This window comes from Micromonospora sp. NPDC050795 (assembly GCF_044456785.1).
In the GTDB taxonomy this organism is placed as follows: domain Bacteria; phylum Actinomycetota; class Actinomycetes; order Mycobacteriales; family Micromonosporaceae; genus Micromonospora.
On sequence record NZ_JBITGE010000001.1, the window covers coordinates 201,998 to 430,488 of the forward strand.

Sequence of the window (228,491 nt, forward strand, 5' to 3'; positions counted from 1 at the left end):
CTACGGCTCGGACAAGGGCTGGGAGAACAAGGACGAGCACGGCTCCGACTACGGCTCGGACAAGGGCTGGGAGAACAAGGACGAGCACGGCTCCGACGAGCGTGGCGGTTACGGCAAGGACGAGCGCGGCTCGGACGAGCGTGACTGGGACAAGGAGCGCGAGTTCGTCTACTACGGCGAAGCCAAGGTCGACAAGGACGCCAAGCCGGGTCGCTACGAGCTCAAGGGCTCGTGCGGCGAGGGCGAGCTCGTCGTGCTGCCGCACGGCGGCGTCGACGGTGGTGACGGTGGCGCCAGCACCGGCACCGACCGCGGCCTGGCCACCGGCGGGGCGGGCCTGCTCGGCGCTGCCGCGCTGGGCGGGATCGTGTTGATGCGTCGTCGGCGGACCGATGGTTCGCTCGTCTGACGTGACGACGACACCGGCCGGCGGCCGTCGCGGGAGACCGTGGCGTGCCGCCGGCACGGCCGTCGTCGTCACCATGGCCATGATCGGCGCCGGCATGATCGGCGCCTCCCTGAAGACCACGCCCAATCCCCGGCCGCCACAGCCGCTGGCCCAGGCCGGCCCCGAGCCGACCGCGCCGGCGAACACCGCCGACGATGCCCCTCCGGCCGACGGGCAACCGGTCGACGGGCAACCGGTCGGTCAGTCGGCGGTCGGGTTGGCCCGGTCGGCACCGACGAGCATCGAGATCCCCCGGATCGGCGTCAACGCGACGATCATGTCGTTGGGCACCAACCCGGACGGCACCGTCCAGGTCCCTCCGCTGGACAAGGCCGACCAGGCCGGGTGGTACGAGCCGGGTGCGAGCCCGGGCGAGACGGGTAACGCGGTCATCGTCGGGCACGTGGACTCGGCGGTACTCGGCCCGGCCGTCTTCTTCGACCTCGGCGCTCTGACCCCCGGCGACACCGTCACGGTGCGCCGCGCCGACGGGGTGCCGGCCACCTTCACTGTCGACTCGGTCAAGTCGTACCCGAAGACGGCCTTCCCCACCGAGTTGGTCTACGGACCGAGTGACCGGCCCGGCCTGCGGGTGGTCACCTGCGGTGGCCAGTTCGATCAGGCCGCGAAGAGCTACCCGGACAACATCGTCGTCTTCGCCACCCTGGCGGCCTGATCGACGACGAAAGAACGCGGTCCGGCCGGTCGGGTCACCCCGACCGGCCGGACCGCGTCCGGCGTACCTGACTCAGGCTGCCGCGGAGGTCCGCACCAGGGTGCGGATCTGGCGCAGCAGCACCGACAGGGCGGCGAGATCCGCCCGCGACTCGTCGAACTCACCCATCGCCCGTCGGGCGCGGTGGATGGAGGTGGCGTTCGACTGCTCCCACTGCTGCACCCGCTCGTGCGGCGGCAGGTCACCCGGGGTGGAGTCGAGCACCTCCGCGGTGAGCGCGGCGAGCGCGGCGTAGAGGTCGTACCGCAGCGCCATCCGCGCGAGGGTCTGCCAGCGGTCCTCCCGCGGCAGCAGGGAGATCTTCGACAGCAGCGAGTCCACCCGGAACAGGTCGGACAGCACGAAGTAGACCGAGGCCACCTCGCTGACGTCCCGCCCACTGGCGTTCGCGGTCTCCACCACGTCCATCAGACCGAAGCTGTACATCAGCCGGGTGGCCCGCTCGGCCAACTCGCGGGGTAGCCCACGCTCGGTCATCGAGTCCATGTGCGCGGCGATGCCCTGGCGCTCGTTGCCGTAGAACAGCTCCTCCAGCCCCGGCAGCAGCCGGGTGACCCCGTCGCGCAGCCGGGCGATCTCGGCCGGCACGTCGATCGGCGAGCGCCGGTTGGAGACCAACCACCGCACCGCGCGGTCGAGCAGTCGACGGGTGTCCAGGTAGACGCTGGTCTGCAGCTCCGGCGCCACCTTGTTGTCCAGCGCCTCGACCTCGTCCCACAGGTCGCGCAGGCCGAACACCTCGCTGACCACCACGTACGCCCGGATCACGTCGGCCGCGCTGGCCGCCGTCTCCTCGACCACCCGGAAGATGAACGAGATGCCACCCCGGTTGATCGCCTCGTTGACCAGCACCGTGGTGACAATGTCCCGGCGAAGCCGGTGCCGGCCCATCCGGTCGGCGAACCGCTCACGCATCGGCGTCGGGAAGTAGTTGACCAGGACGTCGGTCGTCCACTCCTCGTCGGCCAACCCGTCGGTGAGGATCTCCCGCTCAAGGACGATCTTCACGTACGCGAGCAGCACGGCGAACTCCGGCGCGGTCAGCCCGGACTCGCTGCGGACCGCCAGTTCCTCGTCCGGCGGCAGCGCCTCCAACGCGCGGTCCAATCCGCCCGAACGCTCCAGCTCGTTGATCATCCGACGGTGCACCGGGAGCAGCGAGGCGGCCTGGGCCTGGGCGTTGTTGATCGCCCGAGCCTGGTCGTAGTTGTCGCGCAGCACCAGCTCCGCGACCTCGTCGGTCATCCCGGCCAGCAGCTCGTCGCGGTCGGCCATGGTCAGCTCACCATCGGCCACCGCCGTGTTGAGCAGGATCTTGATGTTCACCTCGTGGTCGGAGGTGTCCACCCCGGCCGCGTTGTCGATGAAGTCCGTGTAGATCCGGCCACCGGTCAACGCGTACTCGATCCGGCCGAGCTGCGTCCAGCCCAGGTTGCCGCCCTCGCCCGCCACCCGGCAGCGCAGACTGCGCCCGTCCACCCGGATCGCGTCGTTGGACTTGTCGCCCACCTCGGCGTTGGTCTGGGTGGAGGCCTTGACGTAGGTGCCGATGCCGCCGTTCCAGAACAGGTCCACCGGAGCGGTGACGATCGCCTTCATCAGGTCCTGCGGCGACAACTGCGTGACGTCGTCGTCCAGGCCGATCGCCGCCCGGACCTGCGGCGTGATCGGGATGGACTTCGCGGTACGCGGGAAGATGCCGCCACCCGCCGAGATCAGCTCCGTGTTGTAGTCCTCCCAGGAGGAGCGGGGCAGGTCGAACAGCCGTCGACGCTCCGTGTACGAGGTGGCGGCGTCCGGCTCCGGGTCGAGGAAGATGTGCCGGTGGTCGAAGGCGGCCACCAGCCGGATGTGCTCGGAGAGCAGCATCCCGTTCCCGAACACGTCGCCGGACATGTCGCCGACGCCGACCACGGTGAAGTCCTGGGCCTGGGTGTCCAGACCCAGCTCACGGAAGTGCCGCTTGACCGACTCCCAGGCACCCCGGGCGGTGATGCCCATCTTCTTGTGGTCGTAGCCGGCGGATCCGCCGGACGCGAACGCGTCGCCCATCCAGAAGGTGTGGGCCTTGGAGATCTCGTTGGCGATGTCGGAGAACGTCGCCGTGCCCTTGTCGGCCGCCACGACCAGGTACGGATCGTCGCTGTCGTGCCGGACCACGTCCTCGGGCGGCACGATCTGCCCGCTGACGATGTTGTCGGTGACGTCCAGCATCGCGCCGACGAACTCCTGGTAGCAGGCGACCGCCTCGTCCCGGTCGCCCGGCTTCTGCTTCAACACGAAGCCGCCCTTGGCGCCGACCGGCACGATCACGGTGTTCTTCACCATCTGCGCCTTGACCAGGCCCAGCACCTCGGTCCGGAAGTCCTCCCGACGGTCGGACCACCGCAACCCGCCCCGGGCCACCGGCCCGAACCGCAGGTGCACACCTTCGAACCGCGGCGAGTAGACGAAGATCTCGAACTTCGGTCGCGGCGCGGGCAGGTCCGGAATGGCCTGCGGGTCGAGCTTGAACGCCACGTACGCCTTCGGCCGCCCGTCGGCGCGCTTCTGGTAGAAGCTGGTCCGGAGGGTCGCCTCGATCAGCGTCAGGTACGAGCGCAGGATCCGGTCCTGGTCCAGGCTCGCCACGTCGTCCAGCGCGCCCCGGATCGTCTCCACCAGCTCACCGCTGCGCTGCTGGCGCTGCTCGGCGCTCAACTCGCCCGGCGCGAACCGGGTCTCGAAGAGCTCCACCAGCAACGCGGCGAGCTTCGGGTACGCGATGAAGGTCTGCTCCATGTAGTCCTGCGAGAAGACCGTGCCGGCCTGCCGCAGGTACTTCGCGTACGCCCGCAGCACCACCACCTGCCGCCAGGTCAGCCCGCCGCGCAGCACCAGCTCGTTGAACCGGTCCACCTCGGCCTCGCCGCGCCAGGCGGCCGCGAAGGCGTTCTCCACGTGCGGGCGCACCTCGGCCAGCTCGTGATGCCCCTCGGGCAGCATGAGGCCGAAGTCGTACAGGTAGACCCGACCGTCGATCCGGTCCACCTCGTACGGGTGCTCGTCGACCACCCGTACGCCGAGCGAGTGCAGGACCGGCAGCACGGCGGAGAGCATCATCGGCTCGCCGTACCGGTAGACCTTGAACCGGACGTCCATCGCCTCGGCCAGGTCGGCTCCCGGCACCCGGGTGCCCGGCCTCGGCGCCAACTGCTTGCGGAACAGGTGCATCTCCAGCTGGCCGGGCTCCTCCAGCAGCTCCAGCTTCGCCAGGTCCTTCATCGCCTCGTACGGCGTGTGCCCGTCCTTGTAGCCCTCCGGGAAGGCGTCGGCGTACCGGGTGAACAGGTGCTTGGCCTGCTCGTCGCCGAGCTTGCGCTCCAGCACCAACCGGTAGTCGTCGTCCCACAGCCGGGTGGCGTCGGCCAACTCCTCGGCGAGCAGGTCTGCGTCGATGTCGCCGGGTGGCCGCGTCGGGTCGGTACGGACGATGAAGTGCACCCGAGCCAGCATCGACTCGGTGACCCGGGTGGTGTAGTCCACCCCGACACCGTTCAGCTCACGCAGCAGGATGTCCTGCATGCGCAGCCGGTTCTGGGTGGTGAACCGGTCCCGGGGAAGGTAGATCAGGCAGGAGATGAACCGCCCGTACGCGTCCCGGCGCAGGAACACCCGCAGTTGCCGGCGGCCGGCCATCCGCAGCACGCCGACCACCGCGTGGTACAGGTCGTCGGTCTTGATCTGGAACAGCTCGTCGCGCGGGTAGGTCTCCAGGATCTGGATCAGATCCTTGCCCGAGTGGCTGCGCTGGCTCAGACCAGAGCGGTCCAGCACCTCGGCCACCTTGCGCCGTACCACCGGCAGCTCGCGGACGCTGGTCCGGTAGGCGGCCGTCGAGAACAGCCCGAGGAAGCGCCGCTCACCGATCACGTCGCCGTCGGAGTTGAAGATCTTGAAGCCGACGTAGTCCAGGTACGCCGAGCGGTGCACGGTGGCCCGGGAGTTCGCCTTGGTAATGATCAACAGGCGCTTCTCCAGCACCTTCTCGTGCGCCTCGGTCGTCATCGAGGACAGCGACCGCGCATCCGGCGAATCGGAGCGCAGGATGCCCAGACCGGTGCCGAGCACCGCCTCCAACGCCTTGCCGTCGACCGGGTCGGCGGCGTCGCCGCCGTCGGCGTCCACCAACCGGTACTCGCGGTAGCCGAGGAAGGTGAAGTGGTCCTGGGCGAGCCACCGCAGCAGCTCCACCGAGTCGGTGATGTCCTTTTCCGGCACCGGTGGGCGGTTGTCGGAGGTACGGGCGGACGCCAGCTCGTCGGCGAGCGCGAGGGCACGCTGACGCATTTTCGGCCAGTCCTCGACCGCCTCCCGCACGTCGGTGAGCACCCGCTGCAACTCGCGGCGCAACCGGTCCCGTTCGGCCGCGTCCCGGACCGGATCGATCTCGATCCGCATCCAGCTCTCGATGATGTCGCCGGCGATCGCGTCGTCCGGTTCCACATCCGCGGAGACCTCGGTGAGCCGGCCCAGCGGTTCCCGCCGCACCACCACCAACGGGTGCACCAGCAGGTGCACGTCGAGGTGGTACGAGTTGAGCAACGCCGTCACCGAGTCGACCAGGAACGGCATGTCGTCGGTGACGATCTCGACGACCGTGTGGTGCTGGTCGGCGTGCGGTTCGTGGATCCGCAGCTTCAACTCACCCGGCACCCGCTGCTGGGCGAGATCCCGGTGTGCCCGGGCCGCGTCGAGCATCTCTTCCGCCGTGAAGCCGACCAGCTCCTCGTCCGGGGCGAACCGCCAGAAACGGCCGACAAGTGTCGCCGCGTCATGGTCGTCCCCGGCGAGCGCGACGGCCTGGGCCACCAGGCGCTCCGCGTTGGGAACGGGTTCGTCGAGCTCGGCGTCCTCCACGTCGTCGGCCAGCGCCTCGGCTGGCAGACCCAGATCGTAGATGGTGTCGATGCTCGACCCGGTCAGCCCGGTGACTCCCGTGTCGAGTCGGCCGTAGCCGTCCCCGTCGGTCGCCGAATCGAAGCTGTCATCGTCCCGGCCGGAGTCATCCTGCCGGAGGTCGGGTTCCGGTTTGATCGCCGGACGCCGGTCCATCGGTGCCACTCCCCTCGACCCATCGCGTTGTGGGTCACTCTGCCGCCCAGCCTAGGCCCTGCCGTTGTGCGCCTTCGTCGGCGGACCACTGGCCAGACGTCCGGATCGGGACTTTGTCCTTTCACCCGTTGCGGGTCCGAGGTAGGCCGGCTGCGGGATACCCCGCCACGCGATGTTCATCACACGGGCGCGGCTCGTCTTTGAGCGCGGCCGAGCACCTGGGGGACGTTGGGGACGGCGTTCCCGTACTACCGTGCGAGGGCAGTCCGAGATCGGAAGGACCAGCTTCATGCCCTTGTCGTACCCCCGGCCCCACCGGCCTAACCCCGCCCGCCGGCTCGCCGCCGGCGTCACCACGGCGCTGCTCGCGGCGGGCGTCCTCGTCGGTTGTTCCGGTGACGACGGGCCGCAACGCACCGTGGACGCCTTCCTCGCGGGCTGGCGCAGCGGTGACCTCCAGGCGGTCGGTCTGATCGACCCGCTCGGCTCGAAACTGCCGTCGGCGAACGTCGCACGTGAGATCAAGGAGCTCTCCGGTGAGCTGGCGGCCACCCCGCCCACGCTGACGCGTCGCGGCGAGCCGAAGATCACGAAGGACATCGCGACCACCACCGTCCAGGTGGAGTGGGCCCTGCCCGGTCAGACCCGCTGGGCGTACGACCGGGAGGTCCGGCTCGCCCACGGCGACGACGACCAGTGGCAGGTGATCTGGGAGCCGACGGTGGTGCACGAGCAGCTCACCAAGGGTGACCGGTTGGCGCTGCGTCGCGACGCCGGTGCCCGCGCCGCCGTGCTGGACAACGCCGGGAAGCCACTCGTGACCCCGCGCACCGTGGTCCGGGTGGGTGTGCAGCCCAACGGGGTCGCCGACCTGAAGAAGCTCGTCAAGGACCTCGACGCGGCGTTCAAGGCCATTCGCCCGGCGCTGGTTCCCGGCGTCGACCTGGCCGATCTGCCCGAGATGGTGGCCGAGGCCGAACCGGGTGCCTTCGTCGAGGTGGTGTCGCTGCGTGAGGAGGCGTACCGGCAGATCAAGCCCCGGATCTACGACCTGCCCGGCACCAAGTTCGTCACTGACAAGATCGACCTGGCGCCCACCCGCGAGTTCGCCCGTGCGCTGCTCGGCACCGTCGACCCGGCGCAGGCCGACGACCTCGCCGCGCATCCCGACCGGTACGTCGTCGGCGACCTGGTCGGGCACGGCGGTCTACAGGGCCGCTACGACGAGCGACTGCGCGGCGGCCCCGGGCTGACCGTGGTGGTCGAGCGTCCGGCCGAGGGCGGCAAACTCGAACCCACCGGCACCGAACTGTTCCGCCGGGAGCCGCAGCCCGGGCAGGCGCTGAAGACGACGCTGGACGTCGCCGTCCAGAACGCGGCCGACGGGGCACTGCGCGCCGAGCCGCGCCGCTCCGCCCTGGTGGCGCTCCGAATCAGCGACGGCGCCGTGCTCGCCGCCGCGAACGGCCCCGGTCCGGCCGGGGAGAACCTGGCCTTCGACGCCCAGGTGCCTCCCGGCTCCACCTTCAAGATGGTCAGCACGCTGGGCCTGCTGGACCGGGGCGCGGTCACACTGGACGGGCCGGTGGACTGCAAGAAGACCTTCACCGTGGACGGCAGGTCCTTCAAGAACTCGGACAACTTCGAGCTCGGCTCGGTGCCGTTCCGCACCGACTTCGCCAAGTCCTGCAACACGGCGTTCGCCGCGCTGGCCCCGAAGCTCGGCGGCGACGGGCTGGCCGCCGCCGGTCGCTCGCTGGGCCTGGAGGGTCAGTGGGATCTCGGCACGGACGCCTTCACCGGCAAGGTCTCGACGGGCGGCAGCCTCGCCGAACAGGCCGCCGCGTCGTTCGGGCAGGGCACCACGTTGGTCAGCCCGCTCGCCATGGCCGGTGCCACCGCCGCCGTCGCCCGCGGCCGCTTCGAGCAGCCGAAGCTGCTGATCGACCCGGCACCGGCCAAGCCGGCCCCGGCGGGCGAGCAGCTCAAGCCGGAGTCCGTCGCGGCGCTGCGCACGATGATGCGCGAGGTGGTCACCGCCGGCACCGGCAGCGCGCTCAAGGACGTGCCGGGCGAGGTCTACGGCAAGACCGGCACCGCCGAGTACGACGACAACCCGGCGCACACCCACGCCTGGTTCGTCGGCTGGCGGGGCGACGTGGCGTTCGCTGTCTTCGTGGAGAAGGGCGGGGCCAGCACGGCCTCAGCCGTTCCGATCGCCGAGCGCTTCCTGCGCGCTCTCCCGGCCACCTGACCCCGACCGCCGTCCCATCGCGCGACGGGCGGCCCCGCCGGCGTTGATCCACTCGGTTTCCTGGAAATCGCGCTGTCCGACGGCGCTGGAAACCCCGACTTCCAGGAAGCCGAGTCGATCAGCGGCTGACGGGCTGCGGATCACGTCAGGCGGTGTCAGCTTTGTGCAGGTCGGCGCCGTTCTCGGTAGCAGCAACACTCTCTGCCGACGTGTCGTCCGCCGGCGACGAGGCTCGCCGGAGCAGGCCCGGCCCAGCCGAAACGGGCGGACCGACCGGTTCGCGCTCGGCCGGAACCGGGATCACCGCCACCCTTGACGGCTCGGCGTGGGCGCGCCCGGAAAGACCCGGCTGCGCCACCTCGACCGACCCGTCGCGGTCGGCGTCAGCCACTCCCCCCGGAAAGCCGTCGCCGCCAGCAAGGTCCGCGTTGGCGTCGAGCCCACCAGCCCTCGCCGCACCGTCCGACCGCTCCGCACCGTCCGATTGCTCCGCACCGCCAGGCCGCCCCGCACCGCCGGACCGCTGCGCACTGTCGGTCCGGCCGTTGACGCGTCGAGGGCTGGGCGTCGGCCGTGCCGTCAGCAGTCGGGGCGGCACTGCCTCCGGGGCGGTCACCGGCGCCAGACCGGCGACCACTGTGTTGACGATCTCGGCCGCGTACGAGCCGTCCGGGTCGTAGTCGGGGTCGAAGACGGTCAGCTCCACGCCGAGGCAGTGCGGGGTGTCGACCAGGCCGGCGAGCAGGATCTCCAACTCGGCGAAGGCGATTCCACCCGGGTCGGGGGCGTCCACGGCGGGCATCACCGCCGGGTCGAGCACGTCCACGTCGATGTGCACCCAGTAGCCCGCGCAGTCGGCGAGTTGCTCGTGCGCCCACTGGGCCGTCCGGGCGGCGCCTTCGGCGCGCAGCGCCGGCACCGGCCGGGTGGTGATCCCGGCGGCCTGGAGGTCGAGCCGGTATTCGTCCTGGGCCCGGATGCCGAGCACCACCACGTCGATGTCGCGGAAGTAGGGCCGGCGGCCCTCCAGCGCGGCCAGGTCGGCCTGCCCGCGCCCGGTGACCAGGGCCAGGTCCTCACCTGCGGCGGCGCCGACGTAGGAGGCGTTGCCGGGGTGCCGGAAGTCGGAGTGCCCGTCGACGAAGACCAGCCCGATCCGCCCGCCGACGGCCTCGCCGAGGCGGTGCATGGCCAGGGCCGAGCCGAGGAGCACGGAGCAGTCGCCGCCGAGCACCACCGGGAACTCGCCCCGGTCGATGATCGAGCCGATGCGTTCGGCGAGGGCCAACGAGTAGTCGGCGATCTCCCGGGCGTGACACACCCCGTCGCCGGGCCGCCAGTCGCCCGGGTCGTACCGGGCGGGGGTGACGCAGCCGGCGTCGCGGGCGCGGAGCCGGGCCAGCAGGTCGTGGTCGCGCAGCGCCCCGGGCGCCTTGGCGCAACCCGGGACCGACGTGGGCGTCGGCGGCCGTAGACCAAGATTTGTCGGCGCGTCGAGGACGGCGATCCGGCGCATCGTGAGCTCCCGTCCTCGGTGGTCGGGCGGGCCGGCCGGAACGCCGGCCCGCGCTGGCGTGCTACGAACTCAGAACAGGGCGCTGGCCAGAGCCCGACGCGCCGAGGCGACCGCCGGATCGTCCGGGCCGGCAATGGAGAAGAGCGAGACCAGGTGCTGGCGAACCGTCTCACGGTCCTCGCCGGCGGTGCGCCGGACCAGACCGACGAGCCGGGCGTACGCCTGCTCGGCCAGGCCACTGAGCACCTCGATGTCGGCGGCCAGCAGCTGGGCGGCGACGTCGTCGGGGGCGCTCTCGGCGGCGGCCAGCGCGGTGGACGGGTCGGCGCCGGCCACCCGGCGGGCCACTCCGACCTGGGCCAGCCCCGCCGTGGCCGCGGCGTCCGCCGGGGCGTCGGCGAGGATCTTCCGGTACGCCTGCTCGGCGGCGTCCAGATCGCCGCTCATCAGCGCGTCGTCCGCCTCGTCGAGGCGGGGGTCCTCCGGCTCGACGACTGCCACGCCACCGGCCTTGAGCACGGCCTGAATCCACTGCCGCAGCTGAGCCTCGGGAACCACTCCGGAGAAGGCGTCGACCGGCTGGCCGCCGACGACCGCGTAGACCATGGGAATGCCCTGCACCCGGAACATCTGGGCGATTCGGGGATTTTCCTGCACGTCGACCCGGGCCAGCACCCAGGTGCCGCCGCCTTCGGCGTTCAGCCGCTCCAGGACCGGGGCGAACTCGTCGCTCTCCGGGAAGCCGGCCGCACCGAAGAACACGACGACGGGCGTGGCCATCGAGCGTTCGAGCACGTCGGACTGGATGGTCGCCTCGGTGACGTCCACGATGGCGGTGTCACCGCCGGCGGTGGGCGCGCCGGGGGCGCCGTTGGACGGGCCGCCCTGCGGGGGCGTGCCGGGGCGGGTACTTGCTGGTGCGGGGCCACGCAGCGTGCTGAGGTCGACCGCGCCGCGGGTGAAGATCGACGAGGTGATCCGTGGGTCGCTCATGGTTACCTAGTCTCGCACGTGAGCCCGGATTCTCAGCTCACCCGCAACCCCGACGTTGCAACTCTCACGCCCCACCCCCCACCCCCGCGATCTTGCACTTTCTGTCGCCGCTATGCCGCATTCATGCCTTATGGCACCGCAGAAACTGCAAGATCGACGGGGGTGGGGGTCAGGGCTGGGGGTCAGGGCTGGGGTTAGAAGCGGGCTGGCTCTCGGTAGGTGCCCCACTCGGCTCGCAGGGCGTCGCAGATCTCGCCCAGGGTGGCCTCGGCGCGGACGGCGTCGAGCATGGCGGGGATCATGTTCTCGTCGGTACGGCTCGCCGCGATCATCCGGGTGACCGCGGCACGCACCGCCTCCTCGTCCCGCCCGCTCTTGCGCTCGGCGAGCACCCGGCGCTGCTCCAGCTCCACCTCGTGCGAGATGCGCAGGATCTCCAGCTCCTTGGCGACCGTGCCGGTGTGGCAGTTGACCCCGACGATCTTCTTGTCGCCCTTTTCCAGGGCCTGCTGGTAGACGAAGGCCGACTCGGCGATGTGCCCGGTGAACCAGCCGTCCTCGATGCCGCGCAGGATGCCCGAGGTCATCGGGCCGATCTGGTGTGGCCCGTCCCCGCCGAGCTGCCGGATCCGGGCGAAGATCTCCTCCGCCTCGGCCTCGATCTTGTCGGTCAGCGCCTCGACGTACCAGGAGCCGCCGAGCGGGTCAGCGACGTTGACCACACCGGTCTCCTCCATCAACACCTGCTGGGTACGCAGGGCGATCTCGGCCGACTCGTCGGTGGGCAGCGCCAGGGTCTCGTCCAGCGCGTTGGTGTGCAGCGAGTTCGTGCCGCCGAGCACCGCCGCGAGAGCCTCGACGGCGGTCCGTACGACGTTGTTGACCGGCTGCTGCGCGGTCAGCGACACCCCGGCGGTCTGCGTGTGGAACCGCAGCCAGAGCGCCTTCTCGCTGGTCGCGCCGTAGACGTCACGCAGCCAGCGGGCCCAGATCCGGCGGGCGGCGCGGAACTTGGCGATCTCCTCGAAGAAGTCGAGGTGCGAGTCGAAGAAGAAGCTCAGCCCCGGTGCGAAGACGTTCACGTCCAGCCCACGCGAGAGACCCAGCTCGACGTAGCCGAAGCCGTCCGCCAGGGTGTAGGCCAGCTCCTGCGCCGCGGTCGAGCCGGCCTCGCGGATGTGGTAGCCGGAGACCGACAGCGGCTTGTAGCGCGGGATCTCGGCGGCGCAGTACTCCATCAGGTCGCCGATCAGGCGCAGGTGCGGCTCGGGGTCGAACAGCCACTCCTTCTGCGCGATGTACTCCTTGAAGATGTCGGTCTGCAGGGTGCCGTCCAGCTTGGACAGGTCGGCGCCCTGCCGCTCGGCGGCGACCAGGTACATGCAGAACACCGGCACGGCCGGGCCGGAGATCGTCATCGAGGTGGTGACGCCGGCCAGGTCGATGCCGTCGAAGAGCGCCTGCATGTCGGTGGCGGTGTCGATGGCGACGCCGCAGTGGCCGACCTCGCCGAGCGCCTGCGGGTCGTCCGAGTCGCGGCCCATCAGCGTCGGCATGTCGAACGCCACCGAGAGCCCGCCGCCGCCGGCGCCGAGGATCATCTTGTAGCGCTCGTTCGTCTGCTGGGCGTTGCCGAAGCCGGCGAACTGCCGAATGGTCCAGCTCCGCCCGCGGTAGCCGGTCGGATACAAACCCCGGGTGTACGGATACTCGCCCGGCCATCCGATCCGTTCGAAGCCCGGATAGGTGGCGCCCTCCGGCGGGCCGTACACCGGCTCCACCGGCATGCCGGAGAGCGTGGTGAAATCCGCGTCCCGCTTGCGCGCGGCGTCGTACCGGGCCTGCCAGCGCGCCCGTCCGGCGTCGATCTCGTCGGCGTCCATGAGCAGGGCTCCTCCTCGGGTCCTCGACTGCCTGTCGAGTGTAAGGCCCCCACCTGAACGATCGCTAAGTCAGGCCGTACCCACGGGTAACGTGAGCTGGCCGGCGACCACCCCTCAGACCGCTGCCGCGCCCGGCTGGTTCAGCTCGATGTCGTCCACCGTGACGTTCACCTGCGTGACGGTCAGGCCGTACTTCTCCACGGCCTCGATCACCGCGGCCCGCACCGCCTCGGTCACGTCGGCCACCACGTGCCCGGCGTCGATCACCAGAACCACGTTGATGACGGCGGAGCTGCCCTTCACGTCGGCCGAGACGCCCCGGCGAGCGTCGCCGACCTCGTCGAGGCCGACCTTGTCGAGCACGCTGTTGAAGAACCGGGCCACGTCACCGCCGAGGTCGGCCACACCCGGCACCGCGCGAGCGGCCACGCCGGCGATCTTTTCCACGACCTCGTCGGAAACCGAGGTGACACCCCGGGCCGCCCCCGTCGCGGGCTGCACCGCTCCGGCGTTCTCCACCGCGTCCGTCATGATCACATCTCCCCTGGTCCGACGCATTGTGGACCGACCGTCTCGTCAGCCCGCCGCGTAGCGCCTCACTCGCGGCCACGCGCGGCGAGCCTACTAAAACCGGAGCCACCTTCGCTTGCGGGCGCGAGGCCCGGCCACACGAGCGACGACGTCGGTCCGCACCGGACGGTGCGGGTCGGGTTCGTCCAGGCTGGACGCACCGGCCGGCGCGACGTCGGGTCAGCGCGCGAGCTGGGCGAGCAACTCGTCCGCCGCCGTGTACGGGTCGGTAGCGCCCTCGGCGACCCTGGTGGCGAGCGTGGCCAACTCCGTACCGTCGCGAAGTGAGCCGATCCGGGCGCGGAGGGTGCCGAGCGCGATCGCCTCGATCTCGGCGGCGGCCCGCGTCTCCTGGCGGCGGCGCAGCTCGCCGTGCTCGACCAGCCAGCCCCGGTGCTTGTCGATGGCGGCGGCGATGTCGTCGATGCCCTCGCCCCGCGCGGCGACGGAGCGGACCACCTGGGGCCGCCACTGCCCCGGCCCGCGCTCGCCGAGCGCGATCATGCCTTGGATGTCACGGACGGTGGCGTCGACGCCGTCCCGGTCCGCCTTGTTGACCACGAACACGTCGGCGATCTCCAGGATGCCGGCCTTGACCGCCTGGATCGCGTCGCCCATCCCGGGTGCGAGCAGCACCAGCGTCGTGTCGGCGAGCGAGGCGACCTCCACCTCGGCCTGCCCGACGCCGACGGTCTCCACCAGCACCACGTCGCAGCCGGCGCCCTCCAGCACCCGGACCGCCTGCGGTGTGGCCGCGGCCAGCCCGCCGAGGTGCCCCCGGCTGGACATCGACCGGATGTAGACGCCCGGATCCGTGGCGTGGTCCTGCATCCGCACCCGGTCACCGAGGATCGCTCCACCGGTGAACGGGCTGGACGGGTCGACCGCCAGCACGCCCACCCGGTGCCCGCGCGCCCGCAGCGCGCGGACCAGCTCGTTCGTGGTGGTCGACTTGCCCACCCCCGGCGAACCGGTCAGCCCGACCACCTGGGCCTGCCCGGCGTACGGCGCCAGCGCCGCGGCGATCTCCGGCAACAGCGCGTCACCGTTCTCCACCAACGTGATCAGGCGAGCCACCGCCCGGGGGTCGCCCGTGCGGGCCCGTTCGACCAGCAGCGGTACGTCCCGGCTGCGGCGCACCGACGTGGTGCCCGCCGCCGGGACGTGCTCAGTTTCGCTCACTGGTCCGTCTCGGCCTTGCCCGGCACGTGGATGATCAGCGCGTCGCCCTGGCCACCGCCGCCACACAGCGCGGCCGCGCCGGTGCCACCGCCGCGCCGCTTCAGCTCCAGGGCGAGGGTGAGGACGAGACGCGCGCCGGACATGCCGATCGGGTGCCCCAGCGCGATCGCGCCGCCGTTGACGTTGACCTTGTCCGGGCTGATCCCGAGGTCACGTGTGGACTGGACACCGACCTGCGCGAACGCCTCGTTGATCTCGATGAGGTCCAGGTCCGCAATGCTCAGGCCGCCCTTCTTCAGGGCGTGGTTGATCGCGTTGGACGGCTGCGAGTGCAGGGAGTTGTCCGGGCCCGCCACGTTGCCGTGCGCACCGATCTCGGCCAGCCAGGTCAGCCCCAGCTCCTTCGCCTTGGCCTTGCTCATCACGAGCACCGCGGCCGCGCCGTCGGAGATCGGCGACGAGCTGCCGGCGGTGATGGTGCCGTCCTTGGCGAAGGCGGGGCGCAGCTTGGCCAGCGACTCGACCGTGGTGTCCGGACGGATGCCCTCGTCCTCGGTGATCACCAGCGGGTCACCCTTGCGCTGCGGGATGACCACCGGGGCGATCTCGTCGGCGAAGTGACCGTTCTTCTGGGCGGCGGCGGCCCGCTGGTGGCTGGCGGCGGCGAAGGCGTCCTGCTCCGCGCGGGAGATGCCGTGCCGGGCGCCGAGCCGCTCGGTCGACTCGCCCATCGAGCAGCAGTCCCAGGCGTCGCTGAGCCCGTCGTGTGCCATGTGGTCCTTGACCACCACGTCGCCGTACTTGTAGCCGGTGCGCTGGCCCATCAGCAGGTGCGGGGCGTTGGTCATCGACTCCATGCCGCCGGCCACCACGATGTCGAACTCGCCGGCGCGGATCAGCTGGTCGGCCAGGGCGATCGCGTCCAGGCCGGAGAGGCAGACCTTGTTGATGGTCAGCGCCGGCACGGACATCGGCACACCGGCCTCGACCGCCGCCTGCCGAGCCGGGATCTGACCGGTGCCGGCCTGCAACACCTGCCCCATGATCACGTACTGGACCTGATCGGGGCTGACGCCGGCACGCTCCAGCGCGGCCTTGATGGCGATGCCGCCGAGCTTCGTGGCCGGGAGGTCCTTGAGGTTGCCCAGCAGCCGGCCCATCGGGGTCCGCGCGCCGCTGACGATCACCGAAGCCATGCCTGCCTCCGAAGGGGTGCCGAGCTGTACGCCTTAACGATTGTTCGGCCAGACTAGCGCCATGGCAGAGAACTCCCCCGTCGAGCCCGGTGCGGACTACGTCACAGACATCGGGCTTCGCAAGATTGACCACGTCGGGATCGCCGTGGCCGACCTGGACGCCGCGATCGACTTCTACCAGCGGACGTTCGGAATGCGCTGCGTGCACGTGGAGACCAACACCGAGCAGGGCGTCCGGGAAGCGATGCTGGCCGTCGGACCGACCACCGAGGGCGGCTGCGTGCAGTTGCTCGCCCCGCTCACCCCGGAGTCGACGATCGCGAAGTTCCTGGACCGCAACGGGCCGGGCGTGCAGCAGGTCGCGTACACGGTCGTGGACATCGACGCGGCCTGCGCGGCGCTACGCGAGCGCGGCATGCGCCTGCTCTACGCGACTCCGAGGCGTGGCACCGCCGACAGCCGGATCAACTTCGTGCACCCCAAGGACGCCGGCGGCGTCCTCGTCGAACTGGTCCAACCCGCCCCCACCCCCCACTGACCCACCCCACCCCTGTTGATCAAGAGGTTTGCGTCAGCCCGCCCCGCGCAGATGACCGAAAGCTCTTGATCAACGAGGGGTGGCGAGCGTTGGAGGCCGAGGTGCGCGCACGTCAGTGCGCGGTTGGCGGGGTGGTTGGACACCTTCACGCATCGGCGGATGCAGTTTTTCACAGAGGACTTCCCGGCCTAGCTACCGTTCAGTAACGTCCGGCCCCACAGGAGCGCGACCGGTGCCGGATGTGTCGAATGCCGACATGGCGGTCGTGCCCACCGGCGCCGACGATGGCAGCACCCGGGCCCGTGCGGGTGCGGAAGAACCGGAGGTCACCGTGCAGGACATCCTCGAAGCGATCATGGCGGCGGAGGAATCAAACGATCCGGACCGCGAACTCGCCGGCGTCGCCGGGCTGCCCGTACCGGAGAGCTACCGGGGCGTGGTGGTCCGCGCCGAGGAGTCCCGGATGTTCGACGGCATGGCCACCCGGGACAAGGACCCGCGCAAGGCGCTGCACGTGCAGGAGGTGCCGACGCCGGAGCTGGCCCCGGGCGAAGCGCTGATCGCGGTGATGGCCAGCGCGATCAACTACAACACCGTGTGGACCAGCATCTTCGAGCCGGTGTCCACCTTCAAGTTCCTTCAGCGCTACGGCCGGGTCTCCGAGCTGACCCGCCGGCACGACCTGCCGTACCACGTGGTCGGCTCGGACGCCGCGGGCGTGGTGCTGCGCACCGGCCCCGGCGTGACCCGCTGGGCCCCCGGCGACGAGGTGGTCGCGCACTGCCTCTCCGTCGAGTTGGAGGACGCGGCCGGGCACGACGACACGATGCTCGACCCGCAACAGCGGATCTGGGGGTTCGAGACCAACTTCGGCGGGCTGGCCGAGCTGGCGGTGGTCAAGGCCAACCAGCTGATGCCCAAGCCGCGGCACCTGAGCTGGGAGGAGGCGGCCAGTCCCGGGCTGGTCAACTCCACCGCGTACCGGCAGCTCGTCTCGCACCACGGCGCCAACATGAAGCAGGGTGACGTGGTGCTGATCTGGGGCGCCTCCGGCGGCCTCGGTGGGTACGCCACCCAGATGGCGCTCAACGGCGGCGCGATTCCGGTCTGCGTGGTGTCCTCGCCGGAGAAGGCCGAGCTGTGCCGCCGGATGGGCGCGGATCTGGTCATCGACCGGGCCGCGGAGGGCTTCCGCTTCTGGAAGGACGAGGAGACCCAGGACCCGGACGAGTGGCGGCGCTTCGGCGAACGGATTCGCGAGCTGACCGGCGGCGAGGACCCGGACATCGTGTTCGAGCACCCGGGCCGGGAGACGTTCGGCGCCAGCGTCTACGTGGCTCGACGGGGTGGAACCATCGTCACCTGCGCCTCCACGAGCGGCTTCCTGCACCAGTACGACAACCGCTACCTGTGGATGCACCTCAAGCGGATCGTGGGCAGCCACTTCGCCAACTACCACGAGGCGTGGCAGGCCAACCGCCTGGTCGCGCTCGGCAAGGTGCACCCGACGGTGTCCCGCACCTATCCGCTGGAGCAGACCGGCCAGGCCGCGTACGAGGTGCACCGCAACGCCCACCAGGGCAAGGTGGGCGTGCGCTGCCTCGCACCCACTGACGGGCTGGGCGTTCGTGACGGAGAGTTGCGGGCCCGGCACGAGGACGCGATCAACCGGTTCCGGGGTCACTGACCTCCCGGCACCCGGAGCGCCGGGGAGGTCCCGGCCGGACGGTGGAACGCCGGATGACCATTGCGCTGATCGCTCATTGTTCTTCCGCTCCCATTTGCGGATAGGTCACCCGGATCGAACAAAGGGCCTCGGGGTAACCCCGGGGCCCTTTTCCGCGTCACGCTGCGTGGCGTCCGACAGGCCGGGACCTGCCAAGATCGCCGATTGGTCCAACCTCGCCGATCGCGACTGTTGACCATGTAAAGAGGGCACGAAAGCTTCGCACCGCTCTTGCGAAGCACCCTGGGGCGTCTGCCAGTATGTCCCAATGCCCCAGCAGCAGTCCTCCCCTCTCGCGTTCTTCGATAACGCGAACTCGCAGCCAGATTTCACCGTTGGCCTGCGCGGATACAACACCCATCAGGTCGACGACTTCCTCGGCCGGATGACCGCCGCGCTGACCCAGTCCGAGCAGGCCCGTGCCGAGGCCGAGCAGCGGATGAACGACGCCCAGCGTCGGCTCCGCCAGGCCGAGCAGCGCATGAGTGCGCTCGAGCAGAAGCTCACCGACACGAACAAGCAGCTCGAAGAGAACAGCCGACCCACCCTCTCCGGGCTCGGCACGCGCGTCGAGCAGATCCTGCGGCTCGCCGAGGAGCAGGCGAACGACCACCGCAACGAGGCCAAGCGCGAGTCGGAGGGCATCCTCTCCGCCGCCCGCCTCGAGGCCCGCGAGATCACCGACAAGGCCCGCGCCGAGGCCGCCGCCATGAAGGCGAGCGCCGAGCGCGAGGCGGGCAACCTGCGCACGGCCGCCGAGCGCGAGGCCGCCGAGGTCCGGGTGCAGGCTCGCCGCGAGGCCGACACGCTGCGCGCCGACGCCGACCGGGAGACCAAGCAGCTGCGTACGGTCACCGCGCACGAGGTGGCCGAGCTGAAGTCGACAGTCGAGCGGGAGGTCGCCACCCTGCGTGCCACCGCCGAGCGGGAGATCACCCAGCAGCGGGCGAAGGCCGCCCGCGAGGCTGAGGAGAAGCGCGCCGAGGCGACCAAGCTGCTCACCGACGCGCGGGACAAGCGCGACAAGGACCTCCAGGCCCTGGAGCTCCAGTTGGCCGAGCGGCGGGAGAAGGCCGAGCGCGAGGAGTCCGAGCGGCACGCCGCCCAGGTCGCGCAGACCCAGAAGATGGTCAGCGAGGCCGAGCAGCGTGCCCGGGCCGCCCAGGAGCGGGCCAAGGAGATCGAGCAGCGCGCCGAGGCGCGGCGGGTCGAGTCGGAGCGCAACGCGGCCGAGACCGTCGACAAGGCCAAGGCCCACTCGGAGAAGACCCTCAACGAGGCGAAGGCCGAGTCGCAGCGCCTGCTCACCGAGGCCCGCACCGAGGCGGAGCTGACCACGCAGGCCGCCCGCCGCGAGGTCGAGGACCTCACCCGGCAGAAGGACGCTGTCACGTCGCAGCTGGGTCAGATGCTCTCCGGTCTCGCCGGCATCGTTCCGGGAATGCCGGCGCAGGCCGCTCCGGCCGCCAAGCCGGAAGCAGCAAAGAAGACGGATGGTGGTCAGGAGCGGGTGCCCGCGGAGACCGCCGGCTGACGCGAGGCGTCAGGTAGGGGCATCGACGGCGCGAGGTGACACCGGGTAACCGGTGCCACCTCGCGCCGTATGCGTTTCCTCAACCATGGTATCCGCTGGCCGCGACGGAGTGAAGTAGCTCCCACATGGCCCGTCCGTATCGCCCCAGCAGGGCCCGTTGCGTGTGAGGATGGGGGCATGTCGCACGGCGAGGAACTGTTCGCTCTCGGCGGGGACGTGACGACGGAGCCCAGCTTCGAGTCCGCTCTGCGGGGGTACGAGAAGAAACAGGTCGACCGTTATGTCGCACGTGCTGAGCACGAGATCGCGACCCTCGCCTCCGAACGGGAACAGGCGTATACACAGATCCACAAGCTCGCCGGCCAGGTCGAGGTTCTCCAGCGCGACCTGACCCAGGTGCGCAAGCAGATGAACGTGGTCGACCGGGCGTCGTTCCGGCACCTCGGCCCACGGGTCGAGTCGATCCTCGCTCTCGCCGAGGAGCAGGCGGAGGAGATCCTCGGCGACGCCAACGGCGAGATCGAGGCCCGTCGGGCCGCTGCCGAGCACATCATCGAGGAGGCCCGCGAGCAGGCCGACCGGGCACTGAAGGACTTCGAGCTCGCCCTCGCCGCCCGACGCACGGAGGAGGAGCGGCACAGCGCCGCGCAGCGGGCCGAGGCGGACGCCGCCCTGCGGTCGGCGAAGGACGAGTCGGCGCAGTTGCGCAAGGCCGCGCAGGACGCTCTGGCGAAGGCCCAGCAGGAGGCCACCCAACTGCGGGATTCCGCCAAGAAGATCCACACTCGGGCCCAGCAGGAGGCCAACAAGCTGCGCGAGACGGCCCGCGAGACGCTGGCCAACGCCCGGCAGGAGGCCAGCGATCTGCGCGACGCCGCCAAGGAGGTGCACGCCAAGGCGCTCCAGGAGGCCAAGCGGCTCACCGACACCGCGACCGAAGCGGGGCGAGCCACCCACGCCAAGGCGCAGCAGGAGGCCAAGCAGATCATCGACGACGCGTCGATGGCCGGTCGGGCCACCCGCGCCAAGGCGCAGCAGGAGGCCGAGCGGCTGACGACGCAGGCCACCGAATCGGCGAAGCGCAGCCGCGCCGAGACCGAGGCGTACGTACAACGCATGCGCACCGAGACCGAGGCGTACGTGCAGCACACCCGGGCGCAGACCCAGCAGGAGCTGGGCGCGTGGCGGGCCGGTGTGGAGCAGGAGGTCAACTCCCGTCGGGAGGCGGCCGATCGGGAGTTGGCGCAGCGACGGTCCGCGGCCGAGCAGGAGTTCGCCAAGCGCCGCGACGAGTTGGACAAGCACCACGCGTCGCGCCAGCAGGAGCTGGAGGCCGGGCTCGCCAGCCGTCAGCAGGAGCTGGAGACCGGGTTCACCACCCGCCGGGACGATCTGGAAGCCGAATACTCCATCCGGAAGAACGAGCTGGAGACCGAGTACACGGCTCGCAAGAACGAGATCGAGGAGGGCGCGGCCGGCGTCCGTCAGGCAGCCGAGCAGGACGCGGCGGGGCTGCGCCAGCGCTCCGAGGCGGAGGCCGCCGAGCTCCTGAGCCGGGCCGAGGCCGAGGCCAGCGACAAGCGCCGCAAGGCCGACGAGCATGTCGCGGCGTCCCGGCGGCAGTTCGAGGAGTACGCGGCCACCACGCAGCAGCACCTGGCCACCACCCAGCAGCACCTGGCGGCGACCCAGCAGGAGTCGGCGGCGGGTCGTCAGCAGTTGGCCCAGGTGATGTTGGAGATCGCCCAGGCCCAGCAGCAGTTGGCGGATCTGCGGCAGGAGACGTGGAAGGCCCGGCAGGAGTCCGACGAGCTTCAGCGTCAGATGTCCGAGCTGCGGTTGCAGAGTGTCACCGGTCCGATCGACGGCCCGACCGCGCCGGCCGGAGACGCCAGCGCGAGCGATGGCGTAGCCGATGGTGGGGACGACGGCGCGAGCGTCACCGCCGGCGCGGGCACCGCGTCGGGTGCGGGCACCGGGTCGGGTGCGGCCTCCGGGCCGGGTGCGGGCACCGCGTCGGGTGCGGGCACCGGGCTGAAGACGGAGCCCGCCGACACCAGGCAGCCGGTGAACGCCGCCGCGGACGAGTCCGGGCAGTCCACGACGCGGCCGGTGGCCGAGCCGGTGACCACTGTGGATGGTGGCACGGCGAGCGCCGGGGTGGACGGGGAGCCGACGGTGGCCGCCGTACCGGGCGAGGGTGGCCGGGGCGCCAAACCCACCAAGATCACTAGCACCGGTGAGAACGGCAAGCGACCCACCAAGCCGACCACCGACGAGCGCAGCGCCAAGCCCAGCAAGGTCACCATCGAGAAGGAGTGACGGGCACCCACCCGTCGAAGCTTCCAAATCTTGGACACTTTCCGTCATCGGCTGACGGAAAGTGTCCAAGATTCATTTCTGCGCCGGGTGGCGTAGGGGCGCGGTGGAGGTCCAGCCGGCTGCGACGAGGGCGCGGCGGACGGTGTCGACCACCTCGTCCGGGCGGGCGCGGACCAGCCAGGCCGGGAAGCGCAGAATCCGGTCACCGCTGGTCCAGACGTCGTTCTGCCGACGCATGTCGGCAGCCCACTGCTTGGCATCCATGTGGTGCGCGCCGTCGATCTCCACCTGCACCCGCCACTCCCGCCAGTACGCGTCCAGCCAGCGGTTCCAGCCGGCCGCGTCGACCCGGTGTTCCTGCAGATCCGGGGCGGGCAGCCGATGTCTACGGCACAGCCGCAGGAAGTCGATCTCCGAGAGCGCCTGGGCACCGCCCGCGATGTCACTGATGGTCTGCCCGATCAGCCGCCGACGGGGGCCCGAGGGAGGACGTCGAGCACCGCCCGCAACTCCTCGGGCAGCACCCGGCGTTGCTGGCAACCGGCGGCCAGCACCGACTGTGCCTCGTCCACCCCGGCCGCCCAGCCCGCCGTGTCCACCAGGGCCCGCGCCGTCGTGGTACGCGGTGGGCGGGCCCGTTGGAGATGGGCCTCGGGGAGGACAGTCGTGCGGTGGACCAGGACGGCGGGCATGTCGATCGGAAGTCGACGCACTGTGGTCCGCGCGGCACGGCGGGCTGCCGGCACCAGCACGTGCAGCGGTTCGCGTCGCAGTCCCCGTACCCCGGCTTCGGCGGCGGCGGACACCCCGGCCAGCACCGCTCCCGGCCCGGCCGCCAGCACCGCCACCCAGAGTTGCTGGTCACGGGTGAGCCGACCGTTGCCGGTCAGCAGGATCCCTCGGCAGATCGACCGCCATCGACCGGAGCGGATCCGGCCCCGCACCCGCGCTTCGCTGAGCAAGCCGGCGACCTGCGCGGTCGTCGGCACGCCCGCCTGCTCGAAGGCGAGCCAGTCGAGTGCGTCGGCGTCGTCGGCGGGCAGCATCCGGACAGCTTTCGCCCTACAGCGTCGCCCCACCACCAGATCTTGGACAGTTTCCGTCATGGCGTGACGGAAACTGTCCAAGATCTGCGGGTCGGCGGGGTCCAGCCGACGTCCCCGCGGCGTCCGACCGGGCAGGGCTTTCCGGACCGTTCAATCTGGCCCGAGGCGCCGACGGTGGTTGGGTGGGGCACATGGAGCATCAGATTGACGGTCTCGTGGTCGATGGCGACCATGAGGTGGCTACGCTGCTGGCGCGCTGGGAGATGATCAGAAACGCTGCGTTGTCTCGCCGCCAGTCGATGGAACTGATGAAGGAAGTTGTGCCCTCATGGACCTGACCGGCGCGCTCTGGCGCACGTCCACTCGCAGCGGCAATAGCGAGTGCGTCGAGGTGGCGGACAGCCTGCCCGGCATGGTGGGAGTGCGGGACAGTAAGGATCCGCCCGGCCCGGTGTTGGTGTTCGCGCCGGCCGCGTGGCGGGCGTTCGTGGCCGCCGCCCGTCGTCCGACTGCCTGAGCCGGGGAGGTCCTGATGCCGCAGCACGACCCGTCCGGCGACAACCCGGACATGCCGCCCGGTCCCCCGCCGCCGACGACGCCACCGTCGGCTGAGGCTCCGCCGCCGCCGATGACGCCACCGCCGGCCGAGACGCCACCGCCGGTGCCGGTTCCCGTCCCCGGAGTCGACCTGGACGAGCCGCCGGCGGTCCCGTCCGGGAAGTTCGGCACACCCGGGCGGCCACTGCGCCGCAGCAGCTTCCTGCTCGGCTTCACCGGTGCGCTGGGCGTGCTGCTGGCGTACACCCTCTATCTGGGGATCCGCAATGCCGGCGGCATCCTCGTGCTGGTGGTGATCGCGCTCTTCCTCGCGGTCGGCCTCAACCCGGCGGTGGTCCGACTGCGCCGCTGGGGTGTGCCGCACGGCCTGGCGGTGGCGGCGGTCGCCCTGACGGTGGTGCTGCTGCTCTGCGGCGGCATCGTGGCGCTGGTGCCACCGATCATCACGCAGTCGGGGCAGTTCATCGACCAGATCCCGAGCCTGCTCGACGAGTTGCGCCGCAACCCGACGGTCAATGACCTCGTGGAGCGGTACGACGTGGTGGAACGGGTGCAGGGCGCGGCCAACGCGGAGACGGTCGGACGGGCGCTCGGCGGGGTGCTGGGCGGCGCACAACTGATCTTCGGCACGGTGTTCCGGACGCTGACCGTGCTGGTGCTGACCATCTACTTCCTGGCGTACTTCGACAAGCTGCGCTCGCTGGGCTACTCGTTGGTGCCCCGGTCGCGGCGGCAGCGGGTGCAGCTGATCGGCGACGAGATCCTGGCCAAGGTGGGCTCGTACATGGTCGGCGCGCTGAGCATCGCGGTGCTGGCCGGCGCTACCACCTTCGTCTTCGCGCTGATCGTCGACCTGCCGTACCCGTTCGCGCTGGCCGTGGTGGTCGCGGTGACCGACCTGATCCCGCAGATCGGCGCAACCCTGGGCGCGGTGATCGTGAGCCTGGTCGGCTTCGCCGCGGACCTGCCCACCGGCATCGCCTGCGCGGTCTTCTTCCTCATCTACCAGCAGGTGGAGAACTACCTCATCTACCCGAAGGTGATGCGGCGTTCGGTCGAGGTCAACGAGGTGGCCGCCCTGCTGGCCGCGCTGTTCGGAGTGGCGCTGCTGGGTGTGGTGGGCGCGCTGATCGCCATCCCCACGGTGGCCGCGCTGCAACTGATCCTGCGCGAGGTGGTGCTGCCCCGCCAGGAGCGCCGCTGAGCGTCAGCCGGCCCTGACCAACAACAGGGCGTCAGCCGGCCTGACCGGCGGCTGGGCCGGGAACGGGCGTGTCGGCGAAGGCGGCCACCGTCCGGTCGGCGTACGCGCTGACGTCGCCGGACTCCATCGGGCCGTCCCAGGTTGTCGGGAGCGGCACCTCGACAGCCGGGTTGACCCGCCGGACGATCTCGTCGAGCACCGTCTCCGCGTCGCCCACCCACAGGTGCTTGGCGCCCGGCACCCCGACCACCTCGGCCTGCGGCACGGCGGCGAACCGCTCCCGCGCCTCGGTGGGGCGCAGGTAGTCGTCGAACTCCGGCACCAGTGCCACCAGCGGCCGACCCGAGTTGGCCCAGGTGGCCAGGTCCTCGGGGGCGGAGAAGCGCAGCGGCGGGGAGAGCAGGATCGCCCCGGCGATCGTCGGGTCGCAGCCGTACTTCAGCGCCAGGTCGGTGCCGAACGACCAGCCGACGAGCCAGATGTTGGGCAGCTCGGCGAACTCCGCGTACTCGATGGCGGCGGCCACGTCGTACCGCTCGCCCACCGCGCCGTCGAAGGCTCCCTCGCTGGTGCCGCGCACGCTGCTGGTGCCCCGGGTGTTGAACCGCAGCACCGCCAGGTCGGCCAGCGCGGGCAACCGCCAGGCCGCCTTGCGGAACACGTGGCTGTCCATCATGCCGCCGTGGGTCGGTAGCGGGTGCAGGCAGACCAGGGTGGCCGCCGGCGGCCGGTCGGCCGGCAGGGCCAGCTCACCGACCAGCCGCAGACCGTCGGCGGTGTGCAGCTCGATGTTCTCCCGGCGGCCGGGCAGGATCGACGACGCGCGGATCGCTGTGCTCACCGCCCAAGTCTGTCGCGAACTCGCCGCCGCCGCCCGCCCAGGCACGAACAGGGTGACCCAGGTCGCTCAGTAGCGCGGGGAGCTCCGGCCCCGCTGCACCGCCGGGCCGCGCCGTTCCCGGGCCCGCCAGCAACCGCTGTGCCAGTGCCGCCGGTCGGTCAGGTCACCCAGGCCGTCCGCCGGCCAGGCGACCAGGTGCGCCACCCCCGGTGGGATTTCCTGGTTGCAACCGGGGCAGCGGTACGTCTTGACCGACGCCCCGGCGCCGATGCCGCGTACCTGCCAGGCACCGTCGGTCCACTGCTGGACCGAGGCGACGCCCTGCCGGACGCGGTCGGCGTCCAGGTTGGCGTTGTCGTCCCGGCGAGGGCGATTGCGACGGGGGCTCACAGTCACCAAGCGTACGTCCGACGAATGAGGCCGCCGGGGGCGGTCGCCGCCGGCATCCCTCGGCGTTGACCCGGTCAGCGGTGCGAGTGGTCGCGGAAGCCACGGCGGGTCTTGCGGCCCAGGTAGCCGGCGGTGACCAGGTGTTCCAGCAGCGGCGCGGGCGCGAAACCCGGCTCGCGCAGTTCCAGGTACAGCTCGCGCTGGATGGCCAGGGAGACGTCCAGCCCGACCACGTCGAGCAGTTCGAACGGGCCCATCGGGTAGCCGCAGCCCAACTTCATGGCGTGGTCGATGTCGTCGGCCGTCGAGTAGCTGGCCTCCAGCATCTTCACCGCGTCGTTCAGGTACGGGAAGAGCAGCGCGTTGACGATGAAGCCGGACCGGTCGCCGCAGACCACGCCGGTCTTGCCGAGCGCGGCGCAGACGGCGCGGGCGGTGGCGGCGGCCTCCGGGGAGGTGCGGATGGTGCGGACGACCTCGACCAACGGCATGACCGGGGCCGGGTTGAAGAAGTGCAGCCCCACCACGTCGGCCGGACGTTGGGTGGCCATCGCCACGTCGATCACCGGCAGCGACGAGGTGGTGGTGGCCAGCACCACACCCGGCTTGCAGATCTCGTCGAGGCTGGCGAAGAGGGCCTTCTTGACGCTCAACTCCTCGACGACCGCCTCGACCACCAGGTCGACGTCGGCGAGATGGTCGAGCGTGGCGGACCAGCTGATCCGGCCCAGGGCGGCGTCCCGGTCGGCCTCGGTGAGCTTGCCGCGTACCACGCCCTTGTTGAGCGAGGTCTTCACCGCTTCACAGACCTTCGCGGACTTCTCCATGCCGCGGGTGACCGAGACGACCTCGTAGCCGGCCTTCGCGAAGACCTCGATGATCCCGGTGGCCATCGTTCCGGAGCCGACCACGCCGACCTTCGCGATGGCGCGCGCGCCGTCGGCGAGCGCGGCGTCGGTGGCCGGCGGCGTCGCCTCATCCGGTACGACCACCGGGGACCCTGGCCGCTCGTAGGTGTAGAAGCCCCGGCCGGACTTCCGGCCGAGCAGCCCCGCCGTCACCATCTGCTTGAGCAGCGGCACCGGGGCGTGGCGGCGGTCCCGCCCGCCGCGCCGGTACATGGTGTCCAGGATCTCGTACGCGGTGTCCAGGCCGATCAGGTCCATCAACGCCAGCGGGCCCATCGGCAGGCCGCAGCCGAGCTTCATGGCGGCGTCGATGTCCTCCCGGGTCGCGTAGTGCGACTCGAACATGCTGACTGCGTGGTTGAGATAGCCGAAGAGCAGCGCGTTGGCGATGAAGCCGGCCCGGTCGTTGATGGTGACGTCGACCTTGCCGAACCGGGCGCAGAGCGCCTCGACGTCAGCGACCACCTCGGGTGCGGTCACGACGGTGCGGACCACCTCGACCAGCTTCATCACCGGGGCTGGGTTGAAGAAGTGGATGCCGATCACCTGGTTGGGTCGGCTGGTGGCGACCGAGATCTCGGTGACGCTCAACGACGAGGTGTTGGTGGCGAGGATCGTCTCCGGTCGGCAGACCCGGTCCAGCTCCGCGAAGATCCGCTGCTTGAGGTCCAGGTGCTCGGGCACCGCCTCGATGACCAGGTCTACGGAGTGCAGCGCGTCCAGCCCGACAGCGAAGTGCACCCGCTCGTGCAGGGCGTCGCGGTCCGCCTCGGCGAGCTTGCCCTTGGCGACCGCCCGGTCGGTGGAGCCCTTCAGGGTGGCCCGGCCGCGCTCCAGCGCCGGTGCCGAGATTTCCACCGCCACCACGTCGATGCCGTTGCGGGCGAAGACCTCGACGATGCCGGCACCCATGGTGCCCAGCCCCACCACACCAACGGTGCTGAACTCGCGCGCCACGACCGGCCTCCCCAGGACTCCGCACGGCCACTGAACGGCCGCTAAGGTTATGCGCGCGAGTCTGCCACGTGACGGTGAGTTGTCGAGACGCCGTGGCCTATGTCACCCACGACCCAGCGGTGCCGCTACCCGGCCGCCACGCTGGTCAGGGCCAACAGCTCCGCGACGAACTCGGCGGGGCGCTCCAGGTGCGGGCTGTGCCCGCAGCCGGGCAGCACCACCTCGTGGTACGCGCCGCCGGCCGCCGCGTACCGGTCGAGCACCGCCCGGGTCTGGCCGACCATCGGCTGCGGTGGGCAGGCGTCCGCGCCGGGCCAGCCGGGCACGAGATCCAGCGAACCCAGGTACGCCAGGTCGAAGAGCGAGGTGTCCGAGACGATGACGTCGGCGTCTCCGCGTACCCAGGTGACCGGCGGTTTCTCGGCGACGGCCACCAGCTCGTCGGCGAGCCGGAACCAGGTCGGCGCCAGCGCGTTGAGCACCCCGCGCTCCCCCGGCGCGGTGCCCGGCCAGTTCTCCGACGGCACCGCCGTGCCCGGGTAGTTGTCGTCGCCGGTGGCGGTGGAGAGCACGGTGTCCAGCAGCAGATCCTCATCGGTGCCCAGCGAGGCGGGATCGGCCACGTAGGTGGCTCGCAGCACGGCGCGCGGGCTGGCCGGCGCGTCCGTGCTCCGGTCACCGGCCGCGAGGCGGGCGACGAAGTCCGGGTTCGCCGTTCCGGCCCCGGTGCCGGCGAAGTCGGGAGTGGTCGGCGTGCCGGTCAGGTCGCGGGTGCCGCCGAAGCCGTACGGGGAGACCGGCGCGGCGAGCAGCAACGCCCCCACCCGGTGCGGATGGTCGACCAGCAGGCGCATCGCCACCCCGCCGCCGAGGGAGTGCCCGACCACCACCGGTCGCGCGTCGGCGTCGAAGAGCGTCGGGTCGTCCAGCAGTGCGGCCACGTCGTCGGCGAAGTCCCGCAGGCCCCGGGTGGCGTCCACCGGGGCGGTCGCGGAGTCGCCGTACCCCCGCAGGTCGGGGGCGACCACCCGCAGCGTCGGCGGCAGACGGCGGACCAGCGGCTCCCAGAACAGCGCGGACGAGCAGTTGCCGTGGATCAGCAGCACCGGCGTGCCGTCCGGCGGGCCGGCCACCCGTACCGCCTGAGTGATGCCGCTCGCCGTCACGGTCCGCTGCTCGGTCTCCATCCGCGGCATGGTGCCACGGGTGTCCCCGCCGGTCCAGGTGTCGGACCGCCACCCAACGGAGCTATTCGGTGTGGCGGGCCTCCAGGCGATCAGCGACGCGAGCCCGGCGGCGCGGCCAGCGGAAGCGGCAGCGTCGGTCGGACGTCGCGCCGGGGCGGGCCGAAGCTGAGCCCCACCGGGTCGGTGAGCGCCACCCCGGGGTCGAACAGGCGCAGTTCGGTACGGCCCAGCCGGATCACGTCACCGTCGGAGAGTCGTTCCACCTCGGTGATCCGCCGGTCGTTGAGCCAGGTGCCGTTGGTGGAGCCCAGGTCCCGCAGGGACGGGCCCTCCGGTGCCAGCCACACCTCGGCGTGGCGACGGCTCAGATGTGGGTCGTTGATGACAACCTGACCGGTCGGCGCTCGGCCGATCACCTGTATCTCCGCTCGCATGCGAAAGCTCGCGCCGCGCATCGGTCCACCCGCGACCGTCAACAGCGGCATCAGTTCCGGATGTTCCTCCATGGACAGTCAGCCCTCCACCCCACACCGTCACTCCGCGCGTCAGCTTGCCATCAGACGGTAGTCGTCAATACCGACCGGCCGGTCAGCCTCTCGTCACCTCCCGGCCACCTGCCGTTCGACGATTCGGGCGGGCCATTTTCGATACCAACGCCCTGACCTGCACTGATCAACGATCGGTCGGGTTGGTCCGACGCCGCTCCCCCGGCCCCGAATCGGGGACCCTACCGGTGAGTAATCCTCGGGTCTAGACTTCCGCCATGACGGCAGTGCATATCCCGGGCGTTCCGGTCATCGACGCGGGTCAGTTGGTCTCCACCAGCCCGGCGACCGGGGCTGAGGCCGGTCGCCTCCCGGTCTCCACCGACGCCGACGTGCGGCAGGCCGTCGACCGCGCCCGCGCCGCCGGCGAATGGTGGGCGGGCCTCGGCTTCACCGGCCGCCGCCAGCGGATGCTGCGCTGGCGTGCCCTGCTCGCCAAGCGCATCGAGGAGCTGGCCGAGTTGGTGCACGTCGAGGGCGGAAAGCCGATCGCCGACGCCATCGTCGAGATCGTCACCGCGATCGAGCACATCGACTGGGCCGCCCGCAACGCCGGCAGCGTGCTCGGTCCACGTCGGGTCCGGTCCCGGCTCATCCTGGCCGAGTTCTCCGGGCACCTCGAATACCAGCCCTACGGCGTGGTGGGCGTGATCGGGCCGTGGAACTATCCGGTCTTCACGCCGATCGGCTCCGCCGCGTACGCCCTCGCCGCCGGCAACGCCGTGGTGCTCAAGCCGAGCGAGTACACCCCCGCCGTCGGCCAGTGGCTGGTGGACAGCTTCGCCGAGGTGGTGCCCGAGCAGCCGGTTTTCACCGCCGTACACGGGCTGGGCGACGTGGGCGCGGCGCTGTGCCGCTCCGGCGTCAACAAGCTGGCGTTCACCGGCTCCACCGCCACCGCCCGCAAGGTGATGGCCGCCTGCGCCGAGACGCTGACCCCGGTGCTCATCGAGGGCGGCGGCAAGGACGCCATGATCGTGGACAGCGACGCCGACCTCGACGCGGCCGCCGAGGCGTGCGTCTGGGGCGGCATGACCAACGCCGGCCAGACCTGCATCGGCATCGAGCGGGTGTACGCGGTCGATGCCGTCTTCGACGCCTTCGTCGACAAGGTGGTGAGCCGCGCCGGTCGGCTGACGGTCGGGCCGGAGGGCACCGACATCGGCCCGATCACCATGCCCAAGCAGATCGACGTGATCCGTCGGCACATCGACGCCGCCATCACGTCCGGCGGGCGCGCCGTGCTCGGCGGCCCGAGCGCCGTACAGCCGCCGTACGTCCACCCCACCGTGCTGGTGGACGTTCCGGAGGAGTCAGCCGCCGTCCGCGAGGAGACCTTCGGTCCCACGCTGACCATCAGCCGGGTCCGCGACGCCGACGAGGCACTCACCCGCGCCAACGCCCTGTCGTACGGCCTCGGGGGTTCGGTCTTCGGCCGGCGGCGCGCGGTGGCCATCGCCCGGCGACTGCGCTCCGGGATGGCGTCGATCAACTCCACGCTGACCTTCGCCGGCATGTCCACCCTGCCGTTCGGCGGTGTCGGCGACTCCGGCTTCGGGCGCATCCACGGGGAGGACGGCCTGCGGGAGTTCGGTCGGGCCAAGGCGATCACCAGGCGTCGGGCCCGGTCGCTGCTGCCGTCGATGACCTTCGAGCGCACCCCGGCCGACGTGGCCCGACTCGTCAAGGCCATCAAGGTCATGTACGGCAGGTGAGTGTCGGATAACCGATCATCAACAAGGATCGGTGCATCCACATGTTTGGCCACTGTGGTCACGGCGGTACATTGCGTTAAATGGGCCCCAATCGATTGCGCTACCGCCTTGTCGACAGTGACCAGTCGTGGAGCGCCCGACGGCGTCGGCACCGCTCGGACTGGCTGGCACGCACCTTTCCCGAGATCGGCGACATGCACGTGGTCGACCTCGGTGGGCGGCTCGGCACCTGGCACCGCGCCACCGTCCGACCGGCCCGGGTGACAGTCGTCAACCTGGAGCAGCCGCCCGCTGTCGTCCCGGATTGGGCCCACGTCGAGCAGGCCGATGCCTGCGACCTGCCCCCGCACCTCACCAAGGGCGACTTCGACCTGGTCTTCTCGAACTCGGTGCTGGAGCATGTGGGCGGGCACGAACGCCGGATCCGCTTCGCCGCCGCAGCCCGCTCACTGGCCGACCGGCACTGGGTGCAGACGCCCTACCGCTACTTCCCCATCGAGCCACACTGGATCGCGCCCGGCATGCAGTTCCTGCCGGTACGACTCCGCACCGCGTTCGCCCGACGCTGGCCGTTGGGGCACAAGCCGACCCGCAGCCACGACGCCGCCATCCACCAGGTGCTCTGGACCGAGCTGCTGGACCGCTCGCAGATGCGTCACTACTTCCCCGACTCGACAATGCTGGTGGAGCGGGTGTTCGGTCTGCCGAAGTCGCTGATCGCGGTGCGCACCCGGTAGTACGCCGGTCAGAAGAGGGTCAGCTCGTCCTTCACGATGCCGCGCAGCATGTCGTAGTCCACGACCACGCACCTGATGCCCCGGTCGGTGGCGAGCACCCGGGCCTGCGGCTTGATCTCCTGGGCGGCGAAGACCCCGACGACCGGGCTGAGCAGTGGGTCACGGTTCATCAGCTCGAGATAGCGGGTTAGCTGCTCCACGCCGTCGATGTCGCCACGCCGCTTGACCTCGACGGCCACCGAGCCCGAGTTGGCATCCCGGCACAGCAGGTCGACCGGGCCGATGGCCGTCATGTACTCGCGGCGGACCAGCGTGAACCCCTCACCCAGGGCGCCCGGGTTGGCGGCCAGCAACTCCTGCAGGTGCGCCTCCACCCCGTCCTTGCGCAGGCCCGGATCCACACCCAACTCGTACGAGGTGTCCTGGAAGATCTCCTCCAGTGTGATCCGCAGCTCCTCGCCAGCCTTGTTGACGACCCGCCACACACCGGGGGCCTCCTCCAACCGACACGGCGGGCTCATCCAGTTCAACGGCTTGTACGCCCGGTCGTCGGCGTGAATGGACACCGACCCGTCCGCCTTCACCATCAGCAACCGGGTGGCCAGCGGCAGGTGAGCCGAGAGCCGTCCGACGTAATCCACCGAGCACTTCGCAATGACCAACCGCACCCGACGAGGGTAGCCGAGCACCCACCCGTCGCCAGCGAGCGGCACTGGCGCGTCGATGCGATGCTGAAACCGTGTTCGAAGTCCTCACCGGCACCGGTCTCGCCGCATCGGCAGGCCTCAATGCCTACATACCCCTGCTCATCCTCGGCCTCCTCGGCCGTTACACCGACCTGATCGACCTGCCCAGCGGCTGGGCCTGGCTCGGCAACGGCTGGGTCATCGCCATCATGGCCGTGCTGCTCGCCGTGGAGATGGTGGCGGACAAGGTGCCAGTGGTCGACCACATCAACGACGTGGTGCAGACCGTGGTCCGACCCACCGCCGGTGGGCTGGCCTTCGGTGCCGGCTCCTCGTCGGAGACGGTGACGGTCAGCGACCCGGGGAGCTTCTTCTCGTCGCACCACTGGGTGCCGGTCGTCACCGGCGTGCTGCTGGCGTTGGGCGTGCATCTGCTCAAGTCCGCGGCCCGGCCGGTGATCAACGCGACCACCGCCGGAATCGGCGCCCCGGTCGCCAGCACCGCCGAGGACGCCACCAGCGTGGTGGTCTCCCTGGTGGCGATCATCCTGCCGGTGCTGGTGCTCGTCGCCCTGGTCGGCCTGGCGTTCTTCGCCTTCTGGTTCTTCCGTCGTCGGTCCGATCGACGCCGCGAACGGGAGGCCGCCCGCGCCGCCGGCTTCCGCGTCTGACGCGTGATCGGCGGCCCGCGATACCGGGGCTGCACGGGGCGACAAAAGCCTAGTATCGGGGCAGGAGCCTAGAGGAGGTCGGCATGACCGCAGCGTTGGAGATGCCCCGAGTCCAGGAATGTGTGGTCGCCGCATGCGCGTACAACCAGTCGGGTGACTGCCACGCCTTCGCGATCACCATCGGCAGCATGGATCACGCGCACTGCCACACCTTCGTCGAGTCGCCCGTCCGGGGTGGCGTGGAGAGCCTGATCGCGCAGGTCGGGGCCTGCCAGCGCGCCGACTGCCGGCACAACGAGCAGTTGGAGTGCCACGCCTCGTCGATCAGGGTCGGCCCGGACAACGACATGGCCGACTGCATGACCTACACCGGCCGCTGACCCACGCCGGGCCGACGACCTGCCCGGGACGGCTTCGGTCAGGGCAGGTCGTTGGCGCGACGGATGACGGTCACCAGGTCGTCGATGATGGCGGTGAGGGCGAAGTCCTTCGGGGTGAAGACCCGGGCGACCCCGGCCGCGCGGAGGGTGTCCGCGTCACCGGCCGGGATGATGCCGCCCACCACCACCGGCAGGTCGGCTCGGCCGGCGGCGCGCAGCCCGTCGAGCACCGCCGGCACGGCGGCCAGGTGCGACCCGGAGAGCACGGAGAGCCCGACCAGGTCGACGTCCTCCTCGACAGCGGCGGCGACGATCTGCCCCGCGGTCAACCGGATGCCCTGGTAGACGACCTCGAAGCCGGCGTCGCGGGCGCGTACCGCGATCTGCTCCGCGCCGTTGGAGTGCCCGTCCAGGCCGGGTTTGCCGACCAGCAGCCGCAGCCGGCCGCTGCCCAGCTCCCGCGCCGTCGCGGCGACCCGCTCACGGACCGCCGCGAGGCCCGGCTCTCCGCCACCGCCGGTGGCGCCGGCCAGCCCGGTCGGCGCCCGGTACTCGCCGAACACCTGGCGCAGCGCGCCGGCCCACTCGCCGGTGGTCACCCCGGCCCGCACGCACTCCAGGGTGGCCGGCATCAGGTTGGCGGTGGTCGCGGCGTCCGCGCGCAGCCGGGCCAGCGCCGCGTCGACGACGGCCGCGTCCCGGTCGGCCCGCCACCGGCGTACGCCGTCCACGGCGGCCGCCTCGACCGCGGGGTCGACCTGCTCGACTGCGCCCGCGCCGGCAGCGGTCAGCGGGGAGGGTTCGGTCTCGGTGTACCGGTTGACCCCGACCACCACGTCGGCACCGGACTCCATCCGCCGACGCCGCTCGGCGAGTGACGCGACCAGCGCGCTCTTGAGGTAGCCGGTCTCCACCGCGGCGACGACGCCGCCCAGCTTGAGCACCGCGCCCAGCTCGACCCGCGCCCCGGTGACGATCTCGTCGACGAGTGCGGTCATCACGTGCGAGCCGGCGAAGAGGTCGGGATATTCGAGCAGGTCCGACTCGTACGCCAGGACCTGCTGCATCCGCAGCGACCACTGCTGGTCCCACGGTCGGGGCAGGCCGAGCGCCTCGTTCCAGGCGGGCAGTTGGACGGCGCGGGCCCGGGCGTCGCGGGACATCGTCACGCCGAGCATCTCCAGCACGATGCGCTGGATGTTGTTCTCCGGCTGCGCCTCGGTCAGGCCGAGCGAGTTGACCTGCACGCCGTATCGGAACCGCCGTTGTCTGGCGTCGGTGACCCCGTACCGGTCCCGGGTGATCTCGTCCCAGAGCACGCCGAACGCGCGCATCTTGGCGATCTCCTCGACGAAGCGCACCCCGGCGTTGACGAAGAAGGAGATCCGCTGGACTACGTCACCCATCCGCTCGGCCGGCACCTGACCGGAGTCCCGGACCGCGTCGAGCACGGCGACGGCGGTGGCCAGCGCGAAGCCGACCTCCTGCACGGACGTGGCGCCGGCCTCCTGGAGGTGGTACGAGCAGATGTTCACCGGGTTCCACCGGGGCATCTCGCGCAGCGTGTACGCCACCACGTCGGCGGTGAGCCGCAGCGACGCCGCCGGCGGGAAGATGTAGGTGCCCCGGGACAGGTACTCCTTGATGATGTCGTTCTGGGTGGTGCCGGCGCAGCGGGCCAGGTCGGCGCCCTGCTCCAGCCCGACGGTGCCGTACAGGGCGAGCAGCCACATCGCCGGGGCGTTGATGGTCATCGAGGTGTTCGTCTCGGCCAGCGGGAGACCGTCGAAGAGCGCCCGCATGTCGCCGAGGTGAGCCACCGGCACGCCGACCCGTCCGACCTCGCCGGCGGCGAGTTCGTGGTCCGGGTCGTACCCGGTCTGGGTGGGCAAGTCGAAGGCGACCGAGAGGCCGGTCTGCCCCTTCGCCAGGTTGCGGCGGAAGAGCGCGTTCGTCGCCGCGGCCGACGAGTGGCCGGCGTAGGTGCGCATCACCCACGGGCGGTCCCGCTCGGGCAGTCGCCCCGGGAATGGCGTCTCATCCATGGCCGGAGTCTAAGTTACCGTTCAGTAAAAGGAGCTGTGGAAAACCACACAGGTCCATGTCGGGGACGTCCGGGTGCCAAGCCCCCGCCGTGGGGCGGACCGCCACACCCCGGGCACCCGCCCGCTGCCGCCAGGACGCACACTTGACGGCATGGATGACGAGCTGGCCATCTCCGTCCGAGGGCTACGCAAGGCGTACGGCGACAACGTGGCCGTGGCGAGCGTGGATCTCGACGTCCACCGTGGCGAGGTGTTCGCGTTGCTCGGCCCGAACGGCGCGGGCAAGACCACGACGGTGGAGATCCTGGAGGGTTACCGGCACCGGGATGCCGGCGAGGTCTCCGTGCTCGGAACAGACCCGGCCAACCCCGACGCCGACTGGCGTTCCCGGGTCGGCATCGTGCTCCAGGGCACCGGCGAGTTCGACGAGCTGACCGTGGCCGAGGTGATCCGACACTTCTCCGGCTTCTACCCCGGTGCCGACGACCCGGCAAAGGTGATCGAGCGGGTCGGGCTGACCGACAAGGCGAAAGCCCGCACGCACACCCTCTCCGGCGGCCAGAAGCGCCGCCTGGACGTGGCCCTCGGCATCATCGGTCGCCCCGAGCTGCTCTTCCTCGACGAGCCGACCACAGGGTTCGACCCGGAGGCCCGCCGTGAGTTCTGGGAGCTGATCCGCGATCTCGCCGCGGCCGGCACCACCATCGTGCTCACCACCCACTACCTGGACGAGGCCGAGGCCCTCGCCGACCGGGTCGGCGTGATCGCCGGTGGCCGACTTGTCGAGGTCGCCGCGCCCAATCGGCTGGGCAATCGGCAGGAGGCCCTCGCCACGGTCTCCTGGCGTACCCCGGACGGGACGCTGGAACTTGCGCAAACCGCGACGCCGACGGCCCTCGTGGCCGACCTCGCCACGCGCCACGGCGGCGAGGTCCCCGGCCTCACGGTGACCCGGCCGACCCTGGAGGACGTCTACCTCACCATGATCGGACACTCGCGATGACGACCACCACGAAGCCGGCGACGCCGGTCACCGCGACCCGCGGCCGGCGGCCGGGTGCCGGCGCGCTCGCCCTGCGCCAGGGCCGACTGGAGATCACCCAGTTCCTGCGCAGCCGGGAGTCGGTGGTCTTCACGATGGGCTTTCCCATCATCATGATCCTGATCTTCGCGTCGATCTTCGACGGCACGATCGGCGGCGGGGTCAAGTTCACCCAGTACTTCATCACCGGCATGATCGCGACCGGCCTGATGACGGTGAGCTTCCAGAACCTGGGCATCTGGATCCCGATCGAGCGGGACCGGGGTGTGCTCAAGCGCTACCGGGGCACGCCGATGCCGAAGTGGGTCTGGTTCGCCGGCAAAGTGATCATGGTGGTGGCGATCGGGATCGCTGAGACGGCGCTGCTGCTGGCCGTCGCGGTGGCACTGTTCGACCTCGACCTGCCGGGTTCCGCCGCGAAGTGGTTCACCTTCGGCTGGGTCTCCGTGCTCGGGGTGACCGCGTGCACCCTGTGCGGCATCGCCATCTCGTCGCTGGCCCGCACCGCCCGCAGCGGCTCGGCGGTGGTCACCCCGGTGGCCCTGGTGCTCCAGTTCATCTCCGGGGTGTTCTTCGTCTTCACCGACCTGCCCACCTGGATGCAGCAGGTGGCAGCGGTGTTCCCGCTGAAGTGGATGTGCCAGGGGCTGCGGTCGGTGTTCCTGCCGGAGAGCTTCGGTGCCCAGGAGCCGGGCGGCTCGTTCGAGCTGGGCAGGGTGGCAGTGGTGCTGGCCCTGTGGTGCGTGATCGGTGTGGTGCTGTGCCTGACCACCTTCCGCTGGACCACCAAGCGCGACGGCTGAGCGGCCGACCGGGGCGGGCGCCCGCCCCGGTCGCCACAACTCCTCAGTAGGTGTAGAAGCCCTTGCCGGTCTTGCGGCCCAGGTCGCCAGCGGTGACCATCCGCTGGAGCAGCTCCGGCGGGAAGAACTTCTCGTCGGCGGTGTCGGTGTAGATGTTCTTCGAGGCGTGCAGCAGCACGTCCACGCCGGTCAGGTCGGTGGTGGCCAGCGGGCCCATCGCATGCCCGAAGCCCAGCCGGCAGGCGGTGTCCAGGTCCTCCGCGGACACCACGCCGGACTCGACCAGCTTGACCGCCTCCATCACCAGGGCGGAGATCAGCCGGGTGGTGACGAAGCCGGCGATGTCCCGGTTGACCACGACGACCGTCTTGCCGATCTCCTCGGCGAAGGCCCGCGCGGTGTCCAGCGCGGCGTCGCTGGTCTTGTAACCGCGCACCAGCTCGCAGAGCTGCATCATCGGCACCGGGGAGAAGAAGTGGGTGCCGACCACCGCCTCGGGCCGCTCGGTCACCGCGGCGATCTGGGTGACCGGGATCGCCGAGGTGTTGGTGGCGAGCACCGCGTCCGACTTGCAGATCTTGTCGAGAGCGCGGAACACCTCGTGCTTGATCTCCAACCGCTCGAAGACCGCCTCGACCACGATGTCCGCGTCCGCCGCCGCCTCCAGGTCGGTGGTCGGCGTGATCCGAGCCAGCGTCGCCTCGACCTCGGACGCCTCGATCTTGCCCTTCTCGGCGAACTTCTCCAGTGACTTCCGAATACCGCCCAGACCCCGGGTGGTGGCCGCCTCGTCCAGGTCGCGCAGCGTCACCTGCCAGCCCGCCTGCGCCGCCACCTGGGCGATGCCGGAACCCATCAACCCGGCCCCGACGACCGCGAGTCGACCCGCCATCTGCTTTCTCCCTCGCTGCGATTGAGTGCCTGCCTGCACCCTAGTCGGCGAGCCTGAACGATGGCTAAGTGGCGGTCGGGCCGGGTTGTCGGGCCCTCAGATCTCCAGTGCCGGCTCCTCCGGGGTGGTGCCCCGCTCGACCGCCACCCCGAGCGCGCGCAGATCGGCCACGAAGTCGGGGTAACCCCGGTCGACGTGGTGCACGTGGGAGACCTCAGTGACCCCCTCCGCGCAGAGTCCGGCGATGATCAACCCTGCTCCGGCCCGGATGTCGGTGGCCCGCACCGGGGCACCGGAGAGCCGATCCCGGCCCCGGACCACCGCGTGGTGCCCATCGGTCTTGATGTCCGCGCCGAGCCGCATCATCTCGTTGGCGAACATGAACCGGCCGTCGAAGATGTTCTCGGTGATCAGGGAGGCGCCGTCGCTGACGGCCGCCAGCCCGATCGCCATCGGCAGCAGGTCGGTGGCGAAACCGGGGTACGGCAGCGTCACCACGTCCACCGCCCGGGACCGCTCGTCCATCCGTACGCGGAAGCCGTCCCCCCGGGTCTCCACCAGCGCGCCGGCCGCCACCACCTTGTCCAGGGCGACCTCCAGGAAGGCCGGGTCGAGCCCGGTCACCGTCACGTCGCCGCGGGTCATCGCCGCGCCGAACGCCCAGGTACCGGCGACGATCCGGTCCCCCACCGTGGCGTGGCGCACCGGACGCAGACCGGGCACACCGGAGATGCGCAACGTCGACGTGCCCGCGCCGACGATGCGCGCGCCCATCTGGTTGAGCATCGTGCAGATGTCGACGATCTCCGGCTCCCGGGCCGCGTTGTCGATCATCGTGGTGCCCTGGGCCAGCACCGCCGCCATCACCAGGTTCTCGGTCGCGCCGACGCTGGGGAAATCCAGCACGATGTCCGCGCCGCGCAGCCCGTGCGGGGCGGAGGCGATGACGAACCCGTGCTCACCGGAGATCTCCGCGCCCATCCGGGTCAGCCCGGAGATGTGCATGTCCAACCCCCGCGACCCGATCGCGTCACCGCCGGGATGGGCCACCCGCACGTACCCCCGGCGGGCCAGCAGCGGGCCGAGCACGCAGATCGACGCGCGCAACCGTCGGACCAGGTCGTAGTCGGCCTCCGCGCCCGGCTGCTCGGGTACGTCGATCGTCACCGACCGGGACCGGGCCACCCCGCCCCGGGCGACCATCGGGTCGACCGGGTCGTCCGCGTCGAACTGGACGTCACAGCCCAGCCGACGTAGCACCTCCCCCATGATCGCGATGTCGGTGATCCGGGGGACGTTGGTGATCACACTGCGGCCCGGGGCGAGCAGCGCGGCGGCCATCAGCTTCAACGCCGAGTTCTTGGCACCGACCACGTGCACGGTGCCGGACAGTCGGGCGTCACCGCGTACCCGGATGACGTCGACATCGTTGACCGCCGAATCGCCGGCGTCGCCGGGGCCCACCACCACCGGCCAGCCGGCGGTGCTGTCCGGCCGCGCCGGGATCGTCAGGTCGGGAATCCGTAGGCTGTGCGTCATGGCCGTCCACCTCACGCGCATCTACACCAAGGCCGGCGACGCCGGCATGACCAGGCTGAGCAACAACGAGCAGGTGCCGAAGACCGATCCACGGATCGCCGCGTACGCGGATGTCGACGAGTGCAACGCGGCGATCGGCGTCGCGCTCGCCCTGGGGAACCTCGACGAGGAGCTTCGCGGCGTGCTGGGGTCGGTGCAGAACGACCTGTTCGACGTCGGCGCCGACCTGTCCACCCCGGTCGAGCCGGAGCCGAAGTACCCGCCGCTGCGGGTCACCGAGGAGTACGTCGAGCGCCTGGAGGGCTGGTGCGACGAGTACAACGCACGCCTGAGCAAGCTCGACTCCTTCATCCTCCCCGGCGGCACCGCAGGTGCGGCGCTGCTGCACGTGGCGCGGACCGTCGCCCGGCGTGCCGAACGGGCAGCGTGGGCGCTGGTCAGCCACGATCCGGAACGAACCAGCACGCTCCCGGCAAAGTATCTCAACCGGCTCTCCGATCTGCTCTTTATCCTGTCAAGAACGGCAAATCCGGCAGGAGACGTGCTATGGGTGCCGGGCGGCAAGCGCTGAACGTCGGGCGCTCCGCACCACGTCGAGGTCTGAGTTCCCACTCTGCCCGCCACCACGCGTAGCCAAGGCCGACTCCTCGGCGAGCCAGGCTGACCAGCGCCTCGATCAACTCCGGTTCCTTGATGTCGGGCTATCCCAGCCACCAGGACACCCCGACATCAAGGAAATTGAGTCGATCAACGGGCTGCTCAGCCGCGACGACGCGACAGGGCGGCAGCCCGACCGCCGAGAAGGCGAGACTCAGGCTGCACCGGTAACGGCAGGTGACGAAAGACGGCGCCAGCCCGACGCACAGTGGCAAGGACGGGTTTCCGGGGCAGCCCGCCCGGCGCAGGGATCAAGCCTGACCGCCCGGAGCCGGGCGGGCTGCCCCGGAAACCCCACGAGCGACCACAGAAAAGCCGATCAGGCAGCAGGCCAGTCCTGGGAGGCCATACGCGGCGAGACCGCCCCCGGAGGGGCGGCCTCGAGCCAAGAAAGAAAACCGGTCACTGTAGATCGCGCCATGGCGATCTCCACCGGTGCGTGGTGACTGGTACAGCGCAGGATCACCCAGTCAGCCGGCATGGAGAACCGTTCCTGACCTTCGGGCAACCGGCGGCGCTCCACGGCCAGCCCCTTGCGGGAGAGGACCCGCTTGGGCCGGATCGCGAAGCTGAACATCCGGTACCAACGCAGCTCGTCACCGGCGAACCGGCCGAAGCCGGGCGACCAGCCGCGGCCGTCGAGCATGGTGGAGACCCGGACACTGAGCCGGATGATGCCGCCGCTGCGGGTGACCAGAGCTCGCCGGACGAAGAGGGTCAGAAGCGCGCCGAGGATGACGACAACGCCGATTCCGAATCCTTCGACGATCTCCATCCCCGGTGTGGCTCAGCGGCTCTGCGCGGAGACCGGGGTTGCGCTCTCGGCCAGCACGGTGACACCTTCGGCGCTCACCGAGAGGAAACCGCCAGCCACGTCGTAGGCGACCTGCTCGCCGCCGGCGAGCTTGATGCGCACCTGGCCGGGCTCGGCGAGTTGGCCGAGCAGCGGCGCGTGCCCCGGCAGGACACCGAGCTCGCCTTCGGTCGTCCGGGCGACGACCATCTCGGCGTCACCGGACCAGACCTTCTCCTCGACGGCGACGAGCTCGACGTGAAGCTGCTGTGCCACGCTGTCTCCTTGCTGCGGCTACGGATTGCCGAAAGTCTAGCCTGACGATGCGGCGCGCCCAACGCGGGTGGGGACAACGCCGACCTGACTACTTGGCCTTGTTGACGAATTCCGGATGCTCCAGCAGGAACGGGTCGAGTTGCTCGTTGTGCAGGGCGGTGAAGAAGTCCGGCACACCTTCCTGGAACTGCTCGCCCAGGTACTTCTGCCCCTCGAAGACTCCGCCACCGGGCAGCTTGATCATCTCGATGGTGTTCGGGCGGATGTCCTTCAGGGCGAGCCCGAAGTCGACGACGCTGTTGCCTCGACCGTTGAAGATCAACGACTGGCCGGCGGCGCGGAGCACCTTGTCCAGCTTGATCGGGTTGGACACCACGTCGGCGCTGAACGCCTGGCCGACCATGGCCTTGACGAACTGCTGCTGGTGGCGCTGGCGACCGTAGTCCGAATCCGGAACGCCGTTCTTCGGGTAGCGCTGCCGGACGTAGTCCAGCGCCTGCCACCCACTCAGGTGCCGGTTGCCCTTCTTGTAGATCGCCTGCGGGCCGACGTAGCCCTCACCACGGGTGTTGCCCGGCCGCGGCTTGCCGTCGGGCTGCTTGTGCTCGGACTTCACGTCACGCTCGATGTACATGTCGACACCGCCCATCGCGTCGACGATCTTCTGGAAACCGGTGAAGTTGATGATCGCGCCGGCGTCGAAGCGCTTGATGCCGGTGACGTTCTGCACGGTGGTGGCCAGCAACTCGAAGCCCCGCGCCGCGTCCGGGTTGGCCCCCGGCACCCTGCTGCCGAACGACATCGCCGCGTTGATCTTCGTGGTCTCGCCCGGGAACTCGGCCTTCTTGAACGCCGGGATCCGCACGTAGAGGTCACGAGGCAGCGAGAACAGGTAGGCCCGGTCCATCGAGGCCGGCACGTGCAGCACCATGATCGAGTCGGCGAGCGGCGCGGCCGTCGGCGTACGCGGGTCGATGCCGACGAGCAGGATGTTGAGCGGCCCCTTGATGTCACTCTTCTTCGCCTGGGCGCCCGCCGCCTGGTCGCCGAAGAGGTCGGCCTTTCCGACGGACCCCTCGTAGCGGGCCATCAGCACCTCGGTGCCGACCAGCACGGCGCCGCTGAGCACGGTCAGCACGGTGCCGAACACCGTGCAGAGCCTGGCCCAGCGCGGCACGCCTCGCCAGAGGGACGGCTTGCGGCCACTCTTGCCGGCCTTACCCACGAGCAGCTCCGTTCGTTACGCCCACGACGAGGAAGACGGGCGCACGTCGTCGAAAGGTTGCAAAGATCAACGCTCGTTCGGGTGAGCGCGGAACGAACCGTAGCTCGGGAGCCGTGGAAGTGACGACCACGAGTAACGGACCGCGACGATGCTAAGGCGCGAACATGAACAAAAGACTGCCCCGGCATTGCCGGGGCAGTCTTTTTGCTACGGGGATCGACGAGGGCTGGTCAGGCCTTCATCAGCTCCTCAGCCTTGGCTTCCAGGTCCTCGAGACCGCCGCACATGAAGAACGCCTGCTCGGGGAAGTGATCGTACTCACCCTCGCTGATCTTCCGGAACGCCTCGATGGTCTCCTTGATCGGGACCGTCGAGCCCGGCACGCCGGTGAACTGCTCCGCCGCGTAGGTGTTCTGCGACAGGAAGCGCTCGATCCGCCGGGCCCGGGCCACGGTGATCTTGTCTTCCTCGGAGAGCTCCTCGATGCCGAGGATGGCGATGATGTCCTGCAGGTCCTTGTAGCGCTGCAGGATCCGCTTCACCTCGGTGGCGACCTGGAAGTGCTCAGCGCCGACGAACTCCGGGGCGAGGATCCGGGACGAGGACGCCAGCGGGTCCACGGCCGGGTAGATGCCCTTGTCGGAGATCGACCGCTCCAGGTTGGTGGTCGCGTCCAGGTGGGCGAACGTGGTGGCCGGAGCGGGGTCGGTGTAGTCGTCCGCCGGCACGTAGATCGCCTGCATGGAGGTGATGGCCTGGCCCCGGACGGAGGTGATCCGCTCCTGGAGCTCGCCCATCTCGTCCGCCAGGGTCGGCTGGTAACCCACGGCGCTCGGCATACGCCCGAGCAGGGTGGAGACCTCGGAGCCGGCCTGGGTGAAGCGGAAGATGTTGTCGATGAAGAGCAGCACCTCCTGCTTCTTCACGTCGCGGAAGTACTCCGCCATGGTCAGCGCGGAGAGCGCCACCCGCAGCCGGGTGCCCGGCGGCTCGTCCATCTGGCCGTAGACCAGCGCGGTCTTGTCGATGACGCCGGACTCGGTCATCTCGGCGATGAGGTCGTTGCCCTCACGGGTGCGCTCACCCACGCCGGCGAAGACCGAGGTACCACCGAAGTTACGGGCAACACGGGTGATCATCTCCTGGATGAGCACCGTCTTACCCACACCCGCGCCGCCGAACAGGCCGATCTTGCCGCCCTTGACGTACGGGGCGAGCAGGTCGATCACCTTGATGCCGGTCTCCAGCATCTCGGTCTTCGGCTCCAGGTCCGCGAAGGCCGGGGCCTTGCGGTGGATACCCCACCGGTCGTCGGCCTCGAACGTCTCGCCCTCTTTGAGGTTGAGCACCTCGCCGATCGCGTTGAACACGTGGCCCTTGACCGCGTCGCCCACCGGCACGCTGATCGGCTCGCCGAGGTCACGCACCTCCGCGCCGCGAACCAGACCGTCGGTCGGCTGCATCGAGATGGCGCGGACCAGGTTGTCACCCAGGTGCTGGGCGACCTCCAGGGTCAGCGTCTTCTCACCGCCGGACAGGCTCACGGTGACGTTCAGGGCGTTGAACAGGGCCGGCATGCCGTCACGCGGGAATTCGGCGTCGACGACCGGGCCGATGACCCGGACCACGCGACCCGCGGCCGTCTTGGTCTCTACTGGTGCAGTCATCACACTTCACTTCCCGACGCGGCAAGCGCGTTGGCGCCGCCGACGATCTCGCTGATCTCCTGGGTGATCCCGGCCTGACGGGCCGAGTTCATCTCACGCGTGTACTTCTCGATCATCTCTTCGGCGTTGTCGGTGGCGCTCTTCATCGCCCGCCGCCGTGCCGCCGACTCACTCGCCGCCGACTCGAGCAACGCCGCGTAGATCCGCGTGTTGATGTACCTCGGCAGGAGCGCGTCGAGCAGCGCCTCCGCCTCGGGCTCGAACTCGTACGCCGGCAGCAGTCCTTCGGAGCGCGGCCGGTCCTCGACCTGCATCGGGCCGATGATCTTCGTGACCGGGTTCTGCGTCATCAGCGAGTGGAACTCGGTGTAGACGATGTGCAACTCGTCGACGCCGAGCACCCCGTCCGCGCCAACGCCACCGTCGACGTCGTCCGCACCGGCGGTGAACGCCTTGATCAGCGTCTCACCCACGGTACGGGCGTCCTCGAACGACGGCTGCTCGCTGAACCCGGTCCAGTTCGCCTCGATCGGCCGGTCGCGGAACCGGTAGAACCCGACGCCCTTACGCCCGATGACGTAGAGCACCGGCTCCTTGCCGTCCGCCTTGAGCCGCGCGATCAGCGACTCGGCCATCCTGATCGCGTTGGAGCTGTAACCGCCGGCCAGGCCACGGTCGCTGGTGACCAACAGGACGCCCGCCCGCCGCACCCGCTCGCGCGGGGTGAGCAGCGGGTGGTCGATCCGCGCGTTGGACGCCAGCGCCGTGAGCACACCGGTGATGGCCTGGGCGTACGGCAGGGACGCCTGCACCCGGGCCTGGGCCTTGGCGATCCGGCTCGTCGCCACGAGCTCCATCGCCTTGGTGATCTTCTTCATCGACTTCGCCGAGCGGATTCGTTGACGAAGAACGCGAACCTGGGCCGCCATGGGATCAGCTCTCGGCCGGGCGGTCGGTCGCGCTGTCGCGGAAGCGGGTCACCGTCTCGCGGTTCTCGTCGCCCTCAAGCGGGGCGGCCGGCGCGTCGTTGACCTTGCGCTCGTCCTCCTTGTTGAGGAAGACCTGCTTGAAGTCCGCGATCGCAGTGTCCAGGGAGCCGGTGATGTCGTCGTTCCACTGGTTGTCGGCGATCGACGCGAGGACACCCTCGTGCTTGTGCCGCAGGTACTGGAGGAACTCCGACTCGAAGCGCCGCACCTCGCCGACCGGGATGTCGTCGAGCTTGCCCTCGACACCGGACCAGACCGAGACGACCTCTTCCTGCACCGGGAACGGCGAGTAGTTCGACTGCTTGAGCAGCTCCACCAGACGCGAACCACGGTTCAGCTGGTTCTGCGAGGCCTTGTCCAGGTCCGAGGCGAAGGCGGCGAACGCCTCCAGCTCGCGGTACTGGGCCAGGTTGAGCCGCAGCGAACCAGAGACCTTCTTCATCGGCTTCACCTGCGCGGCGCCACCGACCCGGGAGACCGAGGTGCCGACGTTGATCGCCGGACGAACGCCCTGGTTGAACAGGTCGGTCTCCAGGAAGATCTGGCCGTCGGTGATCGAGATGACGTTGGTCGGGATGAAGGCCGAGATGTCGTTGGCCTTCGTCTCGATGATCGGCAGACCGGTCATCGAGCCGCCACCCAGCTCGTCGGAGAGCTTCGCGCAGCGCTCCAGCAGGCGGGAGTGCAGGTAGAAGACGTCACCCGGGTACGCCTCACGGCCCGGCGGGCGACGCAGCAGCAGCGACACGGCCCGGTACGCCTCGGCCTGCTTGCTCAGGTCGTCGAAGACGATCAGGACGTGCTTGCCGCCGTACATCCAGTGCTGCCCGATGGACGAGCCGGTGTACGGGGCGAGGTACTTGAAGCCGGCCGGGTCGGAGGCCGGCGAGGCGACGATCGTGGTGTATTCCAGCGCGCCCGCCTCCTCCAGCTGCCCCTTGATCGAGGCGATGGTGGAGGCCTTCTGGCCGATGGCGACGTAGATGCAGCGGACCTGCTTCTTCGGGTCGCCGGTGCGCCAGTTGTCCCGCTGGTTGAGGATGGCGTCCAGCGCGACGGTGGTCTTGCCGGTCTTCCGGTCACCGATGATCAGCTGCCGCTGGCCCCGGCCGATCGGCGTCATCGCGTCGATGGCCTTGATGCCGGTCTGCAGCGGCTCGAACACCGACTGCCGGGCCATCACGTTCGGAGCCTGCAGCTCCAGCTCGCGGTAGCCCTCGTCGGCGATGTCGCCGAGGCCGTCGATCGGCTGGCCGAGGGCGTTGACCACGCGGCCGAGGAAGGCGTCGCCGACCGGAACCGAGAGGACCCGGTCGGTGCGCTTGACCCGCTGGCCCTCCTCGAGCTTGGCGGAGTCACCGAGGACGACGACGCCGATCTCCCGCACGTCGAGGTTCAACGCCACGCCGAGCGTGCCGTCCTCGAACTCCAGGAGCTCGTTGGTCTTGGTCGAGGGCAGGCCCTCGACGTGGGCGATGCCGTCGCCGGTGTCGGCGACGGTGCCGACCTCCTCGCGGGAGACGTCGGACGAGTAGGAGGAGACGTAGCGCTCCAGGGCGCCGCGGATCTCCTCCGTCGAGATGGTCAGCTCGGCCATCCTCTGCTTCCTTAAAATTCAGGGGCCCGGGATACCTAGTACCAACCGGTCCGAATGGCGTCTGTCAATCCGGGCGCTGGGCGGCTGAACCGCCCTCACGCCAAGCGGCGGAACCGCTCAGCCGCTGGGCGGCTAAGCCGTTCAGCGCTTCGCGAGCGCGTTGCGGGTCTCGTTGAGGCGGCGCAGGATGGTGCCGTCGTACAGGTCGGAACCGACCCGGACGCTCACGCCACCGAGAACGGCGGGGTCGACCGTCTGCTTGACGGAGACCTCTCGACCGTATATCGCGGTGAGGCTCGCACCCAGCCGACGCTCGTCCTCGTCACTCAACGGGGCCGCGACCGTCACGTACGCCACCTGCCGGTCACGCCGGTCGGCGGCCAGCTCGACCAGCCGGGTGAGCGCCCCGCTGAAGGAGCGTCCCCCGAACCCGCCGAGCGCCGCCTCGACGAGGCGGACGGTGACCGGGCGGGCCTTGTCGGCGAGCAGCTCGCGGGCCAGGGTGGCCCGCTGCTCGACCGGGGCGACCGGGTCGGCGAGCGCGTTGCTCAGCGCCGACTGCCCGGAAACGACCTGGCCGAAGCGGAACAGCTCGTCCTCGACCTCGCCCAACTCGCCGGCCTTGTCGGCGCTGGCCAGCAGCGCCTCCACGCCCAGCCGCTCGGTGCCGTCGAGCAGCTCCGACGGTGCCGACCACCGGCCGGCGACCAGCGACACGAGCAGGTCGAGCGCGTCCGCGCCGATCCGCCCGCCCAGCATGTCGCCGAGCAGCGCCCCGCGATCCTCGCCGGAACGGGCCGGATCGGAGAGCGCCCGGCGCAGCCGCGGCTCACGCCGCAGCAGGGTCGCCACGGAGAGGATGGCGTCGGCGGTGGAGGCCACCGCCGACGGCTCCGCGCCGCGGACGTACGCGTCGAGGCGCTCGGCCGCGACCTTGTACGACTCCCGGCTGGCGGCCTGCATCAGCGGGCCCCCGTGCTCTCGAGACCGCTCAGGAACCGGTCGACGGTGCCCTTACGCCGCGCCTCGTCGGCCAGCGACTCGCCAACGATCTTGCTGGCCAGGTCCACCGCGATGGTGCCGACCTCCGCGCGCAGCTCGCGCACGATGGTGGCCCGCTCGGCGGCGAGCGCGTCCTTGCCCGCCTGGATGACCCGGTCGGACTCTTCCCGCGCCTTGGCGAGGATGTCCTGGCGGATGCCCTCGGCGTCGGCCCGCGCGTCGTCACGGATCTTGGCGGCGTCGGTCCGAGCCTCAGCGAGCTGGGCACGGTACTGCTCGAGCAGCTGGTTCGCCTCGGCCTGGGCGGCCTCGGCGCGCTTGATGCCGCCCTCGATCGCGTCGACCCGAGCCTGGAACGTCTGCTCCATGCGCGGGAAGACGAACTTCATCAGCACGAAGCAGAGCACGGCGAAGGCGACCGTGCCGACCACGATCTCCTGCCAGATCGGAATGATCGGGTTGTGGTCTGACTCACCACCCTCGGCGGCGAGGAGGAACAACATGGGTGACCTCCCGGTCGGAAGGGGCGGAATCAGCCGGCCCAGATGAAGCCGAAGGCGATGCCGAACAGCGCGAGCGCCTCGATGACGGCGAAGCCGATCCAGACGTACGGCAGGGTCATGCGCGACGACTCGGGCTGCCGGGCGGTCGACTGGATGTAGGCGGCGAAGACCAGGCCAACGCCGATGCCCGGGCCGATGGCCGCGAGGCCGTAGCCGATGGCGGCGGTGCTGCCCTCTACCGCGGCGACGTAATCCATTAGTGGTTCCTCCTGGTTATCACGCGTGACTCTCACGCGGGACGACAACGGTTGGTGCGTGGATCAGTGCTCTTCGGCGAGCGCGCCCTGGATGTAGCTGGCGCTCAGCACGGTGAAGACGTATGCCTGCAGGACGATGACCAGCGCCTCGAGGAGGGTCAGCGCCACTGTCATCACCCAGGAGACCACCGAGATCGGCGCCAGCCAGGCGTTGGCGTTGAGCATCGCGAAGCCGCCGAGCGTGAAGACCAGCAGGAGCATGTGGCCGGCGAACATGTTCGCGAAGAGACGGACGGCCAGCGAGAACGGCCGGATGATGAAGGTCGAGAACGCCTCGATCGGGATCAGCAGCGGCAGGATGTACCACGGTGCCGGCGGGATCAGGGCGTGCTTGAAGTATTTGCCGAAGCCGTGGTGCCGGATGCCGATGTAGTTGAACAGCACGTAGCTGATCACCGCGAGGATCGCCGGGAAGGCGATGTGCGAGTTCGGCGAGATCTGGAAGAACGGAATGATCGCGAACGCGTTCGTCACCAGCACGAAGCAGAACAGCGTCGTGAAGTACGGAGCGAACCGCACGCCCTGGTGACCGATCATGTCGACCGAGATGTTGTTGCGCACGAAGCCGTAGATCGACTCGGCGAACCACTGCTTCTTGGTCGGCACCAACTGTGGGTTCCGATAGGTCGCCAGGAAGAAGATGATCAGAAGGCCGACCGCGATCCAGATCATCAGCGTGAACTTGGTGAACCACGGGGCGTTCTCCGCGCCCCAGGGCACGATCGCGGGCAGGTAGAAGTCGTCCACACTGGGTGGGAATGCCGCCTGGCCCGCTGCCAGAACGTTCGCCTGTCCGAACACCGTGTCCCTTCCTAAGTAGGCGTGCCGAGCCGACGGACGACGAGGATGATCCCCCCGGTCACGCCGAGCACGACGCCGATCCCGGTGGCGACGCCACCTGTATCGAGCCACTGGTCGACCAGCCAGCCGATGAAACCCCACACGAGCATTCCTCCGATGAGGTAGCTGAGCGCGGTCCAGCCCTGACCGGCGCCGGACGGATAATCGTCCGAATCACCGGCGGGACGGGGGGTTTGGTCACCAGCCATGACGGGGCGAACGATATCAGCCGGGAAGACGAGGCTGTGCCTCACCCCCCGCACAACCGTCGTTGTGTGGGCTTCTCGTGGGCGCCGTCGTCTGTGGGCACGCTACTCCCCTTCCGCCCGTGGGAAAATGACCGGAGGCCGACACATTGCGGCGCGTCCGCTGGTTGGGACGACCGCCAGGTCTAGCCCTGCGGCCGGCGAGCGTGCACCGTGGTCAGCCACCAGAGGTGCACCGCTGTCCACACTGCCACCCCGGCGACGATGCCAAGGCAAAGAGGGATCAAACCGGGCCAACCAGTCGACGCCACCACCACCAGCACCGCACCCAACAGGCTGAACTTCAGCACGTACAGGCCCACCCCGAGCGGCAGCAGCAACTGCGGGTTGACCTGATCGGCCCGCGCCAGCACCACCGTGGTGAGGGTGTAGCTGAGCACCGTGACGCCCACGCCGGCCGCCGCGCCGACCGCGGCCGTCACACCGCCGGTCACCCCGCCCACCACCGCGGCGACCACGGCGAGCGCCGCCGACGCGGCCAGCAACACCGGCAGGTGCCGCAGCCGCCACCGCCGGTCGGTGCCCGGCTCGACCACCCCGGGCTCAGCCACGGGGGTACGCCGGGAACGCCGCGACCAGCTCGGCCACCTCGGCACCGAGCCGGGTCAACTCGTCGACCCCGCCGGCAGCACCGGGATCGGTGCGCACCGCACGGGCGATCAGGGTCGCCACCTGGCGCAGCTCCCCCTCGCGCATCCCCTGCGTGGTGACGCTCGGTGTGCCCACCCGGATGCCGGAGGCCACCATCGGCGGCTGCGGGTCGTACGGGATGGCGTTCTTGTTCAGGGTGATCGACGCGGCGTCGCAGCGGCGCCCGGCCTCGGTGCCGGTCACCCCCAGCTCCCGCAGGTCGATCAGGGCGAGGTGGGTGTCGGTGCCGCCGGACACCGGGCGCATCCCCTCGTCGGCCAGCCCGGCGGCGAGCGCCTGGGCGTTGCTGACCACCTGCCGGGCGTACGTCTGGAACTCCGGCTGGGCGGCCTCGCGCAGCGCGACCGCCTTGGCCGCGACCGCGTGCATCAGCGGGCCGCCCTGGGTGAACGGGAAGACCGCCTTGTCGATCCGCTGGGCCAGCGACTCGCGGCACAGGATCATGCCGCCGCGCGGCCCGCGCAGCACCTTGTGGGTGGTGGCGCAGACGACATCGGCGTACGGCACCGGGGACGGGATCGCCCGTCCGGCGACCAGGCCGATGAAGTGCGCCGCGTCCACCATCAGGTACGCGCCGACCTCGTCGGCGATCTCCCGGAACCGCGCGAAGTCGATCAGGCGCGGGTACGCGGTGGCCCCACAGATGATCAGCTTGGGTCGGTGCGCCCGCGCCAGGTCCCGTACCTCGTCGTAGTCGATCTGCTCGGTGTCCGGCCGGACCGGGTAGCCGACCGGGTGGAACCACTTGCCGGAGAAGTTCACGCGGCTGCCATGGGTGAGGTGCCCGCCGTGCGGCAGATCCATCGCCAGCACCGTGTCCCCCGGCTGCACCAACGCGGCGTACGCGGCCAGGGTGGCGCTCGCCCCGGAGTGCGGCTGGAGGTTCGCGTGCTCGGCCCCGAAGAGTTCCTTGGCCCGGGCGATGCCGATCTCCTCGGCCCGGTCCACCTCGGCACAACCGCCGTAGTAGCGCCGGCCCGGGTAACCCTCGGCGTACTTGTTCGTCAGCGTCGAACCGAGCGCGGCGAGCACCGCCGGCGAGGTCAGGTTCTCGCTGGCGATGAGCTGCAGGCCGCCACGCAACCGGTCCAACTCGCCGAGGACCACCCCGGCGATCTCCGGATCGGTGGCCCTGAGCTGCGCGAAATCCGGCCCCCAGAAGGTGCTCGTCTCGGTCTCCACAGCGAACGAGTCTAGGGGGCCGCACACTGGAACCCGTGAGATGCCTCGTCACCGGCGCTACCGGCTACATCGGCGGGCGGCTGACGCCGCTGCTGCTCGCCGACGGGCACACAGTGCGCTGCCTCGCCCGCAAGGCGGTACGGCTGCGCGACGTGCCCTGGGCCTCGGCGGCCGACATCGTCGAAGGAGACCTGAGTCGACCGGAGACGCTGCCCGCCGCGTTCGCCGACGTGGACGTCGCGTACTTCCTGGTGCACTCGCTGGGCCGCTCCGACTTCGAGGCGGCCGACCGGGCGGCGGCGACCAATTTCGCGGCTGCGGCGCGCGAGGCCGGCGTACGGCGGATCGTCTACCTGGGCGGCCCCGAACCGGCGTCCGACGCGGAGGTGCCCTCCCCGCACCTGCGGTCCCGTGCCGAGGTCGGCCGGATCCTGCTGGGCAGCGGAGTGCCCACCGCGGTGCTCCGCGCCGCGGTGATCATCGGATCCGGCTCGGCGTCGTTCGAGATGCTGCGTTACCTGACCGAGCGGCTGCCCGCCATGATCACCCCACGTTGGGTCCGCAACCGGATCCAACCGATAGCGGTCCGCGACGTGCTGCACTACCTGGCCGGCTGCGCCGAACTGCCGACCGAGGTCAACCGGGGCTTCGACGTCGGCGGTCCGGACGTGCTGACCTTCCGCGAGATGATGCAGCGTTACGCCCGGGTGGCCGGGCTGCGCCGGCGGATCATCGTGCCGGTCCGCCCGCTCACCCCGTCCCTCTCCTCGCACTGGGTCGGGCTGATCACCCCCGTGCCGAACAAGATTGCCCGCCCCCTGGTGGAGAGCCTGATCCACGAGGCGGTCACCCACGAACACGACATCGCCCGCTACATCCCCGACCCACCCGGCGGGCTGACCGGCTTCGACGAGGCGGTGGCGCTGGCGCTGGCCAAGGTGCGCGACGCCCAGGTGGAGACCCGCTGGTCCACAGCGAGCGGCCCGGACGCCCCCGCCGAGCCACTGCCCACGGACCCGGTGTGGTCCGGTGGCACCGCCTACACCGACGTGCGGGAACGAGCGGTCGACGCACCACCCGCCGCGCTCTGGCGGGTCGTCGAGGGCGTCGGTGGCGAACACGGTTGGTACTCGTTCCCCCTCGCCTGGTCGATCCGCGGCTGGCTGGACCGGCTGGTCGGCGGGGTCGGGCTGCGGCGAGGTCGGCGCGACCCGCACCGCCTCCAGGTCGGCGAGGCGCTGGACTTCTGGCGGGTCGAGGAGATCATCCCGGGCGAGCTGCTGCGACTACGCGCCGAAATGCGCCTACCCGGCCGGGCCTGGCTGGAGATGCGGGTCCTGCCGGCCGGCGACGGCCGCAGCCGCTACCAGCAACGCGCCGTCTTCCTGCCGCGCGGCCTGCCGGGGCACGCCTACTGGAAGTCGGTGGCCCCGTTCCACGCGGTGGTCTTCGGCGGAATGGCCCGCAACATAGCCCGCAACGCCGAACAACCCCGCTAACCACCCCGCGCCTCCCTGCCCCCCGCCCCGCCCCTCCCTGCCTCCCCACTCCGCGATCTTGCACTTTGTGTTGTCGATTTGAGAGCTGGAGCACCCTTTGTCGCGACAGAAACTGCAAGATCGCGGGAGTGAGGCGGGCGCGGGGCGGGGCGGGGCGGGGCGGGGCGGGGCGGGGCCAGGGTGAAGCGGGGCTTGGGGTGGGGTTAGTTGCCGGCTTGGGGTTGGGTTTGGAAGGCGGTGCGTTCGCTCGGCGGGACGAAGTCGCGGATCGGTTGGTCGCGCAGGGCGAAGGCGAGCACTTCGCCGACCGCGTTCACCATCTGGGCCTGCACCGCCTGACCGACCGCGTCCCGGGGATCGTCCGGGTTCGCGGCCATCGAGGCGACCGCGAGTTGCGGCGTGAACGCCACCACCGTCTCCGTCTCGTACCGCTCGGAACTGCCGGTCTTGCCCGCCACCGGGCGGCCGAGCTTCGCCCGCAGCCCGGGTGCGGTGGCGCCGTCGCAGCGCCCGTACATCGACTGGTCGCCGACCGGGCAGCGGGCCGCGTCGGTGGCCGCCCGCGCGACGTCGGGGTCGAGCACCTGTCGGCAGTCCGGCTTGGCGGCGTCGACCGGCCGCCCGCCCGAGTCGGTGATCGAGACCACCGGCAGCGGCGCGCACCAGGTCCCCTCGGCCGCCACTGTGGCGTACGCGCTGGCCAGGTCCAACGGGGTGGTCGCGGCCACGCCCAGGGTGAACGGACCCCAGTCCTTCGCGCCGTAGCGGGCCAGCTTGGCGTCGGACTCGGCCCGCAGCACGATGCCGAGCCGCTCGGCCATCTCCACCACCCGGTCGGCGCCGACCTTCTCGGTGAGCCAGGCGAAGTACGTGTTCACCGAGCGGCCGAACGCGCTCCACATGGTGCGGGGGCCGTCCATCGACGACGGGCTGGCGTTCGACGGGCACCACCGTCCGTCGCAGCTCGCTGCCCCGGTCACCGGGAAGCGGGTGAGCAACTGGGTCGGCGCCACGAAGTCGGTCGACAGCGGCAGGCCGGACTCCAGCGCGGCGAGCAGGGTGAAGAGCTTGAACGTCGAGCCGCCCTGGTACCCCTCGATCGCGCCGCCGCCGGCGACCAACTGGTTGACGGTGTTCGGTCGGTTCTTCTGCCCGACCGGGTTGTCCGCCACGCTGTAGGCGCGGTTCACCGACATGGCCAGCACCCGCCCGGTACCCGGTTGCACGACCGCGGTGGGCGCCGCCTCGGCCCTGGTCGGCGCGTAGATCTTCAGCACCTGCTCGGTGGTGGCCCGCTGCACCCCCGGGTCCAGCGACGACACGATGGAGAAACCGCCCCGGCGCAGCACGCGCTGCCGTTCGTCGGCGGTCGCCCCGAACGCGGACTGGCTGCTCCACCAGCGGGTGAACCAGTCGCAGAAGAAGCCCCAGTCGCGGTGCGCGTCGGGCACACCCGTGCAGTCGTTCGGGGTCTCGCTGGGCCGCAGTTGCAGCGGTTCGGCGCGGGCCGCCGCCGCCGCGTCCGCCGGCACCTGCCTCGTCTCCACCAGCCGCTCCAACACGTACGACCGTCGGGCCACCGCGCTGTCGGCGTCGCCGTTGATCGGGTCGTCGCTGTCCGGCGAGCGCACCAGACCGGCGAGCAGTGCCGCCTGGGCCAGGGTCAGCTCGGCCGGGGAGCGGGAGAAGTACCGCTTGCTGGCCGCCGCGATGCCGTACGCCCCGGCACCGAAGTAGGCGATGTTGAGGTAACGGGTCAGGATCTCGTCCTTGTCGAGTTCCCGCTCCAACGCGAGCGCGTACCGCATCTCCTGGAGCTTGCGGACGGTGGTGAGTTCGGTGGCGGCGTTCCGCTGCGCCTCGGTCAGCCGAGGGTCGTTGCTGAGCACGTTGCGGACGTACTGCATGGTCAGCGTGGAGGCGCCCTGCCTGGTCTGGCCGTCGCGCTTGTTGACGGTGAACGCGCGTACGACGCCCCGCAGGTCGACCCCGCTGTGCTGGTAGAACCGGACGTCCTCGGCGGCCACGATCGCCCGGCGCATGACCGGAGCCACCTCGTGCAGCGGCACGTCCACCCGGTCCTCCTGGTAGAAGGAGGTGATCAGGGTGGTGCCGTCGTTGGCGTACAGGTTGGAGCGCTGCGCGGTGGGCGGCGTCCGGAGTGTGTTCGGCAGCTCCGAGTACGGCGTCGACAGGGCGCTGAAGCCGATCCCGAAGACCAGGGCCGCGGGCAGTGCGGCGGCGGCCAGCACCAACCCGGCCAGCACTCCGGCGATCACCACGGTCAGTAGTTTGTCGAGTTGGGCCCGGATCATCAGCTCTCCCCGCAGGAGCCGGTCACGCTAGGACCCGTTCAGAATGACCCGGAACGCCCCTTTGGCCCTGGGTTTTCCCCAAACCCGGAGGAAACTCGCACCACGCTCAGGGCAGCAGCGCGCCGGCCAGCGGGTGGACCGTCTCCTCGATCTCGTCGGCGACCCGGCTGTAGCACTGGTCGCCACGACCCCACGGGTCATCCAGATCATCGGTGGTCAGCGCCGACGCGCCGAGCCGCGCGTCGTGCGCCGCCGCCACCAGGGCCATCCCCCGGGCGTACACGGCCTCCGGGGTGGCGTCACCAGGTGGCAGCGCGGCGGTGTCCACGACGGCCAGCAGCCGGCCGAACTCGCCCAGCACGAACGTGCGGGCCGCCGCGTCCGGACGAAGCGCCACCACGTACTCCTGCTGGTCGGCGGTGGCGGTCAGGACCAGGTCGGCGGCGTCGATGTGGTCCGAGCGCAGCTTGCGCGCCGCGAACCCCGCCACGTCCCCACCACGGCCGGTGACCTGCCGTGCCGCCGGCGGGTTCATCTCCTCGCCCGCGTGCCAGCCACCCGTGCCGGCGCTGTGGCTGTGCACCAGCTCCTCGGCCTGGGCCGGGTCCTGCGAACGCCGGGTCAGCCGTTCCCGCACCGCCAGGGCCAGCAGCCGCTCCGCCATCGGCGAGCGGCAGATGTTGCCCATGCAGACGTGCAGAACAGTGAACGGGGGCACTCAGACCGCCCGACCGTCGACGAGATCCGGAACCACGTCGCGCAGCTTTTCCAACGGGATCGCCCCGGCCCGCAACAGCTGCGGCACCTCACCGGTCAGATCGACGATCGTGCTGGGCACCGGGTCCGGGCAGGGGCCGGCCTCCAGGTAGGCCCGCACCGAGTAGCTGAGCTGGTCACGTGCCTCGTCGGCGGTGACCGCGGCCGGCTGGCCGGTCTTGTTGGCCGACGAGACCGCCATCGGGCCGGTCTCGCGCAGCACCTCCAACGCCACCGGGTGCAGCGGCATCCGCACCGCCACCGTGCCGGTCTTGTCGCCCAGGTCCCACTGCAGGCTCGGCGAGTGCTCGACCACGATCGTCAGGGCACCCGGCCAGAACGCCTCCACGAGGTCCCGGGCGGCCGTGGGCAGCGAGAAGACCAACCCGTCCAGGGTGTGCCGCGAGCCGATCAGCACCGGCGGCGGCATCTGCCGACCCCGGCCCTTGGCATCGAGCAGCGCCTTCACCGCGTACGGGGTGAACGCGTCCGCGCCGATCCCGTACACGGTGTCCGTCGGGAGAACGACCAGCTCGCCGTTCTTGACCGCCTCGATCGCCGCGGCGATGCCGCGGTCCCGATCGGCGGGCGATCGGCAGTCGTAGAGCATCACGAGGAGTCAGTCTGCCACGCCGCCCCGATCGGGGCGTGCTGGCCGTCCGCCCGTCGGGACGCGGTCGCGTAGCGGGGACGCCCGGTGAGGTCCAGATGCTCCGCGACAGCGGTGAAGCCGCCGTCCTGGGCGAGCAGCTCGGGCACCGCCGCGCCGTGGGTGTCGTCGTGCTCGACGCCGAACACACCTCCCGGGCGCAACAGCACCGCGGACCGGGCGACGACCGGCCGGATCACCACCAGACCGTCCGCGCCGCCGAAGACCGCCTCCGCCGGGTCGTGCCCGGCCACCTCCGGCGGGACCACCACGTCGTCCGGCACGTACGGCGGGTTGCAGAGCAGCACGTCCACCCGGCCCACCAGTTCGGCCAGCAGGTCCGGCGATGTCACATCGGCCTCGACCACCTCGATCGGCCGGTCCCCCGCCGCGGCGCGCTCGGCCGCGTTGCGCCGCAGCCACACCAGCGCCCCCGCAGACCGCTCCACAGCGATCACCCGCGCTCCCGGCAGCTCCTGAGCCACCGCGAGCGCGATCGCGCCCGAGCCGCTGCACAGGTCTACCACCACCGGGTCGGGCCGCCCCTGGGCCTGCTCGACGCCCCAGCCGGCCAACAGCTCGGTCTCCGGGCGGGGCACGAAGACACCCGGGCCGACCGACAGCTCCAGGTGCCGGAACCCGGCCCGCCCGGTCAGGTGCTGCAACGGCTCGCGCGCGGCGCGGCGGCGCGTCAACTCGTCGAGCCGCGCCACCTGGTCGTCGCTCAGGTCGTCGGCGATGGCCAGCCGACCCCGGGAAACCCCGAGCACGTACGCCGCCAGCAACTCGGCCTCCACCCGGGCGGAGCCGACCCCGGCGGCGGCGAGGGCGCGGGCCGCTCGGGCCACCGCGGCGGACGGCCGGATGGGACCTGTCCCTTCGGGGGGGTGTTGCGGCAAAGTACTCACGACATAATCATGAAGCGTCGCGGGCGACGTGACGAACAGGTGCGCCCAGGCGCGCACGACAGGAGGTTGACGGGTGGGCTGGCTCGACCGGGTCGATGACCAGGTTGACGCCCTGACGCACGCCCGGGCGTTGCAGGAGGCCAGCCGCTCCGCGGAGGCGTACGTCCTGCTGGAGCGTGTGATCCGCACCACCGACGACCCGGCGGCGCGGGCGGACGCCATGGTGCAGCGCCTCTCCGCGCTGATCAATCTCGGTCGGACGGCGGAGTTCACCCGGGCCATCGAAGAGGCGTCGGCGGCGGTCCGCGACCTCGCCGAGCCCTACCTGCACGGTCACCTCAACGCCCTTGCCGCGCTCGCCGCGCACCACCAGGGCGCACTGGACCGCTGCGTCATGCACCTCGTCCGGGCGGCCCGGGCGCTGGGCGCCGTCGCCGACCCGGACCGGGACACCGCCTGGGGCTGGCACGACCTGGCCATGGCCTACAGCTACCTCAGCTTCCACGGGTACGCCCTGGGGGCCATCGAGCGGGCCCGGCAGCTCGGGCTGACCGCCGGGATCCCGGAGGAGACGTTCGCCGCGCCGGGCATCCGGCTGCGCAACGCGGTGGCCCTCGACCACAACGGCGACAGCGACGGTTGCCTGCGGGTGCTCCGGGACGTGGCCGCCGACCTGACCCGCTTCGTCCGCGCCGGGCGGGCGGCCCAGCTACGCCCGAGCAGCCTCGCCGCGTACGGCTACGCGGCGGCTCGGCAGGCCGCGCTCGGCGATCAGGTGGCAACCGAAGGCCCCGAGCCGGCCCGGTTGATGACCCACGGCGGGGACAGCGCCCGCGCCCGCGACCTGCGTCAGCTCGGGCAGGTGTGCCTCGCCGTCGCCGACGGTCGGCCGATCGAAGCGGTCGCCCGACTGGACACCGTCCAGGTCTCCAACGAGACGCTCGGGGCGGCCGAGCCGGCCCGGCTGCGCAGCATCGCGTTGACCCGTGCCGGGGACCACCTGGCGGCGCACCGGGCCGACCGGCTGTCGTTCCGGCTCGCCGCGCAGCGCAACGACCGGCTGCGCGACGTCTACATCGACGGCATCGCCGCGCGCATCGACCACGAGGAGATGCGCCGTGAGGCGGCACGCTTCGAGGGCGAGGCGTTGACCGACCCGCTCACCGGGCTGCCCAACCGCCGCCGGTTGGAGCGCTACATCACGGCGGTGGTCACCCGGGGCGATCGAGTGGTGATCGGCGTCTGCGACCTGGACGGTTTCAAGGCGGTCAACACCCGGCACGGGCACCATTCGGGCGACCTGGTGCTGCAACGCATCGCCGGCGTGATCAACCGGGTGATGCGCCGAGGCGACTTCGTGGCCCGCTACGGCGGTGATGAATTCGTGGTGGTGCTGCCGGACACCGGCATGATCGAGGCCGCCGAGGTGGCCCGCCGGATCGAGGCAGCGGTCCGCCTGGAGGACTGGGAGTCGTTGGTCCCGGGCACCCCGGTCGGGGTCAGCATCGGCTTCGCCGAGGTCTCCGGTGGCAGCGGGCTGCGCGACGCGCTCAGCGTCGCGTTCGAGCAGGCCGACCGCGAGATGCTCCGCGCCAAGACCCGCCCGCGCGCAAGCTGATCAGCCTTCGCGGGGTCGAGGGTCGGGACCCGGGGGGTCGGGGTCAGCGGCGGGTCAGCTCGGTGTCGCCGGCCAGCCGGGCGGCCCGGTCGGCCTCGGTGAGGGCGTCCAGGACCCCGTCCAGCTCGCCGCCGAGCGCCAGGTCCAGGTTGTACGCGGTGTAGCCGATCCGGTGATCGGTGATCCGGTTCTGCGGGAAGTTGTAGGTGCGGATCCGCTCCGATCGGTCCACGGTGCGCACCTGGGCCTTACGCGCGTCCGAGGCGGCGGCGTCGGCCTGCTCCTGGGCGGCGGCGAGCAGTCGGGCCCGCAGGATCCGCATCGCCTGCTCGCGGTTCTGCAACTGGGACTTCTCGTTCTGGCAGGAGACGACGATGCCGGTCGGCAGGTGGGTGATCCGCACCGCCGAGTCGGTGGTGTTCACCGACTGGCCACCCGGGCCGGACGAGCGGAACACGTCGATGCGCAGCTCGTTCTGGTCGATCGTGACGTCGACGTCCTCGGCCTCCGGAAGCACCAGCACCCCGGCGGCGCTGGTGTGGATCCGGCCCTGCGACTCCGTCACCGGGACACGCTGCACCCGGTGCACGCCGCCCTCCCACTTGAGCCGCGACCAGACGCCGTTGCCACCGTCCGGCACACCCTTGGTCTTGATCGCCAGGGAGACGTCCTTGACCCCGCCGAGGTCGGAATCCTGCGCGTCGATCACCTCGGTGACCCAGCCGTGCCGCTCGGCGTACCGGGTGTACATCCGCAGCAGGTCACCGGCGAACAGCGCTGACTCCTCGCCACCCTCACCGGCCTTGATCTCGACGATCACGTCCTTGGCGTCGTGCGGGTCGCGCGGAATGAGCAGCTCGGCGAGCCGTTCCTCCAGCACCGGCAGGGACCCGGCGATGGCGTCCGCCTCAGCCGCGAAGGACGGGTCCTCGGCGGCCAGCTCGCGAGCCGCGGCCAGATCGGCGCGGGCCTGCTCCAACTCGTCGGCGGCCTTGTGCAGCGGCACCAGCTCGGCGTACCGGCGGCCGACCCTGCGCGCGGTGGCCTGGTCGGCGTGGATGGCCGGATCGGCCAACCGCTTCTCCAGCTCCGCGTACTCGTCGAGAAGGCCGGCCAGACGCTCGCTGCTCATGCTGCGGATGCTCCTTCGACGGTGCGCGACGACCGGGCCGGGGCCGGGAGGCCAGCGGCCGGGCGGAAATGGAGGAAAACGCGGACGGCGCCCGCGTCCGGTGGAAAACCGGACGCGGGCGCCGAACGAGGAGTTACTTGGCCTTCTTGGCCTGAACCTTGGCGTACTTCTGCTGGAACTTCGCGACCCGGCCGGCGGTGTCGAGAACGCGCTGCTTACCGGTGTAGAACGGGTGGCAGGCGCTGCAGGTCTCGGCGTGGATCGTGCCGCCCTTGGCGGTGCTGCGGGTCGTGAACGTGTTGCCACAGGAGCAGCTGACCTCGGTGGTCACGTACTCCGGGTGGATGTTTGCCTTCATCTCGCCTCGGTCCTCTCGTTGGTGGTCGCCGGGTCGCCGTCATCGCTCGTCGCGCCGTACGCGACGGGCTCGGGCGTGAACCGGAACCGGTGGCCGATTGACCAGTGTGCCATGGGCCTGAGCCGACCCGGCAATCGGGCCGCACACCTCGTCCGGCATCGTCAACACGTGCCTACCCGTCCGCATTCCCGCCGCCCGGCGGGGCATTCGCGCGCCCGGCGGACCGCCGCCAGGTACCCCGACCGGGGTACGCCCGTCGAGCCGGAGGTGGGTCGATGACCCGTCTGATCGCCACCCGGGGACTGCCCGCCTCCGGCAAGACGACGTTCGCCCGCACGCTCCAGCCGTCCGTGTCGCGGGTGAACCGGGACGATCTGCGTCGGATGCTGCACGGCGAACGGCTGTTCACCCAGTGGGCCGAGGCGCAGGTGACGGCCGTCCAGCAGGCTCAGGTCGAGGCGCTGCTGCGGGCCCGAGCGGACGTCTGCGTGGACGACACCAACCTGCGCGCGCGGACCCTGCGCGGCTGGGCCGAGCTGGCCGCCCGCCACGGCGCGGACTTCGAGGTGCACGACTTCACCGACGTGCCGCTGGACGAGTGCCTGCGCCGCGACGCCGCCCGCCCGGCCAGCGACCAGGTCGGCGCGGACGCGATCCGCCGGCTGCACGAGCGCTACCTTCAGGGGCGGGAGTTGCCGTTGCCGGTGCCGCAGGCTCGCACCGGACGACCCGCCGTGGTGCACCCGCCGTCGACCGAGCCACCGGAGATCGTCCTGGTGGACATCGACGGCACCGTCGCGCTGGCCGTCTCCCGCAGCCCGTACGACATGACCCGGGTGGGTCAGGACCAGCCGAACACGGCGGTGATCGCGGCGGTCCGGGCGATGCACGCCGCAGGCTACGGGGTGGTCTTCTGCTCGGGGCGGGACGCCTCCGCCCGCGCGGCCACCGAGGCGTGGCTGGCCCGGCACGTACGGGTGCCGTACCTGGGCCTGCACCTGCGCGCCGTCGGCGACTCCCGGAAGGACTCGATCGTCAAGCGGGAGATCTACGACCGGGAGATCCGGGACCGCTACCGGGTGGCCGGCGTCTTCGACGACCGCGTCCAGGTGGTCCAGATGTGGCGGTCCCTGGGCCTCACCGTCTTCCAGGTGGCCGACGGCGACTTCTGAGGTGTCCGGACGGGCCCCGCGCGTGGGGCCCGTCCGGACGGTGTCACCCGGTGACGGTGATGGTGGCCTCGGCACGCGCGCCGTTCACATCGACCGTCAGGCGAATCGGCGCGCCGGGCCGCAGTGCCGTCAGGGCACCGGTCGCCGGGTCGAACCGGGCGGTGTGCCAGGGGCGCACCCCGGCCGCCGAGCCGACGTGCACCCCCGGCGACGCCGACCAGTCGGCGCTGACCGGTGCGGCCACCGGGACCGTACGCCCGCCGGGCTGGGTCAGCGTGGCGGTGACCGTCACGGGGGTGCCGACCGCGACGCTGGCCGGGGCGGCCACGGTGAGGCGGTCGGCGTGCGCGTGGAACTCGGCGTCCACCCAACGCGGGCCCTCGGCGAGCGGGTCACGGCGGGCCCGGTCCGCCTCGACCGGGCTCACCGGGTCCACGCCGAACTCCGTCCAGCCGGTGAAGCCGCCCTGGTCGGCAGGGGTCGACGGCGTCTTGCCGGAGTTGCCGTTGATCACGTACGGCACCCCGTCCACCCGGTCGGCGTGGAAGGTGCCGACGTGCCCACCCACGAACAGCGCGCCCTTGCCGGTGCGGTGCTGGAAGTCGGCCAGCCACTGTTCCAGCAGCGCCGCCTCCTTGCGGTCGCCGAGCTGGCTGGCCTGCGCCGGGCTGGGGTCCCGTGGCGGGTGGTGGTGCAGGACGACGACCGAACCCACGCGCCGGTCGGTGGCCGCGGCGTCCAGCGTCTCGCGGAGCATCCGTACCTGGTCGAAGCCTCCGCCGCGCAGCGTCCCGGTGGACGAGTTCAGCGTGACGAACCGGGTGCCGTTGTGGTCGAACACCCGGGAGGTGGCACCGAACGCGGCCGCGAAGTTGCTGATCGGAGCGCCCATGATCTCGTGGTTGCCGGGCACGTAGTACCAGGGCAGCGCGTCGCCCAACTCCTCGTCGAGGATGCGCCGGGCCAGCGCGAAGTCGGCCGGGTAGGCGGTGTCCACGAAGTCGCCGTTGATCAGGAGGAAGTCCGGCCGGGCCGCCCGCACCTCGCGCAACGTCCGCCGGGCCTGGGCGACCAGGTCGCTGTCCGGGTCGGCGGCGACGAACTGGGCGTCGGAGAGCACAGCGAACCGCCACGGCGCGCCGTCCACAGTGCCGTCGCGGACCACCACCCGATCGGTACGCGGGGCCACCTGCGGCACGTCGACCGTCGGGGGCACCTTCGCCACGAGGTCGTCGATGATCACCTCGCTGGTGTACTGCGCCGCCGCGTTCGTCTCGGCCACGTAGAAGCGGCGTACCCGCACCGGGTACTGCACCCCGGCCGGCACCGCGAACTCCACGTACCGCCAACCGGTCCACGTGATCAGTGGGCCACGCAGCACGTGTTGCGTGTCCTGGGCGTCGTGCAGGTGCAGGCTGGGCCACTCCCCGGTGCCGTTGCCGTGGATCCACATCCCGAAGGCCTGCGGTTGACCGGGCACCTCGATCCAGGCGGGCGGGTCGGCGTACGCGGCCCGCGTGCCGGTGGACTGGCTGAAGTCGTACGACATGCGCAGGCCGGTGCCGGTGTGCCCGGGCGCCGGCGCCACCGAACCGCTGGCACGGGCCTGACTGAACCGCCAGGACGCGGCGTCGTCGAAACCGGCGACCGGCACGTCGGTCAGCCCGACGGTGACCGGCAGGACAGCGCTCGTGCGTCCGACGTGAACGGTCACCAGGCCGGAGCCGCTGTCCCGCAACGCGGCGATGGACAGGTTGCCGTCCCCGGTGGGGGTGATCCGCAGCAGGTCCCGGTCGTAGTCGAGGGTGAGGTCGTCCGGCTCGATCGGCGCGGTGTTGCCTTCGCCGTCGTACCCGACGACGCCGACCAGGGCGTCACCTTCCGGGCCGGTCAGCCCGACCCGCGGCACGGTGGTGCCGATCCGGGCCAGCGGGCCGAGCACCGTGAGGTTCAGCGAGCCGGTGACCCGCCCCCGTCCGGCGGTGACCGTGCTGGGTCCCGGCGAGGCGGCGTGGAACACGCCGTCACTGTCGACCCGGCCGCGTACCGCCGGGGTCGCCCGCCAGGTGGGGGCGCCGGCCGCCGGGCCGTACGTCTCGTCGTAGCCGGACGCGGTGAGAGTGCGGGTCAGCCCCGGGAAGACCCGGTCGGGCCCTCCACCTCGCACCGGTGAGACGCCCGGGGCGGCGGTGGGGTCGCTGGCCGTCTCGACCCAGTAGCCGGTGAGTCGCCCGCTGCCCTTCGGCGCGTAGATGGCCAGGCCGTTGGGCACGGCCCGCTCGCTGCCGTCGGAGGGGCCGTTCTCCACCTGCACGGCGGGCGCTCCCGGCTCCCGGGCCAGCAGCGTGGACGATCCGCCACCGTCCAGGTTGAGCGCGTGGTGGGCGCCCAACTCGGCCATCATCCGGCCCATCTCGGTCTGCGTCACGCCGCGGCTGTCGACCTGACGGCCGTCCACCGTCAGCATGATCATTTTCCGACCGTCGGCACTGAACCCGACGGCGGTGCGGGGCGCGAGGGTCGGGTCCGCGATGGTCTGCACGACACCGTCGCGGACGAGGACGTTGCCGCCTCCGACCGCCGCGTGCAGGGTGCTGCCGTCGGACGGCTTCGGCCGCCAGGCGACCGCCACCGGGTCACCGGGGCGCAGACCGGCAAGCGCGTCCGCGCCGAGGTCGCGGCCGAGCAGCACGGTGCTGCCCGCGACGATCGGGCCGCTACCGGCCACGTCTCCCACCGCGGCCACCCGACCGCCGGTCACGGTGACCTCGACCACCCGGGTCGCGCCCTCCACGGCACGCTGCCGGGAGTACGTCCCCCACAGCTCGGTGAACGCGCCGATGCCGTTGGCCTGCACCATGTTGTTGAACTGGGTCAGCGGGACCGGCCCGGTGGGCAGGGCGGCGCTGCCGTCGAAGTTCACCTCGATCACCCGCCCGACCCCGTTGGTGGTGACCGCCACCGCGTTGTGATGACCGTTGACCCCCGACTGGATCAGCTCGCCGTCACGGACGCCGACGCCCTGGGCGGCACCGGAGTTGTTGATGTCGAAGAAGTCGCCGTTGACCGCGGCGACCGCGCGCGACTGGTCCACCGCCTTCCGCAGCGGCTCGGCCCGGCTGACCGCGCCGGAGTTGACGTAGTCGACAGTGGAGCCGCCGGCCAGGTCGGTGGTGAGCGCGTCGGCGCGCAGCCAGCCCTCGGCGTCGTACCGGTCGAAGGACGTCAGTTGCACGCCCGGCGCGACCGGCCGGGTGGCCTTCGAGGTCTCCAGCCCGCCGGCCGGCTCCAGGCCACCAGCGCCGGCGGTCGGGGCGGTCGCGGCGGCCAGGCTGACCGAGCCGGCCGGGCGGGAGGACGCGGGCGGCGCGTCCTCGGCGATGGTGGGTGAGGCCACCGACGGTGAGGCCGGTGTGGGCGGATCGATGGTGGGTGCGGCGGTGGCCGGCGGCGACAGGGCCAGGGCGAGCAGCGGCGTCAGCAGCAGGACGCCGGTGCGGCGGGCGGATCGTCTGCGGGTACGCATGGACGACAGTCAACCCGGCAATGAATAGAAGTTTCAATACCTGTCGACTGAACCGAAGGAAAATTCCATCACCTGACGGCGCTCCGACCCGCTGCGGCTCCCGCCGGCCGCGGATGTCGGGCCCGGGAACATGACGAAGGGGCACGGCCGCGATGGCCGTGCCCCTTCGTCGTCACCCGGGGATGGTTACTCCCCCGGCGTCGACTTCGCGATCTGCATCAGGAACTCGATGTTGGTGCGGGACTGCTTGAGCCGGTCCAGCAGGAGATCCATCGCGGCCTGCGAGTCCAGCGAGTGCAGCACCTTCCGGAGCTTGTGGATGATGGCCAGCTCTTCCGGTGCGAGCAGGACCTCTTCCTTACGCGTACCGGACGGGTTGATGTCGATGGCCGGGAAGGTCCGCTTGTCGGCGATCTTCCGGTCCAGCTTCAACTCGGCGTTACCGGTGCCCTTGAACTCCTCGAAGATGACCGTGTCCGCCATGGACCCGGTCTCCACCAGCGCCGTGGCGATGATGGTCAGCGACCCGCCGTTCTCGATGTTGCGGGCCGCGCCGAGGAAGCGCTTCGGCGGGTACAGCGCAGTGGAGTCGATACCACCCGACATGATCCGGCCGCTGGCCGGCGCCGCCAGGTTGTACGACCGACCGAGCCGGGTCACCGAGTCGAGCAGCACGACGACGTCGTGCCCAAGCTCGACGAGGCGCTTGGCCCGCTCGATGGCCAGCTCCGCCACCGTGGTGTGGTCCTGCGGCGGACGGTCGAACGTGGCCGCGATGACCTCGCCCTTGATCGACCGCTGCATGTCGGTGACCTCTTCAGGCCGCTCGTCCACCAGCACCACCATCAGGTGGCACTCCGGGTTGTTGCGGGTGATCGCGTTCGCGATCGCCTGCAGCACCATCGTCTTACCCGCCTTGGGCGGAGACTGGATGAGCGCCCGCTGGCCCTTGCCGATCGGCATGACCAGGTCGATGACCCGGGTGGTGAGGATGTGCGGCTCGGTCTCCAGCCGCAGGCGCTCCTGCGGGTAGAGCGGGGTGAGCTTGTAGAACTCCGGACGACGCCGGGCCTCCTCGGGCTCCATCCCGTTGATCGTGTCCAGCCGCATCAGCGGGTTGTACTTGTCGCGCCGCTGGTCGCCGCTGTTGCCGCCCTCGCGGGCCGCCCGCACCGCGCCGGTGATCGCGTCACCACGGCGCAGGCCGTACTTCTTGATCTGGGACATCGAGACGTACACGTCGTTCGGGCCGGCCAGGTAACCGGTCGTCCGCACGAAGGCGTAGTTGTCGAGCACGTCGATGATGCCGGCCACCGGGACGAGTACGTCATCCTCGTTGACCTGCGGCTCACGCCCGCCGGTGTCGGCACCGGTCTCGGTGCGCTCGCCGCGCCCACGGCGACGGTCCCGGAAACGGCTGCGCCGGCCGCGCCGGCCGCCACCCTCGTCGTCGTCGTCGCTGTCCCGCTCGGCACGCTGACCACGGTCGTTGCGGTCGTTGCGGTCGTTGCGGTCGTTGCGGTCACCGCGGTCGGGTCGGTCGTTGCGCTCGGCCCGCTCGCCCCGGTCGGAACGCTCGCCCCGGTCGTTACGCTCGCCACGCTCGGCCCGATCGCCACGCTCGGCACGGTCACCCCGGTCGTTGCGCTCGCCACGCTCGGCCCGATCGCCACGCTCGGCACGGTCACCCCGGTCGGCACGCTCGCCGCGGTCGGCACGCTCGCCGCGGTCGGCACGCTCGGTCCGCTCGCCCCGGTCGGCACGCTCGGCGCGCTCCGGACGCTCGGCCCGGTCGCGGCGGTTCTCGCCACGGTCGGCCCGCTCGCCGGCTTCCGCCTCGTCGCTACGCGGCTCGGTCGTCCGCGCCTCGGTTGCCCGCGGCTCGGTTGTCCGCGCCTCAGCGGGGCGAGCCTCGGTGGTACGGGCCTCCGCCGTTGCGGTCCGGCTCCGCCGGGTGCGGCTACGGCCCTCGGTCTCGGCGGCCGGCTCGGCCGGCGCCTGCTCGGCACCGCGTCCTTCGGCTGCCGGCCGGTCGGCGGTCTCCCGCACCTCGGCGCGCACTCCCTCACGGGTCGGGGCGGCCGCGGCCGCGACCTCGGCCCGTGGTCGAGGGGTCCCGGCGGCGTTGCCGCCCTGCCGCTCGGAAATCGCGGCGATCAGCTCGCCCTTGCGCATGCGAGCCGTGCCGGAGATGCCGAGCGACGCAGCCAGGCTCTGCAGCTCTGGCAGCAGCATCGCCGACAGACCGGTGCCGCTACGCCGACGACGGGCGGGAGCGGCTGCGGTGGCATCGCCAGCGACGTTGGAAACATCCGACGTCACGTCGGTGGTGTCGCTCAATGGATTCCTTCCCTCGATAGGCCGGGACTGCCCGGAGTCGGAGCTCAGGTGGCCGGGCGGCCTCGGTGCACCCGCCTCGCAAGGACGCGTCGCGGGAGTCTGTGACACAGCAGCCGGTCGGTATCCCGACTCACCAACGTCGGTGAGCAGGTCTCGCCGTCTGCGGCGACCTGTGGAAACTGCGGTGCGGCGTGGGCCTTTGGCAGGGGTAGACGGGCTGACCGCCGAGAGCTTCGGGGGTGCGCCGCCCCGCAGGAGATCGCGTGCTTCGCGGCTGTGCTAGGTCTAGAGCGTAATCAACTCTTCCGACCTGCGGCAACAGGGTCCCGCTCGGCGTGTCCAAGTCTACCCCGTGCGACCCGCGCGCCGCTGACGTCTATCGGTAACTGCCAGATCTCCCAGTCTGTTCCCACTGGGAAGCCCGCCGGAGGCTGACTGAGCGCCAGCACAGTCGGCCCCGCCCCACTGACCACAGCTGCCACATCGGCCGCACGCAACGCGCTGACCAGGGCAGATGTGCCTGGCATCCCCGCTGCGCGGTAATCCTGATGGAGTCGGTCGACGGTCGCCGGCAGCAGCAGGGTCGGGTCCGTGGTGAGCGCGTGCACCAGCAGCGCTGCCCGCCCGGCGGTCAACGCGGCGTCACCATGCGGCACGGTTGCCGGCAGAGCCGCCCGCGCGGTCGCGGTCAAACCGCGTTCCGCCGGTACGAAAACAGTGGGCCGCACCGCTGCGGCGACCGGCAGCGAAACCGCCCGGGCACCGCCCGGCTCGGACCAGGCCAGAGTGAAACCGCCCAGCAGGCACGGTGCCACATTGTCGGGGTGGCCCTCGATCTCGGCGGCCAGTCGCAGCGCACCGGCGTCGTCAAGGCGCTGCTCCCCATCGACGACCAGGGCACGGGCCAGCAGCACCCCGGCGACGATCGCGGCGGACGAGGAGCCCAGCCCACGTGCCTGCGGGATCCGGTTGACGCACTCCACGCTCAGCCCCGCGGGGTGGGCGCCGAGCACGTCGAACGCGGCGCGCATGGCTCGCACCACCAGGTGCCGGTCGTCGTCGGGCAGCTCACCGGCGCCCTGCCCGGTCACTGTCACCCGGACACCGCTTGAGGCGACCTCGGCGGCCACGTCGTCGTAGAGCCCGAGGGCGAGACCCAGCGCGTCGAAGCCCGGGCCCAGGTTGGCGCTGGTCGCCGGGACGCGGACCCGGACCGGCTCGGCGGTGAAGTTCGTCGGCACGCGCCCATGCTAGGGCTCGGGACCGACGAACCGGTCCCGCGCCCGCTGCCTGGGACCGTCGAGTTCAGCCGGCCGGGTCCGGGACCGGCTCGACGGCCGGCTCGGTGAGCGACAGCCGGCGGGTGTCGATCCGCCAGCCGACCGCGTACACGAGGGTGATCAGACCGCAGCCGGCGAGCACCACCCGTTCGTCGACCGAGTCCACCACCAGGGCCACCGCCAGTTGACTCACCGAGATCGCCAGCGTCGCCAGCATCATGTCGGTGGCGAAGACGCGGCCCCGCAACCGGTCCGGAACTTCACCCTGAAGGGCGAAGTTCGACATCACCCAGTTGCTGCCACCCGCGAAGTGCGCCACGAAGACCAGCAGCAGCACCAGTGGAAACCATCGCACCACCGAGGTGCCCAGGTAGGACAGGCCGTAGAGCGACATGGACAGCGCGAGCCCGGGCAGCAGCCAGGCCCGGTTGGTCAACACCCGGCGCATCAGGATCGGCCCCACCAACGCTCCCGCGCCACGGACGGCGAAGAGCAGGCCAGCGCCGAGCGGGCCGACACCGTACACGCCGGCCAGCAGCGGAAACACCGTCAGCACGCCGTTGCCCAGGCCCACCGCTGACTTGACGGTGACCAGCGCGAGCACCCGGGGGCGGTGACCGATGTAGCCGAGCGCCTCGCGGACCGCCGACCAGGTTCGCTGGGCCGGTTGGTCGGCGTCCCGGGGCGCCTGCAACGGCCGACGGATCCGGGTGGCGAGGGCCGCGGCCACCGCCAGGCCCACCGCCGCGACCCAGAAGCAGACGTACGGGCCGGCAGCGGTGCTGAGCACGCCGCCGAGCGACGCACCGACCACGGTCATGGTGCCCCAGGCCGAGCCGGCGACGGCGTTGCCAGCGGCGAGTTCGTGGGGCTCCAGCACGTTGGGCAGCGCGGCCTGGGCGGCCGGCGAGTAGAACGCCTTGGCGACCGCCACCACTCCGATGGCGACCAGCGCCAGCCACGCGGTTCCGGCGTTCCGCACGCCGAGCAGCAGCAACACGCCCGCCAGCGCGGCCACGTTCGCGGCGATCATGATCTTTCGGCGGTCGAAGCGGTCGGCGATCGTGCCGGTGTACGGCAGCAGTAACGCCACGATGCCGGTGTCCACGGCCAACACCAGCGCGCCCCAGACGCCGCTGCCGGTCAGGTGCGGCAGCAGCACCAGCAGCGGCACCATGACGAACCAGTCGGCGCCGAAGACCACCAGCTCGGCGAGGAAGAGGTTGCGGAAGCTCCGATTGCCGGTCAGAACCGAGAGGGTGGACGCCACGGAGCGCGACCCTACCTGGTCGGTGTCGCACCCACACCCGCTCCCAGCAGCGCCGAAACCGTGACGAAGGTGTAACCGCGCGACCGTAGACCGTTGATCATGTCGGTCAGACCCCGCAGTGCGACCAGCCGCCGGTGCGCCCCCACATCGTGGCCGAGCACGATCGTTCCCGGTCGGACCTCGGCGACGATCCGTTGGGCGTGACCGGCCGGATCGTCGGGGAACTGGCGCTCCACCATCTGCAACGACCAGAGCACCAGCCGATAGTCCAGCCGGGCCGCCGCGTGCAGCACCGCCCCGCCCAGGTGGCCGTACGGCGGGCGGAGGAGCGCCGGCGGCACCCCGGTCAGGTCGGCGATCGCGTCGTGGCTGCGGCGCAGGTCGTCGTACGCCTCGGCGGCGTTCAGTTCGGCCAGGTCCCGGTGTTCCCAGCTGTGGTTGCCCACCTCGTGCCCGGCGAGCCGGTCGCGGACGACGTCGGCGTGTCGACGGACCTGCGCCCCGACCATGAAGAAGGTGGCCGGCACCCGGTGCTGGGCCAGTGTGTCGAGCACCATGGAGGTCCACTGTGGTGCCGGTCCGTCGTCGAAGGTGAGGGCCACCAGGCGCTGGCCGGTCCGCCCGGACCAGACGACGTCGAGCGCGCCGGAGCCGACATCCTGTTGGCCGTTACCGAGGGTGGCGCTGGCGGGGCCGCCTGCGATCGGCATGCGGCGATGGGTGATCCACCCCGCCTCGGACGTCCCCGCGCCGATGGCCACACCGCCCCCCACCAGCAGGCCACGGCGCAGCAGGTCGCGTCGGCCCCACCCGCGCGCGCCCTCGGCCATCTGCCCGCCCCGCTTCACCCTCACCCCCACCCGTCTACGAGGAGTATGCAAGAAGTTACACAAAGTGTGGGGTGGTCGAGTCGGAGTGTTTTCGGTCGGATGAACCGGGAACGCCCCCGGCGACAATCCGCCGGGGGCGTTCCGAACTGCTCTGCGACCTACTCGGTCGGCTCCGCCGGAGGCAGCGGGGAGGTACGGCTACGCGGCAACCGCAGCACCTCGAACTGGTCCGTGCCCTCCACCAGCGCGGCCGACGGCGCGGGTCGCGCGGCCGGCTGCACACCCTCGGTCGCGACCGGGGCGGGTGCGCCGCTCGGCACCGCGACCTGGTTCGGCGCCGGCGCCTCGTCGGTCTCGGTCGTCGTGGTCACCGCCGACCCGCCGGAACGCCGTCGTGCGCGCCGAGCCCGCAGCGACTCCTTGGTGTGCTCCACCATCGTGTAGAGCGTCGGCACCAGGATCAACGTGAGCAGCGTCGAGCTGAGCAGACCACCGATCACCACGACCGCCAGCGGCTGAGAGATGAAGCCTCCCTCACCGGTCAACCCGAACGCCATCGGCAGCAGCGCGAAGATCGTCGCTACCGCCGTCATCAGGATCGGGCGCAGCCGGCGACGGCCACCCTCGACCACCGCTTCCCGGACCCCCATGCCCTGCGCCCGGTACTGGTTGATCAGGTCGAGCAACACGATCGCGTTGGTCACCACGATGCCGACCAGCATCAGCACACCGATCAGCGCCGGCACACCGAGCGGCGTCCCGGTGATCAACAGCAGACCGATGGCACCGGTCGCCGCGAACGGGATGGAGATCAGCAGGATCAGCGCCTGGGTGAGGCTACGGAAGGTGGCCACCATGATCAGGAAGACGATGGCGATCGCGGCCAGCACCGCCAGGCCCAGGTCCGCGAAGGCGTCCGCCTGATCCGCGCTGACACCACCGATGGTGAAGCTCGCACCCGGCACGTTGAGGCCGTCCAGCCGCGTCTGCAACTCCTTGCTGGTCGCGCCCAGGTTCGAGCCGGTCGCCGCGCCGGTCACCGACACGCTCCGCTCACCGTCGATGCGGGTGACCTGCTGCGGGCCCTCGCCCTGGGTGACCTGCGCGATGTCGCCCAGCTTGACCGGACCAACCGGCAGTGCCCGCAGCTCCTCCACCGTCATCGGCGGCTGCGTGCCCAACCGCAGCACCACGTTCTGCTGCTGGCCGTCGAGCGCGACCTGACCCAGCGGCGCTCCCCGGAACGCCTGCGACACGAGCTGCCCCACGGCGGCCTCGGTGAGCCCGACCCGACCGGCGGCGACCCGGTCCACCACCACGTCGACCCGCGGCACCCGCGCGGCCAGGCTGGTGGACACGTCCTCGACGTCCGGCAGGCCGGCCATCGCGGCCCGCGCCTCCTCGGCGGCCCGGGTCAGCGCCTCCGGGTCGCTGGCCTGGACGATCACCTCCAGCTGGCTGGTCGACGCCTCCTGCCCGCCACCGAAGCTGATCTCACCCACACCGGCGCCGAGCTTCTCGAACTCCTTGCGCAGCACCTCACGCATCTGCTTCGCGTCGGTGTCACCGTCGAGCGCCAGCGACCAGCTGGCGACGTTGTTGCCGCCGCCGCCCGCCCACGGGTTGTCCCCGCCGCCGGCGGTCACCTGGTACGTCTCGACGCCGTCGGTGTTCGACAGCACCGACTCGACCTGCTTGGCCGCCGCTTCGGTGGCCGCCAGGCCACTGCCGGCCGGCAGCTCCTGGCTCATGTTGAGGGTGTCCTGGCCGGAGTCGTCCAGGAAGTTGGTCTCCAACTTCTGCGCCAGACCGAAGGTGCCGAAGAGCACCAGCAGGCCGAGCCCGACGGTGATCCAACGGGTCGACCGCTTGCCGGTGGCGAACCCGATCACGGGCAGGTACGCCCGCTGCAACGGGCTGCGCAGCTCCTTCTCCTCCGCCGCGTTCCGTACCGCCTCGTCGTCAGCGGTGCCGCCGCGCGGCTTGAGGAACCAGTACGCGAGGACCGGAATCACCGTCAGAGACACCAGCAGCGAGGCGAGCAGGGCCACCGTCACGGTGATCGCGAACGGCGCGAAGAGCTGGCCCACGAACCCGCCGACCAGCGCGATCGGCGCGAACACCGCCACCGTGGTGAGGGTCGACGCGGTCACCGCACCGGCGACCTCCCGGACGCCGGTGATGATGGCGTGCCGTTTCTCCTCGCCGTACTCAAGGTGGCGTTTGATGTTCTCCAACACCACGATCGAGTCGTCGACCACCCGGCCTACCGCGATGGTCAACGCGCCGAGGGTGAGCAGGTTGAGCGAGTAGTCACCGATCCACAGGGCGATCAACGCCACCAGCACGGAGAGCGGGATGGAGACCGCGGTGACCACCGTCGAGCGCACCGACAGCAGGAACACCAGGATGACGATGACCGCCATCACCAGGCCCAGCAGGCCCTCAGTGGTCAGCGACTCGATCGACTTCTCGACGAACGGCGCCTGGTCGAAGACCACTGTCAGCTCCGCGCCGGAGGCGTCCTTCAGGTCGTCGAGCCGGTCCCGGATCTCGTGCGAGATCTCCACGGCGTTGCCGTCCGGTGCCGCGGTGACCGCGATACCGAGGCTGTCCTTGCCGTTGGTCCGGGTGATCGCCGTGGCCGGGGCGAGCTGCTGCTCGACCGTCGCCACGTCACCGAGGCGAACGGGTGCCGCGGCCGGGACGACCACGATGCCGCGCAGCTCCTCCAGGGTGGCGATCGGCGTGCCGACCTGCACCGGGAGGGCCAACGCCCCGTCGGTCACCGCGCCGGCCGGAACCGCCACGCCGTTGGTCTTCAGCGCCGCGCCGATCGCCGTCGGCTGGATCTTCGCGGCGGCCAACTTCGCCGGGTCGGGGGTGACCACCACGACGTCGTCGCGGGTGCCGGTCACCTCGACCGTGCGTACCCCCTCGATGCCCTCCAGCTCCGGCACCACAGTCGTGCGCAGCTTCTCGGCCAGCGCCCGCTCGTCCCCGGAACCGGCAGCGGCCAGCACCACCGCCGGCAGGTCGTCGGTGCTACCCGCGATGACCTGCGGGTCGACGCCCTCCGGCAGTTGGGAGTCGATCCGACTCAACGCGGTCTGCATCTTGTTGACGACGTCGTCGAGGTCGGTGCCGAACTCGTACGTCACCTGGACGGTGGCCGCCCCCTCGCGAGAGGTGGAGGTGACCTGGTCCAGCCCCGGGATGCCCTGGAGGGCGTTCTCGATCGGCTCGGTCACCTGCGACTCGACGATCTCGGGGCCGGCGCCGGGGAAGGGAGCCACGATGAACGCGGCCGGGAACTCGAGCGACGGCAGCAGTTGCTGCTTCAGCGACGGCACGGCGAACACTCCGAACACCGTGGTCACCACCGCGATGAGGGCAATCAGCCCTCGGTTGGCGAGGCTGAATCTGGCGAGCAGCGACATCGGCCTGGCTCACTCCTGAACGAGAATGCGGGCGGGGATACCCGAAAGTGTGCCGGACTCGCATACCTCGGCCCCCGCCGCCCCCGGACTGTCGCGCCGTTCAGCTCCCGCCGTGGAACACCGCCCGGACGGCGGCGCGCTCAGGCCAGGTCGAGGGCGCGCGCCGCGGCCAGCGGGTCGTTCGCGATGGTCACCGGTGCCGGCGCGGTGGAGATCGCCCACTCCGGGTCCTTCAGCCCGTGGCCGGTCACCGTGCAGACCACAGTGGAGCCGGGCGGCACCGCGCCCGCCGCGGCCTGCTGCAACAGGCCGGCCACGCTGGCCGCGCTGCCCAGCTCGACGAAGACCCCGACCTCACGGGCGAGCAGACGGTACGCCGAGAGGATCTCCCGGTCGGTCACCGACGCGATCAGGCCACCGGAGGCGTCTCGGGCATCCAGTGCCTTGGTCCAGCTCGCCGGATTGCCGATCCGGATCGCGGTGGCGATGGTGGACGGCTCCGGCACCACCTGGCCGGTCACGATCGGGGCCGCGCCGGCCGCCTGGAAGCCGTACATCTTCGGGGTGCGGGTGGTGGCACCGGCGGCCAGATCCTCCGCGTATCCCATCCAGTACGCGGAGATGTTGCCGGCGTTGCCGACCGGCAGGCAGTGGATGTCGGGCGCGTCACCGAGCGCCTCGACGATCTCGAAGGCTGCGGTCTTCTGGCCGTGCAGCCGGTCGATGTTGACCGAGTTGACAAGCGCGACCGGGTAGTCCTGGGCGAGCTTGGCGGCCGTCGCGAGGCAGTCGTCGAAGTTGCCGCTCACCTGGAGCAGCTTCGCGCCGTGCACCAGCGCCTGGGCCAACTTGCCCAACGCGATCTTGCCCTGCGGCACCAGCACGGCGCAGGTCAGCCCGGCCCGGGCCGCGTACGCCGCGGCGGAGGCGCTGGTGTTACCGGTGGAGGCGCAGATGATGGCCTTGTTGCCGGCCTCGACCGCCTTGGACACCGCGAGGGTCATCCCCCGGTCCTTGAAGGAGCCGGTCGGGTTGGCGCCCTCCACCTTGAGGTGCACGTCGCAGCCGAGCCGGGCGGACAGCACCGGCGCCGGCAACAGCGGGGTGTTGCCCTCGTGCAGCGTGACGACCGGCGTGGCCGCGGTGACCGGCAGCCGATCCCGGTACGCCTCGATCAGACCCCGCCACATGTCGCTCTCCTCGCCTCTACCGCCGTGCCCACCCGCGTGTCAGGGCCACCTTGGACCAGCCTGCTGGAGTGGTCAATGGCACACCCCCGCCTACCCACCTGGCGGGACGCGCGCGCCGCCCCGTCGATGATGCAACGACTCAGGCGCCGCCCTCGACCCGCAGCACACTGGTGACCGACCGGACGATGTCCAGACCGCGCAGCTCGCCGACGGTCGCGGCGAGCGCGGCGTCCGGTGCCACGTGGGTGACGATGACCAGCTCGGCGTCGCCGTCTCGTCCCGCTGGCCCGCCCGCCGAGCCCTGCCGCACCGTCGCGATCGACACGTCGTGCCGGGCGAACACGCTCGCCACCGACGCCAGCACACCCGGGCGGTCGGCCACGTCGAGGCTCACGTGGTAGCGGGTCAACGCCTCACCCATCGGCCGGACCGCGAGGTCCGCGTACGCGCTCTCGCTGGCCGCGCGCACCCCGGCGAGCCGGTTGCGGGACACCGCGACCACGTCACCGAGCACCGCGCTGGCGGTGGGCGCGCCACCGGCGCCCCGACCGTAGAACATCAACTGCCCAGCCGCGTCCGCCTCGACGAAGACCGCGTTGAACGCGTCCCCGACGCTGGCCAGCGGGTGGCTGCGCGGGATCATCGCCGGGTGCACCCGGACGCTGACCGTCTCCTGGCCGGTGGAGTCGACACCCCGGGCCGCGATGCAGAGCAGTTTGATCGTGCAGCCCATCGCCTGGGCGCTGGCCGTGTCCGCGGCGGTCACCTCGGTGATGCCCTCGCGGTGCACGTCGGCGGCGCCGACCCGGGTGTGGAACGCCAGCGAGGCGAGGATCGCCGCCTTCGCCGCCGCGTCGAAGCCCTCCACGTCGGCGGTCGGGTCGGCCTCCGCGTATCCCAGGGCGGTGGCCTCCTCAAGGGCCTCGGCAAAGCCGGCGCCGGTCGCGTCCATCGCGGAGAGGATGAAGTTGGTGGTGCCGTTGACGATGCCGGTGACCCGGTTGATCCGATCGCCGTGCAGCGACTCCCGTAGCGGGCGCAGCAGCGGGATGGCCCCGGCCACGGACGCCTCGTAGTAGAGGTCGCCGCCGCCCTCGGCCGCCGCCTCGTGCAGGGCCACGCCGTCCTCGGCCAGCAGCGCCTTGTTGGCGGTGACCACGCTCTTGCCGGCGCGCAACGCCTCGACCAGCCAACTCCGGGCCGGCTCGATGCCACCGACCACCTCGATGACCACGTCCACGTCGTCGCGCTTGATCAGGCCGAGCGCGTCGGTGGTGAACAGGTCCTCGTCGACCGGCAGGTCACCCCGGTCGCGGCCGAGCCGACGGACGGCGATGCCGGCGATCTCCAGCGGGGCGCCGATCCGCGCGGTCAGGTCCGCCGACTGCTCGTGCAGCAGCCGGACCACCTCCTGGCCGACAGTGCCACAGCCGAGCAGCGCCAAGCGCACAGGTGACGTCATCCAACATCCAATGCGAGCAGGTCCTCTTCGGTTTCCCGCCGGACGATCAGGCGCGCCTGGCCGTCGCGCACCGCGACCACCGGTGGCCGGGGCACATGGTTGTAGTTGCTGGCCATGCTTCGGCAGTACGCACCGGTGCCGGGCACTGCGACAAGATCTCCGGGCTGCACGTCGGCGGGCAGGAATTCATCCTTCACCACGATGTCCCCGGACTCACAGTGCTTTCCCACCACGCGGGCGAGCAACGGCTGCGCGGTCGAGGCCCGCGAGGCCAGGGTCGCCGAGTAGGACGCGTCGTAGAGGGCGGTGCGGATGTTGTCGCTCATCCCGCCGTCGACGCTGACGTACGTCCGGAGGCCGTCGAGGTCCTTGACCGTGCCGACCTCGTAGAGGGTGAACACGGCCGGCCCGACGATGGCCCGGCCCGGCTCGATCGACAGGTGCGGCACCGCCAGATTCTCCGCCGCGCACTCCGAATCGACGATCTTGCGAAGCCGCTTGGCCAGATCCTGCGGGGTCGCCGGGTCGTCCTGGGTGGTGTACGCGATACCGAAGCCGCCGCCCAGGTCCAGCTCGGGCAGCTCCACCCCGCGCGCGTCGCGGATCTGCGCCTGCAGGGCGAGCACCCGACGGGCCGAGACCTCGAAGCCGCTGGCGTCGAAGATCTGCGACCCGATGTGCGAGTGCAGGCCGCGCAGCTCCAGCACGTCCTCATCGAGGATCTTGAAGGCGGCGGTCGCTGCGGCACCACCCGCGAGGGAGAAGCCGAACTTCTGGTCCTCGTGGGCGGTGGCGATGAACTCGTGGGTGTGCGCCTCGACGCCCACGGTGACCCGGACCAGCACCCGGGGCCGGACCCCTCGCTCGCGGGCCAGCGCGGTGAGCCGGTCGATCTCGGTGAACGAGTCGACGATGATGCGGCCCACCCCGGCGTCCAGCGCCCGGCCCAGCTCGGCGACCGACTTGTTGTTGCCGTGGAAGCCGATCCGCTCCGGCGGCATTCCCGCCGACAGGGCGGTGGCCAACTCGCCGCCGGTGCAGACGTCCAGGTGCAGCCCCTCCTCGGCGATCATCCGGACCACCGCCCGGCAGAGGAACGCCTTGCCCGCGTAGAAGATGTCCTCGGTCGGGAAGGCCGCCCGGAAGTCGCGGCAGCGCGAGCGCAGGTCGGCCTCGTCGAGGACGTACACCGGGGTGCCGAACTCGGCCGCGATGTCGCGGACGCTGAGGCCCGCGACGGCGAGCGCGCCGTCCGCGCCGCGGGTCACGCTGCGCGGCCACAGCGTGGGCAGCAGGGCGTTCACGTCCTCCGGGGTACGCAGCCAGGCCGGCCCCCGGTTGCTGATGTCCGCGTGCAGCGCACCAGCCTCATGAGCCCTCATGTCACATCCTCTCGGGTGCGGAGACGCCGAGCAGGTGCAGGCCGTTGGCGATCACCGTGCGGGTGGCGTTGTTGAGCCAGAGCCGTGCGCGGTGCAGGTCGGTGATCTCCTCGTCGCCCAGCGGCAGCACCCGGCAGTTGTCGTAGAACCGGTGGTAGGAGGCGGCGACGCTCTCCTCCAGGTAACGGGCCACCCGGTGCGGTTCCCGCAGCTCGGCGGCCGTCGCCACCACCGCGGGGAACTGGGCGAGCGCCTTGAGCAGCTCGTTCTCCTTCTCGTGGGCGAGCAGCTCGGGGCGGAACGCGTCGGCGTCGCCCGGAACCAGCCCCACCTCGGCGGCGTTGCGGGCCACGCCCGCCGTCCGGGCTGCCACGTACTGCACGTAGTAGACCGGGTTGTCGCGGGTCGCCCGGGTCCACAGCTCGATGTCGATGTCGATCGGGGAGTCGCTGGAGTAGCGGGCCAACGCGTACCGGGAGGCGTCCACGCCGATCGCGTCGACCAGGTCCTCCAGGGTGATCACGGTGCCGGCCCGCTTGCTCATCCGCATCGGGGCGCCGTCGCGCAGCAGGTTGACCAGCTGCCCGATGAGGATCTCCAGGTTGCGCTCCGGGTCGTCGCCGAAGCAGGCGGACATCGCCTTCATCCGGCCGATGTAGCCGTGGTGGTCGGCACCCAGCATGATCACGACCCGCTCGAAGCCGCGCTCGCGCTTGTCCAGGTAGTAGGCGCAGTCCGCGGCGAAGTACGTCCACTCGCCGTTGGACTTGCGCAGCACCCGGTCCTTGTCGTCGCCGAAGTCGGTGGTGCGCAGCCAGGTGGCACCCTCGGACTCGTAGAGGTGGCCCTGCTCGCGCAGGCGGTTCAGCGCCAGGTCGAGCTCACCCCGGTCGTGCAGGTCCTTCTCGTTGAAGTAGGTGTCGAACTCCACCCCGAAGTCGCGCAGCGAGGAGCGGATCTCGTCGAACATCAGCGCGACGCCCTCGACCCGGAAGACCTCCTGGGCGGCGTCGTCGTCGAGCGAGGACACCTCCGGCCGGCGGGCCCGCACCTCGGCGGCGATCTCGGCGATGTACGCCCCGCCGTAGCCGTCCTCCGGCGCCGGCTCGCCCTTGGCGGCGGCGAGCAGCGACCGGGCGAACCTGTCGATCTGCGAACCGGCGTCGTTGAAGTAGTACTCCGTGCCGACGTCGGCGCCGGTGGCCCGCAGCAGCCGGCTCAGCGCGTCACCGACGGCCGCCCAGCGGACCCCGCCGATGTGCACCGGCCCGGTCGGGTTGGCCGAGACGAACTCCAGGTTGATCCTCTCGCCGGCGAGCCGGTCACTGCGGCCGTACTCCGCGCCGGCCTCGACGATCACCCGCGCGAGCTGACCGGCGGCCGCCGCGTCGAGCCGGATGTTCAGGAAGCCCGGCCCGGCGATCTCCACCGATTTGACACCTTCTGCCCGGCTCAGTTCGTCGGCCAGGGCACCCGCCAGATCCCGGGGCGGGACGCCGACCTTCTTGCTCAACTGCAGCGCGAGCGTCGAGGCGTAGTCGCCGTGCTCGGGGTTGCGCGGTCGCTCCACCACAGTGCTCGCCGGCAGCGCGGCGCGGTCGAGCCCACGCTGCTCGAAGACGGCGTGGGCGGCGGCAAGGACGACCGAGGCTAGTTCTGCAGGAGTCACCCAACCATGTTATCGGGGGTAGACTCGGGCACTCGGCGGCTCCCCTGCGCGTCTACCGGCCCGCCACTCCCCTGACCGACCGACTTGACGAGGCACGATGAGCATCAGCACCCCGGGTGGCCCTGAGCGCCGCCCGACCGTGGTCAGCACCGGCAAGAAGCCGGCCGCGGGCCGGCCGGCGTCCGGCGCCAAGGCCAGTTCCGGCAAGCCGACGGGCTCCCCCCGGGCCGGGGGCAAGGGCCCACGCAAGCCGGCCACACCGGTCAAGGTGAGCCAGGGCCGCGCCTGGGGGCCGATCGCGCTCTTCGTCGCGGTGGGCGTGCTCGCGGCCGGCATCATCGGGTACGGCGCCTGGGCGTCGTTCCAGGGCTCCAAGCCGTGGGACAAGCGGGCCAACGCCATCGACGGCATCACCAACATCCGCAAGTCCGACCCGGAGAGCCTGAAGTACGAGTCGCACAAGTCGGGCCCGCTGACGTGGAAGTACGCGCCGCCGGTGGGTGGCGTGCACAACGCCGCCTGGCAGAACTGCATGGGCGACGTCTACGACGCCCCGATCGCCAACGAGCACGCGGTGCACAGCCTGGAGCACGGCGCGGTGTGGATCACCTACCGCCCCGACCTCCCCAAGGACCAGGTCGACAAGCTCGCCGGCAAGGTGCGCGGCGTCGAGAAGACCTTCGTGAGCCCGTACGAGGGTCTGGACAAGCCGATCTCGCTGCAGGCGTGGGGCTACCAGCTCAAGGTCGACAACGCCGACGACTCGCGGATCGACGAGTTCATCAAGGACCTGCGGGTGAACGCCTCCGTCGAGGGCCCGACGGCGCTCTGCAACACCGGCATCACCGCCACCGGCACCACGCCGCGTGAGCTCCAGCAGCAGCCCCAGCAGTAAGGACGGCAATGACCGCTCCGGCGACCACCGACAGCGAGTACGACGAGATCCCGGCCGACCCGGACGAGGGCGGCCGGGCCCCGGCGTCGCGCTACGGCGTGCTGGCGCTCGCCATCATGCTGGTGGTGGGGCTTCTCCTCGGCTACGCGGGCGGTCTGCTGACGCCGCGGCTCACCCGACCCGGTGACGCCTCGGTCGAGGCGGGCTTCGCCCGGGACATGACGACCCACCACGCGCAGGCGGTGGAGATGAGCCTGATCGCGTACCGGTCGGCGACCCTCCCCGAGGTGCGGCAGATCGCCGTCGACATCGCCACCGGGCAGCAGGGCGAGATCGGCGCGATGCAGACCTGGCTGCGCGAGTGGGGCCTCAGCCCGACCGGGTCGAACCCGCCGATGTCGTGGATGTCCGACGGGGCCACCGTCAAGGACGGTCTGATGCCGGGCATGGCCACGCCGCAGCAGATGACCGCCCTGCGCAACGCTCAGGGCATCGAGGTCGACCGCCAGTTCCTGACCCTGATGTACGACCACCACCTGGGCGGCATCCACATGATCGACGCGGCGCTCGACGAGACCGACAACGCCGAGGTGGTGCGGGTGGCCCAGACCATGAAGAACACCCAGCAGAGCGAGCTGAACAACCTCCGGCAGCTCCAGGCGCAGGCCAAGGGCTGACCGACCGGACGGGCGCAACGGCCCGCGTCCCCGCCGATCCGTGGCGGTGACGCGGGCCGCACCATGTGTCCCGCCCGCACCGACCCCCGCCGGACGGCCTTGATCGACTCGGCTTGCAGGAAACCGCGCCGTCCACGCGATCGGGACGCCCCGAGTTCCACGAACCCGAGGCGATCAAGGAGGCCAGACCCTCCGCGTATGACCTGAACACCCCTCTCGGCCCTTCTGGGCGTTTTGCGTGGCACAGGCGATTACGTTGCTTAGAGAGTTTTCTCCCCACATATCGTGACCAGTTGCGATTCGGGCTCGTTGCCCAAGACGTGGGGGTTGCACTCAGAGACGCACGGCGTTCGGTCACCAGTTGGTGCCGACGCCACACCATCGGTGGTGACGGGGCGGTGGCAGCCGTCCGTCGCGGACAGCGGCAGGGCGAGCCGGGAATGCTCAGCCGCGAACAGGAACTCGAGTTGATCGACATGCTGCGGGGCGTCCATCCCGACGAGTTCGGCCTGGACGAGGAGTTGTGGACGCGCCAGAGCCTCACCACGCTCATCCAGCGTCGCTTCGAGCTGCCGCTGGACACCGGCGCGGTCGGGGCGTACCTGCGGGCCTGGGGGTTGGGTCCGCGGGAACCGCGGGAGCGGGCCTGCGGGCTCTGCGTCAGCGCGGTGGAGCGCTGGGTCCGCAGCGAGTACCCGGGGATCACCCGGGCCGCCCAGGAGCACCTCGCGGAGGTCTACTGGATCGGCCGGGTCCGACTGCGCGGCACGATGCCGGCCGCCGACGTGATCTCCGCCGTCTCGTCCCGCGGTCGGGTGCGCTTCATGATCACTACGCCGACGGTGGACCCGCCGCTCCCCCGCGACTTCGTGCTGCGACTCAGTGGCGAGGAGCAGCGCACCGTCCACCTGATCGTCGACGGCTCCTGGCCACGCAACGAGTGGCCGCGCCGGCTCCCCCGGCGAATCGTCCTGCACCCACTGCCCAGCTGCGGACGGGCGGTAGCCGCCTGAGCACCGGGTGGGCCGGTCCGACACGATCGGCTCACCCGATACCGATTCGGCGTACGCAGGGGAGGTTTGCTAGTCTTCTCCAGTCGCTGAGCCCCCGTAGCTCAGGGGATAGAGCACCGCCCTCCGGAGGCGGGGGCGCAGGTTCGAATCCTGCCGGGGGCACACTTGCTAAGGAAGCTCCAACCAGCACGAGAGGCTCCTGACCAGATTCGGTCAGGAGCCTTCATCGTGTTGGCGCGACACCCGCCACAATGGTGACGGCGGCGGCCGGTCAGCTGCCGACGTACGCCGCCAGGTGCTCGCCGGTGAGGGTGGAGCGGGCGGCGACGAGGTCCGTGGGTGTGCCCTCGAAGACGATCCGGCCACCGTCGTGGCCGGCACCGGGGCCGATATCGATGATCCAGTCGGCGTGCGCCATGACCGCCTGGTGGTGCTCGATGACGATCACCGACTTGCCGGAGTCGACCAGGCGGTCGAGCAGGCCGAGCAGTTGCTCGACGTCGGCCAGGTGCAGGCCGGTGGTCGGCTCGTCGAGGACGTAGACGCCGCCCTTCTCGGCCATGTGGGTGGCCAGTTTGAGCCGTTGCCGCTCACCACCGGAGAGGGTCGTGAGCGGCTGCCCCAGGCTCAGGTAGCCGAGCCCGACGTCGGCGAGCCGCTCGAGGATGGCGTGCGCCGCCGGCGTACGTGCCTCTCCGGTGCCGAAGAACTTCTCGGCCTCCGTCACCGACATCGCGAGCACCTCGCTGATGTCCCGGCCGCCGAAGCGGTACTCCAGCACCGACGCCTGGAACCGCTTGCCCTCGCAGTCCTCGCAGGGTGCGGCGACGCCCGCCATCATTCCCAGGTCGGTGTAGATGACGCCGGCACCGTTGCAGCTCGGGCAGGCGCCCTCGGAGTTGGCGCTGAACAGCGCCGGCTTCACCCCGTTGGCCTTCGCGAACGCCTTGCGGATCGGGTCGAGCAACCCGGTGTAGGTGGCCGGGTTGCTGCGCCGTGAGCCGCGGATCGCGCCCTGGTCGATCGAGACCACGCCCACGCCGGCCGGGATCGAGGAGTGCACCAACGAACTCTTGCCGGAGCCGGCGACGCCGGTCACGACGACGAGCACCCCGAGGGGTACGTCGACGTCCACGTCCTGGAGGTTGTTGGCGGTGGCGCCGCGGATCTCCAGCTTGCCGGTGGGCGTCCGCACCGTCTCCTTGAGGGCCGCCCGGTCGTCGAGGTGGCGGCCGGTGATGGTGCCGCTGGCCCGCAGACCTTCCACTGTGCCCTCGTAGCAGACGGTCCCGCCCTCGGTGCCTGCGCCGGGCCCGAGGTCGACGACGTGGTCGGCGATGGCGATGGCCTCCGGCTTGTGCTCCACGACCAGCACGGTGTTGCCCTTGTCGCGCAGCTGGAGCAGCAGCTCGTTCATCCGCTGGATGTCGTGCGGGTGCAGCCCGATCGTCGGCTCGTCGAAGACGTAGGTGACGTCGGTGAGCGAGGAGCCGAGGTGCCGGATCATCTTGGTGCGCTGGGCCTCACCACCGGAGAGGGTGCCCGACGGTCGATCGAGGGACAGGTAGCCCAGCCCGATCTCCTCGAACGAGTCGAGGAGATGTTGCAGGCCGGCCAGCAACGGGGCCACCGACGGCTCTTCGATCTCACGCACCCAGACGGCCAGGTCGCTGATCTGCATCGCGCACGCGTCGGCGATGTTCCTGCCCTTGATCTTCGACGACCGGGCCTCCTTGCTGAGCCGGGTGCCGGCACACTCGGGGCAGGTCGTGAAGGTCACCGCGCGCTCCACGAAGGCGCGGATGTGCGGCTGCAGGGCGTCGATGTCCTTGGCGAGGAAGGACTTCTGGATCGACGGGATGAGGCCCGCGTACGTCAGGTTGATGCCGTCGATCTTGATCTTGGTTGGCTCCCGGTGGAGCAGGTCGTGCAGCTCCCGCTTGGAGAACTTGGCGATCGGCTTGTCCGGGTCGAAGTAGCCGCAGCCACGGAAGATCCGGCTGTACCAGCCCTCCATGCTGTAACCCGGGATGGTGATCGCACCCTCGTTGAGCGAGAGGTTGTCGTCGTAGAGCGCGGACAGGTCGATGTCGGTCACCGCACCCATGCCCTCGCATCGCGGGCACATGCCGCCGAGACGGTTGAACGTCGCCTTCTCGGTCTTCGTCTTGCCGGCGCCGCGATCGACGGTGATCGCCCCGGTCGCCTTCACCGAGGGAACATTGAAGGAGTACGCGTTGGGCGAGCCGATGTGCGGCTGCCCGAGCCGGCTGAACAGGATGCGCAGCATCGCGTTGGCGTCGGTGGCGGTGCCGACGGTGGAGCGGGAGTTGGCGCCCAACCGCTCCTGATCCACGATGATCGCCGTGGTCAGGCCATCCAGCAGGTCGACCTCGGGCCGCGCCAACGTCGGCATGAAGCCCTGCACGAAGGCGCTGTAGGTCTCGTTGATCATCCGCTGCGACTCGGCTGCGATGGTGCCGAACACCAGCGAGCTCTTGCCGGAACCGGAGACACCGGTGAACACCGTCAGCCGCCGCTTCGGGATCTCGACGCTGACGTCCTTGAGGTTGTTCACCCGCGCGCCCTGCACCCGGATCAGGTCGTGGCTGTCGGCGACGTGCGGCGCGGACGGCTGGATGGCCGTGCTCATCGTGTCTCCATCTGTCGGGCGCGCAGGAATCAGCGCACTTCCTGGATGCGGACCATATTGCCCGCCGGGTCCCGGAAGGCACAGTCGCGCACGCCGTACGGCTGATCGGTCGGCTCCTGGACGACCTCGGCGTCGCTGGCCTCCAGCTTGGCGAAGGTGGCGTCGAGGTCGGTCGTGGCCAGGTTGACGCCGAAGTAGCTGCCCTTGGCCATCAGTTCGAGGATGGTCTGCCGCTCGTCGTCGGTGATGCCGGGGTTGGCGGCCGGCGGGTGCAGGACGATGGCGGTGCTGGGCTGGCCGACCGGCCCGACCGTGATCCACCGCATCCCCTCGTACCCGACGTCGAGGCGGACCTCGAAGCCGAGGATGTCGCGGTAGAAGGCCAGCGAGGCCTCCGGGTCGGTGTGCGGCAGGAAACTCGAATGAATGGTGATGTCCATGCTGGTCACGCTAGTTGCGGCTCGGCGACCCGCGCTTCTCGATTCCTGACCGGTCTGGTCACCTGCTTCACCACGCACGACGGCATCCCGGCCGTCGCCTGCGCCGCCTGCCGCCGGTAGACGCTGGGCGGCACGCCCACCAGCTCGGTGAAGCGGGTGCTGAAGGTGCCCAACGACGAGCAACCGACAGCGAAACAGACGTCGGTGACGCTCAGGTCGCCACGGCGCAACAGGGCCATCGCCCGCTCGATCCGCCGGGTCATGAGGTAGCTGTAGGGAGATTCGCCATAGGCGAGCCGGAACTCACGGCTGAGGTGCCCGGCCGACATGTGCGCTCCACGGGCGAGCGCCTCGACATCCAACGGAGACGCGTACTCCCGGTCGATCCGGTCGCGGACCCGGCGCAGCCGCGCCAGGTCGGCCAGTCGCTGGGTCGCGTCGGATTTGCTGCTCACCTGCGAAATCGTGCCACAACCCACCGACAATCCGCCGCTCGCCGGGCGGGGGCCGGCGGGCCGGCGGGCCGGTCAGCCGGCCTCACGGCGGGCGCGGGCCCGGCGCTTCCCCTCGTGCATGGCCTGCACCCGGGCGACCGGGATGGTCCGACCCTCGGCGACCAGGTCGGCGGGGAGCGGTTGCGGGGCCGGCATCAGCGCGGCCCACGGGTCACCGTCGGCGAGCAGCGCGGGCGCGGTCCGGATGGTGAAGTCGGCGGGGGTCACCTCGGTCAGGTCCGCCCAGTCGACCGGGAACGAGACCGGCATCCCGGGGCGCAGCCGGGGGCTGTACGCGGCGGCCACCGTCGCCCCGCCCGCCCGGGTGGCGTCCACGAAGACCCGGCCGCCCCGGTCCTCCTTGATGTAGGCGGTGGTGGCCAGCGCCGGGTCGAGCCGCTCGGCGCGGACGGCGAGCGCCCGGGTGGCGGCGGCCAGCTCCTCGGCCGTTGGTTCGTCGGTCACCGGGACGAAGACGTGCACGCCCTTGGCCCCGCTGGTCTTGACCGCACCGGCCAGGCCGGCGTCGGCGAGCGCCTGACGGACCAGCAGGGCGGCGTCGACCGCCGCGCGGAACCCGTCGCCGTCCGGCGGGTCCAGGTCGAGGATCAGGTGGGTCGGGCGGTGCAGATCCGCCACGGTGGCCAGCGTCGGGTGGTACTCCACCGCCCGCTGGTTGGCGAACCAGAGCAGGGTGCGGCGGTCGTCACAGAGGGCGTACGAGATCTCCCGGTGCGACGCCTCCGCCCAGACCGGCGCCCGGCGGACCCAGTCCGGGGTGTAGCGGGGCAGGTTCTTCTGCATGAACGGCGGCTGGCCGGGGCGGACCCTGATCACCGACAGCGGCCGGCCCCGCAGCTGCGGGAGGATCCGGTCCCGGACCGCGTCGAGATAGTCGACCAGGTCACGCTTCGTCGTGTCGTCCCGGTCGGACAGCGGCTGGTCCAGGTTGGTCAGGGCCACGCCGTCCCGGGTCTCGTCAGCCTTGCTCACCCGACCACCCTCCCGGCCGCACCGCCGTCGGTCAACTGGACGCGGCGCTCCGGTACGGATCGATTCCGGCACCCGCCCCGGCCGGCTCCGACGAGTCGGCCGCCGGCGACGGCCGGGCCGGGCGTCGGGGCACTGTGGTCAGCGCCACCAGCCACGCGGCGACCACGAGACCCACGGCCACGGCGAACGCCGTCCGGTAGCCGCCGGCGAGCGCGGCGGTCTCGGCCCAGCCGGTGGCCCGCAGCCCGTCGGTGCGGGTGGCGGCAACGGTGGCCAGCGCGGCCAGGCCGACCGCCCCGCCTACCTGTTGGGTGGTGTTGACCAGGCCGGAGGCGAGCCCGGCGTCGGTGTCGGTCGCGCCGGCCATGGCCGCCGTGGTGACCGCCGGCAGGGTCAGGCCGCCGGCCACCCCAAAGATCAACATCGCGGGGAGTACGTCAGCGACGTAGACGCCGTCGGCGGGGAGCCGGGCGAGCAGGAGGAAGCCCACGCTCGCCAGGCCGAGCCCGACCAGCAGGACCATCCGGGCACCGAAGCGGGCGATCAGTCGACCGGCCAGGCCGAGCGAGACCACGGCGATCACGACCGGGGTGGGCAGGAAGGCCCAGCCGGTCGCGGCGGCATCCAACCCCAGCACCAGTTGCAGCTCCACGGCGAGCAGGAACTGGAACCCGAAGTACGCGCAGACCATGAGGAACTGCACGGCGTTCGCCGCCACCAGGCCCGGGACGCGCAGCACCCGGGACGGCACGAGCGGGGCCGCCGCCACCCGTTGGCGCAGCGCGAACCCGCCGAGCAGCAGCACCGCGAGGGCCACCGCGCCGAGCGTCCGGGGACTGGTCCAGCCGTGCTCGCCCGTTCCGACGATGCCCCACACGGCGGCCATCAGACCGGCGGTGGCGAGCAGCGCGCCGGGCAGGTCCAGGCCGGCGCGCAGGCCGATCCCTCGTTCGGCCGGCAGCCGGCGCAGGGACGCGATGAGGATGACCGCCCCGATCGGCACGTTGACCAGGAAGATGGTCCGCCATCCGGCGGCCTCGGTGAGCACCCCTCCGGCGACCGTGCCGACCGACGCACCGGCGGCGCCGGTGAAGCTGAAGACGGCGATGGCGCGGGCCCGCTCGGCTGCTTCGGGGTAGAGCCGGACGATCATGCCGAGGCTGACCGCCATGGCCAGAGCGCCGCCGATGCCCTGCCCGAACCGTGCGCCCACCAGCAGGGCCGGTCCGGTGGCGAGCGCGCAGGCCAGCGAGGCGACTGTGAACATCGCGACGCCGGCCAGGAAGACCCTGCGCCGGCCCAGCAGATCTCCGAGCCGGCCGGCGAGCAGCAGCAGCCCGCCGAACGCGACCAGGTAGGCGTTCACCACCCAGGCCAGGTCGGTGGCACTGAAGCCCAGGTCGCGTTGGATGGCGGGCAGCGCCACCGCGACGACGGTGCCATCCAGGATGATCATCAGGCTGCCGGCGCAGAGCACCAGCAGCGCCGGCCAGCGGGATGGGACGACACGTTCCACGGAACCCTCCTTGGTGCACGGTTTGTTACCGAGGTCATCGTCTGTGACCATTAACAGCGGCGGAAGGAGGCACTTTGATGTCCCAGAGGAACAGCGATGTGTCCGCGCTGGTCACGGCCGAGCTGACCTGCTCGGCCGAGAACGTGCCGTTCACCCCGGGCCAGGCTCGCGCATGCACCGTCCGCGAGGTGCTCGACCGGGTCGGCGGCAAGTGGAGCATCGGGATCCTGGTGGCCGCCTCGCACGGCCCGGTGCGCTTCACCGAACTGGAGCGGCACATCGAGGGGATCAGCCGGCGGATGCTCACGCTGACGCTGCGCAACCTGGAGCGGGACGGCCTGCTGCACCGCACCGTTTACCCGACCGTCCCACCCAAGGTCGAGTACAAGGCCACCCCGATGGCGCTGGAGCTCTACGAGTCACTGGTCGCGCTGACCAGTTGGGCCGAGCGGCATCGGCGGGCCATCGCCGAGGCCCGGACCAGGTACGACACCGAGCACGCCTGACGAAACCCGCCAGGAGTGTGGTGAACGCCACCGCCTTCATCTGACCGATCGGTCAGGGTCTGACCGATCGGTCAGGCATGCTGGTCTGCGGGAGGTGGACCAGGCATGGGCAGAGCGATACCCGACACGCACGGCGAGATCCTCGCCGCGGCGGCGCGGCTGTTCACGGTGACCGGCTACCGGGGCACCTCCCTGCAGGACATCGCCCGGGAGGTCGGCTGCTCCAAGGCCACGGTGCTCTACCACTTCGCCAACAAGGAAGCCCTGCTCGCCGAACTGATGGCACCCGCGATCGAGGTGCTCCGCAGCCTCGACGACGAGCTCGACGGCCTGACCGGGGCTGCCGCCCAGGAGGTCGCGGCACGGGGCTTCGTCGACCTCGCGGTGCGGTTCCGACAGGAGATCGCCGTCCTGCGCGGCGAGTTCCCGGAGCTGCTGTGCCAGCCCGCCTTCGCGCACATCCAGGAGATCTCCGACCGGCTGCGGGACGCCCTCGCCGGGCACTCCGACCGGCCAGGCGCGCGGATCGCCGCGCTGGTGCTGCTCGCCGGCATCTCCGAGGCGTGCGGCGAGTTCGCCGACATCCCCGACGACGAACTGCGCCTCGCCCTGCTCACCCTCGCCCGGCGGGCCGTCGAACCCGTCGACGCACCAGTGCCCCATCCACCCACGACCGAGGACAAGGACTCCTGATGGCCACCCTGCTCTACCGGCTCGGCCGGGGCGCGTTGCGCCGGCGACGGCTCGTCGTCGCGCTCTGGCTCGTCGTACTCGTCGCCGCCGGCCTGGCCGCGGCGACCCTGCGCGGCCCGACGGCGAGCAACTTCACAATGCCCGGCACCGAGAGCCAGCGCGCGCTCGACCTGCTGGCCGACCAGTTCCCCGCGGCCAGCGGCGCCACCGGCACCATCACGGTCAAGGCGCCCGCCGACGGCCAACTGGCCACCCCGCAGGGCCAGGCCGTGGTGCAGGAGCTCGTCCAGGAGGCCTCGACGCTGCCCGGCGTGGTCGGCGCGGTCAATCCGCTCCAGGTCGGCGCGGTCTCACCAAACGGTCGGTACGCGCTGGTCCAGGTCCAGTTCGCCACCGGCGGCGACGACGTGACCGACGAGCAGCGCACCGCGTACGAAGAGGTTGGCGCAACGGCCAGGGCACAGGGCTGGCAGGTCGCCCCCGGCGGTGAGGTGCTCGGCGGTGAGCCGGAGATCGGCTCCACCGAGGCGCTCGGCGTGCTGGTCGCCGCGATCGTCCTGATCATCACCTTCGGTTCCCTGGTCGCCGCCGGCATGACGATGCTCAACGCGCTGATCGGCGTGGGCGCCGGCATGGCCGGACTGTTCGCGCTGAGCGGCGCCGTCCAGCTCACCAGCACCGCGCCGATCCTGGCGCTGATGCTCGGTCTCGCGGTCGGCATCGACTACTCGCTCTTCATCACCTCCCGGCACCGGCAGAACCTGCTCGACGGACTGTCCCCGGAGGAGGCGGTCGGCCGGGCCGTGGGTACCGCCGGGTCGGCAGTGGTCTTCGCCGGCGCCACAGTCGTCATCGCCCTGGCCGGGCTCGCCGTGGTGGACATTCCGTTCCTCACCGTGATGGGTCTCGCCGCCGCCGGCACGGTCACCGTCGCCGTGCTGGTCGCCATCACCCTCCAGCCGGCGCTGCTCGGCTTCGCCGGTCGCCGGGTGCTCCCCCGCCGGCTCCGCTCCGTCCCCACCGACGGCACCGCCGCCGACGGCACCGCCACCGACGAGGACGACTCGGACGTCACCGACCGGCCGGCCGCGACGCCGACCAGGACCGACGAGCGCAACCGGTTCGGTTTCCGCTGGGCGCGACTGATCACGAGGTTCCGCGTACCGGTCATCCTGGTCGGCCTGCTCGGTCTGGGGCTGCTCGCGCTGCCCACGCCGGACATGCGGCTGGCCCTGCCGGGTGCCGCGACGGCCGCCGTCGGCTCACCCGCCCGGGTGGCGAACGACCTGACCGTCGAGGGCTTCGGTCCGGGCTTCACCGGCCGGCTCGCGGTGGTGGTCGCCGGTGACAGCCCGCAGGCGACCTCGGCGGCCGTGCCGCAGGTCACCGCCCTGCTCCAGCGCACCGAGAACGTCCTCGCGGTGGCGCCGCCCCAGCTCAGCCCGGACGGCCGGACCGCGCTGCTCGGCGTGGTACCCAAGACCGGCCCGACCGACGAGGCCACCGAGACACTGGTGCACGACATCCGTGGCGCGGCGAGCGGGATCCCCGACGCGGACGTGCTGCTCACCGGCGTCACCGCCATCGGCATCGACGTCTCCGAGAAGCTCTCCGACGCGCTACCGATCTACCTGCTGCTGGTGGTCGGGCTCTCGGTGCTGCTGCTGATGCTGGTGTTCCGCTCGCTGCTGGTGCCGATCAAGGCGGCGCTGGGCTTCCTGCTCACCGTCGCCGCCACGTTCGGCATCACGGTGGCCGTCTTCCAGCAGGGGCACCTCGCCGACCTCGTCGGCCTGGACACGCCCGGCCCGCTGATCAGCTTCCTGCCGATCCTGCTCATCGGCATCCTGTTCGGGCTCGCCATGGACTACGAGGTGTTCCTGGTGTCCCGTATGCGGGAGGACTTCGTCCACGGTGAGACGGCCCGACAGGCCACCATCAGCGGCATGGGGCACGGCGCACGGGTGGTCACGGCCGCCGCGCTCATCATGATCTCGGTCTTCGGGGGCTTCGTGTTCCTGGAGGACCCGGTGATCAAGTCGATGGGCTTCGCGCTCGCCATCGGCGTCGCCATCGACGCGTTCGTGGTCCGGATGACCATCGTCCCGGCGGTCATGTCGCTCCTCGGCGACCGCGCCTGGTGGCTGCCCCGCTGGCTCAACCGCGCCCTGCCCAACGTGGACATCGAGGGCGAAGGCCTGCGCACCCACCTGGAAGACCGCACCCCCACGCACGTCTGACCGCACCACCCCGGTCGATCATGGAGTTGTGGTGCCCGTCGTGCCCCGATCAGGGGCCTTCGTCCAGCACCACAACTCCATGATCGACGCCAGCGTGCCCTGGTCAGACTCCCGCTGGGTAGGTCTGCATTTCGCCGGGGGCCGCTGGCACCGGTAGCGGGTGCAGGGCCGTGGTGTCGTCGCACCAGATGAAGGCGTCATAGCGGTCGCCCAGCCGGGTGGGCACGTAGTTGCCCCAGGACTCGAACGACGGGTCGTAGACGACCCCGATCGCCCGGTGGTCGACGGTTTCGGTGACCCAGCCCGGCTGATCGTCGCCGCCGAAGATCAGCACCGCCCGCTCCGGCATCAGCTCGTGCAACCGCCGCTCGACCGAGCCCTCCCGAGCCGGGGGCACCACCATCGCCTCGGGCGGCGAACCCCAGCGGGGTGCGGCGATCACCGTGCCCCGGTAGCTGCCGAAGCCGACCAGGGCCACCGCGTCCTCGCCGTGCCGTTCCCGGGCCAACTGCCCAATGTTGACCATCCCGTCGGCGGCCATGTCGGTGGCCCGCGCATCTCCGACGTGCGTGTTGTGTGCCCAGACGACGCCCCGGGCGTCCGGGCCGTACCGGTCCAACAGCCGGTCCAGGGTGTCCTGCATGTGGGTGTCGCGGATGTTCCACGAGTCCGGCCCGCCGGCCACCATCGCCCGGTAGTAGCGCTCGGCGCCGGCCACCACCTCCGCGTTCTGCCAGGCCGAGAAACGGTCCGGGCCGTCGGAGAGGGCGTGTTCACGGGTTCGGGCGAGCAACCGGACGACCTCCTCCTCGCACCGGGCGGAGACGAAGCGGCTGGCCGCGCCGTACTCCTCGACCCTCTTGCCGTACGGCTCGAAACACCGGTAGGCGTCCTGCGCCGCCTCCAGCGACTTCGGGTCCTCCTCCCCCAGGTAGTCGAAGATCGCCTGCATCGACTCCCAGAGGCTGTACACGTCGAGGCCGTGGAACCCGGCCCGTTGCTCCTCCGGCAGCTCCACGTTCCAGGCCCGCAGCCAGCTGGCGAACCGGGCCACCTCGGCATTGGCCCACATCCAGGTCGGCCATCGCTCAAACTGGTCGAGTGCGATCTGCGGTTCGAGCGCGCCACCCGGCGCGGCCGTCACCGACCGGTGCACCCGATCGCAGTCGGGCCAGTCACCCTCCACCGCGACGAAGGAGAAACCACACTCCGCGATCAACCGGCGGGTGAGCTGCTCGCGCAACCGGTAGTAGTCGTAACTGCCGTGGGTGGACTCGCCGATCATCACCACCCGGGCGTTGCGAACGCGCTCCAGCAACGGGTCGAAATCGCTCGGCGCGCCGAGCCGCTGAACCAGCATGCCAGCGGCTACCCGACCGCCGCAGCGGCAAACCGTGCGCGCGTCGCGGGCCGACACGCCGGCCGCCGGGCCGTCGTGGGCTCCCACCAAGCCGGTGTACGACCACCGCGAGCGGGTAGCCGGCCGACATGACCGTCACCGGGGTTCAGTTGCAGGAGTACCTGGCCGGGCTCGACTACCCGGTCTCCCGGGAGGACCTGATCCGCTGGGGTCAGGAGAACGGGGCCAGCACGGCAATGTTGCAGATGCTCCAGGCCCTACCCCCCGAGCAGTTCAACAACCCGGACGAGCTCAACGCCGCCCTGCCCACCCCCACCTAACCCCACCCCAGCCCCACCCAGCCCCGCCCCACCCCACCCAGCCCAGCCCCGCCCCGCCCCGCCCCACCCCGGTGATCATGAGGTTATTGCCATCCGCCACGGCGTGTCGCGCCGCTAACTCCATGATCACCGGGGTCGACGGGTGGGGGTGGGGCCCGGGGGGTGGGGGGTGGGGGTTGGGGGTTGTTAGGGGAGGGGGATGGTGCGGGATTCGGTTCGGGCGGTTTCGGCGGCGGCGAGGATGGCGACGACCTCACGGCCGAAGCGGACGTCGCAGCGGTGGTCCCGGGTTCCCGCCCGCACCTGCTCGACGAGTTGATCGATGGCGACGCCGAACGCGGTGGCGGCGTCGTTCTCGCCGAACGGGACGTTCTCGATGCCGTTCTCGCCGTAGAACACGAACTCCCGGGCCATCGACTCGGTCGGGGCGTCCAGGGAGAGCGAGGCGCTGCTCGTGGCGCCGCCCTCGTGGGTGAGCAGCAGATGCACCATCCCGCTCGGTCCGTCCATGGCCGCCACCTGCGTCACCCGGCCCAGCACCGGCAGGAGGATCGAGAGCGCGTGCGGGGCGATGTCCCAGAGCGCACCGTGCTCCCGACGCCACAACGAGCCGCCGTACGGGCTGCCGTCCTGGAAGATCGAGGCGAACGCCGTGGTCCGGCCGTGCTGCCAGCCCCCGGCGGCGGCGGTGGCGGCGGTGGCGGCGAGGAACGCTGTCACGTTCGGCTGGAACCGCTGGGTGAAGAAGACGACCGAGGCGACCCCGGACTCCTCGGCGGCGGTCACGACCCGGTCGGCGTCGGCCACGCTGAGCGCCAGCGGCTTGTCCAGCAGCAGGTGCCGACCGGCGCGGGCCGCCCGGACCGCGATGTCGGCCTGGATGTCCGGCGGCAGGGCGACGGCGATCGCCTCGCACTGCTCGATCAGCGCGTCGACGTCGGCGTAGGCGGGCACCCCGTACCGCTCGGCCAGCGCGGAGGCCCGCTCCGGGTTGCGACCCCACACACCGACCAGCTCCGCGTCGGGATGGGCGTGCAGCGCCTTCCCGTGCGTCTCGATCGCCCAGTGACCGGTGCCGAACAAGCCGAACCGCAGCACGTGTACCTCCGCTGTTTCCCCGCACCGCGACAACGCCACGGACGTGATCCACGCTAGTCGCCCGGGCGGCCGCAACGGCGGCGGGTTCGACCAATCGAAGCAGCTCACCTTGCATTTCCCGGGCGGCTGACGCCCGGTGGGCACCGGGGGCCGCGGACCCCTCGACCGGCGCGCGTCACACGCGGAGAGGCAGGGCACCCCTTTACTACGACGGTTAGTAGGCTGTGCCGGTGACCGAGGCAACGACCGGGTGGTGCCGGTGACCAGCGCGGGCGTCGATTCGCCGGTGGACGGGATCGTCGCGGCAGTGCCGATCGTGCTGTCGCTGCTCGTGGCGGTGTGGGCGCTGGTGGCTGCGGTACGCCACCGGCCGCCGGACCGGGTGCAGTTCGTCGGTCTGGCCGTACTCGAAGTGGCGTTGCTGGTGTTGAGCGTGCTGGCGCTCGTCGCGGTCGGCGGCGGGGATCGGCCCGGCGAGCCCGGCGCCTTCTTCGGCTACCTGGTCACGCTGGTGTGTCTACCGCCACTGGCCTGGGTGCTGGCCCGGATGGAACCGACCCGCTGGGGCTCGGCGATCGTGTGCGCGGTCTGCCTGGTGGCCCCGGTGGTGGTGGTCCGGTTGCAGCAGACCTGGGAGGTGCTCGGTGGTTGAGACAGGATCGGCTCGACAGCGCACGAACTCCGGCCCGGGTCGGCTGCTGATCGCCGTCTACCTGCTCTTCGCGATCGCGGCGACGAGTCGGGCGGGTTTGCAGATCGCCACCAAGTTCGACGAGGCGCCGGTGGCGTACCTGCTCTCCGGGGTGGCCGCGCTCATCTACATCGTGGCGGCGGTGGGGTTGGCCCGCGCCGGGCACACCGGCCGTCGGGTCGCGCTGGCGTGCTGCTCGGTGGAGCTGGTCGGGGTGGTCGCGGTCGGCATCCTGAGCCTGGTCGACAAGGATCTCTTCCCGGACGAGACGGTCTGGTCGCAGTTCGGCAGCGGGTACGGCTACATCCCGCTGGTGCTGCCGGTGCTCGGCCTGATCTGGCTCTGGCGCACCCGCCGCGCACCCGCCTGACCCGGCGACGAGGGCGCCGGCTTGTCCGCCGGAGCGCCCTCGTCGGGGGTACGGGTCAGTCCCGTGGGCCGCCCGCGACGTAGATGACCTGACCGGAGACGAAGCCGGCGCCCTCGCTCGCCAGGAACGAGATGGCGTGCGCGACGTCCTCCGGGCGGCCCGGGCGGCGGACCGGGATCTCGGCTGCGGCGTGCTTCTGGAAGTCGTCGAAGTCGACCTTCATCCGGGCTGCGGTGGCCGCTGTCATGTCGGTGACGATGAAGCCGGGTGCGACGGCGTTCACCGTCACCCCGAACGGACCCAGCTCGATGGCGAGCGTCTTGGTGAAGCCCTGTAGACCGGCCTTGGCGGCGGCGTAGTTCGCCTGGCCCCGGTTGCCCAGCGCGGAGGTGCTGGAGAGGTTGACGATCCGCCCCCACTTCCGGTCCACCATGTGCTTCTGGGCGGCCTGGCTGAACAGGAACGCGCCGCGCAGGTGCACCCCCATCACCGTGTCCCAGTCGGCACTGGTCATCTTGAACAGCAGGTTGTCGCGGAGCACACCGGCGTTGTTGACCAGCACCGTGGGCGCGCCCAGCTCGGCGGCGACGCGGCTCACCGCCGCCTCGACCTGGTCGCGGTCGGACACGTCGGCGCCCACCCCGAGCGCCCGACCACCGGCCCCGGCGATGGCGTCCACCGTCTCCTTGGTGGCCGCCTCCTCGATGTCGACCACGGCGACGGCCATTCCGTCGGCGGCCAGCCGTCGGGCGGTGGCCGCGCCGATGCCGCGTGCGGCTCCGGTGACGATGGCGACGCGGGACTCCTCCGACATGATTACCTCCCGGTAACTTGGGGTCGATCGGAGGAGCTTAACCTCAACAGGCCGACCCTCGGCATAGGCGAATCCACCGGTATCCGTGGCCGGAGACCTTGACCGCGCCGAGCTTGCCCAACTCTCCGTAGCCACGGTCGGCGAGCACGTCGATGGGCAGGTCGGCCTCCGGCTCAAGGCTGCTGAGGTCCACCTCGACGTCGTCGGTGCCGAGGTTGTGCACGAAGACCATCGTCCCGGTCGGCCCGTCGGCCCGGTGCGCGAGCACTCCGGCCGGCATCGCCACGTCGATGTGGGTCGTCGAGCCGGACCCGATCTCCGGGGCCTCCCGCAGCGTACGGATCATGCGCTCGAACCAGGCGAGCAGCGACTTGGCGTCGCCGCGCTGGGCCGTGACGTTGACGCTCTGGTAGCCGAACTCACCCTTGTCGATAACCGGACGGACCAGCTTCTCCGGGTCCGCTGTGGAGAAGCCGGCATTCGGCTGGTACGACCACTGCATCGGCGTACGGATCGCCTCGCGACCGGGCAGCGACAGGTCCTCGCCCATCCCGATCTCCTCGCCGTACCGCAGCACCGGCGTGCCGCGCATCGAGAACTGGAGGGCGTACGCCAGTTCGATGCGCCGTCGGTCGTTGCCGAGCATCGGGGCGAGGCGGCGACGGATGCCCCGGTCGTAGATGCGCATGTTCTCGTCCGGGCCGAACTTCGCGTACACCTGGTTGCGTTGTTCGGTGGTCAGCCGGGACAGGTCGATCTCGTCGTGGTTACGCAGGAAGGTGGCCCACTGCCCGCCGACCGGCAGCTTCGGGGTGTCGCGCAGCGCCTCGATCAGCGACTCCGGGTCCTCGCGGGCCAGAGCGAGCATGAGTCGCCCGTTGAGCATGAAGTCGAAGAGCATGTGGATCCGGTTGCCGGAACCGCTGGCGTCGCCGAAGAACGTCGGCAGCTGGTCCGGCTCGACGTTCGCCTCGGCCAGCAGGACGGCGTCGCCGCGCCGCCACTGGACGTGTTGGCGCATCTCGGTGAGGAACTCGAAGTCCTTCGGGGAGTTCGGGTTGCCCGGCTCGGTCAGCTCGATGATGAACGGCACCGCGTCCATCCGGAAGCCGGAGACGCCGAGCTGGAGCCAGAAGGACATGATCTTCTTGACTTCGTCCCGGACCTGGGGGTTGGCGAAGTTGAGGTCCGGCTGGAACTTGTAGAACCGGTGGTAGAACCACGCCTTGGCGGTCCGGTCGTAGCTCCAGGTCTCGTCCTGCTCGCCGGGGAAGACCATGCCCTGGTGCCGGTCGGCCGGTTCGGTGTCGGACCAGACGTACCAGTCCCGGTAGGGCGAGTCCGGCGAGGAGCGGGCGGACTGGAACCACGGGTGCTCGTCGGAGGTGTGGTTGACCACCAGGTCGATGATCACGCGGATGCCCCGGTTCTGCGCCTGGTGCAGCAGCTCGGCGAAGTCGCCGAGAGTGCCGAAGCGCGGGTCCACGTTGTAGAAGTCGGTGGCGTCGTAGCCGTCGTCGCGGTTGGGTGACGGGTGGATCGGGTGCAGCCACAGGCAGGTCACGCCGAGGCGGGCCAGGTAGTCCAGCCTCCCGATCAGGCCACGGATGTCACCGACCCCGTCGCCGTCGGAGTCGGCGTACGTGTCGATGTCGAGGCAGTAGACGACGGCTTCGGAATACCAACGGTCACCCATGCCGGAGAAACCTCTCCAGTTGATCACCGCGGCAAACCAGCCGGGCCGACCGGCGACCGCCGTGGGTTAGCGTGCCCGTCATGGAGAACGACCTCGTACCGCCAAGCGAGTTGTTGGACTGGTCCCGGGGCAGCTGGCTGCACCCGCCGGTACGCGTCGAGGAGGGCCCGGCCGGCGAACTGGTCGTCGAGCCGGCCGCGGAGAGCGACTTCTGGCGGCGGACCAGTTACGGTTTCGTGCACGACGACGGCCCGGCCCTGCTGGCGCCGCTGCCGGTCGGCACCGCGATGGAGGTGAGCTTCCGGCTCGACTTCTCGGCGCAGTTCGACCAGGCCGGCGCGCTCGTCCGCGTCGACGAACACACCTGGACCAAGGCCGGCGTCGAGGTGAGCGACGGCGAGGCGCAGCTCGGCGCTGTGGTGACCCGGGAGTTCTCCGACTGGTCGGTGGCGCCGGTGCCGGAGTGGGCGGGCCGGGAGGTGACGGTCCGGGTCAGCCGGGCGGGTGACGCGGTGACCGTTCGCGCCCGGGTCGACGCCGAATCGTGGAGACTGGTCCGGCTCGCTCCGCTGGACCCGACGGCGGAGGCCCTGGCCGGCCCGTTCTGCTGCGCGCCGTCCCGCGCCGGTCTGACAGTGGTGTTCACCGGTTGGCGGCAGGGTCCGGCGGACACCGCGCTGCACCCAGAGGTGTGAATCGGGCCCCGCTGGGTATGACCCTCCGATCCCCGACAGCCGACCGGAAGGACGACGATGGCGTACGCCCAGACTGGCGATCCGTCCGAATTCACTGGGTTGACCGGTTGGGTGGCCTCGGTGATCGAGGCGATGGGCCCGGTCGGGGTGGCGCTGCTGGTGGCGCTGGAGAGCATCGTCCCACCGATCCCCAGTGAGATCGTGCTGGCGCTCGCCGGCTTCCTCGCGCACGAGGGCAAGTTCAACGTCTTCGTCGTGGTGCTGGCCGCGACAGTCGGTTCGCTGGTCGGCGCGCTGGTGCTCTACTGGCTCGGCGCGGCGCTCGGCGAGGAACGACTCAAGCGCTGGTTGGACCATATTCCCCTGGTGGACAGCGACGACCTGGAACGGGCCGACAAGTGGTTCGAGCGGCACGGCCGGTGGGCGGTGCTGATCGGCCGGGTGGTGCCGGTGGTCCGCAGCCTGGTCTCCGTGCCGGCCGGGGCCAACCGGATGCCGATGGGTGAGTTCATCCTGCTCACCACGATCGGCAGCGGGGTGTGGAACGGTCTCATCGTGGGGGCCGGCTATGCGCTGGGCAGCCGTTGGCAGGACGTCGCACGGTACAGCGACTGGTTCAACTACGCGATCATCGCGGTCTTCGTCGTGATGGTGGTCAGTTGGGCGATCCGCAAGGTCCGCAAGCGTCGGGGCCGCGACGACCGGCGGTCGGTGACCGCCGGTCGCTGATCCGCTGTGCCGCTGGCGTTTAGCAAGGCCAGCGGGGTGGTCAGGGCAGGGTGTCCAAGTGCGGTCCCACCGTGTTGGCGAAGCCGTTGCCGTTGCTGACGTCCCAGTTCACCGACCAGGTCATCGCGCCCCGGATGCCCGGGTAGGTGCGCGGCGGGCGGAAGCTGCCGCAGTTGGTGCCCCGGGCCAGGCAGTCCAGGGCCGCGTTGACCACGCTGGGCGCGACGATGCCGCCGCCGGCCGCCCCAGCTCCGGCGGGCAGGCCGAGGCCGACCTGGTCGGGGCGGAGCCCGGCCTCCAACTGGATGCAGGCCAACGCGACGATGAAGTTCACGGTGCCCTGGCCGTACGCGGCGTTCTGGTCGCAGCCGAGCATCGCGCCGGAGTTGTAGTACTGGGTGTTGACGACGGTGAGGATGTCCTTGATGTCGAGCGCCAGCTTGAAGTAGCCGCCGGCCGGGTTCTGCATGTCGATGGTCTGCGGCGCCATCGCGATGATCAGGCCTGATCCGATCTTGGCCCGCAGGGCGCGCAACGCCTGCGCCATGTACGTCGGGTTGAGTCCGTTCTCCAGGTCGATGTCGATCCCGTCGAAGCCGTACCTGCCGATCAGCGCGGCGGCCGTGTCGGCGAACGCGGTGGCCGAGGCGGCGTTGTTCACCGTGACCCGGCCGGTCTCGCCGCCGACGGAGAGGATCACCCGCTTGCCCCGGCTGTGCAGGGTGCGGACGTCGGCGGTGAAGTCGGCGTCGGTGTAGCCGCCGAGCGAGGCGGCCAGTCCGGGGTCGACGCCGAAGGTGAGCGCGCCGGGCGTCGAGGTGGCCTCGGCGAAGGCGACCGCCACCAGGTCGTACTCGGCGGGGACGTCGCGAAGCCGCAGCTCGACTGCGGGGTTGTCGAAGTTGTGCCAGTACCCGGTGAGCAGGTGCTTGGGCAACCCACCGGTGGGCGGGTCGGTCGGCGGGGGCGTGGTCGGCGGAGGCGTCGTGGGTGGGGGCGTGGTGGGTGGGGGCGTGGTGGGTGGGGTGCCGCCACCGCAGGAGACGCCGTTGAGCTGGCAGCCGCTCGGCGAACCGGAGCCGCTGGCCAGGAAGCCGAAGGAGACCGACGCGCCCGGGGCGACGGTGCCGTTCCAGGACCTGTTGGTGAAGGTGTGCCGCTGGCCGGACGAGCTGAGCAACGCGTCCCAGTAGCTGCCGAGGGTGGTGCCGGACGGCAGGTCGAAGGTCAGGTTCCAGCCGTTGATGGTCGAGCTGCCGCCGTTGGTGATCGTGTACTTCCCCTCCCAGCCGGAGCCCCAGTCGGCGGTCTTGACGAAGCTGGCGGTGGCGCCGGCGGCGTACGCGGGCAGCGCCACCCAGGCCGCGCCGAGGGTGGCCGCGAGGGCGGCGACGAGGGACAGGACAAGGGATCTGGAGCGTTTCATGCGACCCTCCGGGCCAGGACGGGCATTTATGGACGTCAACGTTGCCGCTGATTATTAAGACAGTTAACTGTTTCTGTCCAGAGCACCCGTCGGAGAGGCCTGCGGGCGGCGGAGCACCGCCTGCTCACCTGCCGACCACACGCTCGTGGTGACCAGGTAGATCACCGCGGCGAGCGGCAGCACCAGCGCCACCAGCACCGTCGTGAACGGCAGCAGGGGCAGCAGCCGGCCGAGCGTGGCCGCCCCCGGCCCCTCGGTCGGCGCACCGGCCACCGTGCCCACCGCCGCCGACGCCCGCCGGGCCCGCCGCGACGACCACCAGGCCACCGCCAGCAACACCACCAGCAGTACGCCGAACAGGGGTCCGGCAGCACCGGCCAGCCCGTCGCTGAGATGGTGACCCAGCGGCACGCCGGCCAACCGCTCGTCCAGCAGCCCGGTGCCGCCCTCGCTGGTGCTGAACAACCGGTACAGCACCAGCAGGAACGGCGCCTGGATGAGCAGCGGCAGGCAGCCGGCGACCGGGTTCGCGCCGGCCTCGCGGTACAACGTGAAAACCTCGCGCTGAAGCGTCGCCGGGTCGTCCGCGTACCGCTGCTGAAGCTCACGCACCTGCGGGGCGAGCGCCGCACGGCGCCGCTCACCGCGGACCTGCGCGACGGTCAACGGCGAGATCAGCAGGCGGACGGCGATGGTGAGGAGCACGATGGCGGCGGCTGTCGCTCCGCCGCCGGCCAGTGGTTCGAGCAGCTCGGTGAGCCAGTTCAGCGCGCTGCCGGCAGCGGCGACAGCGTCGTGCAGTGGTGCGAAGGCAAGCATGGGAAACCCCTCGGTCCGATTCCGGTGGGGCCCTCCCCCGGGCGGCGTCCGCCCAGCGAGGGGGGCCGGTGACGGCGGGATCGGCCGCGCGGCGGCGAGGCGCTACGCGGCCGAGGGGTGCCCCGGAGCACGGGGACGAGGTCGACCGGCCGCATCCGGGTCGATCTGGCGGGGCATTCGGCGACTGCGGGAGCGGGCCCGCAGGCCGGCCGACCGCGGCCCGGCACCGGGCGCGCCCGCCCGGACGTGCACCCGGGCGGCGAGCACCACCGCGAGCAGCACCAGGGCGGTCAGCGCGGCGCCCGCCAGCAGGTCGGCAGGGCGGCCCGCGAGCACTGTGAGCTGGGCGAACGCGGACATCCACGCGACTCCGACATAGCCCAGCAGCACCGGCACGAGCCCAGCATAGGACCCGCTGTCTCGTCACCCGGCCGAATCGGCGGCCCGCCTTCGAGGACGACGTACCGCCGCCACGTTTCCCGGCATCGCCACGTTGGGTAACCAAACGACGGACCGACGCGGACGGACCGCGAACGGTAGGAACGGACGGGTGATGTCGATGACCGGTCAGGTGGCGGACGCGCTCAGCGACAGGGCTGCGGCCACCGGGTTGCTCACCGTGGGTGTCGAGGAGGAGTTCCTGCTCGTCGACCCGCACACCGGGGCCGCGGTTCCGGCCGTGGACCTCGTCATGGAGCAGGTGCCGGCCGAACTTCGCGGGCAGGTGGAGCGGGAGTTCCAGACCAGTCAGATCGAGATCGGCAGCCCGCCCGGCCTGGAGCTCTCGTCGATCCGGCACTCCCTCGGCGTACTGCGTAAGGCGCTCTCCGACGCCGCCGAGCGGGCCGGCGTACGCCTGCTCGCCATCGGCACCGGCCCGGTCGACGGCCCGGTGCCACCGGTGGTCGACAAGCCACGCTTCGACCTGATGATCGAGCGCTTCCGGCTGCTCGTGCCCGGCCCCGGCAACAACGGCATGCACGTCCACGTCGGGGTGCCCGACCCGGACACCGGCGTGCAGGTGCTCAACCACGTACGGCCGTGGCTGCCGATGCTGCACGCGGTGACCACCAACTCGCCGTTCTCCCGGGGCGAGGACACCGGCTACGCCAGTTGGCGCTCGGTCGAGTGGGAGCGCTGGCCGTCGGTGGCGCCGACCCCGTTCCTGGAGTCGCACGAGCACTACCAGCGGCTGATCCGCCAGTTGATCTCCAGCGGGGTGATGCTCGACGAGGGGATGCTCTACTGGTACGCCCGCCTGTCGGCGAAGTACCCGACCGTCGAGCTGCGGATCGGCGACGTCTGCCCGTCGGTGGACGACGCGGTCCTTGTCGCCGCGCTGGTCCGGGCGCTCGTCGCCACCGCCATGGCGGATGTCGAGGCCGGCCGGCCGGCGTTGCAGACCGACCACCATCTGCTGGTCGGGGCGCACTGGCGGGCCGCCCATGACGGCCTGGAAGGCGAAGCCGTCGACGTCACGAACGGTGAGCTGCGCCCGGCCTGGGAGCTGTTGGACCGGTTCGTGGAGCGGGTGCGGCCGGCGCTGGAGCAGCACGGCGACTGGGCCGAGGTGAACGACCTGCTGGGCGGCCTGCGCCGGCACGGCAGCGGCGCGGCGCGGCAGCGTGCGGTGTTCGAGCGCACCGGCAAACTCACCGACGTGGTGCAGGACGTCGCACGGCAGACCCGCGGCTGATCACCGCGTGACAAGATGAGCCCGTGGCGCAACGGCTGATCGTCATCGGCGGGGACGCCGCCGGAATGTCGGCGGCGTCCCAGGCCCGCCGCCGCCGTGACCGTGGCGACCTGGAGATCGTGGTCTTCGAGCGGGGCAACTTCACCTCCTACTCGGCGTGCGGCATCCCGTACTGGATCAGTGGCCTGGTGCCCGGCCCCGAGGCGTTGATCGCCCGCGACCCGGAGACGTTCCGCACCGAGTACGCGATGGACGTCCGGATGCGCCACGAGGTCACGGCCATCGACCTGGAACGCCGCGAGGTCGTGGCCCGGGACCTGACCGGCGGCGGCGAGGTCCGCGAACGCTTCGACGACCTGATGTACGCCACCGGCGCGGTTCCGGTCAAGCCGCAGTGGGCGGTCACCGACGCGGACGGCGTGTTCGGCATGCAGACCCTCGACGACGGTGCGGCGCTACGACACTGGCTGGACGCCGACCCGCAGCCGCGCCGGGCCGTGGTGGTCGGCGGCGGGTACATCGGCGTCGAGATCGCCGAGGCGCTGATCCAACGCGGCCTCTCGGTGACCCTGGTCGAGGCGGGCGAGCAGCCCATGGCGACGGTCGACGCCGACATGGCCGAACTGGTCACCGACGCCATGCGCGGCCTCGGCGTCACCATCCGCACCAGCCTGCCGGTGACTGGACTGGAACAGCGGGACGGCCGGGTCTCCGCGGTGGTCACCGCCGAGGGGCCGATCCCGACCGACGTCGTGGTCCTGGGCCTCGGCGTACGCCCCAACACGGCGCTCGCCAAGGCCGCCGGGCTGCCCCTCGGACCGACCGGCGCGATCCGGGTGGACCGGCGGATGCGGGTGCCCGAGCACCCCGGCATCTGGGCGGCCGGTGACTGCGTGGAGACCCTGCACCGGGTCAGCGGGTTGCCGGTGCACGTGCCGCTCGGCACGCACGCCAACAAGCAGGGCCGGGTCGCCGGGATCAACATCGGCGGCGGGTACGCCACCTTCACCGGCGTGATCGGCACGGCTGTCACGAAGGTCTGCGACCTGGAGGTGGGCCGGACCGGCCTGCGCGAACGGGAGGCCGCCGCCGCCGGCTTCGAGTTCGTCTCGGTGATCGCCGAGTCGACCAACCGGGCCGGCTACTACCCCGGCGCCCGGCCGATGACGGTCAAGCTGATCGCCGAGCGCCCCAGCGGTCGGTTGCTCGGCGCGCAGATCGTCGGCTGGTCCGAGGCGGCCAAACGGATCGACACGCTGGCCGTGGCGTTGTGGAACGGCATGACGGTGGACGATATGACGCAGCTGGACCTGGGCTACGCTCCGCCGTACGCGCCGGTCTGGGATCCGGTGCTCATCGCTGCCCGAAAAGCGGTCGACGCGCTCGCCGCCCTCGACCGTTGACCCGCGTCCGCCGTGGAGGACCACCCCGTGACCCAGACCCCGACCCGGCCGACCGTGCGTCGGCGTCCCACGATGGTGGACGTGGCCCGGCGGGCCGACGTCAGCCTGAAGACGGTCTCCCGGGTCGTGAACGACGAGCCGGTGGGGCAGGAACTGGTCGGCCGGGTGCTGGCCGCCATCGCCGAGCTGGGCTTCCGACGCAACGACATCGCCCGAAACCTGCGCTCCCGGCAGCTCAACGCCACCGTCGGGCTGCTGATCGAGGAGATCGCCAACCCGTTCTACGCGACCATCGCCAGCGTCGCCGCCGAGATCGCCGCCGCACACGGCACCATGCTGATCACCGCATCGTCGGAGGAGGACCCGGAGCGGGAACGCGCCCTGCTCCAGGACTTCACCCAACGCCGCGTCGACGGTCTGCTGGTGGTGCCGGCGGGCCTGGACCACTCGTTCCTGCGTCGCGAGGTCGAGCTGGGCATGCCCGTGGTGTTCCTGGACCGGCCGCCGCAGGGGCTGCACGCCGACGCCGTGCTGTTGGACAACCGGGGTGGCAGCCACACCGGGGTGAGCGCGCTGCTCGACGAGGGGCACCGACGGGTGGGTCTGCTGCTCGGCGCGCCGAGCGTGCCCACCATGCGGGAGCGGCTGGCCGGGGCGCGGTCGGCGCTGGACGCTGCCGGCGTCGAGCCGGACGAGTCACTGATCCGCGAGCGGCTCATCGCGCCAGAGGAGGCCGGCCGAGCGGTCGCCGCGCTGCTCGACCTTCCGGAGCCGCCCACCGCGTTCTTCTGCGCCAACAACCGGCTCACCGTCGGCGCGCTCCAGGAGCTGCACCGGCGGGGCAGTGACGCCGCGCTTGTCGGTTTCGACGACTTCGAGCTGGCCCACCTGATGCCCCGACCGCTGACCGTCGTCGCCTACGACACGAGAGAGCTGGCCAAGGTGGCCACCGAACGCCTCTTCCAGAGAATCGCCGGAGACGACACCCCACCCGATACGACGGTCCTCCCCACCAGACTCCTGAAACGCGGCCTAACCTGACCCCCGCGCCCGCCTTATCCCCGCGATCTTGCACTTACTGTTGGCGATCTGCGCAGGAATGCGCCTTCTGCCGGGACAGAAAATGCAAGATCGCGGGGGTGGGGGCAGGGCGCGGGGGTGGGGGCAGGGCGCGGGGGTGGGGGGCAGGGCGCGGGGGTGGGGGTCAGGGGGTGGGGGTCAGGAGGGCTTCGACCTCTGCTTTTGTGGGGGGGTTGGCGCCTCGGCGGGCGCAGGTCAGGGCGGCCACCGTGGCGGCCTGTCGGAGCACCGCACCCCACTGCTGCGGAGTCACCGCGGCGAGCCGGTCAGCCGGGCGGTCGCCGAGCGCGTCGAGGTCGGCCAGCGCGGCCAGCAGGCCACCGGTGAACGAGTCGCCGGCGCCGACGGTGTCGACCACCGTGGTGCGGACCGCCGGCTCCTCGTGCAGCGCGCCGTCGGGCGCGAGCAGCCAGGCACCGTCCCCGCCCCGGGTCACCACGGCGCAGGACACACCGGCGGTACGCCATTCGGTCATCACGTCGGCCACCGAACGGTCCGGGTAGAGCCAGGCCAGGTCCTCGTCGCTGGCCTTGACCAGGTGCGCGATGCGAACCTGCCGGCGTACCCGCTCCTGCTCCGCCGCCCGGTCGGTGACGATGCTCGGGCGCAGGTTGAGGTCGATGGAGACGGTGAGCCCGTCCCGCTGGTGTTCCCGGCCGAGCAGGCCCTCCAGCGCCTCCGCGCCGGGTGCCAACGCGAGCGCGAGGGACCCGCTGTGCAGCGCGATCGCCGGTGACCCCGCCAGCTCGGGCAACTCCTGCGGCGTCCACTGCCAGTCGGCCGCACCGGCCAACCGGAACTCGTAGCTGGCCTGCCCGGCGGCGTTCAGAGTGGCCACCGCCACCGATGTGGGCTCCGTGGCGCGTACCGCCCACTCCAGGTCCACGCGGTTGGCGCTCAGATGCTCGACGAGTTGCCGACCGTAGTCGTCGTCCGCGAGTCGGGCCAGCAGTCGTACCGGCTGGTCGAGCCGGGCCAGGGTGACGGCGACGTTCGCCGGTGAACCACCCGGGACGGCACGCTGCCCCTCGGCCGTGACGACCAGGTCGATCAACGCCTCACCCGCGACGACGATCACGCGGTCACCTCCCCCGGTGCGAGCGGGCCGGGGCCACCGAGCCCGTCGGCCGCGCGGGACAGCAGAACCGCCTGGTAGGCGTGGTAGACGTCCGGCCGGCCGTGCCAGACCGTGTCTGCGGGCAGGTTCTGCGCGTCCAACTCGTGCCGCCATCCGGTCTGGTCGATGAGAGTGCGGCGGGCGTACGCCCAGAAGACCCGGTACCAGTCGAGGTAGACCGCGTCCCCGGTTCGGCGACTCAGGGTGATCGCCGCGCCGATGGCCTCGGCGAGAACCCAGTGCATCCGGGAGCGCACCACCGGCTGGTCGTCCCAGTCGATGGTGTAGACGAAGCCGTCCGCGCCGTCGACCGCCCAGCCGCGACGCACGGCGGCGGCGAACAGGGCACGGGCGTCGGCGAGCAGCCAGCGGGGTGGCTGCGGCAGCACCGCCTCCAACTCCAGCAGCAGCCGGGCCCACTCCAGCCAGTGGCCGATCGTGGAGCCGTACGGCCGGAACGGGTCGGCGGGCTGGTCCCGGTTGTAGTCGGGCAGCGGCGTCCAGTCGGTGGTGAAGTGCTCGGGCAGCCGCCAGTCGTGTCGGGCCGCCTCACCGTGCACGAGGTGGGTGGCGATCCGCAGGGCGCGGTCGGCCCAACTCGCGTCACTGGTGGCGGCGGTAGCGGCGAGGAACGCCTCGACCATGTGCATGCTGCTGTTGGCGCCCCGGTAGTCCTCGGTCACCGTCCAGTCCCGGTTCCACGATTCGCGGACAGCACCGGCGTCATCGTCCCAGAACCGGTCCCGCACGACGGCCAGCACGTCGGCGAGCAGCCGGTCCGCGCCGGGGCGTCCGGCGCGCACGGCGCTGGATGCGGCGAGCAGCACGAACGCGTGGTCGTAGCCGGCCTTGCGGTCGTTGACGGGTACTCCCTGCTGGTCCACCGCGGCGAACCAGCCGCCGTACCGGTCGTCACGCAGCAGCGTGCTGAGCGCGGCGATCCCGTGGTCGACCAGGGCGGCGGCGTCCGGGTCGCCGTTGCGGTGGGCGAGGGCGGCCACGTGGGTCATCCGGCAGGTGATCCAGGTGTGGATGGGTTCTCCGCGATCCGGGGTGCGGTCGTCGGTGAGCCACCAGAAGCCGCCCTCGGGCCGGACCGAGCGGCGGGCGGTGTCGAGCAGCGTCCGGGTCTGGTCGACGAGGAACTCGTCCAGCTCGGGCAGGTCTGGTGACCCCGGCGGAGCAGGGGTCGTTGCGGCGTCGGATCGGGGCACGTCGGTCATCTCAGCTGGTCACCGTGGGGTAGGAAAGGGACATACGGCCAGGATCGGCGAACGGACCGGGTCCGCGCCGCAAAACTGCCAACGGTACGCCACGAATCGACTGGCCGGGGTCGGCGCGCAGCTAGGGGGTTTTCATCCCATTTGACCGTTGACATCGTTGTCACCGTTCAACCCTGCTCCGGCAGCCGGCCGACTGTCAATTCCGGCTGCGTCACACCGCCCCGGAGCGGCTCCGCTCAGTAGTAGTCGATCGGCTGGCGTGCCTCGTCGAACAGCGCCGGCCCCTCGTAGCGGACCGCGGGCAGCGGCGGGGTGGCCGGCTTGACGTCCTCGAACTGCTCGGTGGACAGCGCGTACACCACCCGCCCGAGGCCGGACCGGTCGATCGCCGTCGCGCACATCGCGCAGGGCTGACAACTGGTGAACATGGTGGTGCCGGCGGCCACCTCGGGAGAGAGTTTCCGAGCCGCCCAGCGGGCCAGCTTCAACTCCGGATGGGCGCTGATGTCCGCGTCGGAGACCACCGTGTTGTGGTCCTCGATCAGGACGACGCCGGCCGCGTCGACAAGCAACGAGCCGAACGGCCGTTCGCCGGAAGCCCCCGCCCGCCTGGCGATGTCGACGGCATGGCGGAGAAACTTCTCGTCGTCGGGAGTCATCGGTCCTCCTGGGTTCTGTGATGTGCGGCCACTGCCGCAAGGGTCCGCCAGGCGCGTTCGGGCTGGCGGATCTCGGTCAGGTCGCCGTTGAACGGGTCCAGCACCACCGTCTCCGCGCCGAGCACACGAAGCTGGTCCAGGTCGGCGACGATCTGGTCGATGGTGCCGACACCGGCGAGCCGGTCCGGGTCGGTCATCGGTTCCCGGGTCTCCTGGAGCGCGATCCGCGGCACCAGCGCGGGCACCGGGCGACCCAGCTCGCCGGCGATGTCCGTCAGTCGTCCGACCGCCTCGGCCAGCCGTCCCGGCGTGACCCGCAGCGGGTGCCAGGCGTCACCGTGCAGTACCGCACGGCGCATGCCGGCCTCGCTGTTTCCACCGACCCAGATCGGGATCGCTGCCGTGTCGTAGTCGTCGGTGTCCTGCCAGGCCGCCCGCATCGTGTGCAGGTACTCGTCGGTCAGCGCACCGCGCTGCCGGAACGGCACGCCGAGCGCCTCGAACTCCTGCCGGGCCCAGCCGACGCCGACACCGAGGACGAGCCGGCCGCCGCTGAGCCGGTTGAGGTTCGCCGCCATCCGGGCGGTGAGCAGCGGGTGCCGGTACGGGACGATGAGCACCGTGGTGCCCAGCCGAACCCCGCTGGTCACCCCGGCCAGCCAGGACAACGTGGTGAACGGCTCGTAGAACGGCGCCGGATACTGCTCGGCCACGTCCGGCGTCACCGCGATGTGATCGGACACCATCAACAGGTCGAAGCCGAGACCCTCCACCGTCTGCGCCCACCGACGCAGCACGTCGGGGTCGGTGCCCGGGGCGAAGTTCGGTACGTTCACACCAATCTGCACCCGCCCACGCTAGCCACTGTGGACCGGTGTGTGAACGCCGCAGCCCGGCTGAGTCACCTGACAGCCGCCGCGGATCGCCGCACGACTCAGGAGCGCCGGATGGATCTGCCCGACGGACTCGACTGGGTACGAGGATCACCCGCTGGTCGCGCCTGGCTGGCCGCACTCCCGACGTGGCTGAACGAGTGCACCGAGCGCTGGTCGCTGCGGGTCGGGCCGCCCTTCCGGCAGGCGTACGCGTCCCTGGCGCTCCCCGCCCACCTGCCCGATGGCAGCGCTGTGGTGCTGAAGCTCCAGTATCCCGACGAGGAGAGCCGGCACGAGGCCGACGCGTTGGCGCTCTGGGACGGCGTCGCGGCGGTCCGTCTGCTCGCCCACGACCCCGGGCGGCGTGCCCTGCTGCTCGAACGCTGCCAGCCCGGCACTCCCCTGCACGACCTTGCGCCGGACCGAGCGCTGGACGTGGTGGTCGGACTGCTCCCCCGGCTCTGGCGACCAGCCGGCGCGCCGTTCAGCCCGCTCGCACGGGAGGCCGCCGGCTGGATCGACCGGATGCCCCGCGCCTGGGAACGGGCCGGCCGACCGTACGAGCGACGGCTGCTGGATGCGGCGCTCGACCTGCTCACCGGCCTGGCGTCGAGCCAGGGCGAGCAGGTGCTGGTCAACCAGGACCTGCACGCCGGCAACATCCTCGCCGCCAACGCGCTCGGCGGCGACGCGCTCGGCGGCGACGATCGAGGGCCGTGGCTGGCGATCGACCCGAAGCCGCTGACCGGGGAACGGGAGTTCTCGGTCGTGCCGATGGTGCGCGGCCCGGAGTTGGGCCACTCACCGGCCGCCGTCCGGCATCGGCTGGACCGGCTCAGCACCGACCTGGGACTGGACCGGGACCGGGTCCGAGATTGGACGATCGGACACACGCTGTCCTGGGGCCTCGCCGACGCAACGGTCTTCCCCGAGAAGATCGAGGTGGTCCGCTGGCTGCTCGACGGTGACTGAGTTCCAGCAGCGCGCGGGTTCCCGCACCCGCCCCAACTCCGCGATCTTGCACTTTCTGTCCCGACACAGCGCGCATTTCCACCCATGCCGACAACACAAACCGCAAGATCGGCGGGGGCGGGGGCGGGTGCGGGGCGGGGCGGGGCGGGGCGAGGGCGGGGGCGGGTGCGGGGGCCCGGGTGGGTGGGTCAGGTGGTTTGGCAGGTGCGGCACCAGTACAGGTTGCGGCCGGCCAGTTCGCCGCGACTGACCTCGGTGCCGCAGACGTGGCAGGGTGCTCCCGGGCGGCGGTAGACGTACACCTCGCCGCCGTGCCGGTCCACCCGCGCCGGCCGGCCCATGGCCTCTGGCAGGTGCGCGTCGCGGACCGTGTCGATCCGACCGTGCTCGACGGCGAGCCGCATCAAGCCGACCAGGTCGGCCCAGAGCGCGTCCCAGCCGGTCCTGGTCAACTGTCGGCCCGGCATCGTGGGCGGCAGTCCCGCCCGGAACAGCGCCTCGGTCACGAAGATCAGACCGGTGCCGGCCACTACCGACTGGTCCAGCAGCAGCGCGGCGAGAGGAGTGGGGCTGCGGGCGATCCGGGCGTACGCCCGCTCCGAGTCGGCGTCGGCGCGCAACGGATCCGGCCCGAGACGGTCCCGCAGTGCGGCCACCTCGGGTGGGGTGAGCAGCTCACAGGCCGTAGGCCCGCGCAGGTCGAGCCAGTGCCGGTCGCTGGCCAGCCGGAGTCGCACCTGCCCGACCGGCTCCGGCGGCTCCCCCGGCCCGTCGGTGAACTTGCCATACAACCCGAGGTGTACGTGCAACGTCAGCTCGCCGGCGTAGTGGTGCAGCAGGTGTTTCCCGTACGCTTCGGTGCCCTCCAGCACTGTCCCGGAGAGCCGGGCGGCACCCTCGGCGAAGCGGCCCTGCGGGCTGGCGGCGAGCAACTTGTCGCCGGCGAACAGCTCGGCGTGCCGGGCCGCCAGGCGATGGATCGAGTGTCCCTCTGGCACAGGTGCCAAGGATAGCCAGCCCCGCCCGACCGGCCCGCGCTGATCGGCATCGGGCCGGCCGCCGCGCTGATCCGCACCGGGCCCGTCCCCGCCTCGATCGACCGGCTCTCGACGCGTTGATCGACTCGGGTTTCAGGAAACCGGGGTGTCCGCGGAGCTCGGCTCAGGACACCGCGACTTTCAGGAAGCCGAGTCGATCAAGGCCAAGCTGGGGCCGGTCCGGGCCACGCGGCGGGGCCGGCTGCGGGCGATCTCGGCGTCCGTACCCAGGATTGGTGTCAGGAAACGCCCAGGTGGGTATTCGGGGGTCGACACCGCGTGGGTGCCACCCTTTCCGTCGGCCACCACGCATTCATCAGGAGGTGTGTAGTGGTCAGGATTCCTTCGCTGTCCCGCCGGTCCGAGCCGGCACCGACGCGGGACGAGAACCTCGACGGCCGCGTGGACGGCCGCGACACCCCGGTCACCGAGACCGCCCAGTCCGACGACAGCGTCGGCCGCCCGGTGGTCACCGACCGGGACGCCGACCAGACGACGTACCGCAGCGCCGGCACGACCGGCGGCCAGACCAGTGAGGCCGAGCGGCAGGCCAACGAGCGGGCGGCGGTGGCCCGAGCCGCCACCGGTCGACCCGCGGAGGTCGACTCCCGGGGCACCGCCCGCCCGGTCGCGCCCGAGCCGACGAACGGCACGGCCCGCCCGGTCGCACCGGAGCCCGTGAACGGCACGACCCGCCCGGTCACGCCGGAGCCCCGCACCGGCACCACCAGCAACGTGGAGACCGAGGCCCGGCCCGCCGTCGCCACGACCACGGCGGGCACCGCCGAGCGGGACGCCGACCTCGACAGCACCACCCGTCGGCCCGACACCACCGACCGGGTCACGACCGACCGTGCCGTCACGGACCGGACCACCACGGACCGCACTGTCGACCCGACCCCGGGCGCGACCACGCCTGAGCCGCCGGTGACGCGTGGCCCGAAGCCGCGGGCCAGTCTGCTCGCCACCCTCGGCCTGATCGTCTCGGTCGTCGGTGCGACGTTCGTGCTGACCGGAACCTTGGCCGGGTACGGCATCGGGCTCGGCGCGTTCGGCGCGGTGCTGTCGGTGCTCGGCCTGATGGCTACCCGCCGCCGGCACGTCGCCGGCAAGACCGACGCGCTCTTCGGCGTGCTGATCGGTCTGGCCGCGGTCGTGATCGGGGTGCTCGCGATGACCGGCCAGTTCGACTGGCCGACCACCGACGGCGACTGGGTGCAGCGCTTCCGTGAGTGGCTTGACTCACAGTTTGTCGATCGTTTCTAGCGGGCACTGTTCCGCTCGCCGGTGATGCACCGGCGAACAGCCGGCGGTTCGCCGGCAACCCGATCAGTCCGGTGGTTCACCGGCCGGGAGACACCCTTTCAGGGGCGGCGGTTCGCCGCCCCTGAAGTGTTTCCGGGGTTGGACGGCTCCGGTCCAGGTCACCGCGGCGAACTTTCGCGTCACCCGGCGATCCCCGACCCCGCACTGCCGGGCGAACCAGGTACGCCACCTTTGCTCTGCTGCCCTATATGCGCCAGGGGGTCGGGGCCAGGTGTCCGATGAGTGGCACCGGGAAGTGGTGGCGGATTCCGCTACTCGTCGGTGAGGGCGACGCCGTCTGGTGGCGCACATTAGGCAGCAGAGCAAAGGCTGCGAACGGGCCTCCCGGCCCTGCCTCTCATCTCTGCCTGCCGGATCTCGGCTCCAACGCAACGAATCGCCTCAGAGGTCTCACCACACGCAACGGATCTACGCCCTGCGCAACTCCTGGCGGTGGATCCTGCCGCTCACGCCGCATACCGTTGAGCAACGGCGCCAGCCCGTGGGCCACGGTGGCCGGGCGCGCCCGACCCCTGGGAGCAGGACAATGACGATGGACGCCACCAGCCAGCGCCTGTTGATGTGCCGGCCGACGTACTTCGCCGTCGACTACGCGATCAACCCCTGGATGGACCCGAACGCGCCGGTCGACGCCGCGCTGGCAGTCCGGCAGTGGGAGCAGCTGCGCCAGACGTACCTTGACCTGGGCCACACCGTCGAGGAGATCACTCCGGTGCCCGGCCTGCCCGACATGGTCTTCGCCGCCAACGGCGGCACCGTGATCGACGGCAAGGCGATGGCCGTGCAGTTCCGGGACCCGCAGCGCGCCGACGAGGCACCGGCGTTCCGGGCCTGGTTCGAGGCCGCCGGCTTCGAGATGTACGACCCGAAGCACGTCAACGAGGGCGAAGGTGACGTCCTGCTGGCCGGTGACCACCTGCTGGCCGGCACCGGCTTCCGTACGGCGCACGCCGCGCACGCCCAGTTGCAGGAGGTCTTCGGCTACCCGGTGATCACCATGCAACTGGTCGACCCGCGCTTCTACCACCTGGACACCGCGTTGACAGTGCTCGACGAGCGGACCGTGGCGTACCTGCCGGAAGCTTTTTCCCCGGGCAGCCAGGCTGTGCTGCGCCGGCTCTTCCCCGACGCGGTGCACGCCACCATGGCCGACGCCGAGGTGCTGGGGCTGAACGCGGTCAGCGACGGGCGGCACGTGGTGCTGCCCGCGCAGGCCACCGACCTGGCCGCCAAGCTGCGCGACCGGGGCTACGAAACCATCGGGGTCGACCTGTCCGAGCTACGTAAGGCCGGCGGCGGACCGAAGTGCTGCACGCTGCGACTCCGTCAGGGAAAGGCAAGCAAGTGATCGTGGATGACAAGCTGCGTACGCCGGGAGCGGTCCGGGACGCCGAGCGCTGGACCGCGCACAACTACCACCCCCTGCCGGTGGTGATCTCGTCTGCGGAGGGTTCCTGGCTCACCGACGTCGACGGCCGCCGCTACCTGGACTGCCTTGCCGGCTACTCCGCGCTGAACTTCGGTCACCGGCACCCGCAGTTGATCGCCGCCGCGCACGCCCAACTGGACCGGCTGACGCTGACCAGCCGTGCGTTCATCCACGACCAGTTCGCCGACTTCTGCCGGGAGCTGGCCGAGCTGTGCGGCAAGGACCTCGTGCTGCCGATGAACACCGGCGCGGAGGCGGTGGAGACCGGGATCAAGGTGGCCCGCAAGTGGGGCTACCAGGTCAAGGGCGTGCCCGCCGGCCAGGCCAACATCGTGGTCGCCGAGGGCAACTTCCACGGCCGGACCACCACCATCGTGAGCTTCTCCACCGACGAGGACGCCCGCGCCGACTTCGGGCCGTACACCCCGGGGTTCACTGTCGTGCCGTACGGCGACCTGGAGGCGTTGACCGCAGCGATCGACGAGAACACGGTGGCCGTGCTGCTGGAGCCGATCCAGGGTGAGCAGGGTGTGGTGGTGCCACCGGAGGGCTACCTGCCGGGCGTACGCCAGGTCTGCACCGAGCGCAACGTGCTGTTCATCGCCGACGAGATCCAGTCGGGTCTGGGGCGTACCGGCGCGACCTTCGCCTGTGACCACGAGGGCGTCGTGCCGGACATGTATCTGCTCGGCAAGGCGCTCGGCGGCGGCATCGTGCCGGTCTCCGCGGTGGCTGCGAACGCCGACGTGCTCGGGGTGCTCAAGCCCGGCCAGCACGGCTCCACGTTCGGCGGCAACCCGCTCGCCTGCGCGGTGGCTATCGAGGTGGTTCGCCTGCTGGCCACCGGCGAGTTCCAGCGCCGCTCGGCCGAGCTGGGTGAGCGGCTGCGGGCCGGCCTGGAAGGGTTGGTCGGCAAGGGTCTGGTCGGGGTACGCGTCCGTGGCCTGTGGGCCGGGCTGGACATCGACCCGGCGCTGATGAGCGGTCGGGAGGCGTGTGAGCGGCTCGCCGAGCGCGGAGTCCTCGCCAAGGACACCCACGGCTCCACCATCCGGCTCGCCCCACCCCTGGTCATCACCGAGGACGAGATCGACCTGGCGGTGACCCAGCTGGCCGAGGTGTTGGCCGGCTGAGCAAGAACGTGCGTGAAGGGCGGGCGTCGGAGTTCCGACGCCCGCCCTTCACATCAGGGGCGGGGCAGGCGCATCGCCATCGTGGGTGCCTCGGCCATCACCGAGGTGGGAGTGAACGGGGCACCGGTGGGCAGCTCCTCCGCCCGACCGATCTGCACCCCCGGGTACAGCTCGATCATGTCGTTCTCGCCCAGCACCCGGGACTGCTGCGGCGCCAGCGGGATCCGGTCCGACTCGGTCATCGAACCGCCCGGCCGGATGCCCGAGCCGTTGGTGCTGACGTCGGTCACGATGACCTCGCCGACCCGCAGCTCGAAGCGGACGTGACCACGGCTGATCCAACGCCGGGCCTCGTCGTTGAGCCACTGCCCGAGCATGATCCCGCCATCCTGCTCGGGAGCCCGACCGGCCACGATCGGCTGTTCCTCGCTGAGCACGAACCGCCGTCGGACCAGGCCGCCGACGCGCACCGCGAGCACTTCGGTACGCGGACGCGGGCCGCCGTCACCGAGCCGTACGCCGTGTCGGGGGCAGGTCGGCACGCCGTTGCGCAGCGCGGGCGGCGGCTGCGCGGCGGGGCTACGGTCGGCACCCCCGGCCAGGTCGGCGAACGCGCCACCCCCACCACCGCCGCCGAACAGCGCGCAGCCCGACTCCGAGCAGCGCCACTGGCGCGCCAGCAGCTTGACTCCGGTCGGCGACCGTTTGCCGGCCACCGGCGAGTGGCCACCGCCGACGTGCGCGATGAACACCGGCCCGCCGGCGCCGGGCACCGGCGCTACCACCCGACCGGGCTGCTCGACCAGCCACGGGAAACGCCCGCGCAGCCCGTCGAAGCGGACCCGGCTGAGCACCGGCAACCCGAGCAGGTCGGCGACCTCCAACATCCGGTCACCCGGGTTGTCGAGCACCTCGACGAGCCCGTCGTCGGCCCAGCGGCGAACGACCATCCGCTCGTTGGAGGTGAGGTCGGCGTCGGAGAGCAACGCCCGGTGCACCACCGCGTAGACCTGGACGCTGTCCTCCTCCAGCTCGCGGGAGAGCGCGTCGATGACCATGCCGAGGCGCAGCAGGCTGGCCGGCCGACCACCGTCGATGTCCTGGTAGCGGATCACCTCGGCCAGGTCGATCACGGCGCGGGCCAGTGACGGGTCCGTGCAGACCCGGCCCTCGATGGCATCCAGAACCTTGCTGATCTCGAATCTCATGCCGCACTCCGGACGATGTCGTCAATTCGCCGGGCCAGCCCGATGTCCCGGTGGGTGACCCCACCGGCCGAGTGCGTGACACAGCGGAAGGTCAGGGTCCGCCATCGGATGTCGATGTCGGGATGGTGGTCGAGCTCCTCGGCCACCGTCGCCACCCGGTCCACCACCGCGATGGCCGCCGGGAAACTGCCGAGCTGGACGGTACGGCCGATGCCGGTCGGGTCACCCGACCAGTCGGGCAACCGGCTCAGCTCTTCTCGCACCGCGTCCGCGGTGAGCAGGTCTGCCATGACCAGACCCTACCGGTGGCGCCTCCGGAGAGCCGGATCCGCTCCCTCAAGCCCAGGGTTTCCGCCAAGCGGTGCCGACCAGGAACACGACGGCGGGACGGCATCAACAGCTGCCGTCCCGCCGATCGACGCTCATGTCAGCCGCGCAGCGGCCGGTCTGGTCAGCCGCGCAGCGGCGAGCCCACCTCGTGCAGGTGACCGAGTGCCTGCCGGTACGACTCGACGAGCCCGGTCTCGGCGTACGGGATGCCCTGCTCGACGCAGTAGGCCCTGACGATCGGCTGGGCCTGGCGCAGGTTGGCGCGGGGCATGTTCGGGAAGAGGTGGTGCTCGATCTGGTAGTTGAGACCGCCGAGGGCGGTGTCCACGAGTCGGCTGCCGCGTACGTTGCGCGAGGTCAGCACCTGCTTACGCAGGAAGTCCAACTCGTCCTCGGCGGTCGGCATCGGCATGCCCTTGTGGTTCGGCGCGAACGCGCAACCCATGTAGAGACCCCACAGGGCCTGGTGCACGACGGCGAAGAGCAGCGCCTTGACCGGGGACATGACCGCCAGGAGCAGCGCGACATAGCCGACGGTGTGCGCGAGGAGCAGCGCCGCCTCGGCCGCCCGGTGCCGCATCGGCACGGTGTACCCGCCGTTCGGCTCCCGGCCGACGATGGCCCGGATGCTCGCCACGTGCAGGTTCAGGCCCTCCAGCAGGAGCATCGGGAAGAAAAGGTACGCCTGCCGCTGAGCCATCCAGCGGCCGAAACCCCGGGTCTCCAGCGCCTGCTCGTGCGTCCACACCAGGGCGCCCGCGCCGACGTCCGGGTCCTCGTCCTCGTGGTTCGGGTTGGCGTGGTGCCGGTTGTGCTTGTCGACCCACCAGCCGTAGCTGAGCCCGACCGCCGCGTTGCCCGCGAACAGGCCCACCAGCTCGCTGGCGCCACGCCGACGAAACATCTGGCGGTGCCCGGCGTCGTGGCCGAGGAACGCGACCTGCGTGGTGGCCACCGCCATCACTGCCGCGAGTGGAAGCTGCCACCAGGAGTCGCCGAGCAGGAACACGGCCACCCAGCCGGCAACGAAGGCACCGAGGGTGAGCACGATGCGGGTGACGTACCAGCCGGGGCGCCGCTCCAACAGGCCCGCCTGGCTGATCCGTCGGGACAACTGTGCGTAGTCACTGCCTCGCCGCCGTACCGGCGGTTCCGCCACCGCTCCGAGCGCCATCGTTGCTCCCGTTTCTCTTGCGCCCGCGCCAGGGTGGTTCGGGCTTACTGTCAAGTCTCCCGATCGCGGTAGCGCTGAGTAACCCCGACAGCCCCCGAATGAGGGGTAGGGCAGGCCCTACCCCTACGGGTCCCGGCTCAGCTCAGTCGGCCCACCGCGGCGCGCAGTCGAGCCAGGTCACGTCGACGCCGCTCGTAGGTGGCGGCGAGCCCCACCAGCGCCAGCCCGCCGATCCCCAGGTAGATCCACCGGGGCAGCAGATCCCACCCCCGGGCCAGCTCGTGCAGCGCCAGCAGCGTCAGCACCCCGCCGCCGAGCAGCACCGGCGCCTGCCACCGACGGGTCGCGCCGGCCAGCACCGCGCCGGTCGCCGCCACGCCGAGCAGCAGTCGCCGCCACGGCTGCGGGTCCGCCCCGACCAGCACCGACACGAGGCTGGGTAGCAACGCCGCGACCAGTCCCGGGCCGAGGGCCGGCCAGCTGGTCAGCCCCGGCCGGGTGCGCAGCGCCAGCAGACCCGCTCCGACGGCGAGCGCCGCGGCCGGCAGTGTGTACGCCTCCAGCACTGTCACCCCACCGGCGGCCAGCAGCACCCAGGCCCCGAGCAACTCGCTACCGGCGGCGATCCCGGCGAACACCCACCGCCGGCCGGCCGGTTCACCCCGGCGCAGCAGCCGCAGCGCGACGGCGGCACCCCAGAGCACGCAGATGGTGGCGAGGTGCCGCGCCGCCTCGACGGCGAGCACCGCCGCCACCAACGCGACGGCCTGCGCGGCGGCGTCCAGCACCCGTCCCAGCCGGACCCGCGCCGGGGTGACCGCCGCAGCGGCCAGCACCAACGCGGCCACCCCCAGCAGTGGATACGAGGCAGCGCGCAGGGACAGCCCACCGGCGAGGGGCGCGGTAACCGCCAACGCGGACGCCGCGCCCACGGCGGCGATACACCCGGCGACCCGTACCTCGAACCGACGCGCGCCGGCGGCGACCGCGACCGCCGCCACCAGCAGCGCCCCCTCGGCGGCAAGCGTCCCGGCCCGGGTGGCCAGCAGACCGAGCACACCGGAGGCCACCAGCACCACGCCCACCGGCACCGCGACCGGTGTGAGCGCCGGGCGGGCGGCGGCCAGCGCGGTGAACAGCAGCGCCGCCAGGCCGGCGAGCAGAACGGCGGCCGGCAGCACCGGCCACGGCGCACCGATGGCGATGAGCAGGACCGGCAGCGCCGCCGCGAGGAACGGCAGCGCGGCCGGCACCGGCAGGCCGACCCGCCGACCGGCCAGCGCACCGGCCACCGCCAGCACGACCAGCGCGAACCCGACCGGGAGCACCGTCGGGTCGGCGACGACGGTGGGCGCCCCCGACCACACCCGGGTCCGGCCGCCGTAGGGCGACCCGAGCGCGGTCAGCACTGTCGGCAGGGCCGCCAGGACGGCGACCACCGCCAGCGTTCCGCCGGCCGCCAGCAACAACGCCGACCGGGCCGACTCGCGCCCGTCAGCCGCCGGCCGCTCCCCGAGGGCCGCCTGGCCGGAGTCGCTCGCCGACGGCAGCCAGCAGGCGACGAACGCGACACCCAGCGCGGCCAGCGCCGCGTACGGCGCGAGCGGCTCGTCACCCGCCGCGACCAGCGGCGCGAGGCCGGGCACGGTCACCGCGGCGACGGCGCCGGTCACCGCGTACCCGATCAGCTCCATCCGGTGGCGACGGACCGCGAGCGCCGCGACCAGCGACAACCCGGCGGCGGCCAACGCAAGCCGGGCCTGCCACCAGGGCGGCCCGCCCACGGCGAACGTCGCCACCGCCGCGATCCCGGGCAGCGCGAGCTGCCCGACCAGCAGACCCGCACCGGCCACCTCCCGGTACGCGCCGGCCCCCTGTCGGACGGCCAGCGCCAGCCCGACCACGGCGAGCACGCCGAGCGCCACCAGGGCACCCGCCGGGGCGGCCAGGGCGACCAGCAGCCCGTGCCCGAGCAGGACGGCACCGCTGAGCGCCCGCGAGCGCAGGGCGACCGACGGGGTGGTCGGACGGGCCAGTACGGCGAGCAGCAACGCGACCCCGCCGACCAGGTCGATGGCCACCACCTGAGGCCAGGAGGCCGTCCAGCCGGCGGGTACGGCGAACAGCACCGCCACCGCGCCGGCAGTGGCGAACACCGCCCGCGTGCTGGCCGGGAGCAGCAGCACCGTGGCGCCGATCGTCAGTGCCACCGCCGGTGCCAGCTGCCAACCCCAGCTCAGGTCCGGCCCCGACCCAGCCCCGCCCCAGGGCGGCAACGACCGGCCGACGGCGGCCACCGCCAGCCCAACGGTGATCAACACGGTGACCTGCGCCGTGCCGGCCGCGACGAACAGCGCGCCGGCCCGCGGGCCGGTCCGCCAACCGCCGCCACCGGCCACCGCCGCTGGAAGGAACCGCACGGCGGCGGCCATCCCCAGCGCCACAGTCGCCGCCGCGAGCAGCAGCACTGACGGCCGCAGCTCCGCCACCGGACGCAGCAGGGCGGCGGCGAGCACCGGCACCAGCAGCCCTGCCGCCACCGCCCGCAGCGCCCGCCCCCCGACGACCCAGGCCGCGCCGAACCCGGTCAGCGCGACCAGCAACAGCGGCACCCCGGCCAGCAGTGGCGAGCCCCCCGCCCGCCCACCGACCAGCGGCACCACCGCGCACGCCGAAGCGCCCACCAGCGCGGCGACGTGACCGGCGCCGGCCAACACCCGGCCGACGAGCTGCGCCGCCCCTCCCCGGCCACGCAGCGCGGCCAGCACGGCCAGGTTCAGCGACGCCACCCCGAGCAGTACCAACGCCCACCCCGCCGCACCCAGCCCGGCCTCGACGGCGAGCAGCGGCAACGCCGGCTGGGCGGCCACCAGGGCGGCGAACCAGGGCCCCGTCAACCCGCTCCACCGGCCGTACGCCGCGGCGACCGCCGCGCTGGCCCCCCCGACCAGCGCGGCGTACCGGCTGCCCGGCCAACCGGTCACGCCGGCCAGGTCCACCGACCAGGCCGCGTAACCGTCCAGCACCACCAGCAGCAACCCCACCGCGGCGAACGTCTCCGCCGTGCCGCGCAGCCCTCGGCGGACCGCCAGCAGCGGTACGCCCAGCGCGAGCGCGGTGAACGCCGCCAGAATCAACGCCCTGCCGGCGACCCCCACCGCCGCCCAGGCGACCGCGGTGAACACCACGGCCGCGGTGCCCAGCAGGAGTCCACCGAGGACGAAGAGCAGACCCTGGACCGTCCGAGTCGAGGTTTCCGCCGCACCCGGCCGCGAATCCGTCGCGACGCCGGGGCCCGGGCCGATGAACGGCGCCGGTCCGGCGGCAGGCACCGGGCGCGCCACGACCGAGGCCGCCAGCCCGGCCCGGACGACCGCGGCCAGTTCAGCTCGCCGCCCGGACACTGCCGACAGCCGTCCGGCCAGCTCGGTGTACGTGCGACGAGCCCGCTCCACCTGCGGCTCAAGCTCGGCGACCTCGCGGCTCAGCCGAACCACCTCGGCGGCGATCGGGTCGGGTGCGCGCCGGCAGCCGGAACATCCGGCGCTCAGATCCGCCGGTGCGCCGCAGGCGGGGCAGGGGTAACGGGTGTCGTCCACCGGGTCATCATCGACAACCGACCGGGGTGCGACCCAGAGTGCGCGTACTCAGGATCGGGTGTGCTCGTACACCCAGGTGGCGTAGTCGGGGTTTCCGCTCTCCACCCTGGACACCAGGATCTCCGGCACCTCGTACGGGTGGCTGACCCGGATCTGGTCCAGCAAGGCGGTGAGCCGATCCGGTGCGGTCTTGAACTGCACCGACCACTCGGTGCTCGTCTCCATCCCGGACCGCCACCAGTAGGTGCTGTCCACCTGACCACCCACCTGGGCGCAGGCGGCGAGCCTGCCGGCGACGGCCGCAGCCGCCAGCACGTCGGCGACCGAACGCGCGTCCACCACCGTTGTCACCACGCAGATCTCGTCCACGCCCGCACCCTACGCGGACATTTACCGATTAGCGGCGATCCAGGCATCAATCTTCGCCCACCAGTCGAAGAGCCAGTCGATGCGTTCCTGCCGTCCGGTCGGTACGTCCTCCGGCGGCACGGACCAGAACCGCATCACGATCCGTTTGTCCATCGGCAGTTCCCGCCACACGTCGGCGACGGTGAGCATCCGGTCCAGACCGGTGTGGGCGACGAAGATGACCCCGGCGTCGGGTGCGGCGTCCAGCGCGGCGAGCATCCCACCGGGTTGCGGGGCGAGCACGTGGCGCATCCGCTCGGCGCGCAGGGCCATCCGTTCCAGGCCGAGGGAGCGCAACCGGGCGATGGCGCGCAGCCGTCGCCGGGGGGTGAAGTTGCCGCCCTCGGGGAAGATCACGAACGCGTCGTTGTCGTCCAGGCCGGTGGCGAGGTGCCCGACCTGGCGTACCGTCTCCTCGCCGCGCTCCGGAGTCGGCGCGATGAACCGGTTGGGCAGCCGGTTGAGCAGCACGTCGATCGCCGGATCCCACTGGAGGCTGTCCTTGAGGACGATCCGAGGCTCCCGGTGGAACCAGTTGACCAGCCCGTGGATCAGGATGAACGAGTCGCCCGGCCCGGCGTGCCGACAGAGCACCAGCTCGGGCCGGCCGGGCAGCGCAGTGTCCGGGTCGGTGCCCACCACGTCGATGCTCAACCGCAGTGTCCACCGTGCCTGCCAGAACAGCACCCGCAGGAACCAGCCGGCCAGCACGTAGTGCGCGCGCTGGAAGGCCGGCGACCGGGTCCGCCAACCGAGACCGGAGACGACCCAGAGCACGAAGAGCGCGAGCAGCGCGGCAGCGTCCCAGACCAGGTAGAAACAGCCGATCCAGAGCAGTCGCAGTGGACGCAACCGGCCCGGGACCAGCGGCGACGCGGCTGCGGCCAGCAGCGCCCAGACCGGCAACGTGGTGACCACGACGAAGGCGAGCAGCACGACGGCGGGTGCGAACAGCAACCGACGCAGCCACCGCGGAGGTAACGGCATCACCGCTCCTGGTGGGTGGCGAGGTAGCGCCGGGAGGCGGTGTACGCGCGACTGATCCGCCGTCCCACCGCCGCCATGTCCCGGTACGCCCACGGTGTGTCGTCGCGGGGGTTGAGCCCGCCGGTCGGCAGGACGTGCACCTCCACCCCCTCCGGCAGAGCCGCCAACTCCCGGAAGAAGCGGTGCCGGCGGGAGATCTCGAACGCGACCTGCGCGATCTCCCACGGCCGACGGGGCGGAGTCAGCTCCCGTTCGATCCGACCGACCTGGAGGACGTAGATCCGGCGGGCGCCGACGGCGACCGCCTCGCCGATGGGGATGGAGTTGACGATCCCGCCGTCCACGTAGTGCGCGCCGTCGATCTCCATCGGCGGAAGCAGGCCCGGCACCGAGGCCGACGCCATCACCGCCGGCACCACCGGACCACTGTCGAACCAGTGCTCGGCGGCCCGCTCGATGTGGGCGGCGCAGCACCGGAACGGCACCCGCAGATCGGCGAAGGTGGTGTCCACCCCCAGCTCGGTCTCCAACAGGCGGCGCAGCGGCCGGGGCGAGTGCAGGTGGGTGCGGGCGGCGAAACGGCGCAGCTGCCGGGCGACCGAGTCGCCGTACACCTCGCTCGCCTCGGGTGAGGCCCAGAGCCGGACCAGCCGGTCGGTCACCGCCTCGGACGGGTCGGCGGCGACCAGCGCGCCGTTGACCGCACCGATCGAGGTGCCGAGGACCATGTCGGGTTGGATGCCGGCCCGGAACAGGGCACGCAACATGCCGACCTCGACCGCGCCGAGCACTCCCCCGCCGCCGAGCACGAACGCCACCGGTCCCCCCGCCATGTCGTCCATCCTGGCACGGGCCCGCCGCCGACCGGTGGGCCGCTGTCGGACGGCGGTCGGCGCACGGCAGGCACCGTCCGTCGACGGCCGGCGTCGACAGCGTTGACAGGCAGGACACATTCGCGCAACCTGATACCGCTCCCACCCCTGAGGCAGGTGCGATCCGTGAAGGCAGCGCTGCATCCGGGCCGATTGCTGGCTCGCAGATACCGACTTCTGGACCAGATCGGCGCCGGTGGCATGTCGGTCATCTGGCGTGCCCGGGACGAGGTACTGGACCGGGTGGTCGCGCTCAAGGTGCTCGCCCCGTCACTCGCCGCGGACGCACGGTTCCGGGGGATGGTGCGCGAGGAGGCACGGGCCGCCGCCCAGTTGGTGCACCCGCACCTGACCTCCGTGCACGACTACGGCGAGACGGTCGACCCGGACGGCTCGATCACCTCGTTCGTGGTGATGGAGCTGCTCAGCGGCGAGGAGTTGAAGCTTCGGCTCACCGAGGGGCCGCTGCCGTGGACCGAGGCGGTCCAGGTGGGCGCGCAGGTGGCGGACGCACTGGCAGCGGCACACCGGCTCGGCATCGTGCACCGGGACATCACCCCGGCCAACGTGATGATGACCGGGACGGGCGTCAAGGTGCTCGACTTCGGCATCGCCACCCGGATCGGCGCGCCCGACGAGGACGAGGACGGCGAAACCTTCGGCACCCCGGCGTACGTCGCACCGGAACGTCTCGACGGCGCGCCGGCCCAGCCGTCCACCGACGTGTACTCGCTCGGCGTGCTGCTGCACGAGGCACTCACCGGCCGGGTCCCGTATCCGGCGGACACCTGGGAGCAGCTCAGCGCCGCGCTGGCCACTGGTCCACCGCCGACGCTGGCCGATCTACCGGACCTGCCCGCGCCGGTGGCCGAGATCTGCCTGCGCAGCCTCGCCCGGAATCCGGCGGACCGGCCCACCGCCCGGCAGGTCGCCACCGCGCTCCGCGACCATTCGCTGCCCGCCGAGCCCCCGACGGCGACCATCCGGGTGCCCACCCAGCCCCTGCCACCGCAGTCGCCGGCCGTCGCGACGGCCAGCGTTCCGGCGGCGGCGCGACTGGACGAAGCCGCCTCGGACGGCGGAGCCTCCTCCAGTGCGGGCGAGCCGCCGACCGGATCGGGCTGGTCGCGGCGGCGACTGGTGTTGCTGCTGCTGGTGCTGGCCGTCGGGGTGACAGTGGCCGGGGTGGCGCTGTTGCCCGAACAGCAGCCGACCCGCCGGGCACAGCCCTCCGCCGGACCGGTGACGACCCCGTCGACCGACCCGCCGACCCCTCAGCCCTCCACGCCGATCACGTCCGCCCCGCCGACCCCGACGCCCTCGACGAGGCCGACCACCGGGGCACCCACCTCGAACCCGGGCACCCTCACCGAGGTCGCGAGCCGGGTCGACGGGTTGATCGGCACCGGGCTGAGCGCCGGCGAGATCCGCGACGACGTGGCCCTCGACCTGCGCAACGAGCTGCGCAACCTGACGGTCGCGGTCAGCTCCGGCCGCGAAGAGCTGGCGCCGCCGGTGGCCCGGCTGCGCGCCAAGGTCGCCGTCCGTGTCGGTGAGGGCGGCATCACCCCGGCGTACGCCTCCCGACTCGACGCCGCCATCGCCGAGCTGGGCGCGACCGGGGCCTGACCCGGCGACACCGGTGGGTCAGCGCACCGGCACCCGGGCCGGTTCACGGACGTCGTGCCGGCCGAGGGCGAAGCGCCGATAGACCTCGGCGTAGCCGCTCGCCATCCGCTCGACCGAGAAGTTCCGGGCCACGTGCGCCACGCAGTCCTCCGGGTCGAGTCGCTCCGCCGCGAGCAACGCCGCGGGTAGCTCCTCCGACCGCTCGACGACGAGCCCGGTCAGCCCCGGCCGCACCAGCTCCGGCACCGCACCCCGGTTGAGCGCCACCACCGGCGTGCCGGTGGCCATCGCCTCCAGCATCACCATGCCGAACGGTTCGTCCCACTGGATCGGCATGATCAGGCAGCGCGCGTCGACGAGCATCCGCAGCGTCGTCGCGCGGTCCGCGTTGAGCACCACTGTCACGTCCTCGTCGACCATCGGCTCGACGACCTGCTCGTAGTAGCGGCGCTCGGCCGGCTCGTTGCACTTGCCGGCCAACAGCAGGGGCAGTCCGGCCGCCCGGCACGCCCGGATGGCGGTGTCCGGGCCCTTGTCCGGACTGAACCGGGCCAGCCACAGCACCGGCCCCGCGCCGGGCGTGTGCTTGCGCGGGAAACCGCTGATGTCGAGCGCGTTGTGCACGGTGCCGGCCCATGGCAGGTTCGGGTTCAGCCGGCGCTGAGCGTGCGAGATGGCCACCAGCGACACGCCCGCGTCGATATCACTCAGCACGTCGCCGTACTCCCCCACGGGGTTGCCGTGCACCGTCGCGACCGTCGGCACGGCCCGACGGCCGGCGACCAGCGGACCGATCGTGGTGTGGTCGTGGATCACGTCGAAGTCGGCCGGGCTGATCAGCCGATTCACCCGGGCCAGGTGTGCCAGCTCGGGCAGTGACTCGCCGAGCCGCTCGTACTGGACCTCGGCCACTGTGGAGACGAAGCCGTCGGCCGCCGTGCCGTGGTCACCTCCGGCACCGAACAGGGTCACCGAGTGCCCCTGCCCGCAGAGCGCGTCGACCAGGGCGGCGACGACCTGCTCAAGGCCGCCGTAGCCGGGCGGCGGCACTGACAACCACGGCGGAACCACCATCGCGATGCGCAACGACCGCTCCTCGGGGCGGCCCGCAGGCGGGTGGTTCACGGCCACGAGTCCTCCCCGTTGCTCCCCGGTACGGCGGCACCGCTGGTCGGCGGCGGTTTCCCGGTGGCGTCCGAGGTAAACCGGACACGGCGGACGACGATCACCCGCCCACCAGGAGCTGGTCGTGGACCACCCGCACACCGGGCGCGGACCACGCCACCCGTTCGACCTGGTCACGTTCCCACCAGGAACGGACCACCCCGGCGAGGACCAGCGTGTCGCCGTCCACCTCGACGGTCACCCGCTCGCCGCCGAGCGTGCGCAGCAGCGCCCGCTGGACGTCCCGCCGCAGCCGCTCGGCGTCCGGTGGCGCCGCGGGTCGTACCTCGATCAGGTTGGTGATTCCCCGTACGCCGTCGAGCCGGCGCACCTCACCCTCGGCGGCCCGCCGCTGCCACCCGAACTCGACCTCGCCGCGCAGCATCAGCCAGCCGTTGGCCACTGTCACGTCCAGCCGTTCGGCGGGCACGAAGCTGTCCCACTCCAGGGCACGGGTGGCGGCGTCGGCGACCTCGGCGTCGGTACGTCCCGGGGTGCCGGGCAGCCGCACCTCCATCTCGTCGGCCACCGCCCGTACGCCTCGAACCCGCTGTGCGCATCGCGTCGCGGCCCAGCCGCGAGCGGCACCGTCCACGAACCCGGTCAGGGTGACCACGCCCTGGTCGACGGTCACCCCGATCTCGTTCGGTTGCAGTTGGGGGTCCCAGGCCAGCTCGGCCAGGACGTCGCGTTGGATCCGCTGGTCCTCGCGGACACCCACCACCTCGGTCATGGCACTCCACCCCCGGTTCCGGTCGTCGCCCTGCCAACCTGCCGGGCGGACGGGTGACGGCGGTTCACCCGATCCGGGTGAACCGCCGTCCGGGCGTAAAGAAGCGGCGGGTGACGGAGCCGACCCCCTCGGCCCCGCCACCCGCCGCCGGAGGGAGGAAGCAGGTTCAGTAACTGGTCAGGACGTCTCGGCGAGCGTCACGGTCGCCGACTTCTCGACACCGTTGCGCTTGAACTGCACCTCGACCCGGTCGCCGACCTTGCCGGCCTGCACCGCGCCGACCAGGTCGTCCGAGTCGTTGACGGGCTTGTCGCCGAACCGGGTGACGACGTCGCCGCGCTGGAGGCCGGCCTTCTCCGCCGGGCTGCCCGGGGTGACCGACGCGACGAGGGCGCCGCCGCCCTCGGCCGGGTTGACGCCGACTCCGAGCGACGGGTGGCTGACCTTCTCGCCGCGCTGGAGCTTGCCCGCGACGTCCTTGGCCTTGTTGCTGGGGATGGCGAACCCGACACCGATGTTGCCGGTGCTCTGCCCGGAGGTCGCGATGGCGGTGTTGACGCCGATCACCTCGCCCCGGGTGTTGACCAGCGCGCCGCCGGAGTTTCCGGGGTTGATCGGGGCGTCCGTCTGGAGCAGGCCGGAGATCGAGCTGACCGCCTGGCCCTGCTGCTGGGTCGGGTCCTGCGGCTGACCCTCACCGGCCCGGATGGTGCGGTCCCGGGCGCTGAGGATGCCGGAGGTCACCGAGCCCTGCAGACCGAGCGGGCTGCCGAGGGCGAGCACCTGGTCGCCGACCTGCATGGCGTCGCTGTCGCCGAACTTGGCCGGCTTGAGGTCGCTCACCCCGTTGGCCTTCACCACGGCCAGGTCGGTCTTCGGGTCGGTGCCGATGATCTTCGCGTCGGCGGTCTTGCCGTCGGCGAAGACCACCCGCACGGCGTCGCCGGCGGCGGACGCGACCACGTGGTTGTTGGTCAGCACGTACCCGTCGGCGCTGAGCACCACTCCGGAGCCCTCACCGCTGTCGGTGGTGATCGAGACGACGCTGTCCTGCACCGACGCGGCGATCTTCGGCAGGTCCGCGCCATTGATCACGGGAGCCGCGGAGTAGGTGCGGGTGATGCCGCCACCGTCGCCGTCGAGGGCGAGCGCGAGCGCACCACCGGCGACACCGGAACCGAGCATCAGGGCGAACACCGCGACGCCGGCACCGGCGAACTTGGCGATTCGACCCGGCCGGGGGCCGCTGCCGGGCGGCGCGACCTGCGGGCCCCACGGCGGGACCGGCTGGCCCGGGTGCTGTCCGAGGTGCTGCTGGTGCTGCCCGGGGTGCTGCGGGTGCTGCCCCGGGTGCTGCTGGTGCTGGGCGTACGGCATGCCCGGCTGGCCCCCGCCGGCCCAGCCGGACTGCTGGCCCTGGTACCAGGGGGCACCGGGGTAGTGGCCGGCCGGCTGCGGGTAGCCGGGCTGGCCGGGCGCCGGGTGACCGGAGACCGGGTACGGCGGTGCGGACGGCGTGGCGGCCGGCCGCTCGTAGCCGGTCGACGGCTCGTACCCGGTCGGCTGGCCGGCGGGCGCGGAGTACCCGGCGGGCGCGGCGGCCGGGGTGGCGGCGGTGGTCTCCGCGTCACCGGTGGTGGAGGCGACCGTCGGGTCGCCGCCGGTCGAGACGACCGGTACGGGAGTGGTCGGGGAGTCGGACTGCACACGCTCGTCGCGCGGCAGCTCGGCGGTGGGGTGCGACGGCTCGGCGTCGGTGGGGGCCGGCCGGCGCTGCGGGTCGGACTCGAACTCGGTCATGGAACTACCTTCTCCCTCCGCACTGCAATCAACCTGGAACCGTCCTGGAAGTTGGCTGAAAGTCACTCGCCGGCTCCGTCGACCTGCGCCAGCAGCGGCAGCCGCACCCGGAAGGTGGCCCCGCCGCCGGGCGTCTCGGCCACCTCGACCGAGCCGTGGTGGGCGGCGACCAGCGCCGCCACGATGGCCAGGCCGAGGCCGGTCCCGGTGTTGCCGTCGGCTCGTCGGGTGCGGGCCGCGTCGGCCCGGTAGAACCGTTCGAAGACGCGTTCCGCCTGCTCGGCCGAGAGTCCGGGGCCGGTGTCGACCACCTCCACGACGGCGGAGCCCCCGGGTTCGGCGCGCAGCCGTACCCGGACCTCCGCCTCCGGTGGGGTGTGCGTGAGCGCGTTGGTGACCAGGTTGCCGATCACCTGTCGCAGCCGCGCGTCGTCGGCGGAGACGACGAGCGGGCCCGATTCGGGAGCGATCTCCAACTCGATCCGCCGCTCCGGTGCCATCGCCCGCGCGGCCTGCACCGCGTCGGAGGCGAGCACCGGCAACTCCACCGGGGTCAGCGAGAGCGGCCGTTCCATGTCCAACCGGGCGAGCAGCAGCAGGTCCTCCACCAGCAGACCCATCCGGGACGCCTCGTCCTCGATCCGGCGCAGCAGGCCGGCGGTCTGTTCCGGCGCACGGGCCGCACCCTGCCGGTACAGCTCGGCGAAGCCACGAATGGTGGTGAGCGGAGTCCGCAGCTCGTGCGAGGCGTCGGCGACGAACTGCCGCATCCGCTCCTCGGAGCGGATGGCCCGCGCCTCGGACGCCTGAGCTGCGGCGGCGGCATCCCGGGCGGCGCTCTCCGCCCATCGGGCCGAGGTCTCCGACGCGGCTCGGGCGGTGAACGCCGCCTCGATCTGGGTGAGCATCGCGTTCAGCGCCCGCGACAGCCGGCCCAGTTCCGAGGTTGGCTCGGCCTGGCCCTCCTCCGGGTCGGGCACCCGACGGCTCAGGTCACCGCCGGCGATCGCTGCGGCGGTCTGCTCGATCTCGACGAGGGGCTTGAGGCTGGTCCGGACGATCGCGGCACCGACCGAGGCCAGCATGATCAGCACTGCGCCACCGACCAGGAGGTCTATCCAGACGAGCTGCTTCACCGCCCGGTCCACCTCGGTCAGCGGCTGACCCACGGCCAGCACCGAGCCGTCCTGTTGAGCCGCGTAGTAGACGCGCCACCGGGTGAGGCGATCATGTGAGATGACGGTGCGCGGCTCGCCCTCCGCCGCCTCGAAGTCCTTGCGGGTGGCGGGAAACGTGGGCAGCTGTGCGGGGTAGAAGTTGCGCGTGTCGTACTGGGGGTCGTGCACCTGCCGCTCGTCGGCCACGATCACGACGTAGTCACTGGGCAGCATCGCGCCGACCTCACCGCTGCGCAGCTGCTGAAGAAACTGGCCGAGGCCCTGGGCGGTCGACCGGACCTGCCCGTCGACCTGGCCCTCCAGGTAGTTGCGGAGGAAGTACGCGGTCAACGAGCTGATCACCAGAAGCGCGACGGCGACCAGCGCGAGCACCGAGGCGACCAGCTTCACCCGCAGCGGAACGCTTCGCACCCGCCCCTTCGCCTGCTGGACAGCGTTCACGCCGCCGGCTTGCGCAGGACGTACCCGACCCCGCGAAGAGTGTGGATCAGCCGGGGTTGGGTGGTGTCGACCTTGCGCCGCAGGTACGAGATGTAGGACTCGACGATGTTGTCGTCGCCCCGGAAGTCGTAGTTCCAGACGTGGTCGAGGATCTGCGCCTTGGACAGCACCCGGTTGGCGTTGAGCATCAGGTAGCGCAGCAGCTTGAACTCGGTCGGCGAGAGCTGTACCCGCTGGCCGGCCCGGTGCACCTCGTGGGTCTCCTCGTCCAGCTCCAGGTCGGCGAAGGTGAGCCGGGACGGGGCCTGCTCGCCGGTGGTGGTGCGGCGCAGCACGGCGCGGATCCGGGCGGTCAGCTCCTCCAGGCTGAACGGCTTCGTGACGTAGTCGTCGCCACCCAGGGTCAGCCCACGGATCTTGTCGTCGGTGGCGTCCCGGGCGGTCAGGAACACCACGGGCGTACGCGTGCCGCCCTCGCGGAGCATCCGGATGACCTCGAAACCGTCGAGGTCGGGGAGCATCACGTCGAGTACCACCAGGTCGGGCCGGTGGTCCTTGGCGGCGTTGAGCGCCGCGCTTCCACTTGTCGCGGTGGCCACGTCGAAGCCCGCGAACCGCAGGCTCGCGGAGAGCAGTTCGAGGATGTTGGGGTCGTCCTCGACGACAAGCAGTCGCGCCTCGGTCTGGGTAGCGGGCATGGGCCCATCATCGGTGATGTCACTGCGCCACCGCTGGACGCTTCCTGCAAAAACGCTGTGAGTCGCCGACCGTCCGGTGACGCCGGTCAGCGCAGCAGGCGACGCAACCCGTCCAGGGCACCGTCGAGCAGCCGGATCGCGGTGCGCAGCTGGGTGTCGCTGAACTGTCGGGCGCGCATCAGCCGACCCACCTCGGCGGTGAACGCGGTCAGCCGCTGATCGAGTTCGTCGAACAGCTCGGCCTGCGGCCCGGCGGTCGACGCCGGCCTGGGCGGCGGTGCGGGCGCCTCCCACCGGGCCCGCCGGGTCTGCCGGGTGGCCTCGCTCAACTCCCGCTTGAGGTCGCGGGCCGATCCGCGTACCTCACTGCGGATCTCGCCGGCCAGGCTGGAGAGGTCCGCCACGGAGGCCGCGATGTCCGTTTCCAGCTCCGTCAACTCAGCGGCCCGCTGGCGCAGCTCCGCCCGGCCGGCGGCGGTGATGTCGTACGTCTTGCGGCCGCCGGCCGCCGTGTGGCTGACCAGACCCTCGACCTCCAGCCGTTGCAGACGGGGGTAGATGGTGCCGGCGCTCGGCGCGTACAGACCGAGGAAGCGGTCCTCCAGGAGGCGGATCAGCTCGTAGCCGTGCTTCGGGCCGTCGTCGAGGAGCTTGAGCAGGTAGAGCCGGAGCCGCCCGTGGCTGAACACGGCGGTCACGGCAGCTCCTCTCCATCGTCGTCGACGGCTCGGGCGAGCAGGGCGATGCTCCCCGAGGTCGCGGAAGCCCAGAGCTTACCGTTGCCGGAGCCGAGCACCCCCTCGCTGCTGGGCAGCGGGAACGTCGAACTGTGCAGCTGCGGAAAGCCGCTGGTGATCCGGCCGGAGGCGGTGTTCAACTGGACGGCGAGGTCGCTGTCCGCGCGGACCCGGACGGTGATGCTGCCCGAGATGGTGGTCAACCGGATCTCGCTGCCCCGGGGGTTGTCCAGATCGCAGGTGATGGCACCGGAGACGGTCTGGGCCCGCACCCGGTCGGCGGCGCTGTCGGCGAGGATCACCTCCCCGGAGATCGTCTCCACTGTGAGGTCACCGCGGACGCCGAGCGCCTCCACCGGACCCGAGGTGAGCTTCGCCGAGGTGCTGCCGCGCAACCCCATCAGGGTGATCTGGCCGGCGACGACGTGGGCGGTGGTCTCCCGACGCAGGCCGGAGGCGACCAGCGAACCCGCGACCAGGCCCAGATCGGCGAGAACGTCGGCGGACACGGCGATGGAGACGTCCACCCGGGGGTAGCGGTGGATCATCCGGAACCAGCGCAGGACGTCCGACCAGCCCCGACCACGCTCCTGGCGGATGTTGAGCCGACCGTCGGTGTGGTCGATCAGGACCGGCCGACGGCCGACCTGGGTCACGTCGATCCGGGTCGGCCCGTCGGTGGCGACCACGTTGAGCCGCCCACTGATCAGTCGCACGTCCAGCCGGACGACCGGAGCGTCCACTGTGAGCCGTTGTGGGCTCTCGACCGTCCAACCGGCCATGGCGTCCCCCTCTCGACGACGCGCGGGAGGCACGCCGAACAGAAGGAGACTGTAACGCGATACATCGCGACATCACAAGACTGTCGCGACTCTCGCACCGCCGGGGCGGTAGGGGCGGGGCGGCGGGCGCACCTCCCCTAGGCGGCCAGGTCCAGGTCGCTGCCCGTGGCGGGCGGTGGGACGGAAACGGCCGGGGTCGCCGTCGGGACCGGCCGCAGCCGGGGCCGCGAAACGGCACCCGCCGTGGGCACCAGGTGTACGGCCGACTCGGCGGCCCGGGCCAGCAGCCGCCGGTCGGCGTCACGGGCCGGGTGCAGCGCGGCGGCGATCGTCACCGAGACCACCAGCTCCCGCGCCGCCACCACCCGTGCCACCGAGCGCAGCAGGGTGTCCGCGCCGAGGAAGGCGGCTGCCGTGGTGGTCGCACCGGTGGCCGCACAGCGGTAGGTGAGCCGCAGCGGGACCACCGGGCTGCCCGTGTCGATGGCCGCCTGGAACGTCGCGGGCCGGAACCCACCGCCGGGGCGGCAGTCGGTGGCATCGTTCCCGGCACACCACGTCGTACCCTCCGGGAAGACCGCCACCGACCGCCCTGCGCGCAGCGCGTCGGCGACCCGGGCGACGGTCCTCGGCAGCGCCAACGGCCGGGCGCGGTCCACGAAGACCGTGCCCGCCGCCGCGGCCAGCAGACCAACCACCGGCCAGGAGCGGATCTCCCGTTTCGCCACCATCCGGGTGGGCGCGACCGCCAGCACTGCCAGGATGTCCAGCCAGGAGGCGTGGTTCGCGACCAGCAGCGCGCGCCGCCGGGGCAACCGACCCCGAACCACGAGGCGGACGCCGAAGGCGCGCACCGTGGTCCGCGCCCAGCCACCGACCAGCGCCTGCCGTTCCGGAGTGGGGAGCACCGGCAGCAGCGCCACCACCGGAATCCCGGCCAGCAGCATGCCGAGCACGGCGACCAGCCGAAGCGCCCGGCGGGCCAGCGGCACACTGGGCACCTCGCCGGCCGCCGGCAGACAGTTGTCGTCGCAGCCCGAGGAGGGCCGCCACAGGTCGAGCGGCACGGCGCTCACCGCTGCTCACCGCCGAGGAAGTGCCGCAGGTAGCGCGGGTTCATCCGGTCCAGGGAGAAGAGGACGTAGAAGTCCGCGCACCCGAAGTCGCTGTCGTAGGACGGCTCGCCGCAGATCCACGCGCCGAGCCGGAGGTAGCCACGCAGCAGCGGCGGAACCGCCACCCTCCCGGCCGGGGAACCGGCGACCGGGCCGGCGGCAGCCGCCTCGGCGAACCAGGGCCGCAACGGGCGGACCCGCAGCGGCGGCGGCGACAGGTGCCGGGCCCGGGCCTGGGTCCACACCTCGGCCACCGTCCGCCCGCCGTCAGCCACCGGCACCGACGCGCAGCCGCCGAGCCAGTGGGAGCCGCGTAGGTGCAGGTACCGGATGATGCCGGCCCACATCAGGTTGATCACCGCGCCGGAGCGGTGGTCCGGGTGCACGCAGGACCGGCCCGCCTCGACCAGGTCGTCGCGGAGCGGGTCGAGCGGGCTCAGGTCGAACTCGTCCTCGGCGTAGCGCCGGCTGGTGCGCCCCGGCGGCAGCAGCCGGTACGTGCCGACCACCTCGCCGGTGCTGTCCTCGCGGACGATCAGGTGGTCGCAGTACGCGTCGAAGGGGTCCACGTCCAACCCGGCCTCGCCGGGAAGGAGGGTGGCGCCGAGCTCGGTGGCGAACACCTCGTGGCGCAGGCGTTGCGCGGCCGCGACCTGGGTGGGATCGTCGGCGATCAGCAGGGTGTATCCGCTGGTCTTCAGGGGTGCGCCAGCGGCATGCAGAACGGCCATGGGACCTGTGTAAGGGCCTGGGTTGCCATTCACGGGGACCACTGGTGTCGGCAGGATGAACGCCGGCCGGCAGATGGCTCTCACCGTGATCGTGCGAGGCTGCGGTACGGCCCGGCGACGACGCCGGCACGTTCCACCGGAGGCCGACAATGCGCATCGAAACCCGCTACAACGGGCCCGCTGGTTCGGGCAACGGCGGCTGGAGCGCGGGGATCTTCGCCGCCGAGGCGGGGGGCGGCGGGCCGGTCGAGGTGACGCTGCGCCGGCCACCACCGCTGGAGACCGAACTGACCCTTGTCGACGGCGAGGTCCGGGACCCGGCCGGCGAGTTGGTGGCCGAGGTACGCCCGGCCGGGGTGATCGACGCCGTCGTACCCCCTGTCGACCTGGAGACGGCGGTCGCCGCCTCGGCCCGATACCCCGGCCTGGTCGAGCATCCGTTCCCCGCCTGTTACGTCTGCGGGCCGCAGCGGGCCGACGGACTGCGGATCTTCCCCGGCCGGCTGCCGGACGGGCGGACCGCCGCACCGTTCCGCGCGCCCGCGCAGGTCGGCGCGGCAACGGTCTGGGCTGCGCTGGACTGTCCCGGTGGTTGGGCGGTGCTCGCGCCGGGCCGCCCGTACCTGCTGGGCCGGATCGCCGCCGTGGTCGCGGCGCTGCCCGGGCCGGGCGACGAGTGTGTGGTGACCGGGGCGTTGCTGCGCGTCGATGGGCGCAAGGCGCTCGTGCACACCAGCCTGTACGGCCCGGACGGGTCGTTGCTCGGCGCGGCGCGGGCAACCTGGATCGCCCGCTGAGCCCGGGCCGTAGTCCGCAGGGATGAGTCGCCTCCGCCCCGCGACGGAGGCAGACGTACCGACCGCGCCTGATTGACCTTGTTGCCACGGGCCGTCACGCTGTGCCACGGCGTACCTCTACGCCACACACGGGAGGAGAACGATGACTGACGGGCAGCGAAGCCCCACCAGCGACGGTCAGATCGTGGTGTCCGGTCTGACGAAGCAGTACAAGAACGTCCGGGCGGTGAACAACCTGTCCTTCACAGTGGCGCCGGGACGGGTGACCGGCTTCCTCGGCCCGAACGGCGCAGGCAAGACCACCACGCTGCGCATGCTGCTCAACCTGGTCACGCCGACCGCCGGCACGGCCACCATCAGCGGCCAGCGGTACGCCGACCTCGCCACCCCGCTGCGGCAGGTCGGGGCGGTGCTGGAGGCTTCCAGCGCGCACAAGGGCCGCACCGGCATCAACCACCTGCGGGTCATCTGCGCCGCGGCCGGGCTGCCCAAGCAGCGGGCCGACGAGGCGTTGGCCCTGGTCGGGCTGACCCCGGCGGCGAAGCGCAAGTTCAAGGGTTACTCGCTGGGCATGAAGCAGCGGCTCGGCATCGCCGCCGCGATGCTCGGTGACCCCCGCGTGCTGATCCTCGACGAGCCGGCCAACGGGCTGGACCCGGAGGGCATCCGGTGGATGCGTGGGTTCCTCAAGAACCTCGCCCACGAGGGTCGTACGGTGCTGGTCTCCAGCCACCTGCTGTCGGAGATGCAGTTGCTCGCCGACGACGTGGTGATCATCGCGGCTGGGCAGCTGGTCCGGCAGGGTCCGGTCGACCAGGTGCTCGGGTCGATGGCCCAGGGCGCCCGGGTCCGGGTCCGCACCCCGCAGGCCGAGGTGTTGACCGCCGCCCTGAAGGCGCAGTCGGCGACCGTCGAGACCGACGAACAGGGTGTGCTGCTGGTCGGCGGGGTGGACGCCCCGACGATCGGCCGGTCCGCTCTCGCGGCCGGGGTCGAGCTGCACGAACTGACCACCGAACGGCCCGATCTGGAACGGGTCTTCCTGGAGCTGACGGCCGGAAAGGCGGGCATCCGATGAACCTGGTCCGATCCGAGCTACTCAAGATCCGTACCACCAGCACCTGGTGGTGGCTGGCCATCGGCGCGTTGCTCTCGATCGCCCTGGCGTTCGCGATCAACGCGTGGTTGGCCGTCACGGCGCTCGGCGGTGACGCCGAGAACATCGGCGTCAGCCCCGAGCAGGCGACCGCGCCGGCGCAGGCGGCGAACCTCTACACCTCGGGCCAGTACCTCGGGCTGATGTTCGTGATGCTCATCGGCATCCTGATGGTCACCAACGAGTTCTTCCACCAGACCGCGACCACGACGTTCCTGACGACCCCCCGGCGAACGTCGGTGATCGTCAGCAAGCTCGTTGCCGCCAGCCTGCTCGGCTTCATGTTCTGGCTGGCCACCACGCTGATCGACCTGGCCGCCGGCGCGATCTTCCTGTCCGCGAACGACTACGGCACTCAGCTCGGTGAGTGGCCGGTGCAGCGGGCGCTGCTGTTCAACCTGCTGGCCTACGCCATCTGGACGATCCTCGGTGTGGGCATCGGCACACTGATCACCAACCAGCTCGGAGCGGTGATCACGGCGGCGGTGCTCTACCTGATCGGCACCCAGGTGGTGGGTCTGCTCTTCCTGCTCCTGTCGAACCTCCTCGACAGCGAGGCGGTGCTCAAGTGGCAGGTGGTCTGGCCCGCTGTGGCATCCCAGGTCATGATCACGGAGGGCACCTCGGAGTTCACCCCGTCCTGGTGGGTCGGGGCCCTGGTGCTGATCGGCTACGCGCTGGTCAGCGGAGTCGTCGGAATCCTGCTCACCCGACGGCGCGACATCGCCTGATGGCGTCTGCGACCCCGGGGCGGCACCGAGCTGGCCGTTCCGGGGTCGAGCGTCCCCTCGGCGTCCGGCCCCTGGTGTTACCAGTTCGACACGGTGTGCGCAGGCGTTGCTGAACTTCTGGCATCTTCTGTGAAACCGGCCACGGGACCGAGGCGGAAATGCCTGCGGGATCGGTACGGCGTAGCCTGGAGACGTCCAGTCCGTGCTCCTAATCGGGCGCGACGGACCCACCGCGTGCCACACAAACCCGCGTGAAAGAGGCGATTACCGGCCGTGTCGACCCAGCAGACTTCGCAGGAGAACCCACTGGCGGGTTTCGGCCCGAATGAGTGGATCGTCGAGGAGATGTACCAGCGTTACCTCGCCGACCCATCGAGCGTTGATTCGGCCTGGCACGACTTCTTCGCCGACTACCGACCGGCACCGGGAGCGGGCACCCCGCGCGGCGCCGAGTCGTCGGACAAGCCGGCCGCCGCCCCGGAGCCGGACGGTCAGCCGGAGGCAGCCGCCACCGTCGCCCAGCCGAGCGCCCCGGCCAAGCCGGCAACCGCGAGCAAGTCGGCCGCCGCCCAGCCGGCGTCGGCCAAGCCCGCCGCCCCGGCCACGCCGAAGGCCGCGCCGGAGAAGACGCCGGAGAAGGCCGCTGCGGCCAAGCCGGCCGCCAAGGCCGCCGCGCCGACCGCCGACGGCCCGCAGACCACGCCGTTGCGGGGCGTCGCCGCGAAGATCGTCCAGAACATGGACGCCTCGCTGAGCGTGCCCACCGCGACCAGCGTTCGCGCGGTCCCGGCGAAGCTGCTGGTGGACAACCGCATCGTGATCAACAACCACCTCGCCCGTGGGCGGGGCGGCAAGGTCAGCTTCACCCACCTGGTCGGCTACGCGATGGTGCGCGCGCTCGTCCAGCACCCCGAGATGAACAACTCCTTCGCCGAGGCCAACGGCAAGCCGGCGGTGCTCCGCCCGGCACACGTCAACCTCGGGATCGCGATCGACCTCGCCAAGCCGGACGGCAGCCGCAACCTGGTGGTTCCCTCCATCAAGGGCTGCGAGCAGATGGACTTCCGGCAGTTCTGGCAGGCGTACGAGGACGTGGTCCGACGGGCGCGGCGCAACGAGCTGACCATGGAGGACTACTCCGGCACCACCATCTCGCTGACCAACCCGGGTGGCATCGGCACCGTGCACTCGATGCCGCGGCTCATGCAGGGGCAGAGCGCGATCATCGGCGTCGGCGCGATGGAGTACCCGGCCGCCTACCAGGGGATGTCCGAGGCCACCCTCGCCGAGCTGGCGGTCAGCAAGATCATCACGCTGACCAGCACGTACGACCACCGGATCATCCAGGGCGCGCAGTCCGGCGAGTTCCTCAAGGTGATGCACGAGCTGATCCTGGGCGAGCACGGCTTCTACGACCAGATCTTCACCGCTCTGCGCATCCCGTACGAGCCGGTGCGCTGGATGCGCGATGTCGCTGTCAACTCCGAGGGTCAGATCAACAAGACCGCCCGGGTGCACGAGCTGATCCACGCCTACCGGGTGCGCGGTCACCTGATGGCCGACACCGACCCGCTGGAATTCAAGATCCGCAAGCACCCCGACCTGGACGTCCTCCAGCACGGGCTCACCCTGTGGGACCTGGACCGCGAGTTCCCGGTCAACGGCTTCGCCGGCCGGCAGCGGATGAAGCTGCGCGAGATCCTCGGTGTGCTGCGCGACTCGTACTGCCGCCGCGTCGGCATCGAGTACATGCACATCCAGGACCCGGAGGAGCGGCGCTGGGTCCAGGAACGGATCGAGCGCAAGTACGAGAAGCCGTCCGCCGACGAGCAGAAGCACGTGCTCAACCGGCTCAACGCCGCCGAGGCGTTCGAGACCTTCCTGCAGACGAAGTACGTCGGCCAGAAGCGCTTCTCGCTAGAGGGCGGCGAGTCGCTGATCCCGCTGCTCGGCGAGGTGCTGGAATCCTCCGCCGAGAACGGGCTGGACGAGGTCGTCATCGGCATGGCCCACCGGGGTCGTCTCAACGTGCTGGCCAACATCGTCGGCAAGCCGTACGAGAAGATCTTCTCGGAGTTCGAGGGTCACCTGGACCCGCGCTCGACGCAGGGCTCCGGCGACGTGAAGTACCACCTGGGTCAGAACGGCAAGTTCACCACCCCGGACGGCGAGCACGCGGTCAAGGTGTCGGTGGTGGCCAACCCGTCGCACCTGGAGGCCGTCGACCCGGTGCTGGAGGGCATCGTCCGGGCCAAGCAGGACCGGATCGACCTCAAGCTGGAGGGCTACACCGTGCTGCCGCTGGCGGTGCACGGTGACGCCGCCTTCGCCGGGCAGGGCGTGGTCGCCGAGACGCTCAACCTGTCCCAGCTGCGCGGCTACCGCACCGGCGGCACCGTACACGTCGTGGTGAACAACCAGGTCGGCTTCACCACCGCGCCGGAGTACAGCCGGTCCAGCCTCTACAGCACCGACGTGGCCCGGATGATCCAGGCGCCGATCTTCCACGTCAACGGCGACGACCCGGAGGCAGTGGTCCGGGTGGCCCGGCTGGCATTCGAATATCGGCAGACGTTCAACAAGGACGTCGTGATCGACATGGTCTGCTACCGCCGACGCGGGCACAACGAGGGCGACGACCCGTCGATGTCCAACCCCCAGATGTACAAGATCATTGATTCGAAGCGCTCGGTCCGCAAGCTCTACACCGAGGAGCTCATCGGTCGCGGTGACATCACCGTGGAGGACGCGGAGGAGCTGCTGCGCGACTACCAGGCGCAGCTGGAAAAGGTCTTCAAGGCCACCCGGGACGCCGCCTCGGCACCGCGCCAGCTCAACCGGCCGCGCCGCGAGGAGGAGCCGGAGCCGCAGGTCGACACCGCCACCGACGCGTCAGTGGTCAAGGCCATCGGCGAGGCGCACATCAACCTGCCGGAGGGCTTCACCCCGCACAAGCGGATCCAGCAGCTGCTGGACCGGCGGGCCAAGATGTCCGTCGAGGGCAACATCGACTGGGGCTTCGGCGAGATCATCGCGCTCGGGGCGCTGCTGCACGACGGGGTCACCGTCCGGCTCGCCGGGCAGGACTCCCGCCGCGGCACGTTCGTGCAGCGGCACGCCTCGGTGGTCGACTCCCGCACCGGCGACGACTACCTGCCGCTGAAGTCGCTCACCGGCGATGGCGACCGCTCCCGGTTCTTCGTGCACGACTCGCTGCTCAGCGAGTACGCGGCGATGGGCTTCGAGTACGGCTACTCGGTGGAGAACATCAACGCCCTCGTCGCCTGGGAGGCCCAGTTCGGCGACTTCGTCAACGGCGCCCAGTCGGTGATCGACGAGTTCATCTCGTCCGGTGAGGTGAAGTGGGGCCAGCGCTCCGCTATCACTCTGCTGCTGCCGCACGGCCACGAGGGTCAGGGCCCGGACCACACCTCCGGCCGGCCTGAGCGGTTCCTGCAGATGTGCGCCGAGGACAACATGCGGGTGTCCATCCCGACGACCCCGGCGAACTACTTCCACCTGCTGCGCCGCCAGGCCCTGTCGCCCAAGCGCAAGCCGTTGGTGGTGTTCACGCCGAAGTCGCTGCTGCGGCACAAGCTCTGCGTCTCGCCGGTGGAGGACTTCACCACCGGCACCTTCCAGCCGGTGCTGCGCGACACGGCCGCCCCGGCACCGGAGGCGGTGAAGCGGGTGCTGCTCTGCTCCGGCAAGGTCTACTACGACCTGTTCCAGGCCCGGCAGGAGCGCGGCGTCACCGACACCGCGATCCTCCGGCTGGAGCAGCTGTACCCGCTGCCGGTGGAGGAGATCCGGGCCGCCCTCGCGCAGTTCCCGAACGCCGAGGACTTCGCCTGGGTGCAGGAGGAGCCGGCCAACCAGGGTGGCTGGTCGTTCGTCGCGCTCAACCTGCTGGAGCACCTCACGGACGTTCGGCTGCGGCGGATCTCCCGCCCGGCCGCCGCCGCTCCGGCGGTCGGCTCGGCCAAGACCCACGAGGTCGAGCAGAACGCGCTGATCGAGGCGGCTCTCCCCCGCCCGTGACCTGACCTGAGCACGGAAGCCGGGGTAGGGCCGTTTCACCACGGTCCTGCCCCGGCTCTCGTAGGCCCCGTCAGCCGGTTGACCATCCACCCACCACCCGCCCGGCCCGTGCCGTGCCGGGCCGAGCACGAGGACGTACCCATGTACTTCACCGACCGTGGCATTGAGGAGCTGGTCGAGCGCCGGGGCGAGGAGCAGGTGACCCTGGAGTGGCTCGGCGAGCGGCTGCGCGACTTCGTCGACCTCAACCCCGACTTCGAAACTCCCATCGAACGCCTGGCCACCTACCTCGCCCGCCTGGAAGACCCCGACGACGAAGACGCCTGACCCCGTCCCACCCCGAACCCCCACCCCACCCCACCCCACCCCCACCCCACCCCCACCCCGATGCGTTGATCATGGAGTTAGCCGCGCGTGTCGTCGGCGTGTCGGGCGATAACTCCATGATCACCAGGCCGAGGGGCGGAGGGCGGGGGCTGTGCGGCGGGGGCGGAGGGGTCCGCGATCTTCTAGGGTGGGAACGTGGCTCGGAGTGTTTACCTGACCAGCGTGGGGTCCGGCGGGGGCAAGTCGACGATCGCCCTCGGGTTGGCGGAGTTGCTGTCCCGCCAGGTCGGGCGGATCGGCGTGTTCCGGCCGTTGGTGGCCGACACCGGCAAGGACCCGATCCTCGCCCTGCTGAGCGAGCGCTACCGCGTCGAGGTGCCACTGTCCGAACTGGCCGGGGCGAGCTACGCCGAGGCGTCGGCACTGGTCGCCGACGGCCGACGGGAGCAGCTCATCTCCGCCATCGTCGAGCGCTACCGGGCGGTGGAGCGGCAGTGCCCGGCAGTGGTCGTGGTGGGCAGTGACTTCGACGAGCCGGGCGACCCGGCCCACCCCCGGGAGCTGGCCTTCAACGCCCGGCTGGCCACCGAGTTCGGCAGCGTGGTGGTGCCGGTCGTGGACGGCTTCGGGCAGGAGCCGGCGGCTGTCGCGTCGGCGATGCGGGGGGCGTACCACGATCTGGCCGACCTCGGCACGACGGTGCTCGCGGTCATCGCCAACCGGGTCACCGAGCCGATGACGCTGCCCGAACTGCCGGTCCCCGCGTACGCCATCCCGGAGGTGCCGAGCGTGTCCGCGCCGACGGTGGCCGAGGTGGCGGCGGCCCTCGGCGCCACCCTGCTGGCCGGGGACGACGCCGCACTCGGTCGAGACGTGCTGGACTTCGTGGTCGGCGCGGCACACGTGCCGACCCTGCTGGGCCACCTCACCGAGGGCGCCCTGGTGATCACCCCCGGGGACCGGGCCGACCTGCTCGTCGCCGCGAGCGCCGCGCACGTGGCCGGACAGGTGTCGGTGGCCGGACTGGTGCTCACCCTCGGCGAGCAGCCCGACCCCAGGGTCATGCGGCTGGTGGAGGGGCTCAACACCGGGTTGGCGGTGCTCTCCGTACCCAGCGACAGCTACGACACGGTGGCCGCGTCCAGTCGCATCGAGGGCCGGCCCAGCGCGACCAATCCCCGCAAGGTGGAGGCCGCGCTCGGCGCGTTCGAGCGCTGTGTGGACACCGATGACCTGGCCCGTCGCCTGCGGGTCAGCCGGTCGGCGCGGGTCACCCCACTGATGTTCGAGAACGAGCTGATCGACCGTGCCCGCTCGAAGCCCCGGCACCTGGTGCTGCCGGAGGGCACCGACGAGCGGGTCCTGCGCGCGGCGGAGATCCTGCTACGGCGTGGAGTGGCCGAACTGACGGTGCTCGGCCGGCCGGACGACATCGCCCGACGCACCCGGGAGTTGGGCATCGACCTCGGCGACGTGCGGGTCGTCGACCCGGGGGCCAGCGAGTGGCGCGACGACTTCGCCGCCGAGTACGCCCGGCTGCGCGCCCACCGCGGCGTCACCGCCGAGTTGGCGCACGACATCGTCGCGCAGCCGAACTACTTCGGCACGCTCATGGTGGCCACCGGCCGTGCCGACGGCATGGTCTCCGGCGCCACCCACACCACCGCCGCGACCATCAGGCCGGCGTTCGAGATCATCCGTACGCTTCCGGACGTCTCGGTGGCCTCCAGCGTCTTCTTCATGCTGCTCGCCGACAGGGTGCTGGTCTACGGGGACTGCGCGGTCAACCGCGACCCGGACGCGGCCCAGCTCGCCGACATCGCGATCTCGTCGGCCGACACCGCCGCCCGGTTCGGCATCGAACCCCGGGTGGCCATGCTGTCGTACTCGACCGGCAGCTCCGGCGCGGGTGCCGACGTGGAGAAGGTCGCCGCGGCCACCGCGCTGGTCCGGCAGCGCCGGCCCGACCTGCTGGTCGAGGGGCCCATCCAGTACGACGCGGCGATCGACCCGGCGGTGGCGGCCACGAAGCTGCCCGACAGCCCCGTCGCGGGGCACGCCACGGTCTTCATCTTCCCGGACCTGAACACCGGCAACAACACGTACAAGGCGGTGCAGCGCTCGGCCGGGGCGGTCGCCGTCGGCCCGGTCATGCAGGGCCTGCGGCGGCCGGTGAACGACCTGTCGCGGGGTGCCACGGTGCCGGACATCGTCAACACCGTGGCGATCACCGCCATCCAGGCGGCCACCGAGGAGGCGTCGTGAGTCGGGTGCTGGTGCTCAACTGCGGGTCGTCGTCGGTGAAGTGGCGCCGCTACGACGGGGACCAGGCACTCGAGCACGGCACCGTCGAGCGGATCGGCGAGCCCGGCGGCGGCCCGGCGGACCACGCCGAGGCGGTCCGGCAGATCCTGGACGGGCTGGACCTGACCGGGCTGACGGCGGTCGGACACCGGGTGGTGCACGGTGGCCGGACGTTCAGCGAGCCGGTGCTCGTCGACGACGCGGTGCTGGCCGCGATCAAGAATCTGGTGCCGCTCGCCCCGCTGCACAACCCGGCCAACCTGGCCGGCATCGAGGTGGCCCGCGCGGCGCTGCCGGACGTGCCGCAGGTCGCCGTCTTCGACACCGCGTTCCACCACACCCTGCCGGAGGCCGCCGCGACGTACGCGATCGACCGGGACACCGCCGAGCGTTACGACATCCGCCGGTACGGCTTCCACGGCACCTCGCACGCGTACGTGTCCCGGCGCACCGCCGAACTGCTGGGCCGCTCGTACGAGCAGGTCAACACGATCACCCTGCACCTGGGCAACGGGGCCAGCGCCTGCGCGGTGGCGAACGGCCGCAGCGTCGCCACCTCGATGGGCATGTCCCCGTTGCAGGGGCTGGTGATGGGCACCCGCAGCGGCGACGTGGACCCGACCGTGATCTTCCATCTGCGCCGGGAGGGCGGGCTGTCGGTGGACGACATCGACGACCTGCTCAACCACCGCAGCGGCCTGCTCGGGCTGACCGGCGTCAACGACATGCGCGAGGTGCTCGAACGTCGGACCGCCGGTGACCGGGCGGCGGCGCTGGCCTTCGACGTGTACTGCCGGCGCATCACGGAGTACGTCGGGGCGTACTACGCGCTGCTCGGCCGGGTCGACGCGATCACCTTCACCGCCGGGGTCGGCGAGCACGCCGCGCCGGTGCGGGCCGCCGCGCTGGCCGGCCTGGGCCGGCTCGGTATCACCGTGGACGACGCCCGCAACGACGGCGAGGGCGACCGGTTCATCTCGCCCGACGGCGCCGAGGTGAGCGTCTGCGTCATCCGCACCGACGAGGAGCGGGAGATCGCCCGGCAGACCCGGGACGTGGTCGGGGCGGCCTGACACGACTGAGGCGCGCACCCCCGGGAGGCCCGGGGGTGCGCGCGAGTCGGTGAAGCCCATTCAGTGCCGGGGGCCAGCCAGGCGGCTGCGTGAGCCGGTCGCCAGCCAGGCGGTTCGGTCAGCCGGTCGCCAGCCAGGCGACGAGTGCCACCAGCACCACGACGACCACTGCCGCACCGATGATGAGCGGCAGGCGGGACGGAGCCTCCGTCGGCGTCGCAGTCTCCGGCGTCTGGTTGAAGGCGCGGAACGCCTCGGTGTTGCCGCTGGGGTCCGTGTAGTTCTCAGGCATGTCGGTGACCCTAGCGAAGCTGGTCACGCGACACCGTCCCCGGCCCGCTGCGTCCCAGGGGTGGACCCGGCCGGCGGAGGTGACCCGACCGGGTGGCGGGTGCACCCGAGCCGGATGGCGGGGACGCTGTGTCCGCCCAGGCACCTACCGTGCAACGATGGGGGCGGGCCGGCTGATGGCCGTACCGGTGACAGCGCTGCTGACCGGTTGTGCGCCGGCCACCGCCGTGGCTGGCGGGTCCACCGGGCCGGCGTCGGCGCGTCGGGCGCCCGAGGGGTCGTACGCCGTCGGCGTGCATACGCTCACCCTCGATCCGCGCTCGGCGCGCCCTCTGCCGGTGACGATCTGATCGCCGGCGGTGGGCTGCCGGGCAGCTTCGCCGGACCGGCCGCGCCGGTGCTCTTCGTGCACGGCACCGCCGACCCGGTGGTGACGGTCGGCCGGGCCGCGTACGCGCGCACCCCCGGGTCGGCCGCGTTCCTCAGCCTGCTCGGCCGGGACCACGGCGCGTACCTCACGCCGGACCACCCAGGGCTTCGCCCCGGTCCTCGCCACCACCACCGACTTCCTGCGCTGGACTCTCTGCGGCGACCGAGCCGCCGGTGCCCGCCTCCCCGCCGACGCCCACTCCCCCACCCTGACCCGTTACGAGTCCCGCCCGGCCCACTGACCCCGACCGACACCGGTACGGTCGTCCGGTGGACGAGCTTGCGCGCCGGCAGTTGGCGAGCATCGCCGAGGTCATCGAGGTGACCGGGGCGGAAGGTATCCCGGTCTGGCTGCGCGGCGGTTGGGCGATGGACTTCCAGCTCGGCGCGGTGACCCGCCCGCACGTCGACGTCGACTGGTACTGCTGGCGCGACGACGCCGACCGGCTGGCCGGCCTGTTGCTGGCCCGGGGCTGGCTTCCCGACCCGCGGATGCCCGTGGAGTCGCAGCTCGACCTGTTCGCCGCCGACGTGGAGGTCAGCTTCGCGTACCTGGGTCGGGATGCCGCCGGCCGACCGACGGTGGGTGCCGGGTCCTGGGCCGGCACGCCGCTGCCGGCCGGGATGCTGGACGCCCCACCCGGCCGGATCGGCCCGCTCTGCGCGCCGACCATCTCGGTGGCAGCCCAGATCGAGTTCAAGCAGATGTACCCGGTCTGGATGCCGGAACGTCCCCGTCGTCCGAAGGACGCCGACGATCTGGTTCGGCTGCGCTCCGGTGCGGGTCGAGTAGGTCCTCGTACACCCCGACCTTGAAGGTGATCAGGTCCAGGCTCTGGGTGAGCCTGTCGATCTGGGTGGTGACGCGACGGTGGTGCTCGCGCATCAGCGCGAGCCGTTCCTCCTCGTTGCCGGCGCCTTCCCGGACGAGGTCGGTGTACCGCCGGAGCGCGGGCAGGGGCATCCCGGAGGCGCGGAGGATGATGCAGACGGTCAGCCAGTCCACGTCGTCCTGGCTGTAGCTGCGACGCCCGCCAGGGCCACGCCGCACCGGGCCGACGAAAAGGCCCTCCTGCTCGTAGAAGCGGAGGGTGTGCACGCTCAAGCCGGTGCGTTCGGCGACCTGCCCGATGCTCAGACCCGCGGTGATCTCGGCCATGCCGAGCAGGGTAACGAGGAGTTGACCTAGAGCTGACTCTAGCTCCTAGGGTGCGCGGTGATCGCTAGCACATCAGCCAAGGAGCATCGACATGCGTTATCGCACCCTCGGCGGCACCGGCATCCAGGTGAGCACCCACTGCCTCGGGACCATGATGTTCGGCGCCGTCGGCAACCCCGACCACGACGACTGCGCCCGCATCATCCACACCGCCCTCGACCAGGGCATCAACATCATCGACACCGCCGACATGTACGGCCGGGGCGAGTCCGAAGAGATCGTGGGCAAGGCGCTGCGGGGCCGCCGGGACGACGTCGTGCTCGCCACCAAGGTGCATTTTCCGATGGGCGAGGGACCCAACCAGGGCGGCAACTCGCGGCGGTGGATCCTCACAGCGGTGGAGGGGAGCCTCCGGCGGTTGAACACCGACTGGATCGACCTCTACCAGATCCACCGTCCCGACCCCTCGACCGACATCGAGGAGACGCTCTCGGTGCTCACCGACCTCGTCCGCGACGGGAAGATCCGCGCCTTCGGCTGCTCGACCTTCCCGGCCGAGGAGATCGTCGAGGCGCACCAGGTGTCCGAGCGTCGTGGCCTGGGACGCCTGCGCACCGAGCAGCCGCCGTACTCGATCCTGGCCCGCGGCGTCGAAGCGTCGACCCTCCCCGTCTGCCAGCGCTACGGCATGGGGGTGCTGGTCTGGAGTCCGCTCGCCTTCGGGTTCCTCAGCGGCAGGTACCGCAGGGACCAGCCCATCGACCTGTCGACCGGGCGGGCCGTGCTCCGGCCGGCGCAGTTCGACCCCACGATCGCCGAGAACGCCGCCAAGCTCGACATCGTGGAACAGCTCGTCGACCTCGCGGCGAGCATCGGCTGCACGCTCCCGCAGCTCGCCATCGCCTTCACGGTGGCCCATCCGGCCGTCAGCTCGGCGATCATCGGACCGCGGACCATGCCGCACCTGGAGGACCTGCTCAAGGGCGCCACGCTCACCCTGGACGACGCGACCCTCGACCGGATCGACGAGATCGTTCCGCCCGGAACGAACCGGTACGACCCGAACGCCGCCTTCCCGCCGCGCGCGCTGACCGATACCGCACGACGGCGACGCCCGCTCACTGAACGCGCCGCGGCCTGACACCGGCCGGGGCGCGCTGGGTGAGCCGACGGGCACACCGCGTCGAAGTCCACCGGGCACGTCAGCGGGGCAGGGCACAATCGGATTCATGCCACGTCGCGTCACCCCCGCCCTGCTGGCCAGCGCCGTGCTCATTGCCGGTCTGGTCGGCTGCTCCGCGGACGCCAGGAAGACCGAGAGCCAGCAGGCGCCCGTCGAACCACCGCCCGCCGCCACGCCGACACCGCAGGTTCCCGCCGGCAAGGCCCCGCAGCGGGCCTTCGCGGTCGGCGTACGCCAGCTCAAGCTGAACCGGGACGGCCGGGCGCTGCCGACGACGCTCTGGTACCCGGCGGCCGGGCAGTCCGGCGGCGCGGCCAAGCGGTCGGCGACGGCGGCGGAGGGCCGGTTCCCGGTGGTGATGTTCGGTCATGGCCTGGGTGGGCGACCGGACGACTACGCCACGCTGCTGACCCGCTGGGCGGCAGCAGGGTTCGTGGTGGCCGCGCCGACGTTCCCGCACACCTCGCGGGGCGCGGACAACAACGTCCTCGACGTGCTCAACCAACCCGCCGACGTGTCGTACGCGTTGGACCAGGTGCTGGCATTGGACGGCAAGGCCGGCGACGCGTTGCGCGGCCGGTTGGACGGCGAACGGGTGGCCGCGGCCGGGCACTCGGCGGGCGGGGTGACCACCATCGGCCTGTTCACCGCGAGCCGGGACAAGCGGCTGGACGCGGGTGTGGTGTTCGCTGGCACGGCGCTCGGCGTGGGCACCGCGTTCGCCGGTGCGGCCGCACCGCAACTGTTCGTACACGGCGAGTTGGACGAGGTGGTCGAGTACGCGGCGGGCCGGGCCGCGTACGACAAGGTGCCCTGGCCGAAGGCGATGCTGAGCCTGCCCAAGGGCGACCACGGGCGGGCGCTGCTCAGCGACGGCGCGACGCTGCGGGTCGTCTCGGACACGTCCGTCGAGTTCCTGCGCTGGTCGCTCTACGGCGACCCGGAGGCCAAGAAGCGCATCTCCACCGACGCCACGCGCGGCGACATCGCCACCTTCGACGACCACCTCTGAGGCCCGCCCCGCGCCCAGGATCTGCGCAACATCGGGGATGTTGCTGCCTCGGGACACCCGGGAGGCAGCAGTTACCCCGATGTTGCGCGGATCTTGATGTGAGGGCCGCAGGGCCGGGCGTCAGGCGGTGTGGTCGATGACGACCTTGCCGAAGGCGTCGCCGGAGTGCAGTCGGGCGAAGGCGTCCTCGACCCGGCTGAACGGGATGACGCTGTCCACCACCGGACGCACCTCGTTGTCGGAGCAGAACGCCAGCAGCTCGTACAGCTCGCCGGGAGTGCCCATCGAGGTGCCCAGGATCTCCAGTTGCATGGCGAAGACCCGGCGCAGGTTGACCGACGGTTCGTGCCCGGCTGTCGCGCCGGAGACCACGATCCGGGCCATCGGCGCGGCCGACTTCAGCGAATGGTCGAAGGTGGCCGCGCCGACCGTCTCGATCACCACGTCGACCCGCTCCGGCAGCCGGGCACCCGGCTCGAAGGCGGTGGCGCCGAGGGCCGAGATCCGGTCCCGCTTGACGGCGTCGCGGCTGGTCGCGTACACCCTTTTGCCCATCGCGACGGCGAGTGCGACGGCCGCGGTGGCCACACCGCCGCCCGCGCCCTGGACCAGCACGCTGTCGGCGTCCGCGACGCGTCCCTTGGTGGTCAGCATCCGCCACGCGGTCAGCCAGGCCGTGGGCAGGCACGCCGCGTCGGTCGCCGCCATGCCGTCGGGCAGCGGGATCAGATTCGACCGGGGTACGACCACCCGCTCGGCGAGCGTCCCGGCAAAGTGCTCGGAGAGGATGGAAACCCCGCGCGGGTCACCCGGCGTGACGACCACCGGGTACACGACCACCGGGCGTCCCTCCGGGTCCAGCCCGACCGCGTCGCAGCCGAGGATCATCGGAAGCTGGGCCTCGGTGAGACCGACCCCGCGCAGCGACCAGAGGTCGTGGTGGTTGAGCGAGGTGGCCCGCAACTGCACGGTCACCCAGTCGTCGGCCGGCGGGGTCGGCTCGGGCCGCTCGCCGACGGTGAGCGCGGCGAGCGGGTCGGCGTCGTCGAAACGGGAGGCAAAGGCAGCACGCATGATCGGCACGGTAACAAGCTGAGCGCTCGTTAAGAAGCCGTGCGCGTAGGCCAGCGGCGCATGCTGCGCCGGAGCGCCCCTGGCCCACGCGTGCGGTTACCGGCGGGCGACGCCGTCGCGGCGGGCGGCTTCGGCGACAGCCTCGGCCACTGCCGGCGCGACGCGCGGGTCGAGCGGGGACGGAACGATCGCGTCTGCGGTCAGGGACTCCGCCACCACACCGGCGATGGCGTCCGCGGCGGCGACCTTCATGGCCTCGGTGATCCGGGTGGCACCGGCATCCAGCGCGCCGCGGAACACCCCGGGGAAGGCCAGCACGTTGTTGATCTGGTTGGGGTAGTCGCTGCGCCCGGTGGCGACCACCGCGACGTGCCGGGCGGCCACCTCGGGGTGCACCTCGGGAGTCGGGTTCGCCAGCGCGAACACGATCCCGCCGGGTGCCATCTGAGCCACCGCGGCCTCGGGGATCTGCCCGCCGGAGACCCCGACCAGCACGTCCGCGCCGCGCAGCGCCTCGGTGATGTCGCCGTGGCGGCCGTCGGCGTTGGTGCTCGCCGCCAGCTCGGCCTTGGTGCCGGTCAGCTCGGTGCGGTGCCGGCCGATGATCCCCTTGGAGTCGCAGACCACCACCTGGTCGGGGTTGACGCCCCCGGCGATCAGCATCTTCGTCACGGCCACGCCGGCCGCGCCCGCGCCGCTCACCGCCACCCGCAGGTCACCGAGCTTGCGGTCGAGCAACATCGCGGCGTTGCGCAACGCGGCCAGCACCACGATGGCGGTGCCGTGCTGGTCGTCGTGGAAGACCGGGATGTCCAGCGCCTCGTCGAGCCGACGCTCGATCTCGAAGCAGCGCGGCGCGCTGATGTCCTCCAGATTGATCCCACCGAACGAGGGGGCCAGTGCCCGCACCACCGCGACGATCTCGTCCACGTCCTGGGTGTCCAGGCACACCGGCACCGCGTCCACCCCGGCGAACTGCTTGAACAGCACCGCCTTGCCCTCCATCACCGGCAGGGCGGCCCGGGGGCCGATGTTGCCCAGCCCGAGCACCGCAGAGCCATCGGTGACCACCGCGACCGTGTGCGACACCCAGGTGTAGTCGTCCACCAGGGCGGGGTCGGCGGCGATCGCCTCACACACCCGGGCCACCCCCGGGGTGTACGCCAGGGAGAGGTCCTCCCGGCTGGTGAGCGGCACGGTCGAGGTGACGGCCATCTTGCCGCCCCGGTGCAGCAGGAAGACGGGATCAGCGGGGTCCACGGTGGACGAAGACATGGTGGTGACTCCAGGATCTGTCGAGCAGATGTGAGGCGGCCTGCCCCGCCGCGAGGTGGGCGGCGAGCGGTGGCACGCGGTGCGGGGGGTCACCCGGGCACTTTCCGAGCATAGTGTCGGCACCACCCCCCGGATGTGAGCAGGGTCATAACTGACGACGAGGCACCCGTCCGGGGCGCGGCCAGTAGCGGGCCACCACCCGTCCGCGTACGTCGGCCACCCCGTACGCCCGGGAGTCATCGGTGATCAGGTCGTTGTCGCCGCGTAGCCACCAGCCGCCGTCCTGCGGCCGGACCGCACGCTTCACCACCAGCAGATCGGGCCGGGTCCGGAAGACCGCGACCACCACGTCGCCGGCTCGGATCGGGCGGCCACCGGGACGAACCAGCACCGCGTCACCGTGGCGCAGAGTCGGGGCCATGGACGGGCCGGTCACCAGAACGGCGGTCAGCGGCCTCCGCAACCGGGGCACCTCAGCCGGGTGATCGGCGACCACTGGTTTCACCTCCACCCGGTTCGGGGAGCATCCCCAGGAGTAATGTCGCCTTTGATCATCGCAAACTTCCCATGGAGGATCCTGATGCGACTTCCGCGCATCCTTGCGCCCCGCGTCACCGCGAGCGCTCACTGCGACCTGCCGTGCGGTGTCTACGACCCGGCACAGGCCCGGATCGAGGCCGAGTCGGTCAAAATGATCTGCGAGAAGTACCAGTCGAACACCGACCCGGAGTTCCGCACCCGCGCCGTCATCATCAAGGAGCAGCGCGCCGAGCTGGTCAAGCACCACCTCTGGGTGCTGTGGACCGACTACTTCAAGCCGCCGCACTTCGAGAAGTACCCGAACCTGCACAGCCTGTTCAACGAGGCCACCAAGCTCGCCGGCGCCAGCGGCGTCAAGGGCAGCCTCGACCCGGCCACCGCCGACAAGCTGCTCGCGAAGATCGACGAGATCTCGAAGATCTTCTGGGAGACCAAGAAGGCGTGACCTTCCCGGTCATCCCGACGATCCGGCCGGTACGTCCCGAGGACGTGCCGGCCGTCGTCGCCATGGTGCACGAGTTGGCCGAGTACGAGCGCGCCCCGGAGCAGTGCCACCTCACCAACGAGCAGCTGACCTCGGCGCTCTTCGCGGCTGCTCCAGGCAGCGGCGTGACGTCGGACGTGCCGAGCCGCAGCGGTGGTACGACCGCTGCGGCGCTCTTCGGTCACGTCGCGGTCGACGAGCGCGACGAGCCGGTCGGCTTCGCGCTGTGGTTCCTCAACTTCTCCACCTGGGCCGGCGTGCACGGCATCCACCTGGAGGACCTCTACGTCCGGCCGTCCGCCCGGGGCACCGGAGCGGGTCGACTGCTGCTCGCCGCGCTGGCCGACATCTGCGTACGGCGGGGCTACCAGCGGCTGGAGTGGCAGATGATCGACTGGAATCCGGCTGCCGGCTTCTACGCTTCGATCGGCGCCGAACAGATGAGCGAGTGGGTTGCCTACCGGCTCAGTGGCGCCGCTCTCCGCGAGCTGGCCGAGCAAGCCGCCACCGCCGGCACGCGTAATGGGCGACCGACCGGGTAGAGTCCCCGACCGGGGGGATGAGGCGTGACTCAACTGACTGGCCAACCAGCGACCGACGACGACGTGGTGCACCTCACGGTGCCTGCCGACGGCGGTTACCTCGGCGTGCTCCGCACCGCCACCGCGGGTCTCGCGGCCCGGTTGCAGTTCGCGCTCGACGAGATCGAGGATCTGCGGATCGCTGTCGACGAGGCGTGCGCCATGCTGCTCGCCATCGCCACCCGCGACGCCGAGTTGGAGTGCCGCTTCGCGGTCACCGACGACGCGCTGACGGTCGAGGTGACGGTGCCGACGGTGCGCGGTGCCACCCTGCCCGCCGAGTCGTCCTTCGCCTGGAAGGTGCTCACCGCGCTGACCACCTCGGCGTCCGCCACGTCCTCCGGCGATCGGGCCACGATCGCGCTGCTCACCCGTCGCTCCGGCGGCTACTGACCGGTCCGAGGCACCGGCGCGGTCACTCGAAGCCGAGGGCGCGGGTCGTCGGTGGGCAGATCAACAGCCAGGCCACGCCCAGGCCGAACACCATCAGCGGCACGCCCAGCCAACCCAGGCCGGCCTGGATCATGAACCACCCGATCGGCAGCAGCATCAGCTGAAGCACGATCGCGGGGGCGCGTGCGCCCGCCTGACGCCGCAGCAGCGCGCGACCCAGGGCCCAGAGCACGACGGCCGCCCCGACGGCGAACACGGTCACCAGCAGTGCCGCCAGCAGGTCGGTGCGGGTGGCGGTGAGGTCGGCCCAGACCAGCCAGACGGCGATCAGCCCGACGACGGCGGCCTCCGCCCACAGCAGCCGGACCGCCCAGCGGAGCGTGACGGGGATCGGGTCCGAGTCGATGGTCACGCGCGCCACGATACCCGGGCTGCCGGAAGGTACAGTGCCGCCCATGCGGGCCGTCCTGGTGGTCAATCCGAAGGCCACCACCACCAGCGAACGCAGCCGGGACGTGCTCGTCCGGGCGCTGCGCAGCGAAGTCGATCTCAGCGTGCGCTACACCCGTCGGCGTGGGCACGCCGTGGCGCTGGCCCGGGAGGCAGCCGCTGAGGGCGTCGACCTGGTCGTCACCCTGGGTGGCGACGGCACTGTGAACGAGGTGGTGAACGGCCTGATGACGGCCGAACCGCCGACTCGCGCCGACGACGCGCCGATGGCCGAGCGACTGCCCGCGCTGGCGACCGTCCCCGGCGGCTCGACCAACGTGTTCGCCCGCGCGGTGGGTCTGCCCCGGGAGTGGCCGGAGGCGACCAGCATGATCCTGGAAGGGCTGCGGCTGGGCCGGAGCCGGACGGTGGGGCTGGGCCTCGCCGACGACCGCTACTTCACCTTCTGCGCCGGCTTCGGCCTGGACGCCGCGGTGATCCACCGGGTGGAGCAGGCCCGGCGGAAGGGGCGGGTCTCGACGCCGTCGCTCTATCTGCGTTCGATCATGAATCAGTACTTCTTCGCCTCGGACCGTCGGCACCCGGCGATCGTCCTGGAGCGTCCGGGCGAGCCGGCGGAGGCCGAGCTGGCCACCGTCATCATCCAGAACACGGCACCGTGGACGTACCTGGGCGACCGGGAAGTCAACCCGAACCCGGCGGCGTCGTTCGATCTCGGGCTCGATGTGCTGGCGTTGCGTCAGCTCCGGGTGGCTAGCACAACACGGACAGTGACGCAGTTCCTGTCCCGGCAACCCGATCCACGCGGTCGGCAGGTGTTACGACTCCATGACACGCCGGAGTTCACGCTGGTCTCCAGCCGCCCGCAGGCGTTCCAGCTGGACGGGGACTATCTCGGCGAGCGGGAGAAAGTCAGATTCACCTCCGTTCCCGCCGCACTGAGAGTAATCTGCTAGGTCTCGGGTACTGCCCTTGGTCGACACGGTGGCCACAACCGATCGACTTGGTCGCCGCCACACCGAGGGGCAGGTGCCGGAAATGTCAGCAATGTCACGCGGACCGTACTATATTGATCCTCGACTGTGGCACGGCGGGTAACCAGGAAGCACTGGAATCCGGACAAACAGGTTGTGGGCTTGCTCACCGCCCGGAGTTTTTCCGAGCGTCACCCTTGACATCGCGACTGTTCGTGAAAGTATTCACAAGCGAACTTGAGTTACCGGGACATTGCCTGGATATGCTCGTCAGGTTGAGCTGTTCCAGCAGGTCCCCGGCGCTGAACGCCTGCTCACGCACTGCCGAATGGACAGACGCTAACTGTCACCATCGGCACTGCGGATGCATATAGGAAAAGCACGACAAGCAATTGTTCGCCACCCATCCAGAATGAGGAGTGTTGCCGCCATGGACTGGCGTCACCATAGTGTCTGCCGCGACGAGGACCCCGAGCTGTTCTTCCCGATCGGGACGTCCGGTCCGGCTCTCCTGCAGGTCGAGCAGGCCAAGGCCGTCTGCAGGCGCTGCTCCGTGACCGACCAGTGCCTTCAGTGGGCACTCGAGTCTGGTCAGGACGCCGGCGTCTGGGGCGGAATGAGCGAGGAAGAGCGGCGCGCCGTCAAGCGGCGCGGCGGTCTCCGGGTGCTGCGCGCTCACTCCGCCTGATCCCCAACGACACAGCTGAACGCCCCGGTGGGTTCGCCCGCCGGGGCGTCCTGCCGTCCGGCACCGGATCACACAGTGTCAGCACCGTGGATCCCACAGTGTCAGCCGGCACGGGTCAGCCCGTGGACGCCAGCGCGGGCCGGTCGTCGACCCGACGCAGCACCAGGTCGACCAGCTCCGGCGCGTCGGTCAACGGCCCGGCGACAGCCACCGCACCCGCCGCCCCGGCCGCCTCGGTCACCGCGTCGTGGAACAGCCCCGGCGCCAGGAAGTACGCGGACACCGCGACGCGGCGCGCGCCGGACGCCCGCAACCGGGACACCGCCACACCGGCCGCCGGTGGAGCCGCCGAGGCGTACGCCACCCGGCAGGGCACCCCGAACTCCACACCGAGCGCATCGGCGACCCGGCCCACCGACCGTCGCGCCCGCGCGTCCCGGGTGCCCGCCGCGGCCAGCACCAACGCGTCGAAACGGCCCTCACGCGTTTCACCCAGCCGTCGACACAGCCCGGCCAGCAGCCCAGGATCGGGTGTGTCGTCCGCCGGCCCGAGCACATCGGTGACCCGTACCGACAGCGGTGGCCCGGACCGTGCCGCCGCGGCGACCGCTGCCGGGATGTCCACCCGATGGTGGTACGCGGCGGTCAGCAGCAGCGGCACCAGCACCGCCCGGCGGTGACCGGCCACGGCCAGGTCGCGCAGCACCTCCGTCGGCCCCGGCTCGGTGTGGTCCAGCCAACTCGCCCACACCGGTGTGCCCGGCCGGGCCGCCGACACCGCCCGAGCCAGCGCCCGGGTGGCATCGGCCGCCCGTGGGTCACGACTGCCGTGCGCGACCAGCACCACCGGATCCGCCCCGCCGGCCACCGCTGGGCCGGTCGGGGTCGTCGCCGGGGAGGTCAGACGTGCAGCCCGCACTCGGTCTTCTCGAACATGGCCCACCGGCCGGCCCGCGCGTCCTCGCCGGCCTTCGTACGGCGGGTGCACGGCCAGCAGCCGATCGACCCGTAACCCTGCTTGAACAGCTCGTTGACCGGCACGTTGTACCGGGCGATGTAGGAGTCCACATCCTTCTGCGACCAGGCCGCGATCGGGTTGACCTTGACCTTGCCCCGACGCGCGTCGAAGGTCACCACCGGTGTGTTGGCCCGGCTCGGCGACTCGTCCCGGCGCAGCCCGGCAGCCCAGGCGTCGTACCCGGTCAGCGCCCGTTCCAGCGGCTCCACCTTGCGCAACTGGCAGCAGTCGTCCGGCGACTTGTTGAACAGCCGGGGGCCGTACTGGCCGTCCTGCTGGCCGACGGTGAGCCGGGGCCGGATCGACCGGACGTTCACCGGCAGCGTCCGGGCGACCTCGTCGCGTACCCGCAGCGTCTCGGGGAAGTGCAGGCCGGTGTCGAGGAAGACCACGTCCACCCCGGGGGCCACCCGGGAGACCAGGTGCGCCAGCACGGCGTCGGCCATGGAGCTGGTCACACAGAACCGCTCACCGAAGGTCTGCGCGGCCCAGCGGGCGATCTCCAGTGCCGGGGCGCCCTCCAGGTCCCGAGCGGCCTGCTCGGCCAGGGCCCGCAGCTCGTCCGGGTCGCGCCGGGCCGGGTCGGCCGACGTCGAGCCGCCCGGGCCCACCAGGCGCAGGTTCGCAGCCGAGACGAGACTCATGAGGTCACCGCCCGACTCAGCAGCCCGGTGAACTTCACCGAGAAGACCCGGGTGCAGGCGTGGCACTCCCAGGCGCCGTGACCCGCCTCGTGCGGCCGCAGGTCCTCCTCGCCGCAGTACGGGCAGTACAGGGGTGCCGCTCGGTTCTCGCTGCTCACCGCAGTTCCTCCTCGTCGACTCTGATCACCCAGTTGGCGAACGTCTCGCCCTCGCTCCGACCGGCCAGGTAGCGAAGGGCCAGCCGTTCCACGTACTCCGGAAGTTCGTCGGCGGTGGTCTTCAGGCCGCGAAGCTTGCGGCCGAAACCGGCGGTCTGCCCCTGGGCCATGCCCAGCCCGCCGCCCAGGTGCACCTGGAAGCCCTCGACCTGTCGGCCGTCCGGGCCGACCACCAGTTGACCCTTGAGCCCGATGTCGGCCACCTGGGTACGCGCGCACGCGTTCGGGCAGCCGTTGATGTGGATCGAGATGTCCGCGTCGAAGTCGCGCAGCCGCTGCTCCAGCCGGGCCACCAGCTCCTCGCCGCGGGCCTTCGTCTCGACGATGGCGAGCTTGCAGTACTCGATGCCGGTGCACGCCATCGTGCCGCGCCGCCAGGCCGACGGCCGGGCCTCCAGGCCAATCGCGCGCAGCCCGTCGATCAGCGACTCCGTCCGCTCCGACGGCACGTCGAGCACCAGCAGTTTCTGGTACGGAGTCAGCCGCACCCGGTCGCTGCCGTGTGCCTCGACCACGTCGGCCAGCCGGCTGAGCTGCGCGCCGGAGACCCGCCCGACCACCGGAGCGGCGCCCACGTAGTGCCGCCCGTCGGCCTGCTCGTGCACGCCCACGTGGTCGACCGGCTTCGACGGCAGGACCGGTGCCGGACCGTCGAGCAGCGTACGGCCGAGGTAGTCCTTCTCCAGGACCTCACGGAAGCGCTCCACGCCCCAGTCGGCCACCAGGAACTTCAACCGGGCCCGGTTGCGCAGCCGGCGGTAGCCGTAGTCGCGGAAGATCCCGACCACCCCCGCCCACACGTCCGGTACCTCGGCCAGCGGCACCCAGACGCCGAGGCGCTTGGCGAGCATCGGGTTGGTGGAGAGGCCCCCGCCGACCCAGACGTCGAAACCGGGCCCGTGCTCCGGGTGGTCGACGCCGAGGAAGGCGATGTCGTTCGACTCGTACGGGGTGTCCACCAGCCAGGAGATCGACGTCTTGAACTTGCGGGGCAGGTTGGAGAACTGCTTGTCGCCGACGTACCGGGAGACGATCTCGTCGATCGCGGGAGTCGGGTCGAGGAGCTCGTCGCGGGCCACCCCGGCGACCGGGCTGCCCAGCACGATGCGCGGGCAGTCGCCGCACGCCTCGGTGGTCTGCAGACCGACCGACTCCAGCCGACGCCAGATCTCCGGCATGTCCTCGACCCGGATCCAGTGGTACTGGATGTTCTGCCGGTCGGTGATGTCGGCGGTGTCCCGCGCGAACTCCCGGGAGATGTCCGCGATCACCCGCAGCTGGGCGAGGCTGAGCTGCCCGCCGTCGATGCGGACCCGGAGCATGAAGAACTCGTCCTCCAGCTCGTGCGGCTCAAGCACGGCGGTACGACCACCATCGATGCCCGCCTTGCGCTGGGTGTAGAGGCCCCACCAGCGGAACCGGCCCCGCAGGTCCTGCGGGTCGATCGAGGCGAAACCCCGGTGCGCGTAGATGGTCTCGATGCGGGCCCGGACGTTGAGCGGGTCGTCGTCCTTCTTGATCCGCTCGTTGGGGTTGAGCGGCTCGCGATGGCCGAGCGCCCACTGACCCTCACCCCGTGGCCGGCGCGGCGCTCGGGCCGGACGAGCCGTCGGGTCCTCGGAACGAGCCGGGATGCTGCTGACCGCCATCGCGGCGTCCTCCGTTGTCTGCTGTGCCTCGGGATACGCGGGGCGCGGCGGCCGGCCCGGCGAAGCGGGCGGGACAACGGTGTCTTCAGACAGCCGGCGCGGAGCGCGCCCGAGACGGATTGGTCGGGCGTCGTCAGTAGGCCGGACAGATCGCGCTGCGCACGCGGCCGTAATCGACGTGGCGACGTGCCACGAAGCGGCGGACGACTGCGGCGGTCATGGGCCCCATGCTGCCACACCCCATGGGGGCCGGCCAATGTCCGCGTGCTGGATCCCACATCACGGGCCGAGTTCTCGGGCCGGCCGTGGCAGGCTCGAACCGTGCGGCAATTGTCCGAGAGGCCGGCCGAGGCGGCGTGGGAGCACCTGCGCCGCCTGCCGGTCTGGCTCCCCCCGGCGCTGGTGACAGTGGCGGTGACGGTGACCGGGCTGGGCTCCGCCCAGCTCTGGCGCGACGAGTTGGCGACGTGGAGCGCGGCCACCCGGTCGCCCGGCGACCTGGCCCGACTGGCCGGCACCATCGACGCCGCCACCGGGCCGTACTACCTGCTGATGCACCTCTGGACGAGGGTCTTCGGCGACTCCACCATCGCCCTGCGCGTACCGGCGGTGGTGGCGATGACGGTGGCCGCCGGGCTGCTCGCCGTGCTCGGCGCGCGGCTCGTCAACCGGCGCGGCGGCCTCTTCGCCGGGCTGCTGTTCGCGGTACTCCCCGGCACCTCGCGCTACGGGCAGGAGGCTCGCCCGTACGCGCTGGCCACCATGCTCGCCGTGCTCGCCACACTGCTGTTGGTGACCGCGCTGCGCCGACCGAGCTGGGCCCGTTGGGCCGGTTACGCGGCCGCCGTCGCCGCTCTCGGGCTCATCCACCTGATCGCGCTCACAGTGCTGGCCGCCCATGCGTTGGTCGTCCTCGTCGCCTGGTGGCGCGGCCCGGCCCCGGCCGGCATCGTCACCCCGGCCCAGCCCGACGTCGCGCGGGACCGGCGGGTGTGGCGATGGCTGGTCGCCGTGCTGCCGGCCGCGCTACTGGCGGGCCCGCTGCTGGTCAAGGCGCGGACCCAGCAGTCCCGGCAGTTGAACTGGGTCCACCTGGCCCGGCTGGACGACCTGACCGCGCTGCCCGGCGGCGTGGCACAGAGCAGCGTCGTGGGTGGCCTGCTGCTCGGGGTCGCCGCGCTGGGCGCGGCCCGGCTCGGGCGGCGCGCCCTGCTGCCGGTCAGCGCGGTGCTGCTGCCCGTACTGCTGCTCTTCGCCGCCGGCACTGTCGTACCGCTGTGGGTGCCCCGGTATCTGGTCTTCGTGGTGCCCTTCGCGTGCCTGCTGGCGGGCGCGGCGCTGGCCGCCGTGGCCGCTCCGGCGGCGCTCGTCGTGGTGGTCCTGGCCGGGCTGCTCGGCCTGCCCGATCAGGCCGCGCTGCGACGGACCCACGAGTGGCCGCGCAGCGCGCCGGTGGACTACGCGGGGGCGGCCCGGGTGATCGCCGACGGTCAACGCCCCGGTGACGCGGTGGTCTACTCACCCCGGCACAGCTGGCTTTTTCTCGATCTCGGCATCGAGTACCACCTCAGCGACCCACCACGCGACGTGCTGGTCACCGAGGACGAGGTCCGCCGCGGCGATCTGTGGGCCGCCGAGTGCCCCCAGCCGGCACCGTGCCTGGCCGGCACGACACGGGTGTGGCTCGTCGTCTCCGGCCGGCACGCCGAGCCGCTGGCCGCCGTGCCCGACGCCAAGGGCGACGCGCTCCGCAGGGGCTTCACCGTCGCCCAGGTCTGGCAGCGTCCCGGCCTGACCGTCGCCCTGCTCACCAGCCGTCCCGACCGCTGACCCGACCCCCGGGTGCCGGCCGTAGACCGGGCCCGCCCACCTCGATGCGCCTGATGTCTCTCAGTCATCATGATGACTGAGAGACATCACGCCCATCCTGATGTCCGCTCCCGCGCAGACCCGAGGCGGCAGAGCGGCTCAGGTCTGCGAGCGGCCGTCGTGGGTGGTGGTGCGGGCCAGCGGGACGACCAGCATGGCCTCGGTGCCACCGTTGGCGCCGGCGCGCAGTTCGATGGTGCCGCGCAGCTCCCCGGTGATCAGGGCCCGGACGATCTGGAGGCCGAGCCGGCTCCCGCGTTCGGCGTCGAAGTCCGGGGGCAGGCCGCGCCCGTTGTCGGTCACCGAGACGTGCAGCATCTTGCGGAACCGGTGCGCGGAGACCACCACCTCCGGCCGCAGCGACGGGTCCACCTTGGGAGCGGCGACCGGCACCATGCCGGAGGCGGAGGCCACCGGAGTCTCCTCCTCCGTCTCGTCGGCCGGCGGGAAGCCGTGCTCGACGGCGTTGAGCAGCAACTCGTTGAGGACCATCACCAGCGAGGTGGCGATCTCCGCCGGCAGCACCCCGAAGCTGCCCCGCCGGCGCATGCCGACGCTCACCTCGGTCGCCGCGACCTCGGTCGCCGCGCTGGCCACCCGGTCGACGATGCCGTCGAACTCCACCGCCTCGTCGCTGGACATGGAGAGCGTCTCGTGCACCAGGGCGATCGACGCGACCCGGCGTACCGACTCCTCCAGCGCGACCCGCGCCTCCGGCATGGCCACCCGGCGGGCCTGCAACCGCAGCAGCGCGGCCACGGTCTGGAGGTTGTTCTTCACCCGGTGGTGGATCTCCCGGATGGTGGCGTCCTTGGTGATGAGTGCCCGGTCCCGGCGGCGGACCTCGGTGATGTCCCGGACCAGCACCAACGCTCCGATCGGCACGCCGGCCGGCATCAGCGGCAGCGCCCGGGTGAGCATCGTGGCACCTCGTGCGTCGATCTCCCGGCGGGGTGGCGCCTCACCACGCAGCGCGGCCAGGATGCCGTTCGAGGCCTCGGTGCCGTCCAGCGGGTCACCGGCCAACCGGCGGTGCAACGCGGCCAGGTCCTCCCCCACCAGGTGCGAGGCGTAGCCCAGTCGGCGGTACGCGGACTGCGCGTTGGGGCTGGCGTAGGTGACCTTGCCGCCGGCGTCGAGCCGGACCAGTCCGTCGCCGACCCGGGGCGCCGAGGTGGTCTCGCCCGGATGCCGCGGCGGCGGGAAGGTGCCGTCCGCGATCATCTGCGCCAGGTCGTCGGCGGTGGTGAGGTAGTTGAGCTCCAACTGGCTGGGCGTACGCGCGGTGGAGAGGTTGGTGTCCCGCCCCACCACGGCGATCACCTCGCCGGCCTCCCCCTCGGCGGTGCGCAGCCGGACCGGGATCGCCTCGTGCCGGGCCGGCACGTCGCCGTACCAGACCGGGTCGCCCTCACGCCAGATCCGACCCTGGGAGTACGCCACCCCCAGGTGGGCCACCTCCGGCCCGCCGACGATCCGACCCACCTGGTCGTCCTGGTAGGCGGTAGGTGCGGTGGTCGGGCGCACCTGGGCGACGCAGAGGAACGTGCCCTCGGTGTCGACAGGCACCCACAGCAGCAGGTCAGCGAAGGACAGATCGGAGAGCAGTTGCCAGTCGCCCGCGATCCGGTGCAGGTGGTCGATGTCGGCCGGACGGAGATGGGTGTGCTCCTCGGCGAGGTCGCGCAGCGTGGACACGGTGACCAGGGTGCCACGCCACGCCTCACATCGTCGCGGTGACCTTCTTCAAGCCGCGCGGCGCGTCCGGGTCCTCGCCCCGGGTGAGCGCCAGGGCCAGCGCCAACCGCTGCATCGGCAGGATGTCCAGCAGCGGGGCGTACCGCTCGTCGACCTCGGGGACGGCCAGCCGGGTGGCGCCCGGCACGTTGGCGGAGCCGACCACCACGACGTCGGCGCGGCGTTCGCCGAGGCGGGGCAGCACCTCACCCATCGACCGGCCGCCGGGGCCGGAGCCGACCACGGCGAGCACCGGGACCTCCGGGTCGGTCATGGCGAGCGGGCCGTGCAGCAGGTCGGCGCCGGAGAAGGCGAGCGCCGGCAGGTACGAGGTCTCCATCAGCTTCAGCGCGGCCTCGCGGGCGGTGGGGTAGGCGTACCCCCGGCCGGTGGTGACCAGCTGACGGGCGAACCGGTAGCGCGGGGCGAGCTGGGCCGGGGTGCCGTCGGCCAGGGTGCGGGCGGCCAGCTCGGGCAGTGCGTCGAGCGCCTCCCGTTCGGCGTTCGGGAGCACGCCGTCGCCGGCCCGGATCCCCTCCATTAGCATGAGCAGGGCGAGCAGCTCCGCGGTGTACGTCTTGGTGGCGGCGACCGCCCGCTCGTGACCGGCGGCGATGTCGACGCTCAGCTCGGCCACGTCGACCAGCGGTGAGTCGGGGGCGTTCGTCACCGCGAGGGTCAGCGCGCCGGAGGCTCGGGCGGCGCGCAGCACCTCGGCCAGGTCGGGCGAACCGCCGCTCTGGCTGACCCCGACGACCAGCGCGTCGGAGAGGTCGGGGCGGGCCCCGAAGAGGGTCACGACGCTGGGCGAGGCCAGCCCGGCGGGCAGGCCGAGCCGGATCTCGGTCAGGTAGGCCCCGTAGAGCGCCGCGTGATCGGAGGTGCCCCGCGCGGTGAAGACCACGTGCCGTGGCCGACGTTCGGCGATGACCGCCGCCACCCGGGCGATCTCGGCGGCGTTGGCGGCGGAGAGCAGGCGCGCGTAACCAGCCGGCTGCTCGTCGATGTCGGCGGCCATTCCAGCCCCTGCACGTGTCACGGAAACCCCTCCCCCTGCGCGGTTGCCGCGCGATTCTTGCTCAGTCTTGCACTTTTAAGTGTATCCCAGCAATCGAACGAGCAGGACTGCGCAGCTGATCACCAGTTGATCTCAATATCAACTACGCTTTACCCGTTGCACCCGGTCTAACTGCCACGAGAGGACGACGTGCCCGAGGGAACAGACGATCCCGCGCTCTCCGCGACGGAGGAGCTGGCGCTGGCCCGGCTGGCACTCGACGAGGGCGACCTGCACCACGCCGCCGGCCACCTCGCCGGCGCGTTGGCACGGGCCCCCACCCTGCCGGAGGTGCACGAGACCCTCGCCCGGCTCGCCGTGTCGAGCGGCGGCGGCCTCGACCTCTTTCCGATCAACCACCACACCTTCGTCGGTGCGGTGGTCGCCCGCGCCCACCTCCTCGCCACCGCCGGGCGTCCCGCCGAAGGGCTGGAACTGCTGGCCGCGGCGACGTCGTACGCGCCCGGCACCGAGTGGGCCGGGGTGCCCTGGGTCACCGCGCCCGAGCTGGCCGAAAGACTGGAGCCGGAGCACATCGCCCGCGTCCTCATGCAGGTCTGCGCCGCACTGCCCGACCCGGTGCCACGGATCGGCCGGGCTCCGCTGACCCCGTACCTCACGCTCGCCCGCAACGCGGCGACGGTGCACCCCGAACACGGCCTGCTGCTGGGCGCGGCGTCCGCGCTGGCCCGGCGCCTCGGCGAGGTCGAGCTGGCGGTCCGCTGGGCCACCCGGGGAGTACGCGCACAGCCCTCGAAGATGGGCGAGGTGTGGCTCGGGTACGCGTACCGCAGCTCGGGCCGGACCCGCGACGGCCTCGCGGCCCTCGGTCGGGCCGTCGAGCTGGACCCCGACGACCTGGCGATCTACGCGGACATCGCCGGCACCCTGGCCGAGATCGGCCGGCTGGACGAGGCGTTGGAGTGGACCGAGCGGGCGCTGGCGCGCGATCCGTCGTTCGACTGCGCGGTGCACACCGCGCACCGCCTGCGGCACCTGCGCGACGGTGACCTCGCCCACCTGGTCGCGCTCGCCGACTTCGTCCGGGACCACCCGGACGACAGCCACGAGCACGGCGACCTGGCCCAGTGCTGCCGGGGTCGACCCTGGCTCGGCCAACTCACTCCGGCCGGTGGGCCCCTGGTCGACGCGATGCGCCAGGCGGTGGCCGATGACGACAACGGTCTCGGCGGTGCCGTACGCCTGTCCGCCGCCGCCCCGCCGAGCGCGGTCGGCACGGCGATCTCCACGGCCCCCGGGCTGCGGATCGAGGTCGTCGGCGCATCGGAGCCCGACCCGCGCGAGCCCCGGCGGGAGTCCGCTCAGCGGTTGTGGCACTACGCGGACACGGTGCCCACGCCCGCGTTGGCGGCGCCCTCGGCGACGGCTGTCGAACGGATCGGGCAGATCGCCCACCCGGCATGGGCGCACCCGCCGGCGGCGTACGACGCGGCGGTGGGCCTGGCCGGCCTCGACGTGGACGACCTGCTCGGCCTGTTGGTGCACCCGCCGGCGGCACCGGCGAACGCGGTGGGTCGGCTGCTGGCGGCCCACGACCCGTCGGTCTGGGTGCGAGGAGTCCAGGTGTGGGCCTGTCTGGGGCTGCTGCACCACCGCACCGACGAGCCGTGGGAGGGCTCGACCCGACGCCGGGTGCTGCTCGATCTGATCTGGGGCGTCGAGGACTGGGTCACCGAGGCGGCCCTGTTCGCCCTGGTCACCGCCGCCTGGGTGGATCCTTCGGTGCGGCCGGACGTGGCTCGGGTGGTGGCGGAGCGGCTGGCCGACGCGGCTGACGTGGCGCGGAGCCGACCGGTCCCGATCGCCGCCTCGCTGGCTCACCTGGCACTCGCCGCCCCGCAGTTGGATCCGGCGACGGCGGCACTGGCCACCAACCTGCTGAGAGCCAATGCCCCCCGGCTCCCCCGCCCCCGTAACCCCCTACGCCGCCTCTGGCAACGCCTGCTCCGCCGCTGATTCCCCGCAACCCCGCGATCTTGCACTTACTGTCGCCGTCTTGTCGGAAACAGTGCTTATGCACCCGCACAAAGTGCAAGATCGCGGGGTTTGGGGGTTACGCGACCGGGGCCTTGCCGAGGGCGACCTCGGCGTCCTCCTCCGGGGTGGCCTGCGGCGGCGCCTCGTTCGCGGTGCGCAGCGGGATCTCCTTGATGAACCAGGCGAGCACCGGGATCACGATGGTGAACAGCACCGCCCAGAGGAAGACGTGCGAGATGGCGTCGGAGAGACCACCGAGCACCGCTTCGCGCGCCTGGGCGGGCAGTTCCTTGAGCTTCTCCAGGTCCATCCCCGCGCCGCCGGACTCGCCGCCGAAGGCCCGACCGCCCTCGGAGCTGGCCAGCCGGTTGGCGAAGATCGCGCCGAACAGCGAGATGCCGAACGAACCGCCGATCGACCGGAAGAAGGTGGCCGCGCCGCTGGCCGCGCCGAGGTCCTTCTGCTCCACGCTGTTCTGCGCGATCAGCATCGACGTCTGCATGAGGAAGCCCATGCCGACGCCGAGCACGATCATGTACAGCGAGGACATCAGCTTGCTGGTGTCGGTGTCGAGCATGGACAGCAGCGCCATGCCCGCGGTCATCACCACACCACCGATGATCGGGTACGCCCGGTACTTGCCGTTGCGGGTGATCGCCCGGCCGATGACCAGCGAGACGACCAGCATGCCGAACATCAGGGGCAACAGCAGCAGACCACTGTTGGTGGCCGAGGCACCCTGCACGGTCTGCTGGTAGAGCGGCAGGAAGTTCATCGCGCCGAACATCGCGAAGCCGAGCAGGAAGCCGATCACCGAGATCAGCGCGAAGTTGCGGTTGGCGAAGAGCGCCAGCGGCAGGATCGGCTCCTGGACCCGGCGTTCCACCATTGCGAACGCCGCCAAGGCGAGGATGGCCAGCAGGGCCAGGCCGAGGATCGGCAGTGACACCCAGTCGTACTCGTTGCCACCCCAGGTGGTGATGAGCACGATCGCGGTGATGCCGACCGAGAGCAGCCCGGCGCCGAGCCAGTCGATCCGGTGCTCGGTGCGGTACTTCGGCAGGTGCATGGTGCTGATCAGCACGAGCAGCGCGATACCGCCCAGCGGCAGGTTCACGTAGAACGCCCAGCGCCAGGAGAGGTGGTCGGTGATGAATCCGCCGGCCAGCGGGCCAGCGACCATGGCGATGGCCATGATGCCGGCGATCATGCCCTGGTAGCGCCCGCGCTCGCGGGGCGGGACCAGGTCACCGATGATCGCCATCACGCCGACCATGAGGCCGCCGGCGCCGAGGCCCTGCACGGCCCGGAAGGCGATGAGCTGGACCATGCCGTCTTCTGGACCGCCGAACATCCCGGAGCCGGCCATGCCACAGAGGGCGGAGCCGACCAGGAAGACGACGACCGAGGTCAGGAAGACCGACTTGCGGCCGTAGAGGTCACCGAGCTTGCCCCAGATCGGGGTGGAGACGGTGGTGCCCAGGACGTACGCGGTAACCACCCAGGTGAAGTGGTTGAGCCCGCCGAACTCGCCGACGATCCGCGGTAACGCGGTGCTGACGATCATGTTGTCGAGCATCGCGAGCATCATCGCGATCATCAGCCCGAACAGCACGACCCGGATGTTGTTGGGTCGCGTGCCGGCCTGGGTTGCCTGAGTCATAGGTAAGCTCCCCCCGAGGATTGCCGTACTTACTTGCCGCCCGGCTAGTCACCTTACTAGCCGCACGGTAAGTTGGGTACGAGGAACGGTCAAGCCATTTGGGGGGCGTGGGTGAGCGAGAGCACAGGCGGCGGGACGCGGGACCGGATCAAGGCCGTCGCGCTCGAGCTCTTCACCGAGCAGGGGTACGAGAAGACCTCGCTCCGGGAGATCGCCGAGCGCCTCAACGTCACCAAGGCCGCGCTCTACTACCACTTCAAGAGCAAGGACGACATCGTCGCCAGCTTCGTCGAGGACCGGCTGGAGCGGATGGACGCGCTGACCGCCTGGGCCGCCACCCAGCCCGCGACCCTGGCCACCCGGCGTGAACTGATCTCCCGCTACGCCGACACGATGTTCGACGGCACTCAGCCGTCGGTGATGCGCTTCTTCGAGCAGAACCAGACCGCGCTCAAGAGCCTCTCCTCCGGCCAGAAGATGCGCGGCCGGATGATGGAGCTGGCCGAGGCGCTGTGTCGGGGCGACGACTCGCCCGCCGCCCAGCTACGCGCCGCGCTGTCCCTGTTCGCGGTGCACACCAGCTGGTTCGCGGTCCGCGCGCCGCACATCAGCGACGACGAACGCCGCAAGCTCGCCCTGGAGGTGGCCGACGAACTGCTGGCCGCCATCGGCACGCAGCCCGACGCCTGACCATCTCGTGATCGAAGTGGTCGGTCCGGCCTGTCGGTGGTCCGCCGGCCGGCCGACCTGAGCCCGCCGGTCGCCGGCTCAGCCGCGCGTCAGCTCCAGCCGGAGGCCGAGCAGGTCCACACCCGGCAACGGTGACCAGTCCTTCTCCGGCGAACGGACGAAACCGCGCCGCGAGTAGAGCCGGTGCGCCGCATCGGCCATTCCCGCCCGGACGCAGATCGCCACCGCCGTGCAACCCAACTCGGTCGCCCGGTCGACACACGCCTCGACCAGTGCGGCACCCACACCCCGCCCCTGAGCGCCCGGGTCGACGGCGAGCATCCGGAACTCGGCCTCGCCCGGCCCGGCCAACTCGGCGAACGGGCTGCCCGGCAGCACGAACGTGACGGAGCCGAGCACCGCCCCGGTCACCTCGTCGACAACGACCAGCACCTCGCCGCTGGCCGCCCGGGTCGACACGTCGGCCAGCACCTCGCCGTACCCGTGTTCGCCCTTGAGCTGGCCGTCCGCCTCGTACGCGGCGACTGTCAGCCGGGCCACCGCGGGGAAGTCGACTGACTCGGCCGAACGGACCCGCAGCCCGGTCAAGCGATCACGGCGATCAGGTCACCGTCCTGCACGACGTCGCCCTCGTTGACGACGAGCTGCTGGAGCACACCATCGGACTCGGCGACGACCGGGATCTCCATCTTCATCGACTCGAGGATCACCAGGGTGTCGCCCTCGGTCACCGTGTCACCCGCCGTGGCGACGACCTTCCAGACGTTGGCCACCATCTCGGCGCGGATCTCCTCGGCCATGTCCAGGCCCTCCCTCTTCGCGACGTGCCTGCCGATGTATCCAATCATGCGTCGACCGGCGGTGGGCGGGCAGCGGCGCAGCCGGGATGACAGGCCCGCCCTGGGGAAGGCGGCGGGTGTCGACCGCACTACCATCAGCGGGTCGGACCCGACGCCGGACCGCCGGTGGCCGCATCCGCGCCGAGGTCGTGCGCAGGACGGATCCGACCCATCACGAGGAGGTCAGCATGGCGAAGAAGTCCAGGAAGAAGAAGGCTCGTAAGAAGAGCGCCGCGAACCACGGCAAGCGTCCCAACTCCTGAACGGGTCGGCGGGCCGACTGCCCGTCGTCGCTCAGCCGGCCGAGGCCGGGTATACCGGTGGCCCGGGTCGACATCGACCCGGGCCACCGGTCTTGCCAGCTGGTGCCGACGCTCGGTCGGCGAGCTCAGACGATCAGTCGGCCAGCTCACGGGAGTCGCTGGTCTCGAAGACCACCAGCTCGGTGAGCTTGACCCGCAGCCGCTCGCGCAGCTCATCCGGCGCGGTCTCGTTGCCACAGCAACGCGCCACCAGCGCCCGTACCTCCTGCTCCAGCCCGTACTCGCGCAGGCAGGGCCCGCACTCGTCCAGGTGGTGCCGGATCAGCGAGCGACGCTCGTCGGCGCACTCCAGATCCAGGTAGAGATACACCTCCGCGAGCACCTCGCGGCAGTCCGTCTCGTGCGGCTCCCCACAGCTCACGTCACACCTCCCGGCCGGCAGCGGCGGTAGAGCCCTTCGCCGAGCGGGCCGCACTGAAGCCCCGCTCGCCCGCGTAACGCTCGAGCAGCTTGCGCAGATTACGACGGCCCCGGTGCAGACGCGACATCACGGTGCCGATCGGCGTGCCCATGATGTCCGCGACCTCCTTGTAGGAAAAGCCCTCGACATCGGTGAGATAGACAGCCAGGCGGAACTCCTCCGGCAACTGCTGGAGGGCCTCCTTGACGTCACTGTCCGGCAGCCGGTCCAGTGCCTCGGTCTCGGCCGAGCGCAACCCGCTGGAGGTGTGCGACTCGGCCTCGGCGAGCTGCCAGTCGGTGATCTCCTCGGTGGGCGCCTGGATCGGCTGGCGCTGACGCTTGCGGTAGGAGTTGATGTAGGTGTTGGTCAGAATCCGGTAGAGCCAGGCCTTCAGGTTCGTGCCCTGCTCGAACTGGTGGAAGGCCGCGTACGCCTTCAGGTACGTCTCCTGGACCAGGTCCTCGGCATCCGCCGGGTTGCGTGTCATCCGCAGCCCAGCAGCGTAGAGCTGATCGACGAATGGCATCGCGTCCCGCTCGAATCGGGCCCTGCGCTCGTCCGTCTTCTCGGTGGTCAACCGCACATCCCCTCGCGTCGGATGCTTTCCCGCCGAGGATACGCGCACGGACCTGCCCGCAGATTCACTTCCGGCCGGTGTGCCCGTGCTCACCGCACCCACCCCGCCCGGTCCCGCTGTCGCGGGCCACTCCGGGCCATCCAGCAGCCGCTTCAGCTGCCGGGCGTCCCGCTCGTCCCGTTCCAGGCTTCGTGTCTCGGTTGGCACCGGTCACCCCCTCGCAGAAAAGTCGTCCGGGGGTAGTAACGCGAGATGACCACTGGGGCATTCCGGCCGCCCCTCCCCGTTCCTGGTCCCGGCCCCGACGGCGGCCGGCGCTGGGACCAGGAAGGGCCTGGGAGGACTGGTGTCACCGGCCCTGCTCGGGCCGGCGGCACCAACGGATGCAACGACCCGTACCCGCGCCGGAAACGGTCGACCCGGCGAGCCGGGTGCGACGGGTCAGCCGGCCGCCCAACCCTGGGCGGACAGCCAGTCGCGCACGACGGCGGCGGTGCCGGCCGGATCGCGACGCAGGTCGTGCGTCTCACCGGGACGACTCACCACCTGCACGGCCGGCCCCGGCTCCGGCGTCCCGAACGGATCCCGGTCGCCGTTGACGACCAACGTCGGCAGGCCGGTGCCCAGTTCGACGGCGCGGGAGCGTTCCGGCCGGCCGGGCGGGTGCAGTGGGAAGGCCAGTGCGACCACGCCCACCGCGCCCACCGCACGGGCCGTCCGACAGGCCACCCGTGCGCCGCTGGAACGCCCACCGACCACCACAGTCGGCACGTCGGCGTGCCGGGCGCGCAGCTCGGCGAGCACCGCCGTCCAGGCCTCGTCGAGGTGACCTGCGGGTGCCGGCGCACGTCGACCGGCGACCCGGTAGGGCTGCGTCACCCGCACCACGGCGAGGCCGGCCGCCACCGACGCGTCCCGGACCGCGAGCAGGTCGGGTGCGTCGACGCTGCCGCCCGCGCCGTGCCCGAGGACGAGCAGGGCGGTGGCCGCGCGGACCGGCAGGTCGGTGTCGATCCACGCCGGGCCGCGCGGGGTGTCGATCTCGTTGCTGGCTGGCACCGGCCTATTCTGCGCCGCCGGACGGGTGTCGGGTGCGAACCGGGCCGCCGATCAGCTCAGCGGGACCAGGGCGAGCAGGCGATCGCGCACCGGCGGGCCGGCGTCGTCGATGGCGTCCGGATCGGGTTCGACCTCGCCGCGCCAGGCGACCAGCATCGCCCGTCGTTCCCGCGGCGTGGTGCCGCCCCACACGCCGTGGCAGTCACCGACGTCGAGGGCCCACGCCAGGCAGGACCCCTGCACATCACAACTGCGACACAGCGCGACGGCGGCGTCCGCCGGCTCGTTCGGTGCCGGAAAGAATGTCTCCGGATCGACGCTCTGGCAGGTGCCTCTGGTGCGCCACGCGTCGTCCTGTCGCCGTTCTCGCACGGCCCGCAGCAGTCGCGGATCTCGCCGCGCCGCTGCCACCTCGTGCGGGCGCGGCATACGTGCCCGTGTCATCCGCCCACCTCCCCCGTGGGACCGGCAAAAGCTGTGGACGTCGTCCGCCCCGTGCGGACCGACAGCCACTACCGGCGCTGTGTTCTATCGCACTTCGCAACCTCGGGACAAGGGTCTGCCGGGAACATGACTGAACAGCCAGGAGACGAATCGCGCGGAACCCTGGCAAATTGGCGGCCGACTATGCACCGCAGCGTCAGAACAGGGTCAGCTCCTGCGGTGACACCGTCGGCGCCAGCGCCACCCGCGCGGTCAGCTGTGGCCCGTCGTTACGAACGTCCCCCACCGCCGCGCCCACCGGCCGGATCTCCAACCCCGCCAACTGCTCCGCCGACGCCGCAGTGAGCAGCCGTCCCGGCTCGTCGGTCGGCGCGAGCCACGACGACCACCGCTCCGGTGGCAGCAGCACCGGCATCCGGTCGTGCACCTCGGCCAGGTCGCCGAGCGCCGTGGTGGTCAGCACGCTGAAGCTGAGCCGGGTCTCGGCCTCGGACTCCCAGACCGACCAGATGCCGGCCAGCGCGAGCACCGAGCCGTCCCGGGGGGTCATGAAGTACGCCTGTCGCCCGCCGTCGGGCAGCCGGACCCACTCGTACCAGCCGTCGGCCGGGACCAGGCAGCGGCGACGGGAGAAGGAACCGGCGTACGCCCGGCTGGTGGCCACCGTCTCCGCCCGCGCGTTGATCATCCGGGCGGCTCCCGACGCGGACCGGGACCAGTGCGGCAGCAGACCCCAGCGGCCGACACAGAGGCTGCGGTGCCCCTCCGGGCTGACCCGGACCAGCGGCACCGGGTCGGTCGGCGCGACGTTGTGGTCCGCCCGAACCAGGCCGTCGGAGTCGTCGGACGACTCGAACAGCGCGCTCAGCTCGCCGGAGCTCCGGGTCGTCGCGTACCTGCCGCACATGGGGCACACGCTAACGCGTCGGAGGCCCTGTCGGCTGTCCCGCCAACCGGGAGTACGAACGCCGGGTACCGCCGCCCACCCGCCGACACGGCAGAATGTAACGGTGGGCAACCTGACCGCGACCCGGCCGCCGCAGCCGTGGACCGCACCGACCGCATCCGACCCGGTGGCGGCGACGCTGCGCCTGCCCGGTTCCAAATCGATGACCGCCCGGGCCCTGGTGCTCAGCGCGCTGGCCGCCGGCCCGTCGACGCTGGCCCGGCCACTGCGCGCCCGTGACACCGAGTTGATGGCCGCCGGCCTGCGGGCGATGGGCGCGCACGTCTCGATCAGCGACGACGAGCGCTGGCTGGTCCGCCCGCACCCGCTGGCCGGCCCCGCCCACGTCGACGTCGGGCTGGCCGGCACCGTGATGCGGTTCGTGCCACCGGTGGCGGGCCTGGCCGACGGGCAGGTCACCTTCGACGGTGACCCGTACGTGCGTACCCGCCCACTCGGCCCGCTGGTCGACGCGCTGCGCTCGCTGGGCGTCCGGATCGACGTCACCGGCGCTGGCAGCCTGCCGCTGACCGTGCTCGGCACCGGCCGGGTCACCGGCGGCGAGGTCGTGATCGACGCGTCCGCATCCAGCCAACTCGTCTCCGGGCTGTTGCTGGCCGCCCCGCGCTTCGACCGGGGCGTCGTGGTCCGCCACGTCGGGCGGCCGGTGCCCTCCGCGCCGCATCTCCGGATGACGGTGCAGATGCTGCGGGCCGCCGGCGCGGCGGTCGACGACAGCACCCCCGACGTCTGGGCCGTCGAGCCCGGCCCACTCACCGGTCGCGGCTGGGACATCGAACCGGACCTCTCCGGCGCCGTGCCGTTCTTCGCCGCCGCACTGGTCACCGGCGGTGAGGTCACCTTGCAGGGCTGGCCGCACAGCAGCGCGCAGCCGGTCGAGAAACTCCGCTCGCTGCTGCAGCGGATGGGCGGCGAGGTCACCCTCTCCACCAACGGGCTGACCGTCCGTGGCACCGGCGTGGTGCACGGTCTGACCGCCGACCTCTCCGACGTCGGCGAGCTGACCCTCGTGCTGACCGCGCTGGCCATGCTGGCCGACTCACCGTCGGTCTTCACCGGCGTCGGGCACATCCGCGGCCACGAGACCGACCGGCTCGCCGCGCTCGCGCGCGAGTTCGGCGGGCTCGGAGCGGACATCACCGAAACACCTGACGGGTTGGAAATCCGGCCCCGACCGCTGCGCGGCGGCGTCTTCCGCACCTACCACGACCACCGGATGGCGCACGCCGCCGCGGTGGCCGGGCTCGCCGTTCCGGGCATCGAGGTGGACGACGTGGGGTGTACCTCCAAGACCATGCCCGAGTTCCCGGCACTATGGTCAGCGATGGTGACCGGCAAGTGAGTTTCCGGACGCTCACCAAGAGCTGACGCGAGAAGAGGACAGGTCCTGGCGACCAGACGGCGGGAGTACGACGAGGACGACGTGCGGGTCCGGCCCGGAAAGTCGTCGCGCCCGCGTACGCGCACCCGCCCGCAGCACGCCGACGCGGTCGACGGGTTCGTCATCGCCGTCGACCGGGGGCGCTACACCTGTGTGCTCTCCGGGGCCGAACGCGGCGTGGTCGGTGCCGAACTGCCCACTGTCACCGCGATGCGGGCCCGCGAGTTGGGCCGCAAGTCGGTGGTGGTCGGTGACCGGGTCAGCCTGGTCGGCGACACGTCCGGCGCGGAGGGCGCGCTCGCCCGCATCGTCCGGATCGCCGAACGTCGCTCGGTGCTGCGCCGCACCGCCGACGACGACGAGACCACCGCCGAGGGTCGGCTGGAACGGGTCGTGGTGGCCAACGCGGACCAGTTGGTGATCGTGAGCGCGTTGGCCGACCCACCGCCGCGCACCGGGTTCATCGACCGCTGCCTGGTGGCTGCGTACGACGCGGACGTCGAGCCGCTGCTCTGCCTCACGAAGGCCGACCTGGCCGGGCCGGAGGAGGTGCTCGGCTACTACACCGAGCTGGAGCTGCCGTACGTGCTCAACCGCCCCGACTCCGACCTCGACGCACTCCGCGCGCTGCTCAGCGGCAAGGTGTCGGTGCTGGTCGGGCACTCCGGCGTGGGCAAGTCGACGCTGGTCAACCGCCTCGTTCCGGACGCGCTGCGGGCGGTCGGCGTGGTCAGCGCGATCGGCCGGGGCCGACACACCTCGACCAGCGCGGTGGCGCTGCGGCTGCCACCGGTGCCCGGGATCGAGACCGACCCGGGTTGGATCATCGACACCCCCGGGATCCGCAGCTTCGGGTTGGCGCACGTCTCGGCCGACAGCCTGCTGCACGGCTTTCCGGACCTGGTCGAGGGCACCGTCGACTGCCCACCGAACTGCCCCCACACGGCCGACGAGGCCGAGTGTGGGCTGGACGCCTGGGTGGCCTCCGGTAAGGCCGACCCGCGCCGGCTGGCCTCGTACCGTCGGTTGCTCGCCTCCCGGGCCGGCGAGGGCGACTCGCGCGGCGACAGCGACCAGCGCGGCCCCGGCGAGGATGACCGGCGCGGCCCCGACGAGTGACCCGGCGGGCGTGGGCTAGGTTGCCGGCATGACCGGGTACGCCGACGACCTCGCCCTCGCCCACCTGCTCGCCGACCAGGCCGACGCCATCGCCACGGCCCGGTTCCGGGCGCTCGACCTGCGCGTCGAGGCGAAGCCCGACCTGACCCCGGTCTCCGACGCGGACACCGCGGTGGAGCGGGAGATCCGCGCCCTGCTGGCCGAGCACCGACCGGGCGACGGGCTGCTCGGTGAGGAGTTCGGCGCGCAGCCGTCCGCCGACCCGAACGGCCGCCGGTGGATCATCGACCCGATCGACGGCACCAAGAACTTCGTCCGTGGCGTGCCGATCTGGGCCACCCTGATCGCGCTGTACGACGGCGACCGGCCGGCGGTCGGCGTGGTGTCCGCACCAGCGCTCGGACGACGGTGGTGGGCCAGCGCGGGCGCGGGCGCGTACGCCGGGCCGGGGCCCGCGGCCGGTGAGCGGATCGGCGTGTCCGCGGTGCGCGGGGTGGCGGATGCCAGCTTCTGCTACTCGTCGTTGAACGGGTGGGAGGACTCCGGGCGGCTCGACGCGGTGCTCGACCTGATGCGGGACAGCTGGCGCAACCGGGCGTACGGCGACTTCTACGGCTACATGCTGTTGGCCGAGGGGGCACTGGACGTGATGGTCGAGCCGGAGTTGTCACTGTGGGACGTGGCGGCGCTGGTGCCGATCGTCACCGAGGCGGGTGGCACGGTCACGGATCTGGCCGGACAACCGGCTCCCGCCGGCGCTCCGGGCACCGACAGCAGCGTGGTCGCCACCAACGGTGTGCTGCACGCCGACATCCTCGGGCGCCTCAACCGACCAGCCGAGCGCTGACCCCCGGCAACCTCTATCCTCGCCAGGTGGTCTCCTCCGGTTGGTGCTTCCTCGCGGCGATGATCGTCGCGTACGGCTTCGCCAATCTGCTCCAGTCGGTGGCGGCGGCCCGCACCACCGTCCACCACACCTTCGATCCGGGCCTGCTGCTGCGCCTCGCCGGGCACCGGACGTACCTGGTCGGTCTCGGCTGTCAGATCGCCGGTTTCGTGCTCGCCTTCCTCGCCCGGCGGGACCTCCCGCTGTTCCTCGTGCAGGCCAGCGTGGCCGCCGGGCTCGGGGTGACCGCCATCCTCGGGGTGCTGGTGTTGAAGTGGCGGCTGCCGGCGGCGGAGGTGGTGCTGCTGGCGCTGCTCTTCGCGGGGATCACCGCGCTGGTGCTGTCCGCCCGGCCGGCACCGTCGAAGCAGCTCGGCACCGCCGGCTCGATCGCCCTGCTGGTGGCGCTGGGTGTGATAGCGGTGCTCGGTTTCTTCGCCGTCCGGCTGCACGGGGCACCGGGCTCGGTGGCCCTCGGCTCACTCGCCGGGCTGGCGTTCAGCTCGGCCGCTGTCGCCGCCCGACCGCTGGCATCCGCGCCGTCCGCCGAGGCGTTCCTCGCCGACCCGCTGTTCTACCTGCTGATCGCCCACTCCATAGTGGGTCAACTGCTGCTCGGTCTGGCCATGCAGCGCGGCTCGACGACCGCCGCGGTCGCCGCGATGGACGCCGCCGGCGCGGTGCCGGCCGCGATCGTCGGCCTGCTGCTGCTCAACGACAAGATCTGGCCGGGGCGGGAGTGGCTGGCAGCGGTCGGCTTCCTGGTGACCCTGGCTGCGGTGATCGGCCTGACCCGGTACGCCGAACCGCAGCAGCACCGTTCGGTGACACGTCGTCGGGACCCCGCCATGGTCGGTGCCGGCCGGCCGGGCTGACCGTCCGGCACCGCACCACTGTCGAGGTCCCGCAGCACCGCCGACTCACGCCTCGACCGGCTTGCGGCGGCTCACCACCCGTTCGTAGAGGCGCTCCAGCGCACCGGCGGTCCGCTCCCAGGTGTAACTGCTGCGCACCCGGTCCACGGCGGCGTGCCCGTACGCGAACCGACCGGCGTTGTCGCCGAGCAGCCGGCGCAGCGACACTCCGAGTGCCCGCACGTCACCGGGGGGCACCAGGCGGCCGGTGACCTCGTCGACGACGGCGTCCGCCAGGCCGCCCATCGCGTAGCCGATCACCGGCACACCGCAGGCCATCGCCTCCAGCGAGACCCGTCCGGCCGAGGAGTAGTGCGGCGTGCAGGCGACCACGTCCGCCGACCGGTACCAGGTGGCCATCTGGTCGTGCGGCACCGCCCCGACGAGCCGTACCTGGTCGACGACGCCGAGCTGTTCGGCCAACTCGCGCAGCCGTCGCGCCTCGGCGTGGTTGACCAACTGCTCGGCCGGCGGCCCGCCGGCGATCACCAGCTCGGCGTCACCGACCAGCCGCATCGCCCGGATCAGGTCCTCCTGGCCGTGCCCGGCGGCCAGCGATCCCACCGAGAGGATCCGGGACCGCTGTTCGCGCGGTGCCGCCTCGCCGTCGGGGTGGAACAGGTCGATGTCGACGCCGGCCGGCACCAACGCGACGGAGCTGCGTTGCAGACCCATCCGGGTCAGCTCGTCGACCTCGTCGTTGGACTGGGCCACGGCGATGTCGACGGCCCGGGTCAACGCGCGCTCCAGCGTGATCCGCTGGCCCGGCCCGTCGTAGTGACCGCCCAGGTGACGCAGCTGCTCGATGCCGAGCGAGTGGAACGTCTGCACCACCGGGATGTCGGTCTCCCGGACGGCGTGCGCGGCGGCCAGGCCACCGACCCAGTAGTGCCCGTGCACCACCTCGGGCCGCCAGGACCCCGACCACTCGTCGGCCAGCCAGCGGCCGACCTCCGTCACGTACGGGATCAGCTCGGCGGTGGGCAGTGGGGTGGGCGGGCCGGCGGGCACCTGGTGCACCTGGTAGCCGTCGACGTTCATCGTCGCCGGCAGCGTCGGGTCGTCCCGACGCACGTAGAGCCGGACGTCATGGCCTCGCTCGGCCAGCTCGGCGGCGACCCTCGCGGTGTGCTGTCGGGTGCCGACCGGCGGGCCGTCGGCGTGGCGGTAGGAACTGGCGTGCGCGCAGACGAGGCCGACGCGCATGGGTCACCTCCCTGCGATCTTTCCTCGGCGGTGGTCCTCCCGGTCAGAGCGTCCCATTAACCCCGCGACGCTGAGCCGAAACCTGGCAGATCAGGAAGAGTCCTTGCGAGTGCCACCGACACTTGCGCAACGGCAAGCACATGCGACACGCGACAGCACGCTTCGACGATGATCGACAAGCTGTCGCCGGTGTGACCAGGCCCGGCCGGGGGTACCGCTCAGGAATGCCGCTGACCCGCAGCCTCGACGATTCGACAGTGGTGATCACCGGTGCGTCCAGCGGGATCGGCACGGCGACCGCGTACGCGCTGGCCCGCCGTGGTGCCGCCGTCGTACTGGCCGCCCGCAGCGAGCCGGCCCTGCTCCAGGTCGCGCAGCGCTGCCGGGAGTTGGGCGGACGGGCGCTTGTCGTACCGACCGACGTCACCGAGTTGGAGTCGGTGCGGCGGCTCGCCGAGCAGGCGGTGGCCGAGTTCGGCCGGATCGACGCCTGGGTGAACAACGCCGCGGTGAGCGCGGTGGGGCTGTTCGACGAGATCCCGGTCGCCGAGTTCCGCCGGGTGCTGGAGGTCAACCTGCTCGGGACGGTGCACGGCATCAAGGCGGCCCTGCCCTACCTGGGCGCCGCCGGTGGCGGTGTGCTGGTCAACAACGCCTCCGTGCTGGCCGAGGTGGCCATGCCGTACCAGTCGGCGTACAACGCCACCAAGCACGGCATCCGTGGGCTGGCCGACACCGTCCGACAGGAGCTGCGGGTCACCGGTCGCGGTCACATCTCCGTCTGCACCGTGCTGCCGGCCACGATCGACACCCCGTTCTTCCGGCACACCGGCAACCACAGCGGCCGGGAGCTGGTGCCACCTCCTCCGATCTATCCGCCGGAGGTGGTGGCCGAGACCATCGTCCGGCTGCTGCGCCGGCCTCGCCGCGAGGCGTACGCCGGCGGCGCGGCCCGGCTGATCGGCCTGCAGTGGCGGCTGGCCCCCGCGCTGGTGGAGCGCACCCTCGGCTGGTACGCCCACCGCACCCAGTTCGGTCCGGGCGCCCGGGTGGACAGCAGCGGGAACGTGTTCCACGCCGATGCTCAGGCACGCCAGGACGGTGGCTGGCACGGTCGACGGCGGCAGTTGGTGCGGATGACCGCCGCGTTCGGTCTGGCCGCCGCCGGCACCGCTGTCGGCACCCTGGCGGCCATCAACCGCCGATCCCGGTCGGACCGCTGATGGCGGATGTCGAGCGCCCGAATGCGCTGGCCGTCACCGGCGCGCACAATCAGGCGATCATGTCGAGCTGTCTGGTGGAAATCGACGAGTCGTCAGCGGTGGTCCGGCTGACCGGTGTGCTCGAGGCCGCCAGCGCCGAGGCGGTACGCGGCGCGCTGCTCGCCCGCCTGGCGGACCGGCCCGGCCCGGTGGTGGCCGACGTCACCGGTCTGCGGGTCGTCGACCCGGCCGGGCGGGGCGTCTTCGCCGAGGTCCGCCGGGAGGTCGCCGACTGGCCCGCCGCGGACCTGCTGCTGTGTGACCCGGCGATCGACGGGCCCGCCCAGCCGGACGCCGCGCTCGCCGCGGTGCCGGCCTGGCCGACGCTCGACGGGGCGCTGGCCGCTGTGGCGGGGGCACCACTGGCGGCGGTGCTCACCGCCGAGCTGGCTCCGGCGGTGGGCGCCGCCAGGCAGGCTCGCGAGCTGGTCACCACCGGTTGCGAGCGCTGGGGTATGCCGACGCTCACCGACCCGGCGTGCATCGCGATCACCGAGATGGTCAACAACGTGGTGGCGCACGCCCGGACCCCGATGACGGTTCGGCTGGCACCCCGGGAGACCACCCTGCACCTGGCGGTTCGCGACCACTCCCCGCATCAGCCCACGTTCGCCGGGATGTCCCCACCAGACCGGGCCGGCGGCCGGGGCCTGCTGCTGATCGACACGGTGACCCGCCGCTGGGGCAGCACTGCCGTACCGGACGGCAAGGTCGTCTGGTGTGTGCTGCACCCCGACGACGAGGCCGGCTGACGGGGCTTTCGCCGTCGACGCCCGATTCGGCGCCGTACCGTCGACTGCCGCCCGGTTACGGCGGCAGGGCAGCGGGTAGTGATCAGACATGCGCGACAACGAGTACCCGACCCCCGTGTCCGACACCGAGGCGCAAGGGCTGCCCGACACCGCCGATGACGACTCGACCGCCAACGACGACGTCCTCACCGGGCGCGAGGCGGACGGCCCGGACCCGGCCCAACTGCCCGGCGACCGGACGCCGGTGGCGGTGGACCGGTTCGGCACGACCGCCGAGGAGCAGCTCGACGGTGAGTCGTTGGACTACAAGCTCGACCGCGAGGTCTACGAGCGCCCGGCGGACGACCCGCTGGCCGGCACCATCGACCCGAAGATCGCGTTCGAGGCGGACAACCTGGAAGCCGCGGCGGAGGCTCAGCTGGACGCCGACGTGATGGATCCCGGGCCGACCTCGGACCCGAACTCGCCGGTCTCCCTCTACGACCACGGTCAGCTCGGCACCGTTGCCGACGCCACGGTGGGCCGGCTGGTGGAACCCGACGAGGGGGCGCACACCGACCAGGAGACCGACTCGGTGGCGTACGACGCCGGATCGGCCGGGGGCGGAGCCACCGCCGAGGAGCTGGCCATCCACGAGACGGAGCCGCCGCGCTCGGTCTGATGTCCGCTCAGTCGTCCAGACCGCGTTCGATGGCGTACCGGGTCAGCTCGACCCGGTTGTGCAGTTGCAGCTTGCCCAGGGTGTTCTGCACGTGGTTCTGCACCGTGCGGTGCGAGACACCGAGCCGCTGGGCGATCTGCTTGTACGACATCCCCTTCGCCACCAGCCGCAGCACCTCCGTCTCCCGTTCGGTGAGCTGGGGCGTAGCGGGTTCGGCAGCGCCGGCCGGGTCGGTCCCCCGCCCCGGCCCGGCGGCCAGCCGGCGGTACTCGCCGAGCACCAGCCCGGCCAGGCCGGGAGTGAAAACCGCGTCGCCGGCCGCGGTGCGGTGCACCGCCTCCAGGAACTCGGCGGGCGCTGTCGATTTCACCAGGTAACCGGTGGCCCCGGCCTTCACCGCGTCCAGCACGCTCTGCTGTTCGCCGCTGGCGCTGAGCATCAGCACCCGTACGGCCGGCAGCGCCGCGCGCAACCCCAGGATCACCTCGACGCCGGAGATGTCGGGCAGTTGCAGGTCGAGGACGACGACGTCGGGCCGGGCCGCGGCGGCCACGCGGATGGCCTGTCGCCCCTCCCCGCTGGTCGCCACCACCAGAAAACCGGCCTCGGTCAGGTCGCGGGCCACACCCTCCCGCCACATCGGATGGTCGTCCACCACCATCACCCGGACCGGGTTCGCCGCCGTCACCTCGGCACGCTCAGCTCGATCTCGGTGCCCGCCTCGGGGGCGGACACGATCCGCACGGTGCCGCCCACGTCGACCACCCGTCCCCGGATCGACTGGGTCACGCCGAGCCGACCCTGGGCTGCCGCCTCGTCCAGCCGGCCATCCGGAATGCCCGGCCCCTCGTCGCGGATCGACACGGTCACCGTCGCCCCCTCGTCCTCGATCAGCACCCAGGCCCGCCCGCCGGCGTGCCGCCCCACGTTGTCCAGGGCCGCGCCGGTCGCGGCGGCCAACTCCGCGGCCACCCGTCGGGGCAGCGGCACCGGGGTGGCCGGGGCGGACAGCGCCACCGCCGCCGAGGTGTACCGACCGAGCAGGGTCCGCAGGTCCACCGCCTCGCCGCCGTCCGGGAGGCTCGCGGCGGCCGGTCCGGCCCCGGCGATCAGCGCCCGCAGAGCAACCTCCTGTTCACCGGCCAGCCGGGCCAGCTCGCCGGCCTCCCCGGGCAGGTCGGCGCCGCGCCGCTGCACCAGCGCCAGCACCTGGAGTACCGAGTCGTGAATGTCCCGGGCCAGCCGCTCCCGCTCCCGGGTGGCAGCCTCCAGCTCCACCGCGCGCTGCAACCGCTCCTCGGCGCTCACCCCGAGCCGGGCCACGTGCCCGACCACCACCCCGGCGAGCAGCATCAGGATCACCCCGGTGAACGAGGACTGACCGATCCGCTCCCGGGTGGCCAGGTCCGCGCCGGCGACCAGCAGCGCGGCGACAGTGCCCCGCCGCCGGCCACCGGAGACGGCCCAGGCCAGCACCGGGCCGGCCATCCAGGCCACCCCCAGGGTGGGTACGCCGTGGGCGAGCGCCGTCCGACCGACCACCCACGGGGTGGCCAGCACGATGGCCATCACCACCCCGAGGTCGGCCAGCAGCAGCGGCCAGCGCCGCCAGGCCGGCCGGGCGTACCCGACCGCCGTCGCGCCCGTCCAGGCGATCATCAGAATGATCAGGGCACCGACGGCGTACGGGTGGGCGTACCGGTCGGCGTCGCGCACCGCGAGCACGCAGACGTACGCCAGGGAGGCCAGTCTGAACACGGTGAGCGCACGCCACAGCGGCACCTCGAACCCACCCGGCGGCGATGGCATGGCGGTCAGGATGCCACAACCGGGGCGGCACACGGCGACCAGCGAGTGCGGTTCAGTAAACCCTGACGTACGGTGGAAAAGCCGCGAATTACTCCGAGATGTGCCGCCGGGACGGGCCCATGACAAACGCAGATCCGCACGCACCGCGTACGGTTGTGCCCATCGAACCTGCCCTCCTGATCGCCGAAGCCTTTGACCAGGCCCAGGTGACCGAGATTCGACACTCGGTCACCTCCTGCGCGCATGCCTCCGGCCTCAGCGGCCAACGGCTGGACGACTTCGTGCTCGCGATCAACGAATTGATCACCAATGCGGTGCGGCACGGCGGCGGGCGCGGCTGGCTGCGACTCTGGCACGAGTCGGGTGCGCTGGTCTGCGAGGTCGCCGATCACGGGCACGGGATCAGCCCGCAACGACTGGGCGACCGCAGTCGGCCCGCCCCGGACACCGCCGGCGGCTGGGGCCTGTGGCTGGCCCGCGAGCTGACCGACGCGATGGAGGTGGCCACCGGCACCGCCGGCACCACCGTCCGCATAACCGCCGGCCTGACCAGCCACAACCACACCCCGCACTAACCCACCCCGGCCTGACCGGCCCCGGCTTGACCGCCCCGGCCCGCCTCGCCCCCGCACGGCCCGCCTCGCCCCCGCACGGCCCGCCTCGCCCCCGCACGGCCCGCCTCGCCCCCGCACGGCCCGCCTCGGCTCGCCCCGCCCTGCCTCGGTCCACCTCGCCCCGCCTCGCGTCGCCCCGCCTCGCCTCGGCCCGCCCCGCTTCGGCCCGCCCCGCTTCGGCCCGCCCCGCCCTGCGTGCCTCGGCCCGGCCTCGCCCCGCCTCGCGTCGCCTCGCGTCGCCTCGCGTCGGCCCGCCCCGCCCCGACCCGGCCCGCGGCCCAACGATCATGGAGTTGTGGTGGGGGACAAAGTCCTCGAATAATGCCAGACCGGCACCACAACTCCATGATCCACCGCACCTGGCCCGCGATCTTGCACTTACTGTCCCGACATCGCTGGCAATCCACGCTTTTCGACATCCGAAACTGCAAGATCGGCGGAGGCAGGTGCGGCACGGGCGCGGCGCGCGCCGGGGCGCGGGGTTGCGCGGGGCAGGGCGCAAAGCGCGCGGGGCAGGGCGCAAAGCGCGCGGGCCGGGCGCAAAAGCACGCGGGGCCGGGCGCAAAAGCACGCGGGGCCGGGCGCAAAAGCACGCGGGGCCGGGCGCAAAAGCACGCGGGGCCGGGCGCACGGCGCGCAGGACGGAGGGCGGGTTGGGGTCAGGCGAAGAGGGCGGAGACGGATTCTCCGTTGTGGATTCGGCGCGTCGCCTCGGCCAGGGCGGGGGCCACCGACAGGACCTGCAGCTTGGGGACCCGCTTGGCGGCCGGGATGGGCACGGTGTTGGTGCAGACGATCTCCAGGACGCCGTCCTGGTCGCTGAGCCGCTGCAACGCGTCGCCGGAGAAGAGGCCGTGCGTGCAGGCGAGCCGGATCGACCGGACCTTCAGGCCGCGCAGATGCTCCATCAGTTCGACCACCGTGCTGCCCTTGGCGATCTCGTCGTCCAGCACGATGACATCCCGGTCGGTCACGTCACCGATCACCGCGCTGATCTTGACCAGGTCGTCGCTGAACCGCTGCTTCGCCCCGGCCGCGACCGGAGTGCCGAGCAGCCGGGCGAAGGCTGCGGCCTCCTTGGCGTTGCCCAGGTCGGGCGAGACCACCACGGTGTTGCTGAGGTCGTAGCGCCGGAAATGGGTGGCCAGTTCCCGCAGCGCGTGCAGGTGATCCACCGGAACGCTGAAGAAGCCGTGCACCTGCGGCGAGTGCAGGGTCATCGCGAGCACCCGGTCCGCCCCGGCCGAGGTGAGCAGGTCGGCGACGAGCCGCGCGCCGATCGAGATCCGTGGGGCGTCCTTCTTGTCCGACCGGGCGTACGCGTAGTGCGGCAGCACCACGGTGATCCGACCGGCGGAGGCCCCCCGGGCGGCGTCGATCATCAGTAGTAGCTCGACCAGGTGCTCCTGCACCGGCGGCACCAACGGCTGGATCAGGAAGACGTCCCGCTCCCGGCAGTTGGCCTGCAACTGGACTTCCAGACAGTCGTTCGCGAACCGGGAGACCCGCACCGGGTGCAGCGGCACCCCCAGGTGGGCGCAGATCTCGGCAGCCAGGTCGGGATGGGCGGTTCCACTGAAAACTGCGATGTCGCGCACGTTCGCACATCGTAGGGGAAGCCGACAGCCTCCGACGGCAGCGGGCCGGAACCCACCGCGACGCCTGTCGCGCCGCGCTGCCGTCCGGGTACGGTGCTGCGGTGACCCCCCAGTACGTCGCCGCCATCGACCAGGGCACCACTTCCTCGCGGTGCATCGTCTTCGACCGGGCCGGGGACATCGTCGCCGTGGCCCAGCGCGAGCACCGGCAGATCTTCCCCCGACCGGGGTGGGTGGAGCACGACGCCGAAGAGATCTGGGACAACGTCGAGCAGGTGGTCGCCGAGGCGCTGCGGGCCGCCGGCACCGACGCGTCCGGGCTGGCCGCTGTCGGCATCACCAACCAGCGGGAGACCACTGTCGTCTGGGACCGGGCCACCGGCCGCCCGGTGGCCAACGCCATCGTCTGGCAGGACACCCGGACGGGGCCGCTGCTGCGCGAGCTTGCGTCGGCGTACGGCGAGGAGCGGTTCCGGGCCCGCACGGGCCTGCCGCTGGCCACCTATTTCGCCGGGCCGAAGCTGCGCTGGCTGCTCGACGAGGTCGAGGGCCTGCGTGAGCGTGCCGACCGCGGCGAGGTGCTCTTCGGCACCATGGACAGCTGGCTGATCTGGAAGCTGACCGGCGAGCACGTCACCGACGTGACCAACGCCAGCCGGACCATGCTGATGGACCTCACGACCCTCGACTGGGCGCCGGATCTGCTGGACGCGATGGGTGTTCCGGCGGCGATGCTGCCGGAGATCCGCTGCTCCGCGGAGGTGTACGGCACGGCGAGCGGGGTGCTCGCCGGGGTGCCGGTGGCCAGTGCGCTCGGCGACCAGCAGGCCGCCCTGTTCGGGCAGACCTGTTTCCAGCCGGGTGAGGCGAAGTGCACCTACGGCACCGGCAGCTTCCTGCTGCTCAACACCGGCGCCACCCCGGTCCCGTCGACGCACGGTCTGCTCACCACCGTCGCCTACCGGATCAAGGACCAACCACCGGCGTACGCCCTCGAAGGCGCCATAGCGGTCACCGGCTCGCTGGTGCAGTGGCTGCGGGACAACCTCGGGCTGATCTCCACGGCCGCCGAGGTGGAGGAGTTGGCCCGCACCGTGGACGACAACGGCGGTTGCTACGTGGTGCCGGCGTTCTCAGGGCTGTTCGCCCCGCACTGGCGCAGCGACGCCCGAGGGGTCATCGCGGGCCTGACCGGTTACATCACCAAGGGACATCTGGCGCGTGCGGCGCTGGAGGCGTCGGCGTGGCAGACCCGCGAGGTGGTCGACGCGATGAACGCCGACTCGGATGTGGCGCTGCGTCGTCTCCGGGTGGACGGCGGGATGACCGCGAACGGTCTGCTCATGCAGTTCCTCGCCGATGTGCTCGACGTGCCGGTGGTCCGTTCCCGGATCACCGAGACCACCTGCCTGGGTGCCGCGTACGCGGCCGGTCTGGCGGTCGGCTTCTGGCCGGACCTGGCCACTCTGCGGGCGCAGTGGCGCTCCGACGCGCAGTGGGAGCCAGCCATGGCTCCGGACCTGCGTGAGAAAGAGCTGCACCAGTGGCGCAAGGCGGTGCAGCGCACCCTCGACTGGGTGGAGTGAGCCGGTCACTCCCAGCGGTTGCCGGTGAGCTTCTCGTAGACGTCGATGTAGCGGGCCCGGGTCGCCTCGACCACCTCGGCCGGCATGTCCGGGGCGGGGGCCTGCTTGTTCCAGCCGCTGCCGGTGGCCCAGTCCCGCACGTACTGCTTGTCGTAGGAGAACTGCACCCGGCCCGGCTGGTACGACTCGGCGGGCCAGAAACGCGACGAGTCGGAGGTGAGCAGTTCGTCGGCGAGGACCAGGGTGCCGTCCGGCGCCCAACCCAGCTCGATCTTGGTGTCGGCGACGAGGATGCCCCGGTCGGCGGCCAGCTCGGCGCCGCGCCGGTAGACGTCGATGGTGATCTGCCGGAGCCGCTCGGCGGTGGCCTGACCCACCTTGTCCACCACGTCGTCGTACGTGATGGGCTCGTCGTGCTCGCCGGCCGGGGCCTTGCTCGACGGCGTGAAGATCGGCTCGGGCAGGATCGACGCCTCGCCGAGCCCTCGCGGCAGCTCCACGCCGGAGACCGCGCCGCTCTTCTCGTACTCCCGCAGACCGCCGCCGGTCAGGTATCCGCGGGCGACGCATTCGACCGGGAGCATGTCCAGCCGCTGGCAGCGGATGGCCCGCCCGGCGAACTCGGCGGGCACGTCGGTGGCCGAGATGACGTGGTTCGGCACGAGGTCGGCGAGCTGCTCGAACCACCAGAGCGAGAGCGCGGTGAGCAGACGGCCCTTGTCCGGGATCGGCGTCGGCAGCGCCACGTCGTAGATCGAGATGCGATCCGAGGCCACCAGGATCAGGTCGTCGCCGTCGGCGTAGACGTCCCGGACCTTGCCCGAGTGCAGAAGTTCCACGCGCCCTAGTACACCACGCGAGATCGCGGGGCCTGATTCGACCACCCGGCCGAGGGTGACCGGACGGACGTTGACACCTTCGTGTGCTGCCTGCGTGAATGGTCCGACCGCCACCCCCGTAGGTCCAGGAGAGCCCCGTGCCCGTTGTTCGACCCTCGCTCGACCGCCTCGGGGCCGACCCGGGCCGGCGCCGACTGCTCAGCGCGCTGCTCGGCGCTCCTCTGCTCGCGTCCGGCGGGCTGGCGGGGTGCAGTGACGACGCCGCCACCTCGACCCAGGACGGGCCCGTCGAGCTGTCGGTCTTCTGGTGGGGTGGCACCAAGCGGGCCGAGCTCACCGAGAAGGCGCTGCGGCTCTACTCGGATCGCAACCCCCGGGTCACCTTTCGGGTCACCTGGCAGGGCGCCGACGGCTACTACGACCGGCTGGCCACCCAGGCGGGTGGCGGGAACGTACCGGACCTGATCCAGATCGACGACGCCATGCTGACCGAGTACACCCAACGTCAGGTCATTCTCGACCTCACCGACCACCACCTGGATCTTCGGGGCCTGCCGGAGGGTCTGATCCGCTACGGCACGGTGGAGGAGCGGACGATGGCGGTGGCCGCGGGGCAGACCCACGCCGTGGTGGTGTTCAACCGGGACCTGCTGCGGGAGCTGGAGATGCCGGAGCCCCGCGCCGGGATGACCTGGCCCGACTACATCTCCTGGGCCACGCAGGTCACCGAGGCCAGCGACCGCCGGGTGGCCGGCACGATGGACGGTTCGGGCGACTACCGGGCACTCTGGCTCTGGTTGCGGTCGCAGGGCGGCGAGTTCTACCGGGGCAACCAGCTCGGCTTCGGCGCGGACGAGCTGATCGCGTGGTTCGAGTTGTGGCAGCGGGCCCGGCGGGACCGGGCCACGCCGAGCGCGGCCCTGGTCGAGCAGGCCGACAGCGGCGAGCCGGCCCGGCAACTGGTGGTGAGCGGCGCGACGGCGGCGTCCTTCGCCTGGTCGCACCAGCTACCGGAGCTTCAGCGACTCACCGAGTCCGAGTTGGGCATCGTCGGCTTCCCCGGCCCGCCGGGGGCTCAGTGGGCACGAGCGTCGATGTACTGGGCGGGGTTCCGGGGCACCCGCCACCCAAACACGGTCGCCGACGTGATCAACTTTCTGACCACCAATGGTGAGGTCGGCGCCGTTCTCGGCCACGAACGTGGGCTGAACGCCAGTGCCCAGGTCCGCCGTTACGCCGAGGGCAGCATCACCGACCCGGCCCAGCGACGTGCCGCCGAGTTCGGTGCCAGCATCGCCGACCTGCTCGGGCCGGCGCCGGCGCCGCCACCCCAGGGGCACGCCAAGGTGCGCACCCTGCTGGTCGCCGCCGCCGAGCGGATCCGCGTCAAGCGTGACGGCACCCGCGAGGCCACCGCGCGTTTCCTGTCCCAGGCCATCGCGGCCCTGGCGGCGGTGAGCACCGGCGGCCAGACCGGAACCGGCCGCTGGTGACCCTCCGGCGTCTCCGGACCTCGTCAGCGCGGCGGACCACCCCGGCGGTTGCGCATCAGACGCAACACCAGGAACACGACGATCGCGACCACGACCAGGCAGCAGAGCAGCGGGAGCACCCCGAAGCCGCTACGGCCCCGCCGCCGGGCGGCCTCCACCACGATCTCGCCGGTGCCCGTGGACGCCCAGGCTGCGACCGGCACGAAGACCGCCAGTACGACCGCACCGAAGACCGCGCTCAGGCGGCCCCACCACTTACCGAATGAAGACATGTGCCCATCCTCGCCGAAGGGCGCAACCTCGGCACGTCGGTCCACGCCGAATCACGGAACCGGATGGTGCGGAAGCTCCCGGCCGACGCGCAACGCGCTCGCAACGTCCCGGCAAAGATGATGATCTTTACATGAATGTCTCGAGGTGATCGGATTCGCCTCATGCTCACCTCTTTAGGCAGTGCGCGGATCTCTCGCACCCGAAGATCTGCGGCGGCAGCGGTCGGCGTCACAGTCGTCGCCGCTCTCCTCACCCCCACGGCGGCGCACGGCGCCCCACCACCCCCACCGCCGCCGACGAGACCCGCTCCGAGCGGCGACGCGGACCGCACCCCCGTCACGGTCACTCTGATCACCGGCGACCGGGTGACGGTGACCCCGGGCGTCCACGGCGCAACCGAAACGGTGGACGTCAAGCGCGCCCCGGGCGCCACCGGCTCCGTACGCGTCTCCACTGAGGGCCGGGACACCTACGTGTACCCGGACGAGGCGTTGCCGTACCTCGCCACCGGTCGACTCGACAAGCAGCTGTTCGACGTCACCCAGCTCATCGCCCAGGGCTACGACGACGCGCGGAGCGCCGAACTTCCCCTGATCGTCACCCGCACGACGGGTGCGGCGAAGCTCAGGACCGGCACCACGCTGCCGGGCGCGCGGACCACGCAGGAGCTGCCCTCCGTCAGTGGTGAGGCGATCCGCACCCGCCGGTCGCAGGCGGCGGACTTCTGGTCGGCCCTCACCAGTGGACAGTCACCGACCGGCCGCAGCGCTGCCACCCCGGCGCCCTCCTTCGCAGCCGGCGTCGACAAGGTGTGGCTCGACGGCAAGGCGAAGGCCACCCTGACCGACACCACCGCCCAGATCGGCGCGCCCGCGGCGTGGGCCGCGGGTGGCACCGGCAGCGGCGTCCGGGTCGCCGTCCTGGACAGCGGGGTGGACACCACCCACCCGGATCTCGCCGACCAGGTGGTGGCCTCCCGAAGCTTCATCACCGGCCAGGACGTGATCGACCGGAACGGGCACGGCACCCACACCGCGTCCACCGTCGCCGGGACGGGCGCCGCCTCCGGCGGCAGGGAACGGGGCGTGGCCCCCGACGCCGACCTGGTGATCGGCAAGGTCCTCGACGAGTACGGCAGCGGGTCCATCTCGGGGATCATCGCGGGCATGGAGTGGGCGGCACGGGCCGAGCACGCCAAAGTGATCAACATGAGCCTCGGCGTGAGCGCCTGGCACACCCAGGACGACCCGCTGAGCCAGGCCGTCAACCAGTTGACCGCCGAGACGGGTGCGCTCTTCGTCGTGGCCGCCGGCAACAGCGGACCGGACCCGTACACCCTCGGTGCGCCGGGCACCGCGGACGCCGCGCTGACCATCGGCGCGGTGGACACCACCGACCACCTGGCGGGCTTCTCCAGCGTCGGGCCACGGATGAACGACGAGGCCCTCAAGCCCGACATGACCGCTCCCGGGGTGGATGTGCTGGCGGCACGCTCGCAGCACATCCCCTGGGGTGAGGGCTACTACTACACCGACAGTGGAACCTCGATGGCAGCGCCGCACGTCGCCGGGGCGGCCGCCCTGCTGGTGCAGAAGCACCCGACCTGGAGCGCGCGGCAGCTCAAGGACGCGCTGATGGGCACCAGCGTCCGCACGCCCGACTACGACGCCTACCAGGCCGGCAGCGGTCGGTTGAACGTCGCCGCCGCCTACCACCAGGACCAGGTCGTCGCGTCCGGGTCGGTGGACGCCGGACTCGTCGGTTGGGGCAGCGCGCCACAGCCGATCACGCGGACGATCACCTACACCAACACGACTGACGGCCCGATCGCGTTGGACCTCTCCGTCGATCACGGCACCGCCCCCGCGCGGACGTTCACGGCAACCGCCGACCGCGTCACGGTGCCCGCTCGGGCCAGCGCGACGGTCGACGTCGTGGTGGCCCCGGCGGGCCTCTCCCCCGGCAGGTACTCCGCCCAGGTCACCGCCCGCTTCGCCGCCGGCGAGGTGCACACGGCCGTCGGGGTCGCCGTCGAGTCCAAGAAGTACGACCTCACCATCCACCTGAAGGACCGCGCCGGCCGGCCCATGAGCGGCGAGGTCGAGGTCGTCAACGCCGAGACCGGCTCCGCCTTCATGTGGGTGCCGGACGGAAAGCTCACCGCCCGCCTGACGCCCGGCTCGTACACCGTCGTCACGGCGGCGGACGTGGAGGGTCTGCACGGGCCCCGCTCTCTCGGGCTCGCGATGCTGACCGCTCCCGAGGTCGACCTGACGACCAACCGGGTAGTGGAACTCGACGCCGCGCGGGCCCGCCAGGTGAAGGTGGCCACGCCCCAGCCGACCGCCGTCGTCAACAGCAGGATCGACGTCTACCGCTCCTTCACCTCGAGCGAGCCGACACCCACCGACTGGAGCGCCCTGCGGGAGACGTTCTGGCCGGGTGCCGCCTACGACAGCCTGTGGGCCCTGCCGACCAGGGACAAGGTCGGCAAGGGCAGCTTCGTCTTCACCACCCGGATCCGTGCCGCGCAGACGCCGCTGGCGATCAGCTACCGGGGCCGGCACCTCAGCGGCCCGCTCGCGCAGCCCGGTTCGCCGCCGCTGCCCGACGGCACCTCGCGCCTGGACGCCGTCTTCGCGGGCGTCGGCGGCACCGCCGACTACGCGGGCGTCTCCGCCCGCGGCAAGGCCGTGGTCGTCCGCGTCGACGACTCGGTGACCCCCACGGACCGGGCAGCGGCGGCGCACACCGCCGGCGCGGCGATGCTCGTCGTGGTCAACGACCGCGCGGGTCGCCGGAGCGAGTGGTACGGCAACTCCGATGCCGTGACGACCGGACCGATCCCGGTGGCCTCGGTGACCATGGACGATGGCGAGGCATTGATCCAGAAGATCACCGCCGCCGGCCGCAACCCGGTCCGACTGGCAGTGGTCGCCCACCCTCGGGCGAAGTACCTGTACGACCTTGTGGACTACCACAGTGGCGGGGTACCGAAGGACCCGTCCGCCAAGACCGACCCGCGCAACCTCGCCCGGATCGATCTCACCTTCTCCCCGCCCCCGGGCAAGCAGTCCAGCGAGACCCGGATGGACTTCCCGCCGTACGAGTACGCCGCGGCACGGCCGTTCCCGTTCGAGCCGGTAGCGCCGGGGCCGCGTACCGACTGGGTCTCCGCGGGTGGCGGCATCAAGTGGATGCAGTACGCCGACGTCGCCGACTGGGCGCGGTCCAACACGGAGGCCATCGCCTACCGGCCGGGCAGCGTCCAGAAGGACCGCTGGTTCGGGCCCATCACCCGGCCACGGATGCTCAGCACCGAGATCCCGTTCCGTGGTGAGACCGCCATGAGCGCCTACATCCAGGGCTTCGGTGACGCGGGCGCCGCCCACAGCGGCGGTGCCAGCATGTCGCAGATCGCCACGTTCTATCAGGGCGACAAGCAGCTGACCCAGTTCAACGGCTGGCCGGAGATCGGCGCGGGTGACCTGTCGCCGGAGAAGCTGCCGTACCGACTGGTCGTCGACACCTTGGGCAAGCCCGAGTTCAGCCCGTACTCGACCGCCACGCACACCGAGTGGAGCTTCATCTCCGGCGGCACCACCGAGGTGCAGGCCATCCCGTTGGTCCAGCTGGACTACGGGACGGACGTGGACTTCGCGGGTCGGACGAAGCGCCGAACCGACTTCTCGATCACGCCCGTGGTGGTGGGCAGCACCGCGGCTCGGGACGCCGTGTCGTCACTCGAGTTGGAGATCTCCTACGACGACGGGGTGACCTGGAAGCGGCAGGACCTGCGGGAGAACAAGGGAACCTGGCAGGCGTCGTTGAACGCGCCGAACCGGGCCGACTTCGTGTCCATCCGGGTCACCGCCAAGCAGCGCAACGGTGGTGGCGTCACCCAGAGCGTCACCCGGGCCTTCGGCCTGCGGTAGAACCCGACGGGGGTCGGTGCCGACGAGGTGCCGGCCCCTGCGGGCCCTTCGCGTCTGACAGCGGCACCATACAGGTCCGGCCCCCACAGTGTGGGGGCCGGACCTGTATCACTTTCAGTGGTAGCGGGGACAGGATTTGAACCTGCGACCTCTGGGTTATGAGCCCAGCGAGCTACCGAGCTGCTCCACCCCGCGTCGACTGGTTAAGACTAACTCACCCGTTCCGGGCGATGATCAGTGGGGTCGCCATCCGCTGTTGCCGGCACCCCGGAATGTCGAAAGCCCGCCTCCGGTGAACCGGAGACGGGCTTCGAACTGGTGTTTCTCTCGTAGCGGGGACAGGATTTGAACCTGCGACCTCTGGGTTATGAGCCCAGCGAGCTACCGAGCTGCTCCACCCCGCGTCGGTTCGCTAACCGTAGCGCACCAACCCGGGACACCGCAAAGCGACTCCGATACCGCCGACACGGACAGCTCTGACCTGGGCGTTGTCAGTCGAGCCAGTTCTCGATCGCCGCGACCGCCCGTCGACTGTCAGCATCGACCTGGGACCGAACGGCAGCGGTGTGCTCCCAACCCTGCTCCCAGAGCACCGTCACCACGTCCCCGACCCGGACCGCCCGGACCAGCCGAACCTCTTCCGTACCCGGCTCGCCCATCCCGTCCGGCATCGGAGCCCGCATCTCGAACAGCACCGACCCGTCCCCGTACGCCCCCGAGGCCAGCAGCCGCTGTCGCCACGTCCTGTTGTCGTCGGGCAGCTTCTGGTCGGGGCAGCCGCGCACTGCCTGCCGCAGCTCCCGCAACGCGTCGTCGGCGCGACCTGCCCGGTAGATGGTGATCGTGTGCCGGTAACTACCGTCCGGCACGTGCCCCGTCGGCGTCTCCGGCATCTTGTAGGCCAGGTAGCGACCACGGCGTTGGACCACGGCCGAGTCGCTGGGCAGGCGCGCACCGCACAGCGCCGGCAGTGCCGGACCCTCCCCCGAGGATTCCAGTCCGGTCCGATTCGGGGCCGCCAGCAGGAAGAAGGCGCGGTCCGGGATCGAGGTGGGCGGCCGAGGTGCCGCCGGTCTGGTGGTGATCGGCTGCGACGGCGTACCGCTCGGGGTGGTCCGCGACGGCGGCGGTGCCGAGGGAGTCGGCGAGGGTGACGGCAGGGAGGTCGCCGTCGCCCCGGTCGGCGGCGGGCCAGGGATGTCGGCGGGCGGCGGTGCGGAACCATCCGCCGGGTACGCCAGCCGGCCACCGACGACCACCCCGCCCACGAGCAGCGCCACCGCGAGCGTCGAAGCGGCCACCCGTGCTCGGGCCCGCCGGTCGGCGAACCGCCGGAGGGACTCGGGGCGGGTCAGCTCGTACCCGTCCGCGACGGTGCCGAGCGACCGGTACAGGTCAGAGAGTTCAACTGACATCGTTTGCCTCCAACTCCACGACGCTGAGGTCGGGCAGCAGCGCGGCCAGCCGGGACCGGCCCCGGGACAGCCAGGACTTCACGGTGCCGACCGGCACGTCGGTCTCCCGGGCGATCTCCTCGACGGACATGTCGAAGAGGTAGTGCAGGGCCAGTGCCTGCCGGTGCGTGGCGGGCAACTGCCGGAGCGCTCCGACCAGGAGCACCCCGTCCTCGCTGGGCGGGGGTGCGACCGCCGGCGGTCCCGTACGGCTCAGCACCGCCCGCCAACGGTGCAGGCGCCGCCAGCGGTCGGTCGCCAGCCGGGCCACCACGAGCCGCAGCCACGCCTCCGGTGCCGGATGCGACGACAGTCGCCCCCACTGCCGCCAGGCCCGGGTGTACGCCTCCTGCACCAGGTCCTGCGCCTCACCGTGGTCGCCAGCGACCGCGTAGCCGTACCGCAGCGTCCGGCGGGCGGTGCTGCGGTAGAAGTCATCGAAGCTCTGCGCGTCCCGCACGACTGTTCCCCCTCGTCCCCACCCCGTTGCAGTGAGGACGGCGGACCGGCACCGCAGGTTGCGGGCCCGGGCGGTGCTGTCGGTGACGTGACAGATACGTACAGATCAGGCCAACGGCCGAACCCCCGTCGCTCGGACCTGATGCGGTCCGAGCGACGGGGGCTCGGGGAGGAACTGCGTGCGGTGGCGGGTCAGCCTCCGGCACTCGGGCTGGCACCCGGCGCACCAGCGGCCTGCTGCGCCTGCTGGAACGCGGTGAGCGCCTCGTCGAGGGCCTTCAGCGCACGCCCGTACCGCTCGAAGTCGCCCGACGTCTGCGCGGCCCGGACCTCGGTGATCGCGGTCTGCACCCGGTCCGCGGCGGCAGCCAGGTCACCGGTCGGCGGTGGCGTGCCGGCGCTCGGGGTCGGCGTTGGCGCCGCCGTCCCCGAAGGCGTCGGAGTCGGCGTCGGAGTCGTCGGGTTGCCCCCGGTCGTCGGCGGCGGCGACGTGCCCTGGCCGGCCTTCTTACCCTGCTCGACCAACTGCTTGATGCCGTCGTTGATGTTGTCGGCGAGCGCCACGAAGGAGCCGCCGTCACCGTACGAGAGCAGCACCTTCTGCAACAGCGGGTACGCGTCCTGCTGGTTGCTCTTCACGTAGACCGGCTCGACGTAGAGCATCCCGTCGGCGAAGGGCAACGAGAGCAGGTTGCCGTACTGCACCTGCGCCTGGTTGCTGGAGAGCAGGTTGAGCTGCTGACGGATGTTCGCGTTGTTGGTCATCTGCTGGTGCACCTGCACCGGGCCGGAGATCCGGGTCTGATCCGGCAACTCCAGCACCTCCAGCCGGGGCTTCCCGTCGACGTACGACCCGGAGATCAGCGCGGCGAGGTTCTGCCGGCCGTTCGGGGTTACCGCCGAGGTGAGCTGGAACCGGGGGCTCTCCTGCCCGGGGAACTGGGTGAAGAGGTAGTACGGGGGCTGCTTCTGACCGCTGTCCGGGGCGTCCGGCACGTTGGGCACCTGCCAGAAGTCCTGTGCGGAGTAGAAGTCACCCGGGTTCGTCACGTGGAACTTGGTGAGCAGGTTGCGCTGCACCTTGAACATGTCCGCCGGGTAACGCAGGTGCTCGCTCAGCTCGACCGGGATCTCCGCCTTCGGCAGCACCAGGTCACCGCCGAACGCCTTGTTCCACGCCTTGAGCACCGGGTCGGTGTCGTCGTACTCGTAGAGCTTCACGGTGCCGTCGTACGCGTCGACGGTGGCCTTCACCGAGTTGCGCATGTAGTTGACGTCTTCGCGGGCCAGCTGGAAGGTGCCCCGGTTGGTCAACTCGTCGGTGGTCTCGGTCTGCAGGTTGACCCGCTCCGCGTACGGGTAGGAGGCCGCCGTGGTGTAGCCGTCCACGATCCACTGCACCCGACCGTCGACCACTGCCGGGTACGGGTCGCCGTCCAGGGTGAGGAACGGCGCGACCTTCTCCACCCGGTCGCGCGGGTTGCGCACGTAGAGCAGCTTGGAGTCCTTGTTGACCGCCTCGGAGAGCAGGAAGTTCGACTCCTGCTCCTTGATGGCGTACAGCAGCCGTCGGGTGAAGGAGCCGATCTCCACGCCGCCCTCACCGGTGTAGGTGTAGGACTCGCCGCCGCCCTCACCGACCGGCCTGTCGAACTCGGCCTTCTTGTTCGGGTCGGACTGCCCGACGATGGCGTAGTCGTCGGCCGCCATCCGCTCGCCGTAGTAGATGCGCGGCTGCTTGGCCGGAATCTGCTCGGTCTGCGAGGAGCACGCCTCCTGGGTCTTCTCGCCGAGGAAGCCGGAGACGAAGAACGGCTGCCCGCCACAGACCACCTGGTTGGCCGGGGCGGCCACCAGCCCGTACCCGTGGGTGTAGACGGTGTGCCGGTTGATCCAGGTGTTCTGCTGGTCGGTCAGCTCGCCGTAGTTGATCTCCCGGACGCCGACCACGTAGTCGGAGACCTTGCCGTTCACCCCGTACCTGTCGATGTCCAGCTTCGGACCGAAGTCGTAGAAGCCACGCACCTGCTGGAGCTGGGTGTACGTCTCGCTGACCAACTGCGGGTCGAGCAGCCGCACGTTCGACACCACCGACGTGTCGGTGGCCAGGTTCGCTGGTGGTTGGAGGTTGCTCGCCGCGTACGGGGTCGTCTCGGTGGCCCCCAACCCGAACGCCGCCCGCGTCGCGTCGATGCTGCGCTGGATGTACGGCGCTTCCTTGTCCTTGGCGCTCGGCTTGACCTCGAAGGTCTGCACCGCCCAGGGGTAGATGCCGCCGATGGCCACCGCGGACACGCCGAGCAGCGCCAGCGAGATCCCCGGCCAGACCAGGTTGCGCATCCAGGCGTTGGAGAACACGAGGATCGCGATGGCCACCACGATCGAGATGTAGGCGAGGATCTCCTTCGCCGGCAGCAACGCGTTGACGTCGGCGTAGCCGGCGCCGTACAACTTGGCGCCCTCGTTGTACTCCAGCAGCATGGCCCGCCGGTCCAACACGTACGCGATCGCCTTCAACAGCACGAAGACCGCGACCAGCGTGCTCAGGTGCGCGCGGGCCGCGTTGCTCATCCGGTCGCCGACGCCCTGCAGGCGGACCCCGCCGAAGAGGTAGTGCACCGCCAGCGCGCCGATCACGGCCAGCACCACAGCGGTGAAGGCGACCCCGAGCAGGTAACGCCAGAACGGCAGTTGGAAGACGTAGAAGCCGATGTCGACCCCGAACTCCGGGTCCTTGATGCCGAAGTCACCGCCGTTGCGGAACAGCAGCCACTGGTTCCAGCGGTTCTGTGCGGAGAGACCGGCGAAGAGCCCGACCACCGCGGCGGTCAGCGAGATCCAGGTGCCGAGACGCGGGCTGAGCAGCATCCGGTAGCGCTCGAGGGTCGCCTGCTCGACCGAGTGCGGACGCAGTCGCGGACGCAACCGGTAGGCCAGCCACAGGTTGCCACCGACGATCACCGCCATGCCGAGGCCGATGGCGAGGAAGAGCACCAGCCGGGTGAGCAGGACGCCGGTGAAGACCTCGGTGTAGCGGACCTCGTCGAACCAGAGCCAGTCGGTCCACGCCTGGACACCCCAGCCGAGCAGGGTGAAGAGCACGAACACCCCGACCAGGACCGCGATGGTGACGCGCCCGCGCCGGCTCATCCTCGGAAGGGGGCTGCTGCTACGCATGACCACTGTTGGCTCCGCACGCTCGATATGATCGGCTCCGACCAGGCACCCAGAGTACGGGGTGTTCCTGAGCGTGTCGGGGCACGGTCACATCGGTCAGCAACGCGTCGGCTGACCACCCGCGCGCAACGTCTCCAGAGCGGTCATCGCCTCGTCCAACGAGCCCACCCGCAACAGCGGCAGATCGGGCTGCGGATTGCGGACCGCCTCCGCGCAGTTGTCCGCCGGCACCAGGAAGACCTTCGCCCCGGCGCGCTTGGCACCGACCAGCTTCTGGGCGATCCCACCGATCGGCCCGACGGCGCCCTCGTCGTCGATGGTGCCGGTGCCGGCGATGATCTTACCGCCGGTGAGATCGGCCGGGGTCAACTTGTCCACGATCCCCAGAGCGAACATCAGACCGGCGCTCGGCCCACCGATGTCCCCCAGGTCGATGCCGAGCGTGAACGGGTGCGGCTGCTGCTGATCGATCTCGACACCGATCCGCGGCCGGCCGTCCTGCTCCTGACTGGTCACCGTCGCGGTGGCCGGCGCGCCGTCCCGGGTGTAGCCGATGGTCAACGCCGTACCCGCCGGCTTGGCGCGGACCAGCTCGGTGACCTTCGCCGCCACCGGCACCGGCTGGCCGTCGACCGAGGTGATCAGATCGCCGACCTTCAGCGCACCGGCCGCCGGGCCGTCCCCGGCCACCGTCTTGATCACCACCTGCACCGGAAAGCCCAGCTCCCGCAGCGCTGCGGTCTCCGCACTGGTCTGCGACGCCTTGAAGTCCTCGGCGTTGCGCTGCTCGACCTGCTCCGTCGACTCCCCCGGCGGGTAGACCAGCTCACGCGGCACCACCGCCTCGTCGTCGGAGAACCAGCCCGCGATGGCCCCCCGCAACCGCACCGAGGGTTGCACCCCCACGGTGGTGAGCCGCAACTGGCCGGCCGAGGTCGAGGTCTCCCGACCGGAGACCTGGATGACCTCCTTGCCGTCGGTCGTACCGAGGGTGTTGACGGTCGGCCCCGGGCCCAGCACCACGTACGGAATCGGCACCCGGAGCACCCCGATGCTCAGCAGGGCGGTGAACAGGGCACCGAGCAGGACCGTCAGGCCACGACGTCTCATGCCGCAGAGCGTACCGACCGGTTGCGGCCCGCCCGCTGGATGCGCCGCGCGACTTCGCCCTCAGCGCAACGCCAGCGGCGGCTACCTGGGGCGCGGTCCGCGTACCGTAGATGTCGTGCCTGATATTCCGTTCGGTTTCGCGCTCCCGGGTGGGCAACCACCAGACCCCAACGATCCCGCGCAGATGCAGCAGTTCATGTCGCAGTTGCAGCACCTGCTCTCCGCGCCGGGCAGCGGGCCGGTCAACTGGGACCTGGCCCGGCAGGTAGCAGCCAGTCAGCTCGCGGCCGCCGGTGACCCGGCGGTGTCGATGTACGAGCGCAACGCGGTCGAGGAGGCGCTCCGCCTCGCCGACCTGTGGTTGGAGCCCGCCTCGGCGTGGCCCACCGGCATCCAGAACCCCGTTGCGTGGAACCGCAACGAGTGGATCTTCAAGACGCTGGACGTGTGGCGCAAGCTCTGCGACCCCGTCGCCAGCCGGATGGTCGGCGCGATGGGCGACCTGGTGCCACCGGAGGCGCGCGCCCAGCTCGGCCCGATGCAGTCGATGGTGGCCTCCCTCGGTGGCGCGCTCTTCGGCGGTCAGCTGGGCCAGGCCCTCGGCTCGCTCGCCGCGGAGGTGCTCTCCGCCGGCGACATCGGGCTGCCGCTCGGCCCGGCCGGCACGGCCGCGCTGATCCCGGCCAACATCCGGGCGTACGGCGAGGGCCTGGAGCTGCCCGAGGACGAGGTCCGCCTCTACGTGGCGCTGCGCGAGGCCGCCCACCAGCGGCTGTTCCAGCACGTCCCGTGGCTGCGTGGGCATGTGCTCAGCGCTGTCGAGATGTACGCCTCGGGCATCCGGGTCAACCGGGAGGCGATCGAGGAGGCGATGGGCCGGGTCGACCCGACCGACCCCGAGTCGATGCAGGCGATCGCCCTGGAGGGCATCTTCACCCCGGAGGACACCCCGGCGCAGAAGGCCTCACTGGCCCGCCTGGAAACCGCACTCGCCCTGGTCGAGGGCTGGGTGTGCCACGTCGTCGACAGCGCCGCCAGCGACCGGCTGCCGAACGTCGTCCGGCTGGGCGAGGCGTTCCGCCGTCGCCGGGCCGCCGGCGGTCCCGCCGAGCAGACCTTCGCCGCGCTGGTCGGTCTGGAACTGCGGCCCCGCCGACTGCGGGAGGCCGCGGCGCTCTGGGCCGCGCTCACCGAGCACCGTGGCATCGAGGGCCGCGACGCCGTCTGGGGCCACCCGGACCTGCTCCCGTCGGACGACGACTTCGCCGATCCGGTCGCCTTCGCGATGAACGACATGGATCTCAGCGAGCTGGACAGCTTCGACTTCACCGCCCCCGGCGGGGTGGAGGAGAAGGCCCCCGGCCAGTCGGATCAGTCGGGGCGGCCCGGTCCGTCCGACGAGACCGACGGCGAAGGCGACGCCAGGTCCTGACCCCCGCCCATTGACGGCCTGCGCCGCGGGTGCCCGCAGATCCACAGCGGGCACCCGCGGCGTGTTCGGCGGTGCCGCCGGTTCAGGTGGGTCGGCCCGGAGAGGTTCAGGTGGGTCGGCCCACCCGGAGAGGTTCAGGTGGGTCGGCCCGCCCCGGAGAGCAGGGCGCGGGTCGCTTCCCAGCCCTCGAAGGCCGGGTCGAGCGTGGCCAGGTCAGCCGGGCCGCGCAGTCGTCGCCAGCCGGTGGTGACCGCCACGTCACCCGGGCGCGGGGCGTTGGCGCGCGCCTCAGCCGGCGTCGCCGTGTCCAACTCCAGCGTCGGCAGCCAGTCGGGCGCGGGCAGTCGTACCGCGACCCCGAGCAGACCCGGGCCACCGCCCTCGACCGGAGCCACCGCGACCGGCCGGCTGGTGAGGGGGCGAAGCAGCTTGCCGACGGTCAGGGCGGGCAGGTCGGGCACGTCACTGACCAGCACGGCAGCCTGGTCGTACCCCTCCAGCGCGGCGAAGACGGCGTTCGGCGTCGGCTCGGCCACCTCGTACACCGCCGTTCCGGGCCACACCAGCACATCGGCCAGGGCCCGGTCGGCCGGGGTCACCGCGACCGCGACCTCCACCTCGTTGAGTGTGGCGAACAGGTCGATGACGTCTTCCGCCAGCGCCGCTCGCCACTGCGCCAGGTCGACGCCGGGCGGCGACCAGTGCACCGGCCCGAGCAACGCCACCACCACCCGTCGCGCCATCCCCCGACCCTAGCGCCCCACCCCGAACGGCCACCCCACCCGGCCCGTCCCATCCGGCGGGGCTTGACCCGATGATCGACTCGACTTCCCTGAAGTCGCGGTGTCCCGAGGCCGTCGACAGCGCGGTATTCAGACATGCGAGTGGATCTTCGGGGCGACAGTGTGGGGTCAGGTGGGGACTGGCGCGCAGGAGGAGGCGGCGGCGACCCCTTCGAGGTAGCCGCGGGCGCGTTCCGACTTCGGGTAGCGACCGACGAGCGCCCAGAACCGGGCGTTGTGGCTGGGCACGATGAGGTGCGCCAACTCGTGCAGCAACACGTAGTCGATCACCCATTCGGGCATCTCCTGGACGCGGTGGGAGATGCGGATGCTGCGGTCCGCCGGCGTGCAGGAGCCCCACCGACCGTTCTGGTTGGTGACCCATCTGACGCTGGCCGGCACCGCCTTCGAGGCGTACCCGGCGAGGTAGAGGTCGATGAGCCGGTTGGCGCGGGCCAGCAACTCGTCGTCGGACCGGGCGAGGCGCCCCTCCCGGGCGGCGAGCCGGGCGAGCATCCGGTCGACCCACTCGCTCTCCTCGGCACGGGAGAACTGGTCGGGGATGAGGACGACCACTCGCTCACCGTCACGGTACGCGGACACCGTGCGTCGTCGACGCTGACTGCGTCGCACCTCGACGACCGGCTTGCGCGTCCCCGCCATCACTGGGCCGCGCAGCCTCGACTACGTGTCACGAAGGAAAGCTAATGCCCACTGACCAGGGGACCGCAAGGGTCAACCGCACGACACGCGCCCAGAAAATGGTGATTGGTCGCCAGGCGTCCCGAAAATTTCTTGACCGCAGCGCCATCACGCCGTCTCGTCACCCTTGGTGAACGCCGACAGCGCCGGTCCTCCGCACATCTCCTACCGTAGGTGATCACCGCCTCGGACGCGCTGCGGAGGTACCCGCACGGGTGGCTGTCAGGGTTTGGTCGGCGTGTCCCCGCCAAACTGACTTATCCGACCTATTTCGCCATGCACACTCTCGACGTCGACTTGCTCACAGTGTCGATGCACAGCTGACATGGAACTGCCCAGACCTGGGTAGGGTCCGCGGACCAGCGGTCACGAAAGGTGGCCGCGGAGTGAGACCCAGCGCCGGCGCCCCGTGTGGCCCGCCGCCGGGCACCCCGCCGGGACGGTTTTGACCGGTGGACGAGACGAGGAGGGCACCGTGGCCGACCAGGCCCAGACGACCTACAACGGTTACTGCGTGAAGTGCAAGGAGAAGCGGGACTTCGAGGGGCACGTCGAGGTCTCGAAGACCGGAATGAACATGGCCAAGGGCAAGTGTCCGGTATGCGGTACAACAGTGAACCGCATCCTGGGCAAGGCCAAGGTCTGACCCCAACGGGTGAACGGGGGTGGGGTGGCCGGATGGTCACCCCACCCCCGTTGCCAGATCGGGAGTGGTGACACCGCCGCGGTAGCCTGTCGGGTGGCCGACAACAGGCGGGAAGGGCTGTGGAAAACTCGTGAAATCCTGTGGATAGCGCTGGATAGCGGCCTGACCGCCTGTGGACAACGATCGACCGAACGCGAAGACGTGGTCACGATTCGTGACCATGAGCCGCACCGTACTGCCCCGCCCCACCCTGCTGCCCGGCCTCAACCGGCTCTGGCGGGACCGACACACCCTCCAACTCGGCGTTGGCCCCGGGCCGGCCGCCCTACTGGAGTTGGCCAACCCCCGCGCCGCCCACCTGCTCGACCTGCTCGACGGCACCCGCAGTGAGCGGGCCGTGCTGATCCAGGCGGCTTCCGCCCAGGTCAGCGCCGACGACGCGCGTACCCTGCTCGACACCCTGCGGGCCGCCGGCCTGTTGGTGGCCGCGCACAGCCTGCTCCCCCGCGACCTGACCGGCCCACTCCGCGCCCGGCTCGCGGCGGAGGCGGGCGCGCTGGCCCTGGCCGCCGCCCGACTGCCCGGCACCCCCGCGCAGGTCCTGCGGAGGCGGCGGGCGGCCCGCGTCCTGCTCACCGGTGCGGGGGCGCTCGGCGGGCCGCTGACCGTGGCACTGGCCCAGTCCGGCGTAGGGCAGGTGATTCCCCAGCTCACCGGCTCGGTGCGCCCCGTCGATCTGGTCGGCACGGGCATCCCCGCCGCCGAGCTGGGTCGGCCGCTCGCACCGGCGGTGCGGGCCGCGGTCAACCGCGTCGCACCCGGCACCGGCACCCGTCCGAGCCGCGCCGGGCGGATCGACCTGGTGATCCAGCTCGGCACGGACCGGCCCCCGGCGCTGCTGGCCGCCGGTCTCGCCCAGCGCCGACAGCCGCACCTGCTGGTCACACTGCGCGAGGGCGTCCCGGTGATCGGGCCGTTGGTCCGCCCACCCGCCGGGCCCTGCCTGCACTGCGTCGAGCTGCACCGTGCCGACCGCGACCCGGACTGGCCCCGGCTCGCCGCGCAACTCGCCGCCGCCGAGCCGGTGACCGCCGCAACGACCGGCGCGCTGCTCGTCGCCTGCGGGTACGCCCTGGCCGAAGCGCTGACGCAGCTGGACGGCGGCCACCCGGAGACGCTGGGCAGCGCCTTGGAAATCACCGGTGCCGGCCGTTTCCGTCGTCGGGGCTGGCCGCCACACCCGGCGTGTGCGTGCTCGCGAGGGCGAGTGTCCGCACCAGCCCAGCCGCAGAGCAGCAGCGGGGCCCTCCGGTCGGTAACAATGACCGGGTGACCGACATCCCGCGCCGCGCCGTGTCCCGCACCGCCAAGCTCGCCGCCCTGCCGCTCGGCTTCGCCGGCCGGACCGTTCTCGGGATGGGCAAGCGCGTCACCGGGCTGGCCTCCGACGTGATCTCCGCGGAGATTCAGCAGCGCACCGCCGAGCAGCTGTTCAGCGTGCTGGGCCAGCTCAAGGGCGGGGCGATGAAGTTCGGCCAGGCGCTGTCGGTCTTCGAGGCCGCGTTGCCGGAGGAGATCGCCGCGCCCTACCGGCAGGCGCTGACGAAGTTGCAGGAGGCGGCGCCACCACTGCCGGCCGCTAGCGTGCACAAGGTGCTGGCCGAGCAGCTCGGCCCCGACTGGCGGGACCTGTTCGTCGAGTTCAACGACGTCCCGGCCGCCGCCGCGAGCATCGGTCAGGTGCACCGGGCGCGGTGGCGCGAGCCGGGCTTCGACGAGTCGGGCGAACCGAACAGCCGCGACGTGGCAGTCAAGATCCAGTATCCGGGGGCCGGCGACGCCCTGCTCGCCGACCTCAAGCAGCTCTCCCGACTGGGCGGAATGTTCCGGGCCATCCAGCCCGGCCTGGACGTCAAGCCGCTCCTCGCCGAGCTGCGCGAACGGATCACCGAGGAGTTGGACTACGAGTTGGAGGCCGAGTCGCAGCGCACCTTCGCCGCCGCGTACGCCGACGACCCGGAGATCTACATTCCGGAGGTGATCAATGCCTCGCCCCGCGTGCTGGTCACCGAATGGGTGACCGGCACCCCGCTGGCCGACATCATCCGCGAGGGCACCGAGGAGGATCGGGACGAGGCGGGTCGGTTGATGGCCACCCTGCACCTCTCCGCACCGCAACGGGCCGGGCTGCTGCACGCCGACCCGCACCCGGGAAACTTCCGGCTGCTGCCCGACGGTCGACTCGGGGTGATCGACTTCGGTGCGGTGGCCCGGATGCCGGAGGGCACCCCGGAGCCGATCGGTCGTATCGCCGCGACGGCGCTGCGCGGCGATGCCGACGAGGTCGTGGCGGGGCTGCGGTCGGAGGGGTTCATCGGCTCGGCCGAGGAGATCGACGCCGAGGGGGTGCTCGACTTCATCCGCCCCATGCTGGAGCCCATAGCGGCGGACGGCTTCCGGTTCACCCGGGCCTGGCTACGGGCCGAGGCGGGTCGACTGGCCAGCCCTCGCTCCCCCACGTACCAGCTGAGCAGGCAGCTCAACCTGCCACCGTCGTACCTGCTGATCCACCGGGTGACGCTCGGGTCGATCGGGGTGCTCTGCCAGTTGGAGGCGAAGGCGCCGTACCGCAGCATCCTGGAGCGCTGGCTGCCCGGTTTCGCCCCGGTCGCCTGACCGTCGAGGCCCGGGGCGGCTGATCACGTCGGGGCCCGGGCGGCTGAGCACATGGGGAAGGGCGGGTGCCATTCGGCACCCGCCCTTCCGCGTGGGGTGGTACTAGAGAACGCCCAGGTCGCGGGCCGCCTTGTTGCGGCTGGTCATGGCGACGGTACGGGCGGATCGGGTTGCCTCAGTGCTCGTGGTGGTACGACCGGCCTGAGGCCGGCGCATTCGAGCCCGGGTCAACGCTTCGTGGAGTAGTTGCATCTCGAAGGCTCCACTCGGAACGTTCAACATCGTCTTCTCACTCACTGCCGGTGTGCCACCGGCGTAGTTGGAACGGGTCGGGAACATGTCAGGCTGCCAGCCGGACCGCGCCACGCACCTCGGACAGCCCACTGGCCGCCAGGCGCGCCTCGGCCTCGACCCGAAGCTCGGCGTCACGGGCGACGTCCTCCTTACGCGGACGGCCGCGGGGCCGCTTACGCGGGACAACCGCGCCACGCTCAAAGATCTCGCCGCCCCAGACGCCCCACGGCTCCGCTCGCTCAACGGCTCCGGCCAGGCATTCGACACGCAGCGGGCAGTCCCCGCAGAGTGACTTGGCCAGCTCGAGCTCGGTGGGCGAGTCGGAGAACCACAGGTCGGGGTCGAACTTCCGGCAGGGCAGGTTCGCCTCCATCTCGACGCTCATGTCGAGGGGGGCCAACGCCAGACTCATCTCCCGGTCACCTCTCTCTCACTTCGATCTCGTGGATCGCATTCCGACGTACTTACGGCGGGCAAAAAACTGAGGCCGCGGATCCCGGTAAGCGGGTTCCGCGGCCTCGAGGTGAGCCGGAGTCTGATGGTCAGACCGGTTTACCTCGAGGTGGAACGCCGCGGACATCCATGCGCTTCTTGGCGACCCGGATGCCATTGCCCGTGAAGCCACTGGTCCCCTCGACTCCGACGGGCGCGACGGTCAGGGTCAGCTCGGCCTGAACCTGGTGCACCTGTGGAACCGACGGTCGTGCAGCCGCAAGGGCCACCCGGACAGCCGACAACGGAGCGCAGACAGACGGCATCGCCGCCAGACGCTCATAGGTGAAGATCTTCACGGGTGCCACCTCCCTCACGTTCCTCGAATCGACTGGACCGACCTCGTGAGCAGCCGGAATGGCGCCGCTCGCGTGGTGTGTCCTGAGGCTATTCCTCGCGCCGGGGCGAGGGCAAACGAATTTACGACGAGATTTCGAAAGTTTTCTCAGGGCAGACATCGTCCACCCCGGCGCCGGCCACGAGGGCCAGAACCGACTCCCCGTAGAGACCCAACTTGCGGGGACCGATACCGGCGATGGCGATCAGCTCCTCCGACCGGCCCGGTCGCCGCTCGGCCAGGGCGACAAGCGTCGCGTCGGTGAAGACCACGTAGGCCGGGACCTTCTGCGCACCGGCCACCCGCTGTCGCCACTCGCGCAGCCGTTCGTGCAGCTCATCGTCTATGTCGGACGGGCAGGTAGGGCAGCGGCCGAGCTTGCGGTCCGGGCCGGCGAGCAGGGTCGCGCCGCAGATCCGGCAGGAGACGATCTGGGTTCGCCGTCGCTCGGGACCGCGGGCCGGACCGGTGCCGCCGGTAGCCCGTTCCGTGCCACCGGAGCGGTCCAGTTGGGGCAGGAACCGCGACGGCCGCCGGGCCCGTCCGCCCGGGGAACGCGCCGCGGCGTACGACAGCCAGAGCCATTCCCGGGCGCGGGTGATCCCGACGTAGAGCAGCCGGCGCTCCTCCTCGACCTGTTCGACGGTCTTGGCGTAGGTGGTGGGCAGGGTGCCCTCGGCGAGGCCGACCAGGAAGACGGCGTCCCACTCCAAACCCTTGGCCGAGTGCAGGGACGCCAGCGTCACGCCGTCCACCGTCGGCACGTGCTGCTGGGCGGCCCGGCGCGCCAACTCCTCGGTGAAGTCGGTGAGGGTGACCGGGCGCTCCACCGAGGCGGCCTCGCCGATCGGCACGACCTCGGGGGTGGCCGCGTACTCCTCGGCGAGCTGGACCAGCGCGGACAGCGCCTCCCATCGCTCGCGGGCGGCGCCGCCGGCCGGGGGCGCGTCCGGGGCCCAGCCGACGGCGGTGAGCGCCTCGACGACGGCGGCCGGCAGCGGTGTCTCCCCCGGGATCGAGCGGGTGGACGCCCGCAGCGCCACCATCGCCTGGCGCACCTCGGTCCGTTCGAAGAACCGCTCGGCACCCTGCACGACGTACGGCACCTCGGTCTCGGTCAGCGCCTTCTCGTACGCCTCGGACTGCGCGTTGACGCGGAACAGCACGGCGATCTCCTTCGCCGGTGTGCCCGCGTCGATCAGCGACCGGCAGCGCGCGGCCACCGCGTTCGCCTCGGCCGGCTCGTCGGTGAAGATCCGCAGGTCCGGCTCGGGGCCGGGTGGGCGTTGCCCGCTCAACTCCAGCCGCAGGCGCGCCTCGGTGCCCCGGGCCTGGGAGATCACCGCGTTGGCCAGCCCGACCACCTGCGGGGTGGAGCGGTAGTCACGGACCAGCCGGACCACTGTGGCGTTGCGGTGCCGGCGGGGAAAGTCGACCAGGTACGCCGAGGTCGCCCCGGTGAACGAGTAGATCGTCTGGCTGGCGTCGCCGACCACGGTCAGGTCGTTGCGGCCGGCCAACCAGGCGTCCAGCAACCGCTGCTGGAGTGGGTTGACGTCCTGGTACTCGTCGACCACGAAGTGCCGGTACTGGCTGCGGATCTGCTCGCCGACGTCCGGGTGCTCCTCGATGCCCCACACCGCGGCCCGCAGCATGTCCTCGAAGTCGATCACGCCGTTCGACCGTTTGAGCTGCTCGTACGCGGTGAACACGTCGGCGACCTTCGTCGGCTCGTGCGGTGTGTCGCGCAGGGCCCGGGCCGCGGCCACCACGTATTCGGTCGGCTCAACCAGCGACGACTTCGCCCACTCGATCTCGCCGGCCAGGTCGCGCGCGGCGGCCCGGTCGGTACGCAGGCCGACCCGCGCGGCGGCGAGGGTGACCAGTCGTACCTTGCTGTCCAGCAGTTCGGGCATGGCGCGGCCGGCCAGCAGCCGGGGGGCGAAGTACCGCACCTGGCGCAGCGCGGCCGCGTGGAACGTCCGCGCCTGGACACCCTGCGCGCCGAGCAGAGTGAGACGGTGTCGCATCTCGGCGGCGGCCCGGGCGGTGAAGGTGACAGCGAGCACGTGACGGGGGGAGATCTCCCCGGAGAGAGCCCGGTGGGCGATTCGGGAGGTGACCGCCCGGGTCTTGCCGGTGCCGGCGCCGGCCAGGATGCAGACCGGGCCCGCAGGTGCGGTCACGGCGGCGCGTTGCTCCGGGTCCAGCCCGGCGAGCACCTGTTCCGACGCTGAGTGAACCACCACAACCAGGAATCATCTCAGCTCCTCCCAGCGTTGCAGCGAACAGCCTCGGCTTGATCCCCAAGTCGCGGCCGGAGGAGTTGGAGGATCCGACCATGCTGACGATGTATTCCACCCCCTGGTGCGGCTATTGCCACCGGCTGAAGTCGCAGCTCGACCGGGAGGGCATCGGGTACGAGGTGGTCGACATCGAGCAGGACCCGAAGGCCGCGGACTTCGTGATGAGCGTCAACGGCGGCAACCAGACGGTGCCGACGCTGCGTTTCGCCGACGGCAGCGCCCTGACGAATCCCTCGATCACCCAGGTGAAGCAGCACCTGGAGACGCTCAACGCCTGATCCGCCGGTTCGTTCTCGGTGCGCGGCCGCCCCACCCGGGGCGGCCGCTCGTCGTGTTCGGGAACGGGTCATGGTGGCCACTGTCGGTGGGTGCCGGAAGCCCGGGCCGGTCGGCGTCCTCGGCGGGACGGCGGGGTGCCGGGAGCCCTGGTCGGTCGGCGTCCTCGGCCGGACGGCGAGGTGCCGGGAGCGTCGGGCGGGTGGGCGGCGTCGGCGGGCGGGCCCCGGCCGGGGCGCTCAGGTGTCGGCCCCACCACAGGTAGCTGCCGGCGGCCAGGGTGGCCATCCCGACCAGTGCGAACAGCAGCCGGTAGTCCAGGAACCCGACCAGCAGGGCCCCCGCCCCGATGGAGACCGCCTGCGGCCCGCGGACCACCGCCTGGGTGGCGGCGGCGACCCGGCCGACCAGCGAAGGCGGCGTGCGGCGCTGGATCAGCGTGTGCAGACCCACCATCGTCAGCGGAAGCGAGACACCGGCCAGCAGCACCGCCGCGAACCCGAGCCACAGACCGGGGAACGCGAGCGCGAGCGCGGCCGGAGAGAAGAAGGCGACCCCGGCGGCCAGCGTGCCGACCTCTCCGAGCCGGCGGACAAGCGTCGGTGAGCAGAGTCCACCGAGCAACCCACCGATGCCCTGCACGGTGAACAGCACCCCCACGAACGCGGCATCCCGGTTCAGCCCCTGGTCGACGTAGGCGAAGATGAGCGATTCGCTGAAGCCCATCACCAGTGACCCGAGCCCGTAGCCGAGCAGGGCCCGCCGCAGGGCCGGCTCGCCGGCCAGGTGCCGCAGACCGGCGACCAGTTCGGCCGGCCACCGCAGCCGGACGGCCGGTGGCCGCTGTTGCGGGGTGGGCAGCGCGGTGACCACCGCCGCCGCGATCAGAAATCCGACCATGCCGATCCCGGCCAGCGCCCATCCGCCGAGCGCCGCGTAGAGCGCCGCGCCCACCAGCGGGCCGACAAGGCGAATCCCCTGACGTACGGTCTGCAGGACGCCGTTCGCCTCCGCCAGCAGCTCGACCGGCACCATCTCGCGGATGAGCCCACTGAGCGCCGCGCCGAGCGTGATGGACGAGAGTCCGTACAGGGCCGCCACCAGGTAGACGACCCAGACGTCGCCGGAGTCGCGGACGGTGAACAACGGGGCGAGCAGGGCTGCGGTGAACACGTTCGCGGCCACGAAGAACGGTCGGCGCGGGTAACGGTCGACGACCCAGCCGACCAGCGGCGCCAGCGTCATCGGAGCGATGACCGCGAAGATCGTGGCACCGGCCAACCCGTTCGAGCCAGTCAGATCCTTGACCCAGATGGCGAGTGCGAGCAGCAGGATCGACTCGGCGGTCATGCTGGCCAGCAGACCGCCGAAGAGCAGGCGGAAGTCGGGTCGGCGCAGGATCGTGCGCATGGGTCCCTCCGGCGGGATGGCGTGCCCGGGTGGGCGAGGTCGACGGGCCGCGACCGCGGGTCCGTCGTCATCCGGCATTCCCGTGGTGCGATTTTCGCAAGACACGCCCTCGCCGGAACCTCCGACACCGGTCGCGCCGTCCATACTGACCGTGGGGGGCGAATTTCATACAGTTACCGTCGCGTCTGCGGCGGTCGACGGGAAAGAGGACACTGTGCCTCCTGCCGCACCCAGCCCGATCCTGCGTCGTCGCCGGTTGGGCATCGAACTGCGCCGCCTACGTGAGGCCGCGGGCCTCACCGGCGATCAGGTCATCGAGCGTATCGGTTGGGCCTCAGCGTCCAAACTGTCCCGCCTTGAGAACGGCCGCAGCCGACCGGACCCGCAGGACGTCGGCGACCTGCTCGACCTCTACGGCGCCGACCAGGCACTGCACGACGAGTTGCTGGGCATCACCAACGAGGCCGGCGACATGCGCGGCTGGTTGAAGAACTTCCCGGTGATGACGCAGCAACAGCGCGGCTGGGCCGAGTTGGAGGCGGGCTGCGCGGAGATCTCCGAGTACAACCCGGTGCTGGTGCCGGGTCTGTTGCAGACCCCCGGTTACGCCCAGCTCCGGATCGTGTCGGCCCGGCAGGTGAACGCGGGCGCGGGCGAGCCGGAGCCCGGCGACGAGCCGGAGACCGAGGTGCAGGCGCGGCTGGCCCGCCAGTCGCTGCTGACCCGCGAGCCGCACGCTCCCCGTTACACGGCCGTGTTGGAGGAGGCGGCTCTCGGCCGCCGGGCCGGGCCGCCGGAGGTGCTGCACGAACAGCTGCTCCAGCTCTGCGAGTTGGCGCTGCTGCCGAACGTGGCCCTGCACGTGTTACCCCGGGACACCCAGATCGGCGATTGGTACCTTCCGCCGACCGCCTTCTCGGTCTATCGGTTCGCCGATCCCCTCGATCCGGAGACATTGGCCATCGAAGGTGGCTTCACCGACGTCATGTCGACCGAGTCAATCACGCTAAATCGCTATAAAGTGGTGTTCGAGTGGCTATGCAAGGCGGCACTTAACGCCTCGGACACCCTCTCCTGGCTGATCGAGGCGACGGGACGGCTGACCGAGGCGACGCCCCCATCCACAGTGGCGTTCGGGCCGGCAACGGCGCCGACCCAACGCCGCCGGGAATCGGGGCGACTGACGGACCGGTGATCCACGGGGGACCTGCCGTCGGAACGTGCGGCACCACTCGTCCCATCGGATCGCTGCACATCAGGAGCAGAACCATGAACGACATCCGCAACACGCCGTCCGTCTCCGCCCACTCGTTGGCGGACGCCCCGTGGCGTACCAGCACACGCAGTCAGACCTCCAACTGCGTGGAGGTCGCCCCGCTGGCCGCCGGCCCGTCGGCGGTCGCCCTGCGCGACAGCAAGGACCGGGGCGGCCCGGTGCTGCTGTTCAACCGCGCGGGATGGCTCGGCTTCATCACCGGGGCAAAGAAGGGCCAGTTCGATCTGAACTGATTCGGTGACTGGTACGGGGCCGTCGGCGCGTTGCCGGCGGCCCCGTCGCGTCGTACCCGCAGGCTCGGTCGCTCCGCGACCCGCGACCCTGCTGAGCAGGCATCCGCCGATCGGACGAGGCTCGAAACCGATAGGCGCGTTTCAGTTGCTGAGACGAACACGGGGCGTAACATGGCCTCGAGTACGTGGAACTTCCACACTGGCTCATCCGTCGCGGTTCATCCGGAGACCCTCATGCGGTTCCTGATCGTTCGCACCGACATCCGCGCCGTCGCTGACGGGGACATCGCCGCCGCCTGGGCGGACGGCCACCGACTTCGCGACGAGACGACAGCGCCCGAGTCGCGCCGGCAGACCGTGCACGCCGAGAACCGGGACGCCGCGCTGCAACTGGCCCGCGCCCTGGCCACCGTCGGTGCGGTCCGCGCCGGCAAGCAACGGGTCAAGGTCCTCCCGCTGATCGAGTCGCGGCCCGCCTTCCGACACAGACCGGGCCACACCGGCACCTGATTCCACAGGTCGTCCGTCGTGGTCGGACCGGCTCCCCCGCCGCGTTTGATCGCATCCGCTGACCACGACGGCCCGTGTTCCCGGCCCGTGACCGCCGCGGCAACGGCGGCCACGGGTCGGGACCGTGCTCAGCTGTCGGCGTCCGTCCAGCCGTCCAGCCAGCGGTGGATGAGGAACAGCGCGATCGACGAGGGAGGCGGCAGGATCAGCCGGGCCCCGTCGCCCACGTCCACCGTCTGCCCGGCCAACGCCGCCCCGATCTCCCGGCGGGAGAACCACCGGGCGTACGCGATCTCGGACGGGTCGACCCGCACCGGCTCGGCCGGGTTGGCGGTGGCCAGGAAGCCCAGCATGAGCGAACCGGGGAACGGCCAGGCCTGGCTGCCCACGTACCCGATGCGCTCGACGCCGATGCCCACCTCCTCGCGGACCTCGCGCAGCACAGCCGCCTCCGCCGACTCCCCCGGCTCGACGTAGCCGGCCAGGCAGGAGTAGCGGCGGCCACCCGGGGTGCCCTGCCAGCCGACATTGTTGCCGAGTAGGCAGTGGCCGTCCGGGCCGTCCACGCCGTCGTGAACGAGCACGATCATCGCGGGGTCGGTACGCGGCCAGATCCGCCCACCGTTGCGGTCCACCCGGGACCAACCCGCCTCGTCCATCGCGGTCGGCGCGCCGGTACTCGTCGAGTAACCGTGTCGGGTGTGCCAGTTGACCAGTGCCAGCGCGGTGGTGAAGATGCCGGCCTCCCGGTCGGCGAGCAGGTGACCCACCTCCCGGAGGTGGACCGCCCGGGTTCCCGGGATCGCCGGAAGAGGCGCGTCGACAGCGAAGACCGGCACCCCGTCCGGCTCGACACCCAGGAACATCGCCACCGACTCCGACCCGGCGGGCACGTCAGCCGCCCCGAACAGCACCAGCGTCGGAGGCGACGTCTCGGTGCGGGCCAGCGTCCGACCCTCGTCGGTCGAGTCAAGCAGCAGCACCCGGGCGCGCAACCATGCCTCGGTCAACCACTGCGGGTCACCCCGCCGGTGCGCGGCCCGATCCAACGTGGACCGCGCCAACGGCGGCGCCGCCTCCCCGCTCACGCCAGCGCCCCGCTGCTGAGCCCCATGGCCTGCTCGCTCACGCCTGCTGCTCGGTCTGCACCGTGGTCAGCGCGGCAAGCCCCGGGGTGACCCGCTCCGCGTCGCCGAGCACCACGATCGCCGCCCGGGCCGGGGCCAGGTAGCGGGCCGCCGCCTGCGCGACGTCGTCGATGCTCGCCTTGGCCAACCTCGCCGCGTACTCGGCGAGGAAGTCCAGGCGCAGACCGTTGCCGGCGTACGCGCTGGTCAACGCCGCCAACCCGGCCTGGGTGGACATGCCGAGCTGGAGGGTGCCCAGGGCGTACTGCCGGGCCTGCTCCAACTCCTCGGGCTTCGGCGGCAGCGACGCCAACCGACCCAGCTCGTACGTCGTCTCCAGCAGCGCCGGGCCGGTGACCTCGGTGGCCACGTCGGCGGCGGCGACCAGCACCGACCCCGCGACGGAGTGCTCGATCACCGAGTGCGGGCCGTACGTGTAGCCCTTGTCCTCGCGGATGTTCTCCACCCACCGGGAGGAGAAGTAGCCGCCGAAGATCAGGTTGGCCAGTTGCAGCGGGGCGTGGTCCGGGTCGGTGCGCGACACCGCCGGCAGCGCGATCCGCAGCGAGGACTGCACCGAGCCCGGCCGGTCGACCAGCAGCAGCGGCCCCGGCTCCAGTGGCGGGGTCGCCGGCAGTTCGGCCACCCGCCCGGCACCCGACCAGCCGCCGAGCGCCCGCTCGGCCGCGTCCAGTGCCTTCTCCGGCTGGACGTCACCGACCAGCACCAACTGCGCGCCGGTCGGGTGGACCCGCTCCGAGTGCAGGGTGCGCAGCGCCGCCGGTCGGACGGCACGGATCTGGCCGGGCTCCGGCGTCTGCGTCGCGTACGGGTGCCGGCCGTAGATCCGCTTGAGCAGCGCCTCCCGGGCCAGGTGCGAGGGCTGACTCTGTGCCACCTGGATCCGGTCGACGAGTCGGTCCCGTTCGGTGGCCACCTCGTCACCGGGGTAGCTGGCACCGGTCAGCACCTCGGCCAGCAGCTCCAGCATCCGGTCCAGACCGGTGACCAGGCCGGCGCCGGAGAGCATCAGCCGGTCCGGGTCGACGCCCGCGGAGAGCCCGCCGCCCACCTTCTGCAACTCGGCGGCGATCTGCACGCTGGACATCGACTGAGTGCCGGAGAGCATGGTCTGCGAGAGCATCGCGCCGCGGGCCAGGTGGACCCGGCCGAACGGCACCCAGAGCCGCAGTTCGACAAGGGGTACGGCGGGCCGGCGTACGGCGATCACGGTGAGCCCGTTGCGCAGTGTGCGCTCGGCCTGCTTGGGCACCTTGAGCTTGCGGTTCGGCCCGAGCGGCGGCAGCGTACGCGGGTGGGCGGGAGCGGTGGTGACACTCATCGGGCACCTCCGGCGATGACCTCGATGGCGGCCCGGCGCTCCGGGCGCAGGGTGGCCGCGGCGGCCCGGACCTGCTCCTCGGTGACCTCGCCGACCAGCCGGGGCAGTTCGTTGAGCAGACCCGGTTCGCCGCGTTGCTGCTCCAGCACCGCCATGCGTAGCGCCCGACCGAGCACCGCGTCGGTGTCCCGCAGCAGGTGGGTCGCCATCCGGGCCTGGGTGCGGGCCAGCTCGCCGTCGGTCAGCCCGTCGGTGGCCAGCCGGTCCAGTTCCTCGTCGATGGTGCGCAGCACCTTGTCCACGTCGCCACCGGGCGGCAGGTGCGCCTGCAACAGCAGCGCGGTGGGGTCGCGGACGTCGAACGGGTCGCCCATGAAACCGAGGTATCCGCCGAGGCTGGTCACCGTGCGGTCCCGCTGCACCAGTCGTTCGACCAGCCGCGACGCGTCGCCGTCGGTGAGCACCTCGGCCAGCACCACGTACGGCAGGTAGCCGTCGAAGTCGGAGACCGGGTCGGGCACGCGCCAGGCGCCGGCCACCGCCGGCAGCGGCGCCAGGGCGTCGGTGTACGAGGTGCGCCGCTCGGCGGTCAGGTCGGGCTCGGTGAAGTCGGGCCGTTGCGGTGCCGGCCGGGCCGGCACGTCGCCGAAGTGCCGGGTGACCAGCTCGGTCGCCTCGGCCACGTCGATGTCCCCGCTGACGGCCAGCACGGCGTTGCCGCTGGCGTAGTAGCGGCGGAAGAAGTCCGCGGCGTCGGCGACGGTCGCCGACTCCAGGTCGTCGAAGGAGCCGTAGCCGTCGTGGGCGTTGGGGAAGGTGTCGAACATGACCGGAGGCAGGGTCAGCCAGGGGAAGCCGCCGTACGGCCGGTTGAGCACGTTGACCCGGATCTCCTCCTTGACCACGTCGACCTGGTTACGCAGGTTCTCCTCGGTCAGCCGGGGGCCCCGCATCCGGTCCGCCTCCAGGAACAGCGCGCGTTCCAGCGCGTTGCTCGGCAGCGTCTCGAAGTAGTCGGTGTAGTCCAGGTGGGTGGAGCCGTTGAAGGTGCCGCCCGCCCCCTGCACGTGCCGGAAGTGGGCCAGCTTCTCCAGGTTCTCCGAGCCCTGGAACATCAGGTGCTCGAAGAGGTGGGCGAAGCCGGTACGCCCCTCCGGCTCGGAGCGGATGCCCACGTCGTAGACCACCGCCACCCCGATCACCGGGGCACTGCGATCGGGGGTGAGCACCACCCGCAGGCCGTTGTCGAGGGTGAACCGCTCGACCGGATACTTCGTCGCTGGAATTCTGGATCTCCGCGCCGCCACGGAGTCGACCCTAGCGCGTCGACACCTCCGCCACCCGCGACCTTCCCGGAGCCGCCGCGACCGGGGCTGTCACCAGGGGCAGCACCTCGGCACCGACCCGCTCGGCCTCCTCGCGGTGCGGCCAGCCGGAGAGGATGAACTCGTCGACGCCGAGCGCGGCGTACTCGTCGATTCGGGCCGCGACCTCGGCGTAGCTGCCGACCAACGCGGTGCCGGCGCCCTCACGGACCAGGCCGACGCCGGCCCAGAGGTTCGGTGCGACGGTGAGCCCGTCGGTGCGGCCGGCGTTCAGCGCGGCCATCCGGGCCTGACCCACCGAGTCCATCCGACGGAACCGGGCCTGGGCGGCGGCGATCCGCTCCGGGCTCATCCCGGCCAGCAGCCGGTCGGCCTCGGCCCACGCCTCGGCGCTGGTGGGGCGGGCGATGACGTGCAGCCGGAGGCCCGTGCGCAGGGTGCGGTCCTGCTCGGCGGCGAGCGCCCGGACCCGGGCGACCCGGGCCGCGATCGACGTCGGTGGTTCACCCCACATCAGGTACACGTCGGCCTGCCGGGCGGCCACCGACTCGGCAGCCGGGGACGCGCCGCCGAAGTAGACCGGCGGCGGCGCGGCGAGTGGGGTGGCCAGGCCACCGCCGTCGACCCGGTAGTGCTGTCCGGCGTAGTCGAACGGCCCGCCGGCCCAGGCACGGCGAAGCACCTCGACGAACTCGCCGGTGCGGGCGTACCGGTCGTCGTGCCCGAGGAAGTCGCCGTACGCCCGCTGCTCGGCCGGGTCGCCTCCGGTCACGATGTTGAGCGAGAGCCGGCCGCCCGAGACGGCCTGGAACGCCTCGGCCTGCTGGGCGATCAGGGTGGGCAGCGCGAAACCGGCCCGGACCGCGACCAGCATGCCGAGCCGTTCGGTGTGCTGGGCGACCGCGGCGCAGACGATCCACGGGTCGGGGCAGCCGGCGCCCACCGGGGTGAGAACGGCGGTGAACCCGTTCGTCTCGGCGGCCCGGCCAACCTCGGCCAGGTAGGTCACCGTCGCGGCCCGGTCGTGCCTCGCGGCGCCCGCGGTGACCGTGGCGGCACCGACCTGGTCACCGTCGCCGGAGGTGGGCAGGAACCAGTGGAAGGTCATCGCGAAGTCGCCTCTCTGCCGGTGACCGAACGCCGATTACCCTAGCAAGGTGGTAGGAAATACCGACATAATTGAGATGTGCCATCCCACCATGTGGATGGGCCTTGACGCTGACCACAGCCTGGCCCACTCTTCCTACCAACTAAGTAGGAATACTGCGGATTGGATGGACGATGAGACGGCTCCCCCTGCGCCGGTTGGTCACCCTGGCCACCCTCGCCGTGGTCGGCGCGGCGACCCTGGGCAGCACCGCCGCGTGCGGCGACGACAGCGAGGGCGCGGGCGGCAGCTCCGGCCCGGTGACACTGCGCCTCGGCTACTTCCCCAACATCACCCACGCGCCGGCCGTCGTCGGCGTGGAGAAGGGCATCTTCGCGGAGAAGCTCGGCACCAACGTCAAGCTGGACCCGAAGACCTTCAACGCCGGCCCGGCCGCCATCGAAGCGGTCTTCTCCGGTGCGCTGGACGCCACCTACATCGGTCCGAACCCGACGGTGAACGCCTTCTCCAAGTCCAAGGGCGAGGCCGTCCGGGTCATCTCCGGCGCGGCCTCCGGCGGCGTGGCGCTGGTGGTCAAGCCCACCATCACCGGCGCTCAGGACCTCAAGGGCAAGAAGATCGCCACCCCACAGCTGGGCAACACCCAGGACGTGGCGATCCGGTACTGGCTCAAGCAGCAGGGCCTGACCACCACCAAGGAGGGCGGTGGTGACGTCAAGATCGTGCCGCAGGAGAACGCCCAGACGGTCGAGACGTTCAACAGCGGCGCGATCGACGGCGCGTGGGTGCCCGAGCCGTTCGTCTCCCGCCTGGTCAACGCCGGCGGCAAGGTGCTCGTCGACGAGCGCGACCTGTGGCCGGACAAGAAGTTCGTCATCACCAACCTGCTGGTGAGCACCAAGTTCCTCAAGGCACACCCGGACGTGGTGCAGAGGCTGGTGGACGGCCAGGTGGCCGCCAACGAGTTCGTCAACAGCAAGCCCGACGAGGCGCAGCAGGCCGTCTCCGACGCGATCGGCAAGATCACCGGCAAGCCGCTGGACCTGAAGCTCATCAAGCAGGCGTGGCCGACGTTGGAGTTCACCAACGACCCGATCTCGTCCTCCCTCAAGGCCGGGCTCGACCACGCCGTCGACGTCGGCCTGACCGAACCGGTGGACCTCAAGGGCCTGTACGACCTGAAGTACCTCAACAACGCGCTCAAGGCGCAGGGCAAGCCCGAGGTCGTCCAACCATGACGTCGACCACGACGACGCCGCAGAGCGCGACCACAGCGGTCGCGCTCTCCGGCGTGACAAAGGTGTACGGGCGCGGGGCGAACGCCGTCCTGGCCCTGGACGGAGTGTCGCTGGACGTCGCACCCGGCGAGTTCGTCTGTCTGGTCGGCGCGTCCGGCTGCGGCAAGAGCACCCTGCTCAACCTGGTGGCCGGGCTGGATCGGGTCAGCGGTGGGCAGATCACCCTGGGCGGCGACGTCAACCCGGGCCTGATGTTCCAGGAGCCGGCGCTCTTCCCGTGGCTGACCGTCGACGCCAATGTGGAGGTGCCCCTCAAGCTTCGCCGACTGCCCCGGGCCCAGCGTCGTGAGCGGGTGGCCGAACTGCTGCGCACCGTCCACCTGGCCGACTTCGGCCGTAAGCGCCCGCACGAGCTCTCCGGCGGGATGCGGCAGCGTGTCGCGCTCGCCCGCACGCTGGCCCTGGACACTCCGGTGCTGCTCATGGACGAGCCGTTCGGCGCGCTGGACGCGATGACCCGGGACATCCTGCACGACGAGTTGGAACGGATCTGGTCCGAGCGCAAGCTCTCGGTGCTCTTCGTGACCCACAACGTCCGCGAGGCGGCCCGGCTGGCCGACCGGATCATCCTGCTCTCCAGCCGACCCGGCCGGATCATCTACTCCACCGAGGTGAACATCCCGCGCCCTCGCCGGATCGACTCCCCCGAGGTCGCCGCCATCGCCGCCGAGGTCACCGAGCGGCTCCGTACGGAGGTGGGCCGCCATGGCCAGTGACACCCTCACCAGTTCGGCGCGTACCGACGCGGAGATCACCGGCCTCGACGCGCTGGAGATCGCCGGTCGGGACAAGGAGGTCTCCCGGGGCGCCCGGATCTGGGCGGCCACCTGGCCCAAGCTCGCCGCACTGGCCATCGCCATCGCCGCCTGGCAACTGGTGGTCCTTTCGGGTTGGAAGCCCCCGTACTCGCTGCCGGGTCCACTGGAGGTTGGCCGTGAGCTGATCACCCAGGCCCAGGGTCCGCAGTTGTGGGACGGCCTGCTCACCACGTTGCGCCGAGCCGCCGTCGGGTACGTCTTCTCGGTCGCCGTCGGCCTGCTGCTGGGCCTCGCGGTGGCGCGGTCCACGGTGCTGCGCGCCGCCATCGGCTCGATGATCACCGCATTGCAGACGATGCCGTCGATCGCCTGGTTCCCACTGGCCATCCTGCTCTTCGAGCTGAGCGAGAAGGCGATCTTCTTCGTGGTGGTGCTCGGTGCGGCGCCGTCCATCGCCAACGGGGTGATCTCCGGGGTGGACTATGTGCCGCCACTGCTGAAGCGCGCCGGCCGCAACCTCGGCGCCCGAGGGCTCAACCTCTACCGGTACGTCATCGCACCGGCCGCCCTCCCGGCGATCGTCGCCGGGCTCAAGCAGGGCTGGGCGTTCTCCTGGCGCAGCCTGATGGCAGGTGAGCTGCTCGTGGTCGGCATCTCCCAGACCTCGCTCGGCGCCCAGCTCACCTACTCCCGCGAGTTGTCCGACTCACCCTGGCTGCTCTCCACGATGATCGTCATCCTGGTCGTCGGCCTCGTCGTGGACGCCGCGTTCGGGGCTGCGGACAAGGCGATCCGGCGCCGCTGGGGCGTGCTGGACCAGGCTGGTCAGTGACGTGTTCGTCTCCGCGCGCAGCGACTACGCGCTCCGGGCGATGCTCGCCGTCGCCGCCGCCGGTGGTGGCGGCGACGGCGACCGGGTCGGCGAGTTGGCGAAGGCGGCCAGCCTGGCCGAGGTACAGGACATCCCGCTCAGCTTCCTGCAGGGCATCCTGCTCGATCTGCGCCGGGCCGGTCTGCTGCACAGCCATCGCGGCGCCGACGGCGGGTACGCGCTGACCCGCCCGGCCGACGAGATCACCGTCGGAGACGTGCTACGTGCGGTCGGCGGGTCGCTCACCACGGTGCGCGGTCTGCCGGCCGAGCGGGCCGGCTATCACGGAGTAGCCGCCGGGCTCACCGACGTCTGGCTGGCGGTGCACGGGGCGATCGCCACTGTGGTCGACAGCACCACCCTGGCCGACCTGCTCACCCACGCCCCCGCAAGCTCCACCCCCACCCCCACCCCCACCCCCACACCCCCCGCCTGACCCACCCCACCCCACCCCACCCCACCCCACCCCACCCCGCTCCGCCTCGCGATCTTGCACTTTCTGTCGCCGCGTAAAGGGCGTAAATGCCCATACCGGCAACAGAAACTGCAAGATCGGCGCAGTGGGTGTGGGGTGTGGGGGTGATGTGGTCGGGTCGGTGCCCCGCCGACCCGACCACATCTCGTACCGATCCTGACCGGGCCTGCCCCTCCGCCGGCACCGGTAGGCCGGTCGCTGCTCAGCCCACGTGTGCGGTCGACGGGCCGAGGCCCGGGTCGCCAGGACTGCGCAGCTCCACCAGACCGGCGGGAGCGTTACCCGCCGGGGTGGCATGCCAGGGCGCGAAGGCCGCAACCATGGCGAGCAACAACCCGGCGAGCGCGACCGCGACCACCAGGATCAGTTCACGCAGCGCACCCGAGCCGGCTTCGCCCGCCATGGTCACCCCTCCCGAGCCGGGCCCCCCGCCCGACTTCCCCCCGTCGGTCAGCCTCGACCACGACCGACCGGGGCGCAGTCGGCCAGCCGACCCGGGAAAGGCTGATTACCGACTCAGCCGAGGGGCCACCCGGCGCGGCCGGCTGACCGGTCGGGCCGCGCCGACAGCCGACCGGCCGGGGTCACCGCACAGACAAAACCGACCCGCCCCGCCGAAGCGGGACGGGTCGGTCGACGCGCAGAAGATCAGACGGTACGGGGGCGACGCGGCCGACGGGACCGGCCCGACGCGCGGTGCGCCGGACGGGCGCCACCGTCGGTGGCCGAGCCGCCGGAGGTACGGGGCCGAGAGGCGGGTGCCGGCGGGGCGACGATGGTCACCGGCACACCGGACGGCTCGCGGGCACCGGTCACCCGGGCCAGCGCTCCGTCACCCGCGCGCACCTGGACCGACTCGGGCCGGATACCGGCGGTGGCCATCAGGCGGGACACGTCCCGGCGCTGCTCCGGCAGGACCAGGGTCACCACGGAGCCCGACTCGCCGGCCCGTGCGGTACGGCCGCCGCGGTGCAGGTAGTCCTTCGCCTCGGTCGGCGGGTCCACGTTGACCACCATGTCCAGGCCGTCCACGTGGATGCCACGGGCCGCCACGTCGGTGGCGACCAGGGCGGTCACCTGACCGTTGCGGAACTGCTCCAGGATCCGGGTGCGCTGCGGCTGGGACTTGCCGCCGTGCAGCGCCGCCGCGCGTACGCCCTTGGAGAGCAGTTGGCGGGCCAGCCGGTCGGCACGGTGCTTGGTGCCCATGAAGAGGATGGTGCGACCTTCACGGGCGGCGATCCGGGTCAACGCGTCGGGCTTGTCCGCAGCGTCGACGTGCAGCACGTGATGGGTCATCGCGGTGACCGTCGCGGTGCCCGGGTCGACCGAGTGGGTGACCGGGTTGCTCAGGAAGCGGCGGACCAGCCGGTCCACACCGCCGTCCAGGGTCGCGGAGAAGAGCATCCGCTGCCCCTGCGGCGCGACCTGCTCCAGCAGCTTGGTGACCTGCGGCAGGAAACCCATGTCGGCCATCTGGTCGGCCTCGTCGAGCACGGTGATCTCGACCTGGTCGAGCCGGGCGTCGCCACGGTTGATCAGGTCGTGCAGCCGACCGGGGGTGGCGACGACAACCTCGGCCCCGGCGCGCAGGGCGTCCGCCTGCCGCTGCAACGACAGGCCGCCGACCACTGTGGCGCAGCGCAGCCCGACGGCGCGGGCGTACGGGGCCAGGGCGGTGGTCACCTGCTGAGCCAGCTCGCGGGTCGGCACCAGCACCAGGGCCAGCGGGCGGCCCGGCCGCGCCTTGCGGCCGACGGTGCGGGACAGCAGAGGAAGCCCAAAGGCGAGGGTCTTGCCGGAGCCGGTACGACCCCGGCCCAGCACGTCCCGGCCGGCGAGCGAGTCGGGCAGCGTCGCCGTCTGGATCGGGAACGGCTCGGTGATGCCCTGCGCGGTCAGCGCGGTGAGCAGCGCCGGCGCCAGACCGGTATGAGCGAAAGAGGGAATAACTGTGGTCATGCGGAAGCCTTCCTCGACGCGGCACGTGTCGAGGGAGGGCGCCGAAGTCGGCGCTGTCACCAGCGGAACAAGGCCGCCGGGACTCACAAGCACGAACCGAAAGGGAGTACAGGCCGGCCCGCCGCCGGGCCGCCGCCTGCGTAGGCAGGCGGCGGCGGGGCGGGCCGGTCCCGTCACCGTCACACCCGGAGGGCGCGACAGGTAATGCTGACCGATCCGAAGATCAGAGCGGGCGGATGTTCTCCGCCTGCGGGCCCTTCTGGCCCTGGGTCACCTCGAACTCGACCCGCTGGTTCTCGTCCAGGCTCCGGTAGCCGGAGGACTGGATCGCCGAGAAGTGGGCGAAGACGTCGGCGCCGCCGCCGTCGGGGGTGATGAAGCCGAAGCCCTTGTCAGCGTTGAACCACTTCACGGTGCCAATAGCCATGTGTTTCGTCTCCTTGACGGAACGTCGGACACGCACGTGTTGCGTGCCCGAAGAGGAGCGCTCCGCGCGGGGATGCGCGAATCGCCTGTCGCTTCTGGTCGCCCCGCCCGGAGAACTCCGGACACAACAAAGAGCGCCTGGGGCCACAATCCCGCCAGGCGCACACAGAGTCTCTGGTAACCAAAACTGCAACCCGTTCAACCTACCACGGTTTTCCGCCGCAGTGGTCAATGGTGGGCAGAATCCTCGGGCAACTGGGCGATCATGGCCGTGAGGCCGGTCACATCCAGCAGGTCGGCGGGCCGGACGGTGACCCCGTGGCGGACGTAATGGAACGCCGCGCCCACCCGGTCGACCGGCACGCCGGCCAACTCCGCCCAGGCCAGCCGGTACACCGCAAGCTGCACGGCGGCCACGTCGGCTGCCGGCCCGGTGGGCTGCGCGCCGGTTTTCCAGTCGACCACGTCGAACCGGCCACCCGGCCGGGCGAAGACCGCGTCCATCCGGCCCCGCACCACCACTGAAGCGATCACCGTGGCGAAGGGCACCTCCACCTCCACCGGTGACCGGTCGGCCCACTCGCTGGCCAGGAACCGCTCCTGAAGCTCGACCAGCGCCTCGTCAGGTGCGGCGTCGGCGTCGGCAGCGCCGGGCAGCTCGTCCAGGTCCAACAGGCGGTCGGCGCCGAAACGCTGCTCCAACCAGGCGTGGAAGGCGGTGCCTCGACGGGCGTACGGGTTGGGTTCGGACGGCACGGGACGACGCAGCGTACGCGCCAGCGCCGCCGGATCACGCCGCAGCGCTACCAACTGGGTGACGCTCAGCGCCCCGGGCAGCGCCACCTCGACCGCACCGGAGAGTCGGGTCAGCTCGGCGCGCTCCGCCAACAGCAGGTCCGCCTCGCGCTGCCAGCGCGCCACCTCCGGATCCACCTTCGGCTCGACCGGCTCGCCTGACCCGACCGTCGAGCCGATCGGCGTGACCGGCCCGGCGAGCACCGGCCCGACCGGCACAGCGAGCACCGGCCCGACCGGCCCGGGGAGCGCCGCCGGGCCGTCGGCCATCAGGCGACGCACCAGCCCGGCCGCCTCGGCCAACGCCGGCCGGCGACCGCCCAGCGGGTCGGCCGGCCACTCCGCGCGGAGCACCACCTCGGCCGTGGGGTTCGTCGCGTCCGGGGTCGGCTCGGGTGCCCACGCGTCGATCAGGTGCCCCGGCCCGCCGTCGAGGCAGGCGTCGTACACCTCACGGAAGAAGACCGACGGACCTCGCGGTCGTTTCGTGCCCTCTCCCCACCAGTAACCGGAGCAGAGCAGCAGCCGGCGCGGGCGGGTGACCGCCACGTACGTCAGCCGGCGTTCCTCCCGCTCGTCGTGGGCCCGCCACGCGTCGGTGAAGTCGGTCACCGCCCGCGCCACGGCCCGCTGGTCCCCCGCCTCGTCGAGCGCCAACTCGGGCAGCCCGTCGGCGTCGCCGCGCAGCGGGAACGGCAGCACGCCCAGCCCACCCAGCCAGTGGTCGGAGTTGCGGACCGGCCCCGGCCACAGCCCACGACTGAGCCCGGCCACCGCCACGACGTCCCACTCCAGGCCCTTGGCGGCGTGCGCGGTGACCACCTGCACCGCGCCCTCCACCACCTCGACCTCGCCCGGCGCCAGACCGCGTTCCTCGTCCTCGGCGGCGGCCAGGTAGGACAGGAACCCGGACAGGGTCGCGCCGGGCGTCTCCCCGCTGAACCGGGCCGCCACGTCGCCGAGCGCGTCCAGATGGCCCCGGGCCAGGCCCGCGTCGCCGGCGCCGTCCCGGCCGGCCCGCACCGCGACCTCCACGTCCAGGCCGATGGTCCGCTCGATGTCCGCGATGAGGTCCGGCAGCGCCTGGTCCAGCCGGTAGCGCAGCAGCGCCAACTCCCGGCCGTACGCGCGCAGCCGCGCGAAACCCTCGGCCGAGTACGCCTGCGCCGGCCCGAGGTCGGCCAACGCCTCCACCAGCGTCGCCTCGTCCAACAGGTCGGGGCTGATCTCCGAGGCCTCGTCGGCGGCCACCTGTCGCCGGGCGTTCGCGATGGCCCGGGCTCGCCGGTGCAAGGCCACCAGGTCACGTGGCCCGATCCGCCAACGGGCGCCGGTGAGCAACCGCAGCAGGGCGGCGCCATCGGTCGGGTCGGCCAGGACCCGCAATGTGCAGACCACGTCACGTACCTCGGGGGTGTCCAGCAGGCCGCCCAGCCCCACCACCTCGACCGGTAGGCCCCGCTCACGCAGCGCCGACTCGATCGCCGGGATCTGGCTGCGCACCCGGACCAGCACGGCCGTCGTCGGACGGCGCTCCACCGGGATGTGTTCCGGGGCCGCGCCCCGCATCCCGGCAGCGCCACGCCAGGCGGCGAGCACGCTGTCGGCGATCCAGGCGGCCTCGTCGGCGTACGTGGGCAACATCGCGCAGTGCACGGTGCCGCCGGCCGCGCCGCCCGGGCTGCGGTGCGGGATCGGGTCCCGGACGGTCAGCGCGGAGCGCAGCTCCGGCACCCGGGCACCCGCCGCCCGCAGCGGGGTGGAGAGCGCGTTCGCCACCCGGAGGATCTCCGGGCGGTTACGCCAACTCGTGGTGAGCCCCAGCGCCGGGGCCGGCTCACCGTTGGCGCGGGCGAACTCGGTGGGGAACCGGTCCAGGGTGCCCGCGCTGGCCCCCCGCCAGCCGTAGATCGACTGGCACGGGTCGCCCACCGCGGTCACCGGGTGCCCGCCACCGAACAGCGCGTTGAGCAACACCACCTGTGCGTGGCTGGTGTCCTGGTACTCGTCGAGCAGCACCACCCGGAAACGGTCCCGCTCGATCACGCCGACCCCCGGGTGGTCCCGGGCCACCCGGGCCGCTCGGGCGAGCTGGTCGGCGAAGTCCATCGCCTCGAAGTCCTCCTTGCGCCGGGCGTACGCCCGCACCAGCGGCAACAGGCGCAACCGGGTCTGCTGGAGAGTGAGCGCCTTACGCACGTCGGCGTACACCCGACCCGGCCGGGACTGCACCTCGGCGAAGAACCGACCGGTCCAGGCCGCCAGGTCGTCCGGCGCGACCAGATGCTCGTCCAACTCCCCGGCCAGCGCCAGCACCGCGTCGGTGATGGTGCTCGGCATACGGTCCACCTCGGACATGTCGCCGTCGTAGTTGCGCACCAGCAGGTCGACCAACTGCCAGCGGGACGCCTCGG

The 228,491-nt window shown here is 71.5% G+C and carries 203 protein-coding genes, 3 tRNA genes and 3 pseudogenes (1 of these 209 cut by a window edge); 83 read left to right on the top strand and 126 right to left on the bottom strand.

The window, feature by feature from the left end; genetic code table 11:
• Together ACIBEF_RS01125 and ACIBEF_RS01130 are read left to right on the top strand one after the other, a co-directional pair.
• Positions 1–409, top strand: a pseudogene (locus tag ACIBEF_RS01125) (hypothetical protein); the annotation flags it as partial.
• A 1-nt stretch (position 410) separates the two neighbouring features.
• Positions 411–1,124 carry a class F sortase gene (locus tag ACIBEF_RS01130; protein WP_396790090.1) on the top strand — a complete coding sequence of 238 codons (714 nt, stop codon included), beginning with the start codon at positions 411–413 and terminating at the stop codon, positions 1,122–1,124.
• A 72-nt stretch (positions 1,125–1,196) separates the two neighbouring features.
• Here ACIBEF_RS01130 and ACIBEF_RS01135 read toward each other — a convergent pair whose 3' ends face one another.
• On the bottom strand, positions 1,197–6,278 hold the full coding sequence (locus tag ACIBEF_RS01135) for an NAD-glutamate dehydrogenase (RefSeq protein WP_396790092.1): 5,082 nt from the start codon (positions 6,276–6,278) through the stop codon (positions 1,197–1,199).
• Between the two features lie 289 nt (positions 6,279–6,567).
• Between ACIBEF_RS01135 and ACIBEF_RS01140 the strand changes: the two genes are divergently transcribed.
• The gene (locus ACIBEF_RS01140; protein WP_396790094.1) at positions 6,568–8,532 is read left to right on the top strand and encodes a penicillin-binding transpeptidase domain-containing protein; all 1,965 of its coding nucleotides are present in this window, start codon (positions 6,568–6,570) and stop codon (positions 8,530–8,532) included.
• 145 nt (positions 8,533–8,677) lie between these two features.
• Here the strand turns inward: ACIBEF_RS01140 and ACIBEF_RS01145 are convergent, their stop codons facing one another.
• The 6 genes from ACIBEF_RS01145 to ACIBEF_RS01170 all read right to left on the bottom strand — a co-directional run bounded on the left by ACIBEF_RS01145 (position 8,678) and on the right by ACIBEF_RS01170 (position 15,872).
• Complete coding sequence (locus tag ACIBEF_RS01145) at positions 8,678–10,048, bottom strand: arginase family protein (protein WP_396790096.1); 1,371 nt, start codon at positions 10,046–10,048, stop codon at positions 8,678–8,680.
• A 69-nt stretch (positions 10,049–10,117) separates the two neighbouring features.
• A complete protein-coding gene (locus tag ACIBEF_RS01150; RefSeq protein ID WP_396790098.1) occupies positions 10,118–11,041 on the bottom strand; it encodes a tetratricopeptide repeat protein in 924 nt (307 codons plus the stop codon).
• Between the two features lie 194 nt (positions 11,042–11,235).
• Positions 11,236–12,924 carry a methylmalonyl-CoA mutase gene (locus ACIBEF_RS01155; RefSeq protein WP_396790100.1) on the bottom strand — a complete coding sequence of 563 codons (1,689 nt, stop codon included), beginning with the start codon at positions 12,922–12,924 and terminating at the stop codon, positions 11,236–11,238.
• 114 nt (positions 12,925–13,038) lie between these two features.
• Complete coding sequence (locus ACIBEF_RS01160; RefSeq protein ID WP_396790102.1) at positions 13,039–13,455, bottom strand: Asp23/Gls24 family envelope stress response protein; 417 nt, start codon at positions 13,453–13,455, stop codon at positions 13,039–13,041.
• Between the two features lie 219 nt (positions 13,456–13,674).
• Positions 13,675–14,676 carry a methylmalonyl Co-A mutase-associated GTPase MeaB gene (gene meaB, locus ACIBEF_RS01165; protein ID WP_355008995.1) on the bottom strand — a complete coding sequence of 334 codons (1,002 nt, stop codon included), beginning with the start codon at positions 14,674–14,676 and terminating at the stop codon, positions 13,675–13,677.
• Complete coding sequence (locus ACIBEF_RS01170; RefSeq protein ID WP_396790104.1) at positions 14,673–15,872, bottom strand: acetyl-CoA C-acetyltransferase; 1,200 nt, start codon at positions 15,870–15,872, stop codon at positions 14,673–14,675. The genes meaB and ACIBEF_RS01170 overlap by 4 nt, the downstream gene beginning before the upstream one ends.
• A gap of 61 nt (positions 15,873–15,933) precedes the next feature.
• Between ACIBEF_RS01170 and mce the strand changes: the two genes are divergently transcribed.
• The 4 genes from mce to ACIBEF_RS01190 all read left to right on the top strand — a co-directional run bounded on the left by mce (position 15,934) and on the right by ACIBEF_RS01190 (position 21,992).
• On the top strand, positions 15,934–16,410 hold the full coding sequence (gene mce, locus ACIBEF_RS01175) for a methylmalonyl-CoA epimerase (RefSeq protein ID WP_355008997.1): 477 nt from the start codon (positions 15,934–15,936) through the stop codon (positions 16,408–16,410).
• Positions 16,411–16,741: 331 nt separating this feature from the next.
• Positions 16,742–18,097 carry a crotonyl-CoA carboxylase/reductase gene (gene ccrA / locus ACIBEF_RS01180; protein WP_396790423.1) on the top strand — a complete coding sequence of 452 codons (1,356 nt, stop codon included), beginning with the start codon at positions 16,742–16,744 and terminating at the stop codon, positions 18,095–18,097.
• Positions 18,098–18,404: 307 nt separating this feature from the next.
• Positions 18,405–19,670 carry a DivIVA domain-containing protein gene (locus tag ACIBEF_RS01185; RefSeq protein ID WP_091405818.1) on the top strand — a complete coding sequence of 422 codons (1,266 nt, stop codon included), beginning with the start codon at positions 18,405–18,407 and terminating at the stop codon, positions 19,668–19,670.
• A gap of 177 nt (positions 19,671–19,847) precedes the next feature.
• A complete protein-coding gene (locus ACIBEF_RS01190) occupies positions 19,848–21,992 on the top strand; it encodes a hypothetical protein (protein ID WP_396790107.1) in 2,145 nt (714 codons plus the stop codon).
• A 72-nt stretch (positions 21,993–22,064) separates the two neighbouring features.
• On the opposite strand, the gene ACIBEF_RS01195 is transcribed toward ACIBEF_RS01190, so the two are convergent.
• Positions 22,065–22,532, bottom strand: coding sequence for an endonuclease domain-containing protein (locus ACIBEF_RS01195; RefSeq protein WP_396790109.1), 468 nt, complete (start codon positions 22,530–22,532; stop codon positions 22,065–22,067).
• Entirely contained in the window at positions 22,454–23,038 is a 585-nt protein-coding gene (locus ACIBEF_RS01200; RefSeq protein ID WP_396790111.1) for a hypothetical protein, read from the bottom strand. Before ACIBEF_RS01200 ends, ACIBEF_RS01195 begins: the two co-directional genes overlap by 79 nt.
• On the opposite strand from ACIBEF_RS01200, the gene ACIBEF_RS01205 reads away from it, so the two are divergent.
• From ACIBEF_RS01205 to ACIBEF_RS01215, 3 genes are read left to right on the top strand one after another with little or no spacing between them, the layout of a single operon-like run.
• Positions 23,011–23,376 (top strand): Scr1 family TA system antitoxin-like transcriptional regulator, encoded by a 366-nt coding sequence (locus tag ACIBEF_RS01205; RefSeq protein ID WP_396790112.1) that lies wholly within the window; start codon positions 23,011–23,013, stop codon positions 23,374–23,376. The genes ACIBEF_RS01200 and ACIBEF_RS01205 overlap by 28 nt on opposite strands.
• Positions 23,367–23,555, top strand: a complete 189-nt coding sequence (locus tag ACIBEF_RS01210) for a DUF397 domain-containing protein (protein ID WP_396790114.1) — start codon at positions 23,367–23,369, stop codon at positions 23,553–23,555. The genes ACIBEF_RS01205 and ACIBEF_RS01210 overlap by 10 nt, the downstream gene beginning before the upstream one ends.
• 15 nt (positions 23,556–23,570) lie before the next feature.
• Positions 23,571–24,800, top strand: coding sequence for an AI-2E family transporter (locus ACIBEF_RS01215; RefSeq protein ID WP_396790116.1), 1,230 nt, complete (start codon positions 23,571–23,573; stop codon positions 24,798–24,800).
• A gap of 31 nt (positions 24,801–24,831) precedes the next feature.
• Here the strand turns inward: ACIBEF_RS01215 and ACIBEF_RS01220 are convergent, their stop codons facing one another.
• The 5 genes from ACIBEF_RS01220 to ACIBEF_RS01240 all read right to left on the bottom strand — a co-directional run bounded on the left by ACIBEF_RS01220 (position 24,832) and on the right by ACIBEF_RS01240 (position 29,589).
• Positions 24,832–25,641 (bottom strand): alpha/beta hydrolase, encoded by an 810-nt coding sequence (locus ACIBEF_RS01220; protein WP_396790117.1) that lies wholly within the window; start codon positions 25,639–25,641, stop codon positions 24,832–24,834.
• Between the two features lie 66 nt (positions 25,642–25,707).
• A complete protein-coding gene (locus ACIBEF_RS01225; RefSeq protein WP_357198612.1) occupies positions 25,708–26,031 on the bottom strand; it encodes a hypothetical protein in 324 nt (107 codons plus the stop codon).
• Positions 26,032–26,105: 74 nt separating this feature from the next.
• The gene (locus ACIBEF_RS01230) at positions 26,106–27,896 is read right to left on the bottom strand and encodes a 3-hydroxyacyl-CoA dehydrogenase family protein (protein ID WP_396790119.1); all 1,791 of its coding nucleotides are present in this window, start codon (positions 27,894–27,896) and stop codon (positions 26,106–26,108) included.
• A gap of 125 nt (positions 27,897–28,021) precedes the next feature.
• Positions 28,022–29,092: an alpha/beta fold hydrolase gene (locus ACIBEF_RS01235; protein WP_396790121.1), complete on the bottom strand. Its 1,071-nt coding sequence runs from the start codon at positions 29,090–29,092 to the stop codon at positions 28,022–28,024.
• Between the two features lie 80 nt (positions 29,093–29,172).
• Positions 29,173–29,589 carry an FHA domain-containing protein gene (locus ACIBEF_RS01240; protein ID WP_357198622.1) on the bottom strand — a complete coding sequence of 139 codons (417 nt, stop codon included), beginning with the start codon at positions 29,587–29,589 and terminating at the stop codon, positions 29,173–29,175.
• 257 nt (positions 29,590–29,846) lie between these two features.
• On the opposite strand from ACIBEF_RS01240, the gene ACIBEF_RS01245 reads away from it, so the two are divergent.
• Together ACIBEF_RS01245 and ACIBEF_RS01250 are read left to right on the top strand one after the other, a co-directional pair.
• On the top strand, positions 29,847–31,343 hold the full coding sequence (locus tag ACIBEF_RS01245; RefSeq protein WP_396790122.1) for an aldehyde dehydrogenase family protein: 1,497 nt from the start codon (positions 29,847–29,849) through the stop codon (positions 31,341–31,343).
• Between the two features lie 80 nt (positions 31,344–31,423).
• Positions 31,424–32,080 carry a methyltransferase domain-containing protein gene (locus tag ACIBEF_RS01250; protein ID WP_396790123.1) on the top strand — a complete coding sequence of 219 codons (657 nt, stop codon included), beginning with the start codon at positions 31,424–31,426 and terminating at the stop codon, positions 32,078–32,080.
• An 8-nt stretch (positions 32,081–32,088) separates the two neighbouring features.
• On the opposite strand, the gene nucS is transcribed toward ACIBEF_RS01250, so the two are convergent.
• Complete coding sequence (nucS, locus tag ACIBEF_RS01255; protein ID WP_396790124.1) at positions 32,089–32,748, bottom strand: endonuclease NucS; 660 nt, start codon at positions 32,746–32,748, stop codon at positions 32,089–32,091.
• A gap of 71 nt (positions 32,749–32,819) precedes the next feature.
• Between nucS and ACIBEF_RS01260 the strand changes: the two genes are divergently transcribed.
• Both ACIBEF_RS01260 and ACIBEF_RS01265 read left to right on the top strand, forming a co-directional pair.
• Positions 32,820–33,437, top strand: coding sequence for a DUF4126 domain-containing protein (locus ACIBEF_RS01260; RefSeq protein ID WP_396790126.1), 618 nt, complete (start codon positions 32,820–32,822; stop codon positions 33,435–33,437).
• Between the two features lie 83 nt (positions 33,438–33,520).
• On the top strand, positions 33,521–33,817 hold the full coding sequence (locus tag ACIBEF_RS01265; RefSeq protein ID WP_355008050.1) for a DUF1540 domain-containing protein: 297 nt from the start codon (positions 33,521–33,523) through the stop codon (positions 33,815–33,817).
• 38 nt (positions 33,818–33,855) lie between these two features.
• Here the strand turns inward: ACIBEF_RS01265 and ACIBEF_RS01270 are convergent, their stop codons facing one another.
• A complete protein-coding gene (locus tag ACIBEF_RS01270) occupies positions 33,856–35,862 on the bottom strand; it encodes a protein meaA (protein WP_396790128.1) in 2,007 nt (668 codons plus the stop codon).
• Positions 35,863–36,013: 151 nt separating this feature from the next.
• On the opposite strand from ACIBEF_RS01270, the gene ACIBEF_RS01275 reads away from it, so the two are divergent.
• Together ACIBEF_RS01275 and ACIBEF_RS01280 are read left to right on the top strand one after the other, a co-directional pair.
• On the top strand, positions 36,014–36,865 hold the full coding sequence (locus ACIBEF_RS01275) for an ABC transporter ATP-binding protein (protein WP_396790130.1): 852 nt from the start codon (positions 36,014–36,016) through the stop codon (positions 36,863–36,865).
• A complete protein-coding gene (locus ACIBEF_RS01280) occupies positions 36,862–37,707 on the top strand; it encodes an ABC transporter permease (protein WP_396790132.1) in 846 nt (281 codons plus the stop codon). The genes ACIBEF_RS01275 and ACIBEF_RS01280 overlap by 4 nt, the downstream gene beginning before the upstream one ends.
• Before the next feature lie 43 nt (positions 37,708–37,750).
• Here ACIBEF_RS01280 and ACIBEF_RS01285 read toward each other — a convergent pair whose 3' ends face one another.
• Both ACIBEF_RS01285 and murA read right to left on the bottom strand, forming a co-directional pair.
• Entirely contained in the window at positions 37,751–38,599 is an 849-nt protein-coding gene (locus ACIBEF_RS01285) for a 3-hydroxyacyl-CoA dehydrogenase family protein (RefSeq protein ID WP_355008054.1), read from the bottom strand.
• Positions 38,600–38,695: 96 nt separating this feature from the next.
• Positions 38,696–40,138, bottom strand: a complete 1,443-nt coding sequence (gene murA / locus ACIBEF_RS01290) for a UDP-N-acetylglucosamine 1-carboxyvinyltransferase (RefSeq protein ID WP_396790135.1) — start codon at positions 40,136–40,138, stop codon at positions 38,696–38,698.
• Here murA and ACIBEF_RS01295 point away from each other — a divergent pair.
• Complete coding sequence (locus ACIBEF_RS01295; RefSeq protein ID WP_091405871.1) at positions 40,137–40,709, top strand: cob(I)yrinic acid a,c-diamide adenosyltransferase; 573 nt, start codon at positions 40,137–40,139, stop codon at positions 40,707–40,709. The two genes, murA and ACIBEF_RS01295, sit on opposite strands and share 2 nt — an antisense overlap.
• Positions 40,710–41,114: 405 nt before the next feature.
• Here ACIBEF_RS01295 and ACIBEF_RS01300 read toward each other — a convergent pair whose 3' ends face one another.
• The 13 genes from ACIBEF_RS01300 to glyA all read right to left on the bottom strand — a co-directional run bounded on the left by ACIBEF_RS01300 (position 41,115) and on the right by glyA (position 52,103).
• The gene (locus ACIBEF_RS01300; RefSeq protein ID WP_355008057.1) at positions 41,115–41,570 is read right to left on the bottom strand and encodes a DUF2550 domain-containing protein; all 456 of its coding nucleotides are present in this window, start codon (positions 41,568–41,570) and stop codon (positions 41,115–41,117) included.
• 12 nt (positions 41,571–41,582) lie between these two features.
• Entirely contained in the window at positions 41,583–41,864 is a 282-nt protein-coding gene (locus tag ACIBEF_RS01305; RefSeq protein ID WP_396790137.1) for a F0F1 ATP synthase subunit epsilon, read from the bottom strand.
• A gap of 88 nt (positions 41,865–41,952) precedes the next feature.
• Positions 41,953–43,095 (bottom strand): LCP family protein, encoded by a 1,143-nt coding sequence (locus tag ACIBEF_RS01310; RefSeq protein WP_396790425.1) that lies wholly within the window; start codon positions 43,093–43,095, stop codon positions 41,953–41,955.
• Between the two features lie 224 nt (positions 43,096–43,319).
• Positions 43,320–44,756 carry a F0F1 ATP synthase subunit beta gene (gene atpD, locus ACIBEF_RS01315; protein WP_396790139.1) on the bottom strand — a complete coding sequence of 479 codons (1,437 nt, stop codon included), beginning with the start codon at positions 44,754–44,756 and terminating at the stop codon, positions 43,320–43,322.
• Complete coding sequence (locus ACIBEF_RS01320) at positions 44,756–45,685, bottom strand: F0F1 ATP synthase subunit gamma (protein WP_396790141.1); 930 nt, start codon at positions 45,683–45,685, stop codon at positions 44,756–44,758. Before ACIBEF_RS01320 ends, atpD begins: the two co-directional genes overlap by 1 nt.
• A gap of 4 nt (positions 45,686–45,689) precedes the next feature.
• Positions 45,690–47,342 (bottom strand): F0F1 ATP synthase subunit alpha, encoded by a 1,653-nt coding sequence (atpA, locus tag ACIBEF_RS01325; protein WP_396790143.1) that lies wholly within the window; start codon positions 47,340–47,342, stop codon positions 45,690–45,692.
• 141 nt (positions 47,343–47,483) lie between these two features.
• A complete protein-coding gene (locus ACIBEF_RS01330) occupies positions 47,484–48,305 on the bottom strand; it encodes a F0F1 ATP synthase subunit delta (RefSeq protein WP_396790144.1) in 822 nt (273 codons plus the stop codon).
• Complete coding sequence (locus ACIBEF_RS01335) at positions 48,305–48,844, bottom strand: F0F1 ATP synthase subunit B (protein ID WP_112584053.1); 540 nt, start codon at positions 48,842–48,844, stop codon at positions 48,305–48,307. The genes ACIBEF_RS01330 and ACIBEF_RS01335 overlap by 1 nt, the downstream gene beginning before the upstream one ends.
• Before the next feature lie 32 nt (positions 48,845–48,876).
• Entirely contained in the window at positions 48,877–49,104 is a 228-nt protein-coding gene (locus ACIBEF_RS01340) for an ATP synthase F0 subunit C (RefSeq protein ID WP_074314047.1), read from the bottom strand.
• A 63-nt stretch (positions 49,105–49,167) separates the two neighbouring features.
• Positions 49,168–49,965 carry a F0F1 ATP synthase subunit A gene (atpB, locus tag ACIBEF_RS01345; protein ID WP_396790146.1) on the bottom strand — a complete coding sequence of 266 codons (798 nt, stop codon included), beginning with the start codon at positions 49,963–49,965 and terminating at the stop codon, positions 49,168–49,170.
• Positions 49,966–49,976: 11 nt separating this feature from the next.
• Positions 49,977–50,213, bottom strand: coding sequence for a hypothetical protein (locus ACIBEF_RS01350; RefSeq protein WP_355008064.1), 237 nt, complete (start codon positions 50,211–50,213; stop codon positions 49,977–49,979).
• A 182-nt stretch (positions 50,214–50,395) separates the two neighbouring features.
• Positions 50,396–50,821 carry a hypothetical protein gene (locus ACIBEF_RS01355; protein ID WP_396790148.1) on the bottom strand — a complete coding sequence of 142 codons (426 nt, stop codon included), beginning with the start codon at positions 50,819–50,821 and terminating at the stop codon, positions 50,396–50,398.
• Positions 50,814–52,103, bottom strand: coding sequence for a serine hydroxymethyltransferase (gene glyA / locus ACIBEF_RS01360; protein ID WP_396790150.1), 1,290 nt, complete (start codon positions 52,101–52,103; stop codon positions 50,814–50,816). The genes ACIBEF_RS01355 and glyA overlap by 8 nt, the downstream gene beginning before the upstream one ends.
• Before the next feature lie 35 nt (positions 52,104–52,138).
• Between glyA and ACIBEF_RS01365 the strand changes: the two genes are divergently transcribed.
• Positions 52,139–53,602: an SDR family oxidoreductase gene (locus tag ACIBEF_RS01365; RefSeq protein ID WP_396790152.1), complete on the top strand. Its 1,464-nt coding sequence runs from the start codon at positions 52,139–52,141 to the stop codon at positions 53,600–53,602.
• Positions 53,603–53,805: 203 nt separating this feature from the next.
• On the opposite strand, the gene ACIBEF_RS01370 is transcribed toward ACIBEF_RS01365, so the two are convergent.
• The 4 genes from ACIBEF_RS01370 to prmC all read right to left on the bottom strand — a co-directional run bounded on the left by ACIBEF_RS01370 (position 53,806) and on the right by prmC (position 58,230).
• Positions 53,806–55,917, bottom strand: a complete 2,112-nt coding sequence (locus ACIBEF_RS01370) for a transglycosylase domain-containing protein (protein ID WP_396790154.1) — start codon at positions 55,915–55,917, stop codon at positions 53,806–53,808.
• A gap of 106 nt (positions 55,918–56,023) precedes the next feature.
• The gene (locus tag ACIBEF_RS01375) at positions 56,024–56,635 is read right to left on the bottom strand and encodes a phosphotyrosine protein phosphatase (RefSeq protein ID WP_396790156.1); all 612 of its coding nucleotides are present in this window, start codon (positions 56,633–56,635) and stop codon (positions 56,024–56,026) included.
• Entirely contained in the window at positions 56,636–57,283 is a 648-nt protein-coding gene (locus ACIBEF_RS01380) for an L-threonylcarbamoyladenylate synthase (RefSeq protein WP_091406475.1), read from the bottom strand.
• Positions 57,283–58,230, bottom strand: a complete 948-nt coding sequence (gene prmC / locus ACIBEF_RS01385) for a peptide chain release factor N(5)-glutamine methyltransferase (RefSeq protein WP_396790158.1) — start codon at positions 58,228–58,230, stop codon at positions 57,283–57,285. The genes ACIBEF_RS01380 and prmC overlap by 1 nt, the downstream gene beginning before the upstream one ends.
• A gap of 73 nt (positions 58,231–58,303) precedes the next feature.
• On the opposite strand from prmC, the gene ACIBEF_RS01390 reads away from it, so the two are divergent.
• Positions 58,304–59,848 (top strand): diguanylate cyclase domain-containing protein, encoded by a 1,545-nt coding sequence (locus ACIBEF_RS01390; protein ID WP_396790160.1) that lies wholly within the window; start codon positions 58,304–58,306, stop codon positions 59,846–59,848.
• A gap of 43 nt (positions 59,849–59,891) precedes the next feature.
• Here ACIBEF_RS01390 and prfA read toward each other — a convergent pair whose 3' ends face one another.
• Positions 59,892–60,980 carry a peptide chain release factor 1 gene (gene prfA / locus ACIBEF_RS01395; protein ID WP_091405908.1) on the bottom strand — a complete coding sequence of 363 codons (1,089 nt, stop codon included), beginning with the start codon at positions 60,978–60,980 and terminating at the stop codon, positions 59,892–59,894.
• Between the two features lie 133 nt (positions 60,981–61,113).
• Positions 61,114–61,338, bottom strand: coding sequence for a 50S ribosomal protein L31 (rpmE, locus tag ACIBEF_RS01400; RefSeq protein WP_355008073.1), 225 nt, complete (start codon positions 61,336–61,338; stop codon positions 61,114–61,116).
• Positions 61,339–61,613: 275 nt separating this feature from the next.
• On the opposite strand from rpmE, the gene ACIBEF_RS01405 reads away from it, so the two are divergent.
• Complete coding sequence (locus tag ACIBEF_RS01405) at positions 61,614–62,510, top strand: AAA family ATPase (protein ID WP_396790163.1); 897 nt, start codon at positions 61,614–61,616, stop codon at positions 62,508–62,510.
• 43 nt (positions 62,511–62,553) lie between these two features.
• On the opposite strand, the gene ACIBEF_RS01410 is transcribed toward ACIBEF_RS01405, so the two are convergent.
• From ACIBEF_RS01410 to argS, 10 genes are all read right to left on the bottom strand, one after another.
• Positions 62,554–66,036, bottom strand: a complete 3,483-nt coding sequence (locus tag ACIBEF_RS01410) for a phosphodiester glycosidase family protein (RefSeq protein ID WP_396790165.1) — start codon at positions 66,034–66,036, stop codon at positions 62,554–62,556.
• A 186-nt stretch (positions 66,037–66,222) separates the two neighbouring features.
• Entirely contained in the window at positions 66,223–68,376 is a 2,154-nt protein-coding gene (rho, locus tag ACIBEF_RS01415) for a transcription termination factor Rho (RefSeq protein ID WP_396790167.1), read from the bottom strand.
• A 296-nt stretch (positions 68,377–68,672) separates the two neighbouring features.
• A complete protein-coding gene (thrB, locus tag ACIBEF_RS01420) occupies positions 68,673–69,617 on the bottom strand; it encodes a homoserine kinase (RefSeq protein WP_396790169.1) in 945 nt (314 codons plus the stop codon).
• A 64-nt stretch (positions 69,618–69,681) separates the two neighbouring features.
• Positions 69,682–70,926 (bottom strand): MFS transporter, encoded by a 1,245-nt coding sequence (locus ACIBEF_RS01425; RefSeq protein ID WP_396790170.1) that lies wholly within the window; start codon positions 70,924–70,926, stop codon positions 69,682–69,684.
• A gap of 11 nt (positions 70,927–70,937) precedes the next feature.
• A complete protein-coding gene (locus ACIBEF_RS01430; protein ID WP_396790172.1) occupies positions 70,938–71,780 on the bottom strand; it encodes a polysaccharide deacetylase family protein in 843 nt (280 codons plus the stop codon).
• A gap of 134 nt (positions 71,781–71,914) precedes the next feature.
• Positions 71,915–75,196: an efflux RND transporter permease subunit gene (locus tag ACIBEF_RS01435; RefSeq protein ID WP_396790174.1), complete on the bottom strand. Its 3,282-nt coding sequence runs from the start codon at positions 75,194–75,196 to the stop codon at positions 71,915–71,917.
• Between the two features lie 140 nt (positions 75,197–75,336).
• Positions 75,337–76,386 carry a threonine synthase gene (thrC, locus tag ACIBEF_RS01440; protein WP_366608034.1) on the bottom strand — a complete coding sequence of 350 codons (1,050 nt, stop codon included), beginning with the start codon at positions 76,384–76,386 and terminating at the stop codon, positions 75,337–75,339.
• 139 nt (positions 76,387–76,525) lie between these two features.
• A complete protein-coding gene (locus tag ACIBEF_RS01445) occupies positions 76,526–77,836 on the bottom strand; it encodes a homoserine dehydrogenase (protein WP_396790427.1) in 1,311 nt (436 codons plus the stop codon).
• Positions 77,837–77,844: 8 nt separating this feature from the next.
• Entirely contained in the window at positions 77,845–79,230 is a 1,386-nt protein-coding gene (gene lysA, locus ACIBEF_RS01450; RefSeq protein ID WP_366608033.1) for a diaminopimelate decarboxylase, read from the bottom strand.
• Between the two features lies 1 nt (position 79,231).
• Positions 79,232–80,899: an arginine--tRNA ligase gene (gene argS, locus ACIBEF_RS01455; protein WP_396790178.1), complete on the bottom strand. Its 1,668-nt coding sequence runs from the start codon at positions 80,897–80,899 to the stop codon at positions 79,232–79,234.
• Between the two features lie 97 nt (positions 80,900–80,996).
• Here argS and ACIBEF_RS01460 point away from each other — a divergent pair, with 97 nt between their 5' ends.
• The 4 genes from ACIBEF_RS01460 (at position 80,997) to ACIBEF_RS01475 (ending at position 83,646) form a co-directional block, all read left to right on the top strand.
• Entirely contained in the window at positions 80,997–81,794 is a 798-nt protein-coding gene (locus ACIBEF_RS01460; RefSeq protein ID WP_396790180.1) for a DUF3105 domain-containing protein, read from the top strand.
• 8 nt (positions 81,795–81,802) lie between these two features.
• Complete coding sequence (locus ACIBEF_RS01465) at positions 81,803–82,471, top strand: DUF305 domain-containing protein (protein ID WP_396790181.1); 669 nt, start codon at positions 81,803–81,805, stop codon at positions 82,469–82,471.
• Between the two features lie 320 nt (positions 82,472–82,791).
• Complete coding sequence (locus ACIBEF_RS01470; RefSeq protein ID WP_366608139.1) at positions 82,792–83,484, top strand: winged helix-turn-helix domain-containing protein; 693 nt, start codon at positions 82,792–82,794, stop codon at positions 83,482–83,484.
• A gap of 90 nt (positions 83,485–83,574) precedes the next feature.
• Positions 83,575–83,646 (top strand) — tRNA-Arg (locus ACIBEF_RS01475).
• 109 nt (positions 83,647–83,755) lie between these two features.
• Here ACIBEF_RS01475 and ACIBEF_RS01480 read toward each other — a convergent pair.
• The 5 genes from ACIBEF_RS01480 to ACIBEF_RS01500 form a co-directional block, all read right to left on the bottom strand.
• Positions 83,756–86,137, bottom strand: coding sequence for an ATP-binding cassette domain-containing protein (locus ACIBEF_RS01480; protein WP_396790183.1), 2,382 nt, complete (start codon positions 86,135–86,137; stop codon positions 83,756–83,758).
• A 29-nt stretch (positions 86,138–86,166) separates the two neighbouring features.
• Positions 86,167–86,577: a VOC family protein gene (locus tag ACIBEF_RS01485; RefSeq protein ID WP_396790185.1), complete on the bottom strand. Its 411-nt coding sequence runs from the start codon at positions 86,575–86,577 to the stop codon at positions 86,167–86,169.
• A 5-nt stretch (positions 86,578–86,582) separates the two neighbouring features.
• The gene (locus ACIBEF_RS01490; protein ID WP_396790187.1) at positions 86,583–87,032 is read right to left on the bottom strand and encodes a helix-turn-helix transcriptional regulator; all 450 of its coding nucleotides are present in this window, start codon (positions 87,030–87,032) and stop codon (positions 86,583–86,585) included.
• Between the two features lie 72 nt (positions 87,033–87,104).
• Positions 87,105–88,064, bottom strand: coding sequence for a DNA polymerase domain-containing protein (locus ACIBEF_RS01495; RefSeq protein WP_396790189.1), 960 nt, complete (start codon positions 88,062–88,064; stop codon positions 87,105–87,107).
• 31 nt (positions 88,065–88,095) lie between these two features.
• Positions 88,096–89,580 (bottom strand): MFS transporter, encoded by a 1,485-nt coding sequence (locus ACIBEF_RS01500; protein WP_396790191.1) that lies wholly within the window; start codon positions 89,578–89,580, stop codon positions 88,096–88,098.
• Positions 89,581–89,654: 74 nt separating this feature from the next.
• Here ACIBEF_RS01500 and ACIBEF_RS01505 point away from each other — a divergent pair, with 74 nt between their 5' ends.
• From ACIBEF_RS01505 to ACIBEF_RS01515, 3 genes are all read left to right on the top strand, one after another.
• Positions 89,655–90,086, top strand: a complete 432-nt coding sequence (locus ACIBEF_RS01505; protein ID WP_396790193.1) for a winged helix-turn-helix transcriptional regulator — start codon at positions 89,655–89,657, stop codon at positions 90,084–90,086.
• Between the two features lie 105 nt (positions 90,087–90,191).
• Positions 90,192–90,779, top strand: a complete 588-nt coding sequence (locus ACIBEF_RS01510) for a TetR/AcrR family transcriptional regulator (RefSeq protein WP_396790195.1) — start codon at positions 90,192–90,194, stop codon at positions 90,777–90,779.
• A complete protein-coding gene (locus ACIBEF_RS01515; protein ID WP_396790197.1) occupies positions 90,779–93,019 on the top strand; it encodes an MMPL family transporter in 2,241 nt (746 codons plus the stop codon). Before ACIBEF_RS01510 ends, ACIBEF_RS01515 begins: the two co-directional genes overlap by 1 nt.
• A gap of 103 nt (positions 93,020–93,122) precedes the next feature.
• Here the strand turns inward: ACIBEF_RS01515 and ACIBEF_RS01520 are convergent, their stop codons facing one another.
• Positions 93,123–94,379 carry an erythromycin esterase family protein gene (locus ACIBEF_RS01520; protein WP_396790198.1) on the bottom strand — a complete coding sequence of 419 codons (1,257 nt, stop codon included), beginning with the start codon at positions 94,377–94,379 and terminating at the stop codon, positions 93,123–93,125.
• A gap of 128 nt (positions 94,380–94,507) precedes the next feature.
• On the opposite strand from ACIBEF_RS01520, the gene ACIBEF_RS01525 reads away from it, so the two are divergent.
• On the top strand, positions 94,508–94,699 hold the full coding sequence (locus ACIBEF_RS01525; RefSeq protein WP_396790200.1) for a DUF2795 domain-containing protein: 192 nt from the start codon (positions 94,508–94,510) through the stop codon (positions 94,697–94,699).
• A 186-nt stretch (positions 94,700–94,885) separates the two neighbouring features.
• On the opposite strand, the gene ACIBEF_RS01530 is transcribed toward ACIBEF_RS01525, so the two are convergent.
• Positions 94,886–95,797 carry a Gfo/Idh/MocA family protein gene (locus ACIBEF_RS01530; RefSeq protein ID WP_396790201.1) on the bottom strand — a complete coding sequence of 304 codons (912 nt, stop codon included), beginning with the start codon at positions 95,795–95,797 and terminating at the stop codon, positions 94,886–94,888.
• 259 nt (positions 95,798–96,056) lie between these two features.
• Here ACIBEF_RS01530 and ACIBEF_RS01535 point away from each other — a divergent pair, with 259 nt between their 5' ends.
• Both ACIBEF_RS01535 and ACIBEF_RS01540 read left to right on the top strand, forming a co-directional pair.
• The gene (locus tag ACIBEF_RS01535; protein ID WP_355008103.1) at positions 96,057–96,449 is read left to right on the top strand and encodes a hypothetical protein; all 393 of its coding nucleotides are present in this window, start codon (positions 96,057–96,059) and stop codon (positions 96,447–96,449) included.
• The gene (locus tag ACIBEF_RS01540; protein ID WP_355008104.1) at positions 96,442–96,858 is read left to right on the top strand and encodes a hypothetical protein; all 417 of its coding nucleotides are present in this window, start codon (positions 96,442–96,444) and stop codon (positions 96,856–96,858) included. Before ACIBEF_RS01535 ends, ACIBEF_RS01540 begins: the two co-directional genes overlap by 8 nt.
• A gap of 55 nt (positions 96,859–96,913) precedes the next feature.
• On the opposite strand, the gene fabG is transcribed toward ACIBEF_RS01540, so the two are convergent.
• Both fabG and ACIBEF_RS01550 read right to left on the bottom strand, forming a co-directional pair.
• Positions 96,914–97,672, bottom strand: coding sequence for a 3-oxoacyl-ACP reductase FabG (gene fabG / locus ACIBEF_RS01545; RefSeq protein WP_396790203.1), 759 nt, complete (start codon positions 97,670–97,672; stop codon positions 96,914–96,916).
• 43 nt (positions 97,673–97,715) lie between these two features.
• Positions 97,716–99,368 (bottom strand): alpha-amylase family protein, encoded by a 1,653-nt coding sequence (locus ACIBEF_RS01550; RefSeq protein ID WP_396790429.1) that lies wholly within the window; start codon positions 99,366–99,368, stop codon positions 97,716–97,718.
• A gap of 80 nt (positions 99,369–99,448) precedes the next feature.
• Between ACIBEF_RS01550 and ACIBEF_RS01555 the strand changes: the two genes are divergently transcribed.
• Positions 99,449–100,063: a DUF1349 domain-containing protein gene (locus ACIBEF_RS01555; RefSeq protein WP_396790205.1), complete on the top strand. Its 615-nt coding sequence runs from the start codon at positions 99,449–99,451 to the stop codon at positions 100,061–100,063.
• Between the two features lie 57 nt (positions 100,064–100,120).
• On the top strand, positions 100,121–100,792 hold the full coding sequence (locus ACIBEF_RS01560) for a DedA family protein (RefSeq protein WP_396790207.1): 672 nt from the start codon (positions 100,121–100,123) through the stop codon (positions 100,790–100,792).
• A gap of 40 nt (positions 100,793–100,832) precedes the next feature.
• Here the strand turns inward: ACIBEF_RS01560 and ACIBEF_RS01565 are convergent, their stop codons facing one another.
• The 3 genes from ACIBEF_RS01565 to ACIBEF_RS01575 form a co-directional block, all read right to left on the bottom strand.
• Positions 100,833–102,218 (bottom strand): chitinase, encoded by a 1,386-nt coding sequence (locus tag ACIBEF_RS01565; protein ID WP_396790209.1) that lies wholly within the window; start codon positions 102,216–102,218, stop codon positions 100,833–100,835.
• A gap of 63 nt (positions 102,219–102,281) precedes the next feature.
• Positions 102,282–103,037: a YidC/Oxa1 family membrane protein insertase gene (locus tag ACIBEF_RS01570; RefSeq protein ID WP_396790211.1), complete on the bottom strand. Its 756-nt coding sequence runs from the start codon at positions 103,035–103,037 to the stop codon at positions 102,282–102,284.
• 102 nt (positions 103,038–103,139) lie between these two features.
• On the bottom strand, positions 103,140–103,433 hold the full coding sequence (locus ACIBEF_RS01575) for a DUF6412 domain-containing protein (RefSeq protein WP_396790213.1): 294 nt from the start codon (positions 103,431–103,433) through the stop codon (positions 103,140–103,142).
• 163 nt (positions 103,434–103,596) lie between these two features.
• Between ACIBEF_RS01575 and ACIBEF_RS01580 the strand changes: the two genes are divergently transcribed.
• From ACIBEF_RS01580 to ACIBEF_RS01590, 3 genes are all read left to right on the top strand, one after another.
• Positions 103,597–104,733: a glutamate--cysteine ligase gene (locus ACIBEF_RS01580; protein ID WP_396790215.1), complete on the top strand. Its 1,137-nt coding sequence runs from the start codon at positions 103,597–103,599 to the stop codon at positions 104,731–104,733.
• A gap of 23 nt (positions 104,734–104,756) precedes the next feature.
• The gene (locus tag ACIBEF_RS01585; protein ID WP_396790217.1) at positions 104,757–106,136 is read left to right on the top strand and encodes an FAD-dependent oxidoreductase; all 1,380 of its coding nucleotides are present in this window, start codon (positions 104,757–104,759) and stop codon (positions 106,134–106,136) included.
• A gap of 72 nt (positions 106,137–106,208) precedes the next feature.
• The gene (locus ACIBEF_RS01590; RefSeq protein ID WP_396790430.1) at positions 106,209–107,177 is read left to right on the top strand and encodes a LacI family DNA-binding transcriptional regulator; all 969 of its coding nucleotides are present in this window, start codon (positions 106,209–106,211) and stop codon (positions 107,175–107,177) included.
• A gap of 163 nt (positions 107,178–107,340) precedes the next feature.
• On the opposite strand, the gene ACIBEF_RS01595 is transcribed toward ACIBEF_RS01590, so the two are convergent.
• The 4 genes from ACIBEF_RS01595 to ACIBEF_RS01610 all read right to left on the bottom strand — a co-directional run bounded on the left by ACIBEF_RS01595 (position 107,341) and on the right by ACIBEF_RS01610 (position 111,063).
• Positions 107,341–108,294, bottom strand: a complete 954-nt coding sequence (locus tag ACIBEF_RS01595) for a carbohydrate kinase (RefSeq protein ID WP_396790219.1) — start codon at positions 108,292–108,294, stop codon at positions 107,341–107,343.
• Positions 108,291–109,556 (bottom strand): AGE family epimerase/isomerase, encoded by a 1,266-nt coding sequence (locus ACIBEF_RS01600; RefSeq protein WP_396790221.1) that lies wholly within the window; start codon positions 109,554–109,556, stop codon positions 108,291–108,293. The genes ACIBEF_RS01595 and ACIBEF_RS01600 overlap by 4 nt, the downstream gene beginning before the upstream one ends.
• A 236-nt stretch (positions 109,557–109,792) precedes the next feature.
• Complete coding sequence (locus ACIBEF_RS01605; protein WP_396790223.1) at positions 109,793–110,215, bottom strand: nucleoside deaminase; 423 nt, start codon at positions 110,213–110,215, stop codon at positions 109,793–109,795.
• Entirely contained in the window at positions 110,212–111,063 is an 852-nt protein-coding gene (locus ACIBEF_RS01610) for an LLM class flavin-dependent oxidoreductase (protein ID WP_396790225.1), read from the bottom strand. Before ACIBEF_RS01610 ends, ACIBEF_RS01605 begins: the two co-directional genes overlap by 4 nt.
• A gap of 99 nt (positions 111,064–111,162) precedes the next feature.
• Between ACIBEF_RS01610 and ACIBEF_RS01615 the strand changes: the two genes are divergently transcribed.
• A complete protein-coding gene (locus ACIBEF_RS01615; protein WP_396790226.1) occupies positions 111,163–112,062 on the top strand; it encodes an aminoglycoside phosphotransferase family protein in 900 nt (299 codons plus the stop codon).
• Between the two features lie 188 nt (positions 112,063–112,250).
• Here the strand turns inward: ACIBEF_RS01615 and ACIBEF_RS01620 are convergent, their stop codons facing one another.
• Positions 112,251–113,060, bottom strand: a complete 810-nt coding sequence (locus ACIBEF_RS01620; RefSeq protein WP_396790228.1) for an Fpg/Nei family DNA glycosylase — start codon at positions 113,058–113,060, stop codon at positions 112,251–112,253.
• 369 nt (positions 113,061–113,429) lie between these two features.
• Between ACIBEF_RS01620 and ACIBEF_RS01625 the strand changes: the two genes are divergently transcribed.
• The 3 genes from ACIBEF_RS01625 (at position 113,430) to rocD (ending at position 116,987) form a co-directional block, all read left to right on the top strand.
• Positions 113,430–114,365 carry a thrombospondin gene (locus ACIBEF_RS01625; RefSeq protein WP_396790230.1) on the top strand — a complete coding sequence of 312 codons (936 nt, stop codon included), beginning with the start codon at positions 113,430–113,432 and terminating at the stop codon, positions 114,363–114,365.
• Positions 114,366–114,957: 592 nt separating this feature from the next.
• Positions 114,958–115,773, top strand: a complete 816-nt coding sequence (gene ddaH, locus ACIBEF_RS01630; protein ID WP_357195694.1) for a dimethylargininase — start codon at positions 114,958–114,960, stop codon at positions 115,771–115,773.
• Entirely contained in the window at positions 115,773–116,987 is a 1,215-nt protein-coding gene (gene rocD, locus ACIBEF_RS01635) for an ornithine--oxo-acid transaminase (protein WP_396790432.1), read from the top strand. Before ddaH ends, rocD begins: the two co-directional genes overlap by 1 nt.
• A gap of 53 nt (positions 116,988–117,040) precedes the next feature.
• Here the strand turns inward: rocD and ACIBEF_RS01640 are convergent, their stop codons facing one another.
• The 7 genes from ACIBEF_RS01640 to ACIBEF_RS01670 all read right to left on the bottom strand — a co-directional run bounded on the left by ACIBEF_RS01640 (position 117,041) and on the right by ACIBEF_RS01670 (position 125,526).
• A complete protein-coding gene (locus ACIBEF_RS01640) occupies positions 117,041–118,195 on the bottom strand; it encodes an FHA domain-containing protein (RefSeq protein ID WP_396790231.1) in 1,155 nt (384 codons plus the stop codon).
• Positions 118,192–118,485, bottom strand: coding sequence for a 4a-hydroxytetrahydrobiopterin dehydratase (locus tag ACIBEF_RS01645; RefSeq protein WP_396790233.1), 294 nt, complete (start codon positions 118,483–118,485; stop codon positions 118,192–118,194). The genes ACIBEF_RS01640 and ACIBEF_RS01645 overlap by 4 nt, the downstream gene beginning before the upstream one ends.
• Before the next feature lie 161 nt (positions 118,486–118,646).
• Positions 118,647–119,699, bottom strand: a complete 1,053-nt coding sequence (locus ACIBEF_RS01650; protein WP_396790235.1) for a fatty acid desaturase family protein — start codon at positions 119,697–119,699, stop codon at positions 118,647–118,649.
• 137 nt (positions 119,700–119,836) lie between these two features.
• A complete protein-coding gene (locus tag ACIBEF_RS01655) occupies positions 119,837–123,298 on the bottom strand; it encodes an SCO7613 C-terminal domain-containing membrane protein (RefSeq protein ID WP_396790237.1) in 3,462 nt (1,153 codons plus the stop codon).
• A gap of 48 nt (positions 123,299–123,346) precedes the next feature.
• Positions 123,347–123,667 carry a divalent-cation tolerance protein CutA gene (cutA, locus tag ACIBEF_RS01660; protein ID WP_091406014.1) on the bottom strand — a complete coding sequence of 107 codons (321 nt, stop codon included), beginning with the start codon at positions 123,665–123,667 and terminating at the stop codon, positions 123,347–123,349.
• Positions 123,668–123,688: 21 nt separating this feature from the next.
• Positions 123,689–124,693, bottom strand: coding sequence for a 1-acyl-sn-glycerol-3-phosphate acyltransferase (locus ACIBEF_RS01665; RefSeq protein ID WP_396790239.1), 1,005 nt, complete (start codon positions 124,691–124,693; stop codon positions 123,689–123,691).
• Positions 124,693–125,526 (bottom strand): patatin-like phospholipase family protein, encoded by an 834-nt coding sequence (locus ACIBEF_RS01670; RefSeq protein ID WP_396790241.1) that lies wholly within the window; start codon positions 125,524–125,526, stop codon positions 124,693–124,695. Before ACIBEF_RS01670 ends, ACIBEF_RS01665 begins: the two co-directional genes overlap by 1 nt.
• Before the next feature lie 165 nt (positions 125,527–125,691).
• On the opposite strand from ACIBEF_RS01670, the gene ACIBEF_RS01675 reads away from it, so the two are divergent.
• Complete coding sequence (locus ACIBEF_RS01675) at positions 125,692–127,194, top strand: serine/threonine-protein kinase (RefSeq protein ID WP_396790243.1); 1,503 nt, start codon at positions 125,692–125,694, stop codon at positions 127,192–127,194.
• A gap of 18 nt (positions 127,195–127,212) precedes the next feature.
• Here ACIBEF_RS01675 and ACIBEF_RS01680 read toward each other — a convergent pair whose 3' ends face one another.
• The 9 genes from ACIBEF_RS01680 to ACIBEF_RS01720 form a co-directional block, all read right to left on the bottom strand.
• Positions 127,213–128,268, bottom strand: a complete 1,056-nt coding sequence (locus tag ACIBEF_RS01680) for a glycosyltransferase family 4 protein (RefSeq protein WP_396790434.1) — start codon at positions 128,266–128,268, stop codon at positions 127,213–127,215.
• Positions 128,269–128,419: 151 nt separating this feature from the next.
• Entirely contained in the window at positions 128,420–129,091 is a 672-nt protein-coding gene (locus tag ACIBEF_RS01685; protein ID WP_396790245.1) for a BON domain-containing protein, read from the bottom strand.
• Positions 129,092–129,268: 177 nt separating this feature from the next.
• Positions 129,269–130,891, bottom strand: coding sequence for a trypsin-like peptidase domain-containing protein (locus ACIBEF_RS01690; RefSeq protein ID WP_396790247.1), 1,623 nt, complete (start codon positions 130,889–130,891; stop codon positions 129,269–129,271).
• 62 nt (positions 130,892–130,953) lie between these two features.
• Positions 130,954–132,510, bottom strand: coding sequence for an ATP-binding protein (locus ACIBEF_RS01695; RefSeq protein ID WP_396790248.1), 1,557 nt, complete (start codon positions 132,508–132,510; stop codon positions 130,954–130,956).
• Positions 132,507–133,208 (bottom strand): response regulator transcription factor, encoded by a 702-nt coding sequence (locus ACIBEF_RS01700; RefSeq protein WP_030336721.1) that lies wholly within the window; start codon positions 133,206–133,208, stop codon positions 132,507–132,509. Before ACIBEF_RS01700 ends, ACIBEF_RS01695 begins: the two co-directional genes overlap by 4 nt.
• Positions 133,209–133,294: 86 nt before the next feature.
• A complete protein-coding gene (locus tag ACIBEF_RS01705; RefSeq protein ID WP_396790250.1) occupies positions 133,295–133,906 on the bottom strand; it encodes a PadR family transcriptional regulator in 612 nt (203 codons plus the stop codon).
• Positions 133,903–134,727: a DUF4097 family beta strand repeat-containing protein gene (locus ACIBEF_RS01710; protein ID WP_396790252.1), complete on the bottom strand. Its 825-nt coding sequence runs from the start codon at positions 134,725–134,727 to the stop codon at positions 133,903–133,905. The genes ACIBEF_RS01705 and ACIBEF_RS01710 overlap by 4 nt, the downstream gene beginning before the upstream one ends.
• 137 nt (positions 134,728–134,864) lie before the next feature.
• Positions 134,865–135,803, bottom strand: coding sequence for a lysophospholipid acyltransferase family protein (locus ACIBEF_RS01715; RefSeq protein WP_396790254.1), 939 nt, complete (start codon positions 135,801–135,803; stop codon positions 134,865–134,867).
• Positions 135,800–136,573 carry a GNAT family N-acetyltransferase gene (locus ACIBEF_RS01720; RefSeq protein ID WP_396790256.1) on the bottom strand — a complete coding sequence of 258 codons (774 nt, stop codon included), beginning with the start codon at positions 136,571–136,573 and terminating at the stop codon, positions 135,800–135,802. Before ACIBEF_RS01720 ends, ACIBEF_RS01715 begins: the two co-directional genes overlap by 4 nt.
• A gap of 149 nt (positions 136,574–136,722) precedes the next feature.
• Here ACIBEF_RS01720 and ACIBEF_RS01725 point away from each other — a divergent pair, with 149 nt between their 5' ends.
• The 7 genes from ACIBEF_RS01725 (at position 136,723) to ACIBEF_RS01755 (ending at position 147,002) form a co-directional block, all read left to right on the top strand.
• Positions 136,723–137,370 carry a hypothetical protein gene (locus ACIBEF_RS01725; protein WP_396790258.1) on the top strand — a complete coding sequence of 216 codons (648 nt, stop codon included), beginning with the start codon at positions 136,723–136,725 and terminating at the stop codon, positions 137,368–137,370.
• 142 nt (positions 137,371–137,512) lie between these two features.
• On the top strand, positions 137,513–138,448 hold the full coding sequence (locus tag ACIBEF_RS01730; protein ID WP_396790260.1) for an ABC transporter ATP-binding protein: 936 nt from the start codon (positions 137,513–137,515) through the stop codon (positions 138,446–138,448).
• Positions 138,445–139,257, top strand: a complete 813-nt coding sequence (locus ACIBEF_RS01735; protein ID WP_355008136.1) for an ABC transporter permease — start codon at positions 138,445–138,447, stop codon at positions 139,255–139,257. Before ACIBEF_RS01730 ends, ACIBEF_RS01735 begins: the two co-directional genes overlap by 4 nt.
• Before the next feature lie 273 nt (positions 139,258–139,530).
• Positions 139,531–143,298, top strand: coding sequence for a multifunctional oxoglutarate decarboxylase/oxoglutarate dehydrogenase thiamine pyrophosphate-binding subunit/dihydrolipoyllysine-residue succinyltransferase subunit (locus ACIBEF_RS01740; RefSeq protein ID WP_396790262.1), 3,768 nt, complete (start codon positions 139,531–139,533; stop codon positions 143,296–143,298).
• A gap of 141 nt (positions 143,299–143,439) precedes the next feature.
• Complete coding sequence (locus ACIBEF_RS01745; RefSeq protein WP_355008138.1) at positions 143,440–143,625, top strand: DUF6104 family protein; 186 nt, start codon at positions 143,440–143,442, stop codon at positions 143,623–143,625.
• Positions 143,626–143,820: 195 nt separating this feature from the next.
• Positions 143,821–145,890 carry a phosphate acetyltransferase gene (gene pta / locus ACIBEF_RS01750; RefSeq protein WP_396790264.1) on the top strand — a complete coding sequence of 690 codons (2,070 nt, stop codon included), beginning with the start codon at positions 143,821–143,823 and terminating at the stop codon, positions 145,888–145,890.
• Positions 145,887–147,002 (top strand): acetate/propionate family kinase, encoded by a 1,116-nt coding sequence (locus tag ACIBEF_RS01755; RefSeq protein ID WP_396790266.1) that lies wholly within the window; start codon positions 145,887–145,889, stop codon positions 147,000–147,002. Before pta ends, ACIBEF_RS01755 begins: the two co-directional genes overlap by 4 nt.
• 118 nt (positions 147,003–147,120) lie before the next feature.
• Here ACIBEF_RS01755 and ACIBEF_RS01760 read toward each other — a convergent pair whose 3' ends face one another.
• A complete protein-coding gene (locus tag ACIBEF_RS01760) occupies positions 147,121–147,294 on the bottom strand; it encodes a hypothetical protein (protein WP_355008141.1) in 174 nt (57 codons plus the stop codon).
• 157 nt (positions 147,295–147,451) lie between these two features.
• Here ACIBEF_RS01760 and ACIBEF_RS01765 point away from each other — a divergent pair, with 157 nt between their 5' ends.
• Both ACIBEF_RS01765 and ACIBEF_RS01770 read left to right on the top strand, forming a co-directional pair.
• Positions 147,452–147,643: a hypothetical protein gene (locus ACIBEF_RS01765; RefSeq protein WP_396790269.1), complete on the top strand. Its 192-nt coding sequence runs from the start codon at positions 147,452–147,454 to the stop codon at positions 147,641–147,643.
• Positions 147,644–147,992: 349 nt separating this feature from the next.
• Positions 147,993–148,538 (top strand): nucleotidyltransferase domain-containing protein, encoded by a 546-nt coding sequence (locus tag ACIBEF_RS01770; RefSeq protein WP_396790270.1) that lies wholly within the window; start codon positions 147,993–147,995, stop codon positions 148,536–148,538.
• Here ACIBEF_RS01770 and ACIBEF_RS01775 read toward each other — a convergent pair.
• On the bottom strand, positions 148,420–148,881 hold the full coding sequence (locus ACIBEF_RS01775; RefSeq protein ID WP_396790272.1) for a MerR family transcriptional regulator: 462 nt from the start codon (positions 148,879–148,881) through the stop codon (positions 148,420–148,422). The two genes, ACIBEF_RS01770 and ACIBEF_RS01775, sit on opposite strands and share 119 nt — an antisense overlap.
• A gap of 91 nt (positions 148,882–148,972) precedes the next feature.
• Between ACIBEF_RS01775 and ACIBEF_RS01780 the strand changes: the two genes are divergently transcribed.
• A complete protein-coding gene (locus tag ACIBEF_RS01780) occupies positions 148,973–150,022 on the top strand; it encodes an aldo/keto reductase (protein ID WP_396790274.1) in 1,050 nt (349 codons plus the stop codon).
• Positions 150,023–150,110: 88 nt separating this feature from the next.
• Complete coding sequence (locus tag ACIBEF_RS01785) at positions 150,111–151,076, top strand: alpha/beta hydrolase family protein (RefSeq protein WP_396790276.1); 966 nt, start codon at positions 150,111–150,113, stop codon at positions 151,074–151,076.
• 120 nt (positions 151,077–151,196) lie between these two features.
• On the opposite strand, the gene ACIBEF_RS01790 is transcribed toward ACIBEF_RS01785, so the two are convergent.
• The 3 genes from ACIBEF_RS01790 to ACIBEF_RS01800 all read right to left on the bottom strand — a co-directional run bounded on the left by ACIBEF_RS01790 (position 151,197) and on the right by ACIBEF_RS01800 (position 153,921).
• Entirely contained in the window at positions 151,197–152,159 is a 963-nt protein-coding gene (locus ACIBEF_RS01790; protein WP_355008145.1) for a zinc-binding dehydrogenase, read from the bottom strand.
• Between the two features lie 87 nt (positions 152,160–152,246).
• A complete protein-coding gene (locus tag ACIBEF_RS01795; protein WP_396790280.1) occupies positions 152,247–153,425 on the bottom strand; it encodes an NADP-dependent malic enzyme in 1,179 nt (392 codons plus the stop codon).
• Between the two features lie 145 nt (positions 153,426–153,570).
• Positions 153,571–153,921: a S24/S26 family peptidase gene (locus ACIBEF_RS01800; protein WP_238677854.1), complete on the bottom strand. Its 351-nt coding sequence runs from the start codon at positions 153,919–153,921 to the stop codon at positions 153,571–153,573.
• 84 nt (positions 153,922–154,005) lie between these two features.
• Here ACIBEF_RS01800 and sodN point away from each other — a divergent pair, with 84 nt between their 5' ends.
• From sodN to ACIBEF_RS01815, 3 genes are all read left to right on the top strand, one after another.
• On the top strand, positions 154,006–154,410 hold the full coding sequence (gene sodN, locus ACIBEF_RS01805) for a superoxide dismutase, Ni (protein WP_396790282.1): 405 nt from the start codon (positions 154,006–154,008) through the stop codon (positions 154,408–154,410).
• Positions 154,411–154,472: 62 nt separating this feature from the next.
• Positions 154,473–154,991 carry a GNAT family N-acetyltransferase gene (locus ACIBEF_RS01810; RefSeq protein ID WP_396790436.1) on the top strand — a complete coding sequence of 173 codons (519 nt, stop codon included), beginning with the start codon at positions 154,473–154,475 and terminating at the stop codon, positions 154,989–154,991.
• A 24-nt stretch (positions 154,992–155,015) separates the two neighbouring features.
• The gene (locus ACIBEF_RS01815; protein WP_396790284.1) at positions 155,016–155,423 is read left to right on the top strand and encodes an ATP-binding protein; all 408 of its coding nucleotides are present in this window, start codon (positions 155,016–155,018) and stop codon (positions 155,421–155,423) included.
• 22 nt (positions 155,424–155,445) lie between these two features.
• On the opposite strand, the gene ACIBEF_RS01820 is transcribed toward ACIBEF_RS01815, so the two are convergent.
• Positions 155,446–155,835 carry a hypothetical protein gene (locus ACIBEF_RS01820; RefSeq protein ID WP_396790285.1) on the bottom strand — a complete coding sequence of 130 codons (390 nt, stop codon included), beginning with the start codon at positions 155,833–155,835 and terminating at the stop codon, positions 155,446–155,448.
• A gap of 43 nt (positions 155,836–155,878) precedes the next feature.
• Between ACIBEF_RS01820 and ACIBEF_RS01825 the strand changes: the two genes are divergently transcribed.
• Together ACIBEF_RS01825 and ACIBEF_RS01830 are read left to right on the top strand one after the other, a co-directional pair.
• The gene (locus ACIBEF_RS01825; RefSeq protein WP_396790287.1) at positions 155,879–156,829 is read left to right on the top strand and encodes a diacylglycerol/lipid kinase family protein; all 951 of its coding nucleotides are present in this window, start codon (positions 155,879–155,881) and stop codon (positions 156,827–156,829) included.
• A gap of 448 nt (positions 156,830–157,277) precedes the next feature.
• Complete coding sequence (locus ACIBEF_RS01830; RefSeq protein ID WP_088950012.1) at positions 157,278–157,535, top strand: WhiB family transcriptional regulator; 258 nt, start codon at positions 157,278–157,280, stop codon at positions 157,533–157,535.
• A gap of 115 nt (positions 157,536–157,650) precedes the next feature.
• Here ACIBEF_RS01830 and ACIBEF_RS01835 read toward each other — a convergent pair whose 3' ends face one another.
• Genes ACIBEF_RS01835 through ACIBEF_RS01850 form a run of 4 tightly spaced genes read right to left on the bottom strand, consistent with a single transcriptional unit; the run spans position 157,651 to position 161,064 of the window.
• A complete protein-coding gene (locus tag ACIBEF_RS01835; protein WP_396790288.1) occupies positions 157,651–158,454 on the bottom strand; it encodes a sirohydrochlorin chelatase in 804 nt (267 codons plus the stop codon).
• Positions 158,436–159,197 (bottom strand): phosphoadenylyl-sulfate reductase, encoded by a 762-nt coding sequence (locus ACIBEF_RS01840; RefSeq protein ID WP_393220291.1) that lies wholly within the window; start codon positions 159,195–159,197, stop codon positions 158,436–158,438. The genes ACIBEF_RS01835 and ACIBEF_RS01840 overlap by 19 nt, the downstream gene beginning before the upstream one ends.
• The gene (locus ACIBEF_RS01845; protein WP_165435836.1) at positions 159,194–159,355 is read right to left on the bottom strand and encodes a hypothetical protein; all 162 of its coding nucleotides are present in this window, start codon (positions 159,353–159,355) and stop codon (positions 159,194–159,196) included. The genes ACIBEF_RS01840 and ACIBEF_RS01845 overlap by 4 nt, the downstream gene beginning before the upstream one ends.
• On the bottom strand, positions 159,352–161,064 hold the full coding sequence (locus ACIBEF_RS01850; RefSeq protein WP_396790291.1) for a nitrite/sulfite reductase: 1,713 nt from the start codon (positions 161,062–161,064) through the stop codon (positions 159,352–159,354). The genes ACIBEF_RS01845 and ACIBEF_RS01850 overlap by 4 nt, the downstream gene beginning before the upstream one ends.
• A gap of 330 nt (positions 161,065–161,394) precedes the next feature.
• On the opposite strand from ACIBEF_RS01850, the gene ACIBEF_RS01855 reads away from it, so the two are divergent.
• Positions 161,395–162,894 (top strand): glycosyltransferase family 39 protein, encoded by a 1,500-nt coding sequence (locus ACIBEF_RS01855; RefSeq protein ID WP_396790439.1) that lies wholly within the window; start codon positions 161,395–161,397, stop codon positions 162,892–162,894.
• Positions 162,895–163,032: 138 nt separating this feature from the next.
• On the opposite strand, the gene ACIBEF_RS01860 is transcribed toward ACIBEF_RS01855, so the two are convergent.
• Together ACIBEF_RS01860 and ACIBEF_RS01865 are read right to left on the bottom strand one after the other, a co-directional pair.
• Positions 163,033–164,631: a histidine kinase N-terminal domain-containing protein gene (locus ACIBEF_RS01860; protein WP_396790292.1), complete on the bottom strand. Its 1,599-nt coding sequence runs from the start codon at positions 164,629–164,631 to the stop codon at positions 163,033–163,035.
• Between the two features lie 25 nt (positions 164,632–164,656).
• Positions 164,657–165,688, bottom strand: coding sequence for an SIS domain-containing protein (locus tag ACIBEF_RS01865; RefSeq protein WP_396790441.1), 1,032 nt, complete (start codon positions 165,686–165,688; stop codon positions 164,657–164,659).
• A gap of 189 nt (positions 165,689–165,877) precedes the next feature.
• Here ACIBEF_RS01865 and ACIBEF_RS01870 point away from each other — a divergent pair, with 189 nt between their 5' ends.
• Positions 165,878–167,704: a tetratricopeptide repeat protein gene (locus ACIBEF_RS01870; RefSeq protein ID WP_396790294.1), complete on the top strand. Its 1,827-nt coding sequence runs from the start codon at positions 165,878–165,880 to the stop codon at positions 167,702–167,704.
• A gap of 97 nt (positions 167,705–167,801) precedes the next feature.
• Here the strand turns inward: ACIBEF_RS01870 and ACIBEF_RS01875 are convergent, their stop codons facing one another.
• A complete protein-coding gene (locus tag ACIBEF_RS01875; RefSeq protein WP_396790296.1) occupies positions 167,802–169,388 on the bottom strand; it encodes an MDR family MFS transporter in 1,587 nt (528 codons plus the stop codon).
• A gap of 111 nt (positions 169,389–169,499) precedes the next feature.
• On the opposite strand from ACIBEF_RS01875, the gene ACIBEF_RS01880 reads away from it, so the two are divergent.
• Complete coding sequence (locus tag ACIBEF_RS01880) at positions 169,500–170,078, top strand: TetR/AcrR family transcriptional regulator (protein WP_396790298.1); 579 nt, start codon at positions 169,500–169,502, stop codon at positions 170,076–170,078.
• A 78-nt stretch (positions 170,079–170,156) separates the two neighbouring features.
• Here the strand turns inward: ACIBEF_RS01880 and ACIBEF_RS01885 are convergent, their stop codons facing one another.
• Both ACIBEF_RS01885 and ACIBEF_RS01890 read right to left on the bottom strand, forming a co-directional pair.
• Entirely contained in the window at positions 170,157–170,666 is a 510-nt protein-coding gene (locus ACIBEF_RS01885; RefSeq protein WP_396790299.1) for a GNAT family N-acetyltransferase, read from the bottom strand.
• Entirely contained in the window at positions 170,663–170,884 is a 222-nt protein-coding gene (locus ACIBEF_RS01890; RefSeq protein ID WP_181518367.1) for a biotin/lipoyl-binding carrier protein, read from the bottom strand. Before ACIBEF_RS01890 ends, ACIBEF_RS01885 begins: the two co-directional genes overlap by 4 nt.
• Positions 170,885–171,105: 221 nt before the next feature.
• On the opposite strand from ACIBEF_RS01890, the gene ACIBEF_RS01895 reads away from it, so the two are divergent.
• Positions 171,106–171,180 carry a 50S ribosomal protein bL37 gene (locus ACIBEF_RS01895; RefSeq protein WP_369814844.1) on the top strand — a complete coding sequence of 25 codons (75 nt, stop codon included), beginning with the start codon at positions 171,106–171,108 and terminating at the stop codon, positions 171,178–171,180.
• A 133-nt stretch (positions 171,181–171,313) separates the two neighbouring features.
• Here ACIBEF_RS01895 and rsrA read toward each other — a convergent pair whose 3' ends face one another.
• The 5 genes from rsrA to ACIBEF_RS01920 all read right to left on the bottom strand — a co-directional run bounded on the left by rsrA (position 171,314) and on the right by ACIBEF_RS01920 (position 174,630).
• Positions 171,314–171,601 (bottom strand): mycothiol system anti-sigma-R factor, encoded by a 288-nt coding sequence (rsrA, locus tag ACIBEF_RS01900; protein WP_030336658.1) that lies wholly within the window; start codon positions 171,599–171,601, stop codon positions 171,314–171,316.
• Position 171,602: 1 nt separating this feature from the next.
• Positions 171,603–172,427 (bottom strand): sigma-70 family RNA polymerase sigma factor, encoded by an 825-nt coding sequence (locus tag ACIBEF_RS01905; RefSeq protein ID WP_112583674.1) that lies wholly within the window; start codon positions 172,425–172,427, stop codon positions 171,603–171,605.
• A 234-nt stretch (positions 172,428–172,661) separates the two neighbouring features.
• On the bottom strand, positions 172,662–173,279 hold the full coding sequence (locus tag ACIBEF_RS01910) for an alpha/beta family hydrolase (protein WP_396790301.1): 618 nt from the start codon (positions 173,277–173,279) through the stop codon (positions 172,662–172,664).
• A gap of 51 nt (positions 173,280–173,330) precedes the next feature.
• Positions 173,331–173,723: a WhiB family transcriptional regulator gene (locus ACIBEF_RS01915; RefSeq protein WP_091406097.1), complete on the bottom strand. Its 393-nt coding sequence runs from the start codon at positions 173,721–173,723 to the stop codon at positions 173,331–173,333.
• A 196-nt stretch (positions 173,724–173,919) separates the two neighbouring features.
• Positions 173,920–174,630 (bottom strand): SOS response-associated peptidase, encoded by a 711-nt coding sequence (locus ACIBEF_RS01920; RefSeq protein ID WP_396790302.1) that lies wholly within the window; start codon positions 174,628–174,630, stop codon positions 173,920–173,922.
• A gap of 103 nt (positions 174,631–174,733) precedes the next feature.
• On the opposite strand from ACIBEF_RS01920, the gene aroA reads away from it, so the two are divergent.
• The 4 genes and pseudogenes from aroA to ACIBEF_RS01940 all read left to right on the top strand — a co-directional run bounded on the left by aroA (position 174,734) and on the right by ACIBEF_RS01940 (position 179,039).
• Positions 174,734–176,032 (top strand): 3-phosphoshikimate 1-carboxyvinyltransferase, encoded by a 1,299-nt coding sequence (aroA, locus tag ACIBEF_RS01925; RefSeq protein WP_387352564.1) that lies wholly within the window; start codon positions 174,734–174,736, stop codon positions 176,030–176,032.
• 81 nt (positions 176,033–176,113) lie between these two features.
• Entirely contained in the window at positions 176,114–177,190 is a 1,077-nt protein-coding gene (gene rsgA / locus ACIBEF_RS01930; protein ID WP_396790305.1) for a ribosome small subunit-dependent GTPase A, read from the top strand.
• Positions 177,191–177,218: 28 nt separating this feature from the next.
• Positions 177,219–178,037 carry a histidinol-phosphatase gene (gene hisN / locus ACIBEF_RS01935; RefSeq protein ID WP_396790307.1) on the top strand — a complete coding sequence of 273 codons (819 nt, stop codon included), beginning with the start codon at positions 177,219–177,221 and terminating at the stop codon, positions 178,035–178,037.
• 59 nt (positions 178,038–178,096) lie between these two features.
• Positions 178,097–179,039: pseudogene (locus ACIBEF_RS01940) on the top strand (hypothetical protein).
• Here ACIBEF_RS01940 and ACIBEF_RS01945 read toward each other — a convergent pair.
• Positions 178,997–180,196 carry a glycosyltransferase gene (locus tag ACIBEF_RS01945; RefSeq protein WP_396790309.1) on the bottom strand — a complete coding sequence of 400 codons (1,200 nt, stop codon included), beginning with the start codon at positions 180,194–180,196 and terminating at the stop codon, positions 178,997–178,999. The pseudogene ACIBEF_RS01940 and the gene ACIBEF_RS01945 overlap by 43 nt on opposite strands.
• Positions 180,197–180,420: 224 nt before the next feature.
• On the opposite strand from ACIBEF_RS01945, the gene ACIBEF_RS01950 reads away from it, so the two are divergent.
• The 3 genes from ACIBEF_RS01950 to ACIBEF_RS01960 all read left to right on the top strand — a co-directional run bounded on the left by ACIBEF_RS01950 (position 180,421) and on the right by ACIBEF_RS01960 (position 182,871).
• The gene (locus ACIBEF_RS01950; RefSeq protein WP_396790310.1) at positions 180,421–181,419 is read left to right on the top strand and encodes an SDR family oxidoreductase; all 999 of its coding nucleotides are present in this window, start codon (positions 180,421–180,423) and stop codon (positions 181,417–181,419) included.
• On the top strand, positions 181,419–182,210 hold the full coding sequence (locus ACIBEF_RS01955; RefSeq protein ID WP_396790311.1) for an ATP-binding protein: 792 nt from the start codon (positions 181,419–181,421) through the stop codon (positions 182,208–182,210). Before ACIBEF_RS01950 ends, ACIBEF_RS01955 begins: the two co-directional genes overlap by 1 nt.
• 88 nt (positions 182,211–182,298) lie before the next feature.
• Entirely contained in the window at positions 182,299–182,871 is a 573-nt protein-coding gene (locus ACIBEF_RS01960; RefSeq protein WP_099848385.1) for a DUF5709 domain-containing protein, read from the top strand.
• A gap of 7 nt (positions 182,872–182,878) precedes the next feature.
• On the opposite strand, the gene ACIBEF_RS01965 is transcribed toward ACIBEF_RS01960, so the two are convergent.
• Together ACIBEF_RS01965 and macS are read right to left on the bottom strand one after the other, a co-directional pair.
• Positions 182,879–183,532: a response regulator gene (locus ACIBEF_RS01965; protein WP_396790444.1), complete on the bottom strand. Its 654-nt coding sequence runs from the start codon at positions 183,530–183,532 to the stop codon at positions 182,879–182,881.
• Positions 183,533–183,555: 23 nt separating this feature from the next.
• Complete coding sequence (gene macS, locus ACIBEF_RS01970; protein WP_396790314.1) at positions 183,556–184,680, bottom strand: MacS family sensor histidine kinase; 1,125 nt, start codon at positions 184,678–184,680, stop codon at positions 183,556–183,558.
• Positions 184,681–184,799: 119 nt separating this feature from the next.
• On the opposite strand from macS, the gene ACIBEF_RS01975 reads away from it, so the two are divergent.
• Complete coding sequence (locus ACIBEF_RS01975) at positions 184,800–185,255, top strand: ATP-binding protein (RefSeq protein WP_396790315.1); 456 nt, start codon at positions 184,800–184,802, stop codon at positions 185,253–185,255.
• A 698-nt stretch (positions 185,256–185,953) separates the two neighbouring features.
• On the opposite strand, the gene ACIBEF_RS01980 is transcribed toward ACIBEF_RS01975, so the two are convergent.
• A complete protein-coding gene (locus ACIBEF_RS01980; protein ID WP_091406120.1) occupies positions 185,954–186,892 on the bottom strand; it encodes a ribose-phosphate pyrophosphokinase in 939 nt (312 codons plus the stop codon).
• A 101-nt stretch (positions 186,893–186,993) separates the two neighbouring features.
• Here ACIBEF_RS01980 and glpK point away from each other — a divergent pair, with 101 nt between their 5' ends.
• Positions 186,994–188,478: a glycerol kinase GlpK gene (glpK, locus tag ACIBEF_RS01985; protein ID WP_396790317.1), complete on the top strand. Its 1,485-nt coding sequence runs from the start codon at positions 186,994–186,996 to the stop codon at positions 188,476–188,478.
• A 5-nt stretch (positions 188,479–188,483) separates the two neighbouring features.
• Here glpK and ACIBEF_RS01990 read toward each other — a convergent pair whose 3' ends face one another.
• Complete coding sequence (locus ACIBEF_RS01990) at positions 188,484–189,317, bottom strand: phosphoribosylaminoimidazolesuccinocarboxamide synthase (protein ID WP_396790319.1); 834 nt, start codon at positions 189,315–189,317, stop codon at positions 188,484–188,486.
• A gap of 137 nt (positions 189,318–189,454) precedes the next feature.
• Here ACIBEF_RS01990 and ACIBEF_RS01995 point away from each other — a divergent pair, with 137 nt between their 5' ends.
• Positions 189,455–190,810: an ABC transporter substrate-binding protein gene (locus tag ACIBEF_RS01995; protein WP_396790321.1), complete on the top strand. Its 1,356-nt coding sequence runs from the start codon at positions 189,455–189,457 to the stop codon at positions 190,808–190,810.
• Between the two features lie 23 nt (positions 190,811–190,833).
• Here ACIBEF_RS01995 and ACIBEF_RS02000 read toward each other — a convergent pair whose 3' ends face one another.
• The gene (locus ACIBEF_RS02000; protein ID WP_354943095.1) at positions 190,834–191,082 is read right to left on the bottom strand and encodes a hypothetical protein; all 249 of its coding nucleotides are present in this window, start codon (positions 191,080–191,082) and stop codon (positions 190,834–190,836) included.
• A 162-nt stretch (positions 191,083–191,244) separates the two neighbouring features.
• Between ACIBEF_RS02000 and ACIBEF_RS02005 the strand changes: the two genes are divergently transcribed.
• Entirely contained in the window at positions 191,245–195,018 is a 3,774-nt protein-coding gene (locus tag ACIBEF_RS02005) for a S8 family serine peptidase (RefSeq protein WP_396790323.1), read from the top strand.
• 118 nt (positions 195,019–195,136) lie between these two features.
• On the opposite strand, the gene ACIBEF_RS02010 is transcribed toward ACIBEF_RS02005, so the two are convergent.
• From ACIBEF_RS02010 to ACIBEF_RS02035, 6 genes are all read right to left on the bottom strand, one after another.
• A tRNA-Met gene (locus tag ACIBEF_RS02010) sits at positions 195,137–195,213 on the bottom strand.
• Between the two features lie 135 nt (positions 195,214–195,348).
• Positions 195,349–195,422 (bottom strand) — tRNA-Met (locus tag ACIBEF_RS02015).
• Positions 195,423–195,509: 87 nt separating this feature from the next.
• Complete coding sequence (locus ACIBEF_RS02020; RefSeq protein ID WP_396790325.1) at positions 195,510–196,433, bottom strand: hypothetical protein; 924 nt, start codon at positions 196,431–196,433, stop codon at positions 195,510–195,512.
• Positions 196,423–196,932, bottom strand: coding sequence for a SigE family RNA polymerase sigma factor (locus ACIBEF_RS02025; protein ID WP_396790327.1), 510 nt, complete (start codon positions 196,930–196,932; stop codon positions 196,423–196,425). Before ACIBEF_RS02025 ends, ACIBEF_RS02020 begins: the two co-directional genes overlap by 11 nt.
• A gap of 191 nt (positions 196,933–197,123) precedes the next feature.
• Positions 197,124–200,108 carry a UPF0182 family protein gene (locus ACIBEF_RS02030; RefSeq protein WP_396790446.1) on the bottom strand — a complete coding sequence of 995 codons (2,985 nt, stop codon included), beginning with the start codon at positions 200,106–200,108 and terminating at the stop codon, positions 197,124–197,126.
• Between the two features lie 96 nt (positions 200,109–200,204).
• A complete protein-coding gene (locus tag ACIBEF_RS02035; RefSeq protein WP_396790329.1) occupies positions 200,205–201,218 on the bottom strand; it encodes a PDZ domain-containing protein in 1,014 nt (337 codons plus the stop codon).
• 115 nt (positions 201,219–201,333) lie between these two features.
• On the opposite strand from ACIBEF_RS02035, the gene ACIBEF_RS02040 reads away from it, so the two are divergent.
• Positions 201,334–202,650: a zinc-dependent metalloprotease gene (locus ACIBEF_RS02040; RefSeq protein WP_357207135.1), complete on the top strand. Its 1,317-nt coding sequence runs from the start codon at positions 201,334–201,336 to the stop codon at positions 202,648–202,650.
• A 134-nt stretch (positions 202,651–202,784) separates the two neighbouring features.
• Here ACIBEF_RS02040 and ACIBEF_RS02045 read toward each other — a convergent pair whose 3' ends face one another.
• Positions 202,785–203,393, bottom strand: a complete 609-nt coding sequence (locus ACIBEF_RS02045) for a hypothetical protein (protein ID WP_396790332.1) — start codon at positions 203,391–203,393, stop codon at positions 202,785–202,787.
• Between the two features lie 168 nt (positions 203,394–203,561).
• Positions 203,562–204,095, bottom strand: coding sequence for a M48 family metallopeptidase (locus ACIBEF_RS02050; RefSeq protein ID WP_396790334.1), 534 nt, complete (start codon positions 204,093–204,095; stop codon positions 203,562–203,564).
• A 514-nt stretch (positions 204,096–204,609) separates the two neighbouring features.
• Here ACIBEF_RS02050 and ACIBEF_RS02055 point away from each other — a divergent pair.
• From ACIBEF_RS02055 to ACIBEF_RS02065, 3 genes are all read left to right on the top strand, one after another.
• A complete protein-coding gene (locus ACIBEF_RS02055; protein WP_167457767.1) occupies positions 204,610–204,780 on the top strand; it encodes a DUF5679 domain-containing protein in 171 nt (56 codons plus the stop codon).
• A gap of 220 nt (positions 204,781–205,000) precedes the next feature.
• Entirely contained in the window at positions 205,001–206,113 is a 1,113-nt protein-coding gene (locus ACIBEF_RS02060; protein ID WP_396790336.1) for a TOMM precursor leader peptide-binding protein, read from the top strand.
• Entirely contained in the window at positions 206,110–207,456 is a 1,347-nt protein-coding gene (locus ACIBEF_RS02065; RefSeq protein ID WP_355008183.1) for an AarF/ABC1/UbiB kinase family protein, read from the top strand. Before ACIBEF_RS02060 ends, ACIBEF_RS02065 begins: the two co-directional genes overlap by 4 nt.
• A 340-nt stretch (positions 207,457–207,796) precedes the next feature.
• Here the strand turns inward: ACIBEF_RS02065 and ACIBEF_RS02070 are convergent, their stop codons facing one another.
• The 3 genes from ACIBEF_RS02070 to ACIBEF_RS02080 all read right to left on the bottom strand — a co-directional run bounded on the left by ACIBEF_RS02070 (position 207,797) and on the right by ACIBEF_RS02080 (position 210,828).
• Positions 207,797–208,162, bottom strand: a complete 366-nt coding sequence (locus ACIBEF_RS02070) for a WhiB family transcriptional regulator (RefSeq protein WP_030490434.1) — start codon at positions 208,160–208,162, stop codon at positions 207,797–207,799.
• Between the two features lie 130 nt (positions 208,163–208,292).
• A complete protein-coding gene (locus tag ACIBEF_RS02075; protein ID WP_387352725.1) occupies positions 208,293–208,508 on the bottom strand; it encodes a hypothetical protein in 216 nt (71 codons plus the stop codon).
• A 154-nt stretch (positions 208,509–208,662) separates the two neighbouring features.
• Positions 208,663–210,828, bottom strand: coding sequence for an ATP-dependent DNA helicase UvrD2 (locus ACIBEF_RS02080; RefSeq protein ID WP_396790338.1), 2,166 nt, complete (start codon positions 210,826–210,828; stop codon positions 208,663–208,665).
• Between the two features lie 92 nt (positions 210,829–210,920).
• Here ACIBEF_RS02080 and ACIBEF_RS02085 point away from each other — a divergent pair, with 92 nt between their 5' ends.
• Positions 210,921–211,163 carry a mycoredoxin gene (locus tag ACIBEF_RS02085; protein WP_112681335.1) on the top strand — a complete coding sequence of 81 codons (243 nt, stop codon included), beginning with the start codon at positions 210,921–210,923 and terminating at the stop codon, positions 211,161–211,163.
• 190 nt (positions 211,164–211,353) lie between these two features.
• Here the strand turns inward: ACIBEF_RS02085 and ACIBEF_RS02090 are convergent.
• A pseudogene (locus tag ACIBEF_RS02090) lies at positions 211,354–212,571 on the bottom strand (MFS transporter); the annotation flags it as partial.
• Positions 212,572–212,785: 214 nt separating this feature from the next.
• On the opposite strand from ACIBEF_RS02090, the gene ACIBEF_RS02095 reads away from it, so the two are divergent.
• The 3 genes from ACIBEF_RS02095 (at position 212,786) to ACIBEF_RS02105 (ending at position 214,590) form a co-directional block, all read left to right on the top strand.
• The gene (locus tag ACIBEF_RS02095) at positions 212,786–213,766 is read left to right on the top strand and encodes a helix-turn-helix domain-containing protein (RefSeq protein ID WP_396790340.1); all 981 of its coding nucleotides are present in this window, start codon (positions 212,786–212,788) and stop codon (positions 213,764–213,766) included.
• Positions 213,767–213,840: 74 nt separating this feature from the next.
• Positions 213,841–214,080: a DUF397 domain-containing protein gene (locus ACIBEF_RS02100; RefSeq protein ID WP_396790342.1), complete on the top strand. Its 240-nt coding sequence runs from the start codon at positions 213,841–213,843 to the stop codon at positions 214,078–214,080.
• 234 nt (positions 214,081–214,314) lie between these two features.
• Positions 214,315–214,590: a hypothetical protein gene (locus ACIBEF_RS02105; RefSeq protein WP_396790343.1), complete on the top strand. Its 276-nt coding sequence runs from the start codon at positions 214,315–214,317 to the stop codon at positions 214,588–214,590.
• A 128-nt stretch (positions 214,591–214,718) separates the two neighbouring features.
• Here ACIBEF_RS02105 and nudC read toward each other — a convergent pair whose 3' ends face one another.
• Genes nudC through ACIBEF_RS02125 form a run of 4 tightly spaced genes read right to left on the bottom strand, consistent with a single transcriptional unit; the run spans position 214,719 to position 219,492 of the window.
• Positions 214,719–215,678, bottom strand: a complete 960-nt coding sequence (gene nudC, locus ACIBEF_RS02110; RefSeq protein WP_396790345.1) for an NAD(+) diphosphatase — start codon at positions 215,676–215,678, stop codon at positions 214,719–214,721.
• 37 nt (positions 215,679–215,715) lie between these two features.
• Positions 215,716–217,059 carry a M16 family metallopeptidase gene (locus ACIBEF_RS02115; RefSeq protein ID WP_396790347.1) on the bottom strand — a complete coding sequence of 448 codons (1,344 nt, stop codon included), beginning with the start codon at positions 217,057–217,059 and terminating at the stop codon, positions 215,716–215,718.
• Positions 217,056–218,366 carry a M16 family metallopeptidase gene (locus ACIBEF_RS02120; protein WP_396790349.1) on the bottom strand — a complete coding sequence of 437 codons (1,311 nt, stop codon included), beginning with the start codon at positions 218,364–218,366 and terminating at the stop codon, positions 217,056–217,058. The genes ACIBEF_RS02115 and ACIBEF_RS02120 overlap by 4 nt, the downstream gene beginning before the upstream one ends.
• Positions 218,367–218,376: 10 nt before the next feature.
• Complete coding sequence (locus ACIBEF_RS02125; protein ID WP_396790351.1) at positions 218,377–219,492, bottom strand: LLM class flavin-dependent oxidoreductase; 1,116 nt, start codon at positions 219,490–219,492, stop codon at positions 218,377–218,379.
• 173 nt (positions 219,493–219,665) lie between these two features.
• On the opposite strand from ACIBEF_RS02125, the gene ACIBEF_RS02130 reads away from it, so the two are divergent.
• Genes ACIBEF_RS02130 through ACIBEF_RS02145 form a run of 4 tightly spaced genes read left to right on the top strand, consistent with a single transcriptional unit; the run spans position 219,666 to position 222,855 of the window.
• Positions 219,666–220,730: an ABC transporter substrate-binding protein gene (locus tag ACIBEF_RS02130; RefSeq protein WP_396790353.1), complete on the top strand. Its 1,065-nt coding sequence runs from the start codon at positions 219,666–219,668 to the stop codon at positions 220,728–220,730.
• Positions 220,727–221,506, top strand: coding sequence for an ABC transporter ATP-binding protein (locus tag ACIBEF_RS02135; protein ID WP_355008194.1), 780 nt, complete (start codon positions 220,727–220,729; stop codon positions 221,504–221,506). The genes ACIBEF_RS02130 and ACIBEF_RS02135 overlap by 4 nt, the downstream gene beginning before the upstream one ends.
• Positions 221,496–222,380 (top strand): ABC transporter permease, encoded by an 885-nt coding sequence (locus ACIBEF_RS02140; RefSeq protein ID WP_396790355.1) that lies wholly within the window; start codon positions 221,496–221,498, stop codon positions 222,378–222,380. Before ACIBEF_RS02135 ends, ACIBEF_RS02140 begins: the two co-directional genes overlap by 11 nt.
• 1 nt (position 222,381) lies before the next feature.
• Positions 222,382–222,855, top strand: a complete 474-nt coding sequence (locus ACIBEF_RS02145) for an RrF2 family transcriptional regulator (protein ID WP_396790357.1) — start codon at positions 222,382–222,384, stop codon at positions 222,853–222,855.
• Between the two features lie 241 nt (positions 222,856–223,096).
• Here ACIBEF_RS02145 and ACIBEF_RS02150 read toward each other — a convergent pair whose 3' ends face one another.
• The 4 genes from ACIBEF_RS02150 to ACIBEF_RS02165 all read right to left on the bottom strand — a co-directional run.
• Positions 223,097–223,297, bottom strand: a complete 201-nt coding sequence (locus ACIBEF_RS02150; protein WP_355008197.1) for a hypothetical protein — start codon at positions 223,295–223,297, stop codon at positions 223,097–223,099.
• A 245-nt stretch (positions 223,298–223,542) separates the two neighbouring features.
• Positions 223,543–224,856, bottom strand: a complete 1,314-nt coding sequence (locus ACIBEF_RS02155) for a DEAD/DEAH box helicase (protein WP_357262555.1) — start codon at positions 224,854–224,856, stop codon at positions 223,543–223,545.
• Between the two features lie 223 nt (positions 224,857–225,079).
• Positions 225,080–225,283: a cold-shock protein gene (locus ACIBEF_RS02160; RefSeq protein ID WP_007464836.1), complete on the bottom strand. Its 204-nt coding sequence runs from the start codon at positions 225,281–225,283 to the stop codon at positions 225,080–225,082.
• A gap of 227 nt (positions 225,284–225,510) precedes the next feature.
• Positions 225,511–228,491: the 3' portion of an ATP-dependent helicase gene (locus tag ACIBEF_RS02165; RefSeq protein WP_396790360.1), read on the bottom strand. 475 nt of this gene lie beyond the right edge of the window; the window shows 2,981 of its 3,456 coding nt (coding positions 476–3,456); its start codon lies off the right edge, out of view; it ends in the stop codon at positions 225,511–225,513.

What these genes read in the sequence shown, in the direction of transcription:
- ACIBEF_RS01135 (WP_396790092.1), bottom strand. Translation starts at nt 6,278, where the DNA reads ATGGACCGGCGTCCGGCGATCAAACCGGAACCCGACCTCCGGCAGGAT.
- ACIBEF_RS01140 (WP_396790094.1), top strand. Translation starts at nt 6,568, where the DNA reads ATGCCCTTGTCGTACCCCCGGCCCCACCGGCCTAACCCCGCCCGCCGG.
- ACIBEF_RS01145 (WP_396790096.1), bottom strand. Translation starts at nt 10,048, where the DNA reads ATGCGCCGGATCGCCGTCCTCGACGCGCCGACAAATCTTGGTCTACGG.
- ACIBEF_RS01150 (WP_396790098.1), bottom strand. Translation starts at nt 11,041, where the DNA reads ATGAGCGACCCACGGATCACCTCGTCGATCTTCACCCGCGGCGCGGTC.
- ACIBEF_RS01155 (WP_396790100.1), bottom strand. Translation starts at nt 12,924, where the DNA reads ATGGACGCCGACGAGATCGACGCCGGACGGGCGCGCTGGCAGGCCCGG.
- ACIBEF_RS01160 (WP_396790102.1), bottom strand. Translation starts at nt 13,455, where the DNA reads ATGACGGACGCGGTGGAGAACGCCGGAGCGGTGCAGCCCGCGACGGGG.
- ACIBEF_RS01170 (WP_396790104.1), bottom strand. Translation starts at nt 15,872, where the DNA reads ATGGCTTCGGTGATCGTCAGCGGCGCGCGGACCCCGATGGGCCGGCTG.
- mce (WP_355008997.1), top strand. Translation starts at nt 15,934, where the DNA reads ATGGCAGAGAACTCCCCCGTCGAGCCCGGTGCGGACTACGTCACAGAC.
- ACIBEF_RS01185 (WP_091405818.1), top strand. Translation starts at nt 18,405, where the DNA reads ATGCCCCAGCAGCAGTCCTCCCCTCTCGCGTTCTTCGATAACGCGAAC.
- ACIBEF_RS01190 (WP_396790107.1), top strand. Translation starts at nt 19,848, where the DNA reads ATGTCGCACGGCGAGGAACTGTTCGCTCTCGGCGGGGACGTGACGACG.
- ACIBEF_RS01200 (WP_396790111.1), bottom strand. Translation starts at nt 23,038, where the DNA reads ATGCTGCCCGCCGACGACGCCGACGCACTCGACTGGCTCGCCTTCGAG.
- ACIBEF_RS01210 (WP_396790114.1), top strand. Translation starts at nt 23,367, where the DNA reads ATGGACCTGACCGGCGCGCTCTGGCGCACGTCCACTCGCAGCGGCAAT.
- ACIBEF_RS01215 (WP_396790116.1), top strand. Translation starts at nt 23,571, where the DNA reads ATGCCGCAGCACGACCCGTCCGGCGACAACCCGGACATGCCGCCCGGT.
- ACIBEF_RS01235 (WP_396790121.1), bottom strand. Translation starts at nt 29,092, where the DNA reads ATGCCGCGGATGGAGACCGAGCAGCGGACCGTGACGGCGAGCGGCATC.
- ACIBEF_RS01240 (WP_357198622.1), bottom strand. Translation starts at nt 29,589, where the DNA reads ATGGAGGAACATCCGGAACTGATGCCGCTGTTGACGGTCGCGGGTGGA.
- ACIBEF_RS01245 (WP_396790122.1), top strand. Translation starts at nt 29,847, where the DNA reads ATGACGGCAGTGCATATCCCGGGCGTTCCGGTCATCGACGCGGGTCAG.
- ACIBEF_RS01250 (WP_396790123.1), top strand. Translation starts at nt 31,424, where the DNA reads ATGGGCCCCAATCGATTGCGCTACCGCCTTGTCGACAGTGACCAGTCG.
- ACIBEF_RS01265 (WP_355008050.1), top strand. Translation starts at nt 33,521, where the DNA reads ATGACCGCAGCGTTGGAGATGCCCCGAGTCCAGGAATGTGTGGTCGCC.
- ACIBEF_RS01270 (WP_396790128.1), bottom strand. Translation starts at nt 35,862, where the DNA reads ATGGATGAGACGCCATTCCCGGGGCGACTGCCCGAGCGGGACCGCCCG.
- ACIBEF_RS01275 (WP_396790130.1), top strand. Translation starts at nt 36,014, where the DNA reads ATGGATGACGAGCTGGCCATCTCCGTCCGAGGGCTACGCAAGGCGTAC.
- ACIBEF_RS01280 (WP_396790132.1), top strand. Translation starts at nt 36,862, where the DNA reads ATGACGACCACCACGAAGCCGGCGACGCCGGTCACCGCGACCCGCGGC.
- ACIBEF_RS01285 (WP_355008054.1), bottom strand. Translation starts at nt 38,599, where the DNA reads ATGGCGGGTCGACTCGCGGTCGTCGGGGCCGGGTTGATGGGTTCCGGC.
- ACIBEF_RS01295 (WP_091405871.1), top strand. Translation starts at nt 40,137, where the DNA reads ATGGCCGTCCACCTCACGCGCATCTACACCAAGGCCGGCGACGCCGGC.
- murA (WP_396790135.1), bottom strand. Translation starts at nt 40,138, where the DNA reads ATGACGCACAGCCTACGGATTCCCGACCTGACGATCCCGGCGCGGCCG.
- ACIBEF_RS01300 (WP_355008057.1), bottom strand. Translation starts at nt 41,570, where the DNA reads ATGGAGATCGTCGAAGGATTCGGAATCGGCGTTGTCGTCATCCTCGGC.
- atpD (WP_396790139.1), bottom strand. Translation starts at nt 44,756, where the DNA reads ATGACTGCACCAGTAGAGACCAAGACGGCCGCGGGTCGCGTGGTCCGG.
- ACIBEF_RS01320 (WP_396790141.1), bottom strand. Translation starts at nt 45,685, where the DNA reads ATGGCGGCCCAGGTTCGCGTTCTTCGTCAACGAATCCGCTCGGCGAAG.
- atpA (WP_396790143.1), bottom strand. Translation starts at nt 47,342, where the DNA reads ATGGCCGAGCTGACCATCTCGACGGAGGAGATCCGCGGCGCCCTGGAG.
- ACIBEF_RS01330 (WP_396790144.1), bottom strand. Translation starts at nt 48,305, where the DNA reads ATGCAGGCCGCCAGCCGGGAGTCGTACAAGGTCGCGGCCGAGCGCCTC.
- ACIBEF_RS01340 (WP_074314047.1), bottom strand. Translation starts at nt 49,104, where the DNA reads ATGGATTACGTCGCCGCGGTAGAGGGCAGCACCGCCGCCATCGGCTAC.
- ACIBEF_RS01350 (WP_355008064.1), bottom strand. Translation starts at nt 50,213, where the DNA reads ATGGCTGGTGACCAAACCCCCCGTCCCGCCGGTGATTCGGACGATTAT.
- ACIBEF_RS01370 (WP_396790154.1), bottom strand. Translation starts at nt 55,917, where the DNA reads ATGATCCGGGCCCAACTCGACAAACTACTGACCGTGGTGATCGCCGGA.
- ACIBEF_RS01380 (WP_091406475.1), bottom strand. Translation starts at nt 57,283, where the DNA reads ATGCTCTACGACTGCCGATCGCCCGCCGATCGGGACCGCGGCATCGCC.
- prfA (WP_091405908.1), bottom strand. Translation starts at nt 60,980, where the DNA reads ATGAGCAGCGAGCGTCTGGCCGGCCTTCTCGACGAGTACGCGGAGCTG.
- rpmE (WP_355008073.1), bottom strand. Translation starts at nt 61,338, where the DNA reads ATGAAGGCAAACATCCACCCGGAGTACGTGACCACCGAGGTCAGCTGC.
- ACIBEF_RS01405 (WP_396790163.1), top strand. Translation starts at nt 61,614, where the DNA reads ATGACCCGTCTGATCGCCACCCGGGGACTGCCCGCCTCCGGCAAGACG.
- ACIBEF_RS01410 (WP_396790165.1), bottom strand. Translation starts at nt 66,036, where the DNA reads ATGCGTACCCGCAGACGATCCGCCCGCCGCACCGGCGTCCTGCTGCTG.
- ACIBEF_RS01435 (WP_396790174.1), bottom strand. Translation starts at nt 75,196, where the DNA reads ATGTCGCTGCTCGCCAGATTCAGCCTCGCCAACCGAGGGCTGATTGCC.
- thrC (WP_366608034.1), bottom strand. Translation starts at nt 76,386, where the DNA reads ATGTGGCGGGGTCTGATCGAGGCGTACCGGGATCGGCTGCCGGTCACC.
- lysA (WP_366608033.1), bottom strand. Translation starts at nt 79,230, where the DNA reads ATGAGGGCTCATGAGGCTGGTGCGCTGCACGCGGACATCAGCAACCGG.
- ACIBEF_RS01460 (WP_396790180.1), top strand. Translation starts at nt 80,997, where the DNA reads ATGAGCATCAGCACCCCGGGTGGCCCTGAGCGCCGCCCGACCGTGGTC.
- ACIBEF_RS01465 (WP_396790181.1), top strand. Translation starts at nt 81,803, where the DNA reads ATGACCGCTCCGGCGACCACCGACAGCGAGTACGACGAGATCCCGGCC.
- ACIBEF_RS01480 (WP_396790183.1), bottom strand. Translation starts at nt 86,137, where the DNA reads ATGAGCACGGCCATCCAGCCGTCCGCGCCGCACGTCGCCGACAGCCAC.
- ACIBEF_RS01485 (WP_396790185.1), bottom strand. Translation starts at nt 86,577, where the DNA reads ATGGACATCACCATTCATTCGAGTTTCCTGCCGCACACCGACCCGGAG.
- ACIBEF_RS01510 (WP_396790195.1), top strand. Translation starts at nt 90,192, where the DNA reads ATGGGCAGAGCGATACCCGACACGCACGGCGAGATCCTCGCCGCGGCG.
- ACIBEF_RS01515 (WP_396790197.1), top strand. Translation starts at nt 90,779, where the DNA reads ATGGCCACCCTGCTCTACCGGCTCGGCCGGGGCGCGTTGCGCCGGCGA.
- ACIBEF_RS01520 (WP_396790198.1), bottom strand. Translation starts at nt 94,379, where the DNA reads ATGCTGGTTCAGCGGCTCGGCGCGCCGAGCGATTTCGACCCGTTGCTG.
- ACIBEF_RS01525 (WP_396790200.1), top strand. Translation starts at nt 94,508, where the DNA reads ATGACCGTCACCGGGGTTCAGTTGCAGGAGTACCTGGCCGGGCTCGAC.
- fabG (WP_396790203.1), bottom strand. Translation starts at nt 97,672, where the DNA reads ATGTCGGAGGAGTCCCGCGTCGCCATCGTCACCGGAGCCGCACGCGGC.
- ACIBEF_RS01550 (WP_396790429.1), bottom strand. Translation starts at nt 99,368, where the DNA reads ATGGGTGACCGTTGGTATTCCGAAGCCGTCGTCTACTGCCTCGACATC.
- ACIBEF_RS01555 (WP_396790205.1), top strand. Translation starts at nt 99,449, where the DNA reads ATGGAGAACGACCTCGTACCGCCAAGCGAGTTGTTGGACTGGTCCCGG.
- ACIBEF_RS01560 (WP_396790207.1), top strand. Translation starts at nt 100,121, where the DNA reads ATGGCGTACGCCCAGACTGGCGATCCGTCCGAATTCACTGGGTTGACC.
- ACIBEF_RS01565 (WP_396790209.1), bottom strand. Translation starts at nt 102,218, where the DNA reads ATGAAACGCTCCAGATCCCTTGTCCTGTCCCTCGTCGCCGCCCTCGCG.
- ACIBEF_RS01570 (WP_396790211.1), bottom strand. Translation starts at nt 103,037, where the DNA reads ATGCTTGCCTTCGCACCACTGCACGACGCTGTCGCCGCTGCCGGCAGC.
- ACIBEF_RS01580 (WP_396790215.1), top strand. Translation starts at nt 103,597, where the DNA reads ATGACCGGTCAGGTGGCGGACGCGCTCAGCGACAGGGCTGCGGCCACC.
- ACIBEF_RS01590 (WP_396790430.1), top strand. Translation starts at nt 106,209, where the DNA reads ATGGTGGACGTGGCCCGGCGGGCCGACGTCAGCCTGAAGACGGTCTCC.
- ACIBEF_RS01600 (WP_396790221.1), bottom strand. Translation starts at nt 109,556, where the DNA reads ATGACCGACGTGCCCCGATCCGACGCCGCAACGACCCCTGCTCCGCCG.
- ACIBEF_RS01605 (WP_396790223.1), bottom strand. Translation starts at nt 110,215, where the DNA reads ATGACTCCCGACGACGAGAAGTTTCTCCGCCATGCCGTCGACATCGCC.
- ACIBEF_RS01615 (WP_396790226.1), top strand. Translation starts at nt 111,163, where the DNA reads ATGGATCTGCCCGACGGACTCGACTGGGTACGAGGATCACCCGCTGGT.
- ddaH (WP_357195694.1), top strand. Translation starts at nt 114,958, where the DNA reads ATGGACGCCACCAGCCAGCGCCTGTTGATGTGCCGGCCGACGTACTTC.
- ACIBEF_RS01640 (WP_396790231.1), bottom strand. Translation starts at nt 118,195, where the DNA reads ATGAGATTCGAGATCAGCAAGGTTCTGGATGCCATCGAGGGCCGGGTC.
- ACIBEF_RS01645 (WP_396790233.1), bottom strand. Translation starts at nt 118,485, where the DNA reads ATGGCAGACCTGCTCACCGCGGACGCGGTGCGAGAAGAGCTGAGCCGG.
- ACIBEF_RS01650 (WP_396790235.1), bottom strand. Translation starts at nt 119,699, where the DNA reads ATGGCGCTCGGAGCGGTGGCGGAACCGCCGGTACGGCGGCGAGGCAGT.
- ACIBEF_RS01665 (WP_396790239.1), bottom strand. Translation starts at nt 124,693, where the DNA reads ATGCCGTTACCTCCGCGGTGGCTGCGTCGGTTGCTGTTCGCACCCGCC.
- ACIBEF_RS01670 (WP_396790241.1), bottom strand. Translation starts at nt 125,526, where the DNA reads ATGGCGGGGGGACCGGTGGCGTTCGTGCTCGGCGGCGGGGGAGTGCTC.
- ACIBEF_RS01680 (WP_396790434.1), bottom strand. Translation starts at nt 128,268, where the DNA reads ATGGTGGTTCCGCCGTGGTTGTCAGTGCCGCCGCCCGGCTACGGCGGC.
- ACIBEF_RS01685 (WP_396790245.1), bottom strand. Translation starts at nt 129,091, where the DNA reads ATGACCGAGGTGGTGGGTGTCCGCGAGGACCAGCGGATCCAACGCGAC.
- ACIBEF_RS01690 (WP_396790247.1), bottom strand. Translation starts at nt 130,891, where the DNA reads ATGACCGAGTTCGAGTCCGACCCGCAGCGCCGGCCGGCCCCCACCGAC.
- ACIBEF_RS01700 (WP_030336721.1), bottom strand. Translation starts at nt 133,208, where the DNA reads ATGCCCGCTACCCAGACCGAGGCGCGACTGCTTGTCGTCGAGGACGAC.
- ACIBEF_RS01710 (WP_396790252.1), bottom strand. Translation starts at nt 134,727, where the DNA reads ATGGCCGGTTGGACGGTCGAGAGCCCACAACGGCTCACAGTGGACGCT.
- ACIBEF_RS01720 (WP_396790256.1), bottom strand. Translation starts at nt 136,573, where the DNA reads ATGGCCGTTCTGCATGCCGCTGGCGCACCCCTGAAGACCAGCGGATAC.
- ACIBEF_RS01725 (WP_396790258.1), top strand. Translation starts at nt 136,723, where the DNA reads ATGCGCATCGAAACCCGCTACAACGGGCCCGCTGGTTCGGGCAACGGC.
- ACIBEF_RS01730 (WP_396790260.1), top strand. Translation starts at nt 137,513, where the DNA reads ATGACTGACGGGCAGCGAAGCCCCACCAGCGACGGTCAGATCGTGGTG.
- ACIBEF_RS01735 (WP_355008136.1), top strand. Translation starts at nt 138,445, where the DNA reads ATGAACCTGGTCCGATCCGAGCTACTCAAGATCCGTACCACCAGCACC.
- ACIBEF_RS01745 (WP_355008138.1), top strand. Translation starts at nt 143,440, where the DNA reads ATGTACTTCACCGACCGTGGCATTGAGGAGCTGGTCGAGCGCCGGGGC.
- ACIBEF_RS01760 (WP_355008141.1), bottom strand. Translation starts at nt 147,294, where the DNA reads ATGCCTGAGAACTACACGGACCCCAGCGGCAACACCGAGGCGTTCCGC.
- ACIBEF_RS01765 (WP_396790269.1), top strand. Translation starts at nt 147,452, where the DNA reads ATGGGGGCGGGCCGGCTGATGGCCGTACCGGTGACAGCGCTGCTGACC.
- ACIBEF_RS01775 (WP_396790272.1), bottom strand. Translation starts at nt 148,881, where the DNA reads ATGGCCGAGATCACCGCGGGTCTGAGCATCGGGCAGGTCGCCGAACGC.
- ACIBEF_RS01780 (WP_396790274.1), top strand. Translation starts at nt 148,973, where the DNA reads ATGCGTTATCGCACCCTCGGCGGCACCGGCATCCAGGTGAGCACCCAC.
- ACIBEF_RS01785 (WP_396790276.1), top strand. Translation starts at nt 150,111, where the DNA reads ATGCCACGTCGCGTCACCCCCGCCCTGCTGGCCAGCGCCGTGCTCATT.
- ACIBEF_RS01795 (WP_396790280.1), bottom strand. Translation starts at nt 153,425, where the DNA reads ATGTCTTCGTCCACCGTGGACCCCGCTGATCCCGTCTTCCTGCTGCAC.
- sodN (WP_396790282.1), top strand. Translation starts at nt 154,006, where the DNA reads ATGCGACTTCCGCGCATCCTTGCGCCCCGCGTCACCGCGAGCGCTCAC.
- ACIBEF_RS01810 (WP_396790436.1), top strand. Translation starts at nt 154,473, where the DNA reads ATGGTGCACGAGTTGGCCGAGTACGAGCGCGCCCCGGAGCAGTGCCAC.
- ACIBEF_RS01825 (WP_396790287.1), top strand. Translation starts at nt 155,879, where the DNA reads ATGCGGGCCGTCCTGGTGGTCAATCCGAAGGCCACCACCACCAGCGAA.
- ACIBEF_RS01830 (WP_088950012.1), top strand. Translation starts at nt 157,278, where the DNA reads ATGGACTGGCGTCACCATAGTGTCTGCCGCGACGAGGACCCCGAGCTG.
- ACIBEF_RS01840 (WP_393220291.1), bottom strand. Translation starts at nt 159,197, where the DNA reads ATGAGTCTCGTCTCGGCTGCGAACCTGCGCCTGGTGGGCCCGGGCGGC.
- ACIBEF_RS01850 (WP_396790291.1), bottom strand. Translation starts at nt 161,064, where the DNA reads ATGGCGGTCAGCAGCATCCCGGCTCGTTCCGAGGACCCGACGGCTCGT.
- ACIBEF_RS01865 (WP_396790441.1), bottom strand. Translation starts at nt 165,688, where the DNA reads ATGGCCGCCGACATCGACGAGCAGCCGGCTGGTTACGCGCGCCTGCTC.
- ACIBEF_RS01875 (WP_396790296.1), bottom strand. Translation starts at nt 169,388, where the DNA reads ATGACTCAGGCAACCCAGGCCGGCACGCGACCCAACAACATCCGGGTC.
- ACIBEF_RS01915 (WP_091406097.1), bottom strand. Translation starts at nt 173,723, where the DNA reads ATGACACGGGCACGTATGCCGCGCCCGCACGAGGTGGCAGCGGCGCGG.
- ACIBEF_RS01920 (WP_396790302.1), bottom strand. Translation starts at nt 174,630, where the DNA reads ATGTGCGGCAGGTACGCGACGACCCGGAGCTCCGGCGAGCTGAGCGCG.
- hisN (WP_396790307.1), top strand. Translation starts at nt 177,219, where the DNA reads ATGACCGGGTACGCCGACGACCTCGCCCTCGCCCACCTGCTCGCCGAC.
- ACIBEF_RS01945 (WP_396790309.1), bottom strand. Translation starts at nt 180,196, where the DNA reads ATGCGCGTCGGCCTCGTCTGCGCGCACGCCAGTTCCTACCGCCACGCC.
- ACIBEF_RS01950 (WP_396790310.1), top strand. Translation starts at nt 180,421, where the DNA reads ATGCCGCTGACCCGCAGCCTCGACGATTCGACAGTGGTGATCACCGGT.
- ACIBEF_RS01955 (WP_396790311.1), top strand. Translation starts at nt 181,419, where the DNA reads ATGGCGGATGTCGAGCGCCCGAATGCGCTGGCCGTCACCGGCGCGCAC.
- ACIBEF_RS01960 (WP_099848385.1), top strand. Translation starts at nt 182,299, where the DNA reads ATGCGCGACAACGAGTACCCGACCCCCGTGTCCGACACCGAGGCGCAA.
- ACIBEF_RS01965 (WP_396790444.1), bottom strand. Translation starts at nt 183,532, where the DNA reads ATGGTGGTGGACGACCATCCGATGTGGCGGGAGGGTGTGGCCCGCGAC.
- macS (WP_396790314.1), bottom strand. Translation starts at nt 184,680, where the DNA reads ATGCCATCGCCGCCGGGTGGGTTCGAGGTGCCGCTGTGGCGTGCGCTC.
- ACIBEF_RS01975 (WP_396790315.1), top strand. Translation starts at nt 184,800, where the DNA reads ATGACAAACGCAGATCCGCACGCACCGCGTACGGTTGTGCCCATCGAA.
- ACIBEF_RS02000 (WP_354943095.1), bottom strand. Translation starts at nt 191,082, where the DNA reads ATGTCTTCATTCGGTAAGTGGTGGGGCCGCCTGAGCGCGGTCTTCGGT.
- ACIBEF_RS02005 (WP_396790323.1), top strand. Translation starts at nt 191,245, where the DNA reads ATGCTCACCTCTTTAGGCAGTGCGCGGATCTCTCGCACCCGAAGATCT.
- ACIBEF_RS02020 (WP_396790325.1), bottom strand. Translation starts at nt 196,433, where the DNA reads ATGTCAGTTGAACTCTCTGACCTGTACCGGTCGCTCGGCACCGTCGCG.
- ACIBEF_RS02030 (WP_396790446.1), bottom strand. Translation starts at nt 200,108, where the DNA reads ATGCGTAGCAGCAGCCCCCTTCCGAGGATGAGCCGGCGCGGGCGCGTC.
- ACIBEF_RS02035 (WP_396790329.1), bottom strand. Translation starts at nt 201,218, where the DNA reads ATGAGACGTCGTGGCCTGACGGTCCTGCTCGGTGCCCTGTTCACCGCC.
- ACIBEF_RS02045 (WP_396790332.1), bottom strand. Translation starts at nt 203,393, where the DNA reads ATGGCGCGACGGGTGGTGGTGGCGTTGCTCGGGCCGGTGCACTGGTCG.
- ACIBEF_RS02050 (WP_396790334.1), bottom strand. Translation starts at nt 204,095, where the DNA reads ATGGCGGGGACGCGCAAGCCGGTCGTCGAGGTGCGACGCAGTCAGCGT.
- ACIBEF_RS02060 (WP_396790336.1), top strand. Translation starts at nt 205,001, where the DNA reads ATGAGCCGCACCGTACTGCCCCGCCCCACCCTGCTGCCCGGCCTCAAC.
- ACIBEF_RS02070 (WP_030490434.1), bottom strand. Translation starts at nt 208,162, where the DNA reads ATGAGTCTGGCGTTGGCCCCCCTCGACATGAGCGTCGAGATGGAGGCG.
- ACIBEF_RS02075 (WP_387352725.1), bottom strand. Translation starts at nt 208,508, where the DNA reads ATGCCGTCTGTCTGCGCTCCGTTGTCGGCTGTCCGGGTGGCCCTTGCG.
- ACIBEF_RS02085 (WP_112681335.1), top strand. Translation starts at nt 210,921, where the DNA reads ATGCTGACGATGTATTCCACCCCCTGGTGCGGCTATTGCCACCGGCTG.
- ACIBEF_RS02100 (WP_396790342.1), top strand. Translation starts at nt 213,841, where the DNA reads ATGAACGACATCCGCAACACGCCGTCCGTCTCCGCCCACTCGTTGGCG.
- ACIBEF_RS02105 (WP_396790343.1), top strand. Translation starts at nt 214,315, where the DNA reads ATGCGGTTCCTGATCGTTCGCACCGACATCCGCGCCGTCGCTGACGGG.
- ACIBEF_RS02115 (WP_396790347.1), bottom strand. Translation starts at nt 217,059, where the DNA reads ATGAGTGTCACCACCGCTCCCGCCCACCCGCGTACGCTGCCGCCGCTC.
- ACIBEF_RS02125 (WP_396790351.1), bottom strand. Translation starts at nt 219,492, where the DNA reads ATGACCTTCCACTGGTTCCTGCCCACCTCCGGCGACGGTGACCAGGTC.
- ACIBEF_RS02130 (WP_396790353.1), top strand. Translation starts at nt 219,666, where the DNA reads ATGAGACGGCTCCCCCTGCGCCGGTTGGTCACCCTGGCCACCCTCGCC.
- ACIBEF_RS02135 (WP_355008194.1), top strand. Translation starts at nt 220,727, where the DNA reads ATGACGTCGACCACGACGACGCCGCAGAGCGCGACCACAGCGGTCGCG.
- ACIBEF_RS02140 (WP_396790355.1), top strand. Translation starts at nt 221,496, where the DNA reads ATGGCCAGTGACACCCTCACCAGTTCGGCGCGTACCGACGCGGAGATC.
- ACIBEF_RS02150 (WP_355008197.1), bottom strand. Translation starts at nt 223,297, where the DNA reads ATGGCGGGCGAAGCCGGCTCGGGTGCGCTGCGTGAACTGATCCTGGTG.
- ACIBEF_RS02155 (WP_357262555.1), bottom strand. Translation starts at nt 224,856, where the DNA reads ATGACCACAGTTATTCCCTCTTTCGCTCATACCGGTCTGGCGCCGGCG.
- ACIBEF_RS02160 (WP_007464836.1), bottom strand. Translation starts at nt 225,283, where the DNA reads ATGGCTATTGGCACCGTGAAGTGGTTCAACGCTGACAAGGGCTTCGGC.